A 223,143-nucleotide genomic window follows, 5' to 3' on the forward strand; every position below is an offset into this window, starting at 1 on the left:
AAACGGGTTACGAAATCCACAGGCACGCCGTAATTCGCCAAAGAAACAGCTACATTCGACTCACCGCCTCCATATACCACGTCAAAGCTATTCGCTTGTGAAAATCTTAAAAATCCTCGAGGAGCTAACCGCAACATGATCTCTCCAAAGGTGACTACTTTTTTCATACTCATTTTTTGTTTTTTCTTCGTTCTATTCGCTTGCTTCTCCTTTGGCCGTATGATGTTTCATTCGCCATGTAGTAAACCTTCGAATATATTGGTAATCATCGTTCATGTATTCATGTGTAAGACCCCATCGAAGGATTTCACAAGGCTCCTTTTCATTATTTGCAGTTCTGTTAAGACCAATGGCATGTGGAGCACCTTTAATAACCCCTTTGATGTCAAAATTAATCCCATCAGGAGACCACTGGACTGTATTCTTTTCTGGTCCATCGGTTGTAATAAGAGATGCTATTCCACCCTTGTAATGCCAAACACAAATCTCATGGCCACTATTTGAAATGGGATTATATGGCGATTTTATATATGGACCTTTGGGGTTATCTGCGATAGCAACACCATGCCTAATTTGACGTCCACCAAAGGTTATGGCCTCTCCCATTTGTTCTCCTTTATAATAAAGGTAAAACTTGCCCTTATAGGGTAGAATACATGGATCATGAACTTTATGACTATCAAAATCACCTTTTTTCTCTACTGCAAATCTGTTTTGTTCTTCACCCTTCCATATTCCATTTTCCGCTGTACATAAAATCGGTTCTTTACTCTTCGTCCAAGGTCCATGTGGTGTATTTGACCAGGCTAGGGCTATGTGTTCTTTTACTCTTACAGTATATGGGCTTTTTACAACTTGATAAGTTAAGTAATAGGTGTCGTCATATACCATAATTTCAGGTGTAAACACAGAGCGGTCATCATAGGAACCACTTTCCCCCCTTTCTATGGCTAAACCCTCTTCTTTCCAGGTAATACCGTCTTCTGATGTGGCGTACCAAATGTCGCATCGATCCCATGGAAAAACCTTACTCTCAAAAATATTGCCTGCAAATCCATCTGTAGGTCCTGTAGATTTTGTGTACCAAACGTAAAATTTCCCCTCATATTTAATTATCGAGCTGGGATCTCTTCTTACAACTCCTTCCTCATAAGCCAAATCTCCCTTTAAATCTTCTACCTTGTACTCAAAAAACCACTCATTGCCCAAATCCATTGACCAATTGAGTGCCCTTTTACTTGCGGCACTTAAATATTCTCTATTTGTTATTCCGAGAAAATCTAGTTGTTCATCTGTAATTTCTTTATTCATAGTCAGATTTATTTTTGTTCATATCGAACGAGTTTGTCCCAATTAAAAACCACCCCAGTTCCTGGATAATCTGGTGCCACAGCTCGGTGATCTTTAACAACCAATGGCCTGCTCGTGTATTGATCAATGGGAAAGCTATGCACTTCTAACCAACCGGAGTTTTCTTGGGACGATACTAAACTTACGTGTAGTTCTTGCATACCATGTGAACATACCGGAATATTGTTTTCTCTTGCCAATTTAGCTGCCGCCAGCCAACCGGTAATCCCTCCACAGTTGGAGGCATCTGGTTGTACATATGATAATTTAGACTGTTTCATTGCATATTCAAATTCATGAATAGTATGTAAATTTTCTCCCATAGCTAATGGAAATCCGGTTCTGTCAACAATTTCACCATATCCCACATAATTATCAGGAATGATTGGTTCTTCAAACCAAGTGATATTGTAAGGTTTAAATCCCTCAATCGCCTCAATCGCTTTTTCTACCGTCATGGAATAATTAGCGTCAACCATAAATGTTATATCAGGACCTATAAATTCTCGAACAGCCTTGATACGTGCCAAATCCTCCTTTAGATTTTCCCTACCTATTTTTATTTTAACAGCATTAAAGCCATTCGACAAATAGGTTTCCATATTTCCTAATAGCTTTTCAATTGGAAACAAAAGATCGATCCCACCGCAATAGGCTTTGCAAGTATTGTCTGCCCCTCCGGCAACTTTCCATAAGGGCAAACCTAAATTTTTACATTTTATATCCCATAATGCAATATCGATGGCCGAAATTGCAAACGAGGCAATTCCTCCCCTTCCAACATAGTGGATATGCCACTCTAAGAAATCATAGATCTCGTCTATATTAGAACCGTCTTTACCAATTAATACAGAATGAAAATCGTGTTCGATCATTGATTTGATTGCAAATCCACCCTTACCTCCGGTATAGGTATATCCCGTACCTTCACTTCCATCTTCCAGGATGATGGTAACTGTTATCAATTCAAAGTAATAGTGATCACCATGCTTGGCGTCAGAAAGCACCTCTGGTAATGGAACCCTAAAAAGACGGGTATGAATGTTTGAAATTTTTGAACTCATTACACTTTATGTCTTACGTAAAAAGTTTTCTTTTCCAAATATTGTTCAAAACCATATTTGCCATCCTCGCCACCTGAACCAGATAATTTATAACCATTGTGAAATCCTTGATGTTGCTCTCCATGGCCGCGATTAATATAGATCTCGCCATATTCCAATTCATCATTGCATTCCATGATTGTTTTTATGTTATTTGTAAAAATCATTGCTGCAAGTCCATACGCACAATCATTTGCATAACCCATTACTTCATCAAAAGTTTTGAATTTCAGAACGGGAAGAATTGGTCCGAAAGATTCTTCATGAACGATCGTCATTTCTTGTGTAACGTTAGTCAAAACAGTAGGCTCAATCCAAAAACCTTTTTGGAATTCAGGTCCTTCTGGCCTTTTGCCTCCTGCAGCTAAGGTTGCGCCTTCTTTTAGACTTATCGCTATAAGCTCTTCCATATGTTTGAGTTCCGCTCCATTTACTTTTGGCCCCATATCTGTATCATCTAACATTGGATCTCCAACTTTAATGGCTTTGGTTTTGGCAATAAATTTTTCCATGAATGTATCGTATATACTCTCGTGTAAGTACATGCGCTCATTGCAAGTACAAACTTGCCCGCAGTTGTCAAACCGGGAATGTAAGGCTGCATCCACAGCTGCATCAATATCTGCATCCTCAAAAACTATAAAAGGTGCTTTGCCTCCTAACTCAAGCTGAACATGAGTTAAGTTTTGTGCAGCGTTTCTTGCAATCTGCTGTCCTACTGGTGTGGATCCAGTCATAGTAACCATTTTACAAATTGGACTTTCCACAAGTGCATTGCCCATGGCTCGACCTGGTCCAGTTAAAATGTTAATTACACCCTTTGGAATACCAACTTTATTTGCCAAGTATCCTAATTCTAAGGTTGCTAAAGGCGTTTCAGAAGTGGGTTTAATGACAATCGAATTCCCGGCTATCAATGCAGGTCCGAGTTTACGCCCTGCAAGTGCCAATGGAAAATTCCAGGCTGTAATTGCTACCACAACCCCTCTAGGTATTTTCTGAATCCAAATTTGTTCATTTGGGTTGTCTGAAGGTATGATATCTCCCTCAATTCGTCTGGCTCCTTCACAGGCATATTCTATAAACGAAGCAGTTACAGCGACTTCCATTTTGGCTACTCTAAGTAGTTTTCCTTGCTCTTTTACCAACAATTCGGCTAAATAATCTGAATTTGCCTTTATTTCTTCTGCTAATTTGTATAATAATTCTGCGCGTTTTCTGGCGGGTAATTTCTTCCATTTTTTTTGAGCCCTATCCGCTGCCTCCAAGGCTTCTATAGCTTCTTCAGATGTTCCGTTTTGTACCCTTGCAACGATTTCTTCAGTTGTTGGGTTAATCACATCGATGGTCTCTCCTGATGCCGATGTTCTCCATTCTCCATTAATGAATAATTTATAGTCTTTTATTTTTGTCATTACTAATGCTTTTATTTGTTCTTTTTATAATTCTCCAAAAGGGTCCTTTTTACAATGATCCTTTAACGTCTATCTTGGCCTTTCAAATGACACCTATTAACTAAAAAACCTTTGATAAAGCGCTTACACTTGGTCGAGTGGTAGGCCATTACAGCTTCTATTATAACCCAAGCTTTCATAAAATGGAGGCTTTGTTACCTTCCAAACTAAATCGCTGAGAATACTTTCCTATTCAACTTCATGCCCCAAAATGCTCACAAAAAGCAGCAGACATGTAGGTCTTTTTAAAAAGGATACTTCGCGAGGTCAATTTATCTAAATGAGGCGTCTTAAATGTCTTATTCAATTGGAAACCAGAATCATCACAATTTGCATCATCAAAAAAATGAAAATGATGTTGGGCTGGTTTTGGCCATGGATATATGTAAATACCCAAAAATAAATACCAATAATGTTCGTGATATCATAGAATTTCTACGTTGAATATTGACATATAAATTTTTAGGTTTGAATTATCTTCCCATCCAACCACCGTCAACTAAAAGAATAGAACCATGCATATAACTTGCTGCTTGGGATGCCAAGAATACAGTTGGTCCGGCAAAATCTTCTGGTTTTCCCCATCTTCCAGCAGGAATCCGTGATAAAATAGATTCTGCTCTAATAGGATCTTTTCTTAAAGCTTCTGTATTATCTGTCGCAATATACCCTGGAGCAATCGCATTTACATTGACCCCTTTTCCTGCCCATTCATTCGCAAATGCCATGGTTAACTGCCCAATTGCACCTTTGCTTGCTGCATATCCTGGCACTGTAATTCCTCCTTGAAAAGTTAATAAGGAAGCTGTAAAAATAATTTTCCCTTCACCTCTTTTGACCATTTCTTTCCCAATTTCACGGGTAAGAATAAATTGTGCATTCTGATTTACTTCAATCACTTTATCCCACATCTCATCGGGATGGTCAGCTGCTGGAGTTCTCAGTATTGTCCCGGCATTATTTATCAGAATATCGATCTGAGCATGATCTTTTTTTACACGCTCTATAAACTTATACAATGATTTTCTATCTGAAAAATCGCATTGATAAGCCGAAAATTTTTTCCCACGAGCTTGCACTTCTTTCGAAACATCGCTTCCTGACAATTCCAAGGAGGCAGAAACCCCAATGATATGAGCTCCTGCTTCGGCCAAACCAATAGCCATGGCTTTACCGATTCCTCTTTTACAACCTGTGACTAGTGCTGTTTTTCCTTCTAAACTGAATTTATTTAATATACTCATGATATATATGATTTTATAATTGACAATCCATTAAAACTTTTAATCCATCCGGATTACTATCGATGTTCTCAAATACGCTTTGAATATTGCTTAATGGCTGAACATCCGTAATCATTGCTTCAAATGGCAATTCGTTCGCTGTGATCAATTCAATAGATTTTTCGTAATCCTCCTTTTCATATACCCGCGCACCAATTAGACTCAGCTCTTTCCAAAAGAATTTAAACAAGTCTACAGGCTTTTTTTCTCCATGAATAGCAACCATAACAATTCTTCCTCGTATCCCTGCAATTTCGCACATAATATCTAGGGCGGGTTGCACACCGGCAACTTCAAAAACCACATCAGCCCTGCGGTTTTCTGTCTTACCTTTGACATATTCTACTAAATCCACCTCAACCGGACTTACCACATCAAAGCCTAAAGCCCTGGCTTTTTCGATACGCTTGGGGTTGATCTCTGAAATAATAACTTGTGCACCAACTTCTTTGGCAACCATCGCTACTAACAAACCAATCGGTCCACCTCCCAAAACAACTGCTGTTTCTCCTGCCTTCAACGCACTTCTTCGAACATCGTGGGTAGCAACAGATAAGGGTTCTATTAAAGCTGCCAATTTTAAATCGGTGCTTTCTTTTAACTTATGCAGCGTAAAAGCTGGAACATTCCAATATTGTTGCATAGCTCCTTCACTATCAATACCTATGAATTTTAGTTCTTCACAAATATGGTTATATCCTTTATCTGAAGCCTTTACTTTTCTATCATCTAAAGGACGAACAACTACTTTATCGCCTACAGAAAATCCAGTTACTCCAGAACCTAAAGCATCAATAACCCCTGACATCTCATGTCCAATAGTCTCAGGAATATTAACTCGCTTGTCCATCATGCCATGGTAAATATGAACGTCTGTTCCACAAACGCCAACGTAAGCCACTTTTATTCTTACCTCCCCCTCTCTTGGTGATTCAATTTCTTTTTCAAGGACCCTAAAGGTTTGCTTGCCATAATATTGTGTTGCTTTCATTTTAATTGAAATAATTTGATTAAAAATTCCGTGTTCTTGAGTGTATAAATGACAAATACAAATTGCCATAGATCCTCAAAGCAGGAAACTAAATTAGTTCAAAATGAAAGTTTGCAATAGAATACTGACTTGACTTAAACTTTACAATGCGAATATTATGTTTGTTTAGAAATTGTTAGTTTGTTTTTAGAGTGAATTAATAAAATCTTCTAAATTGGTACTACGTGGTAAATCCATTTTTTTTCTTATTCTGTGCCTTGAAGTATGCACAGATTCAACTGAGATACCTAATAATCTTGCCATTTCCTTACTGGAAAAGTTCAGCTTAATCAAGGCACATAATTTTTGGTCACTCTGGCTTAGGTTCGGATACTTTTCAAATATTTTAGTGTAAAAATCTTTGTTGACTTCTATGAATCGATATTTAAATTCATCCCAATTTTTGTTGTTATTGGTAGAAATAGAGCGCAATAGTTTATTAATTTCATGAATTTTTATCTTGTCTGTTCCAACCCTTATTTTTGATTTTATCTCTTTTAAGAATTCATCTTTTTCTATGAGCTGCAAAGCAGAAGCTGCTAATTCTTTATTTTTGAGATCAACTAACTCTCGGGTTTTTTTAATCTCTAACTCTTTACTTTTTCTGATGAACTCCTTTTCGGCTTTATGTTTTGATCTTATGTTATAAATATATCCAAATCCAATGATAAGCAAGGATACGATAGAACCTAATAATATGATTAGTTTAAGGTCATTGATCTTATCCTCCTGTTCCAACTGCTTTAAATATTGCTCCTGTATCTGTTTCTCTTGACGTTCCTTTTCAAATCGATAGTCGTCCTTAATTTCTAAGACAGATTGGTTGATAGAACTTCTCGACCCAAAAAACTTATCATCCAATTCTTTTGCTTTATTCAAGTTGAAGAAGGCATTTTTGTAATCATTGCGTTGAAGATACAGATCGGTTAAACTTTTGTAAATTAAGGGCGTAAAATCCAAGTGACTCTTATTTTCACTAGAAATACGAAGCGCTTCATTATACAATTCCAAACTTTTATTTAAGTCTCTATTAAAATACATATCTCCTAAGTATTTGTAAAACAATACAAGGTATGTAGGCTCATTTTTTTGAAAATACGGAAAAATGGAATCCATAATTTTTATAGCTTCATCAATCTTATTGTCATGGGCCAATAAGTTGGCTTTTTCAAATTGAACATGAGCTTGCGGCAAAAGATCATTTGACGTCGAAAAATACATCTCACAACTATCTAAATATACCTTGGCTTTGTCGTATTGGTCCAATTCCCTATAAGTATTGGCCAAAGCATAATAATATGGTGTTAAATATGAAGAGTCACGTCCTGTGACTGAAATCATTCCTTTTTGAATGTCTAGTGATTTTTTCAAATATTTAATTGACTCATCCTCGCGTTTATAATAGCTGTAAATACGTCCTAACCTATGATATATCACTGATTTTAAATTATCATCATTTCTATTGTCATTTAAAATAAGTACACTCCACAACGCATCATAAGAATCAGCATATTTTGCATTATTCTCCGAAACCAATGATTTTTCAAGTAAACAATTCGTTGCTTTCAGGGTGTCCTTTTGCTTTAAGTAAAGATCATAACTATAGTTAAACAAAACCACGGCACTGTCTGGGTAATGGAAACGCAATTCAAGTGCTCTATCGAAAGCATCATTTGCAGATAACCCCTCTTGTGCATTGAGATGTGGTACGATGAAATAAAAGATCCATAGCAAACTTACTTTGAAATATTTCTGCTTTAAAAGAATAAAAGAATCAAAAACACTGGAAATCATACCTCTCTGCCTTTATAAAAATAGTGGCTCTAAACTTAATAAAAATAGAGCAAAGTTATAGCTCCTTTAAATTATGCAGTTTTTTAACATTAATGATCGTTTTTTCACAATCTAAAAATATTATTCGCTTCAAAACTTCAATTTTAACACCTTGTTTCAGGGTATTTTAAACGAGATAATTTTCATATAAGGTATTATCCAAAAAAAAATGGAAATTAAAATCACTCGATTGTTTGCATTTTTTTTAAGTCAAATTTTTATTACCCCTAATTTCAAACAATGCATATTTGAAATTTATTTCTCCAAAAATAAATTTAAATTTTGTAAAGTGTTATATTATAGCATCTTAACAAATTCTAATTCGAAAAGTCAAGTTTATATCAAGTTTTATAAACCTAAGATTTACATGTGTTCAGATTTCATCAAGTTAATTTAGAATATATTTTTGTTAATTCTTTTAACATTTGTACATCTCATTTTAAAATTAATTATATGAAATTTAATTTAACTATTAAATGGAAAGCAAAATGCTTTATAATAACATGGTTATTGTGTTTAAGCATTGGAATGACTCATGCACAAGACAGCAAGGTAAGAGGAATTGTGACAGGCGATGGATCTCCTTTAGTCGGTGCAAATGTTATTGTGAAAGGTACAAATAATGGAGTGGTAACTGATTTTGACGGAAATTTTGAAATTGATGTACAAGTTGGTCAAACACTTGAATTTAGTTATGTTGGTTTTTTAGACAAACAAATAAACATAACAGGTAGTACTACTTTAACCGTATCACTGGATCCTGATGTCAATGCATTGGATGAAGTTATTGTAATTGGATACGGTACGCAAAGTAAAAAGGAAGTTACTGGTGCTGTAGCCAATGTCGGATCAGAAACTATTTTAAAAACAGCAACCGCAGACTTGGGAACTGCTCTTCAAGGTCAAGTTGCTGGAGTAAACGTTCAGGCAAGTAGTGGTCGACCTGGAGAACAAGCCAATGTACAGATTAGAGGTTTAGGTTCTATTAATACAAATGCCTTAGGTCCTCTTTACGTTGTAGATGGTGTACCCTATCAAGGTAACCCAAACATTGCTCCAGAACAAATTGAATCTGTCGATATTTTAAAGGATGGCGCGGCAGCTTCAATTTATGGGACAAGGGCATCAAATGGTGTAATCCTTATTACAACAAAAACAGGTAAAGCAGGTAGAATGCAAATCGATTTTGATGCATATACTGGAATCCAGAACATCACATCTGGTACGCCTTTAAACAATACGCCAGAGCAAATGTATGTAGAGAATGTTTCTTTAGCCGCACTTGGTAGAGAGAGTACGATCTTCTTCTTTAGCCCTAATGCTTTGGACTATGATACAGATTTTGTGAAAGATGTGCAAAATGATAACGCCATTATTCAAAATTACAACGTGGGTATTTCTGGAGGTGTGGACAATTTAACACTCAATTTTAGCACCAACTATTTTAACCAGGATGGTGTTCTGATCAACTCCGGCTTTGATCGTTTAACGAGTCGAATAACAGGAGAATTTAGAAAGGATAAGTTTAAAGCATTTGCGACAATGAGCTTTACTGAAGAGAATAGAGAACAAGAGCCTTTTGCACTATATGAGCAAGCCGTTAGACAAACCCCTTGGCAACCTGCTATTGGAGATTTAGATAATGTTGGTGATTCCGGATTCGTAATTCCTGTGCAAAATGATATTCAGTATGGATATTTATCAAGTATTCTCGTCAATACAGATGATCGAAAAACCAATAGCATGAATGTTGCTTTAAATTTGGAATATGAAATTATTGATGGCTTGAAGTACAAACTAAGTGGAGGTAGAAATACTTGGGATTACAAAAGAAAATTCTACCAACCACAGTATTTAATTTACAGACAAGACGGATCTTTAAGTGCTACAGCTTCGAGAGAAAATGCATTGTTAAATGAAGACTATATCTGGACTGTCAGAAATACCGTAGAAAACATTTTGACTTACGACAAAAGTTTTGGCAAACATAATTTTAATCTTTTAGGGGTGCTTTCTTGGGAGCAATTTGATTACAAAAGTGTTGGCGTTGGTGTTGAGATGAGCGAAGAGACAAGCAACGATTTACAAACGCTTGGTTCTGGAAGTAAACCTAATTCGCCAACAAGTTATGATTATACTCAAACGATTACGGGGAAATTGGCTAGATTACAATATAACTTTGCTGAACGCTATTTATTCTCTGCTAGTTATAGAAGAGATGGTTCTTCTAATTTTTCTGAAGATAATAGGTATGGAGATTTTTGGGGGTTCTCTGCTGGTTGGAATATTCATGAAGAGAATTTTTGGAAAAATGCAAATATCAAAAGTATCAATGCAATCAAATTGAGGGCTAGCTGGGCACAGCTCGGAAATCAAAGCGCCGAACCTTATTCTGTAACTCCTGTGATAGAAACAGGAATTAATTATCCTTTTGGTCCTAATGAGGCCTTAAATTTCGGAAATATTCAAAGAGGCTATGTAGATCCAGATCTAAAATGGGAAACTACAATTTCTAAAAATATTGGTATAGATATTACCATGTTTGATTACAAATTAAACTTTACCGCAGATGTTTACCAAAATGATAAAGAAGATATGCTATTATTAGAAAGACTTCCTTCTTCTTCCGGTACTTATCAGCCAAGAGCAGATGGTCTATGGGATGTTAGACAAACCAATGGCGGTAACATGGTAAATAAAGGTATTGAGATTGGATTGAACTTTAGAGATGAAACTGCTGGAGGTCTTAAATATACACTAAATGGTACTTTTACTAAAAACGAAAACGAAGTAACCAATTTAAATGGAATCCAAAGAGGTTATGCAAATGGACGTCCTTCCTTTGCCTTAGGGCCAAACATTGACTATACTACCTTCTTGGCAGAGGGTTATGAGGCTGGAGCTTTTTTCCTTGTTCAAACAAATGGTGTAATTAAAACACAAGAGCAGCTTGATGCATACAAGCCTTTGTTTGGGGGTGCGCAATTTGGAGACCTCATGTATAAGGATATAAACGGAGATAACAAAATTGATGATGCAGATCGTGTATATGCAGGTTCAGGACAAGCAGATTTTGAGGCAGGTTTTAGCTTAAACCTTCAATATAGAAATTTTGACTTTTACGGTCAACTTTACTATTCTTATGGAGCCGAAATCTTTAATGGGGCTAGATACTTTGCCTATACCCAGGGTAGACATAAAGAGCAATATTACCAGTGGTCTCCACAAAACGCTAACTCTGATATACCAACCAGTAGAATTGATGGGTATCACAATAACGTGAGATCATTTTCCGATTATTGGCTGGAGGACGGAACCTATTTAAGAGTTCGAAATTTAAGCCTTGGTTATACTATTCCAAACACGATAAATTGGGGTGTAGAAAAAGCTAGATTTTACTTGTCAGCAACCAACCCATTTACTTTTACAAAGTATACGGGTTATGATCCTGAAATTGGAGGTGATGGTATTTTTACTAGAGGACTTGATAGAGGTAACTATCCAATTGCTAGACAATTCCTTTTTGGTGTACAATTAAGTTTCTAAGAAGTTATAAAATTTAAGAAATATGGAAATTATAAAAAATAAACAGATTATACTTTTCTTAGTTGCAACCTTCATTTTTGTGAGTTGTAATGAAGATGAGTTTTTGGAGCAAGTAAATCCAAATGCCATTACAACTGCTACCTTCTGGAAAACCGAAGGTCAGTTTAATTCTGCCCTAACTACCGTTTATGGTGCCCTACAGTTTCAAAACGTAAGTGGAGGTGAACTCATTTATGAAATGATTCTTGGAGATATTGGAGGAACGGAATCTTGGTATCGACCAACTGCATTTCGAAATCTTACCTATAATGATGGTACATATTATGTCACAAATAAATGGGATGAACTCTACATTGGAATATTTAGAGCAAATCAGGTAATTCAATATATACAAGATGCAGACCCAGGTCTTTTTAGTGGCAACAGTAAAATGGAAATCGAAGCACAAGCAAGATTTTTAAGAGCATTCTTTTACTTTCAATTAGCACATACTTATGGTGGAGCAGTAATCCAAACTACTGTGGCAGAAACAAGTGATGAACTTAAAGGTCCATTTAAACCAAAAGAAGAGGTTATCAATAATATTGTGATTCCTGATTTGGAATACGCAAAAGAAAACCTTCCCCAGCGATGGTCTGGTGATGATTTGGGAAGAATAACTTGGGGCGCAGCTACCTCTCTTTTAGGCAAAGTTTACCTGTTTGAAAAGAATTGGTCAATCGCAGCTACTCAATTTAAAGAAGTTATAGACAGTAATATTTATCGCCTCGTGCCAAATGTAATGGATAACTATTCTCATGAAAACGAGTTGAATCAAGAGTCAATTTTTGAGGTAGCTTACGAAGCTGAAACCGGACAAAATGGAGCAGCAGTAGATGCTACACCAAATGAGCCTAGTGCAGAGGCAACAACAATTGCCACAGCATTCGGATTCTTGGACAGAGGTGGCTACAATACTTTACTGCCTAGTTACAATTTACACGAAATGTTTATTTATGATGAAGTAGATCCAACCAATTCTGTAAACGATGGGAATAGATATTCTAAACGGATGATCTCTACCATTGCCCATAGAGACGACGGTACCGTGTGGTACGGTGAACCCATAGAAGATTATAATATTGGTCGTTTTGGTCAAAGTGCTTATGTAAAGAAACACACTAATTGGTATCATCTCAATGCAGAGGATGGTAATAGCAAGTCTGGTATCAACTTTAGACATATCAGATATGCAGATGTCTTATTGATGTATGCCGAAGCCATTTTAAATGCAAATGGAGACTACCAAACAGCAATAACCTATATCGACAGGGTAAGAAACAGAGCCGGTGTTAAAACACTTCAAAAATATATGGATGAGAATGGAGGTAAATTCCCGCAACTTCATGTCAGTGTGCAAGTTCATGGCGACCACCCAATGGTAGATGCAACGACAGAAACGGTGTTAACACATCTTCAAAGAGTTGAACGACCCTTAGAACTGTGTTTCGAAGGTCACCGCTGGAAAGACTTGGTGAGATGGGGCATCGTTGCCCAAGTGCTTAATGAAAATGCCGCCGACGAGCAGTGGAGATTTGATAATGAAGTTGAACTGAATGTGAAGAAAAATGACGCTATTGGAAATACTGGTACTGGTGTTGCACCTTTATTCATAAGGGAAAGAATTAGACCCGATTATAGAATCGCTGCATCTAACTACAATCCTTCTCAACACGATTATTTCCCCATTCCTATTCAGGAACAGCAAACTAATGATCAACTAAATAATTAATATCAGAGATATGAAAGTTAGAAATTTTAATATATTGAATTGGTTATTCATTATGGCATTGATTCCTGCAGCCTGCGGCGAAGAGGATGACCTTAAATTGATTGAGCCCGACCACAGAGTAGTCTATACCTCTGAAATGGATTTTGATAATACAGTAGAGATTAATAACAGTATTACCTTTGGTGATATTTCTCCTGGTGTAGTTGAAAGAACTTGGACCTTTCCTGAGGGAGTTGTTGACATTGTCGGATCTGACTCAGACATAACTTCAAATGACGACATTGTTAAAGCTATATTTAATGTGGTTGGTGATCACGAAGTCAAATTGAACCAAGTTTTTAAAGGCAATGTCTATGTAGGAACCAAAAATTTAAATACAAAAGTTATTGATACGACCATTGTTGTTCGAGTGTTATCGCCAATATCTGCAAGTATAAAAGCTTTCAGTTTAAACAAAGATGGTTCTGTTGGAACAGAATTAAACATGGCAGATAATGCAGAGAATGAAATTACTGCAAGTAGATCAGTAAGATTCTCGTTTACCTCAGAAGGAGAACCCGAAGTTTTTGATTGGACATTTGAAGGAGGTGATCCGGCCACTATAGAATCTGCTGATCCCGTGGATGTAAAATACAAAAGAATGGGTATTTATGATGTTTCATTTATTGCTTCTAGACAAAGACCTTTCGGTGGAGATACAATTCACTTTGATAATTTAATTAAAGTGATCCCTTCCACAGAACCTGTAGATCTTGAAAAAGTGTCAGATAGGGAGGGTGATATTGGACTTGTATTTAGTAGAGAAATGGATCCTACAACATTAAATCCGGTTAATTTCGAGGTGAGTATTGAAAACAATGGAAATGTATTTAGCCCTGTAATTTCAAAAGTTACTGTTGATGAGAATGAAGGAAATATTGTTCGTATCGCTCTGGTAGGAGAACAAATCTACAATGATGATATTATTAAAGTGAGCTACACACCTGGTAGCCTTAGTACCTTAGATGGTGTTCAGGCTGATGGCTTTACCGATCAACAATTAATCTTTAACAAAATAAACATTTTAGATACCTCGTCTGATTATGATTATAGTTTCGAGAATAGTACAGCTTCTAATTGGCCATATATGTGGTGGGGAGGAATATGGGGTGAATACGACCTACAAATTTCTTCAGCAAAAGCACAACATGGAAGTAAAAGTGCCTATATAGAGTTTAGACCCAATGGCGGTATGATCATTGGTCATACGAATACCGCTGGAGATCAGATTACTTTCCCAGTTGAAGCAGGTAAGACGTACGAAATTGGATTATGGGTATATGTAGAAGACCTTGGAGAAAACGATCCTGCAGGTTTTGCACCGGATATTAGGTTCTTCTGGTTCCCTGATACAGATTGGGGGGTAGGAGGTAATCCTACATTTAGTTCTGATTTTTCAACTGGAAAATGGGTTTATAGTTCTACTTTCGTCCAATTTTCGGCTAGTGGAGATAAAACGTTCCAAATTAGAGGTTATAATGAAGCAAATCCAAAGAGATTGAAGTTTTATATGGATAACTTAAGTGTTTCATTAGCTAAGTTAAGACCCTAGTAATTCATAATTAGTAGTTAAGTTAAAATCCCCCTGACATTTAAGTCAGGGGGATTTTTTTTTTAAATTTTTCAATTACTACAAAGGCATCGATTGGATGATCGGGAAAGCCAAAATTACCAACTGGCAAGCCACGGCAAAAACCTGGATGCTCCGCTCCTCAGAAAATGAAACCAAAAAGCAGCTTGGACAAAAATTGGATAACCTCCACACAAGCAAAAAGAAAAACTTTAACGATCCGCTTTGACAATGAATTTACCTGTTCATATACTCACAGTAGGTGCACAAACCTTTCAGCTGGCAAAACTCAAAGAGAACCGCCTTACCTATGATTTCGACCAAATATGGGCTTATTTTGAGTGCAAAGGAAAATTGTTGTTCCATGAAAACTTTACACTCCACAAAACCGACAAAGACCTGCTGCTCAAACTCTGCGCTTATTTTCTGAATGACCATCAACTTTGTAAACAATTCAACATAGATCCAAACAAAGGAATCCTCCTTACCGGACCTGTGGGTTGTGGAAAGACCAGCTTTATGAAATTACTTTCCACCATTACACCCAAAAAGAAAACTTTCGACCTCATCCCTGCCAGAAATATCACCTTTGAATTTTCTAACCAGGGCTTTTCTGTCATCGAAAAATACGGCAACCATAAAAGCTACTGTTTTGACGACCTCGGTGTTGAACCCAACGGCAGACATTTCGGTGCGGAATGCAATGTGATGGGCGAAGTTCTTCTATCCCGCTACGATCTTTTTGTCAACCACAAAGTAAAAACCCATGCCACCACCAACCTAAATGCCCAGGAACTCGAAAATCGATATGGCAATAGAGTAAGATCGAGAATGAGAGCGATGTTTAATCTCGTTGGGCTAGACAATCTCGTGAAGGACAAGAGAATTTAAAACCCGCTAAAATCTAAATTACTTATAATGTCTTCGATTTTTCATAAAACAGTTTTAATCGGTTTGACTAACTTTGCAATAGACCAAGAGCTTAATTGTGTGAATGAAAGAAAAAGTATTTATATCTAGTGTCCAAAAAGAATTTTCCCAAGAGCGTATTGCTCTGGCCGATTATTTTCATACCGATGCACTTTTAAGTACTTTTTTCGAACCATTCTTGTTCGAAGAAGTAGCCGCTACAAGTTATCCACCCAGGGAGGTCTTTTTACCTCAGGTGAAATCTTCACATATTTACCTCGGTTTGATAGGAAGGGATTACGGTTGGGAAGATGAAGAAGGAGTTTCTCCTACAGAAAGAGAATATGACGCGGCCAAACAAGCCCAACTAGCTCGATGGTTGTTCATTAAAGAAGAGGATTCTAGACATCCAAAAGAAGAGGCATTTTTTAAAAAAATAAGTGGTGATGTGTCTTGGAAAGTATTTCAAAATCTTGAAAATCTTAAACAAGAACTATATAAAACCTGTATTACCTACTTAAAACAGCAAGGTAAAATTACGAGCGCCGATTTTGATGAAAGTATCCATCATTCTGCATCTTTGGAAGATATCGATGACACATTGGCATCAAAGTTTATTAAAAAAGCGAGGACAAAAAGAAATTTCCCTTTAGCAATCGAAGCCTCGAAAAGCGAATTGCTAACCCATTTAAATATGCTCCGTAAAGAGGGTTTGGTCAACAGTGCCTTGTTGATTTTTTCCCAAAACCCACAATATTTTTTTCCGACAGCAATTATTAAATGTGCTCATTTTCATGGTGTCACAGTGCAAAAACCGATTCCTGATTTTAAAGAATTTAATGGTACCGTTTTTAATCAGGCAGATCAGGCAGTTGATTTTGTTTTATCAAAAATAAGCCTCTCAACCGGAACGCGAGAACATAGCAATTATGTTGATACCAAATACGAAGTGCCTAGAAAGGTCATCGCAGAAGCAATTATTAATGCATTGGCTCATCGCGATTATTATAGCAAAGGAAGTGTTCAAGTATCTGTTTTTAAAAATAGAATTGAAATAAGTAATCCCGGAACTCTCCCCGAAGAACTGGAATTAAATGATTTAAAAACCATTCACGGTTCTTATCCTAAAAACCCTTTATTGGCCAATTGCCTATACCTCAATGGAGCCATAGAACGATTTGGTACAGGAACAACAGAAATTTTTCAATTGACCGAAGCAGAAGGGCTTAAGACGCCTGAATTCACATTAAATCAAGGCTTTAAAGTCACCATTTGGAGGCCTTCATTTACTGAACAAACTGATACCAATGAGCTTACCCGACAAGCTACCCGACAAGCTACCCGACAAGCTACCCGACAAGCTTATTTAAATGATTTGACCCCGATTGAACGAACAGTGTTAATTCTACAGAATGAAATGAAAAGCGCTGAAATACAAGAACTGATGGAGTTGAAAAACCGGGAACACTTTAAAAATATTTATCTTAACCCTGCTATCGAACAGGACTTCATTGAACTCACTATCCCCGATAAACCCACAAGCCCCAACCAAAAATACCGATTAACACAAAAAGGTAAACAATTGCAAATGGAATTATTGAAATTTTCGAAGTAAAAACCCATGCCACCACCAACCTCAATGCCCAGGAAATCGAAAATCGATATGGCAATAGAGTGAGATCGAGAATGAGGGAAATGATGAACCTCATCGCATTTAGCTCATCTGGTATCTATAAGCGTAAATAAGTTAAATATTCACGCGTACTTCATTCCAAAAATTTTGTCAATTCGAGTGAATTTTCTGCTGCTTAGGTAGAAAATTTGTACCGAGAATCGAACTTTAATACAACAATCAACTATAATTCAAGCATTTATTACCTCTGCTCCCGCGCAATTGTATTGTTTTTTAGCATCTCTACTCTTTTTAAAAAAAGGTATAATAAACTTTTTTACCTCTATGATATACTTGTAAATAACTATTTTAGTGATGATATAGCCGTTGTGCTTAAGGTGAAAAAAACGAATGACAGCAACCTACGACAAATATTATCAGACAGAAAATTTATTCGGAGAACCTTATCCCGAATTGATTGAGTTTTTTGCTAAAAATCCTAGAAAAGGGAAAGTACTAGACTTAGGTTGCGGACAAGGTAGAGACGCAATTGCCTTGGCTCGACTTGGCTACTCTGTAACGGGAATTGACAACTCAAAAGTCGGTATTGCCCAGATGGACAAGATCGGACAAAATGAAAATTTGAATTTAGTCGGACAAGTTGGAGACATATATACTTTTGACCGTTTCAGTGAGTTTGACATTGTTCTAATGGACAGTATGTTTCATTTCGCCAAGAAGGACAAGGAAAAAGAAATTGGACTGATTAAAAAAATCGTTTCGGAAATAAGAAACGGAAGTCTTGTGGTCGTTTGCATTCAGGACAAAAGTGACAAAGTCCAAACCCTGAACAAAGCAATCGACTTTGATAGAAAATATAAACGACTTTCAGACAAAGAATTTAAGTACGTATTTGAAGAAAGTGGACATAAATCTGAAACGGAATATCGAATGATAGTAATTGAAAAATAAAAAAAACCTGCTCCCGCGCGATTGTCTTGTTTTTAAGCATCTCTACTATTTTCAAAAAGATATAATAAACTTTTTACCCCTATGATATATTTGTAAATAACTATTTTAGTGAGGATATAACCGTTGTGCTTCATCCCGAGTACTCGGGACAAACCATTAACTAATGATTAAACTTTTTAAAGGACCGAACGGCCATCAATGGTCCGTAGACCTTTGAAAGTGAGGAGCCAGGCGGTGCAGTGACCCAAAAAAACAAAAGATATGATCAATTTTTTCAGAAGAATGAGACAAAACATACTTTCAGAAGAAAAAACCGGAAAGCCTGCCTGGCCGGTAGCCAGGTACTTGAAATATGCCATTGGTGAAATTTTTCTAGTGGTTATCGGTATTTTAATTGCCCTTCAGATTAATAATTGGAACGAAACTAGAAAGTTGCGTGTTTTAGAAATAAGCATTTTAGAAGAAATCCAACAAGCATTGATTCAAGATACCATTGTGATTAATGCTAATATAGAATACTTGTTAGATAAAAATCTGAAATCTCAAGAATTGATATCACATATTGAAAACAAAATTCCATACAAAAAAAGGCTGGACACTTTAATGATGGACCTTTACTATCATAGAGGTTATAAGACCTTCAATATTTCTGCTTTTGATTTATTAAAAGAAAATGGATTTGGGATTATTAAAAATGACACCTTGCGGAAACAGATTACGAAACATTACAATTCAGACTTGTCAGATATAATTGGATTATTTGATCGACTAGAGCAAATTAATTTAATCCAAGGTGCTAATGTCTATCAAAACTATAAAGTTGCTCGTGGTTTAATACAGACGTATGACTATCAAGAACTTCTAAATAACCCCAAAATTTTTGCCCCCTTTTATCATTTCGACACAATGAATAATGCCTATTATAGAGGTTTAACTAATTTCAAATCAAAAATTATAGTATTACTAAAAAGTCTAAACTCAGAATTAGAAAAAAGAAAAAAGGGTGGTTAAACATAACGAAAACCTTCCAGCCGCACGCAGGCAAAACAATAACTTTAAGTAATTGCTAGTGCAAGTGCACTTCTGGCACAAGCACAGAATTGGCGTAGCAAAACCTTACGGATTTTATGCTTTTTATACGATTCAAAACAAGCTGTCATAACCGTCAACTTATAATTTAGAAAAGCAATATTTGGAGGTTCTGGTGCCTGGCTTTTAGCTACCTCAGGCTGTCTTGTCTTACAAGCATAAAAAAAGAAGGTCAGTAAAAAACTGATACCGAAAAAATAAATGCGGGTTTTACTCATTTAAAATAAATTGGTCAATTTACTTTTTATGTTGGAGGAAAACCGATAACAATTAATTCGCGAGGTGAATATAGTATTTCCCTTATGCTTTTATAAACGAAGATTTAAAAAGTTAACATGCTAAATTCATTTTCAACTACAAATGTTAACTTTAATGTTTCATAGTCATTAACGCTAAACAGTTGTTATATGCCCATATCTCCATTCAAAACCATTTCCCTCGAAAGAACCATGTGTTATGGGGATTGCCCGGTTTATACAGTAAAGATCAATGCCAACGGACGGGTAAAATTAAAACAAGAGGGTAATATTTTTGAGGGATGGAAACATGTGGTTTCCTGGCAAATAGACCGGGGAAAGATCAATAAAATCAATGAAGTCATTCACAAATATGGATATTTTACCTTAAAAGAAAACGAGGGAGAAGTTCTTTACGCTACAGACCATCCCTATTGTATCACTAAAATTGAACTTCAGGATGGTACCAAAAGAAAAATAGAACATTACCTGGGCGATAACATGTATCCCAAAAGATTAACAACCATTGAAAATTGGATTGACAAATTGATCGAAACGGAAATCTATTTAAGTCAAATATAATCAAAGTAAAATAACAGTGGAACCAGACTGCACATCTACTGCACTGTTTAAGTATAAATTTGAACAACATAAACCAAAATGTTCATGACAAAACCAACCCTCATACTGGAACTACTTGCCGAAGGTGGCGCTCTTACCCTTTACAAAACTGAGCATGGATATTACTATACCACCGATGAATCAGCATTGATGGATCTTCTCGAGGAGTTAACACCAGAAGATGTTTATAAAAAATCCTATTTTTTTTAATCTTTCCGTGAGGCCATGATGAGTATGTTGTCCAAATACCCGATCTTTAAAATGCACCCTGATCAAATTCACCCCGATTTTTTAGAGAGCATCAAAGAACAATACCAAAATTTCAAAATTATTTATGGTTTTGAAAATGCCTATAAAGAAGACAAATGGAATCGAATCTTATTTAATAAAACCCCTCATGAACATAACACAGCGCTCTGGCAAAGTCCTGCCATCAATGAATTGGAAAAATCGTATGGCTCTCGTCACTATACTAGTCAAAAAGTAAATTTTCTGATTGATCAATTCTTAGACTATCGCGAAAACCACAGCTTTGGCGAATATGATGACACGGTGATTCTAACAGATGATGAATTGTTGGAAAGAAAAGAACGTATCGAATTCCTTACCGCCAAATGGAAAGAAGTACAAAAAGACATTGATTTCAACTAAATACCATTAAATACCATGATGAAAAAAACACTTTATATCGATATGGACAATGTCCTGGTAGATTTTCCTTCTGCCTTTGCTAAAATTGACAAAGAAATTTTGACCCAATATGAACACAAAGATGATATCCCCGGAATCTTTGCACTCATGGATCCGGTAGAAGATGCCATAGAATCCATAGAATTTCTGGCCAAACATTTTGAGGTTTACATCCTTTCAACGGCCCCCTGGGAAAATCCTTCCGCCTGGCGCGATAAACTGCTCTGGATCAAAAAACACTTGCCTGAAATTGGCTATAAACGATTAATTCTTTCGCACAACAAACACCTCAACATCGGGGATTATATCATCGACGATCGCACCAAAAATGGCGTGGATAAATTTCAGGGTAGACATTTGCATTTTGGAGAAGAGGGCGACTATAAATCCTGGAAAGAAGTCGTTAACCATTTATGTGAAATTGAAAAAATAAAGAATAAATAATATGCCACGATACCTCACAAAATCCCGCTTCAAATTGGCACTCGATTGCCCAACCAAATTGTTTTATACAAAAAAGGAAAACCTTTATGCCAATACCAAAATTGAGGATCCCTTCCTGATTGCTTTGGCAGAAGGTGGTTTCCAGGTAGAAGAACTCGCGCGCATGTATTATCCGGAAGGAGTTGCCATTCTGGGCGACGACCGTAATTATGACAAACTGATCTCGAGAACCAACGAATTATTGCATCATGAAAATGTGACCCTCTTCGAAGCCGCCTTTTTATTTGAAGGTTTGTTTATCCGCGTCGATATCCTGAACAAAAAAGGAAACAAGATCGAACTCATTGAAGTAAAGGCCAAGTCTGTGAGCGGATTGGAACATACCTCCTACATGACCAAAAATGGAATAAAATCTGATTGGATACCCTATTTATACGATGTAGCCTTTCAGCAATACGTCATCCAAAAAAGTTTTCCCAATTGGACTGTAAAGCCTTATTTAATGATGGCAAACAAGGATGCAGTTGCCACGGTCGACGGACTCAATCAAATGTTCAAAGTCACCAAAAATGCCAACAACAGAACCGGTATCCTCAAACAGGAAAATTTAAAACTTGAAGACCTGGGTGATCCCATCCTAACCAAAATTTCAGTGCAGGAGGAGGTGGAAAGAATTCAAACCAAAAACCCAAAATTCGAAAACCTCACCTTCGAAAAACTCATTGAACATTTTCGCGCTCATTATGCATCCGATACCAAAATTGTAAACCCCATTGGAATCCAGTGCAAAAACTGTGAATTCAAAACAGCGGATCGATCGCTAAAAAGCGGGTTTCACGAATGTTGGCAAGAACAGCTCAATCTTTCTGAAAAATTGATCGACAGACCGAAGGTCTATGAAGTCTCAAACCTCCGCAGTGCGGCCAAACTGATGGAAGAAGGAAAATTCTTTATGGAAGAACTATCAGAAAACGACATACAACCCACACCCGCCCCCGGGGTGATCTCACCAAAAGAAAGGCAATGGATCCAAATTGAAAAAGTTAAAGAAAATAATTCCGAACCTTATTTTGAACTGGACGGATTACGTGACGAACTCGAGGCTTGGAAATTCCCCCTCAATTTCATCGACTTCGAAACTTCCGCCATTGCCTTACCTTTTACCAAAAACAGAAGACCTTATGAGTCGATCGCCTTTCAGTTTTCGCACCACATCGTGTTTGCAGATGGACGAGTAGAACATGTTTCAGAATACCTGAACGCCCTTCCCGGGGTCTTCCCGAACTTTGATTTTATAAGGGCCCTCAAAGCTTCTCTGGAAACAAACCAAGGCTCCATTTTTCGCTACCACAACCACGAGAACAACATCGTTAACGCCATCTACAAACAATTGCAGGAATCACAAGAACCCGACAAAAAGGAACTGATGGACTTCATCCAAACCATCAGCCACAATACCAACAGCAATGCCCATAGCTGGCAAGGAGAAAGGGATATGATCGATCTATGGCAAGTGGTCAAAAATTACTATTACGACCCACATACCGGAGGCTCAAATTCCATCAAAGATGTCCTCCCAGCCGTATTGAATTCCAGTAGGTTTTTAAAAGAAAAATATTCAAAACCCATCGAAACCATCAACCTCACAAGTAAAAATTTCCCGAATGATTTTGTCTTTCTCAAACTTGAAAACGAGGAAGTAATCAATCCCTACAAACGCCTGCCTCCCCTTTTTGAAGGCTGGGACCAGGATGCGCTGGACAATACCGTTACTGAGATCGAAGACATCAGCAATGGTGGCGCAGCACTAACGGCTTATGGAAAATTGCAATTTGAAGAAGTAAGTGAGGAAGAGAGAAAAGCCATCGAAGCAGGCCTACTCAAATACTGCGAACTCGATACCTTGGCCATGGTGATGATCTATGAGTATTTTAGAGAAATTACAAGCTAAAATCAATTCCATCGCATAGAAGAATTTGTAAGATCTCAATTTGAAAAAATCATTAAATACTGAAAGAAACAAGACCGGGATAAACTATTCCGATGAAAAAACAAAGAATTATGAGCAGAAAACCATTTTACGAGGGGGATGAAAAAGTTTGGAAAACTATAAAAATCCCAAAACCAAAAAAGCCCATTTTGACAGAAGAAAAATACCAACGGTATTTGGAGGGGCGCTACGAATTACCGTCCCTTGAAAGGCTAATGATAGACTTCTGGTATGAAAGGCGCGAGCCTAAAAACGAGGAGGAAAGACAATTGCAAAAAGAAGTTTTAGAAATTAAGGCTTCTAGCAAATCATTACACATTGATGGAGAAGTATTTTAAAAGAAATTCAACAAAAAAAGAATGCCAAAAATAAAGTTTCACCAAACGTCAAGTGCATACGATGACCTATAGCCCAAAGAGCACCAATGACACCAAAAAAATATTCAACATTACCTGGGCGATAACATGTATCCCAAAAGATTGACGACCATCGAAAATTGGATTGATAAACTGATTGAAATCAATAAATATTATATAACTGAATAAATAGCAAAATTATAAAAACAAATCATGGATACATCTTAAATTTTAAGCTATCCAGGTTCTTCAACTTATTAATATATGCCCGCTGCATTTTACGGTGATTATTTAATCGATTATAAGTATATCTATCAAAAATTGATTCTGATATGATCTGTGAATTGGAAGGTTTTGATTGGCTGAGATTAAAACCTTTTCCACAATCTGTTAAACTAAAATTGGTTTGGATAATTCGGTCGTGAAAATCGAATGGATTTTCTATTCCATCCATAATAATTTGAAATTTGGCCTGTAAATTGGCAAAAGTTCTATTGAGCAGTTCATAACGTTTCTTTGCTTTTTCTTTGATATGTTTCGCCTCTGTACTTAAAGGATTCAAGTCCTTGGTAAGGATGTCAATTTGCAAATTCCCCGTTCTTTTTCCGAGTAACAATTTGAGTATCGGTAAAATATTATCTTCCACTTTTTGACGGTCTTTATCGCTTAACACATACCCATCTGTGATCACAAGATTATTAAAAGGAAGTTCGTTAAATTGTTCTAAAAATTGCCAGCCTTTAAAACCTTCGCTTAAATCAATTTTAAAATGTAGTTTATCAATAATTTCTTTTATCCTGCGCTCATAATTATCAAAAGTAAAACAGAGTGCACCTTTTTTTTCCGCCTCTTCAAACCATGCTTGTGGTTCATTCATAAATACCAATACCTGACTGAAATCTGATTTTTCAAACAATTGCTTTTCAATTGAATCAACGGGTGTGGGAGGTAATGTATTGCCAATTAAAGCGAAATATTCATTCTCAGATTTCAGCTTTTCAAAATCATCTGGATTAAAATCTATAAAGACACGCTTATCTCCATAGGAAGTTAAAATTGACTTTAAAACCTCCTGGCTGGGCCTGCCTTCATATTCAATATAAAAATTATCTAAAAAAACTTTGTCAACGTATAACTCCATATCAATTGTTTTGACCTTTATTTATTCTCAAAAGTTCAAACTGTAATTTGGTCGCTTCATCATAAAATCCTGGTCCGAAAGAATCTGTGAGTCCGCCAAACGTATTGATATTAATTTTTTTTACCTTTTTCTCCTTTTCATTCACATATTCATCTTCATTAAAATAATAGATATTGATATCCTCAGTCGTAATTTCCTTATTGGCAGTTAAATATTGAAGTTTCCTGATCAGGTATTCAGAATGGGTTTCCAAAATAAAATGTATTCCATAAGTTTTATATGCCAAAACCAACACATCTGCTAATTTTGATTGCAAATTGGGATGTAAATTGGCCTCTGGTTCTTCAATGATTAACGAAATTGGACTTGATTTATCAATTCCATATTTATTGTGTAAATTATATATCTGAATAATAATAGGAACTATCTGGGAATAACCAAATCCTACATCTGCCAAATTAACTAATCTATCGCCCTGTTTTATATAAATTAATGAAATTTCACCTTCATATCTTTCAATTTTTAATTCACCATTTAGTTTGATAATGCTAAAACAATCTTGAATAAAATTCTTGTCAAAGCTTTCTCCGGATATCGCATAATCCCTTATTATTAGGTCAATTTCATTATCCGATCTATTTGATAAGACCCTCTTCTGACCTCCTCTTCTCGGTGAAATATAAAATATACTATCCAATAAAGCTTCGAATTCTTCTATTATTAAATCACATCTTCTAACATAATTTTCATGGATTAGGTTTATTTTAAAGTGTTTACCATCTTGTTGAGTTAATTGTGTATCAAAATCATAATCAAATATCAATTTACCCAATTTTGAATAAGTAATTTCATATTGGGAAAAGTCAATATTTAATTCTTTAACCAACCTAAAGTGGAATTCACTCTTCACTAAAACTCCGAGACTATTTAAATGAGATCTGAAATTTATAAAAAAATCTAACTTTTCAACGGGGTTTTGGGAATAAGGATCTATTGCTTCTAAAACTACATTTTCAAATAATTCTTCCTGAATGCCAAGCATTTGAGAACTGAACTTTTCCGTGAAAACAATATCACCTTTTACCAGTTCAAATAATAAGCCATCTCTGTTAACATTTAATAATTCTTCTTTCAAATGCTTCAATTCCTTCTCAATTCCCAAGTTTGAATCCAACTTCCATCTAAATAACCTTTCGAAAACTTCTTTGGAATTCGATGTTTTAAAATCGACTTTGTAAATGTCATCAATTATTTTTTTGATCATAATATTGTTGAATTCATATTTTGATCCGCCAATTGAACGATATTTAAATAAAAATCCATCTTCGTTAAAACTCAGTTCCCTAATCATACTATTTTGATAGATAAATTCAATAAATTCATTCTCACCAAAAATCTTAATTTTTAATACATCTTCTTCATTCAACCAATTCAAACATTTTTCAAAACTCTCAAGATTATGTATGTTTCGATCATTAAAGTTTAACTTATTTATCCCATTTTTAAATAGTAATATTAATTTTATAAATGAACTCTTCCCAGAACTATTTGGCCCGGTCAACACGGTTAGAGGTGCCAATTCAAACTCTGTATAATCCTTAAATACCCTGAAATTTTCTATGCCAATTTTTTTGATCATTTCCCTATTATTTGAATAATCATGATTATTTTTCTAAATGGTTTGTTGCATTAAATTTAGTTATTTTTTCAAGGCAAATATCAAAATTACCTATGCACCCTATCTGCATAAAACAACTCAACATAAAGTTAATGTCCCTGTACAAAAATTTTGATCGATTTTAATATCTTTAATCATTCAAACTCCAAACACATGCTCATAGGCGAACTCGTCAAAACACATGTTGACAAAATCTTTCAGTATTGCGAAACAAAAGACCGTGATGAATTGTTCCATCTTATGGACAAAGAATATTCCAAAAGAACCTTCAACATCAATTTTCCATTTTGCAAGGAGTACAATCAAATCGTAAAGGACGATGAAGCTGTGCGCTTCTGGAAAAAAGATTATACCATTCGCAATAAAGACTTGCGCGTTTGTAGCCAATGGATAATTACGAGCAAAGATTTATTTTTAGACTATCTACTCGAAAAAAAGATCATCTCTCCAAATGAGTATAACCATTACCAAAAAATAGTGATGGCTGATCCAAATAAAAGGTCCGGATCAAAATCTAACGGTCTAAAAAATAAAACTGCAAAACCCTTTCGGGAGATTTTAGACCACATCACAACCGATGAAGTACTCAAATCAGAGGCCTTAGAAATGAGCACTTATTATACCCTTTTCTATACCTTGGAACGATCCATTCGCAAAATGATTGTAGAAATAATGGAAGAGAAATACGGAGAAAATTGGTGGGATAAAAAAGTTGATTTTCGGGTGAAAGAAAACGTAAAAAATAATTTGGAATATGAATTAGACACACCACAAACTAAACGGTCTGAAAATGAGATTGATTATTCTACCTTTGGTGATTTAAGAAAAATCATAAATGTAAATTGGACTGATTTTGAACCTAAATTTTGCAAAAGCTTAAAATCTATAAATGAAACGCTCATAAATTTGAATAGACTGAGAGTTCCTATTGCACATTGTACACCAATGGCACCAAAGGAAGTTGAACGCCTTAAAATGCAATTAGACGACTGGCATGACGCATTAAAAGAATAACCTCACTTCGGCGTAAGTTTATTCATCACCAAAGCAAGGGTGATACCTATAAAAAGAATAGCGTATTTACCTATCCAATAGCTCACAAACAATATTCCTAAAACAACCAATGTTTTGTAAAGTGTTTTATCCATTTTCCTTGTTTTTATAAATTGCTGATAGCCTTGCGCTAATTGCAGGCTGTATTTTACACCCACAATTCAAATTTAGAATCAATCTATGCACTCTTTCTGCACACAATTTTCTACATTTATACCGATCCATTTTGATCCAGAATAATAAAATGAAGCACAATAAAACCGGCCTCAAATTAAAAAGAAATTAATATCGACAAAGTAAAATCCTTTTTTCGACAGAATAGTGAATAAAAATACCGAGATTCAGGTAAATGAAATTTACCGCGGTATTTTTAGAACGGTTTAGCAAAGCTAAAATTCCTACGAAAAAAGTGTCCTTTCTTTGGTTCGTTTCTTTGGACAAGCAAAGAAATGAACGTTTAACTACATTTTAATTTGGAGCCTTGACTTTTTGTTTCTTTTGTGTCAAGACAAAAATGAACGTAGATCATGGCTACAAACAAACACGCACAAATCCGTTACAACACCCTCGACAAATGCTTCCGCAACACCGGAAGAAACTATACCCTGGACGACCTATTAGAAGCTTGTAACAATGCTATTCTCGATTTTGATCCCGCCGCAGAAGGGATCAAAAGGCGACAACTTTTTGACGACATTCGTTTTATGCAAAGCGAACAAGGCTGGAGCATCGAACTCAACGACGAACTGAAATTCGGAAAAAAGAAAGTCTACCGTTATCTCGATCCAACTTTTTCAATTTCTCAGCAACCGCTCTCAGAATCGGATGCCAATCACCTCAAAGCGGCACTGGCAACCTTATCGAGATTCAAGGGTACTCCGCAATACGACTGGATCGAAGAACTTTCCCTTCGCCTGGAGGACAATTTCAAACTAAAAAATACGGATCAAAACATCATTTCCTTTGAAGAAAACCCTTATTTACAAGGGAAAGAACACATCACCCAATTATACAATGCCATCCATTACCAAAAAGTTTTAAAAATCACCTACAAATCCTTCAACAATCCTGAACCCATTATTTTCACCCTGCATCCCTACCACCTAAAACAATACAACAACCGCTGGTTTTTATTGGGGAAAGACGAACGATTTGAGACACTGACCAACCTGGCCCTCGACCGCATCGAAAAAATAGAAGAGACAGCTCAAAAATACACCCCAACCGACATAGACTTTGAAGAATATTTTGACGATGTGATTGGTGTATCAATTTCTGAAAAACCCTTACAAAGCGTATTACTTAAAGTGTCTCCCAATGCCATTCATTATATACGCACAAAACCCCTGCATGGCTCTCAAAAAATTCGCCCACAGGAAGAACATTTTCTGGTAGAACTCAACCTTATTCCAAATTATGAGCTCGAATCATGTTTACTTTCTTACGGAGAGAACATAGAAGTACTAGAACCTACTATGCTAAGGGATAATCTAAAAACGCGTATTGAAGAATTATACAAAAATTATAAAATTTAAACTGTGCAGATAGACTGCATAACATCAAATTAGATTTGTATCTGTCAAATTGTAATAGACCTAGTGATGAAAAATGAAACCCAAATTACCTGTCCGAGTTGTGGAACGCAAATCGATGTCAATGATATCTTAAAACACCAGTTAGAAGATGCCATTCGCAAAGAATACCTGCAAAAAGAAATGCAGATAAAAAAGCAACTCCAAGCAAAAGAAATCCAGTTAAACAATGAAAAAGCTTCACTCGAAGTACTCAAAAGAAAACAGGCCGAAGAGTTTCAAAACCTACTTGATACAAAGTTGAAAGAAAGCCTCAAAGAAAAAGAACTTGGATTACGCAAAAAACTGTCAGAAGAAAATGAAGAACAGATTGCTTTACTAAATGAGGAGCTAAAAGAGAAATCCGACAAACTCAAAGAACTCAACAAAAGTAAAGCGGAGATCGAACGGTTAAAGCGCGAAAAAGAAGAGTTAAAAGACAGTCTATCTGCCGAATTACAAGCGCAGTTAAACATCACCCTTAACCTTGAAAAGGAAAAAATCAAGAAAATGGCAGAGGAAGCCAATGAGTTAAAAATCAAAGAACTTGTCATGCAATTGGAGGCCCAGAAAAAACTGACCGAAGAAATGAAGCGCAAACAGGAACAAGGTTCCATGCAAATCCAGGGCGAAGCCCAAGAATTGGCCATAGAAGAATGGTTAGCAGCCAATTTTCCTCTAGATACCATAGGAGAAATCAAAAAAGGAGCTCGAGGTGCAGACTGTGTTCAGATTGTGAACACCCGTGAACTTCAAAATTGTGGATCTATTTATTACGAGAGCAAAAGAACCAAAGACTTTCAGCCTACATGGATTGAAAAGTTCAAAAACGATATCCGCGAAAAAGGTGCCAATATAGGTGTACTCGTCACAGAAGTATTGCCCAAAGACATGGATAGAATGGGATTGCGCGAAGGCATTTGGATCTGTACTTTTGAAGAGTTCAAAGGTCTGTCCAATGTGCTGCGCCAGTCGGTAATTCAATTGAGTAATGCCATCATCACCCAAGAAAACAAGGGAGATAAAATGGCCATGCTCTATGATTTCTTAACCAGCAATGAGTTCCGTTTACAAATAGAAGGCATTGTAGAAGGTTTTTCGCAAATGAACGAAGACCTGCAAAAAGAAAAAAATGCCATGAAACGAATCTGGAAACAGCGCGAAAAACAGATCGACAAAGTAGTGAACAACACGATCAATATGTACGGCTCCATCAAAGGAATCGCAGGTAATGCCATCCAATCTGTCAAAGCCCTAGAACTTGATCACGAAAATATATTTGAATTGGAATAAACATTAAACTTATGCAAAACGTAGAATTATTTTTAAATCATACCAACCTGTTTTGTCCGGTAACCGGTCAAAAAATCATAGATGAAGATGGAAATTTCACGCCATCAAATACCTTAGTCTATTGTTTTATAGATGAAGCTGGAGGTTTTGAATATGCAAAAGAGGGTATTGAATCCCTTTTTGAAACCTGCATGAAAGAAAAAGAGGAAGAACTGGAGGAAGCATATGCTTTATTTATTGAAAAATTGGAAGAAAAAGATGAAACAGAAAACTGGCTTTGCATGACCATTAATAGCAATATTGTCGGACCCATGGAACAATTTGGTAAATTTTGCTTTGACATGAATTACAACGAAAAAATATAATAGTTCTTTGATATCGGCGTTTAGGGTAAAGTACATTTAAAAAAGTTTGCTATGACTTTACTCACCAATACTGCCTACAGGTTCTCGCTGTATAAAAATCTTATGTCTACCAATAAGCCTGAAATGGAGGTAGACATCAACCAGCTTTATGAAATCATTAAATATGGTTACGTAAAAGATGTGATAGAAAAACTGAGGAAACCCCTTGAAAAGAAAACGTATAACAACATCAAAAAAGGCAGTTTATCTGCCGTTACTTTGAGTGGAGTTTTTAATGAACGAAAACGAGTAGGTCTTCAACAACACAGTGGATTAATACAGATTGACCTAGACAAGGTTGTCAACTATGATCATTTGTTCAGCTGCATTTGCAAAGACAATTACACATACATGGCTTTTAAAAGTCCGGGAGGTAAAGGGATAAAAATCATTGTGAAAATAAATCCCTCAGAAGAAACTCATCTCAGTCAGTTTTGGGCCTTGCAAAAGTATTACAAGGATTACTTTCAAATTGAATTAGATCCCTCATGCAAAGATGTATCAAGAGCCATGCTGCTGTCTTATGACCCCAACATCTATTGCAATCCCGCATCTGATGTTTTTGAAGTCCTGGGAGAAGAACCCAGTAAAAAAAGCACAAGGCTAAAGAAAAACAGTGCAGAAATACAAAAGCAAATCCCTTATGCCCACGACAATGAAAATCTGGTTGCAAACCTAGCAAAGGAATTGGTGAAAAATAAAATCGATATAACAAATACCTACGACAAATGGTGGCGTGTAGGTTTGTCAATTGCAAATACCCTTGGCGAACAGGGTAGAAATTATTTTCACGAGATCAGCTCAGTTTATACCGAGTATGACCCGCGAGAAGCTGATCGTTTTTATGACCATATTCTCGAAAAAAATAAGGGACTAATCACCCTGGGTACCTTGGTTCATTTTGCGAAAGAAGAAGGAATTTACATCCATAGAGGCATAACAGATCAACAAGAAATACCAAAAATAACTGTCAAAAGAGACCTGTACAGCGATCTAAAAAAAATGCGTTTGGAAATGGCAAGAGCGGAAAAAAAACCCGCCTTCGTCATTTTCTCTAACAAAGTCTTAGATCAATTGGTGAAAAATGTACCAAAAACAAAAAATGAATTGATTAGAATCAACGGGATAAGCAAATTAAAAGTAAAAGAATTCGGAGATAGTATTTTAAAAGTGATCAACAAGAAATGAAAATGTACAACAATAAAAGAATTTGTATTAAAAAAAACATCTTGATGACTCAATCTCTTAGTAACCTTACAGATACGGTAGTTTATATTCTCTTTGATATTTCACTGAACATCATTGAGGTAAAAACATGAAGCAATGAATATTTAACTGAATTTAATTACCTAATTTTCACTGGTGAACATTTAAGAAATGATGAAGTAAATCCAAAAAGAATATCACAATCAAAAAATATATAATTTGATGTAAAATTACTTGGAGAATTCTTTGTTCAAAGCTTATTTATTTTAGAAATTATCGATTTAAAATTAAATAAATATAGAATAGCTAAATAGCTAATTTCAACAGTATTATATAAAGTAAAATAAACCATTTTAATTGACGAAAAACTACAATTTGCACTTGTTTAATGCCTAAAAAGAGTAATCATAAAAAATTTGATGCCAATTTCACTGCTGGAGGTTTGCTTTTTCATGAATTCATGGTCCTTGAAAAGTTAATTACAAAACCTAATAATGCTGAACTACTCAAGTCTGAAGAATCTCAAAATGTATACATGGGTATTGCAACACTCAATGCGCGCAAAAGAATTCTCAGCGAAATAAAAAGGCGGATGGCATATGCACCAGATTACTTTTGGGAAAATTATTATGCATGGTCTGAAAAAGAGCAAAAACTAGCGCTACTTTTTCTTTGCTTAAAAACATACCCGGTTGTCTTAGATATCCACTTGGAAGTTACTTTACCAAAATACAAAATCGGTGCAAACTTAAAAGCTTATGACATTACAATGCGTTTAGATGAATTAGCTTCTTCCCATCCCGAAGTTGAAAGTTGGTCAGTCTCTACCATCCGTAAAATTAATGTGCAATACAGAAAAGCCATACAAGATGCCGGTTTAATGGAAAATGGAAAATTGCAAATTCCATATGGTTTATCAGATTCATTCTGGAATTATTTTATTAACACAAACGAAAATTGGTTTCTAACAGCCTGTTTTAAATAAATCATAGCAATGACAATAACAGAACTCTATGCGAGGCTTAGCGATAAAGATTTTCAAGATCATGAAACTGGTAATCTTTTTTTTCCGGCCTATATGTATACCTACGATGCAACTAAGGAATATGAGATTGATGCGCAAATATTAAACATTAAAAACCGTCTACACCGCCCCAACAATTACCTCGATGTCATGGTTATCGATATTTTCGAAGAGTTTGTAAACCATTTAAAGAATAGAAAATTTGGCAAAGCAACAATGTTTGACTACCTCTGTCAACATGAAAAAAACAACCCAGATCAAGTAGACAATTCATTAAAACGAGAAGGTTATAAAGATGAATTTTTGAACAATCTCGATGAAACCATTAAAGCACATTTAGCGCAAGCCAAAGATTATGAAGTGGCTTATGTGTTCATGAAAGGGTTCGGACGAGCTTATCCTTATATAAGAGCTAGCCGGTTTATGAGCAAATTTGAAAAACACGTAAAAGGTTACAAGCTCGTGTTGTTTTATCCTGGTGAAGCCAAAGATTATTACAGTCTTTTTGGAATCTTAAAAGACGAAAACCTATATAGAGCCATTAAATTAATCAATGAATAAAATGCTATTAAAAGAAATTTTTGACCGCGACATATACCGCGATATCAATCCAGCTGTTGTAGTAAGTGATTACAAAGATGCAACCATAAATGCGGAGATAAAAGAATATGTTTTCACAGATGAATTGATCGAGAAACTTTTTTTGATCATCGATACAGTCCTAAATAAAAAGGCGGGTAAAACAGGTATTTGGATAAACGGCTATTACGGATCCGGTAAATCCCATTTCATTAAGTATGTCCATTATTTACTGAACAAAGATACCTCAGAATTAGCCTTTGCTGCCCTTGAAAAAGGAATTAGAAATTATGACACCATGAAACCTGGTGCAAATGACAAAATTACCCTCAGCAATTTAAAACTTCTTCAAAAAAGAATAACCGCTTCTCATTGTGATGACATCATGTTTAATGTGGAAGATGAAACAGATGATGGCAGTCAGGAACGATTGACGCGTATTTTTCTCAACATGTTCAATAAATTTAGAGGTTATAATCCGGATGATATTCCTTTGGCTATTCTACTGGAAAAAACACTAGACCAAAAAGGACTTTTTCAAGAATTTAAAGATAAAATTTCTTCTGAACTTGGATTCGATTGGGAGATAGATGCAGCAGACGTTGCCGGATTTCAATTGAGTGATGTCTTAGATATAGCAAAAAGTGTTTATCCAAGTCTCGATATAGTTTCATTGCATAACAAGCTAACCAATCCCGATAGTTTTAAAATTGGCATTAACGCCACACTAATCCCGGAACTCAAAGCCTTTTTAAAAGAAAAAGACCAGGATTATCGCTTGTTATTTTTGGTAGATGAAGTGTCTCAATATGTGGGTTCCAACAAAGAAATCTTGCTAAACTTTCAAAACATCATCGAACGTGTTAGCCAAGAATGTAATAACCAAGTGTGGATCGCTTGTACTGCCCAACAAACCTTAGAAGACGTTTCTAAAGGTGCCGATGGAGTGACAGATATACAAGATGAATTTGGTAAAATTCTTGGCCGTTTTGACACCAGGATATCCTTACAAAGTAATGATGCTTCTTACATTACCCAAAGGAGAGTATTAGATAAAAACAGCGAAGGAATTGAAGAATTAACAGATCTTTATAATAACAATAAGGATTATATTGAAAATCAATTTAAAATTAGCCATGAATTATACAAAGGCTACCAAAAAGAAGAAGAATTTTTAATAGCTTATCCTTTTGTTCCTTATCAGTTTAAACTAATTGCCCATGTTTTTGAAGCATTTCAACAACTTCAGTTTGTCATTAGGGAGGTAAAAGACAACGAAAGATCTGTATTAGGCATTACACATTTCACGATAAAACAACATGGACATGAGGAAGTGGGTGGGTTTATTCCTTTTGATGCTTTTTATAACCAACAATTTCATACCAACTTAACCAACAGAGGTATGAAGGCAGTGCAAAACGGATTGGAATTATCCTATGTACAAACCAACCCCTTCGCGCAAAGAGTGGTGAAAGTTTTATTTTTGGTATCCAACCTACTGGAAAGTCAAAGACAAACCTTTCCATCTTCTATAGAAAATCTTGCGGTGCTCTTGATGGATAAACTCGATCAAAACAGAATGCAACTGCAAAAAGATATCAAAGAAGTTTTGGATAAATTGATCGAAGAAAGCATCATAAGAGAAGAAAAAGGCTCCTATTTTTTCTTCAATGAAGATGAAATAGATGTCCAGAATTTGATCAAAAGTCAAACGGTTGGTTTAGACGATCGTTGGAAAACATTTGATGAACTCCTCAGACCTTTAATTAAGGTGACTCCTAAATTTACTTTTGGCCAAAATGATTTTAAGATTGGTTATGGTATTGAAGCCAAAGAAATTTTTAGAAATGGCGATTTTGACTTAACTGTTTTACTCACAGACCACACACCTATTCACCAAAAAGCACTCGACTCGAACAAAAAAGAGTTAGTGGTCTGCGTGAATGAATGGTTTAATGATTACGACATTTTGAGAAAGGAATTCGACTGGTACTGTAAAACCAACAAATATTTCCTTAACAATGGCGGAGGCGCAGGGGAGCGATCAAAAACCAATGAGAATTTTAGAATTAGAAATAACCAACTAAAACAAAGTATTGAGTCGCGGATAAAAAACAAATTTCCTGAAACAAGATTTATCTCGCAAAATACCGTTTTAGAAGCCGATTCTATACATGGTTCTAACCCCGCGGAAAGAATAAATAATTTGATAGATCTCCATCTTTCAGGATTATATAAGAACCATAAACTTTGTCTTGATTATGCCCGAAACCAAAGCGAATTAAAGAAGTCAGCATCAGATAACCAGGTGCTCAACCCCATACTTACTCCGGCAGAAGTCCTTGTCAATGATTTTATTACAAGTCATAACAACCAAATGACTGTAAACGACTTAATCAAAAATTTCGAGAAAGAACCTTTTGGTTGGCGTTTTGAAGCTGTATTAGATATTTTGATCAACTTGGTTAAAAAGAAAAAAAGAGAATTTGCATACAAAGGCCAACAGCGCTATCCTATCATAGATTTTATCAACAAAGCGGTTTCTACTACCGAACGTATGTCTTGTGAAGTCATCACTGGTGAAGATATTGACCCAGCTGTACTCGACAATGTCGTGCGTGCCTATAACCATATTTTTAATGAGAACTTGAGATCCTCTACCGATGGAAATGAACAATTTGATATTCTTGTCAATGCCTTGCACAAACACAAAAGTAAATATGACCTTTTGGAAACAGACTTTTATGGCACATATCCATTTGGAATTTCTTTTCACAAGGCGGTAAATCAACTCAATGAATGGTTGGGTATTCGCGACCCTAAAAAACTATTTTCAGACCTAATAGACGGTCAAATCAAGAACAAAGAGTTATTCGATTTAGCAAAAGGAATGGAGGATTTTGCACAGAACCGCCAAAAAGAATACGACCGCATTAAGAAATTTGAAGAAGTCAATAAAGAAAACTTCAATGAACTTGGTGAAGAAGACAGGAATAAAGTGGCTAAAATGAGAGATTTCTTGAAGGCTACTGACCCGAGAAAAGAATTCAGACACATAATGAAAGCTTTTGAGGAGCTCGAGACAGCCTTAAAAAATCAGATAGCAGATCTTCAAAAAAAGGTAATAAAACTTTATCATACAGTTTTCGATGAGTTAGAGTCAGAAGCCCAAAAAAGAAAAGTAGCACCATCAGTTTTTGTAGACCGCGATTACTTCATTAATGGGATTAAAAACGCCTTTTCAGTAAATAACTTAAAAACAAAAGAATTAAATGTAAATAATTTCAAAGCTGCGGAGCTTGCAAAAATTATTTCTGCAACACAAACAGCAGATGGAAATAAAGCAGCAGAAGCAGAAACATATTACGTTTCTACAAAGGTATCTACCATTTCCAATGAACAAGAATTGGATGCCTATTTAAACAAAGTCAGACATGAAATGTTAGAGATTATTCATAACAACAAAATCATTATCCTCAAATAAATGAACACCAAAACATTTGCACAAAATGCGCGTAAAAATCTTTTACAAGGCGTAGCCAAAAAACTGCTCATTTGGGGTTTTGATAAAAAAGGAAATGTATTGGAAGAACCACACAGCATTCCTGGTGGTTATTTATTGCGGGGTGAACCTTATGATGACCCAAACGTGCCTAAACTTTGGGCCGCTTTAAAAAGCGCGATTGCTGCCAAAGGCATTGAAGTGGTGGTGGAAGAAGCTGCTTATACCTGGTTCAACAGGATGATGGCCATCAGAATCATGGCCAAAAATGGCTATGAAGAAGCCCAACTCAGCTATGCTGATGGAATGGAGCATACCCCATTGATTTTACAAAGAGCGAGACAAGGTTATTATCCCTTTTTAACCTCCAAAGAAAAAACACGTTTGCAAAAAATTATTGGTGATTACAACAAAGACCTGGAAGCCTTTGCGCTATTGCTAACGAGCTATTGCCACAGCCACAACACACTAAAACGTGTTTTTGGCAAACTTGACGATTACACCGAACTGCTCTTGCCCGACAATATGTTGCAAGACAGAGGCTTTTTGCATTTGCTGAACACCACCGATGCCATAAGCGATGCAGACTACCAAAGCGTAGAACTCATCGGTTGGTTATACCAGTTCTATATCTCAGAAAAGAAAGACGAAGTATTTGCTTCGTTTAAAAAGAATAAAAAGGCCGAAGCCAAAGACATTCCTGCCGCTACCCAAATCTTTACACCCAACTGGATTGTAAAGTACATGGTAGAAAACACGGCCGGTAAAATATGGCTGGATAAAAACCCAGACTCTCCATTAAGAGGGAAAATGAAATACCTCGTAGAAAACTCCTCCCCTTCTCAAGGGGAGGTGTCCCGCCCAAGTGGGACGGAGGGGTTAATTTCCGATGTAGAAGAACTTACGTTGATAGACCCCGCCTGTGGCTCAGGACATATTTTGGTGGAAGGCTTTGATCTGCTCTACCAGATGTATATGGAAGAGTACTACACACCCGAAGAGGCCGTAGAATCTATCTTAAAGAACAACCTCTTTGGTTTAGACATAGACGAACGTGCTGCCCAACTGGCCACCTTTGCCATTTTGCTAAAAGCCGCCAAAGTGTATAGCGATGTGTGGACCAAAGATTGGTTGCCACAGGTCTATGTCATGCCCGAAGCCCACAACTTTGGCCAACAAGAACTGAAAGACTTTTTAGGTAAAGAAGGTGAAGACTATTTAGAAGAGTTAGACCATGCCCTGCGCCTTATGAAACAGGCCAAGAACCTAGGTTCAGTGATGAAGCTAAAGCTGAGCAAAGAAGCGCAAACCTACATTGCCCAGCGTTTTGAAGAACTAAAAAATGCTGATTACCGCGACTTCAACGTTGAAGCAGTTTACCAAAGCATACAAAGCTATATTCCTGTTATGCTACTGCTGACCAAGAAATATTCGTCTGTAGTGGCAAACCCACCATATTTAGGTTATAAGTTTTTAAACGGTCAATTAAAACAGTACGTTGAGAACCAATACCCAAATACTAAGTCAGACTTATTTGCTGTATTTCAAGAGGTACTTGGTGAAATTGGAAGCAAGAATAGTAGAAGAGGGATTATCAATCAATGGGCCTGGATGTGCATTGATTCTTACAAAAACTTTAGAGAACGGTTTATAAATAATTATCACATTGACTCATTATTACATTTAGGCATTGGTGTGTTTAAAGAGTTGAACACCAAGAAAGTTCAGAATGTAGCTTTAGTATTCACTAATCGAATAAAGATTGAAGGTTTAACTAAATGTTATAAGCTAGATGAAACATTCGATGTTGTTGAGAAAAAAAGGTTGTTTTCCAAAAGAGAAAAAGAAATCTCAAAGAATCTTAAGACCCTACAGACAATTCCAGGCACTCCCTTAGCCTTTTGGTTCAAAAATGATTTCATCAAACTCTATGAGACTGAACCAACTTTAGACGATGTTATAACACCACGTCAAGGGCTCGCCACAGGAAACAATGCTCAATTTGTTAGAAATTGGTATGAGGTTTCACTTTCGAATATAATGCAATTCGCTTATGATAAGATTGAAGCGCAACAAAGTAAAAAAAAGTGGTTTCCGTATAACAAGGGTGGTGGATACAATAAATGGTTTGGGAACAATTATTTCATACTTAATTGGTATCAAGATGGTCAAGATATTAAAGCTACAAAACCTAAATCGGTTATCCGAAACGAAGCTTATTACTTCAGAGAAGGAGTTTCTTGGAGTTTAATATCTTTAAATTTCAGTGCTAGATACACAGATAGGGGATATCTATTTGATGTGGGAGGCTCTTCTGGATTTCCTGAAAAGGAAGACCTACTTTATTCAATCGCTTTATTAAATAGCAAAGTATCATCTTTTGTTTTGGCTGGTTTGAACTTTACTTTAAATGTTCAAGTAGGAGATATAAAAAGAATCTTATTTGTAAAGCCAGAAGAAGATAAAAAGAAACTGATTGAAGTTTTAAGCTCAAAGTTAATTGGACTCTCTAAGAAAGACTTCGATGCTTCGGAAATGTCAAGAGAATTTAAAAGTCATTTTTTATTGAGTTTTAAAGAGAAGAGCATTCAATCTGCTTACCAAGCTTGTGTTACTCAAGTATCCGCTGATACAAACGAATTTTACATTGCAGAAAAAGAAAATAATTCTGCCTTTATAGAACTATACAAACTTAATGGTCAATTGGAGCCAGAACCAGATTTAAAATATCTGACTATTTATCAGGATTATATTTCGGAAATCAAGTATAGTAATGACAAAATTCAATTAAGCATAAATCAAGATTATCTCATATCCAGTTTTATAAATTACTCTATTGGTCTATTTATGGGCCGTTACCGTTTAGACAAACCCGGTTTAAACATTGCGCATCCCAACCCAACTATAGAAGAGTTAGCGTCTTACACATACAACTGTGGTGAGGTTATAATAGATGGAGATGCTATTCTTCCGCTCATGGGTTCCAATTGCAATTTCCCTGATGATGCCTTGCACCAGATGTATGGTTTGTTAGATACCCTTTGGGGGCATGATACGCGTACGGAGAACATCAACTTTATACAAGAATGCCTAGACAAAGACTTGGAGAAATTCTTGGTAAAAGACTTTTACAAGTACCACTGCAGCATGTACAAGAAAAAGCCTATTTACTGGTTGTTCAGTTCTAAAAAAGGAGCCTTCCAAGCGTTGGTTTACATGCACCGCATGAATGAATTTACCGCAGAAAAAATCCGTGCCAACTACTTGTTAGAGCACCTCAAAAACCTGCGCTCAGAAGAAGCCATGCTATCTGCCAACGAGAGCAACCTCAACACCCAAGAAGCACGCAAGCTGGAGCAAATTCGCAAGGACATCCACGAATGCGAAGAATACGACATGGAATTGAAAAACGTTGCCGATCAACAAATCAAGTTTGATCTAGATGATGGGGTAACAGCTAATTATGAACTTTTTAAAACGGTTGTAGCCGACATAAAATAAACGATGAACACCAAAACATTTGCACAAATTGCGCGTAAAAATCTTTTGCAAGGCGTAGCTAAGAAGCTACTTTATTGGGGTTTTGATAAAAAAGGAAATGTATTGGAAGAACCACACAGCATTCCTGGTGGTTATTTATTGCGGGGTGATCCTTATGATGACCCAAACGTGCCTAAACTTTGGGCCGCTTTAAAAAGCGCGATTGCTGCAAAAGGCATTGAAGTGGTGGTGGAAGAAGCTGCTTATACCTGGTTCAACAGGATGATGGCCATCAGAATCATGGCCAAAAATGGCTATGAAGAAGCTCAACTCAGCTACGCTGATGGAATGGAGCATACCCCATTGATTTTACAAAGAGCGAGACAAGGTTATTATCCCTTTTTAAGCTCCAAGGAAAAAACACGTTTGCAAAAAATTATTGGTGATTACAACAAAGACCTGGAAGCCTTTGCGCTATTGCTAACGAGCTATTGCCACAGCCACAACACGCTAAAACGTGTATTTGGTAAACTAGATGATTACACTGAGCTACTCTTGCCCGACAACATGTTGCAAGACAGCGGCTTTTTGCACTTGCTCAACACCACCGATGCCATTAGCGATGCAGATTACCAAAGCGTAGAACTCATCGGCTGGTTGTACCAGTTCTATATCTCAGAAAGGAAAGACGAAGTATTTGCTTCGTTTAAAAAGAATAAAAAGGCCGAAGCCAAAGACATTCCTGCCGCTACCCAAATCTTTACACCCAACTGGATTGTAAAGTACATGGTGGAGAACACAGCTGGAAAAATCTGGCTCGATAAAAACCCGAACTCTCCGCTAAAGGAGAAAATGAAATACCTCGTAGAAAACTCCTCCCCTTCTCAAGGGGAGGTGCCGAAGGCGGAGGGGTTAATTTCTGATGTCGAAGAACTCACGTTAATTGACCCCGCCTGTGGCTCAGGACATATTTTGGTGGAAGGCTTTGATCTGCTCTACCAGATGTATATGGAAGAGTACTACACACCCGAAGAGGCCGTAGAATCTATCTTAAAGAACAACCTCTTTGGTTTAGACATAGACGAACGTGCTGCCCAACTGGCCACCTTTGCCATTTTGCTAAAAGCCGCCAAAGTGTATAGCGATGTGTGGACCAAAGATTGGTTGCCACAGGTCTATGTCATGCCCGAAGCCCACAACTTTGGCCAACAAGAACTGAAAGACTTTTTAGGTAAAGAAGGTGAAGACTATTTAGAAGAGTTAGACCATGCCCTGCGCCTTATGAAACAGGCCAAGAACCTAGGTTCAGTGATGAAGCTAAAGCTGAGCGAAGAAGCTCATACCTACATTGCCCAACGTTTTGAAGAACTAAAAACGGCTTCTTACCGCGACTTTAACGTAGAAGCTGTTTACCAAAGCATACAAAACTATGTCCCTGTTCTTCTATTGCTGACAAAGAAATATACTTCGGTAGTGGCTAACCCACCGTATATGGGGCAAGGAACAATGAATGCGGATCTAAAGAATTATGTAAACAGACGTTATCCCATGTCTAAATATGATCTGTTTGCCGTATTTATGGAATCTGCCTTGGCAATGAATGTTTCTAAAGGATTGATGGGAATGATTAACCAACATTCTTGGATGTTCTTATCCTCTTATGAAAAACTTCGCAACCATGTACTTGCTAATTTCGGTATTGCTAACATGCTGCATTTGGGCCCTCGAACATTTGAGGAATTAAGTGGCGAAATAGTTCAATCTACCGCATTTGTTTTAGAGAATAGAAAAGATATTGAAAACGGAACATATTTTCGTTTGGTAGATTACAAGGCTGTTAATGAAAAGGAAAGTGCATTTTTAGCACGGAACAATGCACACGTCAATATCCTTCAATCCAACTTCGAAAAAATACCAGGTAGCCCAATAGCATATTGGTTATCAGATCATTCATTTTCATTATTTGAGGGTGATTTGCTTAATAAATATGCCAAGCCGATGCTAGGAATGAGAACTGGTGATAATCAGAGATTTATGAGGTTCTGGCATGAAATATCTAAATCATTGCTTGGCATTGACCAAACTTCTCCAGCGGATTTTGACGCTAATTCATTTAAATGGGTTCCATATAACAAAGGTGGTGGTCAGCGGAAATGGTATGGACTAAACAATTATGTGATTAATTGGGAGAAAAATGGATATGAAATAAAAGAAAACACTTTGAGGGTATATCCCCAATTAGATTGGGATAATCTTGGCTGGAAAATCACTAACGAACCTTATTATTTTAAAAAAGGTATAACATGGACATCGATGTCAAGTAGTTTTATTACAGCTAGGTATTATGGTCGTGGGTACATATTTGATTCTAAAGGCCCAAGGCTTAATTCAGAGAATGACGAAAATTTAGAGTTTCATTTAGGTCTGATCAACTCAAATTCAGCTGGAATGTTTTTAAAAGTCCTTGCACCAACATTAGATTATAATACAGGCCCTGTTGGACGAGTTCCATTCATTAAAGGTCAGAATGTGCAAGTAAAAGAGATTGTAAAAAGGTCAATATTAATATCAAAAACAGACTGGGACTCTCGAGAAACATCCTGGGATTATGAAAAGTCACCTTTGCTAAATGAAACTCCTTCTTTAGAACAAGCCTATCAAACTTGGCAAGAAAAAGTTACGCAAGATTTCTACCAACTCCATGCCAATGAAGAAGAGCTCAACCGCATTTTTATAGACATCTATGGTTTGCAAGACGAGCTCACGCCAGAAGTCGCTTTAAAAGACATAACCATTCTGCAAGAGGAGTTAGATCGCAAGGAATTAGAACGATTAGAACCCATTTTTAGAGAACAGGGTAAAGATGCAATTCAACTACCCATAGACCGAAGTGAGGTTATTAGTCAGTTTATTTCCTATGCCATGGGTCTGTTTATGGGGCGTTACCGTTTAGATAAACCCGGGTTAAACATTGCCCATCCAAATCCTTCGGCAGAAGAATTGGCCAGCTATACCCACAATGGTGGTCAGGTTATAATAGATGAAGATGCCATTCTTCCTTTGATGGGCAGCAACTGCAATTTCCCAGATGATGCCCTGCACCAGATGTATGGTTTGTTAGACACCCTTTGGGGGCATGATACCCGTACGGAGAACATCAACTTTATACAAGAATGCCTAGACAAAGACTTGGAGAAATTCTTGGTAAAAGACTTTTACAAGTACCACTGCAGCATGTACAAGAAAAAGCCTATTTACTGGTTGTTCAGTTCTAAGAAAGGAGCCTTCCAAGTATTGGTGTACATGCACCGCATGAATGAATTTACCGCAGAAAAGATCCGCGCCAACTACTTGTTAGAGCACCTCAAAAACCTGCGTTCAGAAGAAGCTATGCTTTCTGCCAACGAGAGCAACCTCAGCACGCAAGAAGCACGCAAGCTGGAGCAAATTCGCAAAGACATCCACGAATGTGAGGAATACGACATGGAACTGAAAAACGTAGCCGATCAACAAATCAAGTTTGATTTGGATGATGGGGTTACCGAAAATTATAAACTGTTTGAATCAGTACTAGCAAATATTAAATAGCATGATCAAAGAAAAGATTGTCAAATACTTTCAACAGTATCCCCAACTAAAAATATTATTCTTTTTTGACGAAAAAAAGGAATATGAAGAAGAGTTAGATAAAATGGAACTTCCAAATATTTATATCGTTAAATACGAAAATAATCCCTTTTCAATCAAATGGAAACTGGTGGATGAGTTCAAAGACAAAAAAGTGTTTTTATATCTTCCCTTACCGCACCCACTTACACAGGAAGCTTACCATAAATTTCCTTTACTAGGACTTCTTATCGCTAATAAGGAATTACAACTAGACAATGTAGGTAGTTTTATGGAAGAGTTTGGTTTGCAAAGGCATCAAAAATCACTGATTAGCAAATACATCCAAGAATTAAAATATACCGGTGTGCAAGATGTTTGCAGACCAATATTAAATGCGAGTAATTTTCAGGTACCTGCAATCCAAAAAGGATTGCTTTCAGCTTTTCTTAAATTTAAAACCATAGAATCTTGGCCTTTTCTCATGGCTAAACTAATCACCCTTTCTCCTCCGGAACAAGAAAAAGAATTAAATCGAGTCGTTAAGAAAATAAAAGACCTCGATATGGAAGAACTGGTATGTGAAAAATTAAAAGCAGTTTCCGGAACTACCCTTAATGAACTAAGTCAAGAAAATCTAAAAAACGTAGTCAGAAGTATTGTGTATAACAAAATTATGCAAACCATCGATGAAGTCAAAACAAACGATCCCTATGCAAAATTTAAAATAAAAGACCTGACCCAAATCACCCAGCTAAACCAAATGCTTCATGAAGTAGACAGAGGTCCTATAAAAAATGACTTTAATGCGGTATTAGACGAATTATCAAAAGAAATAAAGGGAAGTAAATTAATTGAAGTATATGGAGAATCAGCGCCATTTGCTGAGTACAATACAGAAATGATATGGGAAGTAATCAAAGAGTTACAAGATCAAATTTCTAGCGCGCCAAAAGTTGTAGCTCAAAAATTAGAACAGATTAGTTTACAACAACAGATCAACCCACATGTAATGCAGGCCATGCGCTTCTTGATTCAAGTAACAAAAACCCATGAAGCCATACAGAAAAACACAACGTATATTCTGAATAAACCCGAGGAATATATCCAAGCATATACTGAACTGGGTTATAAAGTAGACCAGGCTTATAGGAAGGCGATAAGGTTATTCAAGGAAATTGACACCCTTGAAATTCCTAAAAACATCCATTTAGAAAAAATAAATGTCGATTTGAACAAGGCTTACGACAAACACACAGACCAATTGAACAGAGAATGGCTCAAATGTTTAAATCATTTCCAATTCGACTATAAAAACATTCAGGTACCAAAGCAATACGATTTCTATCAAACGCAAGTAGCACATCTCGACCAAAAAGTAGTGGTGATCATCTCAGATGCTTTGCGTTACGAAGCAGCTGTAGAATTGCTTTCCGAAATGCACGGCGACACAAAAAACACGGCAGAAATCCAATACCAATTAGCCTCCATCCCTTCCAAAACGAACATTGGGATGAGCCAACTTTTACCTGGAGAGAAAATCTTTAATTCAGGTGAGATTACGATAGACGGAATTAGCTCCTCTGGTACCGAGAACAGATCAAAAATACTCAGGCTGGTAAACAAAGAATCCAGAGCCATTCAGTACAGCGATTTAGATGGGCTTTCAAGAGAAGAGTTGCGCGAAATTTTTAAAGATACAGTTGTATATGTGTACCATGACATTATAGATGCAACAGGTGACAAAAAACCTTCTGAAAGAGGGGCTTTTAGAGCAGTTGAAGAGACTATACAGGAATTAAAAAAGTTTGTGAAATTACTCCATGGATCCTATAACGTGGCAAAAGTAATTGTTACCTCAGATCATGGCTTTTTATACAATGATATCGAAATAAAAGAAAAAGACAAGGAAGAAATTCCGGTTAAGGAAAATATACAATCCCATAATAGGTATTTTATAACCGAAGAGAAGCAAAATTTAGATTTGGCTTATTCCATCCCTTTATCAGCGACAACAGTTTTTACCGATAATGTATTTGTTAATATTCCTTATTCCGTAAATCGTTATAAAAAACAAGGGGTGGGTCATCAATTTGTGCACGGTGGTGGTAGTTTACAGGAATTGATTGTTCCCGTGATAGAAAGCGCAAGAAAACGAGAAAAGGTGAGTAAGAAAGTTAGACCAATGCTCTTAAATCGAAATAGACTAAAAATTGTATCAAATATTTTAAAAGTGAATTTATTACAAGAAACTGAAGTTTCTCGCTTCGAAAAAGAATGTACCCTAAAACTTGGTTTATATATAGGTAATAAATTAGTGAGCAAACTTGAAACCCTTTTATTAAACTTTACAGCAGAAGCACCAAGCGATAGAATGACAAGAACAGAATTGGTACTCGCTGCAGAAGCTGCTGGTGAGCCATTTTTAAAATTAAAGATCTTTGATGAAGAAGATATGCTCAACCCGTTAATAGAAGAACGCATTCAAAACGACACATTAATTCAACAAGATTTCTAATGACATTAAAAGAAAAAATACTAGAAAATTTTGAAGGAAAAGTAGTTAGAAAAGACTTAACCGCTTTGGTCAAAGGGAATAATCCCGTGCCTGCGTACGTGCTTGAATATTTACTCGGACAGTATTGTGCAATCGATGACGAAGAGATTATCAATGCAGGCATTGAAAAGGTGCAAACCGTGATCCGAAACAACTATGTCCATCGATCAGATTCGGAAATCGTAAAAGCTAAAATCCGCGAAACAGGGAGCCATAAAATCATTGACAAAATCAATGTGACTTTAAATGATAAAGCCAATATTTATGAAGCTGAATTTGCGAATTTAGGACTAAAGGGAGTCCCTATACCCGACGCGATGGTCAACAACAATCAAAAGCTACTGAGTGGTGGGGGTGTTTGGAGCATCTTAACCATGGGCTATTCACATGCAGATAATATCAACATGCGTTGGGTCGTCATAGATTTAAAACCCATTCAAGTGGCGAATGTCAACCTCGACGAATACATTGACCTTAGAAAAAATTTCACCACAGAAGAATGGCTGGATTTATTGATGCACAGTATTGGATTAGATCCTGAATATTTCAGTAAACGAGATAAATTCATCCAGTTATCACGGTTGATAACCCATGTAGAAAATAATTATAATTTTATTGAACTGGGTCCAAAAGGAACCGGAAAGTCCCATATTTTTTCTGAACTTTCTCCGCATGGTGTTTTAGTTTCTGGCGGCGACGTATCAAAAGCGCGTTTATTTGTGAACAACACCGGCAACAAAATAGGATTGGTTGGTTACTGGGATGTGGTTGCCTTAGATGAATTTGAACAAGAAAAAGGCAGTAGCAGAACAGACGGTGATTTGGTGAAAATCATGCAAAACTATATGGCCAACCAAAGTTTCAATAGAGGAAAAGAAACCTACCAGGCAACAGCCTCTTTGGCATTTGTTGGAAATACAAAGCACAACGTACCATATATGCTCAAAAATTCTCATTTGTTTGAATCTATTCCTGAAGGATATATCAAGGGTGCCTTTTTAGATCGTATGCATATGTACATTCCGGGATGGGAAGTACGCATATTAAAATCATCCGTATTTTCCAAAGAATATGGCTTCATTGTAGATTACTTAGCCGAATTATTAAGAGAGTTGCGTAAAGCGGATTATGCCAATCTCTTAGATGGAAAAATTTCTTTAGATGGATCATTGACAACAAGAGATAAAACGGCCATCCGAAAGTCATTTTCAGGTTTGATGAAAATTATTTATCCACACAAAGAAATAACCGATGAAGAGCTACTCGAACTATTGGATTTTAGTGTAGAGGGAAGAAAACGAGTGAAAGATCAGTTGTATATCATTGACGAAACGTTTAAAGCCGAACCTGTAGAATTCAAATACACGGTTTTAGCAACGGGAAAAGAATACAACCCTGAAACCTTAGAAAACTTGAATTATAATGCAGCTGTTAAAGTTCAGGAAGAAGAAGAAGAAACCGAAGAAGTTAAAAAGGAAAAACCAAGTACTAATCTTGAACCTCATCAGGTCATTTTAAAAGATAATCAGACAGGAATCTCTTATAAAAAACTCTTTGCAGAATATGTAAAAGGAGCTACATACATCACCCTGCAAGATCCATATATACGCCTGCCATATCAATTCAAAAACTTGATGGAGTTTTGTTTGATGCTCGGAAATAATAAAAATCCCGATGAAGTCTTAAATCTGGAAGTTGTGACATGGAATGAACAAGAATATCAAATAGACTCAGTGGCAAATTTTGAAGAGTTGCAGGCCAGTCTGGTCGACTTAGGAATTCACCTGAATTTTCGATTTGAGCAACATCATGATCGTTTTATCGCAGCAAACAATGGTTGGAAAATTAGCCTTGGCCGGGGACTAGACATTTTTGAAAAAATTGAAGGTAGATTTAATGTAGCCGACCTCGACCAAACACGCAGAAAATGTAAATCTTGCGAATTGACATATTTGAAAATTTAACAAGTTTAAAATATATAAATAAATAATTTTAAAATTAACACCGGGAAGATCGGATTGTATGTTTAACAAGTGATATCGTTCAAGACAGACGTTGTACGAAAAGGTTCATACCAAATTCCAAATATTTACTTTTAAAAGTGAATAAACTGAAAATTGGTGTCAACAGTTGAAGAATTGTTGCTGACTTAAAGTTGCAAATTCTATGAGTTGAGGTCATTTTGGTGATATTGAATACAGATAGAAAGTTAACAATGTCTATACCTGAAAAGAGTTGCCTTGTAAGCGCTGTTTTAGTGAAAGCTTAGTATTTCGCTTTTTACAACCTAAATCTGCTGCGATGGCCTATAAAAAAAATAAAATACTATGGAACAACTAGATATGTTTGCCCCTAGACCTGATTACAATGAATCGATTAAAATTACAAATGGTGAGTATATCTATATTCCAAATTTTTATAACAAGAGTACGGCAGATAACTATTTTAAACAATTGCTAGAAAATATCGTTTGGAATCAAGAGTCCATGAATATCTATGGCAAACAAATTTTATTTCCTCGTTTAACAGCATGGTATGGAGACAACGATAAACCCTATAGTTTTTCTGGAATAACTTTACAACCACACCCTTGGTCAAAAGAACTTTTAGAAATTAAAAAAAACATTGAACCTAAGGCTCAAGTTAAATTTAACTCAGTTTTACTTAATAGATACCGCAGCGGTAGTGATTCAATTTCATGGCATACAGATGCAGAAAAGGAATTAGGCAAAAACCCAGTGATTGCCTCGGTAAATTTTGGAGCTGAACGAAAGTTTCAATTAAAACATATGGATTCAAATGAGAAAATTGAAATCGTTTTAAAACATGGCAGTTTGCTTATCATGATGGGTGAATTACAACATTACTGGAAACATCAGGTTCCAAAAACAAAAGAACTGATGAAAGAGAGAATTAATTTAACGTTTAGAGTGATCAAATGAGTTGGAAAAAAGTTGAAATAAAGAATGATTTAGGAGAAATTGTAGAGGCTTTGGCTCCAGTGATCGTGTCAGCCAGTCGTTCTACAGATATCCCTACTTTTTATGCCGATTGGTTTGTTGATAGATGGAAAAAAGGTTATGTAAAATGGAAAAATCCGTTTAACGGGGTGTATGCTTATGTATCATTTAAAAATACACGAATAGTGGTGTTCTGGACAAAAAACCCCAAACCCATCATGCATCATTTAGATTTTTTAGATGAACATGTAAAGAATTATTATTTTCAATATACCCTCAATGATTATGACGTAGAAGGATATGAAGGGAGAGTTCCGGGCGTTGCAACCAGAATAAAATCCTTTAAAGAACTCTCTAATCGCATTGGGAAAAAAAGAGTAATCTGGAGATTTGACCCCATGATATTAACGGATAAGATTGACGTAAACGAACTGTTAAGAAGAGTAAAAAATATTGGAGATCAACTTAAAGACTATACAGAAAAATTAGTGTTTAGTTATGCAGATATTTCCAGTTATAGAAAGGTGGAGACAAATCTTAAAAATGAAGCGATCAATTATATTGAATTCGACAATAATACCATGCATGAATTTGCCAAAGGACTTCAGGAATTAAATAAAAGCTGGAATCTGGAAATTGCAACTTGCGCAGAAAAAATTCCCTTAGAGCAATATGGGATTATTCATAACAAATGTATTGATGATGATTTAATGATCGACCTGTATGGTGATGACAAACTTTTAATGGATTTTTTAGGGGTAAAGTTTGAGGAAGCAACCTTATTTGATGAAAATCAAGAGGTTAAGAAAACTAAGGTGATTAAGGATAAAGGCCAACGAGAGCTATGCGGATGCGTCATGAGTAAAGATATTGGAGAGTATAACACTTGTCCGCATGAATGTGTCTATTGCTATGCAAACACATCCAAAGAAATAGCAAGAAAAAATTTTAAAATGCATACTGCAAATAAAACTTTGGATACAATAACCGGAATTTAATTATTAGAATCTGCCTCTTTGCATAAGGCATTTGATGAATCATTTACAAAAAACACAATAGACCACATTGGAGAATTATATAAATCAAATAAAAGCACTCAATAACGTTTCATTTCAGGAAATTAGAAAGGTAGCAATTAATGATATATCTCATTTAAATAAAAGTGTTCGTGATCAAAATTATGAAGCACTGAAAAGAGGTACTGCCATTATTGAAACCCATGACCTACTATGTCAATATTTGTATTCATTTGGCAACATGCATAAGGCAAAATTAAAAGATGCTTTTACAAAATTACCGCCAAGTGTACTGGAAAATGAATTTGAAATTATCGATTGGGGCTGCGGTCAAGGATTGGGCACAATAAATCTATTTGACTATCTCAGCGAAAAGAGGATAAAAAATAAAGTGCAGGGTATTACGCTTATCGAGCCTTCCAAAATGGCCCTGGAAAGAGCAGTTTTGCATACCGAGGCATATGTGAAAGATCCTGATTTAATTAAAACCTACAACACAAATTTTGAAATGTTAAAACCTGACCAGATAAAAATTAAATCTGGTCATCCTGTTATCCATATTTTCTCAAATATTCTAGATGTTGCTCAGATAGATCTTAAATATTTAGCAAATCTGGTAGACGGTGCAGTGGTGTCTGAAAATTACATCATTTCTGTTGGACCGCTCAACCCTACCAATAGGAGAATCGATGCTTTTTATAAGTATTTCGATGTACCGCTGCTCTATACCTATGAAAATAGCCAATTTGAATACGGTAGCACGAAAAAGTGTACGTACAAAGCAAAAATTTATAAACTGGAAAATAGCGAAAAGGGTAATTTAATCCCCATTGTGTTTTACCCCTCAGTGCAGTTCCTGTCATCATATCAACTGGATTGTGTTGCAGAACAATTCGCTTTGCTCTCAAAAGAAGAACGGTCATTATTAAAAATTAAATTTGATAAAACCCAAGCCTTTGAAACATCAGCTCCATTCGATATTGGGGCATGTGTTTATGACGATATTCATCCTGTTCTCGCGGTGCTTAACAATATCGTAACCCGAGGAATACCGACCAAAACCAGCCCATATGTAGAAGAATTTTTTCAAGAAGCTTTTGGCTATTCAAATTATGAAAATAGCTATGGTACATTTTTTTATAAAAAAACAAAGGAGATAGACCTCTTAAAAACAATAACATGGGTAGAAGAAACAATCGGTCAACACAATAAACCCGATTTTTCTGAAATAAATGTTGACCATTTACAACTTATTTATTCACCGATCGCAATCGCTAGATTTCAAAAAACAGTACTCGAAGCATTAATGACCGGTAAATTGGATGTAAATAAAAATAAATGGCAGGTCCTTGTCCTTGAAAAAGATGTGCCATGTGCAGCCTTGGCCCTTAAAGATTTATCGTATCTGTTTAATAACTTGACCAAGTTGAGCGAACAATACGACCATTTAACATTTCCGGAAATTGATTTAACCATTGTCAACGATTCAATTTTTTCGAAGTCAAAACTTCACCTGGACAATCGCATATATAGTGTAAATGAACCATTAAATAAATTATATGATTTAGTGGTTGATATCGCCGTACTGCAGTCAGATAAAATAAATAAAGATTCTTTCAGTAAGTACAGATGTGAAAATAATTGTTACTTCAACATAAGATCTGCCCAAATAAAACAAAATGAGCGGTTTATATATACTACAGACAGAATAGTTTACCGTAATATCGTTCAAACAAATGCACAAGGTAGGTTTGAAGATGTTGAAGAAACCAAGCGTTTACTGACTTATTTCTTGAAACTACTTTTCAGAAAAGAAAGCTTCCGGTCCGGACAGCTGCCAATTCTGAACAGAGCACTGCAAAACAAAAGTGTAATTGGCCTGCTGCCTACTGGAGGAGGAAAGTCATTGACCTACCAGTTGGCCGCACTTTTGCAACCGGGAGTTACTTTAATCGTTGATCCTTTAAAGTCTTTGATGAAAGATCAGTACGATGGGCTAATAAAAGTAGGGATAGACTCCTGTGCTTTTATCAATAGCGAACTTTCTGCGCAAGAAAAAGATGAGGTTGCTACGAGAATGGAACAGTCAAAACTTCAATTTGTTTTTCTTTCCCCTGAAAGATTATCAATTTATTCGTTTAGAGAAAAGTTGAAAAATATGCACAACTTAAACGTGTATTTTTCTTATGGGGTAATTGATGAGGTGCACTGTGTCTCTGAATGGGGCCATGATTTTAGGTTTTCTTATTTACACCTAGGTCGTAACTTATATAAATACGTGAGGGCTAAGGAAGGTCGAATTTCTTTATTTGGTTTAACCGCAACGGCATCATTTGATGTTCTGGCAGATGTGGAAAGAGAATTATCAGGTAATGGAGCCTTCCCATTAGACTCTGAAACTATTATTCGTTACGAAAATACCAACAGACTTGAATTACAATATAAAATAGAAAAAGTAAATATTGATCTCGAAATTGATGGTTCGTTTGATCGAGGCAATAAGCTCGACGCTAAACTTCCCAAAGCAGTAAAAATGCCAAATAAATGGGATTTCTATAGAGCTAAAAACAAATTTTTATCAAGTTATATAACCAAAATTCCTCATTATATTAACGAACTGCAAAGTGAAGAATCATTAAAGAATATCAAAAATTCTTATAAAATTAGACAAGGAATTAATGATTTAGAACATGACAATTTATTAGTAAATGTTCCAGATGATTATTTTATAAAAAAAGAACAATACCCACACTCAGGTATTATTTTTTGTCCTCATAAGGGTTCAACGGGAATTTCAGTGGAAGAAACTAAGGAATCCTTGAAGGATACCATTCCCGCCCTTGGTACATTTATGGGTGGTGATGATACAGGTAATCTTTCCATGCAAAATCTGGAACTCTTTAGAGATAACAAGCAACCCTTAATGGTCGCAACCAAAGCTTTTGGAATGGGTATTGACAAACCCAATGTTCGTTTTACAGTCAATTTGAACTATTCTAGTTCATTAGAAAGTTTTGTCCAGGAAGCTGGTCGGGCGGGTAGAGACAGAAGAATTGCTTTGTCAGTCATACTATTGTCAGGTTATGAACTAGAAAGAATTAATAAAAATTGTGTTGAGGATACCTTTCCATTAAATATCATTAAACTTAAATGGTTTAAAAAGGAAGACTTAAAACAAATCATGGATCACTATAGCCTCGAAATAAAACCAGATTTTATCGATTCTTACAACCCTCAAAATGATTACGTTAAGCTGCAATGTGAAAAACGTAATGAAAATGGACGAAATATTTTTGCTGAAGGGCGATGTGAAATGGATTGCGGAGACATGAAGTGCAAAATTAGACATGCCCCTAATTTGGCTAAAGTATGGGGAGCTGAAAAAGATTTAGAAGAGATTCTTTCATCAAACGGAATTAGTGCTAAATCCAAAAACATTGAATATCAGAATGCTGATTATGAAACTGTCATGTATTTCTATAACAATGGATTCAAGGGAGAAGATATTGAAAAAGGATTTATTTATAGTCTCCTTTACCAACAATCTATAAGCGTTTTTTATGGGGATGACAGTCATTCAAAAGACACAAATACAGTAAAAGGTTTTTTGAATTCAGTCCTTAATTCTGAGGTGGACCAAGAAATAGTTTCTTTTGTAAATTATGAAAACCCTGATCCTAAAAAAAAGATTGAAGGAACGGATACGGATATAGCAAAAGCCATTTATAGAATGACCTGTATCGGTTTGATTGAAGATTTTACACAAGATTATGCAAATAGTAGATATCGTATTGTATCTAAAAGAAAAAAGATCGGAGATTATTATCAAAGTTTAAAACAGTTTTTATTGAGATATTATGCTGAGGATAGAGCCGAAAAAGAAATTCAGAAGGCCTATAATATGGATGTAAATAGCGATGATCCATTAGAAACAGAAATATTTCAGTGTTTGGCTTACCTCACAGGTTTTGTCTATGATAAAATATCATTGAAACGGAAACGCGCAATTGACGATATGAGAACCTTTTGTGTTTCTGGAACTATTGCTTCAAAAGATTGGAAAGAAACAAATGAAGATTTAAAGGATTTTATTTATTATTATTTTAATTCAAAATATGCGAAAACTGATTATGTCGCGGATAACGGCGAATCTTATTCACTGGTCGTTGATTCTGACAGTGGTAAAAAGTCAGATAAAGAAATTTTATTTAAATATCTGAAGGTAATTGATAATGAAATAGTCGGTATTGGAACGCCAATTGATAATGTAAAACACTTACAAGGTGCAGTTCGTTTAATTTCCAGATCCCTTACTGACACAAATCCAACCATGGCCCTATTAGAAGCATTTACCCTGATCTTTTTAGGAACGAATAACAATGAAAATCTGGAAAAACAGCTAATTCAAAGCTATACAGATGGAATGATAGAAATGATGAACCGACTGAACTCAAGTAGCGAGTTTTGGGACTTGTTTCAAAATTACAATAGTATAATTTCAGTATACCTCAATAAAACAAAACTTAATAACATGATAACCGAAGCACTTATCATATTGCATGGCCTCGAACTAAAAAAAATTACATCTAAATATATTGCAACACATGAATAACGATAAAATACAGCAATCGCTCATCGAGCTTGAAGAAAATTTAAAAAATTTGAATTCTGCGCGTAATCAGGTAATTTCTATGGCAGGAAATAGTCAAAAATTATCACAAGAAGTCCTCTTATTGGTAAATTCATTTCAAGAATTGAATAAAAACTTATCCCAGAACAACTTTACCTCAACAGAACATTTTAAAAGTTTCTTTAGTCGCATTGAAGAATCTGTTAATCAATTTTCGGTAATTATAGATGATGCGGCCAATGACTTACAAAAAATGATTTATTCAAATGCGGAAAGTTTTAGTGTTAATCTCGATGCTATAACGCAGGAACATGTTGTAGCATCACAAAATATAATTCAGGATAAAAAGAACGTTTTCGACGCACTGATTGAAAAACAGACCCTCTTTTCTGGTAAATTAGAAGAGTTGAAAAACGAATTAAATGAGTTTAATTTTCATGAAAAAATTGCTCTATTCCAAACAGAACTTAACCAGCAAAGTGATTGGATAAAAAAAGTTGTCCAACAAATAGATAAAACAAAATCAGAAGTACAACTTGAATTTCAAAATTTTAGCAAATCCTACGAAAATCAAAACATGTTAATTGCTGATAAATTTAAAGACTTAAGTAACCTTGTAGAAGCAAACCAAAAAAAACAATCCATTTACCAATACTTGATCATCTCCCTGATAATAGTAACAACATTAATTTTGTTTTTTAAATAGACAAAAGACATTAAATAGAAGTAGCGTCTGATGCACTTACCGATGGCATGTTGGGAGATTGGGATGATTTTGACGGTGATTACGATGATGCAATGCTCTACTTGAGAGGATAAAAAATAATACCTTTTTAAAAAATGAATATGAAAATAGGTTTAGAAAATTTCAGAGTGTTTAAAGAATTTGTTAGGAAACCAATAACCGTGCTTACCTGAGCAAATAATAACGGTCAAGTTGTAGTGATCATAAAGTGGTATTTTCTGCAACACCTATATAAAAAAGTAATTAACTATGGCTCAATATGTTTCAATTATACAATATAGAAATAACATCATTTTTTACTATGCAGTTAGGCTGCACTCAATCGTTTTAAGTTTGTTCCATCATTAAAAAATTATAAATCATGATCGCAATAGATATCATTCTGAATAAATATTTTAATCAAGAAGAAAATGTTATACGCAAAAGTAATTTGACGAACCCCTCAGTGAAGGTTTTTGGTTATTTAGCAGGTAAAACAGGAGAATATATTCTTCCAAAATCAAAAATTAAAGTTGTCTATAGTTGCTTGAAATCCCCAAGTACCCAAAGGTTAGAATGCACAACTTATTTTGAAAAAAATGGAATTGAATTAATTCGACTTGGCAATGAAGCTCCCAAGCAAAATATCGCAGATTTCATGAATTATTATGAAGGATTATCTGCAGATCAATTAAAAAAGGAACTATTAGAGGTTAGAATGAAAAATGAACCTGTTGTACTCAAAGACAATATAACTGAATAATTCATTTATCGTCCTTCTATAAATGAATGATTAACGTATTAATGAATAAGGAAGTTTTAGGTTTTCATAACTTAAAAGCTATCGGTTTAATGACGATAGCATGTAACTAATCTTGCCTTGTATATGACTTGATGAGGATTTTAATTGATGATGTAGATGAATCGCGTGGATACGTTAAATATGAACACTTTAATCAAAACAAAGATAGTCGCGAGAACAGTTAGGTATTACAAATAAATTTCAATTATTAAAACGAAAAATATTAGAAATAGAATAAAAATTCAGATAAATTTATTGACCGAAAATAAAAAAAATGTTTCAAGATTATAAACTAATTAGTATCGGAGTAAAAAACTTCAAAATTTTTAAGAATAAAGTAGAGTTTCCTATAGGCCCCTTGACCATCTTCACTGGTACAAATGGCAGTGGTAAAAGTACCTATACTGATCTCTTGTATTTTTTAAGCAAGGCTTTTGATTTTAATGTTATAGATATAATTAGTGAGCTAAGAATAAAAAGTTGGGAGAAGATTAGCTTCAGAAATCTCAATGAATTTCAAAAAAGTGATGCCCTTAAAATCTTAAATAGAGATTCACAAAGCAACAAACTCTCCTTGTTTTTTAAATATTTAGATGAAGATTTAAAAAGTGTAATTGAAATAGAATTAGGTTATGAAATTGATCAAAAAGGAGGTTCTTTAGTAGAATACAAAATTTCCTCAGAGGAGTGCGTTTTATTACATTATAAAAAGGAAGATCTTTTTAAGAATCTAAACAGTAAAATAATTCTTCCAATTAAAGAACATCCCTTTTCAAAAAACAAATTTATATTCGATGAATGTAAATCTAAATTTGTTTGGTTCAACAAAATTAATTTAGCAGCTGAAAGAACAATAAATAAACAAAAAAAAATACGCGAACTATTAATAAACTCAATTTTTTCGAGCTACAAAAAGCTTACAGAAGCTGATAAATACATTGAAGTAAGTGATTTAATTAAAAAATCAGAGCTGGAAAGTATATACACTCTTCAGGATAGCTCTATTTTATTACAGACTAGAGTTCTTGCAGAAATGTTAAAAAACAATGTCCATAAAAGGGGGGTAAACCAAGAATTTTTTAATAACTATATTAATTTTGAGGAGCAATTGTATTTTAAATTATTTACTAGATTATATTGTGAACCCAATAAAACATATCCCTATGATATTTGGTCTGAGATGTTTCCTGATATTGAAAAAGATTATACTTCCTGTAGGAATCTTTATTTACAAACAGATTCAGTAGAAAATCCTCTTCCAGAACTAGATTTTGAAAGCACATACGTAGTAAAAAGTCTCGAATTTGAAGAAATATTTAAACATAACGAGCAAACATTAAATGAAGAAGAAATTAGGGAGATTATATCCTCAATCGTAAATCCGCTTACAGATGCTTTTTTGATTGAATATGACTCCGCAACAGACTTCGACTATGCTTTTAACTATAGTCAGATCTCTAAAGTTTTAAATAAAATCATAAGCCTGGTTGGTGGTATGAGGCTTAGATTTGAAGTTTTATTTTTATCTTCTTTTAGTAGTGTGCCTGCAAAATTTGATGCAAAGTTAGAAATTAGGCCTCACTATATATACGATGAAAGCGGGAAAAAAGATGATTATATTTATCAATTTGTAAATAACCGCTTTGATGGTTACCCTAAAATGAAATTTATTAATAGATGGCTTCATGAATTTGAGATAGGAGAAAAATTAGAGGTACAAACAATTAGTTCAGGGGCAAAAGAACTTGGATTTAGCCTGTTTATAAAAAGAGGCACCCAATCCTTCCCATTGCACTTGGAAAGCAGAGGGACTAAGAAAATCGTTCAAACTCTTCTATTTTTATGTCAATCACAATATTCTACAACGACAATAATTGAAGAGCCTGAATCCAATCTTCACCCGGCTTTACAAAGTAAAATGGCGGAACTTTTTGAAGATTTTATCTTTTTTATTCTTAACGGTTTTAGAGATTACAAAATTCATAAACCATCATCATTAATAATAGAAACGCATTCAGAGTATTTAATCCGTAAAATACAATATTTAATTGCCTCTAGTGATTCAAGGTTTAATACCACAAATGTTAGAGTAAACTATTTACATCATCCCAATAAAATACCTCCTGGTGAAAATCAGGTTTACTCCTTAAAAATTAGGGAAGATGGCTTTATGAACAATGATTTCGGCAAAGGTTTTTTCGATGAGGCTTCTTCGCTGTCCTTAAGTTTATTGAATTTAAAAAACTTCAATTGAAATGGTGCGGTCCTATATTGATGAAAAGTATTTAGAACATTATTTTAGGTCACTTTTAGGTTCTGAAAGATTTTCAGAGAAGTCAAATCAACTTGAACAAATCTGGTCTTTTTTTAAAAGTAAATCAGATCTCTTTTTTGACAAGGAATTATCTTCATTTCTGGAAAATGTTGATCCTCCCTTGCGCAATGTTATTTTACCGCTAATAAACCAACTGACGACAGGCCGGCAAAACACAATTATTTATCAAAATGAAAAAAACACTTTTAGAAATCTGAAAAATATAAATATTTATAGCAAATTAAATTATCCTTTTGCAACATTTTGGTTAGGTAACCAATATAATTACACACCCGAAAAGTATAAGGAAAATAACCCATATCATTTCCTAACCAATGAAAATGATATGGATGAATGGAAGTCGTATTCAAATTCCCGCACATTTTATGTAAATCCAAAAAAAACACAGCATGGAAATGATATTTTAAAATCATGGGGCCAATTAAAACGTTTCCATCATTACCCACATGACTTAATCATCAATGATAAGTTCTGCTTAAAAAGTGATGTAGGTATTCGCGAAAACATAGTCCCGATCGTCGAGAATTTATCTCCTCAGGTAAAAAACTTTATCATTTTTATTGGAATACCAGAACCAAAAGATAGATTTAACTTAAATCAAACCTATGATTTATTAGTTTCATTGTTCAAAGAGCGAGGATTAAACCCTAATATATTGATTTTTATCTCTGCAAAAACACATCATGATCGTTTCATCCTTACAAATAGCTTTTTAATCAAATCAGGTGATTCATTCGATTATTTCAATGCAAAAAACACATTTAAAACAAGAGGTACAACCCTTTCAATCACGCCTGTTTTTAATTCGAATAAAACCGAGATACAAGAATATATTAGTCTGCACAGGGAAATTATGCGAAGTGCACATACTCCATACGCAGGAACAAAATCTAAAAACCTACTCGATCTCTTTAATTAAACCCACATGATCGAAAACCTGTGTGATGCAATTCACTCAAACATGACAAGCTCATGAATACCCTCAAATTCAATTTTATTTCTGCCGGCAATGTACTGAGCAGAATCACTGCATTATATCCCCTTAGATTTGCAAACTCAAAACTGAATATGGTAAAACCGAAAATCTACATCTTGATTCCAAAAAAACACAGAAACCCGAATAGTTACCAGATAGATAGCTTGTATTTATTCCAAAAGACCTATTCTATGGACAGTATAATATCTACAGAAGACATGACCATTCTTCAAATTGATAAAATGCTTGATTTTGTCATTGACAAAAAAAACACAAACACTTAAAACATATTTCAATCATTCCAGAAATTTATCGTAAAATAAAGTGTAATAGAACTTCATTTCAATTAAAAAAATCTGATAAGTCGAATCTACAATCAATAAAGCTAGGCAATGTTCCGCATTCACTCACTTTTGTCTACAGTTAGCAAGAGCTTCTCCTCCTCTTAGGAGGAGTCCCCGAAGGGGGAGGTGGTCAAATTCATTTAAAACCTATTAAATCACTATTTAACCTAGCCTTAACCAAAACATATACATGCAATTAAACATACTGAACATTTCCTCTTTTTAGGAGGAAGGCCCCCGAAGGCTTGCCTACCGTAGGTATGGGGAGGTGGTTATTATTAAGAATATTCCCTTAAAAAATCCAAAAACAACCCAACAAACCCTGAAAAATTCCCTTGCACATACCCATTATTTACTCGCTTTGCTCCGCATCGTGCGATACCTAGGATGGAAGACCTACACTTATATCTTGAAATTTCTCCAATTAAAAAATCGAATAACTGTGCAGATATAGTGCATAGTATCCCTTTAAATTTGAAAAATCAAAAGAGAACGACCATTTTTTTACGAATTCAGCGATCATCATGCTTGAACAATAATGCGATGATCATATCGACAATGAGTTTGACATAACAGATAAGAACGATTCTTTGTGGGATACCATGGCGGCTAGTAGACCATAACATTTCTGATATAGGCGCTTCAAATAAAAATGATCATTAAAATTTAATAAGTAAAAAATAACTTTCCTTTACAAACGATTTAGTTACATGAAAAAAATAGCCTCTTCCCTACCTAAAAATTATACAATACTCGCTTGTTTGTTATTCACTACATACCTATTTTCCCAGTCTGCCAATACACTTTTTGAAAAGGCTAATGAAAATTTTGAAAGCGAAAACTATGTCTCGGCGATAAACCTGTTGAACCGGGTTCTTCAAATTGATTCAAATTTCGTAGATGCCTATTACAAAAGAGGAGTCGCAAAGTTCTTTTCATATGAAAAAGAAGCCGCCATTCAGGATTACAATAAAGCCATTCTTCTGGACAATAACTATTTATTGGCTTACCTCGACAGGGGAATTGCTTACCACACCATGGGCCGATATAAATTGGCCATAAAAGATTACAACCGGGTGATTCAATTAGATCCCGAGAATGTAGGTGCGTATCATGTGCGGGCAGAAGCAAAGAAGAAACAAAATGATTTCGCCGGTGCCTTTGAAGATTTTGACAAAGTCGTGAAACTGGATCCTGTTTTTGGGGAAGGCTATTACAAAAGAGGGATGTTCCATCTCCATTTTGGCAGAAAAAAGGAAGCTTGTTCCGACTGGAAAATGGCAAAAATTTTTCACTTCGAAAAAGCAGTAGAAGCACTTGATTATTATTGCAAATAAGATGTTCTGTAAAGAAGTTCAAAGTAAAATTCAGAATTATAATCCATCCCATTACCTTTTAAAAAATTAACTATGAAAAAAATAGCCATGATCCTTTTCCTTGTCGTATTAACAACAACCGCACAAACGGCCGTCTCGGTGCGATTACAGGCCGATGAATACTATAACCAGGCAAATTATCCTATGGCGATTGAATTATTCACCCAAGCCATCGAAATGGATCCTAATGACGTAACCCAGTACACCGGCCGTGGCTTTTCAAACTTCCTTCTCAAGAACTATCAAGAGGCCATAGTAGATTTTAGCAAAGCGATTGAGCGCAATCCAGGTGGACATTTAGCTTTGTACAAAAGAGGAGAAACCTATTATAAGCTGGGTGACATGGATGCGGCCATGGCAGATTTTGACAAAGCCATTGAAAATGGTTATCACAATGCAAGCGCTTTTGCCTATAGAGCTTCAACCAAAAAGCAAAAGGGAGATCATCCGGGTGCAATAAATGATTATATAGAAGCACTTACCATTCAACCAGAATTCTTTGAAATTGCTGGCGAATTAGGGGAAAGCCTGATTTATGAAAAAAGATATCCGGAGGCAATTACTTACCTCAGTAAGTACTTAGACAACATATCCAAAACAGATAGTTATATCCTTTACCTAAAGGCCTATGCCGAGCATGAAATAATGGATCTTCAGGCTGCCTTAAACGATTATGACCAACTAATTCAACTTGAACCCGAATATACGGTAGCGTATTATAACCGGGGATCAGTAAAACGCCAGCTTCAAGATTGGAAGGGTGCATTAGAAGACTACGATCATTACATCAAAACGAGACCGGAATATTCTGATGCTTACTTTTTTAGAGGGATAGCAAAACATAATTTAACTGATTTTAATGGAGCTATAGACGACTTTACAACTGTAGTAGACAGTTTACCGAATGAGACAAGAGGTTATTATAAAAGAGCAGAATCACACATCGAAATAGATGAATTAAAAAAAGCCTATAACGACCTGTCAAAGTGCATAGAAATAAATTCATCCAATGCAGAATACTACCTGTTACGCGGAAAAATAGCCTTTCACCTCAACCTGCCGGATGAAACTTGCACGGATTGGGAAAAAGCCGGTGAATTGGGACTGGAAGAAGCAATAGAATTAAAAACAAAACACTGCGGTCAATAAACAAAATCCACTGGTGGTTCAACAGTATTCCTCATTCAGTCACTTTTGTCTACAGTAAGAAAGAGCACAAAGAAAAACTTCTCCTCCTCTTAGGAGGAGTTCGCCTACCGAAGTTGTAGGTCCAACTGCCTGTTTTTAGATAGATTTAATTGACTTTTTGTATCTTGAAAAGGAAAAATCAATCAATATAATGTATCAAATAAGAAATTTTCTGCTCTTGGCCTTGGTCTCTTTATTGGTGGGGTTTAAATCTCACAAAGAGATTGGGTCCCCTGATCAAAACGAAATAGCATCAACTTATTATGAAAATCTGACTAAATTATTTGAATACTATGCTCCTCAGTTTGGGAATAAGGGTTTGTTAAGACCTGTTTTTGGGGAGAAAGTCATTTCTGATTACGTCGAATCTATCAATATTGAAAATGAGCAGGGAGAAAGAATTCATTTATTTCAATTACCAAAATCAGAACGAGAATTGTTCTATGAAAAATGGATACCATCCGAAACGGGCAAAATGGTAGAAAAGTTCAAACTCGATAAAAAAGGAAATTGGGTAAAGGAAATAAAAAGGATCAACAAAATATATAAAAGGAAGTACCCTACGCAAAAGACAAAATCTATTGATACCCTGATCGACGATCCATTTTCAAGAATTATGATTGATTTGGATGTTGAAACAAAGCCTGAAATGAACTTGAAAGGCAATCAAAGTAATACAGAATTTGATTTTTGGGCTGAAACCTTTAATTCAGTAGCAGATCAATCAATTGCTGTAGAACAAGATAATTTCAAAATGAGTAGTCAGGAATTCATTGATAAAATCCGTCCTGCAATAAAAAAAGGTAGAATTTTAGTGGCACTGCCAAACGGTGATTATACAGGTGGACCAGGTGTGCTTTTTAGGTCTGGACATTGGTATGATGTGGGGCATGTTGCGATCATAAAACGAGATGGAGAAAATATTCCTGCAATAGTTTCAGATACCCTTTCTTTTACGATTGGTATTAATTCTGTAGAGCAAATGCACGATGAATCGTTACACGAAGATTGGGCCTACAAACATGGACGCGCATATGTCTTGCAGGTAATAGTCGAAAAATGGAGATTTGAAAACGGCGAATTCAAATTGACAACCTCAGAGGCTGATAATAATTTGTTATTTGAAGAAGCCTTAAAATTAAAGTACGCAAAGTATTGTTCAATAGGAGAGGTTTTTAGATCTAAAGAAGTTGCACCCCAAAAACTCATATGTTCTTCAGCGTCCTGGATCTATGCGAAGAACGCCTTAGGAATAGATATAGATATTCCATTCAATAGAACCATTTGGCCCGAAGGAATTTTAAAATCTAATTTTACAAAGGTAGTAGCAAAAACTTGGTAATTTTTTTGAGTAATTCTGGAGAGTATAGCACAGCCCTAAATCCCATATAAGTTTCAAATCATTTTATCCAATTCCTTAGAAGTAAATAATTTTGATCGCACTTTGATTCTGAGTTAAACAGTATTCCTCATTCAGTCACTTTTGTCTGCAGTTAGCAAGAGCACAAAGAAAAGCTTCTCCTCCTCTTAGGAGGAAGGCCCCGAAGGCTTGCCTTCCGTAGGCAGGTGGATTAACAACTCCTAATTACTAGTTAACAACGGATTAATCAAAAGATCTATATGCTATTGAATTTACTGAACTTCTCCTCCTCTTAGGAGGAGGTCCCGAAGGGGGAGGTGGTCAAATTCATTTAATACCTACTAAATCACCATTTAACAACGTGTTAACCAAAATATCTACCTACGATTAAACTTCTATTCCTAGGAGGAAGGCCCCACAGGCTTGCCTGCCGTAGGCAGGTGGATTAACAACTCCTAATTAATAGTTAACAACGGATTCACTCACATGATAACACACAAATAGATATACCAAACTTCTCCTCCTTTTAGGAGGAGCCTGCCTGCCGTAGGCAGGTCCCCGAAGGCTTGCCTGCCTTCGGCAGGGGGAGGTGGTTATAAACATCTCTACCCAACCCAAATTAGATGAATTAAAAACCTCTTCTCCAAACCCCATATCTCCAAATGACTTGTCAAAGTTCATCCTGCGTAATCTTATAAAACCTTTCCAGCAATTGCCTTGGCGGAATATTTCCGGTAAGATCTGTTAGTTTTCGCTCAACTTTAAAGATTTCCCTACTAAAATTAAACTTGTCGTATTTATCTCTGAGAGCATTCATACCCGCTAATTTCCCTTCCAGATGAATAATATTCATCATCGTAGTCACACATTTTGGAGAAAGAGAAAGTGCGTTACCCTCATTAATAATCCCTTTAAAATAGTTCGAATACATCATACTGCAAAGTTCTTGCAAATTCCATGTTAACCTTGCCCATGATTTTAGCATAAAGAGTTAAAGTTGATACCACAAAGAAGAAAAAGAAAAAAATGCTGAAATATATAGATGAAGTTTCCCCTCATCAGATCTTGTGGCTTTTCAAACACATCCCATTGTTAGAAAGGTCACTTTTATATCCTGAATACACTTTACAATTACTTATTGAAGATCTCGAAAGAATGGCTTGGTTCAAAGGCTATCTCGACATTTGTATGCTGTTCAATGACATTGATCTAAACAAAAACAACCTCCACTTATTCATTCAGGATCTCACTTTTTTGTACAATTTATTAGCACCGGAAGTAGCCGTATCCCCAAAGCAGGTTAAGCGGTGTTCGTCATTCGCTCACTTTTGTTTCCTGTAACATATCTGCAAGGGGTTTCTCAATACATCCAAAATTTAACTTTTCCCTTTTATCTTTGGTCTTTTATCTTTAGTCTTTATTATTCCCTTGCATATACCCCTCATTTCCCATTGTTTTTGCGCGGATGCGCAAACAATGCCATTCGGTTGTTACAGTGCACACGTTTGCTCATTCCTCACGCGCAGCTCCCCCATAGCCCCAAACCCTCTATGGTAAGTTACATATTTATTGGGGCTATGCCGCTGCTACATATTTTTTGCTCGCCTGCGTCTCACTCGGGCTATTCGGTGTCACGGTTTTTGCAAAAGCCAAATACGCATCACCCTTTTGCCCATTAAGTATGCCTTTCAGTCATACCCAATCGGTCAACGCGCACAAACGTTGTTCGCTCGTTCGTAACATATAATTTTCCTCAACACCTCCCCAAAAACCCAAAATTATTTCCACCATCCGTCGGGTTGTGCTAATTTTAAGCACCATTTTCAAAACCCGGCCTCAAAGAAAAAAGAACGGCAATCAAAATCAAGGATTAGTAAGACGGAGAAGCTCCGATTGGCGATGAGGAGATCACTCCGACGCACTTAACCTTGATGAAGAGTGAAGTACTTTTTTCTTTGCAGCCTTGATCTTTTTGATTCGTTTTTGGATCAAGCCAAAAATGAATAGAATAAAATTAAAATTACCACTAACCCTCCTTTAAAAACAAAAAAAACTCACTCCCTCCCAACCCTTGTCCCCCCTCCAAAAAGAAAAATCCACTATAGCAAAAACCCCGCGCCACCGGCGCATCACGTGGCTGCAGTCGGTACGCTCCGCATACCTTCTCCTGCACCACCCTCGTTCAGCTCGCTGGCTTGCCCGCCTCCGGCGTGCGGCTCGCAAGTTTAACCGCCCGAAAAATAATAAAAATGTTAACCTCGGCATTTTTACCTCATTAAGAACTGAAAAGAGATTCTAAAACTTTCTACCTCAATTATTACTTAGCCAATGCAAAATTTGTTAGATTGCCCCAACAGAAAAAACAGTTTAACCCAGATATGAATAAAAGAGATTTTATAATTAAACAAATTGCAAAAACTAATAAGAAAAATTTTGAGAATTATGTAGTTACGCGCATATACCATATGCTCAATAGGTCTGATGTAAAATTTATGACCCAACAATATGTCAATAGAAACGAAGGTCATGCTTTAACCGATATGTATTTTCCGCAACTGGCATTGCATATAGAAATTGATGAGCCTTTTCATAAAAAACAAATTGAATCTGATCTTAATAGAGAAACGGAAATTATTCAAGCCACAAATCATGAGGTAAGGCGAATTTCCATAACCCCGGATATTGAATCCATTGATCACCAAATAGATTTGGTGGTGAACGAGTTGAGGAAACGAATAATTACACGCGAACAAAATGCCAACTGGGAACCCTGGGATATTGAGAAGGAATTTAATCCACAGTACCACATAGAAAAAGGGTATCTGGCGGTAAATGAAAATCCGGCCTTCAGAAAAATCATTGACGCCTGCAACTGCCTGGGTCAGGACTATAAAGCCGTTCAGCAAGGATGGTTTAAAAGCAAGGTCTATCCCAATCATTATCTGTGGTTTCCGAAATTCTATGATAATGAAGAGTGGGATAATCGAATAAGCAATGACGGAAAAACGATTTTTGAGAAATGTAAAAACCCGGATAATTACAAAAAATGGTTTGAAGGTGCTATAAACAATCCTGTTAAGAGAATTACATTTCCACGATCCTTTGATAATTTGGGTTTCAAATTATACAAATTTGCAGGAATTTTTGAAACGGATTTCGAAAACTCATCTCCTGAAAATGGAATGATATACAAATTGAAACAACATAAACTAGAATTAAAAAAAACAGAACCTGAATTAGCAAAAGAGAATATTCGTTTATAACAAAAAAATATGCTTTTCCAATAAAAATTAAAATTAAATTTCTTCATGAACATTTTCAGAATTCTATCATCCCATGACGGTTCCATCAACGAACCCAACGTTAGTTCCTTTTTAGCTTATTTATTAAATCCCAATGAAGACCATGGCATTTCAAGTCTGTTGCTACAAGAGATCTTAAATGAATTAATCAATGTCGACACAAATTTCTTGTCCAAAATCCAATACAAGAACAGAATCACAGATCTCTCACAATATTCTGGTTATTCGATCAACGTGATGCCCGAATTAACGGTAAGCCTCAACCAGGAAGGGAAGAAAAAGAGAAGAGATATTGATATTCTTATTGAAATTGTAGACGATAGATCCAAAGAGATCATCTACGCCATTTGTATCGAAAATAAGATTACCGATGCGTCGATCAATAAAACCGACACACAGTTGCAAGACGAATTAAACGGTCTGAAAGCGCTTTATGCCGAAAGCGCTTTAAACCCCGAAATCTACATGATTTACTTAACCCCTCAACCTTCAGATATAGCATCTCAATCCTTTGAAAAACTGGAGTACGAAAAGAAATACCATTTATACTGGGCCAACCACGAAAACGCTGTGTTTAATAAATTGATCAAAATATTCAATGATGAAAACCAGGGTCTGATCGATCCGATCAACGACCAGGTTTCCTATTTGATCAAATCTTTCCTCTCGTTTATCAAAACAAATTTCAAAAGCTACATAGAAGAAAGAAGAGAATTTTTGGAAAAGAAAAATTATGGCAAACCGGTGATCGATTTACTCAACGATTTCGCTGCAAAATTGGAAGAAGACAAGTCTTATGCTATAGCCAAATTAAAAAAACAATTTTCTGATTATGTCTTGAATGAATCAGGAATTCAATTGCACAATGCCACTAGAAATGCACACTTTACTATAGCTACAGTCAACGACAGAAACCGCGGGCATTATTCAGTAAAAAGACCTGATGACGAGCGTAAGAATATTTTTTATTACCCGGATGAAAGTCGAAAAAATGTAAAGAAATTCAGACAAGGCATAGATAAGAACATTCCTATCTTTTTCAAAAATGACGATGAAATTGATTCCACTTTATCCTAAATAAACATATTATTTATTCTGAAAGCCCTGCTACAGAGTGATTGTATCACGTGGTTTCACTTTTATCTGCTTTTGTTAATAAACCAGCAAAAAATTACCATTATATTGATCTATTTTTAAATTAAAAATTAATTTTAGTCACATAAATTCAACGATCACATTAATCAAATGACTGAATTTCAAATAAACGATCCAAGTTTAGAATCCCAATGGAGAGCGTTGATCCTCTTTGGAAAGAATTCAGCCACGTACAAATTTGCATTTGCCAAAAGCTTGTTGGAATTGATCGACCGGGAAACGACTGCTATCTCTTTGTCAGATTTAGCAAAACCATTCGCAAAAAATATCACAACACATCTCAAAAAAAGTGACAAACAAGGGAATTCTAATTCAAGCACTTTTTTAAAAGCTTGCAGAGAATACAATAACGGCATCATCGATGAGGCGAAACTGCTATTTCAAACCGAGAAATTGGGTTTTGTAAATGTTGTAGACGCCTTTCAAAATGTGAATGGTGGACAAATACCCAATTTATTCTATGAAAAGGATTATGCCAATGGCCGGAAAAGAATTGTCATTAAAGACGACCTGTTGAAACTCAAAGAAAGCTATCACTTTCAAAATTTCGAACAAGAAACAGAAGCGCGATGGAATCTGGTAGAAACGGCCTGGAATCTCAGGATAAATCCCAATTTATTAGAGGTAAAATACGATGAAACTACTTCCCTTTTCTTCCTGGAGAACGACCTGATGAGAAGGAAAGACATTACCTCTGTTCGGGATTCATTAAATGGATATCAAAAAGGAAAATGCTTTTATAGCTTTCAAGACATTACCGTAAAAAAAGGAAGCCTGAGCATATGCGAAGTCGACCACTTTTTACCCCATGCCAATAAAAAGAGCCATAGTAATGCGGGTGCAAATATCAATGGCGTATGGAATTTAGTCCTAGCAGAACCGTCAATCAATAAAGAGAAAAGTGCAAAAGTACCCGATATTAAATTTTTGAACCGTCTATTTAATAGAAACGAATTTTATATCAGTAGCAAGCACCCTTTAGCAGAAACCATCATCAATCAAACGGGAAAAACAAAAGAAAAAAGAAAAGCATTTCTGCAGAAACAATACGACATTGCCAAAGCAAATTCAATTATAACCTGGCAACCGAGCATAGAACTAAAAGGAAATTTTTAATGAGTGTATTTTCAAACATTTCAGCTGACAAAGTCATTTATCAAGGGCATAATTTCTTCCTGATATTTGATGCCTATCCGGTATCTCCGGGTCATATTTTGATCATCTCAAATGAAGAAAAGCCAGACTATTTTGATTTGAACAAAGAAGAAAAAGAAGAATTAAATTCTTTGATCTTGATGGCTAAGGACATCATTGAAAAGGACTACAAACCTGATGGATATAATATTGGTATGAATTGCGGAATAGCTGCCGGACAAACGGTGATACACTTCCATTGTCATGTAATTCCCAGATATCATGGTGATATGGAAAACCCACGCGGAGGCATTAGACATTGTATCAGCGGGAAGGGGTATTATTAGCACACTAAATCTGTTCGTTCTATGGGCCCGAAAATGTTTCAACCAAACCAATTATATCTCCTAATTTAATTTTATAAATAATTATTTTAGTGATGATATAACACGTTACAGCACATATGACCACAAAACAAACATTCATCATAATTTCAATATTTCTGTTTTTAATTAGCTGTGATAAAAAGCAGACTGATTTGGAATTTGAAAGGTCTGTTGCGAATGAAATTTTTCCGGCGTTACTTGATTCTGTTTTTTACGATACAAGATTGACACCACCACCACCACCACCGCCGCCACCAAATTCTGAATGGAGTGATTCAACAGCAATAAAATGGGACGAATCGAAAATGATAGCCGATTATGAAAAACGAAAAGCTGAATTAGAAAAGGATACTACTATATTAGTGATTGCTATCGTTGACAGTACTTACCGAATAGATAAACGAGCGAAAAAAGAGTTAATTGATTTTTATAAAGATTTCGCAATTGAATTGGACACCATAAGTATTGAAAAGCCCTATAAAATTAATTTAACGGATTTAAAACACGCTGATAAGTTTAAGTTAAAATACCGTTCTGAATTGCCAGCGACAAGCAAAGTATGGAAAGGCGATTATGATTTTCACCTTTCTGGAATAACTGGATTTTCACGTATTCAGTTTGACAAATCCAAAAATTATGGAGTTCTAAAAAGTAGCTTTGGTTGCGGAAGTCTTTGTGGATTTAGCGCTCTTGTATTTATTAGAAAAGTAAAAGGAAAATGGATTATCGACAAGGTAATGGTAACAGGAATATCGTGAATAAAATACGTGCTGTAACAATGTATAACCGCAATTACGGCGGATTCGACTACGTCCGAATCCACTTGGAATTGCTAAAGTCAGTGCCAAACCGAATAATAAAGCAAATTAACCCGTAACTGACGGTTATACGAAACCGTTATCTCAAAATCGTAGTAAATGATCTATTACTTTATCGCAGATTTGACTGAACTGGACCCTTACCAAGAAATTTCAATTGTTGAAGGTGTAACTCTAAAAAAAATTCCAGTTGAACGGCTTGAACAATTAAAGGCTTACATTAAAATGTATCATCCGCATGATAAAATGCCAATGTTTAATGTCCCAAGTAACGATTTTGATAACTCTTATTATGAATACAAAATTGCCAAAGAATTGCCATCTGGCGGAATCTCGAGAGCCAAAAGAAGTATTGATGATTTTCGGTACTTTGTATTAGAAGATTCTGTGTCGGATAGATATAATATGATGTATGCAAAAGCTTTCGCCTTAGCCGATAAAGATTATTTCGTTCCCTTCAGTTTTTCCACCAGTTCCATTAAAAATTCATTTAATGAACTTTGCATCTATAATTATTACAATGAATTGAATAGGATCGATACCTATTGGATAACGAATAAAATTAGAGTAAATCGTCCTAAAGGTTTTACAAATCATGATAATAAACAGGTTGTCTCCTATCTAAAATTGCTCGAAGACTTTAATCAAATTAAATCCGATTTCCCACATATCGATAAATCGTTAGAAGATTTCTTTCTGACATTCGAATTATCAAATTATTCGACCTTTAAAATTGTAAGCTATATTGCTTGTTTGGAGCTGTTACTAGTGAATGGAAGTCAAGATAGATTAAAATCAATTAGTGGTCAATTACAAACTAAACTTAACCTGCTAAACAATCAATGGGACAATCCAATAATAATTGAAAATCACATTAAGGGACCTCAAACCTTAACTCTAGGTAAAGTGATGGAAACAATCTATTCCTATCGCAGCGTGGTAGCACATGGAGATTTTATTGATTTTTCAAAAAAACTAAATATTCTAGAGGATTTAGACAGGGTAGATATATTAAATTTCGTTAGAACGATTTTAAAAAAGGTAATAATCTATTCATTGCAAAATCCAAAATTGATTAGAGATTTGAAAAAGTGTTAGAAAACCTGCCCTACTCCCGCGCGCAATGAAATACAGCGCAGCTAATGTATCGCGTGGTTTTAAGTAGATCAACTTTGCTCGAAAAATATAAAAATGTTGACTTTCATTGATTTATATCATTTAAAATAAAATCCTATCTGTTAATTTTGATATAATATGATTTTGTTTGTCTATCCCTAAAATAAGATAAAAGGATCTATTTGGTTGGATATAACAAGTTTTACAAGAGTTTGAAACCGAAAAAAATTGAAATTTGAAATTAAGAAATTGTTTTAGAGAACCTATAAAAGAAATATTTCAAGCGGCTGAATATTTGAATCAAGCTGTTTCATTTCACGAAAATGGAGAATTTCTTAAAGCTGAAAATTTAATTTTAAAAGCTGATATTCCTGAAATTAGGGAATGGACAGAATCTCTTTGGGGAAAAAACAGTCCTTATCTCAATTTTGAGAAAACCGTTGACTCTCCTCCCATTTTGAAAAAAGAGGAACGTATTGAAACAAGAATGCCGAATAAAGCTCTAAAAGAGAAAATTATTGAACGAGATGGATATAATTGTGTGTTTTGCGGAACTCCTGTGATTAGAGCAGAAATTAGAAAAATCATACAACAATTTTATCCGAAAGCATTAAAATGGGAAAGAAAAAACATTGACCAACATTCTGCATTTCAAGCAATGTGGTTGCAATACGACCATCTTCTTCCTCATTCAAGAGGAGGAAATAATGATTTGAATAATTTAGTAATAACTTGTGCTCCTTGTAATTTTGCGAGAATGCAATACACGTTAAGCGAAGTAAGTCTTTTAAATCCGTTAAACCGAGAAAGAACAAATTATGAATGGGACGGATTAGAACGAATAAAAAAAATCGTTGTACGAAACCTCATATAATTTGTGATTACATTCGAACTAACATTAACCACAAACATTCAACAAATGATTTGCTACCTCCGAAAAATCTTCGTTTTTCTAGGCGCACAAATCATATAAAAACTCATTATTAAAGGTTTAAAAAACTCAACGAGAATTAAAAAATACTTATGACAGATTTTGCGGACAAAGTAATTGAATTTCACAAAAACCTTGAATATAAAGGGAAACTAAAAGAAAACGTCCAAGTGATGAATCCCTTTAAGGATAATGAGGAAATCCTATCGATTTTGGAAAAATTCTACAAAAAGTTCTTTAGCGACAACAATCAGCGAAAAATTATACTGGGAATTAATCCAGGAAGGCTTGGAGCTGGTGCAACAGGCATTCCTTTTACTGATACAAAGAGGTTAGCAGAAGTATGTGGAATTGAATCATCATCAATTCAAACCCACGAGCCATCTTCAGTATTTGTATATGACGTAATCAAAGAATTTGGCGGAAGTGAAAAATTTTACGATAAATTTTATATTAATTCTGTTTGTCCATTAGGATTTGTAGAGCAAAATCAAAAAGGGAATTGGGTTAATTGTAATTATTATGATTATGACGAATTATTCCAATCATCAAAGGAATTCATAATCTCAAGCCTGCGAAAACAGATTGCATTTGGGATTGACACATCTGTTTGCTTCATTCTTGGAAAAACGAATGCTGTTTTTTTCAAAAAAGTAAATAATGAAGCAAAACTATTTGATAAAGTAATTGTTTTTGACCATCCAAGATATATTGTACAATATAAAAAGAAACTCAATGAAAAATATATTGCAGATTATTTAAACGAACTAAAATAATAGCAACAAAACCCCAGCTCCCGAGCGATTATATCGCTTGGTTTTAAGCATATTAACCGTTTCAAAAAAGGATCAAATAAACTTTTTAATCACTTAATTTCATAAAATAAATAATTATTTTAGTGATGATATAACCGTTAGCGTTTATTTTTTAAAAAAGAAAAACAGCATGACAGAGCCGTTTTATTTCCCATTTGGACAGAAACTTAAAAAAGTTGAGCAAAAAGACAGAACCCCGAAGAGAGTTTTTGTTTTGGGAGTTTACGCAAGTGCTGTTCATGCTAGATGGGAGGACAAAAATGGCAAGCAAAAAGTTTCAGCTTTAGCAATTGCAAGCGAACCCGAAATATTCTGGACTGGAGAAAATGCAGAAGAAATAATATCGAAAATTATAATTCCAGAACAATTAGGACGACTGACAGCACCACCAAATAAAATACTCAATGGACCTTCAGGAAGAGCACTTGATTCTTTATTTTTAGAACCTCTCGGATTCGACAGGAAAACTGCATGGTTGTGTGATTTGCTTCCTGAATCAAGAGTAAATGAAAAACAAAGAAACGCTATTGATAAACATTATTCAAACAGTATTATTGAAAAATTCGGACTTCCAAAAGCGACGATTCCTGACTTTGACAAAGCTGAATTGAATAATAAAATCAGACGAAATGAAATATTGGAAGAACTCGAAAATTCAAAAGCTGAGAATTTGATATTATTAGGTGATTTACCAATTAAATGGTTTTTACGGTTTTATGACAATCGATTTTCAAGACTTGCTCAATTTGGTATAACAGAGAATAAATATGGCAGACAGCATGAAATTAGAATTAATAACAAAATATATAATGTAATCCCACTTTGTCATCCAAGACAAGCTAACCGTTTAGGAAATTCAAATGCAAAATGGGGGAATTTACATGACAATTGGATGAAAGAAAAACAACAAAAAGCCAACAAAAGCTATATTTAAGGTGGGTTTAAAGGGAAAATTAACATAGCTCCCGCGCGATTATATCGCGTGGTTTTAAGCATGTATTGTAGTTAAACAGAAGTACAGACTTCCCTTATCCGGTAAATTATCAGAGATGAAAAAAATCACTCTCTCTGCTCAAAAACCCTTTTCATCACCACAGACACGCCAAAACTCACAACGGCACCCACTGCTGCCATCACAACGGTAAAAACAAGATCATCCACGGTTACATTAAAAAAGGCGGAAAACAATGTTCCGCCTAAAAATCCGGCCTTGCTATGCGAATCACTCATCATCCAATCCCTCGTCATCTATATCCGCTACAACCGCTTGGCTAACCGTGGTCGCCACCGTTCCTGCAACGGTCAGATAGCCCGCAATGGTCAACACAAGTGCCGGTAAACTGATCGGTGCTGCCAAAATAGCTCCGCCCGTAGCCGCCAGAGCAATCCCGATGTTTCTGAGCGTTCTAAAAAATTTTGGAGTGGGTTTGTTATATCTTTCTGTTAAGTTCATAGTTTCCTTGTTTTATGGTTAATTTTAATTCTTCATTCGCCCTTTTAAGACTTTTTACGGTAATCATCAGCACGTCCATGGCCCTTCTCGATAAAATCCCCCTGCCGACACCTGTCAACTTACTTACGGGAGCAATACACCCCCTCAGTTCTTTCAAAGCGATATTAGCAGGGTGAAACAAGATCATTTTTCTGCCAAAAACCTTGGTCACATGCAAATGCTCACCGTATCGTTTACTGCGTCTCAAGTGGAGGTCATAAGTCCCCTCCGGAATACATGATGCTCCAACGCGGTTTTCTTTCCATGGAAGTTCGATGGTGTTACAAATAAATTTTCCGTTACAGAAAAGGGTGCCATTAACACCCTCTTCATCATAACTTCTGTACAATACCAGTTCCATCAGATTGAATCAACACCTACAATGGCCAATACGTTGTATGCACCATTTTTAAGCGAGTATTGCACCCCGTTGATCTCCTGAAAAAACTCGATCATCAACAAATAAAACTTGTTCCCTGTTCCTACAGGAGCAGCTACCGGAGTCAAAGTAGCGGAAGTGGCCACATTCTCTACAGGCAAATTCACTTTGGGGCTGTATTGGATATCACTGATCCCTGTTTCAAAATCCAAATCCAAAAAACCTGCTTGCAAACTCACATGCGTAGCACCTGTTGCAGAAGAAATATCATTGGCGGTATTCAAACTCGCCATGTCAATTTCACCTGTGGCGGTGTCTAAGGTATACGGAGCGAAGAGCACGGTACCCAATAATGCCCGGTTGTTAAAATTAAAACCTTTCAAAAGCGCTTTTGCAGCATCGTCAGCCAAACCAATCGCTACCTTTCTGTCCCCCCGAGCAGAAGTAAGATCATAGTTTTTTACTTTGCTCATCACTTGAGTCAATCTGCTGGTTACACGGCCATCGCCTGCATTGAGCAACATGTTTCTCACAGCTACCCTGAGCAGTTTACCCGCATACGCCGACTGACCAAATTCAGCACCATTTTCACGCGTTCTAACAAACGCCGGGTCATTTTGGATCCTTTCCTTCGGAACACCACCTTTGGTTCTTACCAGGTAGCCTTCTTTACTTTTATAAAAACTTAAGTCATCCAGTTTACCTGTTACTTTCAAAATTCCATTCTGTCTTGCCATATCCTATCATTTTTAACAATTAAACTTTTTAAAAAATAAAGATATAACAGCACTTAAGTATTTGAAAGACAATGGTTCCGCTTAGGTATCTTCCTGCCCATTTAGCCGAAAAACACTTTTTACAAAAAATCAAAACCCTTAACTTCATCCTGAAAAACAGATCCATGGCATCAGTATAGATGAAGTATGGATAAAGTATAGATAGAGTATGAAAACAAACCCAAAAAACTCAAAAAGCAATATGGAAAGAATATGTTTATACCCAAAAGACATCCAGGTCATCACCGGTAAGAGCGAGAGATATGCCCGAAAACTCTTCGCAGACATCAAAGTATCCCTTAAAAAAGAGAAGCATCAACTGCTCACCATCGAAGAATTTTGCACCTATTTGGGCCTCCCCAAACACGAAGTCACCGATAAGATTCGATAAAGAATAATCTATATAAATCTAAAAATTATGGGGATAATATGGGGATAAAACAGCAATAAAAAAACGTAAACAATTGTTTATCAATCATTTACGCTTTTTTGAAGTGGAGCTAACGGGAGTCGAACCCGTGACCTCTTGACTGCCAGTCAAGCACTCTAGCCAGCTGAGCTATAGCCCCAAACAGAATCGCAAATTACGCGATTCCTTTTAATATAAGCAAAGGAATTGTTGCTTCAAAATCAATTTTTTTAACACGGTCTTGTTCCCAAAGCTTAGCAAAAAAGCCACGCTTTCTCCTTATAACACATAGCATATCAGGTGCCTCTTCGTGAAGATATTCCAAAACCCCTTGAAAAACAGTGGCGTTACGCGTAGATATACGTTCTTTAACGATACGTTCAAGGGTTTCATTTAACTCATTGTCTTTCTCGTTGAACTTAGGAGTTTTTACCTGTAACAAGTTGATTTCTGTATTAAACTTTTTTTGAATAGTCACCAAAGGATCTAATGTGCTGACAGATTTGATAGAGCCCGATTTTAAGGTCATCAAAATTTTATGAATCTCACCAAATCTAGATTTTTTAGGCACCACAATGATAGGTGTGGAGGTATCTTTAATAAGACCTCCGGTAATTCGTCCGATAAAATAAGTTTTATCAGAATCATCATTTTTAGCTGACGAAATGATTAAATCGATATTGTAATTATCAATGATCAATTTTAAACTATCCAAAATATCATAACCTTTTAAAGAAGCTGTGTATATTTCAACGCCCTTCGTATCCACTTTATCTAAATATTCTTGAAGAATTTTGTTAGATTCAGCCAACATCAACTGGTCGATATTTAAAAAGGAACCTGTAACTCTGGTGCTCGAAAACACGTGAACCAAATATATGCTAGCATCAAAACATTTGGCAAAATCTATGGCATAGTTAAGGGTGTTTAAAGCACTTTTTCTATGTCCGATAGGAACAAGAATATTTTTCATAAAAGTTATTAAGAGGAATTAGTATCTGTAATATTCAGGCTTAAACGGACCTTCAACTTCAACACCAATATACTTGGCTTGAGCTTCACTTAATTCATCTAATTCTACCCCAATTTTCTCTAAGTGCAAACGCGCCACTTTCTCGTCTAAATGTTTTGGCAACATATAAACTTTATTTTCATATTGATCTCCATTTTTCCATAATTCAATTTGAGCAAGTGTCTGGTTTGTAAATGAATTACTCATCACAAAGCTGGGATGTCCGGTGGCACAACCCAAATTTACCAATCTTCCTTCCGCCAATAACAAAACATCCTTACCGTTAATGGTGTATTTATCTACCTGGGGTTTTATTTCAACTTTGGTAGCCCCGTAATTCTTATTCAACCAAGCCACGTCGATTTCATTATCAAAATGACCAATATTACATACAATGGCTTTGTCTTTTAGTCTTTCAAAATGTTTACCGACAATGATATCTTTATTACCGGTAGTGGTGATGACGATATCTGCTTTGTCGATTACATTGTCCATTTTCTTGACTTCAAAACCTTCCATAGCCGCTTGCAAGGCACATATTGGGTCGATTTCTGTCACAATTACCCTAGCGCCGGTTCCTTTAAATGAAGCGGCAGTTCCTTTTCCCACATCACCGTATCCCGCAACCACAACCACTTTTCCTGCGAGCATAATATCTGTGGCCCTTCTAATCGCATCTACAGCGCTTTCTCTACAGCCATATTTGTTGTCAAATTTCGATTTAGTCACAGAATCGTTTACATTGATCACAGGAAGAGGTAAGGTCCCATCTTTCATTCTATCATACAAACGGTGAACACCTGTTGTTGTTTCTTCTGATATACCTTTGATACCTTTTACCAATTCAGGATATCGATCTAAAACCATATTGGTCAAATCTCCTCCGTCATCCAAAATCATATTTAAAGGCTTTTGATCTTCCCCAAAAAATAAGGTTTGCTCAATACACCAGTCAAACTCTTCTTCATTCATTCCTTTCCAGGCATAAACCTGAATTCCTTTTGCCGCGATTGCCGCAGCGGCATGATCTTGTGTTGAAAAAATATTGCAAGAACTCCATGTTACTTCCGCTCCTAATTCAACCAGAGTTTCTATTAAGACAGCTGTTTGGATTGTCATGTGTAAACACCCGGCAATTCTCGCTCCTTTTAAGGGTTTTTCGTTTTTGTATTCCTCACGTAAACTCATTAATCCAGGCATCTCAGCCTCTGCCAGCTCAATTTCCTTTCTTCCCCAGTCTGCTAAGCTGATATCTTTTACTTTAAAATTTACATATGTTGATGTATCTGATGCCATAATCTTTATATTTGTTTTTTCCTTTGCAAAAATACAAAATACCTTTGATTAAATAAATGCCTTTATATCGTTCTATAAAACCAAACGAGTACACGGATGTATACGTGTGGAAAATTGAAGAAACACTTGGCGAACTGCTTTTGGATACCCCCTTAAAAGACAGCAGCAAAAATCGTATGCAAAATATGCGCAGTCAAGTTCACCAAATGGGTTTTTTAAGTGTTAGGCACTTGTTAAAAGTTGCTGGTTACAATGATTTTGATTTGTATTACAATGAGCATGGAAAACCATTTTTGCAAGATGGGAAATATATATCGATTACCCATAGCCATAATTTTTCAGGAATTGTTGTGAGTGACCATGAAGTGGGTATAGATATTGAGAAAAACCGACCAAAAATTGTGAACATCCAAGATAAATTTGTCAATACAGAAGTTGATTCACTTTCTGATGAAGATCTGGTAAAACAACTCACGGTGGTTTGGGGTGCCAAAGAAGCCATGTATAAAATGTATCCGTTTGGAGGAATGAGCTTTAAACAACATATTGCCATCGACCCTTTTTTGTTCGCAGAGAAAAGATCAAAAGGTAGGGTAGAATTTGGTGAATGGAAACGAAGATTTATGATTTACTTCGATTTTTTTGTTGAAGATTTTACCTTGGTATATGCAATACCCGAATGATGAAAGAGAGAATATACGCCCATCTATTAGAAGCAAAAAAGAAACAAGAAAAGTTATTAGCTCTTTTACTAGATCCTGATAAGGTTTCATTGGGTGAGATACCTCGTTTAATGAAACAAATACACTTAGCAGAAGTTGATTTGTTATTAGTTGGAGGTAGCACGGTAGAATTAGGATTTACCGAAAAATTAATAGAGAAGATCAAAGTTTTATCTCAGATTCCAATCATCCTGTTTCCGGGCGATTACACCCAAATTACAAATCATGCAGATGCAATTTTATTTCTGTCACTTTTGTCCGGGAGAAATCCTGAGTATTTAATAGAACAGCAGATGAAAGCTGTTCCAATGCTCGAGAAATGCGATTTTGAAATTATTCCAACAGGATATATATTGATTGATGGCGGTCATGAATCTGCCGTGCAAAGGGTGAGTAAGACCTTGCCAATTCCGCAGAATCAGATTGAGAAAATAGTGCATACAGCAAAAGCAGCCATGTACCTAGGAAACAAATTAATTTACTTGGAGGCAGGGAGTGGCGCGATTAATTCGGTCGACAAAAGAATTGTGAAGGAGGTAAGCACTCGAGTAGATATCCCTGTCATTGTAGGTGGCGGTATCAAGAATAAGTCGCAACTTCAGGAAGCCTACGAAAACGGAGCAGATGTAGTAGTAATTGGCACGGCATTTGAAAACGATCAAAATGTTTTACAAGAATTAAGTCATAAAAAAGATGAAAGTATCCATTGATATTTCTATGTATCCTTTACACAAGGATTTTGAGAAACCCATCATTGAATTTATCAAAAAACTGCGAAATTCAAATTTTATCGTTGAAGAAAACGGTCTGAGTACACAGATCTTTGGCGAATACCTCGAGGTAATGGATTTTATCAATAAACATATACATCAAGCACTGCTAGACGAAAAAAATTGTGTTTTTATTTTAAAAATAGTCACCGAAGACCGCAGTCATCATGATCCAACTTATTGATTCGCTTTTTGAACAATACGCCAGTTACGAAACGGCCGACATCATCCTAGAAATAGTGGCTGTTATTTTTGGATTTTTGTCTGTTTGGTTCTCGAAACAGAATAAAATATGGGTTTTCCCCACAGGGATGATCAGTACAGCCATTTTTGTTTATCTTTTATATAAATGGGATTTACTAGGAGATATGCTCATCAATGGCTATTATTTCATTATGAGCGTTTATGGTTGGTATATTTGGACAAGGAAAGTAGATGCGACTCATGTTACACCAATTTCCAGAACTTCACTCAAAGAAAAAAGGTGGTCTGTCCTAATTTTTGTTCTAACCTTAATTTTTGTTTTTTTCGTCTATAAAATCAATGATAAGTGGCATAGTTGGCCCGCTTATGTGGATACTTTTACAACAGCTATTTTCTTTGTAGGCATGTGGCTTATGGCGAAAAGAAAAATTGAGAATTGGATTTTCTGGATTATTGGAGATATTATCTCAGTACCACTATATCTCTATAAAGGTTTTGCATTTACCAGTTTTCAGTATTTTGTTTTTACCTTTATCGCCATACTTGGATATCTGGCATGGAAAAAAGACTTACACAAAAGCCCGCAAACATTGTAAAAGTGGTTCTATTTGGACCCGAATCTACCGGTAAAACTACCTTGTCAGAATTACTGGCAATTCATTATAACACGGTTTGGGCGCCTGAATTTGCCAGAGATTATTTGCAGAATAAGTGGAACAATGAAAGAAAGACCTGCGAAGCAGAAGATCTTATACCCATTGCAATTGGGCAGATGGAATTGGAAAATAAATTGGCGAAAAAGGCGGATAAAGTGCTGATTTGCGACACAGATCTTTTAGAAACGATGGTCTATTCTGAAGAGTATTATGGTGGATTTGTAAATCCTGATCTTGAAGAAGCAGCCTTAAAGAACAATTATGATCTTTACTTGTTAACGTATATTGATACCCCGTGGGAAGCCGATGATCTTCGCGACAGACCTGAACAGCGAGAAGAGATGTTCCAAGCTTTTGAAAAAGCACTTCAAAAATACAATAGGCCTTACGTCAAGCTTACCGGGGGTATTAAAAAAAGACTTAAAGAGGCAGTGAGTGCCATCGATGATATTTTAGATCGCCGAGAAAATCTAGACCAGTATTCGCAGCATATTCATTAAAAATGGATAGAGAAATCATTCTTAAAGAACTAAATTATTCAGCCGTTCGCTCTGGCGGACCGGGAGGCCAACATGTGAATAAAGTGTCGTCAAAAGTGGTATTAAATTTTGATCTGATGAATTCTTTCGGTCTAAGCGATGATGAAAAATCTGTACTTCAAAAGAACTTAAAAAGTAAACTTTCCAAAGAAGGTTTACTCATTCTTACGAGCAATGATAGTCGGAGCCAACATAAAAATAAAGAATTGGTCACTGTAAAACTTTTTAAACTGCTGCAAAAGGCTTTACTAAAGCCAAAATCCAGAAGAACTACGAAACGCACAAAAACATCAATTCTAAAGCGTTTAGAGACCAAAAAGAAGCATGCCCAGATCAAAAATTTGAGAAAAAAATTAGATTAAAAAAATAAATTTTTAAGTCGTTTTCTTTTGTACTTTTGCCCAGTAATTTTTTAGGGGTGCTGAAATATTTTCGGCTGAGATAATACCCAATGAACCTGAACAGGTAATGCTGTTAAGGGACTATTCTCTCTGCGCCAACAAGGCAACACCCTTTTAAATTTTAGGAATTTGTAAAATTTTAAAGGTAAATCATGAAAAAAATTATTGTTTGCTTCATCCTGTTTCAAACAACTGTTTGGGCACAAGACATGGCTGTATTAAAAGATACGGTACAGTTAGAAGAAGTTGTTGTAAAGGCTGTGCGGGTAGATGAAAAAGCTCCATTTGCACAATCTACCATCACGAAAAAAGAAATTGAAAAACGAAATTTAGGGCAAGACGTTCCTATTTTGATGAATTTTTTACCCTCTGTTGTAACCACTTCAGATGCCGGTGCAGGTGTAGGCTATACCGGAATTCGCGTGAGAGGTAGCGATGCAACCCGTGTAAACGTAACGATTAACGGAATACCTTATAACGATGCAGAATCACAAGGTACATTTTGGGTAAACATTTCAGACTTTGCTTCTTCGGTAGAAGATTTACAATTGCAACGTGGGGTAGGAACCTCTACCAATGGGTCAGGTGCTTTTGGCGCGAGCTTGAATCTCTTGACGGAATCGATATCAAATCGGGCGAATGCAGAGATCAATAGTAGTTTTGGTTCTTTTAACACCTTCAAGCATAATGTAAAGTTCAGCACCGGACTTATAGGAAACCATTTTGAATTGGCAGGTAGACTTTCAGTGATTACCTCAGATGGATACATAGACAGAGCAAGTTCAGACCTGAAATCGTATTTTCTTCAGGGCGCTTATAAAGATGAAAACACATTGATCAAAGCACTTACTTTTGGTGGTCATGAAATTACCTATCAGGCCTGGTATGGTATCGATGCAGAAACATTAAAAACAGATAGGAAGTTTAATTTTGCCGGTATTTATACTGATCAAAATGGAGAAACTCAATTCTATGATAATGAGGTAGATAATTATCAGCAAGATCATTTTCAATTACATTGGAGTGAAAAAGTAAATAATTATTGGTCTACAAATATTGGTTTAAACTATACTAAAGGAAAGGGATATTTTGAGCAGTATAAAGAAGATGAATCCTTGGAAGATTATGACATAGATCCCATTTCAATTGGAGGTGAATCCATTGAAACTACAGACCTCATTAGACGGAGGTGGCTGGACAATGATTTTTACGTGATCAATGCCACAGGAAACTATAATGATTCTAAGTTAGATCTTGTATTTGGTGGTTCTTATAGTCTTTACGATGGAGATCATTTTGGTGAAATTATCTGGGCGAGATTTGCAGGAGATTCTGAGATAAGAGATCGTTATTACCAAGGTAATGGTACAAAGAAAGATTTTAGTGTATTCGCAAAAGCCACTTATAAAATAAGACAGAATTGGGCTGTTTATGGTGATCTCCAAGAACGCTTCGTAAATTATAAAACAACAGGTCTGACTTCAGATAGAATAGCCTTGGTAGTAGATGAGAATTATGCTTTTTTTAATCCAAAATTTGGTACAACCTACGATATCAATAAAGAGCAAAATATATATTTTTCATACGCCAGAGCTAATCGGGAACCGAATAGAAATGATTTTGAAAACGGGGTAGAAAAACCTGAAAAACTAAATGACTTTGAACTTGGCTGGAGATTAAATAAGTCCAAAACCCAGATCAATGCAAATATTTATTACATGGCCTATGAGGATCAATTGGTTTTAACCGGCGAGTTGGACGATGTAGGTAATCCCATAAGAACAAATTCAGGAGAAAGTTATAGATTGGGTTTTGAGCTGGATGCCAGGTTGAAGTTTTTAGATCATTGGACACTTATTCCAAGTTTAACCTTGAGTAGTAATAAAAACATTGATTTTGTAACTACCATTGATGGAGAAATCGTTGATTTAGGAAAAACAAATATTGCTTTTTCACCAGATGTTGTAGGGTCAAATATGTTGTTGTATCAACCTAATGAACAGTGGTATTTTGGTCTTCTCTCTAAATATGTAGGAGAACAATACATGGGGAATATAGATAGCGAAGGTTCTAAATTAGATAGTTATTTCATTAATGATCTCAACGTTGGGTATACCCTAAATGATTTTTGGATCTTTAAGTCGGTTGATTTTAACCTATTGGTCAATAATATCTTTAATGTAAAATATGTTTCAAACGGATATTTTTATACTTATGATGATACTTGGAGTAATCCGGGTGAAACAATAACCATTGAAGGAGCAGGATATTATCCGCAGGCCGAGATTAATTTTTTAGCCGGCTTGAGTTTAAAATTTTAATAAGGAATAGAGGTTTAAACCTCTATTCCTTTCATCATTTTATTCCAATAAATATAAGGAAGAATATATTTTTTAAGAATCCAAAGGCGCCAATGCTCTTGAGATGAATCGGCTATAAACAGCTTCGACTTAATCATCGGATCGGGTTTAAACTCTTTGCTATAATCAAATTCTGCCAATACCATTTTTCCGTAACCCGTGACCAGAGGGCAAGATGAATATCCGTTGTATTCTTTTGCAGTTAGTTTTTTAGCATTGATCATTTCTAAAATATTAGCCACAACAACAGGAACTTGTTTTCTAATGGCTGCTCCTGTTTTAGCGGTTGGTAATTGTGCCGTATCACCAAGACCAAAAATGTTTGAAAATTGGGTGTGTTGCAAGGTTTTATCATTGACAGACAACCAACCCTCAGCAGTGGCTAATGGCGATTTGGCAATGAACTTGGGTGCAGCCTGAGGAGGTGCAAGATGCATCATGTCGAAATGAATTCCATATAAATTACCTTCGATTTCTGTTTTTACATTTTTGTAATTATGTTGAATTTCTTTATCCAAGGTCTTGGTATCATCGTCAGACATAATTACGCAACCACCTGCAGTTAAATCTTTGTCTATTTCGTACCAGGCAATTTTTTTATGAGGATCTACTTTCACCAATTTATGAAAAAACCGCACGTTGATGTCTTTTCTATCCACCACCTCCATTAAAGTTTTTGCAATAGGTTTTACTGCAAAAATTACTCCACCAGGAAGGGCAAATATAATATCAGTTTTGTCTCTAACACCACTCTTTTTAAAATGCTCGTCAGCCAAATACATAATTTTTTGAGGCGCTCCTCCACACTTAATTGGGGTAGTTGGCATGGTAAACAGGGCAGTACCACCTTTAAAATTCTGAAGAACCTCCCAAGTATGTTGAGGATCTGTGTAGTTGCTACAAACAATTCCTTTATCCATGGCTTCTGTCAACCCTGGAACTAATTCGGGTGCCATTCTTAAACCAGGACATACAACCAGAAAATCATAAGTGAATTCTTTACCTTCAGCAGTGATGACTTTATTCTGATCAGGAATAAATGTTTCGGCGTGTTCTTTAATCCATTTTACACCCTCAGGTATCAGGGAACTCATTTCTCTTTCCGTCTTTTCAAAATCATAGGTATTAGCACCTACTAGGGTCCAAGCAGGTTGGTAGTAATGTTTTTCAGAAGGCTCTATTAAACCTATATCGACAAGTTTATTTTTTCTTTTTAATTGTGCTGCTACCATAATCCCAGCGGTTCCTCCGCCGATGATTAATACCTGATAATGTGAAGACATAACCTTTATTTTTTGATTTTACAGGTGTTAATTCCGAAGAGAGAGAATAACGGGCATACACCGGTTACTGCTGTTACTACCATGATAAGGGCTACAACATACAATAAGTAATTCCACGGACTTGCTACTGCGCATGTATAGGCGAAATAAAGTGCCACAACGGCTAATACATAGCGAATGATTTTATCTGTATTACCAACATTTTTTGTCATTTGTATAAATTTTAGTTAAACATATGCATTTAAAACAGAGATAAGTTCATTGGCCTGCATTACTCCTGATTGTCTCCAAGCAGACTGTCCATCTTTAAATAGAATCATTGTCGGTACACCTCTAATACCAAATTTTTGTGCTACTGCAGGATTCTGATCGATATCAATTTTAACAATTTTGAGTTTTTCCTTATAATGATCTTTTACCTCCTTTAGTATAGGCGCCATCATTTTACATGGCCCACACCAATCCGCTTTAAAATCCACTAAAACGGGAGTTTTTTGACTGATGATATCATTAAAACTGGACATAGTTATACTTCTTTACTCATTCTTCCACTTGCACAACTTACAAACGATTTTGCTTTATGAAGGATTGTATTCGATTCGTCTTCTGCGGGATAGCCCATTTGTGACAGTTTTTCTTTTACACTTTTTATTACTTCTTGATTCTCAGTATTTATGGTTACTAATGATTTTTCTAAATCAACTTCTACATCTAACTGGTCGTTTAATCCTAAAAGACCTTTTTTGATGGAATTTGCGCAACCACCACATTTTAAATTAAGTATTTCAATTGATGTTTTCATGTATTTTTTCTTTAAATGTAACCTTCCAAACTCCTCGTAAATCTCCTGCTTGAAATCCTGTTGCGAGGTCGGTTGGATATATGTTTTTTATTATTGAGTCTGTTTCTTTATTCATTGTTATACCTACAACTCCATGACAAGTTAAACATTTTTCTTGAGTTAATATGGGGGCATAATACTTTACAAAACTGTCATTGCCATCTAATATGGGTTTCAATTCTTTGTTGTTTTGCATATCATTAAAAAAACGATTAATAATGTCTAAATCTTCAGATGAAGCCATATTGACAGAATTTCTGTTTTTATGTGAAATTCTCTGTACATCCGCATGGTAAATATCCGCGATTCTATCTGTGATGTCGATGGCATTTTCATTGCAAAAGGTCAAGGCGTGTTCTATACCACCTTCAGATAGTTTTTGAGTAAGTTGGGTGGTTAACTCTTTTCCTGCTGATTTAGTAATTTCTGCGCCTAATTCTTGGTAGGCTATTGTTTCTTGTTTTGACAGTTTTTTTTGACAACTGGTTAACAGGATCAGGAATGATAAAAATATGATTCCATTTTTCATTATTGTTATTTTTCTAAGGGTAAGTTAGCTCTCTGCCAAGAAATTATTCCGCCATTTAGGTCATAAACTTGAGAGAACCCACTTTCGGCAAGGATTTTAGCAGCTTTATTGCTTCTTGATCCTATTTTGCAATACACATAGACTTTCTCATTTTTATTGAGTTTTTCTATTCGCGCCTTAAAATCAGAATCATTTACATTGATATTAATTGCATTTTGAATATGGCCACTTTCATATTCACCGGGAGTTCTTACATCAATGATCACTTCATTTTCTGTAGCTAGTCTAAAATCATCCACATTAACTTTTTGGATTTTTCCGTTGGAACTTTCACTGTTTTGTCCACAGCTGATCAAAACAAAAAATACAAATGTGAAAAAAGGAATAACTTTTAGTAATTTCATGATAGAGGTTTTTAACTAAATAAAATTAATAAAAAAGGAGGTATCTACCTCCTTTTTTTGACATCTAAAAATCAATTACCTATAACAGTGTTGTTGGACAAACATATTCGGAAATAGGAGCATCGGTTTCTTTTATTTCTTTGAAACCACCCCTTACATCAAATACATTTTCAACACCATTTGCTTTAAATATTGACGCTGCGATTAATGATCTATAACCAGAAGCACAATGCAGTACATAAGTTTTGTTTGGATTTATTTCCGCAAAATTTTGATGAATAAAATCAAGAGGGAAATTATCAACTCCAATAACATGTTCAGACAAATACTCTGATTCTTTTCGAACATCCAATGGATTTTCTATTGACCCATCCGCCAATTGTTTTGCGAAAGCAATAGGAGATAATGAACCTATCTTATCTACTTCGAAACCGTGATCTGTCCAATTTATTATTCCGCCAAACAAATAGCCCAAAGTATTATCGTATCCTACTCTTGAAAAACGAGTAACGATTTCATTTACTCTATTTTCATCATCAGCGATAAAGATAATTTTTTGGTTGATGTTTTTGATTAAAGCTCCAACCCAAGGAGCAAAACTTCCGTCTAATCCAATGAACCATGCACCAGGAACAGTTCCTGTTTCGGTGTAAGCTTCTTTCGTTCTCGTATCTATAACCAGAACATCCTTTTGCTCGCTCATTTCTTTGAACGTGGGAGGATCTAAAGGTGTAGTTCCTTTGTGTAAAACTTCATCAATACTGGTATTGATAGACTTGTTCATACGCACGTTATTTGGAAAATATTGTGGCGGTGGTTTTAGACCTGTTGTAACTTCTTTGATGAATTCTTCTTTGGTCATATCCGCTCTAAGCGCATAATTTGTCTTCTTTTGGTTACCTAAAGTATCAAAAGTTTCTGAACTCATATTTTTCCCACAAGCTGAACCTGCACCGTGATTCGGATAAACAATAATATCATCCGGTAAAGTCATAATTTTATTTCGAAGGGAATCGAATAAATGACCTGCAAGATCTCTTTCGGTCATATCAGATTTTACGGCTAAGTCTGGTCTTCCAACATCTCCAATAAATAGACAATCACCTGTAAATACATAAGGCATCTTTCCATTTTTGTCTACCAAAACATAAGAGGAAGATTCCATGGTATGACCAGGCGTATGCAGTAACCTTAGCTTAACATCTCCAATTTTAAACTCTTCGCCGTCTTTTCCATTGTAGATTTCATATTCTGCTTTTGCATTTGGTCCAAATACAATGGTTGCACCTGTTTTTTGTGCTAAATCGTATTGTCCTGATACAAAATCTGCATGGAAATGTGTTAAAAATATATATTTTATTTCTGCCTTATCTGTTTCTGCCATTCTCAAATAAGGATCGGTTTCTCGAAGGGGATCGATAATAGCGGCTTCTCCATTTGACTCGATGTAATAAGCCATCTCAGCCAAGCATCCTGTAAATAATTGTTCTACTTTCATATTTTTGTGATTTTTGTTCATTAACTCAATTCTTTCAAAATTAACGAATTAGGGTTAATGCTTTTGTAACAGTTGTTACCGAGTCTATCGATTTATTTGCTTGATAAACTCCTGATATGAATATTGAAGTGGTTTGCTCAATGTGTTTTTCGAATAACTATCTAAAGCTTCTTGCACATTCATAAAACAATGGTCATATCTAATTTTTTTCATTAAACCAGATTTTGCCAAGGTATCTCTAACCGGTCCTTTGATACCGGTTAAAGCAATTATAATTCCTTTTCTGCTAAAATAGTCGTGTATTTCTTCAAGGGCATAAATGGCACTTCCATCCAGATCGTTGATACTTTCAAAAACAAGTACAATCAATTTGAGTTTATCGCCTTTTTCTTCAGCGAAAGCCTGGACCTTATCTTTGAAAAATGTAGTATTGACAAAATACAATTGAGCATCTAAGCGAACAATGAGGATATCATCATTTACTTCGAGTCCGTTAAATCGATCTATATTTCTGTAAAAATTTGTATTTGGCACACGCCCCAAAACAGCGATATGAGGTTTGGTTGATTTAAAAATTAACATCCCTAATGAAATGACAATACCTGCCAAGATACCTTCTTTTATACCAAAGAAAATAGTGGTTAGAAGTGTTATGGTAAGCAAAATGAGATCTCGCCTACTAAAAACCAATAATTTATTTGGCAGTTTGAAATCTAGCAAACCGTAGGCTGCTACAATAATGATTGAGGCTAAAACGGCGATGGGTAAATAATAAAAAATAGGGGTAAGAAAGAGTAGGGTTAGACCAATTAAGATAGAAGCAAATAATCCAGCCAAGGGAGTCTTAGCCCCAGCTTCATCATTCACAGCTGTTCTCGCCATTCCTGCTGTTGCCGGATAAGATTGAAAGAATGAGCCTATCATATTGGCAAAACCCAATGCTGCGAGTTCCTGATTGGGTTTTACTTTGTAGTTGTTATGCCTGGTCTCCATCGTTTTTGCAACAGAGATGGCTTCCATAAAGCCAATAAGAGCAAGTGTTAGCCCTAGAGAACCTAACTCAGTAAAATTGGTTTGGTTGATTTGTGGAATTTTAAAACCTGGCAAACCTTGCGGTATATTTCCTATAACTTGTACACCTAAATTATTGAGTTGAAACGCAAAAGTTATAAGGGTTCCCAAGACAACTACTATCAAAGCACCAGGTAATTTTGGAGTATATTTTTTTGTTAGGATTAAAATGAGCATTGAAAAAATGCCTACGAAAGCTGTTATCCAATGGATATCTGTAACAGCGTGAATAAAATCGAAGAATAAATCTTGTACATGATTGTTTCTTTTCATGTCTAATCCCAATAAATTTCCGATTTGATTTGATGCAATGATGACCGCAGAGCCACTTGTAAAACCGCTTATGACGGGTCTAGATAGAAAATTGACAACAAATCCCATTCTGAATAATCCGAATAAGAGTTGAAAAGCACCCACAAAAAAGGCTAGAGCAATTGCAAAAACCACAAAATGCTCCGAACCTATGACTGCCAGTGTACTCAAGCCTGCTCCCACAATTAAAGAATCCATGGCTGCAGGACCGATAGACATTTGTCTTGAAGTGCCAAAAAGTGTATACACGGCCGGGGGAATAAGGGCAGTATATAAGCCATATATGGGGGGCAAACCTGCAATCATGGCATAGGCTATACCTTGTGGAATAAGCATTACGCCCACAGTTAATCCGGCGAGTATATCATTTTTAAACCACGATTTTTGATAGGATTTTCCCCAATCTAGAAAAGGCAATACAGAACTAAGCTTCATTGTAATGGAATTCCGAAGCAAAAGTAATACATTCTGTAAAGAATTTTAAATCAATAAGTTTTACATTCATGAAAAATTCTCATCGTACAATTCTCACAAATTATCTCATCCAGGTTTTTGTAAATCTCCGCAATTGCGGTTTTCTTATCTTTAAAGAAATTCTTCTGGCCAATATGGTCCAAAAAACCACCTTTTGTTAAAACATCCTGACTTACAATTTTTAGTCCGCTAAAGTATATATTTCCTCCTCTTGCTCTCCATTTATTCACTTCATGCTCTAACCATGTGGCACCCGCTAAATCAACAAAATTGATTCCCTTTGCTATTACTAGCACATTTTTTACTTCGTTTTTTTGATAGAGGTTATTGAAATAATCTGAGATTACTTCTAAGGCACCAAAGTATATAGATCCATCTATACGAACAATTTTTAGTTGTGGACACTCCTTTGTTTCTGGATCTCGAATTGTATTTATAAAAAGATGATCCTTTGTTAACCCCATCACTGCTATATTCGGTTTTGCCGTGCGCTCTAAATAGAAAAATAATGATAATGCGATACCTCCTAAAAGTGCAGTTTCCAATTCAAAAAATAAGGTGCCGAAAAGCGTAGTGGCTAAAACAAAAATTTCACGTTGACTAGTTTTGAAAACCTGTTTAATGTGTTCAAAATCAATTAAATTATAGCCTACTAAGAGAATAATTCCGCCCATGACCGGTGTAGCTAAATAGGCTGCGAATCCTGAGAATAAAAGAAGAACAATAACTAAAAAAAAACTGGCAAAAATAGCAGCCATTGGTGTTTTAGCACCAGCCTGATAATTTACCCCCGAGCGTGTAAATGAACCTGAACCGGCATAACTAGAAAAGAAACTCCCTATGATATTCGATAATCCTTGCCCTAGAAATTCTTGATTACTATCTATCCTTTGATGTGATTTTAACGTGATAGATCTCGCAATGGCGACGGCTTCAATCAGACCCAACAGTGCAAGTGTTAAAGCACCCGAACTAAGTGTTTTTACTTTTTCTAAAGATAGCTCTGGTATTTTAAATTGAGGAAGTTTACCTGTAATCTCACCAATAGTTTCAATTCCTTTCGATTCGCCTCCAAGAAAATAAGCCAAAACACTTCCTAATATCATGGCAATGAGCATTGAATAGCGAGAAATAACTTTTATTTTTTTGATGATCAATGCAAAAGCTAAAGTGCTCATGGCAACCAAAAAAACATACCAATTTGTTTCTCTGATATGCGTGGCTATATAAGATAGAATTTCATAGAATGACGAACCTTGGGGCACAGGTAAACCGAAAATATGTTTGAGTTGCTTGAATGCAATCAAGATTCCGGCACCTGCTGTAAACCCTAATATAACAGAATGGGAAACAAAGTTGACTAACTTTCCCATATTTGCCAGACCCATTGACAATTGAAAAACCCCTGTCATAAAGGTCAGTACCAAGGTTAGTCCCACATAAGCTTCCAGTTCGGTTGTGGGGTCTGCAAATTTTGAAATGGTTGCAAAAACGACAATCGACATGGCTGTGGTTGGCCCAGATATAAGGTGATGGGAGGATCCAAAAAGAGCGGCAATTACTGGAACGATCATCGCAGTATAAAATCCGTATTGAGGAGGTAGGCCTGCAATGATTGCAAAAGCAACTGCTTGAGGGATGACAATTATGGTCCCAGTAATTCCTGCGATCAAATCATCTTTCCAATGTTTTTTGGCAATAGGTATCCAATTTAGAAAAGGAAAGATTTTAGTAAAGGTCATTTTAGCTAATCAGTTGGAACGTTTTAATCTTTATCTGATTCAATTTTATAGGTAGATTCATCTGGCCTAAAAGCACGTTTAAACCATAAAGGTCTGCGGAGACCGTCAGGGCCGGGTGCGGGGCGTGTCATGGCAAGCCATTCTTTATAAACTTCATGAGCCTTATCTGTATCTACAAAAATATCTCCGTAATTTTCGCCTGGTCCGGGTATCTCAATTCTCACCCTTTGGTGCCAGGTGTGCATTCCGCTGATGGGATCCGGATGAACGGCATGGGTTATGTTTTGGTGCACACCACCGTCTTTCCAAAAAATTCTTTTCGAATCTTTATCATCAGACAAGAAAGGTTTGATACCCGATAGGGTAGTCATTTTCCATTTCCCTGCCTGAACTTGTTCCATCTTTACAGTATTGACGGCCCATCGGTTTCCATCCTGGTCTTGTTCTCTTTTCCACCGACCAATATGATGAGAACAAGCAACAACTCCTGGTTTCATCGATTGTGTTACCCAAACCTTATCAATAAAATAGCCAATATCAGTGACCATTTTAACCAGATCTCCAGTTTTCAGTTTATATTTATTTGCATCTTCAGGATGCATCCAAATAGGGTTTCTATTCGACATCTCTACCAGCCATTTCGCATTGCCGGATCTTGAATGAATTAATGTCGGTAAACGGAAAGTAGGAACCAAAACATATTCATTTTTAGATTTGTCTAAGGCATCATTGTGGATATGGCTTTTGATATAGCTAGGTACAGAATATTCCGGCCATTTCCAATCTACCATGGTTTGTGAATAAAATTCATTTTTACGAGAGGGTGTTGGGAAACCAACTACTGCTTTCCCTTGAACCATTACTCCGATGGGTTTTCCGTTTTTACTTATTACCTGTGTTTTTGGGTCAACCTTGGAGTCTTTCAGCTGTTCTGATGTGAGTGGGGTTTCGTTCTTTTTATAAGATTGTCCTTTTTCAATTTCAAATGCACCGTATTTCGCCATGTATTCAAATTCCGTCAAGCCCTCTTTTTTTGCAACTTCAGGTAAGCCTTTTACTCTTTCAAAAATGTATTGGTAATACTCTTCAATGGTAATTTTTTCTCCTTTCCTGTATGGAGATTCGACATGCTTTCGAATTCCCATACTTCCATCGGGATCTATTCTCCAAGTGAGTTCGATCCAGAATTCATCTTCTTCCCAAACCTCTCCAGGATTAGCTTCATAGGTATATTGAACTTTTTTCCCATTTCTTCTCGCTGCTTCTCTCAAAACAGGTTGTCTAAATGCCACCCAAGTTCCACCATGCGTGGCATAACTGTTGATATCATGTCGTTCAGAAGCCAAGCCCATTGGTAACACAAAATCCGCGAAATAAGCGGTTTCATTCCACGTGGGTGTAAGTGCAGTATGTAAACCAAATAAATTTTCATCCATCAAAGTTTCCATCCAAGAAAATCCGTCAGGATAGGTCCAAATAGGATTAAAAACTCTAGTAAAGTAAACATCCATTTTTCCGCGCCCTTCTTTTAAAAAATGAGGTAATAAAAAGCTCATTTCGAAAAAGGCCAATGGATACTCTTTTGGAAAATGTAGTTCATTCCATTTTTTTTGAGGTTTAGCAGGATTTGGTACTTCCGGATGGAATTTATTCCAAGAGTTTGGAGAAGTTCCACCTTTAGTCCCTACAGATCCTGTTAACACTTGTAGAAAGTGTAATGAACGCGATACGGCCCAACCACCAAGATTTGAGGCGCCTGCACTTCGCCAGTTGTGAGAAGCAAACCTTTCTCCGGCTTCACCGATTTTTACTGCAACTTCTCTGATCATTTCTGCCTTGACACCAGATTCTTTTTCTGCAAATTCAGGTGTAAAATCTTTGTATGTCTCAATCATGGCTGCAATGTAATTCTCGAAAGTCACTTCCATTTCGGGATGTAGCGCCTCTAAATACTGTTGCCAGTTTGTCCAGTTTTCTAAATAATTTCTGTTGTAAAGACCTTTTTCTAAAATAATCAAAGCCATGGCCAACAAAACGGCAGCCTCAGTTCCGGGATAAGAAGGCATCCAATAATCACTCATGGAAGCTGTATTGGATAACCTGGGATCCATGGTAGCCAATTTCGCCCCTTTCATTTTTCCTTCGATAATTCTCTGTGCATGCGGGTTAAAATAATGACCCGATTCTAAATGAGCTGAAATCAATAAAATAAATTTCGCTTCCGAGTGATCCGGCGAAGGTCTGTCGTATCCATACCACAGATTATATCCAAATCTAGCTCCGGATGAGCACACATTGGTATGTGAATTGTGCCCGTCAATTCCCCATGCGGGTAATACCCATTCCATAAATCCTTCATGTCCGGGTCTGCCCACATGATAGGCAATTTCGTTATGTCTATCTTCTTTTAGGGCTTTTCTAATTCTGGCAGCGATGGTGTCCAAAGCCTCATCCCAAGAAATTCTTTCCCATTGTCCGTCACCTCTTTTTCCTTTTCGTTTTAAGGGATACAAAATGCGATCTGGATCAGTAATTTGATTGATCGTCGCCGGACCTTTGGCACAATTCCTGCCTCTACTACCAGGGTGGTAAGGATTTCCTTCAAATTTTTTAACCTCTCCAGTTTCTTTGTCTATAAAGGCCGTTAATCCGCAGGCACTTTCACAATTAAAACAAGTTGTCGGAACAATTTGATAATTTCTCTTTTCTTTACGCGGCCATACTTCAGGGTTGTATTCTGTCCAGTTATCCCATTTTTCGGGAGGTGGAAAGTTGGCATACATTTGGGCCACTTCCTCATCTGAAAACGACATCATATCTTTTTCAGGTTCTTGATATCCCATTTTATGGAGATTTGGAATCAATCCAATTTTTTCTGCTATATTTTCTATGAAAGAAGGTTTTTTGTAGCCCATAACTAAGTTTTTTTACAATAATATTTATGCGAGAGGAATTCTTTGTGGGGCTTCAACCCAAATTTTTTCTGTGATATAAATTCCGATAAGAGATAAGACAGCTGCTAAAGCAGTGAACCAAATATTTCCGGTAAAAATCAGGATTAGAACAGGAATCACATTTCCAATGAGAACTGTACCTAGCCAGAATTTATTTTTATACGGTCCTTTTGTAATCATTTTAACGGTGGTTTTAGCAGCCGTTGTAGGGTGGGTAATTTTTATCTCAGTGAAAATCGTGAACAAATTCAATAGGGTAGAGAACAAAAGGGTTGAGGTAAGCAAATATTGCCAGTTGTATGTACCTGTAATAAGAGAGATCAAAACAAAAACTGCAGATCCTGCCATTAAACTATGAATAAGCATATGAAAAGGAAGTGCTGGTGATTGCCAAAAATCTCTTCCTTTTGCCTGGGCAAATAGGAATGCCGTGTAAATGGCCAATAGAACTCCAAAAAATGCTGTTACCCAAAGCAATGGTTTTTCTGGTATAGACCAGTCGAATATGGTTGCCACTGCCCAAAGAGTAACTAAGAGCCCGAAAATAGAGATGGTATAACCACCTTTTACCAACCAAGATTTCCATTGTGGTCTGAATAAAACATTTAAAAAACGATCCGGTCTGTCTAGGTCCATCACCAAAAATAATCCTGTAAGTCCAAGGAAGACCAATGAAATACCTGCAGACCATAATTTAGTTTCTTTGGTAAGGTCATGCCCCATTAAAACAGCGATAAAGGGGACTAAAAATGCACCAGCGGCAATAGCTTTGGTCATTACATATGCCGAAACTTCCCATCCCCAGAGAATGCCTTTGTCGGGTGTGTCATAAACGCGTCTTGCAGTTCCGTTTAATACATCTATATAATTTGGGTTTTCTGTATCTTTCTTTTGATAAGCGGCTTGTAACTCATTATCAATACTCAACTGTAACAGATTCACTTCATCGTTGGTATTGATCATTTTTTCCGCAGCTTTTGCATAATGTCCAACACCACGAGCTTGCGAATTCCATAATCCAGGACCAGATTTATCTGTGCTTTCAGGATTTAAACTTTGATAGTCTCCATCGATATAAAATAAATTGGGTTTTGTGCCTTTTTCAGGTTTGCGAACCATGACCTGTTCTCTGGCCAATAGTTGAGAAATTTCTGTGTTGAAATTTTCCATGTCTCCGGCAATAATTGCGTGTTCCGGACAAACTTCAACACAAGCCGGTGCTCTTCCTACCTCAACTCTATGCGCACAATAATTACATTTTGCAGCTGTATTGTTATCAGGATCTATGTAAAGTGCATCATACGGACAAGCCTGCATACACGATTTACATCCAATACAGCGATTATTGTCAAAATCAACAATGCCATCATCCCTCACAAAAAGGGCTTCTACAGGGCAAATTTCTACACAAGGAGCATCTGTACAATGGTTACATCGCATGACCGAAAAGATTCTTCGGGTATTCGGGAACTCTCCTTTTTCAACCTGTTTTACATAAGTTCTATTAACACCAACCGGAACGTTGTGTTCACTTTTACATGCCGTTGTACAAGCATGGCAACCGATACATTTTCGATTGTCGATGATGAAGCCAAATTTCATTCTAAGCTATTGTTTTATGGTTCATTGAGGAAAGTAAAAATAGGGTTAATTGATTGCCTTTTATCCACAAAGAGCTGTTTTACTCAAATTTATTAAATTCAGGAAGTTATTATGTAACAATAGTTACTGTAAATAAATGATGAAATACATTGTTCAATGGTTTGTTGGTCTGGACTTACAAAAGTTAAATAAATTTAAAATCAATCTAAATAGGGAAAAGCAAGTAACTGCTTAATCAGCTATGTTTTTTATATTTGTGAAAAACAAAAAGTGAAGATTAAAACATTGTTTTTTGGAGTAGCTCGCGATATTGTTGGGAAAGATGAACTTTTAATAGATGTTCAAGGAAATACGACCATTCAAGATTTTGAAGCAAGACTTCTCAACCAATATCCAGATTTTTCTGATATAAGGAATTTTGCTTTTGCAGTAAACGAGAGCTATGTAGATAGAAACTATTCTATTCAAAAAAATGATCTTATTGCGGTTTTACCGCCCGTTAGCGGAGGATAGATGAACGACAGAATTTCCATAAAGATTTCGGTTGAACCATTGAACATTCAAACATGTTTCGATTTTGTGCGCGATGATTCATGCGGAGGTATTGCCTTATTTGTGGGTACAGTAAGAAATCATACAGCAGAAAAGGACGTAAAGCAACTCGATTTTTCAACCTATGAACCAATGGCGGTCAAGGAAATGGAAATTATTGCAGATCATGCCATTCAAAGGTATCCAATAAAAAGAATAGCGATTCACCACGCCAAAGGTTTACTCAAAATTGGTGATCTACCCGTCATAATTGCAGTGTCCTCAGCACATAGAGAAGCAGCTTTTGAGGCCTGTCAGTTTGCTATAAATCGACTAAAACAAACCGTACCTATTTGGAAGAAAGAATTTTTTTCTGACGGAGAAGTATGGGTTAACGCGCATCCATAAATCTACTACCATGAAAATCATAATTTTGTTTTTATTGTTTCCAGCTTTTCTCTTTGCCCAATTAGAAGAAATAAGTTTTAATGGGAAGATCACAAAGGAAGTTTCTATGAACTATGTGATTGATTATCCTGAAAATTATAAAAAATCTAAACAGAATTGGCCATTGATCATTTTTTTACACGGTTCTGGAGAGCGTGGAACTGACGCCTCATTATTAAGTGTTCACGGACCCTTAAAATACCTCGCAGAAGGAAACTCTTTAGATGCTGTTGTTGTTGCTCCACAACTAAAGGAAGGGCAACTTTGGGAAGCTGATGAACTTTATGAATTGTTGAAAGAAATTGTGTTGAAGAACAAAATTGATATTTCGCGGGTCTATCTAACTGGCCTGAGCATAGGTGGGCTGGGCACATGGGATTTTGCCATTGCTTATCCGGAGCTTTTTGCTGCGGTTGCACCAATTTGTGCACCGATTGATTATGGCTTTCCCAGACAGGTTTATGTGTTAAAAGATAAGCCGGTCTGGGTTTTTCATGGGGCAAAAGATACAGTTGTGCCAGTTACAAGTTCAGAAAAAATGGTTGATGCGATAAAGGCTGCGGGAGGAAGTCCAAAATTCACAGTAGATCCTGAAGCTGATCATGATAGTTGGTCTAAACCCTATAGTGACCCTGAATTTTATGCTTGGTTGCTGGCCCAGGAACAAGATTTAAGTCGGAAATAAACTAAACGATTTCCATTTTTTTAAGTAGGAAAGATGCGTTCATATTCTGACAAATTCCCGACTTCATCTGATAATCAAAATGAAGCTCATCATCAATGATTTCTGCGTCAAAGTAGTAATTTTGAATATTTTCAGCAGATTCTGAAAGATTACAAAGGCTTAAATCGTGGGTAGCAATAAGTCCGGTAGAACCAGAGTTTGCTAATCTGCTCAGAAATTTTCGTGAACCCAGTGCTTTGTCTTGGCTATTTGTTCCTTTGAGAATTTCATCCAATATGATAAAATAGGTTTTGTTTTTTATCTCATCTACAATCAATTTAAGTCGTTTGAGCTCCGAAAAGAAATACGATTCTTCTTTAGAGAGTGAATCGTTTGTTCGCATGCTTGAAATCAATGCAATGGGGTGGTATTCAAATTTTTTTGCACACACGGGTAAACCGCAATTAGCCATGAGAATAGATAGACCAATTGTTCTTAAAAAAGTGCTTTTTCCGGCCATATTAGCTCCGGTAATGATAAAAAATTCTTCAGTGCTGATCTTAAAATCATTCTCCACTCTCTTTTGAAAATTGATAAGTGGATGTCCAATCTGAGTTGAATCGATGCAAAATCGATTAGAAATGAGTTTGGGAAATGTATATTGAGGGTGGTTAAAGGCAAAATTTCCCAGACTTATTTGTGCATCAAAAAAGGACAGTGTTTCAAACCATTTTTCAACTTCATTTTTGTTGTCGTTTAACCAAAGCTCAATTTTATAGACAAGAAGAATATCTCTTAAAAAAAGCGCATTACCTAAAATGCCAATGAAAAGGTTATTTCTTTGGTCGAATTTATCTAGCAGTCGTGAGAATTCTAATAATTTTTTAGATGCTTTTACATCTTGTTTAAGGAGTTCGGTTTGTTTTGTCTTTAATAAAATGGTCTCAAAAGATTCTTCCTCTATACTTTTTATTAGTTGCTCGTATTGGGCAATTGTACTGTATGCTTTACCCGCATGTCCGCCGAAACTCTGGATTTTCTTCACCCAAATCATAGTAATTCCCAAACCCAGAAAAAACCAGAGTGTGAGTAAAGAAAAAGGCAAAATAGAAAAATGCACAAGAGCAATGATCACCAGAGAAATGGCTGAAAAAGCAATTGGTAAAAAACGATATTTTTGATTTAAAAAAGCCCGGTGATTTTTTATCCAGTTTAAAACAGATTTTTCATCTGTTCCTGTTTCAGCTAGTTTTGCTGTGGCAATAAAATCTTGTCTCCATTCGGGTTTTTGACAAAGTTCTATTATAGATTCCTGTTTTTCTTTGATGTTAGAAATGTCATTAGATGACAATGCTTGGGCCAATCTATTTTTACCTGATTGTGTTGCAGTTCTATTCAGGTAGGCAAAAAAAGAATTTTTTCCGAAGAGATCTAAATCATAACTAAATGGATGATCAGGTGAAATAAATTCTTCTCCGGAATCGCAACGGCTAAAATTTCCTTGACCGATTTCGATTTCCCACTGATTTAAGCTGATTAATTCTATCGTTTTTTTGTACTGTTTTTGAAATTTGTTATACTCAAAAATCAAATAAATAAATAGGCCTATAAACAAGATGGCAAGGGAAAAACTAAGGATAGTTTGTTTGAAAAATAAATAGGTAAGACCTGCGCCAAACAAGAAAACGAGTAATCTCCCTATGCCAATCAAACGGATTTTTGTTTTAAGTTTCTGCTCTTTATCTTGAAAAAAAACGAGCTGTTTATGATAAAAATCTGAAGGATTTTGCATGCTAAAAATTTTCGATTCCTTTTTCTAAGCTAAAGATCATTAAGTTGGGATATTTCACTTTTAATTGACTTGTTGCTGCATAGCTATTTATTCCTTTTCTACATACGAAAACATATTTTTTAGAGGGGTTGAGATCAATTTTCTCTGAATTAAATTGTTTAAAAGGAATGGTTTCGTTTACATTGAACGGAAGTTCGAATTCAGGATCTTCAATCACAGAAATCACATGAAATTGCCCTTTTTTTTCTTTCATTTCTTGGCTCGTAATGAGCCAGTCTTTTAACTGTACTTCACAACGAGCATCTTCATACGTGTTTTGATCCCAAAGTTCTAAAATGGTATCTCGATTTACTTTAGCTTTACCCTTTATCTTAAGTTGTTGATTGTTAAGACTGTTGTAAACCAATAATAGGTTGACAAGCGGATCTCCTAAATTTGATATGACTTTTATAACTTCATTGGCCTGCATTAGACCAATTATTCCCACAATAGGATTTAAAGTTCCAACTTCAGCACAATTAGGAACCTGTGTTTTTGGAATTTCAGGAAAAAAATCTCTCAAATTGGTAGAATAACCATTTGGAGTTTTTAGGTTAAATGTGGCTACATAACCATCAAATTTATATAAAGAGCCATAAATCAAAGGTTTATTTAGAAGGATGGCCGCATCGTTCAGTAAATATTTTGTTGGCAAACTATCGGTACAATCCACAATTAAATCAAAGATTTCAAGTGTTTTAAGCGCATTTTCTTTGGTCAATGCCATTGTTTTAGGAAACACTTTTAAAAAAGGATTTATCATACGAAGATGTTGGGCCAGAACAAAGGCTTTTGGTTTGCCTATGTCTTCAGTTTTAAAAAATACCTGTCGATGTAAATTGGAAACCTCTACTTTATCAAAATCGATTAAATGCATTGTGCCAATTCCCGAAGCTGCCAAATAACTCGCTACCGGATTTCCCAATCCACCGCAACCGACAATTACAATTTTTGCTTGGGAGAGTTTTTTCTGGCCAGCTTCACCGAATTCTTTCAAACCAGTTTGCCTCTGATATAAGTTTTGCTCGTTGAGTTCCATTGTTTAAGTCAAAGATTTTTCGATTTCCTCTTTTACTTTTAGGTATTCATCGGGAGTATTTACATTAGTGATGAATTTTTCATCTATGTCGATAATTTCCACATCATTGTTAATCAATACTTTTCGTGGACAACTTACTCCTAAGGCCAAATATTGTAGAAGAATTGGATAAGCTTTAGGTTCCCATAGGGTAATTAAAGGCTCTGGAAAATCTTTATTTTTTCCTTTAAATGCTGTGGCAATTTTTTTCGGATTGCGCTTTTGGAGCAATAAGTCAAGTATGTTTTGATCGATAAAAGGTAAGTCTGTTGCAACTACCAACCAGGCCTTATTTGGATCTTTCTGAAAAGCAGAACAAATAGCTCCAAAAGGGCCTAAACCTGTAAATGTATCTTGAATACAATCAAAACCAGAAATGGATTGTCCGTTTCTTGTAGAAAAATACACAGGGAATTGTGCTGTTTGAAATAAATGATGCAAAAATTCTTGATGAGGTTTTCCGTGAAAATCAAGCTGAGCCTTATCTTTACCCATTCTTTCGCTTTTACCACCCACCAAAATAAGTCCATTTACTGAAGCTACTTCTTGTAAAATTAGGTTTTCGATATGGGCCGATATGGCATCGATTTGATCAATTTCGTATTGATGAATATTTTGTAAATAAGGATGTTCTTCCAAAAGAAAATCAAATACTTCAGTTGTATCAGACTTAATGATAAACTGAACATTTGTGAGCTGTGAAGACCTTTTTTTTATGGAAGCTTCTTTCTTAGCATCTATGATTAGAATCTGTTGTTCTGCCTGAAAATGATTTCCGTTTACGAATAAAAAGTCGTAACCAGAAAAAAGGATTTTATCGTTATAACGATTGGATGGTTGATTAGAATGAACTTGAAAATCGCCCGAGCTATGAAAAGTATAAGAATCTACATGAGGTGCGTTTACTAGTTCCTTGTGAGAAGCATCGATATAGGCCAGCTTATATTTTTCGCTTAATTTTTCACTGATCTTTGACGATAGTTGATAAATATTGTCACAGGTTGAACCCAATAAGGCCATTTCACATACGCCAAAATTTCCTGCTTTTCTTCTCGCTAGTGTAGCGTGTTTTCTATGGTTTTTCATTTTTCTTTTGCTTTTAAATGATAATCAGATTTTCCTCCTGTCTTATTGAGTAATTTGATTTCTTTGATCACCATTTTTTGTGAGAGAGCTTTACACATATCATAAACCGTAAGTGCAGAAACACTTGCACCGTGGAGGGCTTCCATTTCTATTCCGGTTTTCCCTTCTGTAAAAACCGAACAAAGGATTTCTATATGGTCTTCATCGGCAATTTCAATACTTATATCTACTCCATTAATTGGCAAAGGATGGCACATCGGAATAACATCCCAAGTTTTTTTTACCGCTTGAATACCAGCAATGATGGCTGTTTGAAAAACAGGTCCTTTTTTGGTTTTGAGCTCATCCATACGGAAATGAGAAATTATTTCTTTACCCAAAAACATGCGGGCAAAAGCTGTTGCATTTCTTTTGGAAATAGATTTCTCGCTTACATTCACCATTTTTGGTTGGTTTTTTTTATCGATATGTGAAAAAGAATCGGACATATGTAAAAGAATAACTACTCCTGATTGGAGTTTTTGTCGAATATGGTCAAATTTAAAGATATTATCGGTAATAATGAATAGGGAAGATTTCTCCTTTATTAAAATGATCTCGTTCAGCAGGTAATTCTAAAAAAGCATTACATTCAGTGAGGTTTGCCAAATCTCCGGAGCCTTTTCCTGCCAAAGGTTGTGCAAACACTTTTCCATTGATCGTCTCTGTGGCGACTTGCAAAAAATAAGTGAGCTTGGGTTTAAAAGAATAATCTTCTTTTAAAATAGCCGTTTCTGATTTTAAATTAATTTCACATGATCGAAAAAACCATGGCTGAAAATATTTTACACAGCACATGAAGGTAGAAACCGGATTCCCAGGAAAAGCAAAGAATGTTTTGTTTCCTTTTTTACCAAACCAAAAAGGTTTACCGGGTCTTTGGTTTACCCTATGAAAATATTTTACAACCCCTAATTCTTCCAACACCTCAGGAAGAAAGTCAAATTTTCCTTTACTAACAGCTCCACTAAAAATACAAACATCAAATTGTTGAATAATTTTTGCGAGAGACTCTTTCAACAATTTCTTATTGTCGTTTACATGAAAATTTTGCGCTTCAATACCCCAATTTTTTAATTGAGCAGAAAGTGCGTGTACGTTACTTCTTCTTATTTGAAAAGGTTTTGGTGTTTGATGGATTTCCACGAGCTCATCTCCCGTAGAAATGATGGCGACTTTAGGGGTTTTTGACACTTCAACCTGCGCTTTTCCAACTGTGGCAAGAACACTGATTTCAGCAGGTGAAATTTTAGTATTTTTAGGAATGAGTAAATCTTTTTCTTTTTTATCTAAACCCTGAAAATGAACGTTTTGATGAAATTTTACCTCCTCATTTTCTATGATTGCCTCACCGTTTTCGACTCTTATTAGTTCATATGGAATTACAGTATCTGTGTTCTCCGGTAGAACTGCTCCTGTCATTACTTCCAAGCAATTTTTAGGATTTTCTAGTGTTAATTGTTCAGTTCCTGCCGCTTGAATACCTTCAATTTCAAATGTTCTATTACCTTGGTTGTATTGAGAGAATTGAATAGCAATACCGTCCATGCTAACGCGATTAAAAGGAGGAAAATCTCTATCTGCAAAAATATTTTCCTTTACGACCTTCCCAAGAGAGTTAGGCAAGTCAACCTTTTCTGAACCAAAGTCTTCAGTTTGACTTAAAACAATTTCGAGTGCTTGTTCTACAGAAATGTTTTCACTTGAAAAATTACATGAAATTGACATAAATTTTGATTTTATCCGCCAATGGTGGACATGCTTTCCGAAACTTTTTTATCTTTTCTGTTTTTTTCAGCATCGAAACCATTTTTTGGTTTTTTAAGAATAGTGTCTTGAAACACCTTTTTTATCTCATCATCACTCGCACCAGCTCTGATAAAATCACGTATAGAAAAGACGCCATCATCAAACAGACAATTCTTAAATAAGCCTGTTGCTGTAAGTCGGATGCGGTTACAATCACTGCAAATGGTTCTGGTAAAGGCAGGGATGATGCCAAATGTTCCTAAAGCTTGATCAAGCTGATAATTTTTTGAAGTGGAATTTTTCTCCTCAGGCAATGCGTTAAAATGGGGAAAACTTCTTTCTATGGTCTGCAGAATTCTTGTAAAATTCCAGTTTTCTTGCACGGATCTTTGACCTGTACCGTTAAACGGCATTTCTTCGATGAATCTGACAGAAATTCGATTGTTTTTGGTGAGTTCTACAAAATCTGCAATTTCATCCGTGTTTACCCCGCTTTGCACAACTACATTAAGTTTAAGCCTTAATCTACTTTTTAACAATCGATCAAAAGTAGACATGGTTTCATCAAATAAATCTCTTCTGGTAATTTGCTTAAATTTTTCTTTTTGAAGTGTGTCTAAACTGAGGTTGATGGCGTGAATACCAAGTTCTTCGAGTTTCGGTATATGAGGTGAAATTAAGGCTCCGTTAGTTGTGATACTGATTTGTTTGAGGTTTTTGTTAAACGAAAGAGACTCTAAAAAATGAATAAAATCTTTTCTAACAAAAGGTTCTCCGCCGGTAAGTCTTACTTTATCAACACCGAGTTCACTCAATACTCTAATAACACGATACATTTCTTTATATGAGAGCAACTCTTTGCGGTCTACAATATCTATTCCTTGAGAAGGCATGCAATATTGACAACGTAAATTACAACGGTCGGTAACCGCCATTCTCAAATAATTAATATTTCTGCCAAAAGAATCTTTGAGCATATTTATTGTGTCATTTTCGCAAAATCAAAGATACGGCAATATTGCAAATAGAGTTAGAAGTTGATTAATGAGGTAACTTTTGTTTCACAGCATGATAAAAATAGGCTCCTAAAACGGCACCCAAGAGTACGACCAAAATAGCTAAAACACCCTTACCTAAAAGAATAAACATTGGTCCGGGGCAAGCACCTCCAAGCGCCCAACCTAATCCAAAAATAATTCCACCGAATAAATTTCGAGGTATTCCTTTTTTCTTTTCTTCTACCAATATGTTTTGATGGGAAATGGATTTTAATTTTTGTGTTTTAAATCCTCTAACAATAAAAAAACCAATTACAACGGCAGATCCTATTACGCCATACATATGAAATGATTGAAGTTTGAACATTTCATAAATTCTATACCAAGAAATAACTTCAGCTTTGCTTAAAACAATTCCAAATATTACACCGACTAAAACAAATTTTATATATTTCATGTATATCTATTTAGAAGATTAATGGAAGGATAAGCCAAGTCATGATTAAACCACCGATAAAAAAACCGGCAACAGCGATAAAAGATTCAGTTGCCATGCTGCTCAATCCAACAATCCCATGCCCTGATGTACAACCTCCGGCATAACGGGAACCAAAACCAACTAATAAACCCGCTACAAGTAAAATAATAAAACCTTTTACAGATAGTAAGGCATTTAATCCATAAATTTCTTCAGGTAAATAAGTCTGGCCGGCATTTTGAAAACCTATTTCAGATAGATTTTCAACAGTTTTTGGATTAAGTGCAATGTTTTCATCAGGTGTCATGTATTGATGCGCGATAAAACCACCTATGATTAAACCCAATACAAATGCCAAATTCCACAGATTTTTTTTCCAATCAAATTTGAAAAAATCGACAAATTTTCCGGCACCAGCCATAGAGCATAGCGTTTCTAAATTGGATGATACTCCAAATTTTTTGTCGAAAAAAAACATGAGATACATGCACACAGCAATCATGGGACCGGCAACATACCAAGGCCAGGGTTCGAGTAAGAAATTCATATTCAATAGCTTAAACTCATAAAATTAGAAGAAATTCTTGCTTTAACAGTAACATTTGTTACACTAAAAGTCTAAAATATCAATTTTGTTGCGATGTAATTTTATTTTTCCTTCGTTTTCAAGATGTTTCAAAAGTCTCGATACTACCACCCTTGATGTATGTAAATCTGAGGCAATATCCTGATGGGTAATATTTAACTCTGTATTTCGCATAATTTTTACCTTATCTGTGAGGTATTTAAAAATACGATCCTCCATTTTCATAAAAGCGAGGGTATCTATGGCTTCGAACATTTCATTAATTCGAATGTTATAACTATCGAAAATAAATGTTCTCCAAGTTTTATATTTCACCATCCATTCCTCCAGTTTATTCACTGGTATGAAAATAACTTCAGAATCTTTTTCTGCAATTCCTCTTACCTGACTTTTCATGGTTCCTAAGCAGCTTCCAAAAGAAACCGTGCAAGTATCACCTCTCTCTAAAAAGTAGAGCACAATTTCCTCGCCGTGCTTGTCTTCTCGGCTTATTTTTATCGCACCATTGATTAAAAGAGGAATTTTATCGAATTTATCATTGATATCGATTAATAATTCATTTTCTTTTATTTTTTTAAAAACACCGACTTCGGCTATATCATCTATAAGTTCTTTCTCAAAAGCGATATGGAAAAAATCACTTAGTTTTTCTTTTATTTCAGCTTTGTTCATTTTGTAAATTTAAGTATTCTGATGGATGTTTTCTTTTAAATATGCTAAAATGATTGAAGTTGCACCTCTGTGCTCATCAACATATTCCTTTGCTTTCTGCCCTTTTGATAAACGGAGCTTTTGATCATCTCTCAAATTGGCGAGAACTTGGTTAGTGGTTATATGATCCTTAATCACTTCACAAGCACCTATTGCGACAAGATCTTTGGCTTCTTCAAATTTATCAAAATTAGGACCTATTAGTATCGGAATCCCAAAAGCTGCTGGTTCTAAAACATTATGCAGGCCACTGGTTCCAAAACCACCGCCAACATAGGCTACATCAGCATAACTGTAGATTTTCGTCAGAATTCCTACAGTATCAACTATAAAAACGTTCGCCGTTTCAATGTTTTTTTGATCTGAAAATAACACTGTTTCTTTTTTGATAGCTTGTTTAAGCTCTGCAATTGTTTGAGGTGTTACATTGTGTGGAGCAATAATGAATTTCTCATTTTCTGAAGATTCTTTATTGATATAGGAGATCAGTAAAGCTTCTCCTTTGGACCAAGTGCTACCTGCGACCAAAGTATATTTATGTTGTTTGAATTTTTCGATAAAATCTAAGTGATTATCTTGTTCTGATATAGCAGAAACCCTATCAAATCTTGTGTCGCCACTAACAGTCACATTTTTAAATCCCATGGATTTTAAGAGATTTTCTGAAGGTATATTCTGAACAAAAAAATGAGAAAAAGTTTCTAAAGATTTTATCATCCAGGTGCCATAACTTTTAAAGAATATTTGATCTTCCCTAAATGTACCGCTTACCAAAAGCGTCTTTATTTTATTTCTCTTTAATTCATTTAAATAATTTGGCCAAAATTCATATTTAACAAAAATGGCCATTTCTGGATGAATAAGTCCAATAAATTTTTTTGCATTTGCAGAGGTATCTACAGGCAAATAACAGACAACATCTGCTAAGGGATAGTTTTTCCTCACTTCATATCCCGATGGAGAAAAAAATGTCAACACAATTTTATATTGTGGAAATGAATCTTTGACCTCTTCGATGATTGGTCTGCCTTGTTCAAATTCTCCCAAAGAAGCGCAATGAAACCAAATCACCCGATCACTTTTATTGATTTTCGCATTGATCAATTCAAAACTCCTTTTTCTTCCCTCAACAAAAAGTTTCATTTTTGGCGAAAAAAAACCTGAAAGGGGAAGCAATTTTTGGGCGAGCTCTGTAGTTATGTTGTAAATCAAATTCATTTCCTTGCGAAAATATAAATTTAGTCTATGAGGGCGCAAAATATTTGTATTTTTGTTCAGAATTGAACCCCGAATTAACAAGTTCTCTATGAAAAAACTACAAATGGTTGACTTGCAAAGTCAATATGAAAGAATACAACCGGAAATAGACAAAGCGGTTATTGATGTGATTCGTTCTGCGGCATTTATTAATGGTCCGCAGGTAAAACAATTTCAAACCTCTCTAGAAAAATATTTAGATGTAAAACATGTAATACCTTGTGCAAATGGAACCGATGCCCTTCAAATTGCCATGATGGGATTAGGATTAGAGCAAGGTGATGAGGTAATTACAGTCGATTTTACTTTTGCTGCAACCGTCGAAGTAATTGCGCTTTTAAAATTAACTCCGGTTCTAATTGATGTCGAAAAAGACACGTTCAACCTCGATATCGATGCCTTAAAAAAGGCCATCACACCAAAAACAAAGGCCATTGTTCCTGTTCATTTATTTGGTTTGTGTGCCAATATGGAAGCCATCATGGAAGTGGCCAAAGCGCACAATTTATATGTGATCGAAGATACAGCTCAGGGAATAGGTGCTGACTTTACTTTTAGCGATGGAACAAAGAAAAAAGTGGGAACTATTGGAGATGTGGGAACAACTTCATTTTTTCCATCGAAAAATTTAGGTTGTTACGGAGATGGCGGTGCTATTTTCACTAATAATGACGATTTGGCCCATGTTTTAAGAGGAATCGTAAACCACGGGATGTATCAAAGATATTACCACGATGTGGTTGGGGTAAATTCAAGATTAGATTCTCTACAGGCTGCTATTTTAGACATAAAACTTCCTCATCTCGAAACTTATAACAAAAAAAGAAGGGAAGCTGCTCGATATTATAACCAAGGGTTTAAAAACAATCCAAATATTCTTACTCCAACGACAAAGAAATGTGGGGATATTTGTGATACATGTGATTGCCATGTATTTCATCAATACACGTTGCAGATTACAAATGGCAAAAGAGATGCATTGCACCAACATTTAAATGAACTTCAGATTCCAAACGCCATTTATTATCCTGTTGCGCTTCATAAACAAAAAGCCTATGAAGACGAGCGCTATAAAGAATCAGATTTCACAGTAACAAATGAGTTGGTGAAAAATGTCATTTCTTTACCTATGCATACTGAACTAGAAAAAGAACAACAAGATTATATCATAAAAACCATTGTCGATTTTGTCGGAAATTAAAAAGAAAATATTGGTTACCGGCGGACTTGGGTTTATAGGTTCGCACACAGTTGTAGCTCTGCAAGAAAGAGGATTTGAGGTTATTATTATTGACGATTTATCAAATTCCCGTGTTGAAGTTCTAGATGGAATTTTTTCCATTTCAGGTATCAAACCTATTTTTTATCAAATTGACCTCAGAGATAAGCCAAAAGTAAAGCGAGTATTTGAGGAGCATAAAATTGATGGAGTAATTCATTTTGCTGCGTCAAAAGCTGTTGGAGAAAGTGTTGAAAAACCATTACTGTATTATGGAAATAACTTAATTTCTCTTTTGAATTTATTAGGAGTTATGGTTCAACATAAATCGGAAAATATCATTTTCAGTTCTTCTTGTACTGTTTATGGGCAGGCCGACAAATTACCAATCACTGAAAATGCTCCAACAAAACCAGCCGAATCTCCTTATGGTAACACAAAACAAATAGGAGAAGAAATTTTAAGAGATGTAGCCAAAGTAGACCCAATAAATGTAATTGCTTTGCGTTATTTCAATCCCATTGGAGCACATGAAACTGCGAAAATTGGAGAATTACCTTTGGGAGTTCCTCAGAATCTTATTCCGTTTGTCACCCAAACTGCGGCAGGGATCAGAAAAGAATTATCAGTTTTTGGGAATGATTACCCCACAACAGACGGCACGGCCGTAAGAGACTATATTCATGTGGTCGACCTAGCGGAAGCTCATGTGGCTGCATTAGAGCGATTGTTAAAAGGAAAGAATAAATCAAAATTTGAAACTTTTAATGTAGGAACTGGGAAAGGAAGTTCTGTTTTAGAAGTTATTCAGGCTTTTGAAAGAGTTTCCGGCAAAAAATTAAACTATAAAATTGTAGGGAGAAGGGAAGGTGATATTACTGCGGCTTATGCGGATACTTCCCTGGTCAATACGGAATTGGGTTGGACATCTAAACTATCATTGGAAGATGCCTTAGATTCTGCCTGGAAATGGCAACAAAAACAAGTTAAATGAAAAAGAAGAAAATACTAATTACCGGCGGAGCGGGTTTTATTGGCTCTCATGTAGTGCGGTTATTTGTCAATAAATATCCTGGTTATGAGATCTTTAATTTAGATGCTTTAACCTATGCCGGAAATTTAGAGAATATAAAAGACATTGAAAACAAGCCCAATTATCATTTTGTAAAGGGAAATATTAAGGATATTGAGTTTATTCAATCCCTTTTTAAGGAGAATCAATTCGACGCCGTGATTCATTTGGCAGCCGAGAGTCATGTAGATCGATCTATTACTCATCCCAATGAGTTTATTGAAACCAATGTTTTAGGTACTGCAAATTTACTCAATGCAGCCAGAGATTTGTGGAAAAATAACCTTGAAGATAAGTTGTTTTACCACGTTTCTACGGATGAAGTGTACGGATCTTTGGGGAAGGAAGGTTTGTTTACCGAAGAAACCCCTTATGATCCCCAATCACCGTATTCGGCATCAAAGGCAGCTTCAGATCATTTGGTCCGAGCCTATGGAAACACCTACAATTTACCATTTGTGATAAGCAATTGTTCAAATAATTATGGATCTTTTCAGTTTCCGGAAAAACTAATTCCCCTTTTTATCAATAATATTCAACAAGGAAAATCTTTACCTGTCTATGGCGATGGAAATTATACGAGAGATTGGTTATTTGTAGAAGACCATGCTCAAGCGATAGATGTTATTTTTCACAGTGAAAAGTTAGGAGAAACCTATAATATTGGAGGTTTTAACGAATGGACAAACCTAAATTTGATTCATTTGTTATGTAAATTGATGGATGAAAAGTTAAAAAAACCTCAGGGTACATCTGCACAACTGATTACATTTGTGAAAGATAGAGCAGGTCATGACAGACGTTATGCAATTGATGCAAATAAACTGAATCGGGAATTGGGCTGGAAACCCAGTGTAACTTTTGAAGAAGGTTTGTCTAAAACTTTAGATTGGTATTTGGCCAATAAAGAATGGCTTAAAAACGTTACTTCAGGCGACTATCAACTGTATTATGAAAAAATGTACGGTTAAAAAAAAGGGCTATCAAGTCCTTTTTTTATGCTTTCTTTTAGAAAACATTATGCTTTTGATTTTGTTTAGCCCACTCTTTTTCGTAAATTTAGGCAACACTAGCTACATACTTTTGTAGTATTTCTATTAGTATCATCAATAAAATTTTTCCCCCATGAAGAAAGTTGGTATTTGGATTGATCAAAAAGCGGCCAATGTAATTAGCATTGAAGAAAATCAAGAGAAAACACAAACCATTTATTCAGAAATTGAAAGTCGAGAAAGATTTCCCGGAGAAGGAAAGCAATTTGGTAGATTTGGAGATCAGTATTTGGTAAAAGAAAAAAAGCAAACCAATCAGTTTAATCAGCAACTTAAAAAATATTTGAGTACTGTAGTTGATGCTGTAAAAGACAGTGATGAAATTCTGGTGTTTGGCCCTGCACAAACAAAAAAAGAATTGGAGAAATTATTGCTTGAAAAACCCGATCTAACCTCTAAATTAAATGCGGTAATTTCAGCAGAACAAATGACAGATAATCAGAAAGTTGCATATGTACGTGATTATTTCAAAAAAATGAAATAAATAGACATTAGAAACTTGTCTTTCTTTTAAACTCGCTCAGAATGATTGCGGTAGCAGTGCTCACGTTGAGGCTTTCTGTGGCTTGATTTTGGCCAAATTGAGGAATTGTAATTTTATGTTGAATCAATTGTGATATTTGAGCAGAAATTCCGTTGGCTTCATTCCCCATAATTATGACGGCTTCTTTTTCTAAATTATTCTGATAGATATTTCCACCTTCTAAAAAAGTTCCGTAAATCGGTCTTTTTTCAGGTTTCAAATAAGTCTCCAAATCCTCGTAGATTATTGAAACCCGGGCAATAGAGCCCATACTCGCTTGCACAACTTTAGGGTTGTAACAATCTACTGTGTTTTTAGAACAAACCAATTTCCGAACATCAAACCAATCGCAAAGTCGGATAATAGTACCTAAATTTCCGGGGTCATTTATATCGTCTAAAACCAAAGTAATCCCATTTCGATCCAACTCGATTTTTTTAGGAAATTCAAAAATTCCTAAAACTTCGTTTGGCGATTTTAAATTACTGATTTTTTTTAGTTCCGATGGAGAAATAAGGATAGATTTTGGGTGTTGAATTTGATTAAAAAAATCTTCTAAAGCAAAAATCTGATGAATTTCAAAATCAGCATTCATGAGCTCTTTGACAGTTTTAATTCCTTCAGCTACAAAAAGATTATATTCGTTTCTGTACTTCTTTTGTTTCAGTTGATTTAATAATTTGAGCTGCTTATTGCTTACCATGTAAATAGTGTTATTTTTGATGTGAACTAAAAAATGAAATAATTGCCTCCATCGATTACAAAAATAGTATTCTTTACGCTATTTTTTGTTGTGATTACAGCATGTAATACAACAAAATATGTGACCGAAGAGGATTCTTTACTTCGAAAAAATACAATTGTTGTTGACGAGAAAAAGTATAACGAATCTGATTTATACGATTATCTTATCCAAAGGCCTAACAGTTATATATTTGGAGTGCCAGTTGCCTTAAGTATTTATAATCTTGGGAATCCTGATTTTGAAGAGAACTTGCAAGAATGGTCTTTAAATCACCAAAAAAAATACAACTTTTTCAAAAATGTTTTTTCCGAAAAGCAAACACTAGTTGTTTTTAATACAGAAAAGGGTTTTAACGACTGGTTTTTGAAAAAGGGTCGACCTCCGGAAATTTATAACAGTTTGAAAGCGGAAAGATCTGCCCGATCGCTAAAAAGCTATTTTTTTGCGCAGGGATACTTTGATGCTGATGTGTCATTTTTGGAAAACTATTCAAAAGAAAGAGAGGTAAGTATAAAATATGAAGTAACAAAGAACGAAAGATATAAAATAGACACATTATTAACTGAAATTGCTTCACCAATTCTCGATTCGATATATAAGTTGAATGATAAAGAATCCTTGGTAAAAAAGGGAAAGCCATTTATTTTTGACTCTTTTGAAGATGAAAAAGATAGATTAGACAAACTTTTTAAAAACTCCGGAATTTATCGCTTTAACGCCAGTACAATTGGTTACTATTCAGATTCGCTAAATGAACCAAAAAATAAGAAAGTAGTTCTCAAAATACCGGAAAGAATTGTATCAGAAGGAGATAGTATTTTTATTAAACCCTATAAAATTCAAAGATATAAAAAAGTAAATGTCTATATTGATTTTGATAAGACCACAGATAAAGGTCAAGCAAAAGACTCCGTTTTTTTTGCGAATATGGGTTATTTTTCTCCCAATAAATTGCAATACAAACCTCACCGATTAGACGATGCATTTTTCTTGTATCCCGATAGTATTTTTAGAACAGATGATATCAATATTACTTTGAGTCATTTGCGAAAGTTACAAAATTTTAAGCCCGCTATCGCTGTTAATATCACAGAAAATGAAGATGAATCATTAGAAGCAGATGTCTATCTTCAATCGCTAAAAAAATATGCACTTAAATTTGATTTAGATGCCACAACTTCAAATACAAAGCCATTTGGGATTTTGGGTAAGTTTTCATTTTTAGACAGAAATATTTTTCATGGTTTAGAACTTTTTGAACTGTCTTTTCAGGGTTCTTTTTTAAATGTTAGCTATGATCCTACCAATAGCTCGCGTTTTTTTAATGCATGGGAGTTTATCACCAAAGCCTCGCTTACTATACCGCGAATTTTCTTTCCATTTAATACAGAAAATATAATTTCAAAAGAAATGTCGCCCGTTACTGTTTTCGATCTTTCAGCAGGAACTCAAAAGAATATTGGATTAGATCGATTAACCGCTACCTCTGGATTAAATTATACATGGCGCGGAAATAAAAATTTAGGGCATAGATTCGATCTTTATAATTTTCAATTGATAAAAAATCAAAATATAGAAAACTATTTTACGGTTTACAATTCGGAATACGAAAAGGTTAATCTGGTTCACATAGATATTGTCGGAACTGAATTGGAAAATGATTATGACGAAATTAATATGTTTATAGATGAGATATTAGACCCACAAAATGGCTACAAAGAAACTAATCCAACTGAGTTTAATACGATATCTGATGTAGAGGAAAGGAAGATAATTTTGACTGAGAATGTAGTAGTCCCTACTATTTCCTATGCCATAAATTATAACACAAAGGAAGATTTGAGCGATTTGGATTTTTATTATTTATCGGCAAGAGTAGTTGCATCAGGAAATTTAAGTACTGCCCTTTCATCCAAAAGCAACGAATCTGGACAAAAGTTAATGTTTGGTTTACCCATTGCTCAATATTTTAAAACAGAATTTGAATTCAAGAGATATTGGAACACATTTGGAACAAATGTTTTTGTAGCGAGATCTCTTATTGGCATTGCTATACCATACGGAAATAATACTGCAGTGCCTTTTAGCAGAAGTTATAGTGCCGGTGGATCCAATGATAATAGAGCGTGGCAAATTTATGACCTAGGACCTGGAGGAGAATTAAATTTTCTGGAATTTAATGTTGGAACGTTTAAAATTGCGACTAACTTCGAATATAGATTTAAATTACTCGATAAAATTTATAGTGCCCTTTTTGTGGACGCAGGAAACATTTGGGACATTACCAATTCAAATCTTACGGGAGAGAAAGGTAAATTCACAGGATTTTCATCTTTAGAAAACATAGCAATTGGTTCAGGCGTGGGTCTGCGCTATGATTTTGGTTTTTTGATATTTAGATTCGATGTAGGTTTTAAAACCTATGAACCCTACCTTCCTGATAATAAACGCTGGTTTACAAATTATAATTTTGGAAATGCAGTGTATAATATAGGTATCAATTACCCATTTTAAATCTATTTTATTTACTATTTTTGTGCTTCGAAAAACTCTTAAACCAACGATATGTCTAGTAAAATAAAACCGGGAGTATTAACCGGAGATGCAGTTCAAGCAATGTTTGATCTCGCAAAAGAGAAAAAATTTGCCATGCCTGCTGCAAATGTCATCAGTTCTAGTACGATAAACGCAGTCTTAGAAACATCAAAAGAATTAAATGCACCTGCAATTATTCAATTTTCGAATGGTGGTGCCCAATTCAACGCAGGTAAAGGCTTGAGTAATGAAAATCAAGCGGCTGCAATTGCTGGAGCTATTGCCGGAGCAAAACATGTACATTTAATGGCAGACGCATACAAAGTTCCTGTAATTTTACATACAGATCATTGTGCAAAGAAGTTGTTGCCTTGGATTGATGGATTATTAGATGCCGGAGAAGTTTTTTTTAAAGAAACCGGAAAACCATTGTTTAGCTCTCATATGATTGATCTTTCTGAAGAGCCTTTGACAGAAAACATTGAATTATGTAAAAAATACCTAGAGCGAATGAGCAAAATGGGTATGACGCTTGAAATAGAATTAGGAATAACCGGAGGTGAAGAAGATGGTGTTGATAATTCTGATGTTGACGCTTCAAAATTATACACTCAACCAGAAGAAGTAGCTTATGCTTATGAAGAGCTGAGAAAGGTAAGTGATAAATTTACGATTGCCGCTGCGTTCGGAAATGTGCATGGTGTGTACAAACCCGGAAATGTAAAATTGACACCTAAAATATTAGATAATTCTCAAAAATATATTGAGAAAAATTATAATACAGGCAAAAACCCTGTGGATTTTGTTTTTCATGGAGGGTCTGGTTCTTCTGTTGAAGAGATTAGAGAAGCCATTGGATACGGTGTTGTAAAAATGAACATAGATACTGATTTACAATACGCTTACCTAGCCGGAGTACGCGATTATATTCAAGGAAAAAAAGATTACTTACAAAGCCAAATAGGAAATCCAGATGGAGAAGATTCTCCTAATAAAAAGTATTATGATCCGAGAACCTGGATTCGTGAAGGCGAAATAGCTTTTAAAGAAAGATTGACCCAGGCTTTTAAAGACCTAAACAATATCAATACATTGTAAAACCTATAAAAAACAGAGTGTTATGTTTAAATACTCTGTTTTTGTTTTTCTTCCCCCGCGCACATAAACTTAACAAATACAATTATGAGTAATTGGTTTCAAAGAAAGATGAAGGGTATTCAAACACCTACCGAAAAAAAGATGGATGTGCCCAAAGGTTTGTGGTACAAATCGCCTAGCGGGAAAGTAATCGATTCAGATGAATTAAAGGAGAATTTATATGTGAGTCCTGAAGATGGGTATCACGTAAGAATTGGTAGTGAACAGTATTTTGAGATTTTTTTTGACAACAATAAATTCAAAGAACTCGATGCTAAAATTACAGCTAAAGACCCGCTGAAGTTTGTTGATACAAAAAAATATACGGACCGTTTAAAAGAGGCTCAAGAAAAGACAAAGTTGAAAGATGCAGTCCGCACGGCAGTGGGAAAATCATTTGGAAAAGATCTTGTTGTTGCTGCGATGGATTTTGCTTTTATTGGAGGTTCTATGGGTAGTGTTGTTGGTGAGAAAATTGCGAGAGCAATCGATTACTCAATTAAACATAAAGTGCCGTTTTTAATGATTTCAAAATCGGGTGGAGCCAGAATGCAGGAAGCTTCTTATTCTCTGATGCAATTGGTCAAAACTTCAGTTAAATTGGCTCAGTTGGCAGAAACAAAAATCCCATATATTTCTTTATGTACAGATCCTACAACCGGAGGTACAACAGCTTCTTATGCGATGTTAGGTGATATTAATATCGCTGAACCGGATGCACTGATCGGTTTTGCAGGACCAAGAATTGTAAAAGATACGACGGGGAAGGATTTGCCAGAAGGGTTTCAGAAATCCGAATTTTTATTAGAGCACGGTTTTCTAGATAAGATTATTGAAAGGAAAGATCTAAAACGTATGGTTAATTTATATATTGACCTCATTCAAAATAAGCCAATCAGGAGCTAAAAAAAGAGGCTGATTTCAGCCTCTTTTTTATTTTTATTTTCTCAATTTGATTTCGTAGAGTTTTCCATTAGCCTCAATTGTGGCAAGATCATCACACTCACCATCTCCAAAATCGAGTAGTAGTTTTTTCCCTTTTCTCTGAATTTCAATAGTACCTTTATTAACAAATTTACAAGTGTATTCTTTTCTTAAAGGTTCATTGATCTTTCCTGATTGCGAACTGCCATCAGGATGTATAATACTCCAATTCCCAGTAATCAGAAAAGCATCATCGTCAAAAGTTCTCGTGGCATAACCTTCAATCCATTCTCTTTTATGGTTTCCTTTTGCCTCAACTGCATATCCATCTTCATTTGTAATTGTAAGATCTCTTATGATCATAGCTTCCGGATTTCCAAAATCGTTTAATCTTATTCTGTCAACATTTGTTAAACCCTCAATTTTATACCCATTGAAATAAAAATTTTCATAGGTGTGTTTTACGTTAATCGAGGCAGTTGTCAAATCATAGCTAAAAACCGAAATCACTTTTCCTTTTAATTGATCCCCTGAAAAGGATGAACAGCCATCACCAAAATCGAGTACAAGGGTTTTTAAATTTCCTTTCATTTCTGAAGTAATCATCACACATTCGGGATACATATAAGTTTTTGACATTTCGGCTTTTTTAGCCACAGATAAATCTTCAGAAACATATATTTCTTCCAATAAAGAAGAGACTCCTTCAGACACCATTTCTGCATCTATTTGAAATCTTGCCATCTGTTCGAAATCTGTTTGGGCCGAAGCTTCTATGTCTTCATCATCATTACAACTCAAAAGAAATGTTGCTCCTATCGTTAAGTACATACTGTATTTAACGAATTTGAATAGATTTTTTCGTTTCATTATAGTTTTTTTAGCAATTTTACTTTTTCTAAACCTTTCGTTTATCTGAGGAGACTCTATATTTAACGGGAATGCACTTTTAATATTGTTAATCAAAATAATAATTTTATCTTTGCCGCCTGATATCATTATATCAAAGTCAGTACATAAAAATGATTAAGTAAATTAATGTTAGCATGTATTTAACAGCAGAAAAAAAGAAAGAGATTTTCAAAAAGCACGGAAAATCCGAAAATGACACAGGGACTTCAGAAGCACAAATTGCTTTGTTCACTTACAGAATTAGCCATTTAACAGAACACTTAAAGAATAATCGTAAAGATTTTAACACTCAGCGTTCTTTGGTAAAATTAGTTGGTAAAAGAAGAGACCTTTTAGACTATTTAATGAAGGTAGATATTGAAAGATATCGTAATATCGTTAAAGAATTAGGTTTAAGAAAATAATTTTCAAGAGAGGCTTTGCGCCTCTCTTTTTGTCTGCACTCAGTAGTAATTCATTGGCAAACTTCGAACAACACAACTACTTAAGTTTAAAATGAATTAGTAATGCCTTTATAGGCAATTTAACAAAATGAGTTTATGATACCACAAACTTTTAAAGAAACCATTACTTTGGAAGATGGGAGAACCATTTCCATAGAAACTGGTAAATTAGCCAAACAAGCACATGGATCTGTTGTTGTAAGAATGGGAGACGCCATGTTATTATGTACAGTAGTTTCCTCTTACAATCCAACAACAGCTGATTTTTTCCCGTTAACAGTAGATTATCGCGAAAAATTTGCTGCAGCTGGCCGTTATCCCGGAGGATTTTTCAAAAGAGAAGCTAGACCAAGTGATGGTGAAGTGTTGACAATGAGAATTGTTGATAGAGTATTGCGCCCATTGTTTCCATCTGATTACAGGTTTGAAACACAGGTTATGATACAATTAATGTCGCATGATGAAGATGTGATGCCCGATGCTCTTGCAGGATTAGCAGCGTCTGCAGCAATCCAAGTTTCCGATATTCCTTTCGAATGTCCGATTTCTGAAGTAAGAGTTGCCAGAATTGACGGAGAGTTTATATTAAATCCAAGTCAACAACAACTAGAACTTTCTGATATTGATATGGTTATCGGTGCTTCAGAAGATTCAGTAATGATGGTTGAAGGCGAGTTGAAAGAAATATCTGAAGAAGAAATGGTTGAAGCCATTCGTTTCGGACATGAGGCAATCAAATTACAATGTCAGGCGCAAACCAAACTTGCAGAAGCCTTTGGTAAAAAGGAAAAAAGAACTTATGAAGCTGCAGAAACCAATGACGAATTAGCTGCTAAAATCAAAGATCTTGCCTATGATAAGATCTATGCAGTTGCCAAGGCAGGAAGTAGCAAGAGAGAGCGAACAGAAGCATTTGCTGAGATAAAAGAAGAAGTATTAGCTTCTTTTACCGAAGAGGAATTAGAGGAAATGGGAGGTTTGATCAAAAACTATTACCATAAAATAGAAAAGGAAGCTGTAAGAGAACTTACCCTTGCAGAAGGATTGCGTTTAGATGGAAGAAAAACAACCGAAATCAGACCAATTTGGTGCGAGGTTGACTATTTGCCATCTACACATGGCTCTTCAATCTTTACCAGAGGAGAAACACAAGCCTTGGCAACGGTAACCCTTGGTACTTCGAGAGAAGCCAATCAAATTGATATGCCAACTTTCCAAGGAGAAGAAAAATTCTATTTGCATTATAATTTCCCACCATTTTCTACCGGAGAAGCATATCCTTTAAGAGGAACTTCAAGAAGAGAAATCGGACACGGAAATTTGGCGCAGAGAGCATTGACAAATATGATTCCGGAAGATTGTCCATATACCATCAGAGTCGTATCAGAGGTTTTAGAATCTAACGGTTCTTCTTCTATGGCAACGGTTTGTGCCGGTACAATGGCGTTGATGGATGCAGGTATACAAATGAAAAGACCGGTTTCAGGAATTGCGATGGGCTTGATTTCTGATGGCGAACGTTTTGCTGTTTTATCTGATATTTTGGGTGATGAAGATCATTTAGGTGATATGGATTTTAAAGTAACCGGTACGGAAGACGGAATTACTGCTTGTCAGATGGATATCAAAATTAAGGGTATGCCTTATGAAATTTTGATCAAAGCTTTACACCAAGCACGCGAAGGTCGTTTACACATTTTAGAGAAATTAGTAGAAACAATTCCACAGCCTAATGCAGATGTCAAAGCGCATTCACCAAAAATTATCACTAGAACAATTCCTGGAAGCTTTATTGGTGCATTAATAGGACCTGGAGGAAAAGTAATTCAAGAATTACAAAAAGCTACTGGTACTACGATTGTGATTAATGAAGTAGACGAGCAAGGTGTGGTTGAAATTTTAGGAACAAAACAAGAGGGAATTGACGCCGTTTTAGCAAAAATCGATTCTTTAATGTTTAAACCTGAAGCAGGAAAAACCTACGAGGTAAAAGTAATTAAAATGCTGGACTTTGGTGCCGTGGTAGAGTATACCGATGCACCTGGTAATGAAGTTCTTCTTCACGTAAGTGAATTGGCTTGGGAAAGAACAGAAAATGTATCTGATGTTGTAAAACTTGGAGATGTTTTTGAAGTAAAGCATTTTGGAATTGATCCAAGAACCAGGAAAGAGAAAGTTTCGAGAAAAGCCCTGTTGCCAAAACCAGAAGGTTTTGTGGAAAAACCACCTAGAGATAACAACAGAGATCGAGATAGAAACAATAGAGGTGGTAACCGAGATAATAGAAATCGCGATAATCGCAGAGATCATAAAAGAGAAGGCGGAGATCAATAAGATTAAAGTTTTCTTAAAATGTTCAAAAGGTCTGATATTTGATATCAGGCCTTTTTGTATATAATTTAGACAAAATAATTTTTGACTTTTGCCGTTTTGTTAGGCCATAATACTCAAAAGAGGATAAAATTTTGGGTATTTTTTAATGTTTTGTAACATTTAGAGTAAAAATTACGTATATCTATATACACCACTAAAATTCAATCTAAAACTTAAATGTAATTCATGAGACAACTTAAAATTACCAAGCAGGTTACCAACAGAGAAACTGCATCTTTAGATAAATATCTTCAAGAAATAGGAAAAGTTGATTTAATTACTGCCGATGAGGAAGTAGAACTAGCACAAAAAATAAAAGCCGGCGACCAGTTCGCACTAGAGAAATTGACCAAAGCAAATTTGCGATTTGTTGTTTCTGTAGCAAAACAATACCAAAATCAGGGTTTAACTTTACCAGATTTAATTAACGAAGGAAATCTTGGGCTAATTAAAGCAGCTAAAAGATTCGACGAAACCAGAGGTTTTAAGTTTATCTCATACGCCGTTTGGTGGATAAGACAATCTATTCTTCAGGCCCTGGCAGAACAATCAAGAATTGTAAGGTTGCCTTTGAATAAAATTGGATCTATCAATAAGATCAATAAAACCTATGCGAGGTTAGAGCAAGAAAATGAAAGAGTTCCTTCTGCAGAAGAAATTGCAAAAGAATTAGACATGACTGTTTCTGATGTAAAAGAATCGATGAAGAATTCGGGAAGACACGTTTCTATGGATGCTCCATTGATCGAAGGTGAAGATTCAAATTTGTATGATGTTTTAGATTATGGAGAATCTCCAAATCCTGATGGATCTCTGTTACATGAATCATTACAAGTAGAAATTCTGCGCGCACTTGAAACGCTTACACCTCGTGAGGCAGATGTAGTAAAGTTATATTTTGGTTTAGGAGATCAACACCCAATGACGCTTGAAGAAATTGGTGAGACTTTTGATTTGACAAGAGAAAGAGTTAGACAGATTAAAGAAAAGGCGATTAGAAGGTTAAAACATACCTCTCGAAGTAAAATTTTACGAACTTATTTAGGTTAATCGTTTTAAATTTATAATTAAGAGCCCATGTTTTTCATGGGCTCTTTTGTTTTTGTACTTTTGGCAAAAATTTACATATGAGCACAATTATTGCACCTTCTTTGTTAGCGGCAGATTTTGGTAATTTGCAAAGAGATATAGAAATGGTAAACGAAAGTGAAGCAGATTGGTTTCATTTAGACATCATGGATGGTGTTTTTGTTCCGAATATTTCTTATGGTATGCCTATTATCCAGGCGATAAAAAAACATGCTAAGAAAACCTTGGACGTACATTTAATGATTGTGCAACCCGAAAGGTACATAGAAACTTTTGCCAAGTTGGGAGCTGATATTTTAACTGTTCACTATGAAGCCTGTCCACATTTACACAGTACAGTTCAATCTATTAAAGCAAGTGGGATAAAAGCAGGTGTTTCACTTAATCCGCATACGCCTATCAGTGTGTTAGAAGATATTATTCTGGATGTGGATTTAGTTTTAATTATGAGTGTAAATCCTGGATTTGGGGGTCAGAAATTTATTGAAAACACCTATAAAAAAGTGGGAGATCTAAGATCTTTGATCAATAAAACGGGTTCTAAAGCGCTCATTGAGGTAGATGGCGGTGTTAATGACCAAAACATTTCTGCGCTCAAAAAAGCAGGAGTTGATGCTTTTGTTGCAGGTAGTTTTGTGTTCAATCACAAAAATCCAACTGAGATTATTTCAAAATTAAAATCGATTTAAAAGTTTTTGATAACAGATCTGATCGCTACTAATTTCTTTAATAAATCTTCTAAATAATTCAATTTGAGCATGTTTGCTCCATCAGATTTTGCGATGGATGGATCGTGATGTGTTTCAATAAAAATTCCGTCAACACCAACAGCAATACCTGCTCTTGCGATAGTTTCGATCAATTCCGGTTTTCCGCCCGTAACACCGCTACTTTGATTTGGTTGCTGCAAAGAATGCGTTACATCTAGAACTGTAGGGGCGAATTCCTGCATAACAGGGATTCCCCTAAAATCCACGATCATATCCTGATATCCAAACATCGTTCCTCTATCGGTAATTAAGGCGAGTTCATTTCCGCTATCTTTCACTTTTTGAACAGCGTGCTTCATAGATTCCGGACTCATGAATTGTCCTTTTTTCAAGTTCACTACTTTACCAGTTTTTGCAGCTGCAACTACGAGATCGGTTTGGCGAACCAAAAAGGCTGGAATTTGTAAAACATCAACATATTCAGCTGCTTTTTCTGCATCCTTGACATCATGAATATCTGTAACCGTTGGAATACCGAAAGTTTTACCTACTTTTTCTAAAATTTTCAAAGCTTTTTCATCGCCAATACCTGAAAAGCTATCTATTCGGGATCGGTTCGCTTTCTTAAAACTGCCTTTAAAAACATATGGAATTTTCAAATCACCTGTAATCGCAACAATTTTTTCTGCAATACGCAAGGCCATTTCTTCCCCTTCAATAGCACAGGGTCCGGCTAAAAGAAAGAAATTGTCGCTGTCCGAATTTTTAATTTTTGGAATTTGATGGATTTGCATAATTACTAATGTTTAAGATAAAGATAGTTAGAAAATAGAAATATCCCATTGCAATCTAAACATGTGTTCTGAATTACCTTCAGGATTAAATTCGTTAAATTTTAAATAAGAATAATCGGCTGTAAGTTTATTTCTATGCCCTTTGAAGAACCAATTTACACCAAAGGTGTACTCATAATTATTGTCATTATCCACATCGATATTAGGATTATAAAAGGCTTGTCTAGCAAAGATTTCCATTGGTTTTGGAAATTTTGGAAAGAGGTAATGAAAGAAATAACCCACTTGAAAATAATTTCCAATAAGTGTAGTTTCCTTTAAATTGACCTTATCGTCTATATTTTTGTAATGGAATTCTTGATCAAAGCTTAAACCTCTGTATTTAAAAGCTGTCTCAAATAAGGCCTGATCAACTTTATACTGGCCGTCAGCTCCAGGTTCAAAGCCGTAAAGTTGTCCGCCGCCACTAGTTGAGAATCGAGTGAATCTGGAAGTATTTGTCACTCCTGCAATGGCTACGGAAGAAACGAATTTCTCATGGAATTCAAGGTCAGAACCAGAGAATCCCAGGTCTTCTCCGTTAGGATTCCATTGTGTGCGAACCATATACATCAACTTTTCGTCATCTCCAAGTCCTGCACCTCGTCCGCTACCGGCTAACACTTCTACCCAATAATTAAAATTTGCCGCTCCGCCTCCATCAAGATTACCATACAAAGAAATACCTTGTTGTCTATCAATTGTAAAAACTCTATTGATCAAAGACCTTTCTAGTCCTGTTTGTTGGCCTGAAGAAATGACCCTTTCACGAGAATACCTGGCTTTCCATTGACCCACACGAAGCTTTAGGTAAGATAATTTTTCAATTTCTGCTCTAAAATCGAGAAGATTACCCCCCCGAACATCTTGCTCAAGATAAAATTTATAATATGGTTTTATTACATACCCTCCCATTTTGATACGGGCTCTGCTGATTCCTAAAAAGATTTCTTCATCGCTAAAGTCATCTTCTGAACTAGGAAAATTACTATGTGGAAAAGAAGCTCTGAATTGACCCCGAAAATCTATTTGAAGCAAATATGTATCGTCTAACAGGTGAAATTCAAAACCTTTCCCTTTTGTCATGTAAAAATCTTTCTTTTCTTCTTGGCTAAAAAGAACAAAAGGAATAATAAGTATGAGGAATAATATAGGTAAATTTTTAAACATAATTAGTGAGTTAATTCTTGAAACAATGATTCTAAATTTTTTATTTTTCTTGAAAGATGTAGGATCTTTAGACCATTTTCATTAGCAAAGTCAAAAATCTTTCCGCGCATGTCATTTTCTGAATCAAACGTGAGAAGCCATTGGTTGTCAAAGATATTTTCAACCTGAATAATTCTTTCAATTTGCTCCAAAAATCTGTTTTCTATACGTGTGTTAAATTCAACTTCGATGATCTGTTTTTGATTTCCGAGTAAGTCATTCAATTTTTTATCAGCAACAATTTCACCTTTGCTGATAATGATAACTCTATCACACATAGCTTCTACTTCTTGCATAATGTGTGTAGAAAGTAATATTGTTTTTTTCTTACCAATTTTTTTAATGAGATCTCTTATCCCCACCAATTGATTTGGGTCTAACCCTGTTGTGGGTTCATCTAAAATCAAAACTTGCGGATCGTGTAAAATAGCAGCAGCCAATCCTACTCTTTGCCTGTATCCTTTAGAAAGTTGTCCAATTTTTTTAGATGATTCAGGTGTGATCCCTACAAGATCAATAACTTCATCAATCCTTGATTTTGGTATCTCATGGACATCTGCATGAAAAGCGAGATACTCTCTCACATACATATCCAAATACAAAGGATTATGCTCTGGCAAATAACCTACATTTCTTTTGGCATCTATAGGATGAGTTTGCACATTCAAATCATTGATAAAAACCTGACCTTCACTCGGAGCTATATAAGAAGTGATGATTTTCATGGTGGTAGATTTTCCGGCTCCATTCGGGCCTAAAAATCCTACAATCTCCCCAGACTTCACTGTAAAGCTTAATTGATTGATTGCTTTTTGCTTTCCGTATATTTTTGTAGTGTTGACTACCTTAATAGACATTCCATGAATTTGATTTTGCAAAGTAACAAAATCTTTTACTTTTAATAATAGTAATTCTTACTGCATGCGGTTTTGCATTAAAAGTGTCTCAAAGATGAAAATAGTATAACGAAAATAAATAAATACATCTAAATTGACAATAAAATGCAAAAAACAGTTGTAATTACAAAATATATTTTTAGCTTTGCGCTCTCATACCATAGATATGAAGTCACAGAACAACAACTTTACTCGTTTTTATTTTTACTTTTATTTTCAAAGATAAGAGCGAGACCTAGTATTGTTGTAAAAAATATAATGTAAATAATATAGAAGTCTCGAAGTTTTTTCGAGATTTTTTTTTGCAAAAGCTTAGCATGAAAGTAGCTATTCAAGGTATAAAAGGATCATTTCACGATATTGTTGCCAGAGAGTTTTTTGGCGAGTCTATCGATATTGTTGAGTGCATGACCTTTGGTGAGATACCCATTCTATTGCGCGATAAAAAAGTGGATAGTGCTGTAATGGCCATAGAAAATTCAATCGCCGGAGCGATTCTTCCAAATTATGCGCTCATCGATGAGTACAATTTATCTATTGAAGGAGAATTATACCTCACGATACATCATCATCTATTGGGTTTAAAAGGGCAAACAATTGAAGATATAACAGAAGTTTGGTCTCATCCCATGGCCATTTTGCAATGTAATAAGTTTTTCAGATCATTTCCTCACATTAAACTTATTGAGGAAAAAGATACTGCGGAGGTGGCACAAAGAATTCAAAAGCAGCAAATAAAGGGTGTTGCTGCCATCGCAAGTAAGTATGCCGCAGAATTATACGATCTGGAGATTTTAGAGGATGATATACAGACTATTAAGAAAAATGGCACACGCTTTTTTATTTTGAAGCGCTCCCTCGAAAGTCCGGATCACGAAAGTAAGTATGAAGGAGTAAAGAATAAGGCATCACTAAAATTTATTACCAAACATAAAACAGGCAGTTTAGCCGAGGTATTAGACATTTTTGCCAAACATGAAATCAGCTTGACAAAAATTCAATCGATGCCAATTATAGATAAGCAATGGACCTATGCTTTCTTTATTGATCTATTGATAGATGATTATAAGCTTTATGAAAACGCAATTCATTTGATCAGGAAAAAAGTAGTACACTTAAAGATATTAGGAGAATATCAACAAAACAGAAGGCATGAAGATTGAGGTAGCAAATAGGTTAAAGCATGTTGAAGAGTACTATTTTTCGAAAAAGCTTAGAGAAGTTCGAGAATTAATCTCTGAAGGGAAACCGATTATCAATTTAGGAATAGGTAGTCCGGATATGAGTCCGCCAAAAAATGTACTTGAAGCAATTTGTGAAGCGTCATATCAAGAAAACGCCCACGGTTATCAAAGTTATCAGGGTTTACCAGAGCTCCGAAAGGCTATGGCTTCTTTTTATTTAAAAAACTTTAACGTAGATGTAAATTTTAATGATGAAGTTTTGCCTTTGATGGGTTCTAAAGAAGGAATTTTACATATATCAATGGCTTTTTTAAATGAGGGCGATGCTGTATTAATCCCAAATCCTGGCTATCCAACCTATGCTTCTGTGACTAATTTAGTGCAAGCTTCACCAGTTTTTTACGACCTGAGAGAAGAAAACAATTGGGAACCTGATTTTGAAGCGATTGAAAAATTAGATCTATCTAAAGTTAAATTGATGTGGATAAATTATCCACATATGCCTACAGGAGCGGCAGGATCGGATGACTTATTTAAGAAATTGATCAGTTTTGCGAAAAAGCATCAAATTTTACTTGTGAATGATAATCCATATAGTTTTGTTTTAAATCAGAAACCGAAAAGTATATTGCAATTTGAAGGTGCCAAAGAAGTTGCCATAGAATTGAATTCACTAAGTAAAACTTTCAACATAGCTGGGTGGCGAGTGGGTATGGTTTTGGGAAATGCAGAAGTTTTAAAAAGTATTTTGCAAGTAAAAAGTAATATGGATTCCGGAATGTATTTCGGAATTCAAAAAGGCGCCATAGCGGCATTAAATTTGCCTGATTCTTGGAATATTGAAATGAACTCAGTTTATGAGAAAAGAAGACAATTGGTTTGGAATATCTGTGATAAGTTAGGTTGTCTTTATGATAGAAAAAGTACCGGAATGTTTGTTTGGGCAAAAGTACCAAAAGGCAAAAATGAAAATGAGATTTCTGATTACCTGTTGTATAAGCATGACGTATTCATTACTCCAGGGACGGTTTTTGGATCTAATGGAGAAGGGTATATCAGATTTTCATTATGTGTGAAAGAAGAAAAAATTGAAGAGGTTTTAAAAAGGATATCATGAAGAATGTAGCGGTAATCGGATTGGGATTAATGGGTGGTTCTTTGGCATTGGAGCTAAAAAAAAGTACATGGGCGACAATTTATGGCATTGATAAAAATCCCGAACACTTACAAAAAGCGGTCGATCTGGGGATCATTTTTGAAAAAGTAGATATAGAGAAAGTAAAAGAAGTAGATACCGTAATTTTAGCAGCTCCGGTAAATGTAATTCCCGAGTTAGCTTTACAAGTCTTGGATAGAATTGGTGATGACACGTTGGTTTTTGATGTAGGTTCAACCAAAACAATGGTATGTGATGCCGTTAGAAATCACCCAAAGCGCAAAAATTTTGTTGCACTCCATCCCATCGCTGGAACTGAATTTTCTGGTCCAGAAGCTGCCATTTACGATTTGTTTAAGGGTAAGGTCAACATTATATGTGAACAACAGTTATCAGAATCTAGAATCTTAGAAAAGGCAGTGAAGTTGTTTGAATTACTCAAAATGAGAAATGTTTTTATGGATTCCCCAGTGCAGCACGACAAGCATATTGCCTATGTCTCTCATTTATCCCATATCAGTTCTTTTATGCTTGGAAAAACTGTTTTGGAAATTGAAAATGACGAAAAAAATATTTTCGATATGGCTGGAAGTGGCTTTGCTTCTACAGTGAGGTTGGCAAAAAGTAACCCAAATACATGGACGCCAATTTTGTTACAGAATAAGGAATATGTGTTAAAATCATTGGAAGAATATATCAAGAATTTAAATCAATTTAAAGAAGTATTGACAAAAAATTCAGAAGAGGAAGTTTATCAAATAATGCAAAATACGAATAGAATTAAAGGTGTATTAGCCGGAATTAAAAATAATTAAAAGAATGGAACAAGTAAATTTTATGACATGGTTAGAGAATATGGGTTTAAGCCATCCATTGTTAATTGCAGGACCATGCAGTGCCGAAACAGAAGAGCAAGTAATGGAAGTGGCTCATGCGCTTAAAAAAACAGATGCAACTGTTTTTAGAGCTGGTATATGGAAACCCAGAACCAGACCTGGAAGTTTTGAAGGCCAGGGAGGAAAGGCACTTGCTTGGCTACAAAGGGTTAAAAAAGAAACAGGTTTATTGACTGCTGTTGAAGTGGGTAATGCACAACATGCAAAATTGGCATTAGAATTTGATATTGATATCATTTGGATTGGTGCCAGAACAACAGTTAATCCTTTTGCCGTTCAAGAAATTGCTGATGCATTGCAAGGAACAGAAAAGATTGTCTTGGTAAAAAATCCAATTAATCCTGATTTAGAATTGTGGATTGGTGCTATTGAGCGACTTCACAAATCAGGTATTAAAAACTTGGGAGCCATACACAGAGGTTTTTCTACCTTTAGAAAATCGAAGTATAGAAATATACCTAACTGGCAAATTCCAATTGATTTAAAAACGAAATATCCAACTTTACCAATTATTAATGATCCTTCACATATTTGTGGAGAAAGAGAAGGTATTTTTGATGTATCTCAGACAGCTTTAGACTTAAAATTTGACGGTTTAATGATAGAAACTCATTGTCATCCTGATGAGGCATGGAGCGACGCTAAACAACAAATTACTCCTGATCGTCTGATAGAAATTACGGAAGATTTGAGGGTGAGAAGGGATACTTTTGAAAAGGAAGAATACCTTGTAAAATTAGATGCATTGAGAAAAGAAATTAATGCCATTGATGCACAACTGATTGAAGTATTGTCAAACAGAATGAATATTGTAGAAAATATTGGATTGGTAAAAAAACAAGGAAACGTAGCCATTCTTCAAAATACGCGTTGGCAAGAAATATTGAACAAAGTGCTAGAAGATGGGCAATCGCATGGTTTAAATAGAGATTTTGTAGAAAGTGTTTTTAAAGCAATTCACCAAGAGTCTATTGACCATCAAAGAAAAATTATAGACGCATAGGTCTTAAAAGAATAAATTGGTAAATCCTGCTTATCTTTAGGCAGGATTTTTTTTATGACCAAACCTAAGCACATTCTAGTTTTCCGCTTTTCCGCAATGGGAGATGTGGCAATGACCATTCCGGTGATAAAATCACTGATCCAACAGCATAAAAATATTAAGATTACTGTGGTTTCGCGACCTTTTCTCAAGCCTCTTTTTTTAGATCTCGAAAATGTTGCTTTTATAGGTCTAGATGTTGACAATGAATACAAAGGTTTTTTTGGACTATGGAAGTTGGCAGCAGAATTGAAGAATTTGAAATTTGATGCTGTGGCAGATTTACATAATGTTCTTCGCACTAAAATATTGCGCACTTTTTTAAGTAGCTCTGTTAGATCAATTGAGGTCATTGATAAGGGAAGAAATGAGAAAAAAGCACTTACACGAACAGAAGACAAGATTTTTATCCCTCTTAAATCTACCCATGAAAGATATGCTGATGTCTTTAGAAAATTGGGTTTTGAGATTGATTTGAATCAAAATGCACTTTTGGCACCGAAAAAATTGCCTCAAAATTTTGAGTTTAAGTCTGCACAAACAAGAAAGATAGGAATTGCTCCTTTTGCCCAATATTCTTTTAAAATGTATCCTTTAGATTTAATGGATAAAGTGATTGAATTACTCTCAAAAGATCCTCAATTTGAAATTTATTTTTTTGGGGGAGGAAAAAAGGAAAAAGAGCAAATAAATATTTTGACTAAAAAATTTCCAGAAACTACCTCATGTGCAGGGAAATTCAATTTGGTAAACGAATTAAAGGTAATCTCAAATTTAGATACCATGATCGCCATGGATTCTGCCAATGCACATTTAGCCAGTATATTTGGCGTGAATACAATTACTTTGTGGGGAGCCACGCACCCTTTCGCTGGATTTTTTCCATTCCTTCAACCTCTATCAAACGGTTTAACGCCTGATTTGACTAAGTTCCCCAATTTACCTTGCTCCATTTACGGAAATAAAACTTGCCCGGGTTATGAAGATGCGATGCGAACAATTACACCAGAGTCTGTGGTTGAGCTGATAAAAAAAACGCTCCGATGACAATCGGAGCGTTTTTTTTTTTAAAGTTCGGGGATTCTTAGAACTTGTCCCGGATAAATTTTATCAGGATTTGAAAGAGGTGGATTATTTGCTTCGAATATAACATTGTATTTCATCGCATCACCGTAATACTTTTTTGCGATTTTACTCAGAGACTCACCACTTGCAACGGTATGCATTTTGGCTTCCGGCGCAGGAGCGGCAGTAACCATTTTGTCTTCAACTTTGGCAATTCCTTTGGTATTACCAACTGTAAGCATAACTTTTTCACGCGTAGCCTGATCGGCTGCCGTTCCATAAATTTTTGCAGTATCTCCATCAATTTCAACATCCAAATCCTTTACGTCAAATCCGTAAGATTGAATTGTATTCATTAAAGTTGATGCATTGACCTTATTTTCTGCAGATGTGTCAATGGCTTTGTCTCCAGAATCTTTTGAGAATGAAAAAAGTCCCATAATAATTTTTGTTTTAGTGATTATGATTAGTGAAGTTATAAATTTACGAAATATTGGTCAATTCTTATTTAACTGATGTTTGTTTATTCAAAAACTATTGATTGTTTTATCTTTATTGAAAAAATAAAGTGAAAATCCATATTCTAGACAAAACAAATTCTGTCCTCAATAATTTCATCGCTGAATTGAGAAATATTGAAATTCAGAAGGATGCCATGCGCTTTCGAAGAAATATTGAAAGAGTAGGTGAGATTTTGAGTTATGAAATGAGTAAGCATTTAAGCTATTCACGCGAAGAAGTTGAAACACCCTTAGGTATAAAAGAGGTTTTATTACCTCATGATGAATTGGTATTAGGTTCAATTTTGCGAGCGGGTTTGCCTTTACATTTAGGGGTATTAAATTATTTTGATCGCATTGAAAATGCATTTATTTCCGCATATCGTTCCCATAAATCAGATGGTGATTTTGACATTGTAGTTGAGTATTTAGCAGCGCCAAGCCTTGAAAATAAAATTTTAATTTTAGTTGATCCTATGCTAGCCACAGGGAAATCTTTAGAAAGTGTTTACGAAGCGCTAAAGTCACATGGAGTGCCAAAAGAAGTTCACCTTATTTCAGTAATAGGATCAAAATTCGGTGTAGATTATATCAAAGATAAATTTCCGGAAAACACTAATTTATGGATCGCAACGGTTGACGAAGACCTTAACAACAGAGGTTATATAGTGCCCGGCCTGGGCGATGCAGGTGATTTGGCTTTTGGAATAAAACTTTAATAAATGATAAAATTAGCTAAGGCTAATCCAAGAAAAACGAACATTACTACTTCTTTGAACCAATTATCCTGATTTATTTGAATATATGTGGCGAAAATAATGGAAAAAGGGAAAAAATAGAATAAGAACTCCGACCCATCCTTTATTGGCGCTACAATTCCAATGGCTAAGGCGAGAACAAGGTGTAAAACTAATAGCTTATAAGATGCTTTATATTTTTGCTTAGCATTACGTGATTTCATAAGTGTTGGGTATATGGCCCAAATAGAAAAAACAAGGATAACAGAGGTAGGTATAAGTAATGGAAACTCATTGTAATTGAAATAATTAAAGCTAAATTCGAAATTGAATAATTCTTGAAAAGTTCCCTGCTGATCTGCATACACCAGATATGTAAAATAGAGGAATATAGGTGTAATGAAACCTATTATTAACATAAAATAATAATTCCACTTTAATCGTTTGAATAAAAAGAGTGCAGCAGCCGACAGAAGAAGAAATAGAATACTCCAGTTGTAAAATATAAATGCAACACCAATCCAAAGTCCACTATCGAATATTTTACTCCCCGTATCTAAATTGGAATGCAGGCTATAAATCCTCCTGTAAGCAAAAAAAAGGAAAAAGTTGCTCAACATTAATTTCATATTCGTAATGCTCTCAGGGAAGATTGCAAATAATAATATGAATATGTAGAGTCCGTAGGTATTGTTTTTTGTTAATTTATTCTTAGTTGTAAGAAAATTATGAAAAAAAAGAAGAAGAAAAAATAAGCTCAAGTTAAAAGCAATCTGTACCGCAGAGTAAATCCTGTTTTCAAAATAAATATGAAATGCTATGGTAAAAGAAAAGATTAGGAGTCCCGTGAAAAGGAGCACCAAAAAATTAATTGGTTTAGATTGGTTAAAAAAATTGGCAATCATTTTCTTATTTTATATTTTTGCGGTTCAGAGCATAGCTATACATTGTTCTGTAAACCAAAAACGAAAGTAAAAAACTTTATAACATAAGCCCCGTTGGGGTAGGTAAAATTTTAAATTTTATGATACCAACTAATTTATTTCGACTGATCGGTGAGTTCTGCACAAATGTTTTATTCAAACCCTATGATTTGTTTAGATCGATAGAAGGTTGGTGGTCATCCAATGTGGTTAATTTTATTTTAATCAGTATTATTTCAATTTTATTTCTTTACTGGCTAGGTCAATTACAAAGATTTAAGAAGGCAGGAGTAGAATAATTAAATACCTAGATTTGGGAAGTAAAAATAAACTCAAACGGTTTAAGGAGAACGAAAGCTTTCCCAATGTTATTCAACCTACAAGAGAAGAGGTTTTAGAAAATTTTGAATATAAAGGGAATTGGAATACTCTCTTTAATAACGATAATCCCATCGTGCTTGAATTGGGATGTGGTAAAGGCGAATATTCTATCGCTCTAGCAAAAAAGTATCCAAATAAGAATTTTATAGGTATCGATATCAAAGGTGCCAGGTTTTGGCGGGGTGCCAAGACAGCTTTAGAAGAGAAAATAGAGAATGTTCTTTTTTTGAGAACTCAGATTGAATTGCTCGCTTCTATTTTTGAGGAAAATGAAGTGTCTGAAATCTGGATTACTTTTCCTGATCCCCAGATAAAATATCGAAGAACTAAACATCGATTGGTAAATCCGGATTTTTTAAGAATGTATCAAAAGGTCTTGAACAAACAAGGGCAAGTACATTTAAAAACTGACAGCGAATTTTTACATGGGTATTTGTTAGGGGTTTTACAAGAAGGAAAACATCATATCGATTATGCACATCATGATGTATATAATAGTTCGGGAGCTCCAGAAGAAGTAACTTCAGTGCAAACATTTTATGAAAAGCAATATTTAGAGCAAAAAAAGCGTATTACTTATGTTCGTTTTAAAACGAATTATTGATTTCTTGAATGTTGGATGATAAAAGTTTTTTTGAAAAAGTATACGAAGTTGTGCGAGAAATACCGGTGGGGAGAGTAACCTCATATGGTGCTATTGCAAATTATTTGGGAATGCCAAAATCTGCACGAGTAGTGGGATGGGCTATGAATAGTGCCCATGGAGATGCTTCTATCCCTGCACATAGGGTAGTAAATAGAATTGGTTTATTAACAGGTAAGCACCATTTTGAAGGATCCAATTTAATGGCGCAGTTATTAAAAAGTGAAGGAATACCGGTAAAAGAAAACAAAATTTTAGAATTTTCTAATTTTTTTTGGGATCCGAGTAATGAATTAAGGTTGTTCATTTAATTGGTTTTCAAACATTTTTCAAAAAAAAAATAGGATTAGATTTTTCTTTTTTATATTTGCATATCTTTGCTTTAAATGAATTCAATCAAACCATGAAGAAACATTTACCCAAACTGTTAATCTTTTTTACTTTATTCTCAGCCTATCAAATGTTTGCTCAATCTAATTTTAGCCATGAGGCTGGTATTAGTTTTGGTGTTACTTCATTTCAAACAGATTTTGGTGAAAGATATGATTTTCCTAGTGCAAATGCCTCTGATCTAGGCTTTAGCCTTGTATATTACCTCAATTTTTTTGGTAGGGAGTACAATTGGAGATCTGGGTCTACTTACTTTTCCGAACACTTTAAATTAAAGGCAGAATTCTTATATGCAAATAAATCCAACATTAAACATGAGCCATGGGTTGGATTAGCCCAAGAATCTCCCACTTATGCTAAACTAGATGCAATGCGAGGAAATATTAAGTTTTTTAATATTGGAACTCAGTTGGAATATTACTTTTTTAGCTTAGATGATTATACAACATATTTTGGTCAACAAAATCAACTGAACCCTTACATAAGTGCAGGTATTCATTATGCTTTTTATGATCCTAAAGTTACTTCAACTTTGAATCCTTTTGGACCAGGAGAAATTGGTACTGCAGAGGGTGATATTGAACCTTATGATTATTTATTAGGAAATTCTAGTTCATCTGATCCAAAGGATTGGAAATGGACAAGGGAGGCAGTTCACAATGATGCTGGGAATGCATTTGGTGTTTCTGTAGGCGGAGGTTTGCGTTATAGTATGCAATATTTTTCCATGGTGCTCGATGCCCGTTGGCAACATTTTTTCTCCGATAAAGTTGATGGTTTAGATGCTCCCGATGATCCAGGGAATAAGTATAATGACACAATGATTTATGTAAATTTAGGTGTCGTATATACTTTTAATAGATACTAATCAAGCTTCAGATAGCCCTATAATTCTTAAACTAGTTTCTTCTACTTGTATTGTTAGGTCGCCTAGTCAATAATAAATTACTGAACAGTTAGTGAATAAAAATATTTGAGAGTAATTTGATTTATTATGTTACTCTAAATCTTTTGAGTTAACTTAATTAACGAAAGAACCACTCCTAAATGAATTCCTTCATGAAAGGCATTAAACTGTAAGGCTTCGTCAACATTATTTAAAACAATTCCTGTACTTGTGGGATAAGATTGATAAGATCTAAAAAGGTTGCTCTGGTAATCCTTTCTGGTTATTTCAACAGTCCTAATAAGATTTTCCTTTATGTATTGTATCTGAGAAGAGGTGAAGTCTTGAAGTGGGCTTGTACCTTTTCTCAACATGTTGACATAACTCTCTTCTATTTTTAGCTCCAATCCCGAAAGCCTATATACGAGTAATTGTTCAGTTACGAGAACATGACCAATATTCCATATAATTGAATTATTAAAGTTTTTAGGCACAAAATTTAGTTGCTCGTCGCTGCAACTTTCAAGAATTGTGAGTAATTTATTTCTGTTAAAAAGAGTTGCTTCGAATATTTTATCCATGTAAAATGAAGTTTTGTTAAAAATAGGTATTTTCGAGAAAATCATTCATATGAAAAAAATATATTACTTAAAAACCTGTGATACTTGTAAAAGAATTCTAAAAAATATTGATTTAAACGGTTTCGAATTGCAAGATATCAAGTCAAAACCTCTAAAGGTTTCGGAACTCGAGGAGCTGTATAAATTGTCTGGCAGTTATGATGCTTTGTTTAGTAAGCTGGCAAAAAAGTACAAGGAACTCGATTTGAAAAATCATCAAATTTCTGAAGAAGAAATGAAAAATTTTATTCTTGAAGAATATACTTTTTTGAAAAGACCAGTGATCGTAAACGAGGATAAAATTTTTATAGGGAGTGGCAAAAAGAATCTGGAGTTACTCTATGCAGATTTGGGGATTAAATAAATGGCTATCTTTGTAAGATGCTGAAAAAGTTAGGTTTAGGATTTGTCATACTAGCGGTTCTTAGTCTAGTAATAATACATTATGCCAAAGTAAGTGCAGAAAAAAGACTAAAGAAGGCACTTGTTGAAAATGGCTCTGGGTTATACGTCAAAGAGATTGAAGATATCTCAATCAATCTTTATGAAGAATCACTAACCTTTTCGGGATTGAGTATTCTACCTGAAGGAGAGGCTTATAATTCTCTGCTTAAAGACTCTTTGGGTAAAGGGGCTTTAGTTCATGTGCAGTTGGCACAAGCTACTGTGAAATACATTAGCATCAAAGAATTACTATTATCTAGAAAAATTGACATAAACCAAATTTATATTGATCATCTCAATATTAAAGTTTTTAAAAATCCGGATTTTAAGGATAGTATCAAGCACAATCTTCCCCTCGATTCTATCAGGTTAAAAAAACTGAATGGAATTAGCGTCAGCGATATTGTTATAAAGAATTTGAATTATCAAGTATTAAATGCGAAGAACAAGGACACTTTATTCCAACTGGATTCATTAAGTTTTCAGTTTAACGGTTTAGCACTTGTAAAGCAGGAAAATGAGTTATTTAGATTAAAGGCTACTGCCGATAAGTTTTTAATAGAGAATCTCGCTGTTTCCTTCCCTTTAAAGTATTATAAATTAGGGTGCAAGGTCGTAGAATTAGATTTTATCGGTAAATCGATCCTAATTGATTCGCTCAACTATGCTCCAACAATAAAGAGAGAAGAACTTGCAGATACCTATAAATTTAATAAGGAGGTTAATTCAATAGCACTAAAGGAACTCGATATATATGGTGTGGATTTTTTACAAATTATTGCCTATCAAGATTTTTATTTGGATAGTGTTTCCTTAAGAAGCGCTAATTTTAGTATTTATAAAGATAAGCGAAAGCCATTCGATAAAAGTGTGTCTAAAATACTTCCATATATAACTCTTAAGAAGTTGCCTGTAAAATTCAACCTACCAAAGGTAATTATAGAAAATTCAAGTTTAGTTTATCAGGAGAAAAATCCGAATCACGACCTGCTTTTAAAAGTACATTTTGAAGAGATTAACGGATTTATAGAAAATATCACCTCAGTTCCAAGATTCAAAGAAGATCCAATGAAAGTAGATGCTTCGGCAAAGTTTATGGATCAGGCTGAGTTGAAAGTAAAGATGAATTTCAACCTTACTGATGATAATGATGATTTTAGTTTTGCAGGTACCCTAGGCACATCAGATTTTAAATATTATGACGAGATTCTATTTCCGTTGTTTGGCCTGAAAATTTTTAGTGGCAAATTGGATAAATTGACATTTAGTGCGATAGCGAATAATAATGGATCTTATGGCACTATGACCATGCTTTACCACGATCTCGAAGCCAAAGTTTTTAAAAAGGAAATCTTTGAAGAAGAAAAGACTTTATCTTGGTTGGTCAATCAAATTGTGCACAAGAGTAACCCGAATAAAAAAGGGCATATTAGAAGTGCTAATTTAGCTTATACGCGTGAAAAATATAAGGGTATTGGGAGTTTATTCTGGAAAACACTACAATCTGGTATTTTACATACGCTCGCGCCTGAAGCCTTGTCTATAGCTGATAAGGCAAATGAGAGAAAACATAAAAAAGCTTTAAAAAAACAAGCAAAAAAGAAAGATTAACAAAATCTATTTTTTATACAACATTGGGTTCAACTCTTCATCATTGTACATCTTCATTTGCTTATAAACTTTCATGTACTTTTTACCCGAGGCAATATCTTGCAGCAGATCATCAATCGCACTCGATAAGTCTTCTCGCTGTAATTCTAAAATATCTAATTTTTTCTGACAAGCCAATTTATGTGATTCACTAGCGTCTTCTCTATTCGCCTCTTCGGCCATATGATAAATTTTTAAGGCCAAAATAGAAAGGCGGTCAATTGCCCAAGCAGGACTCTCTGTATTGATGCTCGCATTTTCTGCAACTTTTACATGTTTGTACTTGTTCAAAAAATAGCTATCAATGTATTCAACCATATCAGTTCTGTCTTGATTGGATGCATCAATCTTCCTTTTTAGTTTCAGTGCAGAAACAGGATCGATATCAGGTATGCGAATAATGTCTTCATAATGCCATTGTACTGTGTCTATCCAGCACTTTCTGTAGAGTAAATGCTCTAATACGTCTTCTTTTGGAAAAGGGTTTTCAAATGGCTGGTCAACATCGTCTAAGCGGTGATATTTCTCTATTACATTGTCAAATAATTGATTATACTGTCTTGCATTCATGTTTAAATAAATTTACGATCAATTAAGATCATTAATCGATCTTCCAATTCTTCTTTTCCTTTCCAGTTATATTTTGGCTTTACATTATATTGAATGTATTGAATGGCCTCATCCTTCGTTTTACAATCGTTTAAAAAGTGTAATACTTTATTAAAATCGGATTGACTAAAATTAAAGAGATTGTTTACAAAAGCAATTCTATCATTAAGGCCAACCTGTATAGAATTACTTGACAATTTTTCATGTAACGAAAGTTGCTTTAATTTTTCTGGTTTTGCTTCTAGTAATTTTTCAGCATCATCGAGGGAGTACGTGTCTTTAAACTCTTCTTTTAGCGTGTAATCTTCAATAACAGCATCAAATTTTGGCACAAAAAAAGGTTCATCTACTTCCGTTTCCTCTTCTTCAACTTTTTCATTGCCTTTAATCGCCTTTAGAAGATTTTCTTTTAACTGATCAAAATCTACTAAAGTCTCTTGCTTTTCTTCCAAAACCGGTTCGACATGATCTAGGGATAATTCCTCTTTTTTGTCATTGTTTGTCTGAAATGATAAAATAACAAGTGAATTATACAATTCAAGGGTTTTACTCTTCAATTCTTCATATTGCTCCATATCGGCAAGCCTTTTGAGCTCACCAATCATTTCCTTTATTTGTCGTTCTCTATTTTCTTCCATGAAAGAGGAATCCTAAGTGATCAATTTTCTCCTACAAATTTAAATTATTCTGTAAACAATCAACCTACATTTTTCATTACATTTGTCACTCAATTTGATTAATTTTAGGATGTACCTACAAATTTTAGGCACAAATTAGTTCAATTAGAAAAATTACTAGATGTTTCTTGAAAATACCATCAACCAACACGAACACTTTGGCTGGATCGAAGTCATATGTGGTTCTATGTTTTCAGGAAAAACAGAGGAATTGATCAGAAGGTTGAAAAGGGCCCAATTTGCTAAGCAAAAGGTAGAAATTTTTAAACCAACGGTCGACAATAGATATGCAGATGACATGGTAGTGAGTCATGATGAAAATGAAATCCGCTGTACACCTGTGCCAGCGTCTACAAATATTTTATTAATGGCAACCGATATTGATGTGGTTGGAATAGACGAAGCACAATTTTTTGACGATGAAATTGTAAATGTATGCAATCAATTGGCGAATCGCGGAGTACGCGTTATTGTTGCCGGATTAGATATGGATTTTAAAGGAAATCCTTTTGGGCCAATGCCTGCCCTTATGGCCACAGCCGAGTATGTTACAAAAGTTCATGCCATTTGTACAAAAACGGGAAATTTAGCCCATTACAGCCATCGAAAAGTTTCTGGAGAAAACTTGGTCATGTTAGGGCAGGTGCATGAATATGAACCTTTGAGTAGAGCGGCATATTACAAAATAACCCAAGAAGAGCAAAAAAAGAAAAAGGAAGCAAACCAATTGCAAAACAAAACCCATGAACAATAGTCCTACTGTTCTTGAAATTCATTCCAAGGCGATTAAGCATAACCTCCTGTATTTTCAATCCAAACTTCAAAGCAAGACCAGAACATTGGTCGTTATTAAAGCATTTTCATATGGAAGTGATGCCATTGAAATTGCAAAAATTCTGGAGGGCCAACATGTAGATTATTTAGCTGTTTCATATGCATCTGAGGGAATCGAGTTGAGAAATGCAGGTATCATTTTGCCCATATTGATTTTGCATGCTCAAATAGAAAATTTTGATAAAATTATCGAATACAATTTGGAACCGGCCATTTATAGCCAAAGAAGTTTGAAATTGTTTATCGAGAGATGCGAACATGTAAATGAACCTTATGCTATTCATATTAAAATCAATTCAGGAATGAATCGATTGGGTTTTAAAATGGAAGACAGAGCAGGGTTGATGTCAATTTTGATACCTGCAAAAGAACGCGTTAAAGTAAAATCCACATTTAGTCATTTGGCTTCGAGCGAAGACAAGACCTCGAAAGAATTTACAATGTCTCAAATAATTTATTTCAATGATTTTGCTGAGAAAATTTCAATTGATTTGGGTTATAAACCCATGAAACATATCTGTAATTCCTCAGGTATATTACAATATCCAGAAGCACATTTCGATATGGTACGAATTGGAATTGGTTTGTACGGTTTTGCTAATATTCCTGAAGAAACAAAAAGGCTTAAAAACACCCATTTCCTCAAAACTAAAATTTCTCAGATTCAACATTTAGATAAAGGGGAATCGGTAGGATATAATCAAAGTTACAGAGTAGAGAGGCCAAGTAGAATTGCAACTTTGTCGTTGGGTTATGCGGATGGCTTAAAAAGAGTTTGGAGCAATTCAGGCATTTCAGTCTCAGTCAATCAATATTTAGCACCCATTGTTGGTAAAATTTGTATGTGTATAACCATGATAGATGTAACGGATATTGATTGTAAAGAAGGTGATGAGGTCATCATTTTTAAAACACAAGATCAAATTCTAGAACTTGCTAGTAAGGCACAAACAATTCCATATGAAATTCTCACTTCAATTTCTCAAAGAGTGCGAAGAGAATTGAAATAATTTTTAACTTGCAAAAAAATAATCAATAACCATGCTTAAAGAATTCAAAGAATTTGCCCTAAAAGGTAATTTGCTCGATATCGCCGTAGGTTTTGTGATGGGAGCTGCGTTTAATACTGTTGTTAAAACTTTTACGACTGGGATTGTTTCTCCGTTAATAGGTCTCTTATTTAAAGCTGATTTTAAAGATCTGAAATGGGTCTTAAGAGATGGAGTGATCAATGAAGAAGGTATTGCGGAGGGTGAAATAATTTTGGAATATGGTACTTTTCTCACCGCCGTACTCGATTTCCTTATTGTGGCATTCGTCATGTTTTTGATCGTAAAATTGTTTAATGCGATGAGAAGAAAAGAAGAGGAAGCTCCTGCACCTCCTGCAGGCCCAAGTCAGGAAGAACTTTTAATAGAAATACGAGATTTATTAGCAAAGAAATAATTGAAAAAAATCCCGCTTGAATGAGCGGGATTTTTTTAAGATCCTTTTTTTTGGAAAACCTCAGCGATGGAGGGTGTATTTTTTGATATTTTATGGAGGATAAATTCATCATCACACTTTACATGTCCTGTTTTTAATACTTTAAAATAAACACCACTTTTAGTGGTTTCCCAAAATTGTTTGATGACATTGGCATCATTAAATCGAATACCCAGTTTCACACATGGTTCTCGGGGTTTTGTTACTTCCAAAATTGTTTCGCCAAGTTTATAGACATCACCAACAAAAATATTTTCTTCCCAAAGTTCTTTTACGGTTAGATTCTCGCCAAAAATGCCAAAATTAAATTCCAACTGAGGATATAGGTTTTTCCAAAAATCGTAATGATTTTCGCCGTAAGCATAAACGGCCTGTTCTATTCCTCCATGGTATTTTCTGTCGATTACATCATCCCTTTCCACATCTGTTTCACCTAAAAAAATAGGCTCGTTTACAGGGTATTTATAAATACCTGTTTCATAGGTTTTATGTTTCCAAGTAACCGTTTTCCTTTTTCCGAGGTTTACAGAAATTACTTTCATTTCTTTGTTTTTAAATTATCAGCAATTTTTCGATCATTAGATAACCTTGCCACTTTATTTTGTCCACCTAGTTTACCAATCGATTTCATATAATCTTGAAATCCGTTTTTTTCAACCTGACTAATTACAAGAGGACGTAAAATGTTCCCCTTCCTTAAATCAAAATAATAGGAATTTTGTTTCTGTAGTTCTTCATCAATGTTGAGAGAAAATTCGGCCAAATTTTCTGGCAATTGCTCAAATTCTATGAACCATTCGTGATAGGGTAGACCGGTATCTGGTGCATTTACCTGTGGAGCCACGGTAAACTCGTTAATTTTTACATCTGTATTTTTACAAGCTTCCTGTAAAGCTTGCTCAACTTCTTTTGCAATTACGTGTTCACCAAAAGCAGAAATAAAATGCTTGATTCTTCCTGTAACAATCACTCTGTAAGGTTTTAAAGAAGTAAAAGCAATGGTATCTCCTACATTATACCCCCATAAACCTGCATTTGTGGATACAATCATCACATAATTTATATGTAATTCGACTTCTGAAATAGTAAGTCTTGGTGGATTTTTCTCATAAAACTGATCGGCCGGAATGAATTCATAAAAAATACCTGAATTCAGTAACAGAAGCATTCCTTGATTCGGGTTGTTCGTTGGATTTGGCATATCCTGATAAGCAAAAAAGCCTTCAGAAGCAGGAAATAGCTCGATAGAATCTACTTTTCTACCAATTAAATTTTCCATTTTCTGACGGTAAGGTTCGTAATTTACACCTCCAAAAACGAATAAAGAAAAGTTCGGAAATATGTTGCCGACTTTTTCTTTTTTTACTTCAATCAGCCTTTCAAAATACATTTGTACCCAGGAGGGTATACCACTAATAAGTCGCATATCTTCTTTTAAAGTTTCCTGAACAATGGTGTCAACTTTAGTCTCCCAATCTTCAATGCAATTGGCTTCCCAACTCGGCAATCTGTTTTTTTGTAGGTAACCCGGAATAAAATGTGCTACAATTCCGGATAATCTGCCAATTTTTATTCCGTTTTTTTCATCTAATTCCGGACTGCCTTGTAAGAAAATCATCTTTCCATCTACAAACTTGGCATTTCCTGTATGATAAATATAAAGTAGTAAAGCTTCTTTTGCAGCTTCTACATGGTAGGGCATAGATTCTTTTGTAATTGGAATATATTTTGTGCCAGAAGTTGTGCCTGATGTTTTTGCAAAATATACAGGTTTATTAGGCCATAATATATCCAACTCGCCATTTTTTACCCGTTCTACATAGGGTTTTAGGTCCTCATAATCTCTTATCGGAACATTTTTTATAAAGTCTTGATGTGATTTGATTTGCTCAAAATGATGATCCTTTCCAAAAGCAGTTTGCTTCGCTTGTAAAATAAGTTGGGCAAAAACTTTTTCTTGGGTTTTTACCGGATCATTTGCCCATCGGTAGATTTTTTTTGCAACCCGATTGGCATAAATTTTTGCAAAAAAAGATTTGATTGGCATGTTTGATTTATTTAAAATTATTCAAAATCGATATAATTTTCAGGATTTACTGTATAACCACCTTCCCATAATTCAAAATGTAAATGTGTTGCGGTAGAAAGCTCTCCGGTTGATCCGGCAATAGCAACAGCTTCACCTGCCTTCACCAAATCTCCCTGATTTTTAAGTATGGTTGAATTGTGCTTGTATACAGAGATTATTCCATTAACATGTTCAATAATAATCACATATCCAGTATCGGCGGTAAAACCCTTGAAAATTACTGTACCATCAGCTATAGATTTTACAGGAGTATCTTTGTCCAGGGCAATATCAACGGCAAAATGTTTTTCTTTTGGATTGTATCTGTCTGTTACCCTCCCTTTCACAGGAGAAGTAAAAATAACATCTGTTCTTTTGGTGGCTGCTTCGAATACATTAAATCTTTCTTCTCTTTCAATTTCCGCTCTAAAAGAAGAGTCTAATTCACTTGGAGCTAAATCAACTTCATCGATGCTTAACACCTGGATCAATGAATCTTTGTTGAAATCGTCTGGTGCAATTTCTCCTTTTAAGACCTGCTGAAAGTTTTCTATGAATAAATTATTGTAATTCAGCAATTGTGATAGTGAATCTACTTTGTAGTTTAAGGTAGCAGCATCTTTTTTTAGCTTCGAAGATGAATACCCAGGTATATACTCTTTAAGCGGGGTAAAAGCAATGAGCGCAGTTGTAATTACAATAAGAAAAATTGAAAATAAACTACCAAAGACAAAAGCGCTTAAGCGATTTAACCTAAAAGAAAAGCGCTCTTCAAAGGTATCTTCATTTAATACCACAAAGCGGTACTTAAACGTAAGTTTTTCTTTTATTTTACTCTTTGATTTTGGTTTGTCCATTCCAAATTTTATAGAAAAAGCAAATATAGTATTTTTTTAACCCGAGCCTCTGAACCCTAAGTGTAACTATATTTATTACACTTAAAATTGAATACTTCTTTTCACGATTATAGCATCATTTAATACAAATGGTTTTGGTATCATCGTGTTATTTCGTTTTGAGAAATTTGACGTATATTTTTTTAAATCTTTATTTTCAAAAAAGTTATAACTAGCTTCCAATAACAAAAACTCAGGTTTTTCATGCTTAGGTATAGAAAATGAAATTTCTATAAATTCACCGGGTTCAGAAAAGTAATAACTCAAAACATGAGGTCTGTTTTCCGTAGTGAAAATAAAATCCTCATTGCCTTTGAGTTCCTCACCATTTAAAGTGAACTCTTTAAAATGCATTATATTTTCACTTAAAATTTCTATTCTATTTATTTTTCTTAGGGGCGTAAGTCGAAAAGTGATTTGTTTGAAGTCGCCTACAACGGAATCTCTGATAAGTTTAATTTCAGATTGGTGAAAATTGATGAATTCAGTTTCGTGATATAAACTTAATGCAGTACCATATTTGCTGGGAGAAAAATCTTGAAATAAGTTTCCAGAAATTGGATCATCTGATAAATACTGAGAGGTATATTCATCGGGCTTCTGGTCGTAGCTGGCGAAGTAAGCTTTATTGGTATCAACATCCGCAATGTAAACGACACTATTGGGCTTTTTTCTTTCTGTGTCCCACTCTGAGGTGAAACCGGCCGAAATTAAGGCTAAAACTCCTATCAGTAAAAACAACTTCGTAAACTCTTTTCTGTTTTTAAAGGATGCAATTACGGGTAACATTAACCCAAAAATAAGCACAACAAAAACACCGCTAATCACAGTCATTTTTAGGCCTAAACCTGAAGGAAACATCTGAATTAAAGGTGAAAACACGATCAATACGGGAAGAAAGAAAATTGTGTAAAAGAGCAACTGAATATGGTTTTTTTCTTCGGTAAAGAGTAAGAAAGATAAGACGAGGAGTGCCAAGTATACGGGTAAAATAAAGAATCCCGCTCCGGGTAAATAAAAGGCAATCAACAAATTAATAAGCAGCCAAATAAAAATAGGCGCAATCACTAAATCAGAAACAGAATAGTTTAGAAAAAACTTTCTGTAAAAAAATAAACACAGCGCTAGTGCTAAAGATAAAAGAGCTGTGACATAATAATAACCATTGTAAGTAAATCCATGTAAAATTTCACGATACTGAGGATACAATTTTAAAATTATTTTCCAACCATAAAAGCACAAAAGGGCTGTAAAAATTAAAGATAGAAGAAAGGGGATAAACCCTTTTACTATAGATATCGGATGTAATTTTTTCTTTTTAAAGCCTAAGAAAATCAAAATAAACAACCAGATAAATCCGAGAATGGTCATTGGTAGAACAAAAGTAAACGGGTAGTTTAACAAATCTAACCCCGGAAAGTTAAAATAAACCAGATCTTCTTCTGAATGCAATTGAGTAATATCTGCTTGAGCGAAATGAGGCAATAATTGCATAATATATGCACCTTGATGGGCCAATGTATTTTTATCTAATCTTTCATAAGTATCTAATTCTGTATGGTAGTCAAAATGGTCATCAATAAAGGCCATATTATAGCCTTGGATATTATCTTCTTCTCTAAAAACAGTCAAGTCCATGTCGTTGGGCAATAATTTATAAATGCTGTACAACAATGAATTTGCTACGGCTTTTTTAGGATTAATTTCATTAAAGGCTTTGATAAGCTGTTTGTTTCCTCCGTTGGTTTCTAAAAGCATAAAGCTTGGTCCACCACTGCCTCTTGCTTCAAAATTGATCGCTAATTTTACCTCTTTTGCCCAGGGGTGATGTTTTATAAATGCATTAGCACCTAACAAACCTAATTCTTCTGCATCAGAGATCAGAATGATAATGTCATTCTCAGGTATGTTACCTTGCTCTAAATACGCCCTCAAACCCTCTAAAATTGTTGCAACACCACTGGCTGCATCACTGGCGCCTAAAGATGAATGCGGGGCAGAATCGTAATGTGTGAGTAGAACCAATGCATTTCCAGGTTTGCTTCCCTCAATTTTTGCTAAAATATTTTTGGTACTTGCTCCGGCTCGCCATTTTCTATTAATGGCAATTTGATCCTGTATTTCGACAGAAAGACCTAGGCTTTCTAATTCTTGAACGATGTAAGTCCTGACATCGGCGTGGGCTTTTGAACCGACATAATGAGGCTTTGCACTGATATTTTTAACATGGACTAAAGCTCTTTCTGTAGAAAATTGATTCAATGGTACATTTTCGCCTTTAGGTACTGGACTTAAACTTGAAATACTCCAACCGATAAAAAAGACAATGAGTAAAAATGAAATAGTAGGAATATATGATTTCTGACTTTGCATTAATTTTTGATTCTGGATTGACCTATAAATGTAACAAAAAAAGCAAAGGCATTAATCTTTTACCACATTGATATTGTTCCATATCAAACCGTCATCATTAAAAACTTGCTCCGGCATCTCTTTTCCGGGGTCGAATTTTTTTGAAGGTTCGATCGGACTTGCTTGTTGGTTAAATTCAATGACAGAAAAAACTTGTCCAATATTAATGTTGGCTTCTTCGTTTTTATCAAAAGACTTTCTTTTTTCTAATATGACATTGGCATCCCAACGAAATAATTGTGGAAACCATTGATTCTCATATTTTTGATATGTTATCGTTTTTGTAAAACGCGGATTAGCTATTTTAAGACCAACAGCAAAAAGGATTGGTTTTACCAGAAAGGGAATAGCGAATTTTCCTTTTTGCTCAACTTGAACGATGGCATATGTATCTCGACTAATTAAAATGGTGCCCGAATCTCGGATATAGTCTATAGACTTTTTTGCTTTGAAAACTATAGTCATTAACGGCTCACCATTGAGAACCGTTTCGTCACCAAAACTATATTCGTACTTGCTATAATGTTTTGGGTTCAAAAAGTTGGCATCATTGTCATGATAAATATCTATATCCAGCACACTTTCTGGCCCCCCAAAATCCATTTTAAATGAATCCTCATCCCATTCATCCTCCCATTCTTCACCCTTTTTTTGCGCTCTTTTCTTACTTTTCTCTCTTTTTTTATCTAACCATTCCCGCATAAATTTAAATTGCTGCGGATTCTCTTCAGGTCTGTATAAAAGCAATTGATGTTCGCTTTTTGCACTGTCTTGAAATGATTTGTAGTACGATCTAAAAACCCCTTCATGCTTGTTGATAATAGCGTTATTTTCTATAAATTTTTCTCTGTAATAAGCTGTAGTTGAAAAGGGTGCCTGAGGTGCATTTAGAGCCATATTCTCTCTGGCGAGCTCAATATAATCTAACGGAGAAAGTTTCGTGATTAAAACTTCATCTAAAACATTATTAGCCTCAGTTAAGGTAATTTCTATGCTATTCTTGATTATTTTGACAGGAATTTCATAATTATCAAATCCGATATAGGTTACAACCAAAGTATCCGACATGACCCTTTCTGGGATATACATTTCGAATTGTCCATTTTCATTGCTGATAGTGCCAAGCCTACTCTTTTTTAAAGTGATAGAGGCATAGGGTAATGGTTCGTTGTTTTTTTTATCCTTTACGTTCCCTTCAATAGAAAAAAATTGGGCATTTGCAGCAAAAACAAAGAGCAAAAAAATTGAATTGATTAAAAAACGAAATGACATATTGTTTTTTACCTAAGACGAAGAGGTTCTAAAATTGTTACAATTATTTCTTATTGCTTGTTGAGCTCCTCAATTTTACGTTTGCTGGGAAACCAAATCCACATGCCTAAAATACCGAGAAAAAAAATGAGTAGAGTCCCTCTTATTTTGTCTATTTGAGAGGTTGGCATTTTGGTCCACAAAAACCAAATAAAATAAAAGATGACAATTAAATTAAGCCAGACCAATGATTGATATAAGTTGTTGTCTAGCTGAACTTCGGGATAATTCTTTGCCACCACATAGAAAATGAGTGAAACATAAATAATCGTATGAAAAATCAGTAAACGTTTTAAGTTTTTTAATTCTGTTTTGAGTTTTTCGATATCGAAGTGGTCAGCATTCATTATTCAGATTAAATCAGGTCAAAATTATGCAAAAAGGTTTTGATACCAAATTCAGGACTTGAATAAACATTTTGTGATAAACCTTTTAAATGTTGTTTGGCCACTTCCATTGAAGCCTGGGCTAAAAAGACAACGTCCACTTTTGGCGCTATAGTACGAATTTTTTCTGCGATTACTAAACCGTAATTTTCAAAATCATTACTTTCATAAAAGGGCCAAGCATCAGAGCAATCACAAGGAACAATTTCAATCGTTTTATGGAGTTGTTCAGCTGATTTTAAAAGTAAATCTTCACTTGTTTTTTTGGTAGAAAGGGCTGTATAAGCCAATGCTATTCGTCGATAATTTTTTACCAAATATTTGGCTATGGGTAAATCTATTCGTTCAATTCCTTCCATATCATCACATTCCCCTCCGTAAGTAGAGCAAGTGCAAATGATTAATTTTGGTTTACTTGCTTTGATCTTTTCTACTTCTGCACAAAAAGTTTCATGATCCGTTTTTCCATTTACTAAAGCACTTGCTAGTATTTCTGCGTTGACAAAATGTTGTACCTCGATTTTGGAATTAAATTTTTTAACCAAATCGTCAAACTTTGGGATGTGAATGTCTGAAGTGTGAAGAAAAGCAATCATGTAAAACAAAAGTTTTTACAAAAGACAGCAATTATATTTAAAGAAAAACTAAAAATAAGATTTTATTGATTCAATATTTTTATCTGCGAAATGGAACCTTGATCATCATGTAATCTGACAAAGTAGATTCCGTTGGAAAAGGCAGAAAGATCGAATGAATTATTGATGAGTTCTATTGGTATTTTCTGACCAAAAGGATTATAAACAGCAATTGAATTTATTGCTAAATTTTTTGAGGAATGGATAAAGAATTTTCCATTTGAGGGGTTTGGAAAAACGGATAAAGCACTGCTTTCAAGATGATCTACAGACAATTGGTTGAAGAATTTAGCTGAGATAAGGTCCCATAATTCAGGTTTATCACCGTCGTAATTCAACGCCCAAATACCAATTCCACCAAGATTTTCCTGCAATGCGAGATCGTACTTCTTAGATAAACTTTGCTCATTATCTTGCCAAACCTGATTCCATTCCCCGTTTAACCATTTGTACCAAGGTGTTTGAGAATCATCATTCCAAATAAACCCACCTTTTGATATGGCTTCATCTGCTGCAGTTTTATAGAAAGTTGATCTAATGTATTTAATCACAGCAGAATTTGCTAGTCCGGTTGAAGTTGTCCAATATTTACCATAATAAGGTACGCCTAGAATTAGCTTATTCGGATTTTTTAATAGTGGTGCTTGATAATCATTGGTCAGACTTTTTGTAACAGAGATTCCTCCAGAAGGATGTACGAGTGGCGATACGGCTCCGGTTTTGCTGCTCCAACCCCCGTTATAATCATAGGCCATAATGATCAGATAATCTACAGCGTCGCAAAGACCATCTAAATCCCAACCTCCCCAGTTTACCGCAGGACCGTCAAATGAAACTTCTTTTCCGGGTAATTCTGTGTGGATAAATTCTGTGAGATCTTTCATGAAGTCGTTTAATAATGCACCGCGGTCTGCAGTATTTAAGCCTTCAAAATCTACATTTACGCCATCTAGTTGGTAAGTTAAAATCAATGATTTGATATTCAGTTTTAAGGTGTTTTGCGCCACAGGTTCAGTGAGGATTTTGTGTACAACCTCAGCCGGATCCTCGGCACCACCAAAATTAGTCAAAGTAAGTATTGTTTTAGTGCCAACAGAATGTGCATTGTTGATGATATCTGTCCAAGGCCAACCACTAGGATTCGTGATTTCTCCTTTGGAGTTGGTCATAAAATCGAACAAAGCGATGTGAGTAAGAAGTTCGTACTTCAAATTGGTTTTAGCATCAGCATATTCCCAATAGGGTAAAAAACCAAAGACCGTTAAATTTGATTTTGAAAAAGAAGATTTTAGTGGGACAATATCTTTTCCTGACAAAGCAAATTTAGGAACTAGATCTATATTTTGGCCCAACTCTTTCTTCTGTGAAGAATGGGTTTGCTGGCAGTAGGTTTGAAGTGTAATTAGAAAAAGAAAGAATACGGTAATTTGCAGTTTTTTCATTGATTGGATAAAAATATATCTCAAAAATAGTAAATAACCGCATAAAAACGCAAATATAAATCATCTATTCTCTTTTGATGAGCAGATAATAATCATTTTCCAATTTTAAATAGCCCTGGTCATATACGTAATAATAGGTGTTTCCATTTTTTGTGGTATAAATGGAGGTGAACAAATTAAAGTCGAATTGGTGGTCTGTTAATTTTGATTTTGGCAAGGTTGTTTTACCTGTGACATTTAAATCAGAAAGAATTTTATAATTTTTTCTGAGGTGATTATTTGTATTTCGGATAAGGTTTTTCGCTTCTCGATTTACCTTGTTATTATATGCATTTCTGCAATAATCGCTGCAAAACTTTTTGTCACTTCTACCTAAAATAGGTTCGCCACACTCGGCACAAGTTTTTGTTTCCATATTAGTTTGGTAATAAAGTATAATGGCCATGAATGCAGAGCCATTTGTTATTTTCTTTGACAAATATCCTTGTCGATTTACCTTTTGATGTAAAAACCTGACCGGAAGTTAACCCTTTATCAGACCAATAATAGGTGATCCATGCCACATCTCCTTTCACCGTAACTTTTGGATCGATCATTTCTGTATGAATATCTGAAGAATTTTTTAGCCAATTTTTGATGCCCTCTATTTCAGCAGCCTTTCCTGTTTGTAAAACAGGATCTGTTTCTCCGAATTGTGTAAAATCCGGATGGATAAATTGGGCATAACTTTCCAGATCATTTTTTTCGATGGCATCCCACATGTCAACCAAAGTATTTTTAATTTCCTCTTCTTGGGTTTGGGCGCAGAGCGATAAATGAATGAGCAAGAAAAATGCAGCTAGGGTCGGTTTCATTTTACAAATTAATTTGATTCAACGTATTTTTTGAAATTGTCAAGAATCGCTTGCCAACCTTCGCGTTGTTGTTCTTTCGAATAAGTTGCTTCAGTATCAAATGTTTCCCTCATATTAACTTCATTTCCCATTGGAGTAAATTCAATTTCAACTTTCCTACTGTCATCCAAATGGTATGAAATCATTTCTCTATCAATTACTATGTCATATGTTCCTGTAAAGTCAAACCCCATACCACCATCTTTAGCTTCCATTCGCCACACGAATTTTCCATTCGGCTTTAAGTCATTTTCTACTTTTGGACAACACCATTCATCAGTGGCAAAGTTCCAATTTTTAATGTGTTCATTTTTAGTCCAATAAAGCCAAACTTTATCAATATCAGCGCGAACAGAAGTTTTTACAGTAATTCTATCCATTATTATTTTTTTCTGTTATACAATAAGATGATATTTTTTCGATCTTATTTCTATTGTTAAAGAGGTACAGATCACAAGCAGAGATAAAATTTATTCGCTTGTCATTTCTTCTAAATTCCGCTGTTCCAAATACGATAACTTTGTTTTCATCGACCACAACTTCCTCAGTTTTAAAAATCGTTTGTACAGATTTAAAATATTCTGCTATCTGAATACAATTTTCCACAACGTCTTTTTTCCCCTCAAAAGTTTTCTCTCCAATAACGTTCCAAACTATTTCTTCGCTTAAAAAGTCTATTATTTGATCAAATTTTCCATTCGAAAAAAGTTCTGCTATCTCTTTTTTTGTAAGATCCATTTTTTCATTTTCTGTTAACTTTCAAAGTTTTTACCCCTTGGTCTTTTTAATTCCCCTTCAGTTGACTTTCATATTCATTGGCATCATAGGTACCGATCGAATTTTGGATAAGTCCTTCATTCATTGTCCATTCCTCAAATCCGCTAAAATCAACTTTATTGCCTGTTCCTTGCGGACCTAAATGAGTTCCTTTAAAAGTCCAGTAATACCTATAAGTTCCATTTTCTTTGGTCAGACTGTCCATTGTCAGTTCTAAATCAGGAAATGCCTCCATGTATGATTTAGCTGTTTCTGCTAATTGTTTTCTACCCACCGCTGGCGTACCCTTATTTACAGTGAGTGTTCCGTTCTCTGCGTAAAATGAAGCCATTTTTTCGGGTACTTTACTATTCCAGGCATCCGTATATTTTTGTCCGAATTCGACCATTTTTTCTAATTTCGATTTATTAGATTTACATGCTGTCATGATGATTAAGCTTATTAAAAATGTATATATAGTTTTCATGAAAATGCTATTTTTTAATTGGTTACAGCTTTTTAGTTATGATTTGTTGTGGTTAAACAAGCCAAAATTTTCTGCTAGCGATTATCTTTTTATTTTCACTAACTTTTGTTAAAATACAGAAAAACAATGAATTATAATAGTGGTTTGAAAACAGTTATTTAATTCTGCTATTAAATCGATCTTTCTTTTTATCGTAAGAAATAATTCCACTTTTGTTCTCTCCATTAAATTCCATTGTCACATGAAATTCCTTACCGTCTTCTAAAGATTTAATTTCGGAAGTAAATTTATTATGATAGAAATTTTGTAAAAGAGCCGATTTCAAGAATATTATTGTCCAATCATCAAACGTCAAACTTTTTATTGGTTGATTATTCTCCTCATAATTTTCAAGAAAGATGCTGTGACTATCCAATCCGAAATGGTATTGAGAATGTGCAAAAGCATTTCTTAATTGAGATTTATAACTATCTTTTATTACATCATATATTTTAAGATTGTGTTTACGAAAAACTTCTCGGATATGATTTTTTACAAATTTGTATTTCGATTCACTTGGTACTACTACATTCCAATCATATTCGCGAGAGTCACACAAGTCCGCTAGTTTTTTAAAGTTTCCTAAATTATGCTTCGATTCCCATAAATGAGTATAAATCATTAATTCAATTCCTAATGAAAATTTAGAATCAGTAGAATTTTCGGATAAAAACCCATATTGTTGATTTAAATATTGAAGTAAAAAGTCAACTCTGTGGCGATCATATAATTCAACTTTTGAATTTTCTAACTGCCACGGATTAAATTTAGTTTTATTAACTACTGTATCGTAAGATGATCGAGCTAAAAAAAGAATGTAGTCGTTTTTATTTTTTTCATTCTTTTTAGCAAAATCGAATGCTTCATTAACCGCCAAATCAACTTCTTTCCTTATTTGGATGAAATCATTTCGTCTAATCATTTTAAAAGGAATAATAATTTAATTGGTTTCAATCAGTTTTAAACCTAAAATTAAGCAAAATTATCCGTTTACAACCGTTTACATTCAATTACATACGAAAGTAAATGTTTAGTAACCGAATCGAGCTTTTCTGCTGTCTCATCTTTGCCTCATCAAAACTTTTTATAAACCAGTCTGTTCAATCAGGCGTAAAAATTTACATCATGAATAACTTAAGAAACCGCGTACAATTAATCGGGCATTTAGGAAACAAACCAGAAATCAAGACGCTAGATTCCGGTAAAAAAATGGCAAAATTCTCTATTGCTACCAACGAAACCTACAAAAACAACAAAGGTGAAAAGGTAACAGATACCGAATGGCACAATGTGGTGGCCTGGAATAAAACGGCAGAAATCGCAGAAATGTTTTTAGACAAGGGCAAAGAAATTGCTATAGAAGGTAAACTTTCTACCCGATCTTATGAAGACCAACAAGGGGTAAAAAGATACGTTACAGAAATAGTCTGTCAGGAGTTGTTGCTTTTGGGAAGCAAGTAAAAGAGAGCCTTCGGGCTCTTTTTTTATTTAATTTTCAAAGTGAGTTGAATTCTTTTTCGCGCTTTGTCCACTTCCAAAACTTTGACAATAACATGTTGGTGAAGGTGCACAATTTCATTGGGATCGCTCACAAATTTATCAGCCAACTGAGAAATGTGTACCAATCCGCTTTCTTTGATTCCGATGTCTACAAAGCATCCAAAATTGGTGATATTATTTACAATTCCAGGTAAAAGCTGACCTTCTCTTAGATCATCAATAGATTTTATATTTTCGTTAAAAGTGAAAATTTTTGCTTTTTCACGCGGATCTAACCCAGGCTTTTCAAGTTCTTTTAAAATATCTTGTAAGGTAGGTAAGCCGATATCATCGCTTACATATTTTTGTACATCAATACTTCGTAAGACAGTTGGATTGCCAATGAGGTCTTTCAGATCAACCTTAACATCTTTACTCATCCTTTTTACCAAGGCATAACTTTCAGGATGAACAGATGAGTCATCAAGTGGGTTTTTACTGTTTTTTACCCTTAAAAATCCGGCACTTTGTTCAAAGGCTTTGTCGCCTAATCTGGGAACTTGTTTTAATTGTTCTCTGTTATCAAAAGATCCATGCTCTGCGCGGTACTCCACAATTTTTTCTGCCAATTTTGGTCCGATTCCGGAGACATAGCTCAACAAAGACTTGCTGGCCGTATTTAAATTTACACCTACTTTATTTACGCAAACCTCAACCACCTGATCGAGTTTTTGTTTGAGTTTTGTTTGATCTACATCGTGTTGGTATTGCCCGATACCAATCGATTTTTGATCGATCTTTACCAATTCTGCCAAAGGATCGGCCAATCGGCGGCCAATAGAGACTGCGCCACGGACCGTAACGTCATAATTCGGAAATTCCTCTCTCGCAATTTTTGAAGCGGAATAAACAGAAGCTCCGGCTTCACTGACTACAAATACTTCGATGTCTTTTTGGAATTGAATCTTTTTGATAAAAGCTTCCGTTTCTCTGGAAGCAGTACCGTTACCTATAGCGATAGCTTCAATTTTATAGGCATTTACCAAAGAAAGAATTTTTTTGGAAGCCAAAGGCCTATCATTCTGTGGCGGATGCGGAAAAATAGTTTCGTTGTGTAACAAATCTCCTTGTTTATTCAGGCAAACCACCTTACATCCGGTTCTAAACCCCGGATCGATAGCCAAAATATTCTTCTCTCCCAAAGGAGATTCTAACAACAATTGGACGAGGTTTTTGGCAAAAACTTCAATCGCGGCCTCATCGGCTTTTTCTTTTACCTGACCTAAAATTTCGTTGGAGATAGAAGGAAATAAAAGTCTTTTATAGGCATCTATCAATGCTAAGCGGATGTGTTCTGAACTCTCAGAATTTTGTCTGATCAATCGCTGTTCAAATTTCTCAAGAATGTATTCGTTATCCAGATCGATCTTTACTTTGATAAAACCTTCTTTTTCTCCGCGTAACATGGCAAGCAGGCGGTGAGAGGGGCATTTGGAAATCGACTCAGAATTTTCAAAATAATCTCTGTATTTCTGGGCATTTTCATCCTCATTTTTCCCTTTTATCACTTTGGTAAGAAAAACACCATTTCGCAAAAGTTGATTTCGGAGCTCATTTCTAAAATCTGTCCTTTCATTGATCCACTCTGCCATGATATGACGAGCGCCTTCAAACGCATCTTCAAAAGATAATACCTCTTTGTTTAAATATTTTTTAGCAATTCCCTCCAGATTCGTAGCATTTTGGCTCATGATGATTTTTGCCAATGGTTCTAAACCATTTTGCCTCGCGATCTCGGCTTTGCTGTTTTTTTTTCTTTTAAAAGGAAGATATAAGTCTTCTAGATCTGATAAATTATCAGTAAAAAGTATTTTATTTTTGAGATCTTCGGTCAATAGATTTTGTTCTTCTATCGATTTTAAAACGGCAAGTTTGCGTTTTTCTAATTCTTCAAATAAAACTTTATATTTTTGAATATCAGCAATTTGAACCTCGTCTAAGCTGCCTGTTCTTTCTTTTCTATACCTCGAAATAAATGGAATGGTACAATCTTCATTAAGCAATTGAACGGTTTGCTCAATTCCTGTTTTTGGCAGCTGAGTTTGCTTTTGAATAAAAGAGATGATCTCCATGAAATCTTTATGTTAGCTGATGGATTCACCGTTTTTTACATGATCCATACCCGGTTCTATAAAAGTGAGTTTCCCCTCAGTATCTTCGGTCATCAAAATCATACCATGGCTATCCACTCCGCGAAGATTTCTCGGCGCAAGATTGACAAGAACGGTCACTTTCTGACCAATAATTTCTTCTGCGCTAAAATATTCAGCTATTCCGCTAACAATGGTGCGTACATCAATGCCCACATCAACCTTCAATTTCATTAATTTCTTGGTTTTTGGCATTTTTTCTGCTTCCAAAATGGTTCCAACGCGGATGTCTAATTTGGTAAAATCATCGAATTGAATGGTTTCTTTTTGAGGTTCTGCAGGCTCATTTTCAGCTGAATTACTTTTTTTGGTTGCCTCTAGTTTTGCCAATTGCGCATCAATTTGGACATCTTCAATTTTTTCAAAAAGTAAGGTTCCTTTTTCAATTTTTGATCCTATGGAAAGAAGTTCTTCGTTTTCTGAAACCAAGTTCCAATCTCCGTTTGGCAATTGTAAAATACCTTTTAGTTTTTCTGATGTAAAGGGTAAAAATGGTTCAGATAAATAAGCTAATCCGGCGGCAATTTGAAGAGCGACATACATAATAGTCTGAACCCTATCGGGATCAGATTTAATTTGTTTCCATGGCTCTTCATCTGCTAAATATTTATTGCCCAATCTTGCCAAGTTCATCAATTCTTGAGAAGCTTCTCTAAATCTATATCTCTCAATTGAATTGGCAAGTATTTGCGGATATTTCTTGAGTTGTTCTAAGACTTCCAGATCAATTTGTGTGAATTGATTAGGTTTTGGCACAATTCCCTCATAATATTTGTTGGTCAATACCACAACGCGGTTGATGAAATTGCCAAAAATAGCCACTAATTCGTTGTTATTTCTCGCCTGAAAATCTTTCCATGTAAAGTCGTTGTCTTTACTTTCTGGGGCATTTGCGGTTAAAGTATAGCGCAAAACATCTTGCTGATTTGGAAATTCGAGCAGATACTCATGTAACCAAACTGCCCAGTTTTTAGATGTTGAGATTTTATCGCCTTCTAAATTTAAAAATTCATTTGCCGGAACATTTTCGGGGATAATATAATCTCCGTGAGCTTTGAGCATCGCCGGAAAAATGATACAATGAAAAACGATGTTGTCTTTGCCTATAAAATGAACCATTTTCGTATCTGCATCCTTCCAGAAAGGCTCCCAATCTTTGCCTTGTTGAGCAGCCCACTCTTTGGTAGAACTTATGTAACCAATGGGTGCATCAAACCAAACATAAAGTACTTTTCCTTCACCACCTGCAACAGGTACTGGAATTCCCCAATCCAAATCACGGGTTACCGCACGAGGTTTTAATCCGTCGTCTAACCAAGATTTTACCTGGCCGAGTACATTTGTTTTCCAATCATTTTTGTGTTCTTCTAATATCCATTGTTTTAGCCAATTTTCATAGTCGTTCAAAGGTAAATACCAATGCTTGGTTTCTTTGAGCGTGGGTGTATTTCCTGTAATACTAGATTTAGGATTAATTAAATCTGTTGCGTTATGGCTTGTTCCGCACTTTTCACATTGATCGCCATAACTTTCAGGATTTCCACATTTTGGACAAGTACCGACTACAAATCTATCTGCCAAAAATTGGTTGGCCTCTTCATCATAAAGTTGCTGAGAAGTTTCTTCTATAAATTTATCGTGTTCATATAAATTCTTAAAAAATTCAGAGGCAGTATCATGATGAATTTTTGCTGAGGTACGAGAATAATTGTCAAAACTAATACCAAATTCTTCAAAAGATTTTTTGATGATGGCATGGTATTTATCGACCACTTCTTGCGGTGTAATTCCTTCTTTTTTCGCTTTAAGGGTAATCGGAACACCATGTTCATCGGATCCACAAACAAATGCAACCTCTTTGTTGTTTAGTCTTAAAAATCTGGCGTAAATATCTGCCGGAACATAAACTCCTGCCAAATGGCCGATATGAACAGGACCGTTTGTATAAGGCAAAGCTGCCGTAATGGTGTATCTTTTTGGATTGTGCATGTACTTAAATTAAAGACCACAAAAGTAATAAAAACCACATAACATCTGTTTGACCCCTAATTTTAAAAAATGTTTACATTTACGTTTCTTAAAATAACTCTAATGCGTCCTATTTTAACACTTTTTATTACCTGTCTTTTTTTATTGCCAAACTTTGTATTAGCTCAAGATCAATCTGGATATGCTACCTCAATTACAAGGGATGTTGTTAAACCGCCCTATTTAAAAAAAGGGGATACGATTATGATATTGGCTCCTGCCGGTAGAATTAAAGATAAGAGTTCTGTAGATCAAGGAATTGAACTGGCCAATCACTGGGGTTTGGTCGTTTTTCTTGGAAATCACTTGTTTTCTCAAGATAATACTTTTGCAGGAACAGATGGAGAAAGGTTGGAAGATCTTCAAAATGCCCTGGATAACCCAAGTATAAAGGCCATTTGGTGCGCTAGAGGAGGTTATGGTGCGGTTAGGATTGTTGATGAATTAGATTTTACAAGATTCATGCAGCGTCCGAAATGGATCGTAGGCTATAGCGATATCACTGTATTGCATAATAAACTGAACCAATTGGGTGTAGAATCTATTCATGCACAAATGCCTTTAACGCTCAAATTGAATGAACCCATTCAAAAAGAATCTATTACAGCTTTGAAAAAGTCACTTTTTGGAAAAAAATTGGGTTATTCATTTGATGGTTCTACCAAGAACAGAAATGGAGAGGCAACAGGGCAATTGGTTGGTGGTAACTTATCGATTGTTTATAGCATGTTGTCATCAGATATTGATCTGAATATGGACGGTAAAATTTTGTTTGTAGAAGATGTTGGTGAAGCTTTATATCATATTGATAGAATGTTGATTAGTTTGAAAAGAGCCGGTTATTTTGAGAAATGTGCCGGATTGATAGTTGGAGATTTTAAATTAAAGAGCAATGAAGGAAACGAGTTTGGGGAAACATTAGAAGACATTGTAAACCGAGTAACAGAAGGTACTGATTTTCCGATTTTATTTGATTTTCCTGCCGGACATATAGATGATAATAGAGCTTTAATTTTAGGAGATATTGTTGAATTGAAAGTTTCTGATAATAAATCAAAACTGACCTTTAAATAGAGAACGGTTTGGCTTCACATAACGAACTCGGTAAAGAAGGCGAATTAATGGCTGTCCAATATTTACAGAAAAACGGATATGTTATTAGAGAACAGAATTACAGGTTTAAAAAGGCAGAAATAGACATTATTGCTCAAAAAGATAAAATTCTTGCGGTAGTTGAGGTCAAAACGCGATCGACAGATTTTTTTGGTGAACCCTACGAGTTTGTCAAACCTAAACAACAGAAGTTAATTTATTCTGCCATAGACGAATATGTTATTCAAAATGATCTAGAAGTAGATGTGCGGTTCGACATCATCAGTATTGTAATTTCTCCGCAAAAAACCAGTATTGAGCACCTTACAGATGCTTTTTTCCCTTTTTAATCTGTTCCAAAAAGGCGCATGATTTCTTCCACGTCACCGGGTTTTGCGATGATGGTTTTTTCGTTGTCTAAAACAAAAAAACTTGGAACCGAAGAAATACCATAAGATTTTACGAGATGACTTTCCCATTTTTCGGATTCCATAATATTAATGAATTCAGGAAAATTTTCAGTCATTGTATTATAAGATGCAAAAGAATTTTCATCCTCCAGACCAATCGCAATTACTTTTAGATTGTTAATTCCTAAAATATAATCGTGAAATATGGGCATTTCTTCTTGGCAGTGAGAACAAGTTGAACTAAAAAAAGCAATGACATAGTAATCATAGTCTGTCAATTCGTTCAAAGTTTTCTGTCCTTCAAGATCAGTCCAACTTATTTCTGGTGCCTGAGAGCCAACAGCCGTTTTCAAATCTTCTTTGGTCTTCGCGATAAATGCCCTGTTTTGAAATTCCGGAGCTAATTGCTCATATTTTTTCAAAATCTTTTCTGCCATGACCGCATTGTCTTTTGCCAAATATTCTGTGATCAAATTTTGATAAAAACGAGCTTTTAAAGCAGGGTCGAGTGCAATTTTATCTTCAATATCCCGAATGGCTTGCGATTGAAGATCGTTGGCAGCTAACATATTTTCAGCCTGATTTAAATAAAAAACATAATCGATCATACGATCAGATAAAAAAGTTGAATTTTTTAAGATTTCATCTTTAAAATCGAGCGCATCGAAAAAATGAAGCTTTGCTTCAGAAAGATATTCTTGCGGAATTTTAATTGGTTCCGGAGCGTTATATTGAGCACTTGCTTTTATAAAATGATAAGCTAAAGTATTGTTAGATAGACTTTCATATTTGCTTTGTGCCTTTTTTAATTCCTTTAGATTTTCTTTATATTTTTTCTCTAAACCGGCATTTAAAGATTGATCTTGATTGCTGAAATAAGCCATCTGAACTGTATCCAAGCGCTTTTGTAAGCCGTAAATTTCTGTGTAATAATTTCTGTAAATTTCGTTTTCTCTCGAATTTTTATACGCAATACTCAACATAGGTGAGTTTGGGTCGAACTCAAAAGCTACATTTTCTTTATTAAATAAAAACTCGACAAATTGCCTTTGTTCTATATCGTAATAAGCTCTTAGGATGCCTGGTTTTTCTGTTGCATCAATTTTGAAATCAAACTCGCCATCTGTCACTTCAGAATTGTTGAGGTAAATTTCCTCTCCATTTTCAATTTTGAATAGAAGTACCCAAGAAATATTCTCAGAAGGATCTAATTTCCCGGAAATTGAATATTGAGAGAATCCTGTAAAATATGATAGTAAGGCTATAATTAAAATCTTTTGCATCGTAGAATTTTAGAGCAAAAATAAGCTATTTTGATAGGATGACTAGCATTATTCAAGACTAAGCCTTTATCTAAATTCAATATTAATCCTTTATTAGCTTGGCAATATCATCCTCAGAAAGGTTGGTTTTTAAACCGAGTAAAACAAAATCATCGTCAGATCTTACTTCTACAACAACCTCTTTTATTTTGTTTTTTTCTTCAAGCGTAAAAACATTTACCTTATCGTTATCGTCTTTTATTTTGACCATTTCATCAAAAGTAGATTTGGAGATAAACTTGTCGAACTTCTTAGACATATTATCAGAGTTTTCTGAAAAAACTAATATTCGTACATGCTTGGCTTTTTTTAACAAAGGTTTAATTTCTTCATATTCTTCATCCGAAAGAAAGGAACTGATTAACGAGCTATTTAGTCCGAGACTAAAATCAGCCTCTTTTTGGTTAGTCTGGTAAAAATCGTTGAACGATGTTTGGGTAGCACAAGAGGTCAATAAAATAAAAGCGAATAAGAATAAAAAAGTTTTCATGTGATTATTTTTTAGGAAGACGAACTACAAACTAAAATGTAACAAAAAAAGCCCGAAAGATTTCTCTAACGGGCAAGGGAATTAAATTGTTATTGATTAGTTATAGTAACTCATTGGCCAAATTTGCCAACTCTGACCTTTCACCTTTTTCAAGTTTGATATGCGCAAATAAAGGGTTTCCTTTTAAACGATCTATCAAATAGGTTAAACCATTACTTTGCTCATCCATATACGGTGTATCAATTTGATTGATATCGCCGGTAAAAATAACTTTGGTTCCTTCTCCGGCCCTGGTGATAATGGTTTTAACTTCATGAGGAGTCAAATTTTGTGCCTCATCTATAATAAAAATGGCATTGGTTAAACTCCTACCCCTAATAAAAGCAAGTGCCGTTATGGTTAAAGCTCCAGATTCTTCTAACTCTTTAAGCGCTTTACTCTTTTTCTCATTTGTTTTAAATTGATTTTTTATGAAGGCCAAATTATCCCAGAGTGGTTGCATGTAGGGAGAGATTTTATCATTTGCATCTCCAGGTAAATAACCAATTTCGCGATTGCTCAATGGTATAATAGGTCTTGCCAAAATAATCTGGTCATACTTGTTTTTTTGCTCCAAGGCAGAAGCCAAGGCAAGGAGGGTTTTCCCAGTTCCTGCTACTCCTTGTAGGGCAACAAGCTTTATGTCGTCGTTTAAAAGTGCGTCTAAACCAAAGGTCTGCTCTGCATTTTTAGGTTTGATGCCATATACATATTGTTTCTCAACTTTCTGAATTTCATCCTGTTCTTTGTTGTATCTCGCTAAGACAGAATTGGTACAATTATTTAAAATATAATAGCCATTGGCCTGCTTTTGTTCACCTAAAAGTCCGTTTTCTTTAATGGCATGTTTCTTATAAATTTTTTTGATTACATCTGCGTCAATACCATCTATTATCGGAGAACTCTTGGAAACCGTCTGCATATTTTTTACTTTACCGGTTTCATAATCTTCGGCAGTAAGTCCGATAGCTTTGGCCTTAATTCTCAAATTGATGTCTTTTGTGACTAAAATTACCTGAGCTCCTTTTTCTGTTGTGATCAATCCGGTAGCCGAATTAAGAATTTTATGGTCGTTTTTCTTACTGGAATAAACCTTTTCGGCATCAATTTTTTGTTCAATATTATCGAGAACAACCTTTAATTTTCCTTTGTTTTCGCCAATACTGATCCATTTATTAAGCCCGTGATCTCGTGAAAGTTTATCTAAAAAACGAATGACTTCCCTCGCCTCAAAATTTTTGGTGTCATTTCCAATTTTAAAATTGTCTAGTTCTTCCAAAACTGTGATCGGTAGTGCGATGTCGTGTTCTTCAAAATTAGTAATTGCATTGTGATCGAATAATAAAACAGAAGTGTCAAGTACAAAAATCTTTCTTTTTGCAGTAGCTTTTTTCATACACTAAATTTTCATCAAAAGTTAGCAAAAAATCAGTGTTGGGTAATTTGCTACATGTTAAAAGAAAGAAAACTTATTAACAAGTTGTTAAATGGTTTTCAATAACTCAAGCGCTTTTCGAATGCTTGTTATGTGTATAAATGTGATAATCAGACGTAAGCCTTGTTTTGTTTCCTTTTCTTTCATCACGCAAATCTTCGGGTTCTGTTGTAGAAAAGACAAAATATCTGTAAACTTTTTGGTTTGGAAAAATGGACTTTGTTGGTCTGAAATAAAATAACCCAGCATTCTTTTATTTTTGAGCACAATTTTTTCCATACCCAATTCCTTGGCCAACCATTTTATTCTTACACTGTCTAAAAGGTCAACAACTTGTTCTGGCATTTCTCCAAATCGATCGATCAAGTTTTTTTGAAAAACTTGTAATTCTTCTTCGGTTTTTAAATCGTTTAATTCTTTGTACAAATTGAGTCTTTCTGTGATGACATTAACGTAATCATCTGGAATTAGAATTTCAAAATCGGAATCTATTTGTACATCTTTTACAAAATCTTTTGGCTTTTCGTCCTTGTAAAGTTCTTTGAATTCATTTTGTTTTAGCTCGTCTATCGCCTCATTTAAGATTTTTTGATAGGTCTCAAAGCCGATATCGTTAATAAAACCACTTTGCTCTCCACCCAGAAGATCGCCAGCTCCTCTAATTTCCAAATCCTTCATGGCAATTTGGAAACCACTGCCCAATTCGGAATGCAATTCTAATGCTTGAATTCTTTTTCTTGCCTCATCTGTCATCATATGATAAGGGGGAGTAATGAAATAGCAAAACGCTTTTTTGTTAGAACGGCCCACCCTTCCGCGCATCTGGTGTAAATCACTTAGCCCAAAGTTGTTGGCGTTATTGATAAAAATAGTATTTGCGTTAGGCACATCTAAACCACTTTCTATGATAGTAGTAGAAACGAGTACATCAAATTCATTATTGATAAAAGACAACATCAATTGCTCTAGTTTTTTACCGTCCATTTGACCATGACCAATTCCAATTTTTACATCGGGCAAAAGTCTTTGTAACATTCCTGCAACTTCTTTGATATTTTCGATTCGATTGTGGATAAAGAAAACTTGACCTCCTCTTGAAACTTCATATTGAATAGCATCTCTAATGGTTTCTTCGCTAAAGCGAATAACATGTGTTTCTATAGGGTGTCTGTTTGGTGGTGGCGTATTGATAACTGAAAGGTCTCTTGCCGCCATAAGTGAAAATTGTAAAGTTCTCGGAATAGGTGTGGCGGTTAAAGTGAGCGTATCGACATTCTCTTTTATTGTTTTGAGCTTATCTTTTACGGCAACTCCAAATTTCTGCTCTTCATCTATAACTAAAAGTCCCAGATCTTTAAACTTTACATTTTTATTCACAAGTTGGTGAGTGCCGATGACTAAATCAACACTACCATCTTGAAGACCTTTTAGTGTTTCGTTTCTCTGTTTGGTAGACCTAAATCTATTCAAATAGTCAACCTTTACAGGAAAATCTTTAAGCCTTTCGCTAAAAGTTTTATAGTGTTGAAAAGCCAAAATGGTTGTTGGGACTAAAACAGCTACTTGTTTACCATTATCAATGGCTTTAAAAGCTGCGCGTATTGCCACTTCTGTTTTGCCAAAACCGACATCGCCACAGACCAATCTATCCATTGGCTGATCGTTTTCCATGTCTTGTTTCACATCATGGGTAGCACTTAATTGATCTGGTGTGTCCTCATAAATAAAGCTTGCCTCAAGTTCGTGTTGTAAATAACTATCGGGATGAAAGGCATGGCCTTTTTGCAACTTTCTTTTGGCGTATAATTGAATCAGGTCGAATGCGATCTGTTTTACTCGCGTTTTGGTTTTTTCCTTGAGATTTTTCCAGGCATTAGAGCCTAATTTGTATACTCTGGGTACAGATCCATCTTTACCATTGTATTTGCTGATTTTATGTAAAGAATGAATGCTGATGTACAAAACATCCCGATCTCCATAAATAAGTTTAATGGCTTCTTGTTTTTTTCCCTCAACCTCTATTTTCTGTAATCCTCCAAATTTTCCGATTCCGTGATCGATATGTGTTACATAGTCTCCGATATCCAGGTTGGTCAGTTCTTTTAAGCTGATCGACTGTTTTTTATTAAAGCCGGTTTTTAAACGAAACTTGTGATAACGTTCAAATATCTGATGATCGGTATAGCAAGCTATTTTCAAGTCCTGATCTACAAAACCCTGATAAAGAGGCAATACGATTGTTTCGTAGAGTAAATCGTGATCTACATCTTCAAAAATATCGTGAAAGCGTTGTGCTTGTTTTTCGTTGTCACAAAATAAGTAGTTAGTTATACCTGCCTCCGTATTTTCTCTCAAATTATTGATAAGCAGGTCAAATTGCTTGTTAAAAACAGGTTGGGCTTTTGTGTGAAATTCAAAAGTATGTGATTCGTTAAATGTGTAAGTTGTGGTTCCAAATACTACTGTTGCAAAATCTTCGAGTTGCTTGAGAATTTTGTTTCCTTTACAAAAAAGGTCAGACGGAGAACTCAATTTGATTAAACTGTTCTCTTTGTTGAATGTTTCTTCGGCTTTGCTGTAAAGAATGTCTAGATCTTTTTTTAGAACATTCGGATCCTCAACAAAAACAACAGTTTTTTTTGCGATATATTTGATGAAACTCTCGCGCTTTTCTTCGAGCATTTTGTTTTCAACATTGGGCATAATGTTGATTTTCTTTTGCTTGTCGAGAGAGAGCTGTGTTTCGATATCAAAAGTGCGCAAACTATCTACTTCGTCTCCAAAAAATTCAATTCTGTAAGGATGGTCATTTGAGAAAGAAAAGACATCAATTATACCTCCACGAACTGCAAAATCACCGGGTTCACTCACAAAATCGACCCGGTTGAATTTATATTCAAACAACATTTCATTCACGAATTCTAAGGATATTTTCTCACCCACATGAAGATTCAAAGAGTTTCTGGTAAGTTCCGCTTTTGTAATGACCTGCTCGAAAAGGGCATCGGGATAAGTAACAATAACCGCTGGTTTTTTCTGTGAATTTATCCGATTTAAAACCTCTGCGCGCAATAAGATATTTGAATTGTCGGTCTCTTCTATTTGATAAGGCCTTCTATAGGAACCCGGATAGAACAAAATGTTTTCATCACCCAAAAGTTGTTCAAGGTCATTTAAATAATAAGCAGCTTCCTCTTTATCATTGCAAACAATTAAAAAAGGTTTATCAGTTTTTTTAAAAAGAGCTGAAGTAAAAAAGGAAAAAGAAGAACCTATGAGTTGAGATAAGAAGACTTTTTCGCGGTCTTTTTTGAGCAGTGTCGCAATCTGTTCTATGTTTTCAGATTTTGCATAACGCTGAAGTAAGATTTGTTTGCTCAATTTTTATTTTTTGCAAATATAATTATATGATCTTAATGCTGTCGAATTATGAAAAGATTAAGTTGAATATGCTGATATATTTTGTAAATTTGAGTGAATACAATACTGCTTGACATGGGTATTTCTGAATTGTTTTCAAATTATTACAAGAAGAAAAACATCGCTCATTTTGCGAATATTGTACGAATCGCTAAGTCTGATAACACGATCGATCCTGAGGAGCTTCAATTATTAAAGAAAATTGCCAAAAAGTATAATATTGAAGAGGCGGAGTATAAAGATATTCTTAAACAACCAGATGATTATCCTACTTTGGGTTCTATAGAAGAAGAAGAGCGTATTGAGCGATTATATGACCTTATCATGATGGTAGATGCAGACCACAATCAATCTATTCAAGAAATTAAGGTGTTGAGAAAAATTGTAACAGGCCTTTCTTTTCCATTGAAAAGAGTTGATGCCATTATCGATTTGACCCTTAAAATCGACATAGAAAATTGTGATTTAGAACAATTCAAACAAAAAATCCTGAAACTTACACATTCTTCTTAAAAACTATATTCATCATCCAAGTTAAAACTATTGAATATATTTTAGGTCTGTCTAAAAAAATATTTAAATTTGTATAAAAAACAATTGTGATTTCAGCAGCCGAAGAGAACTATCTCAAGACAATTTATAGTTTACAAAGAGATTATGGGAGTAGAATAAATACGAACCAAATTTCTTCAAAAATTCAGACCAAAGCCTCGTCTGTTACTGATATGCTAAAGAAATTGTCAGCTAAAAAATTGGTGATATACGAAAAATACCAAGGAGTTTATTTAACTGAAAAAGGCAAGAAAGTAGCCTTAAAAGTAGTTCGAAAACACAGACTATGGGAATATTTTTTAGTTGAAAAATTAAAGTACAACTGGGATGAGGTTCATTCTATAGCTGAACAACTCGAACATATAGATTCTGAAACATTGGTGGATAATTTGGAAAAATTTTTAGGATTTCCAAAGTTTGATCCTCATGGTGATCCAATTCCGGATAAAAACGGAAATATCATTGAACGAACATCAAATAATCTTTTAGAACTGAATATTGGAGATGTAGGAGTTTTAGACATGGTAAAAGATTCTTCAGAAACTTTTTTACAATATTTAGACAGAATTAAATTGGCTTTAGGAGATGAGGTAGAAATTATAGACAAAGAGCCTTTTGATAATTCTGTACGAATTAAATTAAGAAGCAAAGAAATCTTCATTTCTGAGGCTGTCGCAGAGAATATTTACCTAAAAAAAACGCTATCATGACCTACGACCCATTATTAGCACTCCTTATTTTTTTTCTAGGTTTTGTATTACTTTTTTTGCTGTTTAAGCCTGGAACGGGTTGGTATTGGATAATTAATAAAAACACAGAACTACAGGAAAAAACAATAAAAGAGGATATTTTAAAACAACTATATCATTTTGAAAATTCAGGAAAAAGAGTCAGTATAGCAAGTTTATCGGGAGTACTGAAAATAAAAGATAAAACCATTGTTGAGGCGATAGAAGACATGACAAACAGCGGTTTGTTAGAACAGGATGGTGAAATTTTAAAACTTAGCGATGAGGGAAGAAGTTATTCCTTAAAAATAGTCAGGGTACACCGATTATACGAAAAGTATTTGGCTGAAAAAACCGGTTATGACAAGAAAGAATGGCATGACAGAGCAGAAACGATGGAGCATCTATTAAATGCAAAAGAAACAGATAGATTATCACTTGAGCTGGGCTATCCCTTGTATGATCCTCATGGAGATCCCATACCTTCAGAAACTGGAAAGATTACACCTGTTCAAGGAATAAATTTATCCAAGTTACCTGTAAATTTTATAGGAAGAATTACACATATAGAAGATGAACCTGAAGTAATTTACAAACAAATTCTGGCAGAGAATATTCACCACGGTTCTCAAATTAGGGTTTTAGAAACCAACAAGAAAAGAGTTGTTTTTTATGCGGAAGGAGAAGAATATATATTGGCCCCGGTTGTGGCAGCGAACATAACCGTTGCTCCGGTTGAATCTGAGTTTGAAATAGAACAAGATGCTCATAGATTAAATAATTTAAAAGAAAATGAAAAGGCAGAAATTCTAGGAATTTCTAAAGAGAGTAGAGGAGAAAGTAGGCGTAGACTGTTGGATTTAGGTTTTGTAAAAGGCGCCACCATAGAAGTAGATCTTCCGGGCCCGCTTCAAAACCCAAGAGCATATTTAATCAAAGGAACCTCTATCGCCCTTAGAGATGACCAAGCTTCAAAAATTCTCATTAAAAAAATCTGACATGGAAAAAAAAGTATCATCAGCTTGTGAAACTTGCGGACATTTTAATCCTAAAGGGTTAAAAAGAATGGGAGTGAATACAGAAGAAAGCGATTTTGTTATAGCCTTAGCGGGAAATCCAAATACAGGAAAAAGTACGGTCTTTAATGCTTTGACAGGATTGAGGCAACATACAGGAAATTGGCCAGGAAAAACGGTAGTGCGGGCAGAGGGAGGTTTTATGTATGAGGAAAAGAAGTTTAAATTGGTCGATCTGCCGGGAACCTATTCTCTGTTGTCAACCTCAGAAGATGAGGAAGTGGCAAGAAATTTTATCCTTTTCGGCAAACCAAGTGTTACTATAATTGTTGTTGATGCTAGTAGGTTAGAACGAAATCTGAATTTAGTTTTGCAGATATTAGAAATTACGGATAGGGCAGTACTCTGTTTGAATTTAATTGATGAAGCAGAAAGAAATAATATTGAAATAGATCAAAGATCACTTTCCAGAAGTCTTGGAATTCCTGTCGTTCCGACCAGTGCCAGATTTAATTTGGGGATCAACGATCTTATTCAGACTATTTATGAAGTGGCTATGGGAACCATTGTCTGTCATCCTCACAGAATAGAAAATGTACCACCTAAAATTAAATCTGCGGTAGATCAATTATCTCAAGAAATCATAAAGCAGTATCCTAATTTACCGAATTCGAGATGGTTGGCGTTTAGGTTACTCGAAGGAGATCAGCACATTATCAATGCTTTACAAACAGGTGAATTCGTTTAAAGAGAGTTTTATGTCAGAAAAAAATACAAATCAAATCATAAATCTAGCAAAAGAATTGCGTTGGAAGATCGGTGAAGATTTTCATGATGATTTGGCAGAAGGTATATATGCCGATGCATCAAAAATTGCGAGTATATCTGTGCATTATCCCAATGAAAAAAAGAACCTGACTTTTGATGCTAAGATAGACAAGATCATCACAAGTAAAAAGTGGGGATTTCCACTTATGTTCCTAATTCTGGCAGTAGTTTTATGGCTTACCATTGTGGGCGCAAATTATCCTTCGGCTATGCTTGCCGATTTATTCTTAGATAAAATTCATCCTCTTCTAAAAAGTGGCGCACAAAATATAGGCATGCCATGGTGGTTAAGTGGTTTTTTAATTGATGGAGTTTATTTGGCTGTAGCATGGGTTGTTTCGGTCATGTTACCCCCAATGGCGATCTTCTTTCCACTATTTACTTTACTTGAAGATTTTGGTTATTTACCAAGAGTGGCCTTTAATCTTGATTATTTCTTCAAAAAATCCGGTGCACATGGTAAACAAGCTTTGACCATGAGTATGGGCTTTGGTTGTAATGCCGCGGGAGTTGTGGCTACAAGAATTATCGATAGTCCGAGAGAAAGGCTAATCGCTATTATCACTAATAACTTTTCTTTGTGTAACGGCAGATGGCCAACACAGATTTTAATTGCGACAATTTTTATTGGTGCTATCGTACCATCTTATTTGTCCGGAATTGCCTCTGTGGGCGCAGTCATCGGAATAGCTGTTTTAGGAATTTTTTTTATGTTTTTTAGCTCATGGTTATTGTCGAGAACAGTTTTAAAGGGTGAGGTATCTACCTTCAATTTAGAGCTTCCGCCTTATAGACCACCCCGTTTTTGGAAAACTATTTATACTTCTTTGATCGATAGAACCATTATTGTTCTATGGCGAGCGATTGTTTTTGCAGCTCCTGCAGGGGCAGTGATTTGGCTGATCTCAAACATACCTGTTGGAGATCAAAGTTTAGCGGCTTGGATCATAGATTCTTTAGATGGTTTCGGATGGTTGATTGGTTTAAACGGAGTAATTTTATTGGCTTATATTGTGGCCATTCCAGCCAATGAAATAGTGATTCCCACTATCTTGATGCTCACCGTTTTAGTTACTGGGGTGAATGCCGGAGAGGGTGCTGGAATTATGTTTGAATTAGATTCAGCAAATGAAACCGGGAATTTGCTCAGAGCTGGTGGATGGACACTCTTAACGGCGGTTAACTTAATGTTATTCAGTTTATTGCACAACCCTTGCAGCACAACCATCTATACGATATACAAAGAAACCAAGAGTTGGAAATGGACACTCTTGGCTACTTTATTACCTGTATTTTTAGGACTGATCGTTACTTTTTTGGTCGCACAAATTTGGCGTTTATTTTAATCCTTGACTTTTAAAACGATTCTATATCTTGCTTTACCTGATTGCAAATGTTCCATCGCTTCATTTACTTTAGCAATAGGAAACTCCTCAGTTATAGGATAAATTTCATGTCTCATACAGAACTCTAACATGGTTTTTGTCAATGCCGGACTACCAATAGGACTTCCACCAACTGATTTTTGCCCCATAAGTAAGCTAAAGGCCGGAATCTGCAAAGGTTCTAATACAGCACCTACATTATGGAATCTCCCTTTTGGCCTAAGAACATTTAAGTATTCAGACCAGTCTAAGGTTACATTTGTTGTATTTAAGATAAAATCTAAGGTACCTGTAATTTTTTTCATCTCCTCAGTATCTCGAGAATTGATCACATCATGGGCGCCCATTTTCAAAATTTCCTTCTTTTTATCCGGATTAGAACTAAAGGCAATTACTTCACAACCCCATTTATTTAAAAATTTGAGAGCCATATGTCCTAATCCTCCAATGCCGATAACGCCAACTCTGTCTGTTGGTTTAACATTGGCAATTAAAATAGGATTAAAAACGGTGATTCCACCGCATAATAGGGGTCCGGTTTTACTCAGGTCTATTCCTTTTGGTAAAGGAATTGCCCAAGACCAATGACATCTTACTTTTTCTGCAAATCCGCCATGTCTACCTACTATAGTACCTTGACCTGTTGAGCATAAATGATTATCCCCTGTCATACACTGATCGCAGTGCATGCACGATTCGGCTAACCATCCCAAGCCCACCAAGTCTCCTACTTTCAGGTTTTTTGTGTTATTGCCTAAAGCAACTACTTTTCCTACAATTTCATGCCCTGGAACAAAGGGAAATTGTGTCATACCCCACTCGTTGTTGAGCATGCTGAGATCTGAGTGGCAAATGCCACAATAGTGTACCTCTATCTCTACATCTTCATTTTTTAAATCTGGTAAATCGTATTGAATAAGGGAGAGTTTTCCTCCTGCCTCTTGAGCGGCATATCCTTTTGTAGTTGACATAAGTAAATTGGTTTAATTGATTGAAATCTAAATTTAAGGAAAAATTTGATCTTTACACCGCATTAATTTTAAAACAATATAATACATGAGCGTATCATGCTTAAAAGTTGAAGATTATCTCTTAGTCCAGAGTTGACATGTTATTTATGTTGGTATTTATCAGAACCGGGATTATAGATGCGATGACTAATTTTGACTTTTCGTCTAAATCATGATGCAGCCAAACTTTCTGTTTGTTAAGTGGATAATTTTGTAAGGCAGCTATTATTTTACCATTTTGAAAGAATTCATATCCGTATAAAATTGGAAAGGAAATGCCTAAGATACTGTAGGTTTCATTCTTTTCATTTTTAGACACTTCCAGGATGGAGATCTCCTTATTGTCGTAGGTTATAAGTCCGCCGAAATAATAATCTTCCATGCCGGCGTCCATAGGGGTAACTATTATACATTGCCATCCCTCGTTGTCATTTGTATTTTCAAAATTGGCGACGGTCTGGTTCAAATTTTTAACAATTTCGTAGGTAGGGATTTCACCAATATGGATATTAAAATTATCATTAACTTGGATATCCACATTAGTCACCAATCTATAAAAAAAGGATTTTTTATCATCTAGCTCTAATTCGCCTTTTTCAGTAACTTCAGCATTGATCGTATTTCCACCTTCATCAATAAGTGAATAGCTGTAATTATTTTTTGAAGAGGTTTTTACATCACTTTTAAACAAATTACCAGATTGAGTCGTTGAAATACCTAGTTTGACATTATCTGTGCTATAAGGACCGAATTTAATTTTTATAATATTACTTAGGCCTTTTCGTTTAATGGGAAATTCCTGACTGTTATTTTTCAAATCTTCATTAAGCAGCATTGTTTTTTGACCATAAATTTGCGTGCTCATACAAATGACAATGAAAAGAATAATTGCTAAAGGATTTCTTTTAAACATGACTTTTTTAATGGATGTACAGCTAAAAATATACTTAATCGATAAGTTAAATGACTTATAAAAAAGAACTAAAATAATTATACCCTCAATATAAGAAAAAAATGATGTTAAAACGATTTTAGACCCAGACCAAATTCTTGATTAGGTCTTAAAACACCTTTTTCGAGAATAAAAATATTTTTTACCGGGTCATTGATGAAATCTAGATGTCCATCTAAGTCTGCATATTCAATATTAGGTCTGCTCAAGGCAAAATGTAAACCGGCCGAGATCCCTAAGGCACTTTCGTCCAAACAACCAACCATGACCTCAATTTTTCCAGATTTTGCAACAGAATTAATGTGCTTGGCTTCTTGAATACCACCCACTTTCATCAATTTGATGTTGATCATGTTAATGATGCTATTTTTGGCTAAGTGGAATGCATCTGCCAATGATTTTATACTTTCGTCAGCCATTACCGGAATATCTACTTGCTTGGTGATTTTCGCAAGTTTTTTTCGTTTGTGTATTTTTGTGGGCTGCTCTAAAATTTCGATGCCGACTTTTTTTGTTTCCTCAACAAATTTGATTGTTTCTTTTTTGTTATAACCTTGGTTACCATCAAAGCGCAAAGCCAGCTTAGGATATTTTTGATGAACTTGATTCACTCTTTCAATATCTTCTTCTACATTTAGTCCGCCTTTTATTTTTATGATATTAAATCCTTGATCTACAAATTCTTCTACTTCATAAAGTGTTTCCTTTAAGGGTAAAATACCTACAGTAATACTCGTTGCAATTTCATGTCTAAAACCACCTAAAAATTGATACAAGGGCACCTCTGCTTTTTTGGCAAAAATATCGAACAGAGCCATGTCTACCATAGCCAAAACCGAAGGGCTTTTAGGGAGTAGAATTTTTAGTTCTGTAAGAATTTGAACATAATTCAATGGATTTTTACCCGTTAAAAAAGGAATAACGAGAGACTTAATTACCGAAGTTGTTTCGTCGTCAGATTCACCTGTAACTTCTTTATCAGGTGCTGCACACCCCAGACCTACAATTCTTCCGTCAGTTTCAATCTGAAGAAAAAAATTACTTGCATTCTTTATGGTTTCATAGGCAATGGTATAAGGGTTTTTAAGCTGTAAGAAATGACGTTCGAAACTAACTTTAGTTATTTTCATGGCGATGATTTATTTCTTATTAATTTTTGACTTAAGAACAGTGACCAATTCTTTTGCTCCGTATTCAAGAACATCAAAACAAGGCAAACCAGTTTCTTCAGTAATTTTTTGGCAAGCCTCTTCAATTTCAGATTTTTCCATTCCCTCATGATTTAGAGTTATGGCAATAACCGGTTTACCTGAAATAACTTGAAGTGCATGAATTTGTTCTTGAATATCGTGTAGTTTATAACCCGGAAAACCGTCGTATTCAAGTCGTTTTGGTGCATGCTGTAAAATGATATAATCAGGTCTTCCGGCAGCAAGAATTTCGAATCCGCCCGGATACGCAGGATTCATCAAACTTCCCTGACCTTCAATAACTATTACATCCGGTTTTGCTTCCTTCCAGGCAGAAACCACGGCATGTTCTATTTCCCCAGAGACAAAATCATTTATACAACTGTCCATGACCATAGAATATTTTGCACCCTGTAGCCAAGCAGTTTGCCCGGTGCCGATCATTTCGGCTTTTAAGCCTAGTTCTCTAAATGCATGTACCAATAACCACGAAGTTGTTCTTTTGCCGATGGCAGAATCTGTTCCCAAAACGGCTAATTTTAAGCATTTTACTTTCTCAATATCTCCCGTAAAGAAATGAAGTTCATCTCTATCTGGAGTTTTACGGATATCTCTTACTCGGCAATTGTTTTCGCTGGCAACTTTCATAATTTCATCATCTTTAGTGAGAAAATCATGTAATCCTGAGTCTACATTTAATCCTTTTTGCAAGGCAAGTTTTATTTCTGATTTATAGGATTTGGGTAATCTGCCTCCATCCGGGGCAAGACCTACCACAAAATTCTTTGGCTCTTTCCCCTTTTCGATTAGCTCGTTATATGCCGATGTGAAATCTGGATAAATTGGAATATTTTTCTTTTTTCCATCCAGTACTTCCCCTGCATCTTTTCCGGCGTATTTTGCATCGATTACCGCAACGACATCATATCGCTCTGTAAATCGAACTAAACCATGTGCAGTTTTTCCTTCGGGGGTGTTAAAAGCATTTTGACAAAACACGACGGCTCGTCCGTCTATACTATCTTTTTTCATGATTTTTAAAGATAAATTAATTTTTTGCGGTTAAAATGGCTACAATTTTTCCAGGATCTAATTCTTCTTTTTCTTGTAATTTTAGCATCCCGATCAATCCGGCAGTAGAAGCAGGCAATATTTTATATCCCTCTTTTTTTAATAGAAAGGAACTCATTTCTTTCATGTTTTTATCAGAAATGTTAAAAGCTCTTCCTTCAGATTCGCGAATCGCAAAAAGAGCTTCATCACCGTCAAAACTATGCCAATTAATTAAGGGTTCGTTGTATTTGGTTTCTTTGATGACTTTTGGATCTAAGTCAATGCAGCTAGCGAAACCCTGATTAAAAGATTGAATGATTGGATTTTTTTGAGTTGATGAGGCTGCAATCATTTTTGGTATAATGCTAGTTCTTCCCCTTTTGTACAAACTCACAAAGCCTCTGTAAATTCCTGCCAGTAAGGTGCCGTTAGAAACAGGTACAGCACAATATTTCGGTGCATCGCCAAGATCTTCATAAAGTTCATAGGCAATTTGTGAGTAGCTCTGAATTTGAAGGGGTGTATTACTTCCTCCCGGATTGGCATCATACCAATCTTTCTCATGGGCTATCCGGCTACTTTCCACAACAGCATCCTCATAACTTCCTTCACATCTTTCTATTTGGGCTTCTAAATTGGTCATTTCTTCGATCCGTTCGGTATGATAACTTTGCGGAATAAAAATGATACATTTTACGCCAGCTAATTTGGCCGCTAAAGCCATGGCTACTCCGTAATTCCCACAAGTGGCCAAGGTAACCGTATCAAAACCCCTACGGAGCGCATCATAAATCTGGGCAAAGGCAATTCGGTCTTTTTGTGTGCCGGTAGGATTATCTCCTTCGTATTTGATATAAAATTGCCTAAAATTAAACTCTCTTTCAATAGCTCTGGATCTATTCAGGCCGGTATCTCCCACTTCTAAATTGATAATATCTTCAAAAGATTCCAATCGGTCTACCAAAGATTTGGTTGGGTCTTTTACAAAGTCACTTAATGACAAAGCTTCTGCTGAAACTTTATTGCTAGATGATTTAACAGAATCGCGAATGTTCACTTTATCTGAATTTACGTTAACAATTATGTGTTCTAATTTATTTTTTTAAATAGATCAGTGTGGTTGGTTTTAAGATGTAAATCCATTTGAGTAAATGGAATTTCGATCTTATTTTCTAAAAATTTTTGATTGATGATTTTTCTGATGTCACTTTTGACTTTTTCTATTCTAAAGATGTTTTCACTGTAAAAAAGTAACTGAAAATCCAAGGAAGAAGGTCCAAAATCAAGAAATCGTACATCGATCAACTCATTTTTTTTCACTTCAGGATGGGCAACGGCACTTTCATTGAGAATTTTCATCACTAGGTCAACATTACTGCCATAGGCCACTCCAACATTTATTTTAAATCGGGTTCTTCGCGTTTGATGACTCCAATTAATCACTTTGCTTGTCGTAATCAAAGAATTGGGTATTATGATTGAAATTTCATCCCTGTTTTGCCCTTTAGAGGTGCGAAAACCTATTTCTTCAATTTTTACAATATCATCGTCTATGGTAAGAATATCACCTACTTTAATCGATCTTTCAGATAACAATATAATTCCAGAAATCATATCGTTAAAAGTTTGTTGTAATCCTAAACCAACACCTACTAGAAGTGCGGCAGAACCTGCTAGAAGAACGGTAATTTTTAAACCGATTGTTTCTAACATAAAAGCGATAGAAATCACCCAAATCACATATTTAATGATCTGAAAAAGGGCATAAAGATTACCCTTTTCGTAAGTGTTTAATTTTTCTTTTCTGTATAGCGCTTTCTGAATGATCCATAAAATAAACTTGGTAATGAGGAAAATAAAAAGAATTGAGACCAAAGAGTATACGCGAATGCTATACTCGCCGAGATGTAGTAATTCAAATTCTAAAAAATTTTTAATTGCGTTCACGGTTGTGGATTTCAAGTAGTAAAATTAGATAATTTCTGTCTTGTTAGATTTTTTAATGATAAAATATTCAAAATTGAAGTTAAATTTAAATCCATTTCTTTTTTCGGAAATAAATAATCATCGAAATGATTAAGGTAAGCATTACTCCAATCAATACAAAGTAACCCCAACGCCATTGAAGTTCAGGCATATAATTAAAATTCATACCGTAAACACCTACCAGAAATGACAAAGGAATAAAAATAGAAGAAATCACAGTCAGAATTTTCATGACCTGGTTCATACGATGACTCTGGATAGAGAAAAATAAGTTTGATGCGCTTTCTAATCTAGATGTTAGTCGGTCGCAATTATCAATCAATGAAATAGTGAAATCTTTTAATTCTACATAATATTTTAAATGTTTAGTTTGGATTAGTTTGGGTTTTTCGCGTTCGATTTTTAAAAAGATTTCTCGCAATGAGATCAAAGCTCGCTTGATTTGATCTACTCTAACTTTATGGGTTTCTATTTCTCTCAAGACTTGTGGAGATGGGTCTAGTTCCAGGTCGAATGAATTTATTTCAGATTCACTCACTTCTAATTTTTCTATGGTTTTTTGATAATCATCTAAAATGGCTTCAAGTAATAAACAAAGTAGATAATCGCAACTTCTATCTCGAATTATTCCTAAACCTTCCCTAATTCTATCACGGATATGGTTAAAGTGATCACCCACTTTTTCTTGAAATGTGACTAAATAATCTTCTCCTAGAACAAAGCTGATTTGCTCGTATTCAAGTTCTAAAGTGGAGGTAGCCATAAGAGATGAAATCGAAAAATAATAGTTATTTTCAAATTCCTGAAATTTTGAGACCTGGGCAAAATCCAGAATGCTGTCGATAATTAAATTGTGCATATTCAATTTATCGCAAACCGCTTTAACCAAATCAATTTCTTGAATTCCACTTAGATTTAACCAGTAGCGATATTCAGGCTCAAGAAAATTTTTGAGTTCATCCGGATGCTTTAGACTTGTGATTTCTAAATAATCTTCTTTCCTGTATTTAAAAAGTTGAAGCTCTGGGATAACATCCAATTTCCGACCTACAAAATGCCTTTGGCCAGGATTTTTTCTTTTTCTATTTCTTTTGCCCATAAATTATTTGCTAACCTGCTTGGTCATATGCTTTCTTAAGCCAATTTACCATAGCCCCACTTAGCTTATCCTCTGGTTTTAATTCTATTTGATGAGAACACATGGCGTTTTTTTTGGTAATTTCTTTTAACAATTCATCAGATTCAACATTCTTTAAATTTAGTCCTATTTCAAAGCGTGTTTTTGTGGCAGGGATAAGCATAACAAATTGTTTTTTGCGTCTGAGACTCACATAACTATTTTTTGGAGCTATGGTTATGTCTTCTCCAAATGCACTGATTGATTGAACTAATTCTCTGTACAAGGACAAAAAATGCTCTTTGCCTTTGTATTGATTGGCAATGAGATCATCTGCAGCTTGTGAATCTGCATCACTGTTTCTTGCTTTATGAGCCACAAGATTTGCAAAACCGTGAGTAAAACCATGCTCTTTTTTAAGAAAATCCATGATCTCTCTATGTTTGGTGAATTTTTTAACTCGTACCATTTTCACCCATTCTTCAAGGCTTTTACCTGTGTTTTTTTGAAGATTGTCTAACATGGTTTGTGCGGCCTGGTCCATTGTAATAGAAATTTAAAAATGAAAGTTAATCATTAAATTGAATTGAATTTATCATCTCAAAAAAATAAATTTACCTAATTTTATCTGCCAATCAAAATTCTGCCCGTGTACAGCCCTTCCTTTTTTAAAGTCTATAATGCCTCAGCCGGAAGTGGAAAAACCTATACTTTGGTAAAGGAGTATTTGAGAATCTTGTTATCTCATCAAAATCCAAGAGCTTTTCAGTCTATTTTGTGCCTTACATTTACGAACAAGGCAGCGGCAGAAATGAAAGAGCGTGTATTGACTACATTAAGAAATATGGCCTCTGGTAAAGAGTCTGCTATAGCCAAAGATTTGGAAATAGAATTGGAAGTTGCCCCTAGTGTATTAAATAATAGAGCAAAAAATATTTTAAGAGAAATTGTTGAAAATTATTCTGCATTCAACATTGTAACCATAGATACTTTTACTTATCGTTTGATTCGCTCTTTTGCACTGGAATTAGGTCTAACTACAAATTTTGAACTAGAATTGGATCAGAAAATATGGTTAAACGAAGCAGTAAATGATGTTATTTCAAAGGTGGGAGAAAATGAAGAAATTACGAAGTTGATTTTAGAATATACTTTAAATCAGGTTGAGGATGATAAATCATGGAATATAGCGGCAAACTTAAATGATATAGGCAGAATAAGTCACAATGAAAATCACGAGCCTTTTTTGGCCCATTTTGAAACCAAATCTATTCAGGATTTTGTTGCGTTCAAGAAGAAAATTCTGCAAAACCAGAAAATAATTGAAGAGGAATTTAGAGTAATAGGAGAACAGGCCTTAAAAATCATTGATGAGAACGGTCTTGATCAAGGTGTTTTTTACATGAATATACTTCCTAAATTTTTTGAACAAATCAAAACAGATTGTCAAGGGATTAGTGCAAGTAAGTTTACAACAGTGACAAACAGAATATTTAATCAGACAGCTGTAAATAAGGGTGCTTATCAAAAAATGCCAGGAACAATTGATGCCGTACTACCTACTTTAGAAAATTTTTTTAACCGAGCCAGTGTTTTATATCAGCAACAAAATTTAAACCATCTCTTACTCAAAAGTATTACACCTTTGGCTGTGTTGAGCGAGATCAACAAGGCTTTGCAATCCGTTAAGAAGGAAAATAACATTCAATTTTTATCTGAATTCAATAGATTGATAAGCAAGCATTTAAAAGAGCAGCCTGCGGCTTTTATCTATGAAAAAATAGGTGAAAAGTTTAAGTACTTTTTTATTGATGAAATGCAAGATACTTCGGGTATGCAATGGTCTAATTTAATTCCTCTTGTAGAAAATGCGTTGGCAGCAGGAAATTCCGGATTACTTTTGGTAGGAGATGCCAAACAATCGATTTATCGTTGGAGGGGTGGTCAGCCCGAACAGTTTATTGATCTCGCCGGTAAAGATGATGAAATTCAGAACTTCAATTCAAACCCTTTCGGAGTACAAAAGTCTTTACACCAATTAGAACGAAATTATAGGAGTTTTGATGAGGTCATTCAATTTAATAATTCATTTTTCACTTTTCTTTCGGCACAATTTAGTAACAATCTCCACCAAGATTTATATGAAATCGGCAATAAACAATTAGTCAATCACTTTAAAGGAGGTTATGTGCAGATTGATTTTTTGGATGAAATTGAGAATGCTCAAACAAGAGATGAAATTATTCCGGTAGAAATAGAAAAAATCATCCACGACTTGCAAGGAGAAATTGATCTTAACGAGATTTGTATTCTGGTTTCTAAAAACAAACAGGCAATCACCATTTCTAATTATTTAAATGAGGTTGGTATTGCAGTATCGAGTGCAGAAAGTTTGCTCCTAAAGAACAATAGAAAAATTGATTTTATTATCGAATTTTTGAAATACCTGAACAATACAAAGGATGAGCACGCTAAGTTTAACGCACTTTACTTCTTGTTTGACCATTGGCAAATAAAAACGGATAAGCATACTTTTTTTAAAGAATTAATTTCTTTAGATGGAGAAGAGTTTTATCTCAAATTGAAAACTTACGGATTGATTAATAGCGATTTTATCGGTTTAAACCTCTCTTTTTATGATAAAATTGAACAAATAATTAGAAGTTTTATGCTCGCTAAAACTTCGGATGCCTATTTGCAGTTTTTTCTTGATCAGGTGTTACAATTCACTAATAAACACGATCATTCTATCACAAATTTTTTGGAATATTGGGAATTAAAAAAAGACGAGCTGTCTGTAGTTGCACCCGAAAATAAGAATGCGGTAAATGTGATGACCATTCATAAGTCTAAAGGCTTAGAATTTAGAATTGTGATTGTGCCCTACGATTTACAAATGAGAGATAGAAATGATAAAAAATCGACTTGGCTCGAATTAGAAAGCACAAGTTATTCAGAAGATTTTGATCATTTTTATGTAAGTTATGGATCTGATTTACAGCAAATAGGAAATAAAGGAAAAGCAATAGAAGCTTTGTTTAGAGAGCAAGAACAATTAGACAATTTTAACTTGGCTTACGTGGCTTATACCCGTGCTATTGAGCAATTGTATATCCTATGTGATAAACCCAAAAAGGAAACTTTAGTGAAATCATCTGATTATCTAAAACTTTTTCTGAAGAGAAATCATTTATGGGAAGACGAAAAAAACACTTTTCATTTTGGAAATAAATCGCTTTCAATCGATGTTGAAAAGTCATCGACGGAAGCAACTGTGATTTCTTCATTCATCAGTACTCCATGGCAATCTCATGATATAACCATTGCTCCATCTCCTGATTTGTTCATAGATCAACAAAGTGAAGCTCAATCTTATGGTAATCTTTTTCACGAAATAATGGCAAAAATTATTTCTTTAGAGCATGTAGAGCCAGTTTTGCAGAACTACTTAGAAAGAGGTTTGATTAATTCATCAGAAAAAGAAAAACTGAGTAAAGTAATTTTAGAAATAGTAGAGAATGAAAAATTAAAAAGTTATTTTGCCTTAGGAAAAATAGTTTTTACAGAGAGAGAGTTATTGAGTGGCGATAAAGAAATTTTGATTCCGGATCGATTAATTTTTGACGAAAATGAGGTTACAATTATCGATTATAAAACGGGGAAAATCGATAAAAAGCATCACGTACAATTAGAAAAATATGCAGACTGTTTGAATAAAATTGGATTTCAAGTGCAAAATAAGATTCTGATTTATGTTCAAAAGGAATTAGAGGTCATTAATTTTTAAAATAAACAATATGAATGTCATCGATTTGATTTTAGCTGCCTTGTTAATTTTTGGGTTAATCAGAGGCTATTTTAAAGGTTTTATTGTTGAAGTGACTTCATTGGCTTCTTTGGTAGTAGGTATCTTTGTGGCTATCCATTTTTCACATTTCATAGCTAATATTTTAAAAGGCAATGTAGATTGGAACCCATCGGTCATTCAAATCGTTTCATTTGCAGGAACCTTTTTCATTGTGGTTATTTTAATCGAATTAGCGGGAAAAGTATTTACTAATTTAGCCAATTCAATTTTTTTAGGAGGGGTTAATAAAATTCTCGGAGCAATTTTTGGCTTGTTAAAAGTTGCTTTGATAACTAGCGTAGTCTTGATTATTTTTGATGGTGTAAACCGTACATTGCCTTTTGTTGAAAAAGAAAAAATAGAATCATCGATTTTATATAATCCTGTAAAGAATTTTGGCACATTTCTTTTTCCAAAAATCATTGCTACCAAAGAAAATTTAGAAAAGAAATAATCCCTAATTTTGCAGAAATTTTAGCCCGAAATGCCAAAACAAAAAAAAGAATACAAAAGAATTACCACCAGATCGTTATTTGAAATGAAGGCCAATGGCGAAAAAATTGCCATGCTTACCGCCTATGATTACACCATGGCCAAAATAGTAGATCATGCGGGGATCGATATTATTTTAGTTGGAGATTCGGCTTCCAATGTGATGGCCGGGCATGAAACAACTTTACCTATTACATTAGATCAAATGATTTATCACGCATCATCAGTGGTAAGGGCCATTGAAAGATGTTTGGTTTTGGTAGACCTTCCTTTTGGATCTTATCAAGGAAACTCCAGAAATGCACTCGATTCTGCCATTAGATTGATGAAAGAATCCGGTTGTCATGCGATAAAATTAGAAGGAGGAAAGGAAATCGCAGAATCTATTACTCGAATTCTTTCGGCCGGAATACCTGTAATGGGGCATTTGGGATTAACACCACAATCTATTTATAAGTTTGGTTCTTATAGCGTGCGTGCTAAAGAGGAGGAAGAAGCATTGAAACTAAAAGAAGACGCCAAGTTGTTGGAAGAGTTAGGTTGCTTCGGAATTGTTTTAGAAAAAGTGCCGGCAAAACTTGCAGCCGAAGTTTCAAAAAGTGTTTCCATTCCTGTAATTGGTATTGGAGCCGGTGGGGATGTCGATGGTCAGGTATTAGTTACCCATGACATGTTGGGTATGACCCACGAATTTAGTCCCAGATTCTTGAGGAGATACCTCGATCTTTACGACCAAATGACGGGTGCATTCGAAAATTATATCAAAGATGTGAAGTCAAGAGATTTTCCAAACGAACAAGAACAATATTAATGTTTTTTATTTCAACTTCAGTTTTGCTGAAAACAAATCAAATTCCATTTATTTTCATCCTTTTATTGTTTTTATAGTGTTTCCAACTAATCTTTGCAGAATTGCTTAGATTACTTGGTTTTGCGCTAATTTTTAACCAAAATTTAACAACAAAACTATGATCGAACCCTTAGATTTGTTGCCCTTAGTGTCCAAAAAAAATTCGTAAAAAAGAATTATAAAATATATTCCATGGAAATGCAGAATACGAGTGTAGATATTAGAGCCATCAATGAGAAAATTGAAAGAGAAAGCGCCTTTGTAGATCTTCTTCATTTGGAAATGAATAAGGTAATTGTTGGGCAAAAACATATGTTAGAGAGATTGCTCATTGGTCTTTTGGGAAATGGACATATTTTATTGGAAGGAGTTCCTGGATTAGCGAAAACTTTGGCGATTAATACTTTGTCTAAAGCGGTTAAAGGCTCGTTTAGTAGAATTCAGTTTACGCCGGATTTATTGCCAGCGGATGTGATTGGAACGATGATTTACAACATGAAGGTGAATGATTTTTCGATCAAAAAAGGACCCATTTTTGCCAATTTCGTCTTAGCGGATGAGATCAACCGAGCGCCGGCTAAAGTGCAATCAGCGTTGTTAGAAGCTATGCAAGAGCACCAAGTAACAATTGGAGATGAAACCTTTAAGTTGCCCGAACCATTTTTGGTCATGGCTACGCAAAACCCAATTGAGCAAGAAGGAACCTATCCTTTACCTGAAGCACAGGTAGACCGTTTTATGTTGAAAACAGTGATCGATTATCCAAAATTAGCTGATGAGCAAATCATTATGCGTAAAAATTTAATGGGTTCATTTGAAAAGATTAATCCGGTTATTTCACTAGATCAAATATTAAGTGCACGAAGTTCTGTGAAAGAAGTGTATATGGATGAAAAAATCGAAAAATATATACTTGATTTGATTTTTGCAACGCGTTTCCCGGATGAATATCGCTTGGGGGAATTGGCGCCTCTGATCAGTTATGGAGCCTCGCCCAGGGGAAGTATCAATTTAGCGATGGCTTCTAAATGCTATGCATTTATTAAAAGACGAGGTTATGTAATTCCTGAAGATGTGCGTGCTGTGGTTCACGATGTACTCAGACACAGAATAGGCGTAACGTATGAGGCGGAAGCCGAAAATATCACTTCAGTAGACCTTATAAATAAGATCATCAACGAAGTTGAAGTGCCTTAAACTAAAAAGTAGATCAGATTCAAAGTATTGATTCATCGAAATTAGATAAGTGGAAACCAAAGAAATTCTCAAAAAAGTTAGGAAAATAGAGATCAAGACAAGAAGATTGTCTGATCATATTTTTTCGGGTGAATACCACAGCTCGTTTAAAGGTCGTGGTATGACTTTTTCTGAGGTGCGCCAATATCAGTTTGGAGACGATATCCGCTCCATAGATTGGAATGTAACAGCCCGTTATAACGAACCTTTTGTGAAAGTTTTTGAGGAAGAGCGCGAGCTAACCATGATGTTGCTGGTAGATGTGAGTGCCTCTGAGTATTTTGGAACTACAGATCAGTTTAAAAGAGATATCATTACAGAGATCAGTGCTACGTTAGCCTTTTCTGCTATACAAAATAACGATAAGGTTGGCTTAATGCTTTTTTCAGACGAGATTGAATTATTTATTCCGCCAAAAAAAGGAAAAAGTCATGTGTTACGGATCATCAGAGAGTTAATAGAATTTCAGCCTAAGAGTAAGAAAACAGATATTGCTCATGCTTTGCGTTATTTGTCTCAGGTGATGAAAAAGAAGGCGATTGTTTTCCTGCTTTCAGATTTTATGGATAAAGGCTATGACAATCCATTAAAAATTGCAGCAAAAAAACACGACATTACCGGAATCAGAGTTTTTGATCAATACGAAACAGAATTGCCAAAATTAGGTATGGTCCCCATGTTCGATGTAGAATTGGAAGAAGTTGTACTGGTAAACACAAATTCCAGCGCGGTTAGAAAAAGTTACAAGGCAAATTACCTCGAACAAGTAGATTATTTTGAAAATACTTTTAGTAAAAGTGGCGCAGGAACCATTAGTTCTCGTGTGGATGAGAGTTATGTAAAAAAATTGTTGGGTTATTTTAAACGCAGAAATTAAATAGCTCAATGTGAAGATGGAAAAAAGAGAAAGAAATATAAATCACAAGGATAACTTAGGTTTGTCAAGAAAAAATTTCTTCGGTGCCTTGGTCTTTATTTTTGCCTTTATTTATGTAGGTCAGGCACAAGTGAAGATTTCTGTCGACACAACAAAAATCAGAATTGGCGAGCAAATTGAGTACAAAATTTTTGTAGATAAAGACACATTAAAAGATGTTGCTTTTCCTGTACTTAACTTAGATAGCCTGAAAAAACTGGAAGTAGTAGAATCTTTTAACGTCGATTCTATCAATAACCAGATCTTTAGAAAATATACCCTCACTTCTTTTGACAGCGGAAGATATATGTTGCCCAAACAAGGTGTGTTAGTCAATAATGTTGAGGTGTACACAGATTCGTTGTTTATAGATGTGACCACTGTAGAAGTGGATACGTTAAAGCAAAAACTTTTTCCGATTAAAACCATAGAAGAAGAGCCCTATGTTTTTGATGATTTTAAAGAATATTTATGGTGGCTGTTAGGCCTATTGCTTTTGACCTTGTTGATTTGGTACTTGTTAAAACGCAAGAAAAAATCGGTAGTAGAAAAGAAAATTGAAATTCCTCCTTTTGAAGAGGCAAAACAAAGGTTAAAAGAACTCGACAGTAAAAATTTAGTTAAACAAAACAGGGTAAAGTTGTACTATGTCGAGTTAACAGATATTGTGAGAACATTTATCGAGCGTGAATTGAACATACCGGCTTTAGAATCTACCACGGATGAACTATTGGATATCATAACCGATTTTAATGCTTCGAGTAAATTGGGCATTCCAAATGAAACTATTTTCAAACTAAAAAAACTTCTGCAAGAAGCCGATTTGGTAAAGTTTGCTAAATCTCACCCTATGGAGAACGAGATAGATTTGCACAGAAGAGATGCTGAAAATATCATTGAGATCATGCACCCCAAAGTAGAAGAAACAGAAAGAAAGGAGGGCTATGAATCCTAATCTCGAATTTTTAAATCCGGAGTTCCTCTGGTTACTTTTGCTCATCCCAATATTGGCTGCATGGTTCTTTTTTACCAGAAAAAAGGCTAATGCCGAATTAAAAATTTCAGGCACCAAAGGATTTGCACATAAACACTGGTCGACTAAATTAAAACCGGTATTATATATTTTGAGATTAGTCGCACTTTCTTCATTGATCGTTGCTTTGGCGAGACCGCGTGATGTAGAAGTGAGTAACAAAACCAAAACAACCCGCGGAATTGACATTGTTATGGCCATAGACGTTTCGGCAAGTATGTTAGCCAAAGATTTAAGGCCAAACCGTTTGGAGGCCCTTAAAGCGGTGGCCTCACGCTTTGTCACACAAAGACCAAATGATAGAATTGGAATAGTGGTTTATGCCGGAGAAAGTTTTACAAAAACACCTATTACAAGTGATAAAAGAATTGTTTTAAATACGATTAGAGAAATCCAATGGGGAGAAATTGAGGATGGAACTGCCATTGGAATGGGATTGGGCTCAGGTGTAAATAGATTAAAAGATTCTGAAGCTAAAAGCAAAGTGATTATTTTATTGACAGACGGAGTAAATAATTCAGGTTTCGTAGATCCTAAAACAGCTACAGAATTGGCTAAAGAGTTAGGGATAAAAGTGTATACGATTGGAATTGGCACAAATGGAACGGCTTTGTTCCCTGTGGCAAAAGATGCAAGCGGGAAGCTGATCTTTAGAAATGCTCCTGTAGAAATTGACGAAGACTTGTTAAAATATATCGCAAAAGAAACAGAAGGTCAGTATTTTAGGGCTACAGACAATGAAAAACTTGGGCAAATTTACGACGAGATCAACAAGCTTGAAAAAACAAAAATAGAAGAAATAAAGTATTATAATTTTAATGAGAATTATAGACCATTCGTCCTTTTGGCAGGTCTTTTGATTTTTCTTGAAATGTTATTGAGGTATACCCTGTTTAGAAGTTTTATTTAGGAATTATGTATCAAATAGAAGATCCTAATTATATTGTTTATTTCTCTGGCATCATTATTCTGGTGTTGGTTTACCTTGTCTATGTTTTTTGGAAAAGAAAAATACAAAGGAACTTCTTCAACAAAAAATTACTCAATAAATTAAGCCCGGACCGATCAGGTTTCAAATCATTTTTAAAATTATTGGTTGTGTGTTTGGCTTTAGCTTCATTGATAATTGCCCTCATGAACCCAAAAGTTGGTACGCAGTTAAAAACGGTAAAACGCCAAGGCGTGGATATTGTATTTGCACTTGATGTCTCTAAAAGTATGTTGGCCGAAGATATCGCTCCAAACCGTTTGGAAAAAGCGAAGCAAGTTATTGCAAAAGTAATCGATAAATTAGGTGGAGACAGGGTAGGAATCATCATTTATGCGGGTAGCGCTTATCCTTTATTGCCAATTACAACAGATCATGCCGCCGCAAAAATGTTCCTGCAAAATGCAGATCCAGATATGGTTTCTTCTCAAGGAACAGCGATCACCGAAGCGCTTGAACTGGCCAAAACTTTTTTCGATGATGAATCGCAGACCAATCGCTTTTTGTTCATAGTTTCTGACGGAGAAGATCATGAAGAAAATGCCGATAAATTGGCAAAGGAAGTACTCGAAGCCGGAATCAAAACATTTACAATTGGAGTGGGTACTACAAAAGGAGGTCCAATTCCAATTAAAAGTAATGGAAAGTTTTTGGGTTATAAAAAAGATAATCAAGATGAAGTTGTGATCACCCAAATGCATCCTGAAACTTTGGAAGAAATAGCCGCAAATGGTGAGGGTTCTTACCAAAATGGAAATAATACAAGCGCAACCATTGAGTATGTAGAGGATCTGTTGGTTAAGGCTGAGAAGAAAGAGTTTGAGACCAAGCAATTTTCAGATTACAAAGATCAATTTCAATGGTTCGTTGGTTTAGGTTTGTTGTTGCTAGTTTTTGACAGTTTATTGCTGAATAGAAAAACGGCTTGGATACAAAAATTGAATTTATTTAACGAAAAGAACAAAAATGAATAGGCTTATTTATCTTGCTTTCGTCTTGCCGATGCTCATTTTTGCGCAAGAAGAACCACAAAAAAAGGAGCAAAAAGAGCTCATGGCTGCACCGACGACTAAAGAAGAGCGCGCATTGGTGCGTAAGGGAAATGATTTGTTTGAAAAGAAGAATTTTGTAGATGCGGAGGTGCAATACAAAAAAGCCCTTGCGACCAATCCAAACTACCCTCGTGCGAATTATAATTTGGGCAATGCGATTTATGAACAAAACCGATTTAAAGAAGCTATTCCTAATTACGAATTGGCCGTAAAAGTGAGTAAAGACAAAAACGAAAGATCTTTGGCTTTTCACAATATGGGAAATGCCTTTTTTGCAGAGAAGAACTATGGTGGTGCGGTTGAAGCATATAAAAATGCTTTGAGAATGAATCCGAAAGATGAAGAAACAAGATATAACTTGGCCTTGGCTCAAAAAATGTTAGAACAACAACAAAACGAAGACGATCAAAATAAGGATAAAGATAAGGATCAAGAAAAAGATCAGGATAACAAACAAGATCAAAAAGAAGAACAAGACAAGGACAAACAAAATCAAGAGAATCAAGACGAAAATCAAGATCAGAATGATCAAAATCAAGATCAGGAAAACAAAGATCAGCAGAATGATTCCAAAAATGATAAAGATCAAAAGCAGCCACCTGAGCAACCCAAACCCGACCAATTGTCTAAACAGCAAATGGAACAGTTGTTGGAGGCAATGAGTAACGAAGAGAATAAAACCCAACAAAAAGTAAATGCCAAAGAGGCTCGCGGACAAAAAGTGAAGAAAGAAAAAGATTGGTAAAGTATGAGAATTAAAATTATATACTTTTTTATTCTTTTGGTACAGATAAGTTTTGCACAAGTTACGTTCAAAACAAATGTATCTAAAACTACTTTGGGCTTAAATGAAAGAATACGTGTTGATTTTACGATAGATAAACAGGGAGCAGATGATTTTACGCCTCCTGATTTTGAAAATTTCACTGTGTTAGCCGGTCCAAGTCAGTCTACAAGTTTTTCATCCATCAACGGTAAAACATCCTTCAAGCAAACCTATACCTATATCATCCAACCAATAGCCAAAGGGAGCTTTTTAATTGGTTCCGCATCCATAACCTATAAAGACGAAGTAATTAAATCTAACGCAGTTCGTGTTCAAGTAACCGATGCAATTGACATCCCTGAAGATCCAAATGATCCGAGGTTTTTGGCTTCTCAGAATATCCATTTGGTGGCGGAGATTTCAAATGATAATCCGTATGTAGGTGAAAGTATTTCAATCATTTATAAATTGTACGTCAACTTGAACAAAGTCAATGTTCAAAACACAAGAGAATTATCCGCACCAAGCTTTAATGGTTTTTGGAAACAAAACATGGAAGTGAGCGCATGGCAGGCAACTGATGGGACTTATAGGGGAGAGCCATATAAATATGTTGTTGTAAAAAAAGCATTGCTTATTCCGCATAAAGCCGGAGAGCTTGAAATAGATCCCTTAGAGATGGAAGTTATGGCGGGTGTGCCTATGGGGCGAAGAGATTTCTTCGGAAATATGATGTTTAACGATATTAATTTTGCTGCCTCAAGTGGTAAAAGAACCATTAGCGTAAAAGAACTGCCAGAAGTAGGTAAACCGCTCAATTTTACAGGTGCAGTTGGTAGTTTTCGTTTTGATGTAAAGGCCAACGAAACTAACTTAAAAGCAAATGAATCTACTTCAATAAAAGTGGAATTGGTAGGTAAAGGAAACCTGAAATTAATTGAATTGCCCAAATTTAATGCACCGGCAGGATTGGAAATTTACGAGCCTGAACACCAAGAAAAAATAAATACCACGATGAGTGGAATGGAGGGATCTATTTATGATCAATACGCTATTGTTCCTCAGTTTAAAGGGAAATTTAAAATTCCGGAAGTATCTTTTTCGTATTTCGATCCCAAACAAGAAAAATATTTTACCTTAAACTCAGATGCTTTAATTATCAATGTTCCCGAAGGCCAAAGTATGGATGGACAAGAACAGGTGGTTGCCAAGCAGAACGTGGTCGGTAATGAGAGCAATATTCGTTTTATCAAAACAAAAGCGACCCTTAAACCAGCCCAGGATAAAACTGATTTTTATGGTTCACCACTCTATTATGTACTTTTATTAACGCCTTTATTGGCTATTCCGGCAGGAATATTTTTAGGTAAGAAAAAAGAAGAAAGAGATTCCGATATTGTTGGAAATAAGCGCAGAAAAGCAGATCGTTTGGCTAGGAAATATCTATCTGAAGCCAAAAGGAATATGGGTAAAAAGGAAGTTTTTTACGAGTCGCTTGAAAGGGCTTTACACAATTATTTAAAAGCAAAATTACAGGTTGAAACTGCCGATATTTCTTCTGAAAAAGTAGCAGAACTTTTGAGAGAAAAGAAAGTTGAGCAAGTAATTATTGATGATTTTAAAGAAGTTTTAGACGATTGTAATTACGCACGCTATACACCGAGTTCTGATGTACAGATCAAGGAGGAATTTGAAAAAGCAAAGTCGGTTTTGGCAAAACTCGACCGTTTTTTATAAATAGAATGAATTATAAAATGGAAATATTCAGACCCTATTTTCGAAGAACCATATTTGTCCTAATTGGATTGATGCTGAGTTATGCCTCAGCTCAATCTGTAGATAGTTTGTTTGTGAAGGCGAATAAATTGTATCAGCAAGAAAAATATACCGAAGCCCTTGGTCTGTACAAACAAATTGAAGAACAAGGCATTGTTTCCTCAGAGTTATTTTACAACCTCGGTAATGTTTATTACAAAAGTAACCAGGTAGCACCTTCTATTTATTATTATGAAAAAGCTTTAAAGCTCAATCCTAATGATGGTGATGTTCTATTTAATTTAGAATTTGCCAAAAGAATGACATTAGACAATATTGAACCTCTGCCAAAATCTTTGGGAGATAAATACAGAGAGAATATTGTTTTGGGAACTTCTTATAATACTTGGGCAACTTTGGCGGTAGTTTTTGCCATTCTTTTTGCCATATTGTTTTTGCTTTATCACTTTTCGCGATATACCCACAGAAAGCGTTTCTTTTTTGTGAGTAGTAGTATTTGTGCCATTTTGGTTTTTGTGGCAGTTGCCTTTGCCTATCAGAACAAAAATCTCGTGGATAAAACGCAATATGCCATTGTGTTTACAGCTAATGTGAATGTTAAAAATGCACCTACACAAAACAGTGATATCAATTTTCAACTACACGAAGGAACCAAAGTGCAGATCTTGGAAACCTTAGACAATTGGAAAAAAATCAAAATTGCCGACGGTAAAATTGGTTGGCTGGATGCAAGTGAAATTAAAGAATTGTAATCTTATTTTATCCAGATTTTTAAATTTTCCAACTAGACATTTTTTTATCTTTATGGTTTCAATTATTAAACCATAAAAGATGTCCTTCAGAAGAATTACACTAGTTATCTTAATTTTATTTTTTACAATAAGTCATTATGCCCAGAAAGCGAGTCCTTTAGAAGGGAGATGGGATCTCGTTGTAGATAAAGATAATAAAGAATTACCCTCCTGGCTAGAAATTAGGCACTCGGGAACTAAAACTTTTGTAGGAAGGTTTGTTTATGCTTTTGGCAGCGCTAGACCCGTTGCAGAAGTAAAAATTTCTGGCAACAAATTTAGTTTTAGCATCCCGCCCCAATGGGAAGAAGGAGATAGAAATATGGATTTTGAAGGAGAATTAATTGGAGATCAGATAAAAGGTATTATGATTTACACTGATGGGAAACCTTATCCATTTGTAGGTAAAAGGCAGTCCGTATTTTCATCTCCAGAAAAAATTGTTTGGTCTAAGTCAGAAGCATTGTTTAATGGAAAAAATATAGAGGGTTGGCATTTAGATGGTGATAAAAACAAATGGACAGTGAATGACGGAATTTTGAGTAACGCAGGCGGTGGTTCGAATTTAATTACGGATGATAAGTTTGGTAATTTTAAATTGAAAGCTGAATTCAGGTATCCGAATGGAAGTAATAGTGGCATTTATTTGCGCGGGAGATATGAAGTACAAATTACTGATAATAAGGGCATGGAACCTTCTGATATCTATTTTGGTGGGGTTTATGGTTTTTTAGAACCTAACCAAATGGCAGCTAAGAATGCCAGTGATTGGCAAACCTATGAGATTACATTGGTCGGTAATCGGGTAACAATTATCGCCAATGGTAAATCTATTATTACAGACCAAACTATTCCCGGAATTACGGGGGGAGCAATTGATAGCCAAGAAGGTCAACCAGGACCAATTATGTTGCAAGGAGATCACGGTGCTGTTGAGTTTAAAAGTATAGAAATTATCCCTATTCAATAATAGCTTTTACGATTCAAACATATACTTTCACTAAGTTCGTTATTAGTGATAATTTTTTGAGGTAGAACAAGTTATAAAATTAAGATTTTGAACAAACCGGCAAAATTTCTCCTTTAGTCAGACGGTATTTATCAATTTGTTCCTCGCTGAGTTGTGCTGAGTAATTTAATTCTTTTACAGTAAAACCCGCACTTCTCAATCGGTCAAAATAGTCTCGGCCAAATACACGAACATGATCGTATTGTCCAAAATGGACAGCTCGTTCTTCCGGCGAAGTAATGCTAAAATCTTCGTATGTTTTTGCTCTATTTAAGTCTTGAGGAATTTGAAAAATACCCATACCACCGGGTTTCATTACACGGTACAATTCGCTCATTGCTCTAGCGTCATCTTCAATATGTTCTAAAACGTGGTTACATAAAATGAAGTCAAAGGTGCTGTCCTCAAAAGGGAGTTTTAAAATATCTGCTTTTACATCAACTTTGGGTGCGTAAAGATCGGCAGTGGTATAATCAAGGTTTTTCATTTTTTTGAACAAAGGCAAAAAACATTGTTCAGGCGCCATGTGCAGCACTTTTTTTGGTGAATTAAAAAAGTCGGTTTCGTTTTTTAGAAACAACCAAAGTAATCGGTGCCTTTCAAGTGATAATGTGCTAGGAGACAAAACATTTGGTCTTTGCTCGCCATAGCCATAAGGTAAAAAGGTACGAAAAGATTTTCCGTCAATAGGATCTGTATAATCAGATCCTTTTAAAAATGCGGCTAAGACAGGTCGAATCAAGTAACTCACCTTGATCAAATAGGGTCTTGGAAGGGTATTTAAAATATGAGAAAATAATTTCATCTGGAGAGTAGAAACGAACTATACCAAAGCTGGGTTTTGTCTGAATGCTAATTCTTCGTCACTTTCAATACCCAAGGCTTCGTGTACATATTTAAAAGTAGAAAGTAATTCTGGTTTTCCGTCAACAATGGCAACATCGTGTTCAAAATGGGCGCTTGCTTTGCCATCGGCGGTTAAAATTGTCCAACCATCGTTGAGTTGGTTTATTTTATGTGTACCTAAATTGATCATTGGTTCTATGGCAACTACCATCCCTTCAACAAATTTCTTTCCTCTACCACGTCTACCATAATTGGGCATTTCAGGATCTTCGTGCATTTTTTTTCCTAGACCATGTCCTACCAATTCTCTCACCACACCATAACCATGTTGTTCTACATAATTCTGAATGGCAAATCCCACATCACCTACACGATTTCCCGCTCTAAATTCTTTAATGCCAACATACAAGCTCTCTTTGGTAACCTGCAATAATTTTTTTATTTCAGAAGATACTTCACCCACCTCAAAAGTATAAGCGTGGTCTCCATAAAACTTATTCTTTAAGGCGCCACAATCAATAGAAATAATATCTCCTTCTTGCAAAGGATGCTTGTTTGGAATTCCGTGTACAATTTGGGCATTCGGACTCATACAAAGTGTATTTGGGAAATTGTATAAACCTAAAAATCCTGGTATTGCCCCATGGTCACGAATAAATTCTTCTGCCAATTTATCTAATTGTAAGGTGCTTACACCCGGTTTAACTTCTGAAGCCAACATGCCAAGTGTCTTAGAGACTACCAAAGCACTTTCACGCATTAGTTCAATTTCTTCTCTTGTCTTTATTTTTATCATTCCGAAGTGTAATTTGCCTGCAAAGATACTTCAAAAATTGAAAGTAGGAAAAAGCCCAAAACCGGGCTCTTTTGGAAAGGTTTAAGGTCATCATTTTAAGACTTAATAATTCGGTTATATTTGTTCTACTAAATTTATTTTTGTGTTAAGATCAATTATTTTACTTTGCCTCATTCTCATCTCTTTTTCTTGTTCAGACAGGCGACTTCAGAAAGAGTATCCCAAGATTGATATTCAAATTACAAACGCACTTATTTTAGATGGGGAAGGTAGTAAACCTGTAAAAGGCGATGTTTTCATTGTCGGCGATAAAATTGTCAAGATTTCACAAAAGAAAATCAGACACGATCATATTTTAAAAACCATCGATGCGCGAGGTAAATATTTAGCTCCGGGATTTATCGATTTGCATTCGCATGGTGATCCACTTGAAACACCCGATTTCGAAAACTTTCTTGCCATGGGCGTCACTACTGTTTCATTGGGTCAGGATGGATTTTCGCCCAATTATAATGATTTGCAAGAATGGAAAGATAAAGTTGAAGGCACAGGAATAGCTCTAAACATTGCTATGTTTGTCGGACATGGCAGTTTACGAGAGCTATTTGGCATCAATGAAAAAACGCATCCAAGCCAAGAAGAGATCATTGAGATGGCTGCATTGTTAGAACAGAACTTGAAAATTTGTTTTGGGATGAGCACAGGGTTAGAATATACACCGGGCTTGTATGCCGAACAAAATGAATTGCTTGAATTGGCTAAAATTGTGGGTAAAAATGACCGAATGATCATGAGTCATATGCGCAATGAAGATGATAATGCGCTGATTGAATCTATTGATGAGTTATTAGCGCAGGGCGAATTTTGTCGCGTTCATGTGGCACATCTAAAATCAGTTTATGGAAAAGGTTCTGAAAGGGCAGAGGAAATTTTAGATCATTTATCAAATGCAAGAAACAGAGGTATTGATGTTACTGCAGATGTATATCCCTACACAGCAAGCTACACCGGAATCGCCATATTATTTCCGGATTGGTGTAAAACAAACGAACAATTTGAGATCGCTAAAGTAGAAAGGAGAGAAGAGTTGAAAGATTTTATCAGAGCCAAAGTCAATTTCCGCAACGGACCTCAAGCCACACTATTAGGAACCGAACCTTACAAAGGTAAAACACTATTAGATCTGGAGAAAGAAATGAGTAAACCTTTTGAGGAAATACTTATTGATGATATTGGGCCCGAAGGAGCCTCTGGGGCTTATTTTGTCATGAACGATACCCTACAAAACACGTTGATCAAGGATCCGAATATTGGGATTAGTTCTGATGGGAGTGAAACAAGTTTTCACCCACGAGGACATGGAACTTTTGCTAAAATCATTGAAGAATTTGTGGTAAAAAATGAAGTGCTCACCTTAGAAGCGGCTGTTCGAAAAATGACTTCTTATGCAGCGGATATCTTAAAAATCTCTGATCGGGGAAGAATAAAGGAAGGAATGAAAGCAGACCTCATTTTATTCGATCCTTACAAAGTAAAATCAAATGCTACTTATAGTGATCCGTTTCAATTGTCAGAGGGTTTTGATCTCGTCATTGTAAACGGTAAGGTGGTAAGACAAAATGCTCAACTCAGTGGGGATAAACCTGGAGTAGTATTGGATCCGAATTGATGGAAAACTTAAGATTTAAGCCAACCGAATAAACCCTTTTTAACTTTCCTTTCAGGAGGTTTTTCTGTTTTGAGAAGAGTCTGGTATATTTCACCCCATCCCGGTAATCCGCCAACAGCACGATCATCTATAAATACATCAGCATTGATCTTACGGCTAACTTTGTTCGTAAATTTTTCTTCTGGAAAACTGTTGTTCACAGCATAAAATTCTAGACCGTTCTTTTTACAAAAATCTACTGCTTCCTGAAGTTTTTCTCCATGACGGTATGTCCATAGAATTAATCGATGTCCTTTTTTTTGAAGCTCTAAGAGGGTCTCGAAAGCAAATATTCTGGCAGGACCTATTCCTGGATATTGATCTTCAACAATGGTACCGTCAAAATCAACCGCAATAATTAATGTGTTGCGTGGAATTGTTCTTAATTTCGGTTCAGACATGCAGCAAATCTAAGAAAAATTGAACTATCAATTTACACTAATAATGATTTCTGTGTCATCTGTTCAGGTTGCTCAACTTTTAACAATTCCAAAATGGTCGGAGCAATATCTCCCAAAACGCCATCTTTGATTCCACCGCTATAATTTTTATCGACTAAAATCAATGGAACCGGATTGGTTGTATGAGCCGTATTTGGTGAGCCATCTGGGTTGATCATTGTTTCGCTGTTACCATGATCCGCGATAATGATACTGGTATAGTCGTTTTCAAGAGCAGTTGTGACTACTTCTTTTAAGCAGGAATCAACCGTTTCCGCCGCTTTTATTGCTGCTTCCATAACGCCCGTATGACCAACCATATCAGTATTGGCGAAATTGAGACAAATAAAGTCAGCTTCTCCCTTTTTTAATTCTGGTAAAATGGCTTCTTTGATATCATTCGCACTCATTTCCGGCTGTAAATCATAGGTAGCCACTTTTGGAGATGGGCATAAAAGTCTTTTTTCTCCTTCAAACTCTTTTTCTCTTCCACCGGAAAAGAAGAAAGTTACGTGTGGATATTTCTCAGTTTCAGCAATTCTGATCTGTTTTTTTTGATTGGCTTCCAAAACCTCACCCAGCGTATTTTCTAAATTGTCTTTAGGGTAAATTACTTCGACATTTTTAAAAGTCTTGTCGTAATTGGTCATCGTCACATAGTGCAAAGGCATTTTGTGCATGCCAAATTCTTGAAAATTTTCTTGTGATAATACCCTGGTTAACTGTCTACCGCGATCTGTTCTGAAATTGAAAAATAGAATTACATCATCTTCAGCGATCTTAGCAATAGGTTGGCCCTCTTTGTCAACCAAAATAATAGGCTTGATAAATTCGTCTGTTACGCCCTCATCATAACTTTTTTGAATACTTTCGGCCGCATTTTGAGAATGTTCTCCCACACCATTTACAACAGCATCATACGCCAATTTTACTCTGGCCCAACGCTGGTCTCTGTCCATTGCGTAATATCTCCCGACCACAGTTGCCAATTTTCCTGTTGTCTGATTCATAAAATCTTCCATGTCTTGAATAAATCCTTTACCAGACTTTGGATCACAATCCCGACCATCAGTAAAAGCATGTAGATAAACATTGTCAACTCCTGCTGCTTTCGCCGCTTTTAAAAGTCCTTTGGCGTGATTCATATGGGAATGGATTCCACCATCCGAAATCAAACCTAACAAGTGAATATTTTTACCATTCTTTTTTGCGTAATCAAAAGCATCCACCAAAACTTTTTCTTTGGCTAAAGATCCTGTCTCAACTGCTTTATTGATTTTTACAAAATCTTGAAAAACGATGCGCCCTGCACCTAGATTCATATGTCCTACTTCAGAGTTTCCCATTTGTCCTTCCGGTAAACCTACGTTTAGGCCATCCGTTCTTAGATTGGCATGCGGATATTTTTCTATCAAACCATCAAAAAATGGCGTGTTGGCTTGGTATATTGCAGATACTTTTGGGTCTTGGGTATTTCCCCAACCGTCAAGAATTATAAGGATAACTTTTTTAGACATAATGATGTTGTTTATTCGGCTGCAAAGATACGTAAGTATAGCTAATTGAACACCATTTTTCGAGGAAAGAAGTGTTTTAATTTAATCAAGAAAGCTTAAAATACATGAAGGGAAAGTATCTTGTAAATGGAGGAGATTATTTTAAAAGAAATAAGACAGATTCACTCCGAAATAATAGTTCAAAGGCTCTCCGGGATAATAATATCTAGGCGAGTTATTGCCAAATGCAGTAGCGTTTATTTGAAGCATAGAAGCGTATTTTTCATCAAAAAGATTATTCATTCCGAAAAAGGCATCAAATCTAAAATTTTGAAAAAAAGCATTTTGATACCCAAGTTTTACATGAAGCAATTGGTACGAATCTGCAAAAATAGAATTTGCGTCGTTCACAGGTATTTCATCAATAAATTGGTACTGTAAAGTGCTATAAAACCCTGGTTTTGTTTGAAAAAATAATAAAGAGTTGAAAACAACCGGGGGCACTCCAGTAACTTTATTTCCCGAGAAATCATTATCTAAATCTTCAAAATCTTGAAATGTATAAAGATTATAACTAAAGGAATTTCTATGCTTAATCTGCCAAAAATCGGATGTAAGAAGGGGATAATTCAGGTCAATTTCTATTCCTACAAAATCGGTTTCCCCGGCATTAATACCAACAAATTCATCATCACCGGTTCTCCTGGCAACGAGTTGGTCTTTCACCTTCATCTGATAGAGAGACAAACTATAGTCTAATTTCAAGTTTTTAAAAGTTCCTCTGGCACCCATTTCAAAATTCCAACCCGTTTCTGGTTTAATATTTTGATTGATTTGTCCGTCGGGTAGAAGGGTTTCTTCTAAAGTTGGCGGAGAAAAACCGTGGGCAATCGTGGCATATCCAACATGATTATCGAGATATTCATAGGAGAAACCGATTTTAGGAGAAAAAATATGCCCAAAGTTATAATTACCAGATGCGTTGTTTATTTCCTTATTGAACAGATCATCAAGTGTGTAAGTGGTATAATTCCAATTCATTCCCAAATGGAATTGTATTTTTTCTGTCAGCAAAAGTTTGGAATCGAAGAACAGGTTAAAAAATTGTCTATTTTCAACCAGATCAGAAATAATTTCACCTTTTACACTTCCCGATTCAGGTGGGAAATCGCGGTATAAATTTTCGAATGTTTGGTAATCTTTTTTATCTCGAAATACTTCAAAACCAACCGTCCAATTTAAATTTTTGTTGAAAAGGATATGTTCTGAGAGGAATTTACTTCGCAGCCCAACAGACAAGGTGTTTTCTTCTAAAATATTAAAAGGCCGATCTTCATCACTGGCTAAAAAGGTGGAATAAATACTTGTTTTAAGAGATGATTTGTCGTTAACAGAATAATTCCAAGAAAGACCAAATAAACCCTTTTGGTAATCTTCATTTCCTTTTGATGCTCCCCATGTAAAAGCAGCATCACTAGGATTATTTTTATACGTGTCAAAATCTAATGAACTCGGGATGTACGATTTTAGGCTGATATAATTACTTATAAAATTGAGCGTGTGTTTTTCACTTAAAAAATGGTTTGAGGTGAGGTTAATAATTTGTTTGTCGAGTTGATTGTTTTCCCGATAACCTTCGCTTTCGGTATTAGAATACAAAAGATTCATGGCGCCATTTTTTAAGGGAAGATCGGATTGAATACTGTATTTTCTCAAGCCAAAAGAGCCCATGGTAAATCGAATTTCTGGGTTAAAATAACTGATATTTCCTTTTTTCGGTATCCAATGGATAGTTCCGCCAAGACCAGCACCATAGGTGCTAGACGAAGGACCTTTGGTAATTTCTATACGTGCGATGGCATCCAATTCAAGATCGTCCATATTTGATTCACCAGAGCCATTGGTTAGCGGAATATCTTGGTAATAGGCTCTAATTTTGCTGGTGCCGAACAAAGTTCTGGATCCAATTCCGCGTATGGTGATTCGGTTGGTGCTCAATGTTCCGTTTTGCATAAAAACACCAGAAACTGAGTTGAGAATAGGTGCAATGTTGATGTTGTTTTGAATATTGATTTCATTTTTTTCTACAACTGTGGCGCCACCAGCATACGTTTTTAAAGAAGACGTAAAGTTATTTGAGGTTAATACGATTTCGTCGAGATCTTCGGACAAGGGGTACAAGTAAAACACTTCAAAAGACTTTGAAATGATGATGGTATCTGTTTTAAAACCCTCTTTGACAAGTACGTATTTTCCCTCATCTGACAGATCAAACTCTCCTTGTAAATTGGTCTGATAAACTTCGTTTTTTTTATTAGAAATAATCTCTGTTTGGCTTAGGGGAATTAGTTTTTCTCCATGAATAATTTTCCCGGCATATTGAGAATAACCAGCAAATGCATAAACAAATAAAATGTTAATTATTAAATGATTAAGAAATTTATTAGGGATTAACCACGCCATTTTTGATTCCGTTTACTCCTTTTTCTAAATCGAATACAAAACCATTCACGATGGCATACTTTACAACATTGTTTTTCATTAAAACAAATGAAGGATTCTTTCCTATTTTTAGTTGAGATTCGGGTTGTTTTGAGTTTTTAAGAATGGCTACCTTATTTACATCTACAATATTTACAGGATAAAAAGTGAACTTATCACTTGAAGGAATTTCGCTCATTGCTACATTTGTATATCCTTTTTTCAAAAGTTCTTCAAAATTGAGATTATCCAATTCACTTGCAGAATTTAATATTTTTGGATAGGTTTCTCCTAGTTTAAATTCCAGATTCTCTGCGTCTATAGTTTGATAACCATAATAGGTCGATAAATCTCCCACTTCGACAATAGTCCCTGAATAATAGAATTCTGTTTCTTCTTTATTCGCGCGCTCGTTGTGCATAAAGCCGAGATCAACAGTGTAATTTTCTCCCAACAAATTAAAATTCACTTTTTCGACTTTTAAATCAAAAAGTTTTCTATCATTTTCAGGAATTTTTCCATATTCTTTCAAATCTGCTTTTTGATAAGAACCATTGGCAATACTTTGCAAGGCACTCAATATAGAAACATAATTTAGCTTTCTGATAAACTGTTTTTCAGGATCGTTTTGATAACCTCCAGATTCTATTAAAATGGCGCTGGTACCCCATTTTTGGATATTGTCTCCAAAGGCGCGTGGTTCAAAAGAATCGTCATATCTACCCACTTGTCCTGGGGCATATTTTTGAAGGACCTTATTCATTTCAACAATTACTTTCATCGCATTACCACGAACATCGTTTATGGTTTTTTCATAATTATAGGCGGGGGCTAAAAAAGAAATCGTAGCAGCTTTTTCGGTACGTTCGGCATTGTAATATTTGCTTTGATCGTGTAGGTTAAAACCAAAAACTGCATTTAAACTATCTCTAGTATTTTTTAGGATGCGAGATTCAGGAGATTGTAATCTGAGTGCATCTCGGTTTATGTCTACTCCCAAAGCATTTCTCCTGGTGAACTTTTCAGCACCATCCGGGTTCAGCATAGGGATAAAATGCAAATTTAGTTTAGACAATAGCTCTTTATTTGATTTCAAATAATTGAATATATCAAATAGAGCCATGGTTGCTGTTGATTCATCTCCATGCATTTGAGACCAAAGCAAAACGGTAGTTTTTCCTGTTCCAACACTTACCATAGAAATACTTCTTCCCTCAATAGATTCTCCTAGTTTTTTTAACGAAAAACCATTCTCTTTTTCCAGAGAAGAGAGTAATGGTTGAATATCACTATGTTTAAATCTTCGATTTTTTATAGTCTTTTCGTGATATTGATCGTATTCTTTATAGAAAACATCACTATTAATTTGGGCAGAGGAGTTGCAAATAATAAAAATTGTCAATAAGGTCAAAAGGTATTTCATGTGCTTAATTTTTGGCTGGGATGGGTTGCCAGTTATATTTTTTTGTTGCTTTTCTAATGTTATTAATAAACTCTTCTCCGGGGTCGGTTTTTTCAGTTCTATACCCGTCATCTTTTTCTAACCAAAGAGGATGGTTTTCAAAAAGAGTATATTCGTAATGCCCGATCACATATTCTATGGCAGGATATTTTTTCTTTAAATAGTCGATAAGTTTAATGTTTGATTTTAATTGAGCCTGCGTCAATGGTTTGTTTTCTGAGCCTCCTACATTTTCTATACCTATAGCACAGTAATTTAATCCGATTACGTGGCGCGCCATATAATCCTCTGGCATCAAACGATAAATAGTTCCATCTTGATCTACAAGAAATTGAGAAGATACATTTAACGCTCCGGCACTTATAATCTCTGGTCGCCAGTTAGGCAACTTGCTGTCTTCGAAAGCAGCAAAGGATTTATCGAGTGTAGGTATAGCCGTCCAATGCACAACTACCATTTTGGGCTCGATTACTGGACTCAGTTGTTTGAGATTGTAATGTTCGTCCAAATATTGAAGGGTCAGATCAATTCTTTCTTGATCAAATCTTATTGGTTTATCAGTTATTTCGATTGATTTACAAGAAAAGAATAGAAAGGCAATCACAGCCGAAAATAAAAAGCGCATATCATTTTTTACGCAATAATAAAGATTTTAAAGCATCTTTCTAGATCTTAACTAAAAATTATTGAGGACCCACATAGCCATTTGCATCAATCGCTTCTTTTATTTCTTCTTTTCTGTGAGGAGAACTTGGGTGCGTACTAGAAAACTCAGGAACTTGTTGTCCGCCGGATGCTTCTTCTAAAATATTCATCACTTCAATAAATTCATATGGATTGTACCCTGCATCGATCATAAATTTTACTCCCAAACGATCACTTTCCAATTCATCTTCCCTACCGTATTTCATATTGATCACATTGCCAATCATCGCGGCCATTTGCGCTCCACCTGCATCTGCACCAGCCATTACACCCGTAACTACGCCTTGCGTTAGGTCTTGTTTTGCAATTCGCTCTGCAGAATGTCTCCCAACCACATGTCCGATTTCATGTCCTATAACTCCTGCGAGCTGATCTTCATTTTCTAGTCTACCAAACAAACCGGCTGTTATGAATACCTGTCCACCAGGTAATGCGAATGCGTTTACAGTATTCGGATCGCGCAATAAATGAAACTCAAATCTGTAAGGTGTGTCTTTAGCGATGGAACTGTTTACCAGCCTCGCTCCAACACGGTCAACCATTGCCTGAGCATCTTGATCAGGGTGTAAACCACCATACTCTTGCGCCATTTGTGGAGCACTTTGGAGACCAATGGCAATTTCTTCTTCAGTACTCAGTGAAATGTGTTGAGTTTTGCCTGTATATGGATTTTCTTCTGTTCTTGAGCAATATTTTAAATAGGAAAACAAAATGATGGCAAGACCTATGAACAATCTGATTTTAAAATTATTAGAGGTTCTCATGATGTAATGGTGATTTGGGGATTGTATTGTGCTAAAGATAAGAAATATTTAAGTTTTTTTTAGAAGTGTTGAGATTCTTATAAATCCTTTAGTTTTTTAAAAAGACGTAAATTTACTAGACTTTATAAATAATTATGAAAAGTAAAATATTGTCCAAGTTACCTAATCATCTTAAGACCTTTATCGTAGATCAGCATTATAATAATTATACAGCGCAAAATCACGCCGTATGGCGTTATGTGATGCGCAGCAATGTTGCCTATCTGAATAAGGTGGCACATCAATCTTATCTCGAAGGTTTGGAGAAAACAGGTATATCGATAAATAAAATACCGAAGTTGGAAGATATGAATGCCATCCTTTCTAAGATAGGATGGGCCGCTGTAACCGTTGATGGATTTATACCTCCTAATTCATTTATGGAATTTCAGGCCTACCATACATTAGTGATTGCTGCCGATATTAGAACTATCGAGCATATTACATATACCCCTGCTCCAGATATTATTCATGAAGCAGCCGGACATGCCCCGATCATTGCTAACCCTGAATATGCCGAATATTTAAGACGTTTTGGTGAAATAGGTGCAAAAGCGATTTCTTCTGCTAAAGATGATGAATTGTTTGAAGCCATCAGACATTTGTCTATTATTAAAGAAGATCCTAATACGGAAGCGTCTAAAATAGAAGAAGCGGAAGCCAGAATTGACGTGATCTCAAAAACAATGGGTAAGCCCAGTGAAATGGCCAAAATTAGAAATTTACATTGGTGGACAGTAGAATATGGTTTAATTGGAACAATTGAGGCTCCAAAAATATATGGTGCAGGTTTGTTATCGTCTATTGGAGAAAGTAAGCTGTGTATGAGTGATGAGGTTAAAAAATTACCTTACTCTATAAAAGCAGCAGATATTGAATTTGATATTACAAAACCTCAACCACAGCTGTTTGTAACGCCAGATTTTGCTCATTTAAGTCTAGTACTAGAGGAGTTTGCCAATTCGATGGCATTGCGTAAGGGTGGACTTGAGGGAATTCAGAAACTAATTAACTCCAAAAATTTAGGCACCATAGAATTAAATACTGGAATACAAATTAGTGGAGTTTTTTCTGAAGTAATAGAAGATGAAGGTAAAGCGGTTTATTTCAAAACCGCCGGACCCACGGCACTCGCTTTTAAAAACAAAGAAATAATTGGTCATGATAAAGAGTACCACGCAGATGGTTTTGGTTCTCCAGTCGGTAAACTCAAAAGAATCAATTTAGCCATTGAGGATATGTCGCCCACCGATTTAGAAGCTTATGGGATCTATGAAGGAAAAACTGTTGTATTAGAATTTAAAGGAGGTATTACGGTAGAAGGAGAAATTATTACAGGAAAGAGAAATTTACAAGGAAAGATAATCTTGATCTCATTTAAGAATTGTTGGGTAAAACACGGAGAAAGTATTCTATTTCAACCTGATTGGGGGATTTATGATATGGCGGTCGGTGCAAAAATCCTCTCGGCATATGCCGGTGTAGCAGACCCTGGAAGTTTTGGATTAAGGTTTGAATCGCCTAAAGAAAAGACTCATAAAATTCAATATTCTAATAAGGAACAAAATTTACATGGCTTATATTCTGAAGTAAGAAAGATTAGAGAGAAGAAGAATCTTGACAATAAATCAATTTTAGAACTTGAAAATATATTTTTGACATTAATAGCTGAATATCCAGATGATTGGTTACTATCCCTCGAAATATTTGAATTAGTATTTAATTTGGAAGTACCCTTAAAAAATCAGGTTTTAGCGCATTTAAAAAATCTTGCACTAAAACCCGAATTTAAAAATTTAATTGAAAGTGGACTTTCGTTAATAAAATAGTTAGAGTTGGGTAACCCTTAAAGTATTTACCATTCCTCTGGCCGAAACAGGCATCGAACTTAAGTTGATCACAAAATCATCTTTTTCGGCATACCCTTTTTCTAAAGATATCTTATTTATTTCTTCTACTGTATCATCCGTACTGATCAATCGATCATAGTGATAAGCTTTTACACCCCAAAGTAAATTAAGCATGGCTAAAATCCTTTTATTATCAGAAAATGCCAAAATATTCGACTTTGGTCTCCAAGCAGAAATTTGAAACGCAGTATATCCACTATGGGTTAAAGTGGTGATAGCTGAAGCTTCTATTTTATCTGCGAGATAGGCGGCTTGTTGACAAATTGATTTTGTAATAAACCGTTCATTTATACATTCTACCGTTGAGATAGGGTTTACAATAAGTTCTGAATGTTCAACACTTTGAATGATTCTTCTCATTACGTTAATCACTTCTAACGGATATTTACCTACAGAAGTTTCACCCGAAAGCATGACAGCATCTGCACCGTCCATAATAGAGTTTGCCACATCATTCACCTCTGCTCTCGTAGGCACCGGACTTTCGATCATCGATTCCATCATTTGCGTAGCAATGATCACCGGAATTCGATTTTCTTTTGCTTTTTTCACTAATTTTTTCTGTACAATAGGCACTTTGTCCATTGGAATCTCAACACCCAAGTCTCCTCTGGCAACCATTAAACCATCACATTTTTTTACGATTGTATTGATGTTTGTTACAGCTTCGGGCTTTTCAATTTTAGCAATTACGGGAATTCTATGTTCAGGAGATTCCTCTGCAATTAAATCGTGGATCAGGTCTAGGTCTGATCCATTTCTCACAAAAGATAAAGCAATCCAATCTACTTCAAGTGAAATAGCAAAAGACGCATCTTTTCTATCTTTTTTGGTAAGCGCTGGCAAAGATACTTTTGTGTTAGGAAGATTTACTCCTTTTTTGGATTTAAGTGTACCATTTCTAAGAACTTTTGTTTTTACCTCCTTTTTCCCATCAGTTTCTAATACTTCAAACAATAATTTACCATCGTCAACCAAAATATGTTCTCCTGGTTTAACATCTTTTGGAAACTTCTTATATGTCATAAAAGCTCTTTCAGAATTTCCCTCGCATTTTTCTGTTGTAAAAGTAAAAATATCCCCTTTTTTTAGGTCAGAATTTGGTGCCATGACACCCACTCTTAACTTAGGGCCTTGCAAGTCGGCAAGAACCGCGACATTAAATCCGCGTCTTTCGTTTATTTCTCTTATGGTTTTTACATTCTCTGCAATCACATCATAGTCAGCATGTGAAAAATTAATTCGAAAAACATTTACTCCGGCAACCATCATGTCTTCCATCATCTCTTTCGAATTAACCGCTGGCCCCAATGTGGCTACGATTTTTGTTTTTTTACGCATTCTCATATTCCTGTAGTTTGTTTTGTTCTTATTGATAAATAAAATCGGGATTTGTTTCAAAAATCAGGTTGTCCCGTGATTTCAGATCGTTAGGATCTATAGCATAAAGCGTCACGATCTGATTTATAGTTTTAATTTTTTGAATTATTTCTTTCGTTTCTTCATATGATAACTGACCATCCATTTTAAGAAAAAAATCGACTCTTTTTTTTTCAGGAATTAAAAAGGATTGAATTGGTTGATCATCAAAAAGATTTCCAATTTGTCTCAATTCAGTCTTGGCTTGAATATTTTTATTGGCAATCAAAGACCAAGTTGTCATTTTTTTTTCATCATCAAAAATATAGATCGAAAAACTACTTTTTTCATTTTTCAAGAACAGATCGAGATCTTCTCTATACTTTCTTAGCTTTAATTCTAATTTGTCATTTAATAAAAAGGCGAGTCTAAAATCTTCTAAGGGAGTATAGATGCCAAACAGAGTATAGTCGTGGTCATACTCAAAATCTATTGCTAAAATTTTTGACATATAATTCCTTTAAATGGAGAGATAAATTACACAAAATTAACAATAGTTCCATACAAAATTCAATATGAGGCTATGTTAACTAAAAATTTATCATTGTTCGATTAGATGCTGCAGCTTATAAAAGGCGCGTTTTGACGCTATTTCTTCAGCCTTTTTCTTTGATGTGGCTCTTCCCTTAGAAACCATTTCATTGTCTATAAATAATTTGACACTAAAATGTTTTAACACATCATTACCTGTATCTTCGTAAACTTGATACTTAATTTTCTTTTTATTTTTCTGGCACCATTCAATCAAGAGGCTTTTATAACTGGTTATTTTTCCTTCTAACTTTTCTATATCCACATAGGGTTCTATTACATTTCTGTAAATGAACTTTTCACAAAAGCTATAGCCTTTATCTAAATGAATTGCTCCAATAAAAGCTTCGAATAAATTGCCATAAATATTATCTCCAAAATTTTGATTTGGAATTGTTGAATCTACAAATTTCTTTAATTCCAGATCTTTCCCCAATTCATTCAGATGTTCTCTACTTACTATTTTTGATCGCATTTGTGTAAGGGTTCCCTCATCTGCATTGGGCATTTTTTTAAAAAGATAATTGGCTATCACTGAACCTAGTACAGCATCTCCTAAAAACTCTAACCTCTCATAATTAATAGGATGACCATTTTTATTGGTCTTTTTTAATGAGCTGTGGGTGAAAGCCTCTTTGTAAAATTCAAGATTCCTTGGGCGGTATCCCAAAATCTTCTTCATCAAAAGAAAAAACTCTTCATCCTGTTCAGAATGAGAATGAGTTATTTTTTTGATAAAATTCATCGCGTATTATTAGTCGCTTAATTTTTTAAATAAGATGCAAGCATTGTGTCCTCCAAATCCAAAAGTATTGCTCATCGCCATTTTAACTTCGCGTTTTTGCGCTTTATTAAATGTAAGATTAAATTTAGGATCAATTTCATCATCATCAGTAAAATGATTGATGGTTGGTGGTACAATCTCGTTTTTTATGGCCAAGATGGAAGCTATGGCTTCAATCGCACCTGCAGCTCCGAGCAAATGCCCCGTCATTGATTTGGTGGAATTAATATTTAATTTGTATGCAGATTCGCCAAAAACATATTTAATAGCTTTTAATTCTGCTACATCACCAAGGGATGTTGAAGTACCATGCATGTTAACTGCATCAACTTCTTCTGGTTTTACACCGGCATCTCTCAAACAATTCTCCATAACACTTTTTGCACCAAGTCCTTCAGGATGGGGCGCAGTAATATGGTGTGCATCAGCTGATAGTCCACCGCCAATAATTTCAGCATAAATTTTTGCACCTCTAGCTTTTGCGTGCTCATACTCTTCTAAAATTAAAGCGCCTGCACCTTCTCCTAGAACAAATCCATCACGATCTTTATCAAAAGGTCGAGAGGCAGTTTTAGGATCATCGTTTCTTGTAGAAAGAGCGTGTAAAGCATTAAAACCACCTATTCCTGCCATGGTAACAGCAGCTTCTGAGCCTCCGGTGATAAATGCGTCGCAATACCCTAAACGGATATAATTCATCGCATCTATGATGGCATTTGCCGATGAAGCACAAGCACTTACAGTTGCAAAATTTGGTCCTCGTAACCCGTATTTAATAGAGATTTGACCAGGAGCAATATCTGCAATCATTTTAGGAATAAAGAATGGATTGAATCTGGGTGTCCCATCTCCTTTTCCAAAATCTAGTACTTCGTTCTGAAAAGTTTCTAATCCACCAATACCTGCTCCCCATATTACACCAACTCTGCCAGTGTCCATTTTTGTAAAATCCAAACCTGAATCAGCAATTGCTTCGTCAGAGGCCACCATGGCATATTGGGTAAATCGATCCATTTTACGGGCCTCTTTCCTGTCTATAAATTCTTCGACATTGAAGTTTTTTAGCTCACAGGCAAATTGCGTCTTAAAAAGTGTCGCGTCAAAGTATGTAATTGGTGCAGCACCACTTACCCCATTCACAAGGCCATTCCAATAATCGTTTAAATTATTACCGATTGGGGTTAATGCACCCATCCCCGTTACAACTACTCTTTTTAACTCCATGAAGAATTAGAATTTTGGTTATAAAATTAGAAAACTACGGAATTTGACTTAAAAAGCCAAAATCCGTAGTTATTTTTATTTGTGGAAATTCTTATTTTTTTGCTCCCTCAATATAGCTTACAGCTTGACCTACAGTACTGATGTTCTCCGCTTGATCATCAGGAATCTGAATGTCAAATTCTTTTTCAAACTCCATGATTAACTCTACAGTATCCAATGAATCCGCTCCTAAATCATTTGTAAAGTTAGCCTCATTAGTAACCTCATTTTCGTCAACGCCTAATTTATCAACGATAATGGCTTTAACTCTTGATGCAATATCTGACATAATTGAAAGTTTTTAAATTAATATGACTGCAAAAATAATAACTTTCAAATTAATTACGCTCTTCACACGTAAAAATTTGATAGTTGAAGATAATTAAAAAGATTTAATTTTGCATACTAAATAGTTGAAGGGATGTTTTTTTCTCTTTTTCACAAGGAATTTTAGAATGAAAAGAATAGTCATATTTGCCTCTGGATCTGGGACAAATGCAGAGAACATCATGAATTACTTCAATAATTCGGATGAAGTTGAGGTAACACACGTGGTAACGAATAATGCTGAAGCATATGTAATTGAACGTGCAAAAAAGTATGAAATTCCAGTAAAAATATTGCAAAAAGGAGAGTTGAGATCGGAAGAATTTCAAACATTTTTAAAGAAAAATGCGGATTTCATAGTTCTTGCCGGATTTTTGATGAAAGTTCCCGATCAAATTATCGCAGATTTTCCATCTAAAATCGTAAATATTCATCCTGCTTTATTGCCAAAATATGGAGGAAAAGGAATGTATGGTATGCACGTTCATGAGGCGGTTGTAGAAAATAAGGAAAGATTTTCTGGTATTACTATTCATTATGTAAATGAGCATTACGATGAAGGAGCGATTATTTTTCAGCAAAGTATAGAAATAGAACCTAATGATAAACCAGAAGATGTGGCAAATAAGATCCATGATTTAGAGCAAGCGTATTTTCCTGGTATCATAGATGAATTGATTCAAAAGATATAGTATGGTTCATTTATATACAGATGGTGCATGCAGCGGAAATCCTGGAAAAGGAGGTTATGGAATAATTTTAGAGTGGGTTGGTAAACCATATCGAAAGGAATTCTCTGATGGTTTTAGGCTCACCACTAACAATAGAATGGAATTAATGGCAGTAATTGTCGGTCTCGAAAAGTTGATCATTCCAGGAACAGAAATTCTCGTTTTTTCAGATTCTAAATATGTTGTAGACGCAGTACAAAAGAACTGGTTATTTAATTGGGAAAAAAAATCTTTCAAGGACAAAAAGAATGAAGACCTCTGGAGAAGGTTTTTAAAAATATACAGACAACATAAGGTTAAATTTGTATGGGTGAAAGGGCATAATAATCATCCTCAAAATGAAAGATGTGATGAGTTGGCTGTAGAAGCTGCTCAAAAAACCAATCTAAAAGTTGATAAAGAATTTGAGAAAATTTATTCTTTGTAATGTGGTTTTTACGATGCTAAACCTATTCTTCGTTTAGTACACAAGTCATTAATACATTATTGTTTCTATCGTAAAAAGACAAATTTTCATTTTCAATTTTATAGTAAGAAATCTCATTTAAACTATTGGTAAAGGCATTCTCAACAGTCATATCTGCACACATCTTTCTTGTCATTCCAATTCTCGACATTCCAATTTGGGCGAAATCAAAAGTACCTGTACCCGGTTCAAATGTGCCAAAAAAATTGTTGCATCCAGCAAAACCAGATACTTTACCTTCTTCATTATCAATTTTTATGGTTGGATTTCGCTGAAATGAAACAACTCCTTTTAGATAGGTCACTTTCCAATCGTTGTATAAAGATATTTCTTCTTCAGTTTTCCTTTTTCTCAAAACTTCTATCAAAGTATATTTTAATGAAGATCCATCTGCGGGAGGATTCTTTATTTTAGTTTCTTTTACTTTGATTAAATATTCAAAACCTTCTTCGTAGTCAAAACCATCTATCCTTCCATAAAAATTTGACCAAGGGTCAGTTTGTTTTTCGCGAATCAGCATACATTTCTGCGGCGCTACGCCTACACAGTCAACCAGATGATCGGCTACATAAAAGGTTTTTGTTTTAGCTGAAACAGGAATAGCAAAAATAATACTCAGAAATAGGACAGCGGTTTTCATAAATCTAATTTAGTTTAAGACAACATCGTTTTTGCCTTTTTAACGGCTTCTACAAAGATATCAATTTCTTCTTTTGTATTGTAGAAGGCGAAGGATGCTCTAATAGTTCCAGGAATTTTATAAAAATCCATAATAGGTTGAGCACAATGATGCCCCGTTCTAACTGCAATTCCAAGCTTATCTATAATACTGCCAATATCATAAGGATGTATATTTTCAATATTAAAGGAAATAACACTTGCTTTATTTGTTTCTGGACCATAAATTTTAAGTCCTTCAATCTCTTTTAACCTTTTTGTACCATAGTTTAGCAATTCATTTTCATAAGCTGCAATATTTTCTAGCCCGATACCATTTAAATAATCTATAGCGGCTCCAAACGCGATTCCCCCTGCAATATTGGGTGTGCCAGCTTCAAATTTGTGCGGCAAATCAGCATAAGTTGTCTTTTCGAAAGTCACTTCACTGATCATTTCGCCACCACCCTGATAGGGAGGGAGTTTGTTTAACCAAGACTCTTTACCATACAGAATGCCAATCCCAGTGGGTCCGCATAACTTATGTGCAGAGCAAACATAAAAATCACAATCTAAGGCTTGGACATCTGGTCTTAAATGAGGTGTGGCTTGAGCCCCATCAATCAATACTGCAGCACCAACAGCATGAGAAAGATCGATTATTTCTTTAATTGGATTAATCGTTCCAAGTGCATTGGATACGTGATTGACAAAAACTAGTTTTGTTTTTTCTGAAAGCATCGCTCGGAAATTATCCATTTCCAGTTCACCTTTTACATTCATCGGAATCACTTTTAAGGTGGCTCCGGTCTTTTCACAAAGCATTTGCCACGGTACGATATTGCTGTGATGCTCTAGTGCGGAAACAATAATTTCATCATGAACGCCTAAAAGATCAGAAAATCCATTGGAAATCATATTTATTCCGTGGGTGGTACCTGAAGTAAAAATAATTTCATAGGCTTTACTCGCATTGAAGTGTTTCTGTAATTTTATCCGTGCATTTTCAAATAGATCAGTCGCTTCTTGACTTAAAATATGTACACCGCGATGAATATTCGCATTGTGATTGCTGTAATAATCGACTAAACAATCAATGACCTGCTGAGGTTTTTGAGAAGTGGCGGCGTTATCAAAATAAACAAGAGGTTTCCCATTTACCTTCCTCTTTAAAATGGGAAAATCTTCTCTAATCTTTTCTATATTTAGCATATTTTCTTTAGAATGATTCTAAATACAAAGATAATAAACATATACCTACTGTTTTTAAATTGACAAGAATTATTCTCATTTTTGCAAATTATATTTGAGTGATCATGAAAAAGAAATTTATAGCTATTTTATTTTTGACCGTTGGGGCACTAACATATCTCATACTGTCCTATTATCCCAGGCTAACTATTGTTACGGGATTTAGTGCCAAGAGCGTGGCCAGTGGTATATTTTTTGCCAATCGATCACAAGCTTCTATCGAGGAGGGTGACAATGATTTTTCTCTTTTGCCCATGGCGGAAAACGAAGTGGACTTTGAAGAAAGAACTGTTAGATCTTCAATAATTAATTTTAAGAACAGAAAGGCGGTTTATAGAGATGGGTTGGGAGCTACCCTCTTGCCAGAAAACCCCAGTGGATCTGGTAATATGCTTAGGCCGAACAGGAAGCGAAGTAAAGTAAATCTACCTTATCCCTATGGGGATCTGCCTCAAAAGGACACTGTTTTTGGAGAAATTGATCAAGAAAAGCTCGTCTCAGCGATCAATAATGCATTTGATCAGGTTGAAAAAAGAGAGAAAGGAACTCGTTCTGTACTTGTGGTTTATAAAGATCAAATTATTGGGGAAAAGTATGCTGAAGGATTTGATGAAAGTACACCGATTTTGGGTTGGTCTATGACAAAAAGTATTACGGCAACTATTTATGGCATTCTTCAAAAAAAGGGAAGGATCAACATATATGAAAAAACAGGTGTTGCTGAATGGCAAAATGACGCTAGAGCTCAGATTACTTTTGACAATTTGTTGCAAATGAATAGCGGTTTAGAATGGAATGAGGATTACGCTGACATCTCTGATGTTACGAGTATGCTCTACGAGGCCGAGGAAATGGGTAAAGTTCAATTGGAAAAGCCCCAGACAGGTAAGGCTGGCGAATCTTGGAATTACTCTTCCGGCACGTCCAATTTATTAGCGGGTTATTTGTTGCGAAATATTTTACAAGATCACCAGACTTATCTCGATTTTTGGTATGCTGAATTACTAGATAGAATTGGAATGCATTCAGCACTAATAGAGACTGATTTTCATGGTAATTTTGTAGGATCTTCTTACGCCTGGGCAACCACAAGAGATTGGGCAAAATTTGGTTTACTTTATTTACACCAAGGAAACTGGAATTGGGAACAAATTTTTGATCCAGAATGGGCAGATTATGTTTCCACTCCAACAAATGGTTCAAATGGTAGGTACGGCGGTCATTTTTGGCTTAATGCTGGCGGTCATTTTCCAGATGTGCCCAGAGACATGTATTCTGCCAATGGGTTCCAAGGCCAGACTGTTGCTATTATACCTTCAAAAGATTTGGTAATTGTCAGAATGGGTTTGGTAGAGGATCCGGATTTTGATTTTAACCATTTTTTATCTGAAGTAATAAACTCGATCAAATAATTTAAAGGATTAGATTTAACTTCAGGTTTTCTAAAATTATAAAGCTTTATACTCAGAAAACCTAAAAACATCTTACATGTGGTATTCAATGTTTTAATGAGGTGCAATTATAACAATACCAAGTGCAGATTTCAAGATCAACCTTAGCATCCCCAAAAAATCAAATTATTATAAAGGATAGTTCTTTTACTATATCTGAAGATCGAGGTCAACTTTTAATTTTTTTGCAATCAATTTTGAGACTCTGCTTTTAAGTGCAGGAATTTTGATTTTGGTAACCACATCATTTCCAAAAGCAAAAAGTAACATCGCTTTGGCTTCTTTTCTTGGAATTCCTCTGCTCTGCAAGTAAAACAAGGCCTTTTCATCTAATTGCCCGATGGTACAGCCATGTGAACATTTTACATCATCAGCAAAAATTTCGAGTTGAGGTTTTGCATTTATCGTTGCTTTATCTCCTATGAGTACATTGTCATTTTGCTGGTAAGCATTTGTTTTTTGTGCTAATCTGTCTACATAAACTTTTCCATTAAACACACCTGTAGATTGGTCATCATAGATGCCTTTGTACATTTCATGACTTTCGCAATTTTCATGTTTGTGATGAACAAGTGTATGGTTGTCTACGTGCTGTTTTCCTTCGATAATAGTAATTCCATTTAAATGGGAGGTTATTCTCTCACCTAAATGAGTAAATTCCAAATTATTTCTAGTCAATTTTCCGCCAAACGAAAAGGTATTCACAGAAGCAATACTACTTTCCTTTTGTTGAACATAGGTGTTATCTATTAAAGAGGCATTCAAATTATCATTTTGTAATTTATAATAATCTACAATGGCGCGTTTATTCGCAAAAATCTCTGTTACAGAATTGGTTAAAACCACATTGTTAGAGAGGCTCTGGTGACGCTCAATAATTTGTACATGTGCATTTTCTCCTACAACGACTAAATTACGAGGTTGAAGCATTAGTTCCTTTTCGTTTCCTGTAGAGAAATAAATTATTTGAATTGGCTTTTCGAGTACCGTATTTTTAGGGATATTAATGAAAGCACCTTCTTTTGAAAAAGCTGTATTTAAACAGGTTAAACTCTCATTTTTTGATGCAGCTTTTCCAAAATAATGATCGATTACCATTTTATATTTGGGCTGTTTAAGGGCTGAGGATATCAAACAAACATCACCTTCTTCATGAGTTGTTTGAGATAAAAAGGAACTATAAACACCATCGATAAAAACCACACGGTAGGTATCCATTTCATGTAGAAAATATTGCTTGACATCTTTAAATTCTACAGCATTTTCTTGATCGGAAAATACACTAAAATCATATTTTAGCAGGTTGTTTAAAGAAGTGTATTTCCATTCCTCATCTTTTTTCGTAGGAAAACCTAATTTTTCAAATTGAGCAATCGCTTCCGTTCGCAATTCGTGAACGTTAGAATCCAAATCGATATTTCCTCGATTTTCGAACGCCATAAATGAGGCCACTAGTTTATCTTTTAAATCCATTTTTCAATACTTAAAAATATTTGACCAAACGTAGGTCTTCAATTTATTTTACCCAATCATAACCTTTAGCTTCTAGCTCATTGGCTAGTTCTTTTTCTCCTGATTTTACTATTTTTCCATCGTACAAAACATGCACAAAATCAGGAATGATATAGTCTAAAAGTCTTTGGTAATGAGTAATAACAATGGTGGCGTTTTCTGAAGTTTTTAATTTGTTAACCCCATTTGCAACAATTTTAAGCGCGTCAATGTCAAGCCCAGAATCAGTTTCATCCAAAATAGCCAATTTTGGCTCTAACATGGCCATTTGAAAGATTTCATTTCTTTTTTTCTCACCACCAGAAAAACCTTCATTAAGGGATCTAGATAAAAACTTACGATCCATTTCCAGCAATTCAGATTTTTCTCTTATCAACTTAAGCATGTCTTTGGCTGGAAGTTCTTCTAATCCGCGAGCTTTTCTATTAGCATTTATAGCGGTTTTGATAAAATTTGTTGTTGTAACACCTGGTATTTCAATGGGATATTGAAAAGATAAAAACACTCCTTTATGAGCTCTTTCATCTGGAGATAAGTCTAAAATACTTTCTCCATTAAATAAAATATCGCCTTCAAAAACTTCGAAACTTTCGTTTCCGGCAATCACAGAAGAAAGTGTACTTTTTCCAGACCCGTTAGGACCCATAATGGCATGAACTTCGCCCGGTTTGATAATTAAATCAATTCCTTTTAAAATTTCTTTATCGCCTATACCGGCATGTAAATTTCTAATTTCTAACATGTTATTTGATTTCAATTCTATAGATTATCCTACTGACCCTTCTAAGGAAATTTCCAATAATTTTTGTGCCTCCACAGCGAACTCCATAGGGAGTTTGTTAAGTACTTCTTTGCTAAAACCATTAACAATCAAGGCAATAGCTTTTTCAGTATCGATTCCTCGCTGATTACAATAAAAAAGTTGGTCTTCACCAATCTTGCTCGTCGTTGCTTCGTGTTCTATATGAGCCGTTTTATTCTTTGCTTCGATATAAGGAAAAGTGTGAGCACCACAATTGTTACCCATTAAAAGTGAATCGCATTGAGAAAAATTTCTTGCATTTTCTGCTCTTGCATTGATCTGTACCAATCCGCGATAAGAGTTTTGCGACTTTCCTGCAGAAATTCCTTTGGATATAATGGTACTCTTTGTGTTTTTACCCAAATGGATCATCTTGGTTCCTGTATCAGCTTGCTGAAAATGATTGGTTACGGCAATGGAATAAAATTCTCCGACCGAGTTATCTCCTTTTAATATACAACTAGGATACTTCCAAGTAATGGCACTTCCTGTTTCGACTTGTGTCCAGGATATTTTTGCATGATCATGACATATTCCGCGTTTGGTCACAAAATTATAGACACCGCCTTTTCCTTCGTGATCTCCTGGAAACCAGTTTTGTACGGTTGAATATTTAATTTCGGCATCGTCTAAGGCGATCAGCTCAACAACGGCAGCGTGCAATTGATTTTCATCTCTTGAAGGAGCAGTACAACCTTCCAAATAGCTCACGTAACTTCCTTTATCTGCTATAACCAAAGTTCTTTCAAATTGGCCTGTTCCTCCTTCATTTATTCTAAAATAAGTAGAAAGTTCCATAGGGCATTTTACACCTTTTGGGATATAGCAAAAAGAGCCGTCCGTAAAAACAGCAGAATTCAAAGCGGCATAAAAATTATCCGTTTTAGGAACGACTGATCCTATATATTTTTTGACTAAGTCAGGATGTTTTTGAATGGCCTCCGAAATTGAACAAAAGATAATTCCTTTTTCGGCCAAGGTTTCTTTAAAAGTAGTAGCCACTGAGACAGAATCTACAACAATGTCCATCGCAACTCCCGTAAGCTTTTTTTGCTCGTCAATAGAAATTCCAAGCTTTTTAAAGGTTTTCAGCAATTCAGGATCAACCTCGTCTAAACTGTTTAATGTCTTTTTAGGTTTTGGTGCGGAAAAATAGCTAATAGCCTGAAAATCCGGCTTTTTATAATTGATGTTTGCCCATTCTGGCTCTTCCATTGTTTGCCAAAAGCGAAACGCTTCCAAACGCCAATCAGTCATCCATTGGGGTTCGTTCTTTTTCGCAGAAATGGCTTTAATCACATCTTCATTAAGTCCTTTTGCAAATGTTTCCGATTCAACAGCTGTATAGAAACCATACTCATAATCTTTGGTTTCTAATTCTTTTTTTAAATCGTCTTCTGTGTATTTATTCATGTCTTAATTGCTGAGATTTATGTTGATTTGGATTTATAGAGAAAAACTCTCTCCACAACCGCAAGTTCTTTGAGCATTCGGATTTTTAAATACAAATCCTGTTCCGTTTAAACCACCCGAATAATCTAGGGTTGTTCCAACTAAGTAGAGAAAACTTTTCTTATCTACAATAATTTTAACGCCATTGTCTTCAAAAACTTTATCTCCTTCCTGAGTCTGGTTGTCAAATTTTAGCTCATACGATAATCCGGAACAGCCACCACTTTTCACACCAACTCTAACAAAGTCTTTTTCAGCATTGTAGCCGTCTTCTTGCATAAGATCAACCACTTTTTTCTTTGCAATTTCTGTTACTTGTACCATGGTAAATAGAATTATTCTAAATAATTGCAAATATATAACAATCCCCCGAATTGTTAACCAATTCAACATTTTTCCTAAACAAAAAATTTGTTCTCACTATTATTTCTTGTCCAACACAATAAGTAGAATTCAATTCCGTTTCGGTTATTAACAATTTCACAGGATTGTTAACAACTTTTTAAGAAATGCAATAAGTTCATCTAAATCAATCAAATGTAGTTACTTAATTAGACTTTAACATTCTGAAAAACAATAACATAACAAAATGAAAACCGTAAACCCTCTATCGGTTCGAGAAATGAGAACAGCGATTCCTGTTACAACTTACAAGTTGAAACAGGTTTTTGTGGTTTATGATGTTAATAACAATTAACCAAAATTGTATGAACAATTTGAATTCCCTTGACAAGTTAAATAGAACCTTTATGAAAAGGAGAAAGACTAATATAAACCGAAGATCGAAACAGATATATTTGTTTTTGATTCTACTTTTTGGATTTATAACCCTGACTTTTGCTCAGGTGACTGGAGATTATAGGTCCATTGGAACAGGCAATTGGTCAAATTTATCTTCATGGCAGCGCTTTAATGGGACCACTTGGGTGACACCAACTGCAGGACAAGGATATCCTGGTCAAAATGCAGGCACGAATAATGTTTATGTACGAAGTGGGCATACAATTACGCTAAATGTAAATGTTAATAATAGTTTCAATTCATTGACTATCGGGGATGAAACCGGAGTAACGGATATATTAGCTCTTGGCGCGGACAGATTTTTAAATACTACTTTAGTTACGATTAGAAGCGATGGATTTCTTCAATGGCTCCCAAATCAAAATCATATATTTTCACTACCGGCTGGTGCTGAAATTGTCATTCGAACGGGTGGTCAATTGGATATAAGTGGCAATTGTAGTGCGAATAGGAGAATTAGAATCGGGAATGACGATATTGCAATATGTAATCCCAACGCAAACAATGCACCAAATGATTTTCAAGAGGTTATGGATGCGGGCGGTACGGCAAATCTAGTTGATACAGATGGGGATGGTGTTAAAAATTATATCGACGTTGATGACGATAACGATGGAATTTACGACACAGTAGAATTGGCGAATTGCAGTCCAACAAGTCTCTTTATCACCCGAGAAATATTTTTTGAAGATTTTGGCGTAGCAGAGGGTTCTAGTTATGCTAGTTCCTTTATCAATTATACTTATCAGCCTATTTCTGGCTCTTATACTAGCGGGCAAGATGTTGGGGACGGAGAATATACTATTTACAACAACATTCAGGCAACTGCAAGTTGGGCGCCGCAATATTGGCAGTCGGTTGGTGATCATACTACGGGTACAGGTAACATGGGAATTTTCAATGCGAGTAATCCGGGTGGAGAATTTTACAGAAGAACACTATCTGTAGTGGATATTTCTGTCCCAATTGATGTTTCCTTTTGGGCTTTGAATCTGGATAAGACTCAAGCACCAAATGCTGGCTCTCGACTTTTACCAAATATCACCGTAAATTTTGTACAAAATAATGTAATAGTTCAAACATTTAATACGGGAAACATCCCTCAATATCCAAATGGAAGTTCTTCAGCATGGAGAAATTATCAATTTTCTTTTACACCAACTGCATCGGATCCAGTTACACTTGTACTAGTAAACAATATAAGTCCAGGTTTGGGTAATGATTTGGCTTTAGATGACATATTAGTTACTCAATCTTTTTGTGACCAAGATGGAGATGGCATCATAAATTCTCTTGAAATAGACAGTGACAATGATGGGTGTAACGATGCCAATGAAGCATATGCAAATCCAAATGCAGACGGTGAAGCGACAGATAATGATGGCTTGGGGTACTATGGAACCGGTAATCCTCCTGCTGTAAATTCGTCGGGTGCAGTAATTGCCGCTTCATATCAAACACCTGCAGATGGGGACAATAATTCAATTTTTGATTACACCGAATTTGGAGTTATACCAGTTATTTCTGCCCAACCAGTAAGTCAGATTTTTTGTGACAGTGGAACTGCAAATTTTAGTGTTACTTCTTCAGGTACAAATTCATATCAATGGCAAAGAAGCACAAATGGAGGCTCCTCATTTACAAATTTAAATGAAGGAGGAAATTATTCAGGAACAAATACAAATACATTAACTGTCAGTAACGTGACCAACGCTATGAATAACCATCAGTTTCGTGTGGTAATTCAGAATTCAGCCTATGTCTGTGGGTCAACTACATCCAATGTTGCTTCAATAACGGTCAATACAACACCAGCAGTACCTACATTGAATACGACAGCAGCGACATGTTTAGCAGCTGGCTCAACAACGATTACGAATTACAATGCTTC

At 35.3% G+C, this 223,143-nt stretch carries 203 protein-coding genes, 1 tRNA gene and 4 pseudogenes; 110 read left to right on the top strand and 98 right to left on the bottom strand.

The window, feature by feature from the left end:
• From ACFQ39_RS06190 to aldA, 4 genes and pseudogenes are all read right to left on the bottom strand, one after another.
• Window positions 1-167 (bottom strand): annotated as a pseudogene (locus tag ACFQ39_RS06190) (sugar kinase); the annotation flags it as partial.
• 25 nt (window positions 168-192) lie between these two features.
• On the bottom strand, window positions 193-1,311 hold the full coding sequence (locus tag ACFQ39_RS06195) for a glycoside hydrolase family 117 protein (protein WP_377177123.1): 1,119 nt from the start codon (window positions 1,309-1,311) through the stop codon (window positions 193-195).
• Window positions 1,312-1,319: 8 nt separating this feature from the next.
• Window positions 1,320-2,414, bottom strand: a complete 1,095-nt coding sequence (locus ACFQ39_RS06200) for a mandelate racemase/muconate lactonizing enzyme family protein (protein ID WP_377177124.1) — start codon at window positions 2,412-2,414, stop codon at window positions 1,320-1,322.
• Window positions 2,414-3,868, bottom strand: coding sequence for an aldehyde dehydrogenase (gene aldA / locus ACFQ39_RS06205; RefSeq protein WP_377177125.1), 1,455 nt, complete (start codon window positions 3,866-3,868; stop codon window positions 2,414-2,416). The genes ACFQ39_RS06200 and aldA overlap by 1 nt, the downstream gene beginning before the upstream one ends.
• 333 nt (window positions 3,869-4,201) lie before the next feature.
• Here aldA and ACFQ39_RS06210 point away from each other — a divergent pair, with 333 nt between their 5' ends.
• Complete coding sequence (locus ACFQ39_RS06210; protein WP_377177127.1) at window positions 4,202-4,351, top strand: hypothetical protein; 150 nt, start codon at window positions 4,202-4,204, stop codon at window positions 4,349-4,351.
• A 29-nt stretch (window positions 4,352-4,380) separates the two neighbouring features.
• On the opposite strand, the gene ACFQ39_RS06215 is transcribed toward ACFQ39_RS06210, so the two are convergent.
• From ACFQ39_RS06215 to ACFQ39_RS06225, 3 genes are all read right to left on the bottom strand, one after another.
• Complete coding sequence (locus tag ACFQ39_RS06215) at window positions 4,381-5,145, bottom strand: SDR family NAD(P)-dependent oxidoreductase (RefSeq protein WP_377177542.1); 765 nt, start codon at window positions 5,143-5,145, stop codon at window positions 4,381-4,383.
• 19 nt (window positions 5,146-5,164) lie between these two features.
• Window positions 5,165-6,181, bottom strand: a complete 1,017-nt coding sequence (locus tag ACFQ39_RS06220) for a zinc-dependent alcohol dehydrogenase (RefSeq protein ID WP_377177129.1) — start codon at window positions 6,179-6,181, stop codon at window positions 5,165-5,167.
• 186 nt (window positions 6,182-6,367) lie between these two features.
• The gene (locus ACFQ39_RS06225; RefSeq protein ID WP_377177131.1) at window positions 6,368-8,014 is read right to left on the bottom strand and encodes a tetratricopeptide repeat protein; all 1,647 of its coding nucleotides are present in this window, start codon (window positions 8,012-8,014) and stop codon (window positions 6,368-6,370) included.
• Window positions 8,015-8,506: 492 nt separating this feature from the next.
• Between ACFQ39_RS06225 and ACFQ39_RS06230 the strand changes: the two genes are divergently transcribed.
• The 9 genes and pseudogenes from ACFQ39_RS06230 to ACFQ39_RS06270 all read left to right on the top strand — a co-directional run bounded on the left by ACFQ39_RS06230 (window position 8,507) and on the right by ACFQ39_RS06270 (window position 19,483).
• Complete coding sequence (locus ACFQ39_RS06230) at window positions 8,507-11,599, top strand: SusC/RagA family TonB-linked outer membrane protein (protein WP_377177133.1); 3,093 nt, start codon at window positions 8,507-8,509, stop codon at window positions 11,597-11,599.
• Between the two features lie 22 nt (window positions 11,600-11,621).
• Window positions 11,622-13,370: a RagB/SusD family nutrient uptake outer membrane protein gene (locus tag ACFQ39_RS06235; protein WP_377177135.1), complete on the top strand. Its 1,749-nt coding sequence runs from the start codon at window positions 11,622-11,624 to the stop codon at window positions 13,368-13,370.
• 10 nt (window positions 13,371-13,380) lie between these two features.
• Window positions 13,381-14,961, top strand: coding sequence for a hypothetical protein (locus ACFQ39_RS06240; protein ID WP_377177137.1), 1,581 nt, complete (start codon window positions 13,381-13,383; stop codon window positions 14,959-14,961).
• Between the two features lie 97 nt (window positions 14,962-15,058).
• Window positions 15,059-15,208, top strand: a complete 150-nt coding sequence (locus ACFQ39_RS06245) for a hypothetical protein (RefSeq protein WP_377177139.1) — start codon at window positions 15,059-15,061, stop codon at window positions 15,206-15,208.
• A gap of 2 nt (window positions 15,209-15,210) precedes the next feature.
• Window positions 15,211-15,870 carry an ATPase gene (locus ACFQ39_RS06250; RefSeq protein WP_377177141.1) on the top strand — a complete coding sequence of 220 codons (660 nt, stop codon included), beginning with the start codon at window positions 15,211-15,213 and terminating at the stop codon, window positions 15,868-15,870.
• Between the two features lie 103 nt (window positions 15,871-15,973).
• Entirely contained in the window at window positions 15,974-17,503 is a 1,530-nt protein-coding gene (locus ACFQ39_RS06255) for a Fic family protein (protein WP_377177143.1), read from the top strand.
• Window positions 17,500-17,634 (top strand): annotated as a pseudogene (locus tag ACFQ39_RS06260) (ATPase); the annotation flags it as partial. The gene ACFQ39_RS06255 and the pseudogene ACFQ39_RS06260, both read left to right, overlap by 4 nt.
• 277 nt (window positions 17,635-17,911) lie before the next feature.
• Complete coding sequence (locus ACFQ39_RS06265; protein ID WP_377177145.1) at window positions 17,912-18,472, top strand: class I SAM-dependent methyltransferase; 561 nt, start codon at window positions 17,912-17,914, stop codon at window positions 18,470-18,472.
• Between the two features lie 261 nt (window positions 18,473-18,733).
• Window positions 18,734-19,483, top strand: a complete 750-nt coding sequence (locus ACFQ39_RS06270; protein WP_377177147.1) for a DUF6090 family protein — start codon at window positions 18,734-18,736, stop codon at window positions 19,481-19,483.
• A 44-nt stretch (window positions 19,484-19,527) separates the two neighbouring features.
• On the opposite strand, the gene ACFQ39_RS06275 is transcribed toward ACFQ39_RS06270, so the two are convergent.
• On the bottom strand, window positions 19,528-19,779 hold the full coding sequence (locus tag ACFQ39_RS06275) for a hypothetical protein (protein ID WP_377177149.1): 252 nt from the start codon (window positions 19,777-19,779) through the stop codon (window positions 19,528-19,530).
• Window positions 19,780-19,968: 189 nt separating this feature from the next.
• Here ACFQ39_RS06275 and ACFQ39_RS06280 point away from each other — a divergent pair, with 189 nt between their 5' ends.
• The 6 genes from ACFQ39_RS06280 (at window position 19,969) to ACFQ39_RS06305 (ending at window position 23,880) form a co-directional block, all read left to right on the top strand.
• Entirely contained in the window at window positions 19,969-20,379 is a 411-nt protein-coding gene (locus ACFQ39_RS06280) for a DUF6438 domain-containing protein (RefSeq protein ID WP_377177151.1), read from the top strand.
• 84 nt (window positions 20,380-20,463) lie between these two features.
• A complete protein-coding gene (locus tag ACFQ39_RS06285; RefSeq protein WP_377177153.1) occupies window positions 20,464-20,628 on the top strand; it encodes a hypothetical protein in 165 nt (54 codons plus the stop codon).
• A 51-nt stretch (window positions 20,629-20,679) separates the two neighbouring features.
• Entirely contained in the window at window positions 20,680-21,069 is a 390-nt protein-coding gene (locus tag ACFQ39_RS06290) for a hypothetical protein (RefSeq protein ID WP_377177155.1), read from the top strand.
• 15 nt (window positions 21,070-21,084) lie between these two features.
• Window positions 21,085-21,552 carry a 5' nucleotidase, NT5C type gene (locus ACFQ39_RS06295; protein ID WP_377177157.1) on the top strand — a complete coding sequence of 156 codons (468 nt, stop codon included), beginning with the start codon at window positions 21,085-21,087 and terminating at the stop codon, window positions 21,550-21,552.
• Between the two features lies 1 nt (window position 21,553).
• Window positions 21,554-23,503, top strand: coding sequence for a DUF2779 domain-containing protein (locus tag ACFQ39_RS06300; protein WP_377177159.1), 1,950 nt, complete (start codon window positions 21,554-21,556; stop codon window positions 23,501-23,503).
• Window positions 23,504-23,595: 92 nt separating this feature from the next.
• A complete protein-coding gene (locus tag ACFQ39_RS06305; protein WP_377177161.1) occupies window positions 23,596-23,880 on the top strand; it encodes a hypothetical protein in 285 nt (94 codons plus the stop codon).
• 229 nt (window positions 23,881-24,109) lie between these two features.
• Here ACFQ39_RS06305 and ACFQ39_RS06310 read toward each other — a convergent pair whose 3' ends face one another.
• A complete protein-coding gene (locus ACFQ39_RS06310) occupies window positions 24,110-25,039 on the bottom strand; it encodes a hypothetical protein (RefSeq protein ID WP_377177163.1) in 930 nt (309 codons plus the stop codon).
• A gap of 1 nt (window position 25,040) precedes the next feature.
• A complete protein-coding gene (locus ACFQ39_RS06315; RefSeq protein ID WP_377177165.1) occupies window positions 25,041-26,678 on the bottom strand; it encodes a DUF3696 domain-containing protein in 1,638 nt (545 codons plus the stop codon).
• A 192-nt stretch (window positions 26,679-26,870) separates the two neighbouring features.
• Between ACFQ39_RS06315 and ACFQ39_RS06320 the strand changes: the two genes are divergently transcribed.
• Complete coding sequence (locus ACFQ39_RS06320) at window positions 26,871-27,731, top strand: Swt1 family HEPN domain-containing protein (protein WP_377177167.1); 861 nt, start codon at window positions 26,871-26,873, stop codon at window positions 27,729-27,731.
• Window positions 27,732-27,733: 2 nt separating this feature from the next.
• On the opposite strand, the gene ACFQ39_RS06325 is transcribed toward ACFQ39_RS06320, so the two are convergent.
• On the bottom strand, window positions 27,734-27,865 hold the full coding sequence (locus ACFQ39_RS06325) for a hypothetical protein (protein ID WP_377177169.1): 132 nt from the start codon (window positions 27,863-27,865) through the stop codon (window positions 27,734-27,736).
• A gap of 432 nt (window positions 27,866-28,297) precedes the next feature.
• Between ACFQ39_RS06325 and ACFQ39_RS06330 the strand changes: the two genes are divergently transcribed.
• The 22 genes from ACFQ39_RS06330 (at window position 28,298) to ACFQ39_RS06435 (ending at window position 64,685) form a co-directional block, all read left to right on the top strand.
• On the top strand, window positions 28,298-29,305 hold the full coding sequence (locus tag ACFQ39_RS06330) for a helix-turn-helix transcriptional regulator (RefSeq protein WP_377177171.1): 1,008 nt from the start codon (window positions 28,298-28,300) through the stop codon (window positions 29,303-29,305).
• A gap of 66 nt (window positions 29,306-29,371) precedes the next feature.
• Window positions 29,372-30,634, top strand: coding sequence for a DUF2130 domain-containing protein (locus tag ACFQ39_RS06335; RefSeq protein WP_377177173.1), 1,263 nt, complete (start codon window positions 29,372-29,374; stop codon window positions 30,632-30,634).
• An 11-nt stretch (window positions 30,635-30,645) separates the two neighbouring features.
• Window positions 30,646-30,999, top strand: coding sequence for a hypothetical protein (locus tag ACFQ39_RS06340; RefSeq protein WP_377177175.1), 354 nt, complete (start codon window positions 30,646-30,648; stop codon window positions 30,997-30,999).
• 51 nt (window positions 31,000-31,050) lie between these two features.
• Window positions 31,051-32,226 (top strand): BT4734/BF3469 family protein, encoded by a 1,176-nt coding sequence (locus ACFQ39_RS06345; protein WP_377177177.1) that lies wholly within the window; start codon window positions 31,051-31,053, stop codon window positions 32,224-32,226.
• Window positions 32,227-32,632: 406 nt separating this feature from the next.
• On the top strand, window positions 32,633-33,229 hold the full coding sequence (locus ACFQ39_RS06350) for a BrxA family protein (RefSeq protein WP_377177179.1): 597 nt from the start codon (window positions 32,633-32,635) through the stop codon (window positions 33,227-33,229).
• 9 nt (window positions 33,230-33,238) lie between these two features.
• Complete coding sequence (locus ACFQ39_RS06355; RefSeq protein WP_377177181.1) at window positions 33,239-33,829, top strand: BREX protein BrxB domain-containing protein; 591 nt, start codon at window positions 33,239-33,241, stop codon at window positions 33,827-33,829.
• Window positions 33,822-37,331 (top strand): BREX system P-loop protein BrxC, encoded by a 3,510-nt coding sequence (gene brxC / locus ACFQ39_RS06360; RefSeq protein WP_377177183.1) that lies wholly within the window; start codon window positions 33,822-33,824, stop codon window positions 37,329-37,331. Before ACFQ39_RS06355 ends, brxC begins: the two co-directional genes overlap by 8 nt.
• Window positions 37,332-40,850 (top strand): BREX-1 system adenine-specific DNA-methyltransferase PglX, encoded by a 3,519-nt coding sequence (pglX, locus tag ACFQ39_RS06365; RefSeq protein WP_377177185.1) that lies wholly within the window; start codon window positions 37,332-37,334, stop codon window positions 40,848-40,850.
• A 3-nt stretch (window positions 40,851-40,853) separates the two neighbouring features.
• Window positions 40,854-44,417: a BREX-1 system adenine-specific DNA-methyltransferase PglX gene (gene pglX, locus ACFQ39_RS06370; protein ID WP_377177187.1), complete on the top strand. Its 3,564-nt coding sequence runs from the start codon at window positions 40,854-40,856 to the stop codon at window positions 44,415-44,417.
• Between the two features lies 1 nt (window position 44,418).
• Window positions 44,419-46,953, top strand: a complete 2,535-nt coding sequence (pglZ, locus tag ACFQ39_RS06375; protein WP_377177189.1) for a BREX-1 system phosphatase PglZ type A — start codon at window positions 44,419-44,421, stop codon at window positions 46,951-46,953.
• On the top strand, window positions 46,953-48,956 hold the full coding sequence (brxL, locus tag ACFQ39_RS06380) for a BREX system Lon protease-like protein BrxL (RefSeq protein WP_377177191.1): 2,004 nt from the start codon (window positions 46,953-46,955) through the stop codon (window positions 48,954-48,956). The genes pglZ and brxL overlap by 1 nt, the downstream gene beginning before the upstream one ends.
• 363 nt (window positions 48,957-49,319) lie before the next feature.
• Window positions 49,320-49,934, top strand: coding sequence for an alpha-ketoglutarate-dependent dioxygenase AlkB family protein (locus ACFQ39_RS06385; RefSeq protein ID WP_377177193.1), 615 nt, complete (start codon window positions 49,320-49,322; stop codon window positions 49,932-49,934).
• On the top strand, window positions 49,931-50,950 hold the full coding sequence (locus tag ACFQ39_RS06390; RefSeq protein WP_377177195.1) for a DUF1848 domain-containing protein: 1,020 nt from the start codon (window positions 49,931-49,933) through the stop codon (window positions 50,948-50,950). Before ACFQ39_RS06385 ends, ACFQ39_RS06390 begins: the two co-directional genes overlap by 4 nt.
• A 67-nt stretch (window positions 50,951-51,017) precedes the next feature.
• Entirely contained in the window at window positions 51,018-55,580 is a 4,563-nt protein-coding gene (locus ACFQ39_RS06395; protein WP_377177197.1) for a DEAD/DEAH box helicase, read from the top strand.
• Window positions 55,573-56,304 carry a hypothetical protein gene (locus tag ACFQ39_RS06400; protein WP_377177199.1) on the top strand — a complete coding sequence of 244 codons (732 nt, stop codon included), beginning with the start codon at window positions 55,573-55,575 and terminating at the stop codon, window positions 56,302-56,304. The genes ACFQ39_RS06395 and ACFQ39_RS06400 overlap by 8 nt, the downstream gene beginning before the upstream one ends.
• A gap of 400 nt (window positions 56,305-56,704) precedes the next feature.
• The gene (locus ACFQ39_RS06405; protein WP_377177201.1) at window positions 56,705-57,085 is read left to right on the top strand and encodes a hypothetical protein; all 381 of its coding nucleotides are present in this window, start codon (window positions 56,705-56,707) and stop codon (window positions 57,083-57,085) included.
• A 313-nt stretch (window positions 57,086-57,398) separates the two neighbouring features.
• Window positions 57,399-59,378, top strand: coding sequence for an AAA family ATPase (locus ACFQ39_RS06410; protein WP_377177203.1), 1,980 nt, complete (start codon window positions 57,399-57,401; stop codon window positions 59,376-59,378).
• A gap of 1 nt (window position 59,379) precedes the next feature.
• On the top strand, window positions 59,380-60,378 hold the full coding sequence (locus ACFQ39_RS06415; protein WP_377177205.1) for a hypothetical protein: 999 nt from the start codon (window positions 59,380-59,382) through the stop codon (window positions 60,376-60,378).
• A 53-nt stretch (window positions 60,379-60,431) separates the two neighbouring features.
• Window positions 60,432-60,719 carry a hypothetical protein gene (locus ACFQ39_RS06420; RefSeq protein WP_377177207.1) on the top strand — a complete coding sequence of 96 codons (288 nt, stop codon included), beginning with the start codon at window positions 60,432-60,434 and terminating at the stop codon, window positions 60,717-60,719.
• Window positions 60,720-61,489: 770 nt separating this feature from the next.
• Window positions 61,490-62,116, top strand: a complete 627-nt coding sequence (locus ACFQ39_RS06425) for a tetratricopeptide repeat protein (RefSeq protein WP_377177209.1) — start codon at window positions 61,490-61,492, stop codon at window positions 62,114-62,116.
• Between the two features lie 72 nt (window positions 62,117-62,188).
• Window positions 62,189-63,304 (top strand): tetratricopeptide repeat protein, encoded by a 1,116-nt coding sequence (locus tag ACFQ39_RS06430; protein WP_377177211.1) that lies wholly within the window; start codon window positions 62,189-62,191, stop codon window positions 63,302-63,304.
• 190 nt (window positions 63,305-63,494) lie between these two features.
• Window positions 63,495-64,685: a hypothetical protein gene (locus ACFQ39_RS06435; protein WP_377177213.1), complete on the top strand. Its 1,191-nt coding sequence runs from the start codon at window positions 63,495-63,497 to the stop codon at window positions 64,683-64,685.
• A gap of 477 nt (window positions 64,686-65,162) precedes the next feature.
• On the opposite strand, the gene ACFQ39_RS06440 is transcribed toward ACFQ39_RS06435, so the two are convergent.
• Window positions 65,163-65,384 carry a hypothetical protein gene (locus ACFQ39_RS06440; protein ID WP_377177215.1) on the bottom strand — a complete coding sequence of 74 codons (222 nt, stop codon included), beginning with the start codon at window positions 65,382-65,384 and terminating at the stop codon, window positions 65,163-65,165.
• Complete coding sequence (locus tag ACFQ39_RS06445; protein ID WP_377177217.1) at window positions 65,374-65,688, bottom strand: hypothetical protein; 315 nt, start codon at window positions 65,686-65,688, stop codon at window positions 65,374-65,376. The genes ACFQ39_RS06440 and ACFQ39_RS06445 overlap by 11 nt, the downstream gene beginning before the upstream one ends.
• Window positions 65,689-65,729: 41 nt before the next feature.
• On the opposite strand from ACFQ39_RS06445, the gene ACFQ39_RS06450 reads away from it, so the two are divergent.
• The 10 genes from ACFQ39_RS06450 (at window position 65,730) to ACFQ39_RS06495 (ending at window position 75,294) form a co-directional block, all read left to right on the top strand.
• Window positions 65,730-66,044: a hypothetical protein gene (locus ACFQ39_RS06450; RefSeq protein WP_377177219.1), complete on the top strand. Its 315-nt coding sequence runs from the start codon at window positions 65,730-65,732 to the stop codon at window positions 66,042-66,044.
• 1,037 nt (window positions 66,045-67,081) lie between these two features.
• Complete coding sequence (locus tag ACFQ39_RS06455; RefSeq protein WP_377177221.1) at window positions 67,082-67,966, top strand: AbaSI family restriction endonuclease; 885 nt, start codon at window positions 67,082-67,084, stop codon at window positions 67,964-67,966.
• A gap of 45 nt (window positions 67,967-68,011) precedes the next feature.
• Entirely contained in the window at window positions 68,012-69,082 is a 1,071-nt protein-coding gene (locus ACFQ39_RS06460) for a PD-(D/E)XK nuclease family protein (protein WP_377177223.1), read from the top strand.
• A 168-nt stretch (window positions 69,083-69,250) separates the two neighbouring features.
• Window positions 69,251-70,276, top strand: a complete 1,026-nt coding sequence (locus tag ACFQ39_RS06465) for an HNH endonuclease domain-containing protein (protein WP_377177225.1) — start codon at window positions 69,251-69,253, stop codon at window positions 70,274-70,276.
• Window positions 70,276-70,641 carry an HIT family protein gene (locus ACFQ39_RS06470; protein WP_377177227.1) on the top strand — a complete coding sequence of 122 codons (366 nt, stop codon included), beginning with the start codon at window positions 70,276-70,278 and terminating at the stop codon, window positions 70,639-70,641. Before ACFQ39_RS06465 ends, ACFQ39_RS06470 begins: the two co-directional genes overlap by 1 nt.
• Before the next feature lie 116 nt (window positions 70,642-70,757).
• A complete protein-coding gene (locus tag ACFQ39_RS06475) occupies window positions 70,758-71,438 on the top strand; it encodes a hypothetical protein (RefSeq protein WP_377177229.1) in 681 nt (226 codons plus the stop codon).
• Window positions 71,439-71,597: 159 nt separating this feature from the next.
• Window positions 71,598-72,596: a hypothetical protein gene (locus tag ACFQ39_RS06480; RefSeq protein ID WP_377177231.1), complete on the top strand. Its 999-nt coding sequence runs from the start codon at window positions 71,598-71,600 to the stop codon at window positions 72,594-72,596.
• Window positions 72,597-72,849: 253 nt separating this feature from the next.
• Entirely contained in the window at window positions 72,850-73,488 is a 639-nt protein-coding gene (locus ACFQ39_RS06485; RefSeq protein ID WP_377177233.1) for an HNH endonuclease, read from the top strand.
• Between the two features lie 149 nt (window positions 73,489-73,637).
• Window positions 73,638-74,321, top strand: coding sequence for a uracil-DNA glycosylase family protein (locus tag ACFQ39_RS06490; protein WP_377177235.1), 684 nt, complete (start codon window positions 73,638-73,640; stop codon window positions 74,319-74,321).
• 169 nt (window positions 74,322-74,490) lie between these two features.
• Window positions 74,491-75,294: a hypothetical protein gene (locus ACFQ39_RS06495; protein ID WP_377177237.1), complete on the top strand. Its 804-nt coding sequence runs from the start codon at window positions 74,491-74,493 to the stop codon at window positions 75,292-75,294.
• A 125-nt stretch (window positions 75,295-75,419) separates the two neighbouring features.
• Here ACFQ39_RS06495 and ACFQ39_RS06500 read toward each other — a convergent pair whose 3' ends face one another.
• The 7 genes from ACFQ39_RS06500 to ahcY form a co-directional block, all read right to left on the bottom strand.
• A complete protein-coding gene (locus tag ACFQ39_RS06500; RefSeq protein WP_377177239.1) occupies window positions 75,420-75,593 on the bottom strand; it encodes a hypothetical protein in 174 nt (57 codons plus the stop codon).
• Entirely contained in the window at window positions 75,583-75,813 is a 231-nt protein-coding gene (locus tag ACFQ39_RS06505; protein ID WP_377177240.1) for a hypothetical protein, read from the bottom strand. The genes ACFQ39_RS06500 and ACFQ39_RS06505 overlap by 11 nt, the downstream gene beginning before the upstream one ends.
• Entirely contained in the window at window positions 75,791-76,213 is a 423-nt protein-coding gene (locus ACFQ39_RS06510; RefSeq protein WP_377177242.1) for a DUF5675 family protein, read from the bottom strand. Before ACFQ39_RS06510 ends, ACFQ39_RS06505 begins: the two co-directional genes overlap by 23 nt.
• Window positions 76,213-76,968, bottom strand: a complete 756-nt coding sequence (locus ACFQ39_RS06515; protein ID WP_377177244.1) for a hypothetical protein — start codon at window positions 76,966-76,968, stop codon at window positions 76,213-76,215. Before ACFQ39_RS06515 ends, ACFQ39_RS06510 begins: the two co-directional genes overlap by 1 nt.
• Window positions 76,969-77,502: 534 nt before the next feature.
• A tRNA-Ala gene (locus tag ACFQ39_RS06520) sits at window positions 77,503-77,576 on the bottom strand.
• 15 nt (window positions 77,577-77,591) lie between these two features.
• Window positions 77,592-78,389, bottom strand: coding sequence for a universal stress protein (locus tag ACFQ39_RS06525; RefSeq protein WP_377177246.1), 798 nt, complete (start codon window positions 78,387-78,389; stop codon window positions 77,592-77,594).
• Window positions 78,390-78,407: 18 nt separating this feature from the next.
• A complete protein-coding gene (gene ahcY, locus ACFQ39_RS06530; RefSeq protein ID WP_377177249.1) occupies window positions 78,408-79,724 on the bottom strand; it encodes an adenosylhomocysteinase in 1,317 nt (438 codons plus the stop codon).
• Window positions 79,725-79,780: 56 nt separating this feature from the next.
• Here ahcY and ACFQ39_RS06535 point away from each other — a divergent pair, with 56 nt between their 5' ends.
• The 7 genes from ACFQ39_RS06535 to ACFQ39_RS06565 all read left to right on the top strand — a co-directional run bounded on the left by ACFQ39_RS06535 (window position 79,781) and on the right by ACFQ39_RS06565 (window position 85,337).
• Complete coding sequence (locus ACFQ39_RS06535; protein WP_377177251.1) at window positions 79,781-80,407, top strand: 4'-phosphopantetheinyl transferase superfamily protein; 627 nt, start codon at window positions 79,781-79,783, stop codon at window positions 80,405-80,407.
• On the top strand, window positions 80,407-81,156 hold the full coding sequence (locus tag ACFQ39_RS06540) for a geranylgeranylglyceryl/heptaprenylglyceryl phosphate synthase (RefSeq protein ID WP_377177253.1): 750 nt from the start codon (window positions 80,407-80,409) through the stop codon (window positions 81,154-81,156). Before ACFQ39_RS06535 ends, ACFQ39_RS06540 begins: the two co-directional genes overlap by 1 nt.
• Complete coding sequence (locus tag ACFQ39_RS06545) at window positions 81,140-81,400, top strand: YkoF family thiamine/hydroxymethylpyrimidine-binding protein (RefSeq protein ID WP_377177255.1); 261 nt, start codon at window positions 81,140-81,142, stop codon at window positions 81,398-81,400. Before ACFQ39_RS06540 ends, ACFQ39_RS06545 begins: the two co-directional genes overlap by 17 nt.
• Window positions 81,384-82,016 carry a nicotinamide riboside transporter PnuC gene (gene pnuC, locus ACFQ39_RS06550; protein WP_377177257.1) on the top strand — a complete coding sequence of 211 codons (633 nt, stop codon included), beginning with the start codon at window positions 81,384-81,386 and terminating at the stop codon, window positions 82,014-82,016. The genes ACFQ39_RS06545 and pnuC overlap by 17 nt, the downstream gene beginning before the upstream one ends.
• Window positions 81,977-82,576: an AAA family ATPase gene (locus ACFQ39_RS06555; RefSeq protein WP_377177259.1), complete on the top strand. Its 600-nt coding sequence runs from the start codon at window positions 81,977-81,979 to the stop codon at window positions 82,574-82,576. The genes pnuC and ACFQ39_RS06555 overlap by 40 nt, the downstream gene beginning before the upstream one ends.
• A gap of 2 nt (window positions 82,577-82,578) precedes the next feature.
• Window positions 82,579-82,977, top strand: a complete 399-nt coding sequence (gene arfB / locus ACFQ39_RS06560; protein ID WP_377177261.1) for an alternative ribosome rescue aminoacyl-tRNA hydrolase ArfB — start codon at window positions 82,579-82,581, stop codon at window positions 82,975-82,977.
• Window positions 82,978-83,168: 191 nt separating this feature from the next.
• Window positions 83,169-85,337, top strand: coding sequence for a TonB-dependent receptor (locus ACFQ39_RS06565; protein ID WP_377177263.1), 2,169 nt, complete (start codon window positions 83,169-83,171; stop codon window positions 85,335-85,337).
• A 14-nt stretch (window positions 85,338-85,351) separates the two neighbouring features.
• Here the strand turns inward: ACFQ39_RS06565 and ACFQ39_RS06570 are convergent, their stop codons facing one another.
• The 11 genes from ACFQ39_RS06570 to nrfD form a co-directional block, all read right to left on the bottom strand.
• Entirely contained in the window at window positions 85,352-86,659 is a 1,308-nt protein-coding gene (locus ACFQ39_RS06570; RefSeq protein WP_377177265.1) for an NAD(P)/FAD-dependent oxidoreductase, read from the bottom strand.
• A 5-nt stretch (window positions 86,660-86,664) separates the two neighbouring features.
• On the bottom strand, window positions 86,665-86,871 hold the full coding sequence (locus ACFQ39_RS06575) for a YgaP family membrane protein (protein WP_377177267.1): 207 nt from the start codon (window positions 86,869-86,871) through the stop codon (window positions 86,665-86,667).
• Window positions 86,872-86,886: 15 nt separating this feature from the next.
• Window positions 86,887-87,183: a thioredoxin gene (trxA, locus tag ACFQ39_RS06580; RefSeq protein WP_377177269.1), complete on the bottom strand. Its 297-nt coding sequence runs from the start codon at window positions 87,181-87,183 to the stop codon at window positions 86,887-86,889.
• Between the two features lie 2 nt (window positions 87,184-87,185).
• Window positions 87,186-87,461: a heavy-metal-associated domain-containing protein gene (locus ACFQ39_RS06585; protein WP_377177271.1), complete on the bottom strand. Its 276-nt coding sequence runs from the start codon at window positions 87,459-87,461 to the stop codon at window positions 87,186-87,188.
• Window positions 87,445-88,029 carry a Tll0287-like domain-containing protein gene (locus ACFQ39_RS06590; RefSeq protein WP_377177273.1) on the bottom strand — a complete coding sequence of 195 codons (585 nt, stop codon included), beginning with the start codon at window positions 88,027-88,029 and terminating at the stop codon, window positions 87,445-87,447. The genes ACFQ39_RS06585 and ACFQ39_RS06590 overlap by 17 nt, the downstream gene beginning before the upstream one ends.
• A gap of 5 nt (window positions 88,030-88,034) precedes the next feature.
• The gene (locus ACFQ39_RS06595; protein WP_377177275.1) at window positions 88,035-88,433 is read right to left on the bottom strand and encodes a rhodanese-like domain-containing protein; all 399 of its coding nucleotides are present in this window, start codon (window positions 88,431-88,433) and stop codon (window positions 88,035-88,037) included.
• 79 nt (window positions 88,434-88,512) lie between these two features.
• Window positions 88,513-89,931 carry an MBL fold metallo-hydrolase gene (locus tag ACFQ39_RS06600; protein WP_377177277.1) on the bottom strand — a complete coding sequence of 473 codons (1,419 nt, stop codon included), beginning with the start codon at window positions 89,929-89,931 and terminating at the stop codon, window positions 88,513-88,515.
• A gap of 84 nt (window positions 89,932-90,015) precedes the next feature.
• Window positions 90,016-91,749, bottom strand: a complete 1,734-nt coding sequence (locus ACFQ39_RS06605) for a SulP family inorganic anion transporter (protein WP_377177279.1) — start codon at window positions 91,747-91,749, stop codon at window positions 90,016-90,018.
• Between the two features lie 50 nt (window positions 91,750-91,799).
• The gene (locus ACFQ39_RS06610) at window positions 91,800-93,530 is read right to left on the bottom strand and encodes a SulP family inorganic anion transporter (protein WP_377177280.1); all 1,731 of its coding nucleotides are present in this window, start codon (window positions 93,528-93,530) and stop codon (window positions 91,800-91,802) included.
• A 23-nt stretch (window positions 93,531-93,553) separates the two neighbouring features.
• Complete coding sequence (locus ACFQ39_RS06615) at window positions 93,554-96,445, bottom strand: molybdopterin-dependent oxidoreductase (protein WP_377177282.1); 2,892 nt, start codon at window positions 96,443-96,445, stop codon at window positions 93,554-93,556.
• A gap of 24 nt (window positions 96,446-96,469) precedes the next feature.
• On the bottom strand, window positions 96,470-98,086 hold the full coding sequence (gene nrfD, locus ACFQ39_RS06620) for an NrfD/PsrC family molybdoenzyme membrane anchor subunit (RefSeq protein WP_377177284.1): 1,617 nt from the start codon (window positions 98,084-98,086) through the stop codon (window positions 96,470-96,472).
• Window positions 98,087-98,356: 270 nt separating this feature from the next.
• On the opposite strand from nrfD, the gene ACFQ39_RS06625 reads away from it, so the two are divergent.
• The 3 genes from ACFQ39_RS06625 to ACFQ39_RS06635 are packed head-to-tail and all read left to right on the top strand — an operon-like array spanning window position 98,357 to window position 99,749.
• Window positions 98,357-98,599: a MoaD/ThiS family protein gene (locus ACFQ39_RS06625; protein WP_377177286.1), complete on the top strand. Its 243-nt coding sequence runs from the start codon at window positions 98,357-98,359 to the stop codon at window positions 98,597-98,599.
• Complete coding sequence (locus ACFQ39_RS06630) at window positions 98,600-99,025, top strand: molybdenum cofactor biosynthesis protein MoaE (RefSeq protein WP_377177288.1); 426 nt, start codon at window positions 98,600-98,602, stop codon at window positions 99,023-99,025.
• 10 nt (window positions 99,026-99,035) lie between these two features.
• Window positions 99,036-99,749: a carboxylesterase family protein gene (locus ACFQ39_RS06635; protein ID WP_377177290.1), complete on the top strand. Its 714-nt coding sequence runs from the start codon at window positions 99,036-99,038 to the stop codon at window positions 99,747-99,749.
• Window position 99,750: 1 nt separating this feature from the next.
• On the opposite strand, the gene ACFQ39_RS06640 is transcribed toward ACFQ39_RS06635, so the two are convergent.
• The 10 genes from ACFQ39_RS06640 to ACFQ39_RS06685 form a co-directional block, all read right to left on the bottom strand.
• Window positions 99,751-101,520 (bottom strand): MutS-related protein, encoded by a 1,770-nt coding sequence (locus ACFQ39_RS06640; RefSeq protein WP_377177292.1) that lies wholly within the window; start codon window positions 101,518-101,520, stop codon window positions 99,751-99,753.
• Window position 101,521: 1 nt separating this feature from the next.
• Entirely contained in the window at window positions 101,522-102,598 is a 1,077-nt protein-coding gene (locus tag ACFQ39_RS06645) for a ThiF family adenylyltransferase (protein WP_377177294.1), read from the bottom strand.
• A gap of 3 nt (window positions 102,599-102,601) precedes the next feature.
• Window positions 102,602-103,723: an NTP transferase domain-containing protein gene (locus ACFQ39_RS06650; protein ID WP_377177296.1), complete on the bottom strand. Its 1,122-nt coding sequence runs from the start codon at window positions 103,721-103,723 to the stop codon at window positions 102,602-102,604.
• The gene (gene moaC, locus ACFQ39_RS06655) at window positions 103,720-104,211 is read right to left on the bottom strand and encodes a cyclic pyranopterin monophosphate synthase MoaC (protein ID WP_377177298.1); all 492 of its coding nucleotides are present in this window, start codon (window positions 104,209-104,211) and stop codon (window positions 103,720-103,722) included. Before moaC ends, ACFQ39_RS06650 begins: the two co-directional genes overlap by 4 nt.
• A gap of 61 nt (window positions 104,212-104,272) precedes the next feature.
• Window positions 104,273-105,490, bottom strand: a complete 1,218-nt coding sequence (locus ACFQ39_RS06660) for a molybdopterin molybdotransferase MoeA (protein WP_377177302.1) — start codon at window positions 105,488-105,490, stop codon at window positions 104,273-104,275.
• Between the two features lie 11 nt (window positions 105,491-105,501).
• Window positions 105,502-106,488, bottom strand: a complete 987-nt coding sequence (moaA, locus tag ACFQ39_RS06665) for a GTP 3',8-cyclase MoaA (RefSeq protein ID WP_377177304.1) — start codon at window positions 106,486-106,488, stop codon at window positions 105,502-105,504.
• Between the two features lie 64 nt (window positions 106,489-106,552).
• Window positions 106,553-106,966, bottom strand: coding sequence for a DUF6691 family protein (locus ACFQ39_RS06670; protein ID WP_377177306.1), 414 nt, complete (start codon window positions 106,964-106,966; stop codon window positions 106,553-106,555).
• A gap of 10 nt (window positions 106,967-106,976) precedes the next feature.
• Window positions 106,977-107,534: a YeeE/YedE family protein gene (locus tag ACFQ39_RS06675; RefSeq protein ID WP_377177308.1), complete on the bottom strand. Its 558-nt coding sequence runs from the start codon at window positions 107,532-107,534 to the stop codon at window positions 106,977-106,979.
• Window positions 107,535-107,597: 63 nt separating this feature from the next.
• Window positions 107,598-108,245: a Crp/Fnr family transcriptional regulator gene (locus ACFQ39_RS06680; protein ID WP_377177310.1), complete on the bottom strand. Its 648-nt coding sequence runs from the start codon at window positions 108,243-108,245 to the stop codon at window positions 107,598-107,600.
• A gap of 9 nt (window positions 108,246-108,254) precedes the next feature.
• On the bottom strand, window positions 108,255-109,427 hold the full coding sequence (locus ACFQ39_RS06685; RefSeq protein WP_377177312.1) for a 3-deoxy-D-manno-octulosonic acid transferase: 1,173 nt from the start codon (window positions 109,425-109,427) through the stop codon (window positions 108,255-108,257).
• 163 nt (window positions 109,428-109,590) lie between these two features.
• On the opposite strand from ACFQ39_RS06685, the gene ACFQ39_RS06690 reads away from it, so the two are divergent.
• The 4 genes from ACFQ39_RS06690 to ACFQ39_RS06705 all read left to right on the top strand — a co-directional run bounded on the left by ACFQ39_RS06690 (window position 109,591) and on the right by ACFQ39_RS06705 (window position 113,368).
• Window positions 109,591-110,742, top strand: a complete 1,152-nt coding sequence (locus ACFQ39_RS06690; RefSeq protein WP_377177314.1) for a DegT/DnrJ/EryC1/StrS family aminotransferase — start codon at window positions 109,591-109,593, stop codon at window positions 110,740-110,742.
• On the top strand, window positions 110,729-111,754 hold the full coding sequence (galE, locus tag ACFQ39_RS06695) for a UDP-glucose 4-epimerase GalE (RefSeq protein ID WP_377177316.1): 1,026 nt from the start codon (window positions 110,729-110,731) through the stop codon (window positions 111,752-111,754). Before ACFQ39_RS06690 ends, galE begins: the two co-directional genes overlap by 14 nt.
• A complete protein-coding gene (rfbB, locus tag ACFQ39_RS06700; RefSeq protein ID WP_377177318.1) occupies window positions 111,751-112,803 on the top strand; it encodes a dTDP-glucose 4,6-dehydratase in 1,053 nt (350 codons plus the stop codon). Before galE ends, rfbB begins: the two co-directional genes overlap by 4 nt.
• A 154-nt stretch (window positions 112,804-112,957) precedes the next feature.
• Window positions 112,958-113,368, top strand: coding sequence for a hypothetical protein (locus ACFQ39_RS06705; protein ID WP_377177320.1), 411 nt, complete (start codon window positions 112,958-112,960; stop codon window positions 113,366-113,368).
• 7 nt (window positions 113,369-113,375) lie between these two features.
• Here ACFQ39_RS06705 and ACFQ39_RS06710 read toward each other — a convergent pair whose 3' ends face one another.
• A complete protein-coding gene (locus tag ACFQ39_RS06710; protein WP_377177322.1) occupies window positions 113,376-114,110 on the bottom strand; it encodes a TrmH family RNA methyltransferase in 735 nt (244 codons plus the stop codon).
• A gap of 42 nt (window positions 114,111-114,152) precedes the next feature.
• On the opposite strand from ACFQ39_RS06710, the gene tamL reads away from it, so the two are divergent.
• The 3 genes from tamL (at window position 114,153) to accD (ending at window position 118,730) form a co-directional block, all read left to right on the top strand.
• Entirely contained in the window at window positions 114,153-116,666 is a 2,514-nt protein-coding gene (gene tamL / locus ACFQ39_RS06715; RefSeq protein WP_377177324.1) for a translocation and assembly module lipoprotein TamL, read from the top strand.
• A gap of 51 nt (window positions 116,667-116,717) precedes the next feature.
• Complete coding sequence (gene fbaA / locus ACFQ39_RS06720) at window positions 116,718-117,785, top strand: class II fructose-bisphosphate aldolase (RefSeq protein ID WP_377177326.1); 1,068 nt, start codon at window positions 116,718-116,720, stop codon at window positions 117,783-117,785.
• 84 nt (window positions 117,786-117,869) lie between these two features.
• Window positions 117,870-118,730 (top strand): acetyl-CoA carboxylase, carboxyltransferase subunit beta, encoded by an 861-nt coding sequence (gene accD, locus ACFQ39_RS06725; RefSeq protein ID WP_377177328.1) that lies wholly within the window; start codon window positions 117,870-117,872, stop codon window positions 118,728-118,730.
• Between the two features lie 33 nt (window positions 118,731-118,763).
• Here the strand turns inward: accD and ACFQ39_RS06730 are convergent, their stop codons facing one another.
• A complete protein-coding gene (locus ACFQ39_RS06730) occupies window positions 118,764-119,618 on the bottom strand; it encodes a hypothetical protein (protein ID WP_377177330.1) in 855 nt (284 codons plus the stop codon).
• A gap of 176 nt (window positions 119,619-119,794) precedes the next feature.
• Here ACFQ39_RS06730 and rpsO point away from each other — a divergent pair, with 176 nt between their 5' ends.
• The 4 genes from rpsO to rpe all read left to right on the top strand — a co-directional run bounded on the left by rpsO (window position 119,795) and on the right by rpe (window position 124,254).
• Window positions 119,795-120,064: a 30S ribosomal protein S15 gene (gene rpsO / locus ACFQ39_RS06735; protein ID WP_377177332.1), complete on the top strand. Its 270-nt coding sequence runs from the start codon at window positions 119,795-119,797 to the stop codon at window positions 120,062-120,064.
• A gap of 135 nt (window positions 120,065-120,199) precedes the next feature.
• Window positions 120,200-122,437: a polyribonucleotide nucleotidyltransferase gene (locus tag ACFQ39_RS06740; protein ID WP_377177334.1), complete on the top strand. Its 2,238-nt coding sequence runs from the start codon at window positions 120,200-120,202 to the stop codon at window positions 122,435-122,437.
• A 225-nt stretch (window positions 122,438-122,662) separates the two neighbouring features.
• A complete protein-coding gene (locus ACFQ39_RS06745; protein ID WP_377177336.1) occupies window positions 122,663-123,526 on the top strand; it encodes a sigma-70 family RNA polymerase sigma factor in 864 nt (287 codons plus the stop codon).
• A 77-nt stretch (window positions 123,527-123,603) separates the two neighbouring features.
• Window positions 123,604-124,254, top strand: a complete 651-nt coding sequence (gene rpe, locus ACFQ39_RS06750; protein WP_377177338.1) for a ribulose-phosphate 3-epimerase — start codon at window positions 123,604-123,606, stop codon at window positions 124,252-124,254.
• On the opposite strand, the gene kdsA is transcribed toward rpe, so the two are convergent.
• The 3 genes from kdsA to gldA are packed head-to-tail and all read right to left on the bottom strand — an operon-like array spanning window position 124,251 to window position 127,174.
• A complete protein-coding gene (kdsA, locus tag ACFQ39_RS06755) occupies window positions 124,251-125,069 on the bottom strand; it encodes a 3-deoxy-8-phosphooctulonate synthase (RefSeq protein WP_377177340.1) in 819 nt (272 codons plus the stop codon). The two genes, rpe and kdsA, sit on opposite strands and share 4 nt — an antisense overlap.
• Before the next feature lie 27 nt (window positions 125,070-125,096).
• The gene (locus ACFQ39_RS06760; RefSeq protein WP_377177342.1) at window positions 125,097-126,278 is read right to left on the bottom strand and encodes a porin; all 1,182 of its coding nucleotides are present in this window, start codon (window positions 126,276-126,278) and stop codon (window positions 125,097-125,099) included.
• A gap of 2 nt (window positions 126,279-126,280) precedes the next feature.
• A complete protein-coding gene (gene gldA / locus ACFQ39_RS06765; RefSeq protein ID WP_377177344.1) occupies window positions 126,281-127,174 on the bottom strand; it encodes a gliding motility-associated ABC transporter ATP-binding subunit GldA in 894 nt (297 codons plus the stop codon).
• A 356-nt stretch (window positions 127,175-127,530) separates the two neighbouring features.
• On the opposite strand from gldA, the gene ACFQ39_RS06770 reads away from it, so the two are divergent.
• Genes ACFQ39_RS06770 through ACFQ39_RS06790 form a run of 5 tightly spaced genes read left to right on the top strand, consistent with a single transcriptional unit; the run spans window position 127,531 to window position 132,538 of the window.
• Window positions 127,531-128,376 carry a prephenate dehydratase gene (locus ACFQ39_RS06770; protein ID WP_377177346.1) on the top strand — a complete coding sequence of 282 codons (846 nt, stop codon included), beginning with the start codon at window positions 127,531-127,533 and terminating at the stop codon, window positions 128,374-128,376.
• On the top strand, window positions 128,366-129,514 hold the full coding sequence (locus ACFQ39_RS06775) for a pyridoxal phosphate-dependent aminotransferase (protein ID WP_377177348.1): 1,149 nt from the start codon (window positions 128,366-128,368) through the stop codon (window positions 129,512-129,514). Before ACFQ39_RS06770 ends, ACFQ39_RS06775 begins: the two co-directional genes overlap by 11 nt.
• Window positions 129,511-130,368 (top strand): prephenate dehydrogenase, encoded by an 858-nt coding sequence (locus ACFQ39_RS06780; RefSeq protein ID WP_377177350.1) that lies wholly within the window; start codon window positions 129,511-129,513, stop codon window positions 130,366-130,368. The genes ACFQ39_RS06775 and ACFQ39_RS06780 overlap by 4 nt, the downstream gene beginning before the upstream one ends.
• A 4-nt stretch (window positions 130,369-130,372) precedes the next feature.
• Window positions 130,373-131,452, top strand: a complete 1,080-nt coding sequence (locus ACFQ39_RS06785) for a chorismate mutase (RefSeq protein ID WP_377177352.1) — start codon at window positions 130,373-130,375, stop codon at window positions 131,450-131,452.
• A gap of 54 nt (window positions 131,453-131,506) precedes the next feature.
• Entirely contained in the window at window positions 131,507-132,538 is a 1,032-nt protein-coding gene (locus ACFQ39_RS06790) for a glycosyltransferase family 9 protein (RefSeq protein ID WP_377177354.1), read from the top strand.
• A 20-nt stretch (window positions 132,539-132,558) separates the two neighbouring features.
• Here ACFQ39_RS06790 and lysM read toward each other — a convergent pair whose 3' ends face one another.
• Window positions 132,559-132,996, bottom strand: coding sequence for a peptidoglycan-binding protein LysM (gene lysM / locus ACFQ39_RS06795; RefSeq protein ID WP_377177356.1), 438 nt, complete (start codon window positions 132,994-132,996; stop codon window positions 132,559-132,561).
• A gap of 128 nt (window positions 132,997-133,124) precedes the next feature.
• Between lysM and upp the strand changes: the two genes are divergently transcribed.
• Window positions 133,125-133,775 carry a uracil phosphoribosyltransferase gene (upp, locus tag ACFQ39_RS06800; protein ID WP_377177359.1) on the top strand — a complete coding sequence of 217 codons (651 nt, stop codon included), beginning with the start codon at window positions 133,125-133,127 and terminating at the stop codon, window positions 133,773-133,775.
• Here the strand turns inward: upp and ACFQ39_RS06805 are convergent.
• Entirely contained in the window at window positions 133,772-134,698 is a 927-nt protein-coding gene (locus tag ACFQ39_RS06805) for a DUF6427 family protein (protein ID WP_377177360.1), read from the bottom strand. The two genes, upp and ACFQ39_RS06805, sit on opposite strands and share 4 nt — an antisense overlap.
• 119 nt (window positions 134,699-134,817) lie before the next feature.
• Between ACFQ39_RS06805 and ACFQ39_RS06810 the strand changes: the two genes are divergently transcribed.
• The 4 genes from ACFQ39_RS06810 to ACFQ39_RS06825 all read left to right on the top strand — a co-directional run bounded on the left by ACFQ39_RS06810 (window position 134,818) and on the right by ACFQ39_RS06825 (window position 136,998).
• The gene (locus ACFQ39_RS06810) at window positions 134,818-135,015 is read left to right on the top strand and encodes a DUF6341 family protein (protein WP_377177362.1); all 198 of its coding nucleotides are present in this window, start codon (window positions 134,818-134,820) and stop codon (window positions 135,013-135,015) included.
• Between the two features lie 14 nt (window positions 135,016-135,029).
• Window positions 135,030-135,701, top strand: a complete 672-nt coding sequence (gene trmB / locus ACFQ39_RS06815) for a tRNA (guanosine(46)-N7)-methyltransferase TrmB (protein WP_377177364.1) — start codon at window positions 135,030-135,032, stop codon at window positions 135,699-135,701.
• A gap of 8 nt (window positions 135,702-135,709) precedes the next feature.
• On the top strand, window positions 135,710-136,051 hold the full coding sequence (locus ACFQ39_RS06820; RefSeq protein WP_377177366.1) for an MGMT family protein: 342 nt from the start codon (window positions 135,710-135,712) through the stop codon (window positions 136,049-136,051).
• Between the two features lie 92 nt (window positions 136,052-136,143).
• Window positions 136,144-136,998 (top strand): THC0290_0291 family protein, encoded by an 855-nt coding sequence (locus ACFQ39_RS06825; RefSeq protein WP_377177368.1) that lies wholly within the window; start codon window positions 136,144-136,146, stop codon window positions 136,996-136,998.
• A gap of 134 nt (window positions 136,999-137,132) precedes the next feature.
• Here the strand turns inward: ACFQ39_RS06825 and ACFQ39_RS06830 are convergent, their stop codons facing one another.
• On the bottom strand, window positions 137,133-137,597 hold the full coding sequence (locus ACFQ39_RS06830; RefSeq protein WP_377177370.1) for a DinB family protein: 465 nt from the start codon (window positions 137,595-137,597) through the stop codon (window positions 137,133-137,135).
• 49 nt (window positions 137,598-137,646) lie between these two features.
• Here ACFQ39_RS06830 and ACFQ39_RS06835 point away from each other — a divergent pair, with 49 nt between their 5' ends.
• On the top strand, window positions 137,647-138,000 hold the full coding sequence (locus ACFQ39_RS06835; RefSeq protein ID WP_377177372.1) for an arsenate reductase family protein: 354 nt from the start codon (window positions 137,647-137,649) through the stop codon (window positions 137,998-138,000).
• A gap of 17 nt (window positions 138,001-138,017) precedes the next feature.
• A complete protein-coding gene (locus tag ACFQ39_RS06840; RefSeq protein ID WP_377177374.1) occupies window positions 138,018-139,691 on the top strand; it encodes a hypothetical protein in 1,674 nt (557 codons plus the stop codon).
• 6 nt (window positions 139,692-139,697) lie between these two features.
• Here ACFQ39_RS06840 and ACFQ39_RS06845 read toward each other — a convergent pair whose 3' ends face one another.
• Together ACFQ39_RS06845 and ACFQ39_RS06850 are read right to left on the bottom strand one after the other, a co-directional pair.
• Window positions 139,698-140,300, bottom strand: coding sequence for a DUF4254 domain-containing protein (locus ACFQ39_RS06845; protein WP_377177376.1), 603 nt, complete (start codon window positions 140,298-140,300; stop codon window positions 139,698-139,700).
• A 2-nt stretch (window positions 140,301-140,302) separates the two neighbouring features.
• Window positions 140,303-140,977: a hypothetical protein gene (locus ACFQ39_RS06850; protein ID WP_377177378.1), complete on the bottom strand. Its 675-nt coding sequence runs from the start codon at window positions 140,975-140,977 to the stop codon at window positions 140,303-140,305.
• Between the two features lie 160 nt (window positions 140,978-141,137).
• On the opposite strand from ACFQ39_RS06850, the gene ACFQ39_RS06855 reads away from it, so the two are divergent.
• From ACFQ39_RS06855 to mscL, 3 genes are read left to right on the top strand one after another with little or no spacing between them, the layout of a single operon-like run.
• Window positions 141,138-141,770 (top strand): thymidine kinase, encoded by a 633-nt coding sequence (locus ACFQ39_RS06855; protein WP_377177380.1) that lies wholly within the window; start codon window positions 141,138-141,140, stop codon window positions 141,768-141,770.
• A complete protein-coding gene (alr, locus tag ACFQ39_RS06860) occupies window positions 141,760-142,860 on the top strand; it encodes an alanine racemase (protein WP_377177382.1) in 1,101 nt (366 codons plus the stop codon). Before ACFQ39_RS06855 ends, alr begins: the two co-directional genes overlap by 11 nt.
• A 31-nt stretch (window positions 142,861-142,891) precedes the next feature.
• Window positions 142,892-143,296 carry a large conductance mechanosensitive channel protein MscL gene (gene mscL, locus ACFQ39_RS06865; protein ID WP_449289251.1) on the top strand — a complete coding sequence of 135 codons (405 nt, stop codon included), beginning with the start codon at window positions 142,892-142,894 and terminating at the stop codon, window positions 143,294-143,296.
• Window positions 143,297-143,331: 35 nt separating this feature from the next.
• Here mscL and ACFQ39_RS06870 read toward each other — a convergent pair whose 3' ends face one another.
• The 14 genes from ACFQ39_RS06870 to ACFQ39_RS06935 all read right to left on the bottom strand — a co-directional run bounded on the left by ACFQ39_RS06870 (window position 143,332) and on the right by ACFQ39_RS06935 (window position 155,582).
• The gene (locus ACFQ39_RS06870; RefSeq protein WP_377177384.1) at window positions 143,332-143,877 is read right to left on the bottom strand and encodes an MOSC domain-containing protein; all 546 of its coding nucleotides are present in this window, start codon (window positions 143,875-143,877) and stop codon (window positions 143,332-143,334) included.
• Window positions 143,874-145,382, bottom strand: a complete 1,509-nt coding sequence (locus ACFQ39_RS06875) for a GH3 auxin-responsive promoter family protein (RefSeq protein WP_377177386.1) — start codon at window positions 145,380-145,382, stop codon at window positions 143,874-143,876. The genes ACFQ39_RS06870 and ACFQ39_RS06875 overlap by 4 nt, the downstream gene beginning before the upstream one ends.
• A 17-nt stretch (window positions 145,383-145,399) precedes the next feature.
• The gene (locus tag ACFQ39_RS06880; protein WP_377177388.1) at window positions 145,400-146,260 is read right to left on the bottom strand and encodes a M23 family metallopeptidase; all 861 of its coding nucleotides are present in this window, start codon (window positions 146,258-146,260) and stop codon (window positions 145,400-145,402) included.
• 81 nt (window positions 146,261-146,341) lie between these two features.
• The gene (locus tag ACFQ39_RS06885) at window positions 146,342-148,672 is read right to left on the bottom strand and encodes a M28 family peptidase (protein WP_377177390.1); all 2,331 of its coding nucleotides are present in this window, start codon (window positions 148,670-148,672) and stop codon (window positions 146,342-146,344) included.
• A 51-nt stretch (window positions 148,673-148,723) separates the two neighbouring features.
• Window positions 148,724-149,983 carry a carboxypeptidase-like regulatory domain-containing protein gene (locus ACFQ39_RS06890; protein WP_377177392.1) on the bottom strand — a complete coding sequence of 420 codons (1,260 nt, stop codon included), beginning with the start codon at window positions 149,981-149,983 and terminating at the stop codon, window positions 148,724-148,726.
• A gap of 50 nt (window positions 149,984-150,033) precedes the next feature.
• Window positions 150,034-150,369: a hypothetical protein gene (locus ACFQ39_RS06895; RefSeq protein WP_377177394.1), complete on the bottom strand. Its 336-nt coding sequence runs from the start codon at window positions 150,367-150,369 to the stop codon at window positions 150,034-150,036.
• Between the two features lie 8 nt (window positions 150,370-150,377).
• The gene (locus ACFQ39_RS06900) at window positions 150,378-151,004 is read right to left on the bottom strand and encodes a hypothetical protein (RefSeq protein WP_377177396.1); all 627 of its coding nucleotides are present in this window, start codon (window positions 151,002-151,004) and stop codon (window positions 150,378-150,380) included.
• 62 nt (window positions 151,005-151,066) lie between these two features.
• Complete coding sequence (locus tag ACFQ39_RS06905; protein WP_377177398.1) at window positions 151,067-152,485, bottom strand: glycosyl hydrolase family 18 protein; 1,419 nt, start codon at window positions 152,483-152,485, stop codon at window positions 151,067-151,069.
• Window positions 152,486-152,549: 64 nt separating this feature from the next.
• A complete protein-coding gene (locus tag ACFQ39_RS06910; RefSeq protein ID WP_377177400.1) occupies window positions 152,550-152,900 on the bottom strand; it encodes a DUF2116 family Zn-ribbon domain-containing protein in 351 nt (116 codons plus the stop codon).
• Between the two features lies 1 nt (window position 152,901).
• Entirely contained in the window at window positions 152,902-153,339 is a 438-nt protein-coding gene (locus ACFQ39_RS06915) for a YybH family protein (RefSeq protein WP_377177402.1), read from the bottom strand.
• Window positions 153,340-153,347: 8 nt separating this feature from the next.
• Window positions 153,348-153,758 carry an SRPBCC domain-containing protein gene (locus ACFQ39_RS06920; protein ID WP_377177404.1) on the bottom strand — a complete coding sequence of 137 codons (411 nt, stop codon included), beginning with the start codon at window positions 153,756-153,758 and terminating at the stop codon, window positions 153,348-153,350.
• Window positions 153,751-154,116 carry a nuclear transport factor 2 family protein gene (locus ACFQ39_RS06925; protein WP_377177406.1) on the bottom strand — a complete coding sequence of 122 codons (366 nt, stop codon included), beginning with the start codon at window positions 154,114-154,116 and terminating at the stop codon, window positions 153,751-153,753. Before ACFQ39_RS06925 ends, ACFQ39_RS06920 begins: the two co-directional genes overlap by 8 nt.
• Window positions 154,117-154,162: 46 nt before the next feature.
• Window positions 154,163-154,621, bottom strand: a complete 459-nt coding sequence (locus ACFQ39_RS06930) for an ester cyclase (RefSeq protein ID WP_377177408.1) — start codon at window positions 154,619-154,621, stop codon at window positions 154,163-154,165.
• A 154-nt stretch (window positions 154,622-154,775) separates the two neighbouring features.
• Complete coding sequence (locus ACFQ39_RS06935) at window positions 154,776-155,582, bottom strand: hypothetical protein (protein ID WP_377177410.1); 807 nt, start codon at window positions 155,580-155,582, stop codon at window positions 154,776-154,778.
• A 203-nt stretch (window positions 155,583-155,785) separates the two neighbouring features.
• On the opposite strand from ACFQ39_RS06935, the gene ACFQ39_RS06940 reads away from it, so the two are divergent.
• Window positions 155,786-156,121 (top strand): single-stranded DNA-binding protein, encoded by a 336-nt coding sequence (locus ACFQ39_RS06940; protein WP_377177412.1) that lies wholly within the window; start codon window positions 155,786-155,788, stop codon window positions 156,119-156,121.
• Window positions 156,122-156,144: 23 nt separating this feature from the next.
• Here ACFQ39_RS06940 and ACFQ39_RS06945 read toward each other — a convergent pair whose 3' ends face one another.
• Window positions 156,145-158,271, bottom strand: a complete 2,127-nt coding sequence (locus ACFQ39_RS06945) for a Tex family protein (RefSeq protein ID WP_377177414.1) — start codon at window positions 158,269-158,271, stop codon at window positions 156,145-156,147.
• 12 nt (window positions 158,272-158,283) lie between these two features.
• Complete coding sequence (gene metG, locus ACFQ39_RS06950) at window positions 158,284-160,338, bottom strand: methionine--tRNA ligase (protein WP_377177416.1); 2,055 nt, start codon at window positions 160,336-160,338, stop codon at window positions 158,284-158,286.
• Between the two features lie 102 nt (window positions 160,339-160,440).
• Here metG and ACFQ39_RS06955 point away from each other — a divergent pair, with 102 nt between their 5' ends.
• Entirely contained in the window at window positions 160,441-161,451 is a 1,011-nt protein-coding gene (locus ACFQ39_RS06955) for a S66 peptidase family protein (RefSeq protein WP_377177418.1), read from the top strand.
• Between the two features lie 8 nt (window positions 161,452-161,459).
• A complete protein-coding gene (locus ACFQ39_RS06960) occupies window positions 161,460-161,819 on the top strand; it encodes a YraN family protein (protein WP_377177420.1) in 360 nt (119 codons plus the stop codon).
• On the opposite strand, the gene ACFQ39_RS06965 is transcribed toward ACFQ39_RS06960, so the two are convergent.
• The 4 genes from ACFQ39_RS06965 to mfd all read right to left on the bottom strand — a co-directional run bounded on the left by ACFQ39_RS06965 (window position 161,816) and on the right by mfd (window position 168,546).
• The gene (locus ACFQ39_RS06965) at window positions 161,816-163,162 is read right to left on the bottom strand and encodes a thioredoxin-like domain-containing protein (protein WP_377177422.1); all 1,347 of its coding nucleotides are present in this window, start codon (window positions 163,160-163,162) and stop codon (window positions 161,816-161,818) included. The two genes, ACFQ39_RS06960 and ACFQ39_RS06965, sit on opposite strands and share 4 nt — an antisense overlap.
• An 82-nt stretch (window positions 163,163-163,244) precedes the next feature.
• On the bottom strand, window positions 163,245-163,691 hold the full coding sequence (locus ACFQ39_RS06970; protein WP_377177424.1) for a DUF4252 domain-containing protein: 447 nt from the start codon (window positions 163,689-163,691) through the stop codon (window positions 163,245-163,247).
• A 100-nt stretch (window positions 163,692-163,791) separates the two neighbouring features.
• Window positions 163,792-165,126, bottom strand: coding sequence for a PhoH family protein (locus tag ACFQ39_RS06975; protein ID WP_377177425.1), 1,335 nt, complete (start codon window positions 165,124-165,126; stop codon window positions 163,792-163,794).
• Window positions 165,127-165,213: 87 nt separating this feature from the next.
• A complete protein-coding gene (mfd, locus tag ACFQ39_RS06980) occupies window positions 165,214-168,546 on the bottom strand; it encodes a transcription-repair coupling factor (RefSeq protein WP_377177427.1) in 3,333 nt (1,110 codons plus the stop codon).
• Between the two features lie 93 nt (window positions 168,547-168,639).
• On the opposite strand from mfd, the gene ACFQ39_RS06985 reads away from it, so the two are divergent.
• From ACFQ39_RS06985 to feoB, 4 genes and pseudogenes are all read left to right on the top strand, one after another.
• Window positions 168,640-169,098, top strand: a complete 459-nt coding sequence (locus ACFQ39_RS06985) for a tellurite resistance TerB family protein (RefSeq protein WP_377177429.1) — start codon at window positions 168,640-168,642, stop codon at window positions 169,096-169,098.
• Window positions 169,099-169,184: 86 nt separating this feature from the next.
• Window positions 169,185-169,847 carry a metal-dependent transcriptional regulator gene (locus ACFQ39_RS06990; RefSeq protein ID WP_377177431.1) on the top strand — a complete coding sequence of 221 codons (663 nt, stop codon included), beginning with the start codon at window positions 169,185-169,187 and terminating at the stop codon, window positions 169,845-169,847.
• Window positions 169,844-170,863: a metal-dependent transcriptional regulator gene (locus tag ACFQ39_RS06995; RefSeq protein WP_377177433.1), complete on the top strand. Its 1,020-nt coding sequence runs from the start codon at window positions 169,844-169,846 to the stop codon at window positions 170,861-170,863. The genes ACFQ39_RS06990 and ACFQ39_RS06995 overlap by 4 nt, the downstream gene beginning before the upstream one ends.
• 1 nt (window position 170,864) lies before the next feature.
• Window positions 170,865-173,055 (top strand): annotated as a pseudogene (feoB, locus tag ACFQ39_RS07000) (ferrous iron transport protein B).
• Here feoB and ahr read toward each other — a convergent pair.
• From ahr to ACFQ39_RS07040, 8 genes are all read right to left on the bottom strand, one after another.
• The gene (gene ahr, locus ACFQ39_RS07005) at window positions 173,052-174,065 is read right to left on the bottom strand and encodes an NADPH-dependent aldehyde reductase Ahr (protein WP_377177435.1); all 1,014 of its coding nucleotides are present in this window, start codon (window positions 174,063-174,065) and stop codon (window positions 173,052-173,054) included. The pseudogene feoB and the gene ahr overlap by 4 nt on opposite strands.
• Before the next feature lie 121 nt (window positions 174,066-174,186).
• Entirely contained in the window at window positions 174,187-174,969 is a 783-nt protein-coding gene (locus tag ACFQ39_RS07010) for a hypothetical protein (RefSeq protein WP_377177437.1), read from the bottom strand.
• Window positions 174,970-175,124: 155 nt separating this feature from the next.
• Window positions 175,125-176,186: a mandelate racemase/muconate lactonizing enzyme family protein gene (locus ACFQ39_RS07015; protein WP_377177439.1), complete on the bottom strand. Its 1,062-nt coding sequence runs from the start codon at window positions 176,184-176,186 to the stop codon at window positions 175,125-175,127.
• A gap of 9 nt (window positions 176,187-176,195) precedes the next feature.
• Window positions 176,196-177,278 carry a DUF1611 domain-containing protein gene (locus ACFQ39_RS07020; protein WP_377177441.1) on the bottom strand — a complete coding sequence of 361 codons (1,083 nt, stop codon included), beginning with the start codon at window positions 177,276-177,278 and terminating at the stop codon, window positions 176,196-176,198.
• A 16-nt stretch (window positions 177,279-177,294) separates the two neighbouring features.
• Window positions 177,295-178,356: a pyridoxal-phosphate dependent enzyme gene (locus ACFQ39_RS07025; protein ID WP_377177443.1), complete on the bottom strand. Its 1,062-nt coding sequence runs from the start codon at window positions 178,354-178,356 to the stop codon at window positions 177,295-177,297.
• 32 nt (window positions 178,357-178,388) lie between these two features.
• On the bottom strand, window positions 178,389-179,246 hold the full coding sequence (locus tag ACFQ39_RS07030) for a mechanosensitive ion channel family protein (RefSeq protein ID WP_377177445.1): 858 nt from the start codon (window positions 179,244-179,246) through the stop codon (window positions 178,389-178,391).
• 85 nt (window positions 179,247-179,331) lie between these two features.
• Window positions 179,332-180,384 carry a magnesium/cobalt transporter CorA gene (corA, locus tag ACFQ39_RS07035; RefSeq protein ID WP_377177447.1) on the bottom strand — a complete coding sequence of 351 codons (1,053 nt, stop codon included), beginning with the start codon at window positions 180,382-180,384 and terminating at the stop codon, window positions 179,332-179,334.
• Between the two features lie 10 nt (window positions 180,385-180,394).
• A complete protein-coding gene (locus ACFQ39_RS07040) occupies window positions 180,395-180,946 on the bottom strand; it encodes a DUF4287 domain-containing protein (RefSeq protein ID WP_377177449.1) in 552 nt (183 codons plus the stop codon).
• Between the two features lie 105 nt (window positions 180,947-181,051).
• On the opposite strand from ACFQ39_RS07040, the gene ACFQ39_RS07045 reads away from it, so the two are divergent.
• The 12 genes from ACFQ39_RS07045 to ACFQ39_RS07100 all read left to right on the top strand — a co-directional run bounded on the left by ACFQ39_RS07045 (window position 181,052) and on the right by ACFQ39_RS07100 (window position 195,119).
• Window positions 181,052-184,189 carry a UvrD-helicase domain-containing protein gene (locus ACFQ39_RS07045; protein WP_377177451.1) on the top strand — a complete coding sequence of 1,046 codons (3,138 nt, stop codon included), beginning with the start codon at window positions 181,052-181,054 and terminating at the stop codon, window positions 184,187-184,189.
• A gap of 10 nt (window positions 184,190-184,199) precedes the next feature.
• Complete coding sequence (locus ACFQ39_RS07050; RefSeq protein ID WP_377177453.1) at window positions 184,200-184,703, top strand: CvpA family protein; 504 nt, start codon at window positions 184,200-184,202, stop codon at window positions 184,701-184,703.
• A 30-nt stretch (window positions 184,704-184,733) separates the two neighbouring features.
• Window positions 184,734-185,552, top strand: coding sequence for a 3-methyl-2-oxobutanoate hydroxymethyltransferase (gene panB, locus ACFQ39_RS07055; RefSeq protein WP_377177455.1), 819 nt, complete (start codon window positions 184,734-184,736; stop codon window positions 185,550-185,552).
• 231 nt (window positions 185,553-185,783) lie between these two features.
• The gene (locus ACFQ39_RS07060; RefSeq protein ID WP_377177457.1) at window positions 185,784-186,788 is read left to right on the top strand and encodes an AAA family ATPase; all 1,005 of its coding nucleotides are present in this window, start codon (window positions 185,784-185,786) and stop codon (window positions 186,786-186,788) included.
• Window positions 186,789-186,837: 49 nt separating this feature from the next.
• Window positions 186,838-187,704: a DUF58 domain-containing protein gene (locus ACFQ39_RS07065; RefSeq protein WP_377177459.1), complete on the top strand. Its 867-nt coding sequence runs from the start codon at window positions 186,838-186,840 to the stop codon at window positions 187,702-187,704.
• A gap of 16 nt (window positions 187,705-187,720) precedes the next feature.
• Window positions 187,721-188,698 carry a hypothetical protein gene (locus ACFQ39_RS07070; protein ID WP_377177461.1) on the top strand — a complete coding sequence of 326 codons (978 nt, stop codon included), beginning with the start codon at window positions 187,721-187,723 and terminating at the stop codon, window positions 188,696-188,698.
• Complete coding sequence (locus ACFQ39_RS07075; RefSeq protein WP_377177462.1) at window positions 188,688-189,686, top strand: vWA domain-containing protein; 999 nt, start codon at window positions 188,688-188,690, stop codon at window positions 189,684-189,686. The genes ACFQ39_RS07070 and ACFQ39_RS07075 overlap by 11 nt, the downstream gene beginning before the upstream one ends.
• A gap of 5 nt (window positions 189,687-189,691) precedes the next feature.
• Entirely contained in the window at window positions 189,692-190,738 is a 1,047-nt protein-coding gene (locus ACFQ39_RS07080) for a vWA domain-containing protein (protein ID WP_377177464.1), read from the top strand.
• Window positions 190,731-191,561, top strand: coding sequence for a tetratricopeptide repeat protein (locus ACFQ39_RS07085; RefSeq protein WP_377177466.1), 831 nt, complete (start codon window positions 190,731-190,733; stop codon window positions 191,559-191,561). The genes ACFQ39_RS07080 and ACFQ39_RS07085 overlap by 8 nt, the downstream gene beginning before the upstream one ends.
• A 3-nt stretch (window positions 191,562-191,564) precedes the next feature.
• Window positions 191,565-193,319: a BatD family protein gene (locus ACFQ39_RS07090; RefSeq protein WP_377177468.1), complete on the top strand. Its 1,755-nt coding sequence runs from the start codon at window positions 191,565-191,567 to the stop codon at window positions 193,317-193,319.
• A gap of 17 nt (window positions 193,320-193,336) precedes the next feature.
• Window positions 193,337-194,110: a tetratricopeptide repeat protein gene (locus ACFQ39_RS07095; protein ID WP_377177470.1), complete on the top strand. Its 774-nt coding sequence runs from the start codon at window positions 193,337-193,339 to the stop codon at window positions 194,108-194,110.
• 79 nt (window positions 194,111-194,189) lie between these two features.
• A complete protein-coding gene (locus tag ACFQ39_RS07100; RefSeq protein ID WP_377177472.1) occupies window positions 194,190-195,119 on the top strand; it encodes a 3-keto-disaccharide hydrolase in 930 nt (309 codons plus the stop codon).
• 79 nt (window positions 195,120-195,198) lie between these two features.
• On the opposite strand, the gene ACFQ39_RS07105 is transcribed toward ACFQ39_RS07100, so the two are convergent.
• Window positions 195,199-195,963, bottom strand: coding sequence for a class I SAM-dependent methyltransferase (locus ACFQ39_RS07105; RefSeq protein WP_377177474.1), 765 nt, complete (start codon window positions 195,961-195,963; stop codon window positions 195,199-195,201).
• Between the two features lie 18 nt (window positions 195,964-195,981).
• Entirely contained in the window at window positions 195,982-196,800 is an 819-nt protein-coding gene (gene map / locus ACFQ39_RS07110; protein ID WP_377177476.1) for a type I methionyl aminopeptidase, read from the bottom strand.
• 142 nt (window positions 196,801-196,942) lie between these two features.
• Between map and ACFQ39_RS07115 the strand changes: the two genes are divergently transcribed.
• The gene (locus ACFQ39_RS07115) at window positions 196,943-198,469 is read left to right on the top strand and encodes an N-acyl-D-amino-acid deacylase family protein (RefSeq protein ID WP_377177478.1); all 1,527 of its coding nucleotides are present in this window, start codon (window positions 196,943-196,945) and stop codon (window positions 198,467-198,469) included.
• An 8-nt stretch (window positions 198,470-198,477) separates the two neighbouring features.
• Here ACFQ39_RS07115 and ACFQ39_RS07120 read toward each other — a convergent pair whose 3' ends face one another.
• The 6 genes from ACFQ39_RS07120 to ACFQ39_RS07145 all read right to left on the bottom strand — a co-directional run bounded on the left by ACFQ39_RS07120 (window position 198,478) and on the right by ACFQ39_RS07145 (window position 205,856).
• Window positions 198,478-198,909: a BT0820 family HAD-type phosphatase gene (locus ACFQ39_RS07120; protein ID WP_377177480.1), complete on the bottom strand. Its 432-nt coding sequence runs from the start codon at window positions 198,907-198,909 to the stop codon at window positions 198,478-198,480.
• A gap of 32 nt (window positions 198,910-198,941) precedes the next feature.
• Window positions 198,942-200,465 carry a 2,3-bisphosphoglycerate-independent phosphoglycerate mutase gene (gene gpmI, locus ACFQ39_RS07125; protein ID WP_377177482.1) on the bottom strand — a complete coding sequence of 508 codons (1,524 nt, stop codon included), beginning with the start codon at window positions 200,463-200,465 and terminating at the stop codon, window positions 198,942-198,944.
• Window positions 200,466-200,606: 141 nt separating this feature from the next.
• Complete coding sequence (locus tag ACFQ39_RS07130; protein WP_377177484.1) at window positions 200,607-202,907, bottom strand: TonB-dependent receptor; 2,301 nt, start codon at window positions 202,905-202,907, stop codon at window positions 200,607-200,609.
• The gene (locus ACFQ39_RS07135; RefSeq protein WP_377177486.1) at window positions 202,888-204,348 is read right to left on the bottom strand and encodes a M14 family metallopeptidase; all 1,461 of its coding nucleotides are present in this window, start codon (window positions 204,346-204,348) and stop codon (window positions 202,888-202,890) included. Before ACFQ39_RS07135 ends, ACFQ39_RS07130 begins: the two co-directional genes overlap by 20 nt.
• Before the next feature lie 4 nt (window positions 204,349-204,352).
• The gene (locus ACFQ39_RS07140) at window positions 204,353-205,012 is read right to left on the bottom strand and encodes a peptidoglycan recognition protein family protein (RefSeq protein ID WP_377177488.1); all 660 of its coding nucleotides are present in this window, start codon (window positions 205,010-205,012) and stop codon (window positions 204,353-204,355) included.
• Between the two features lie 58 nt (window positions 205,013-205,070).
• Window positions 205,071-205,856, bottom strand: a complete 786-nt coding sequence (locus tag ACFQ39_RS07145) for a M48 family metalloprotease (RefSeq protein ID WP_377177490.1) — start codon at window positions 205,854-205,856, stop codon at window positions 205,071-205,073.
• Window positions 205,857-205,990: 134 nt separating this feature from the next.
• Here ACFQ39_RS07145 and ACFQ39_RS07150 point away from each other — a divergent pair, with 134 nt between their 5' ends.
• Window positions 205,991-207,724, top strand: coding sequence for an aromatic amino acid hydroxylase (locus ACFQ39_RS07150; RefSeq protein ID WP_377177492.1), 1,734 nt, complete (start codon window positions 205,991-205,993; stop codon window positions 207,722-207,724).
• Here the strand turns inward: ACFQ39_RS07150 and pyk are convergent, their stop codons facing one another.
• The 5 genes from pyk to ACFQ39_RS07175 form a co-directional block, all read right to left on the bottom strand.
• Window positions 207,725-209,152: a pyruvate kinase gene (pyk, locus tag ACFQ39_RS07155; protein ID WP_377177494.1), complete on the bottom strand. Its 1,428-nt coding sequence runs from the start codon at window positions 209,150-209,152 to the stop codon at window positions 207,725-207,727.
• 22 nt (window positions 209,153-209,174) lie between these two features.
• Window positions 209,175-209,675, bottom strand: a complete 501-nt coding sequence (locus tag ACFQ39_RS07160) for an IPExxxVDY family protein (RefSeq protein WP_377177496.1) — start codon at window positions 209,673-209,675, stop codon at window positions 209,175-209,177.
• Window positions 209,676-209,765: 90 nt separating this feature from the next.
• Window positions 209,766-210,500: a ribonuclease III gene (gene rnc, locus ACFQ39_RS07165; protein WP_377177498.1), complete on the bottom strand. Its 735-nt coding sequence runs from the start codon at window positions 210,498-210,500 to the stop codon at window positions 209,766-209,768.
• 9 nt (window positions 210,501-210,509) lie between these two features.
• The gene (gene fabF / locus ACFQ39_RS07170) at window positions 210,510-211,763 is read right to left on the bottom strand and encodes a beta-ketoacyl-ACP synthase II (RefSeq protein WP_377177500.1); all 1,254 of its coding nucleotides are present in this window, start codon (window positions 211,761-211,763) and stop codon (window positions 210,510-210,512) included.
• A gap of 91 nt (window positions 211,764-211,854) precedes the next feature.
• Complete coding sequence (locus ACFQ39_RS07175) at window positions 211,855-212,091, bottom strand: acyl carrier protein (protein ID WP_377177502.1); 237 nt, start codon at window positions 212,089-212,091, stop codon at window positions 211,855-211,857.
• A 166-nt stretch (window positions 212,092-212,257) separates the two neighbouring features.
• Here ACFQ39_RS07175 and purN point away from each other — a divergent pair, with 166 nt between their 5' ends.
• Window positions 212,258-212,821 (top strand): phosphoribosylglycinamide formyltransferase, encoded by a 564-nt coding sequence (purN, locus tag ACFQ39_RS07180; RefSeq protein WP_377177504.1) that lies wholly within the window; start codon window positions 212,258-212,260, stop codon window positions 212,819-212,821.
• A 1-nt stretch (window position 212,822) separates the two neighbouring features.
• Window positions 212,823-213,287 carry a ribonuclease HI gene (gene rnhA / locus ACFQ39_RS07185; protein WP_377177506.1) on the top strand — a complete coding sequence of 155 codons (465 nt, stop codon included), beginning with the start codon at window positions 212,823-212,825 and terminating at the stop codon, window positions 213,285-213,287.
• 22 nt (window positions 213,288-213,309) lie between these two features.
• Here rnhA and ACFQ39_RS07190 read toward each other — a convergent pair whose 3' ends face one another.
• Window positions 213,310-213,966 carry a DUF4377 domain-containing protein gene (locus ACFQ39_RS07190; protein WP_377177508.1) on the bottom strand — a complete coding sequence of 219 codons (657 nt, stop codon included), beginning with the start codon at window positions 213,964-213,966 and terminating at the stop codon, window positions 213,310-213,312.
• 14 nt (window positions 213,967-213,980) lie between these two features.
• Window positions 213,981-215,195, bottom strand: a complete 1,215-nt coding sequence (locus tag ACFQ39_RS07195) for an aminotransferase class V-fold PLP-dependent enzyme (protein WP_377177510.1) — start codon at window positions 215,193-215,195, stop codon at window positions 213,981-213,983.
• A gap of 104 nt (window positions 215,196-215,299) precedes the next feature.
• On the opposite strand from ACFQ39_RS07195, the gene ACFQ39_RS07200 reads away from it, so the two are divergent.
• Window positions 215,300-216,646: a serine hydrolase domain-containing protein gene (locus ACFQ39_RS07200; RefSeq protein ID WP_377177512.1), complete on the top strand. Its 1,347-nt coding sequence runs from the start codon at window positions 215,300-215,302 to the stop codon at window positions 216,644-216,646.
• A 189-nt stretch (window positions 216,647-216,835) separates the two neighbouring features.
• Here ACFQ39_RS07200 and sufD read toward each other — a convergent pair whose 3' ends face one another.
• The 4 genes from sufD to ACFQ39_RS07220 are packed head-to-tail and all read right to left on the bottom strand — an operon-like array spanning window position 216,836 to window position 220,775.
• Window positions 216,836-218,158, bottom strand: a complete 1,323-nt coding sequence (gene sufD, locus ACFQ39_RS07205) for a Fe-S cluster assembly protein SufD (protein WP_377177514.1) — start codon at window positions 218,156-218,158, stop codon at window positions 216,836-216,838.
• 43 nt (window positions 218,159-218,201) lie between these two features.
• Window positions 218,202-218,939 carry a Fe-S cluster assembly ATPase SufC gene (gene sufC, locus ACFQ39_RS07210; protein WP_377177516.1) on the bottom strand — a complete coding sequence of 246 codons (738 nt, stop codon included), beginning with the start codon at window positions 218,937-218,939 and terminating at the stop codon, window positions 218,202-218,204.
• Window positions 218,940-218,963: 24 nt separating this feature from the next.
• Window positions 218,964-220,412 (bottom strand): Fe-S cluster assembly protein SufB, encoded by a 1,449-nt coding sequence (gene sufB / locus ACFQ39_RS07215; RefSeq protein WP_377177518.1) that lies wholly within the window; start codon window positions 220,410-220,412, stop codon window positions 218,964-218,966.
• A 33-nt stretch (window positions 220,413-220,445) separates the two neighbouring features.
• Complete coding sequence (locus ACFQ39_RS07220) at window positions 220,446-220,775, bottom strand: HesB/IscA family protein (protein WP_377177545.1); 330 nt, start codon at window positions 220,773-220,775, stop codon at window positions 220,446-220,448.
• A gap of 425 nt (window positions 220,776-221,200) precedes the next feature.
• Between ACFQ39_RS07220 and ACFQ39_RS07225 the strand changes: the two are divergent.
• Window positions 221,201-223,143: pseudogene (locus ACFQ39_RS07225) on the top strand (hypothetical protein); the annotation flags it as partial.

The sequence above is a fragment of the Namhaeicola litoreus genome, from assembly GCF_042679565.1.
Lineage (GTDB): Bacteria > Bacteroidota > Bacteroidia > Flavobacteriales > Flavobacteriaceae > Namhaeicola > Namhaeicola litoreus.

What these genes read in the sequence shown, in the direction of transcription:
- ACFQ39_RS07080 (WP_377177464.1), top strand. Translation starts at nt 189,692, where the DNA reads ATGTATCAAATAGAAGATCCTAATTATATTGTTTATTTCTCTGGCATC.
- ACFQ39_RS06570 (WP_377177265.1), bottom strand. Translation starts at nt 86,659, where the DNA reads ATGTCTTCACATTATCAGGTATTAATCATCGGCGGAGGAACCGCTGGG.
- ACFQ39_RS06275 (WP_377177149.1), bottom strand. Translation starts at nt 19,779, where the DNA reads ATGAGTAAAACCCGCATTTATTTTTTCGGTATCAGTTTTTTACTGACC.
- ACFQ39_RS06975 (WP_377177425.1), bottom strand. Translation starts at nt 165,126, where the DNA reads ATGAAAAAAGCTACTGCAAAAAGAAAGATTTTTGTACTTGACACTTCT.
- kdsA (WP_377177340.1), bottom strand. Translation starts at nt 125,069, where the DNA reads ATGCAAATCCATCAAATTCCAAAAATTAAAAATTCGGACAGCGACAAT.
- ACFQ39_RS06770 (WP_377177346.1), top strand. Translation starts at nt 127,531, where the DNA reads ATGAAAGTAGCTATTCAAGGTATAAAAGGATCATTTCACGATATTGTT.
- ACFQ39_RS06465 (WP_377177225.1), top strand. Translation starts at nt 69,251, where the DNA reads ATGACTGAATTTCAAATAAACGATCCAAGTTTAGAATCCCAATGGAGA.
- ACFQ39_RS06505 (WP_377177240.1), bottom strand. Translation starts at nt 75,813, where the DNA reads ATGAACTTAACAGAAAGATATAACAAACCCACTCCAAAATTTTTTAGA.
- ACFQ39_RS06745 (WP_377177336.1), top strand. Translation starts at nt 122,663, where the DNA reads ATGAGACAACTTAAAATTACCAAGCAGGTTACCAACAGAGAAACTGCA.
- gpmI (WP_377177482.1), bottom strand. Translation starts at nt 200,465, where the DNA reads ATGTCTAAAAAAGTTATCCTTATAATTCTTGACGGTTGGGGAAATACC.
- ACFQ39_RS06390 (WP_377177195.1), top strand. Translation starts at nt 49,931, where the DNA reads ATGAGTTGGAAAAAAGTTGAAATAAAGAATGATTTAGGAGAAATTGTA.
- ACFQ39_RS06315 (WP_377177165.1), bottom strand. Translation starts at nt 26,678, where the DNA reads ATGATCAAAAAAATTGGCATAGAAAATTTCAGGGTATTTAAGGATTAT.
- ACFQ39_RS06195 (WP_377177123.1), bottom strand. Translation starts at nt 1,311, where the DNA reads ATGAATAAAGAAATTACAGATGAACAACTAGATTTTCTCGGAATAACA.
- ACFQ39_RS06385 (WP_377177193.1), top strand. Translation starts at nt 49,320, where the DNA reads ATGGAACAACTAGATATGTTTGCCCCTAGACCTGATTACAATGAATCG.
- ACFQ39_RS06900 (WP_377177396.1), bottom strand. Translation starts at nt 151,004, where the DNA reads ATGATTGCTTTTCTTCACACTTCAGACATTCACATCCCAAAGTTTGAC.
- ACFQ39_RS06400 (WP_377177199.1), top strand. Translation starts at nt 55,573, where the DNA reads ATGAATAACGATAAAATACAGCAATCGCTCATCGAGCTTGAAGAAAAT.
- ACFQ39_RS06455 (WP_377177221.1), top strand. Translation starts at nt 67,082, where the DNA reads ATGAATAAAAGAGATTTTATAATTAAACAAATTGCAAAAACTAATAAG.
- ACFQ39_RS06295 (WP_377177157.1), top strand. Translation starts at nt 21,085, where the DNA reads ATGATGAAAAAAACACTTTATATCGATATGGACAATGTCCTGGTAGAT.
- ACFQ39_RS06650 (WP_377177296.1), bottom strand. Translation starts at nt 103,723, where the DNA reads ATGAAAAACCATAGAAAACACGCTACACTAGCGAGAAGAAAAGCAGGA.
- nrfD (WP_377177284.1), bottom strand. Translation starts at nt 98,086, where the DNA reads ATGAAATTTGGCTTCATCATCGACAATCGAAAATGTATCGGTTGCCAT.
- ACFQ39_RS06345 (WP_377177177.1), top strand. Translation starts at nt 31,051, where the DNA reads ATGACTTTACTCACCAATACTGCCTACAGGTTCTCGCTGTATAAAAAT.
- ACFQ39_RS06830 (WP_377177370.1), bottom strand. Translation starts at nt 137,597, where the DNA reads ATGGATAAAATATTCGAAGCAACTCTTTTTAACAGAAATAAATTACTC.
- ACFQ39_RS06640 (WP_377177292.1), bottom strand. Translation starts at nt 101,520, where the DNA reads ATGCAAAATCCTTCAGATTTTTATCATAAACAGCTCGTTTTTTTTCAA.
- ACFQ39_RS07010 (WP_377177437.1), bottom strand. Translation starts at nt 174,969, where the DNA reads ATGAGCACGCAAATTTATGGTCAAAAAACAATGCTGCTTAATGAAGAT.
- ACFQ39_RS06610 (WP_377177280.1), bottom strand. Translation starts at nt 93,530, where the DNA reads ATGACCTTTACTAAAATCTTTCCTTTTCTAAATTGGATACCTATTGCC.
- brxC (WP_377177183.1), top strand. Translation starts at nt 33,822, where the DNA reads ATGAATAAAATGCTATTAAAAGAAATTTTTGACCGCGACATATACCGC.
- ACFQ39_RS06355 (WP_377177181.1), top strand. Translation starts at nt 33,239, where the DNA reads ATGACAATAACAGAACTCTATGCGAGGCTTAGCGATAAAGATTTTCAA.
- ACFQ39_RS07220 (WP_377177545.1), bottom strand. Translation starts at nt 220,775, where the DNA reads ATGGTACAAGTAACAGAAATTGCAAAGAAAAAAGTGGTTGATCTTATG.
- ACFQ39_RS06290 (WP_377177155.1), top strand. Translation starts at nt 20,680, where the DNA reads ATGCACCCTGATCAAATTCACCCCGATTTTTTAGAGAGCATCAAAGAA.
- ACFQ39_RS06910 (WP_377177400.1), bottom strand. Translation starts at nt 152,900, where the DNA reads ATGGAAACAAAAACTTGTGCCGAGTGTGGCGAACCTATTTTAGGTAGA.
- ACFQ39_RS06600 (WP_377177277.1), bottom strand. Translation starts at nt 89,931, where the DNA reads ATGAAAGTAGAACAATTATTTACAGGATGCTTGGCTGAGATGGCTTAT.
- pglX (WP_377177187.1), top strand. Translation starts at nt 40,854, where the DNA reads ATGAACACCAAAACATTTGCACAAATTGCGCGTAAAAATCTTTTGCAA.
- ACFQ39_RS07090 (WP_377177468.1), top strand. Translation starts at nt 191,565, where the DNA reads ATGAGAATTAAAATTATATACTTTTTTATTCTTTTGGTACAGATAAGT.
- ACFQ39_RS06350 (WP_377177179.1), top strand. Translation starts at nt 32,633, where the DNA reads ATGCCTAAAAAGAGTAATCATAAAAAATTTGATGCCAATTTCACTGCT.
- gldA (WP_377177344.1), bottom strand. Translation starts at nt 127,174, where the DNA reads ATGTCTATTAAGGTAGTCAACACTACAAAAATATACGGAAAGCAAAAA.
- metG (WP_377177416.1), bottom strand. Translation starts at nt 160,338, where the DNA reads ATGCACAATCCAAAAAGATACACCATTACGGCAGCTTTGCCTTATACA.
- ACFQ39_RS06955 (WP_377177418.1), top strand. Translation starts at nt 160,441, where the DNA reads ATGCGTCCTATTTTAACACTTTTTATTACCTGTCTTTTTTTATTGCCA.
- ACFQ39_RS06825 (WP_377177368.1), top strand. Translation starts at nt 136,144, where the DNA reads ATGAAGAAACATTTACCCAAACTGTTAATCTTTTTTACTTTATTCTCA.
- ACFQ39_RS06845 (WP_377177376.1), bottom strand. Translation starts at nt 140,300, where the DNA reads ATGAATGCAAGACAGTATAATCAATTATTTGACAATGTAATAGAGAAA.
- ACFQ39_RS06305 (WP_377177161.1), top strand. Translation starts at nt 23,596, where the DNA reads ATGAAAAAACAAAGAATTATGAGCAGAAAACCATTTTACGAGGGGGAT.
- ACFQ39_RS06265 (WP_377177145.1), top strand. Translation starts at nt 17,912, where the DNA reads ATGACAGCAACCTACGACAAATATTATCAGACAGAAAATTTATTCGGA.
- ACFQ39_RS06470 (WP_377177227.1), top strand. Translation starts at nt 70,276, where the DNA reads ATGAGTGTATTTTCAAACATTTCAGCTGACAAAGTCATTTATCAAGGG.
- ACFQ39_RS06585 (WP_377177271.1), bottom strand. Translation starts at nt 87,461, where the DNA reads ATGAAAACATCAATTGAAATACTTAATTTAAAATGTGGTGGTTGCGCA.
- ACFQ39_RS06675 (WP_377177308.1), bottom strand. Translation starts at nt 107,534, where the DNA reads ATGAATTTCTTACTCGAACCCTGGCCTTGGTATGTTGCCGGTCCCATG.
- alr (WP_377177382.1), top strand. Translation starts at nt 141,760, where the DNA reads ATGAACAATAGTCCTACTGTTCTTGAAATTCATTCCAAGGCGATTAAG.
- ACFQ39_RS06235 (WP_377177135.1), top strand. Translation starts at nt 11,622, where the DNA reads ATGGAAATTATAAAAAATAAACAGATTATACTTTTCTTAGTTGCAACC.
- map (WP_377177476.1), bottom strand. Translation starts at nt 196,800, where the DNA reads ATGATAAAAATAAAGACAAGAGAAGAAATTGAACTAATGCGTGAAAGT.
- rfbB (WP_377177318.1), top strand. Translation starts at nt 111,751, where the DNA reads ATGAAAAAGAAGAAAATACTAATTACCGGCGGAGCGGGTTTTATTGGC.
- ACFQ39_RS07075 (WP_377177462.1), top strand. Translation starts at nt 188,688, where the DNA reads ATGAATCCTAATCTCGAATTTTTAAATCCGGAGTTCCTCTGGTTACTT.
- aldA (WP_377177125.1), bottom strand. Translation starts at nt 3,868, where the DNA reads ATGACAAAAATAAAAGACTATAAATTATTCATTAATGGAGAATGGAGA.
- pnuC (WP_377177257.1), top strand. Translation starts at nt 81,384, where the DNA reads ATGATCCAACTTATTGATTCGCTTTTTGAACAATACGCCAGTTACGAA.
- ACFQ39_RS06905 (WP_377177398.1), bottom strand. Translation starts at nt 152,485, where the DNA reads ATGAAAAAACTGCAAATTACCGTATTCTTTCTTTTTCTAATTACACTT.
- brxL (WP_377177191.1), top strand. Translation starts at nt 46,953, where the DNA reads ATGACATTAAAAGAAAAAATACTAGAAAATTTTGAAGGAAAAGTAGTT.
- ACFQ39_RS06670 (WP_377177306.1), bottom strand. Translation starts at nt 106,966, where the DNA reads ATGAAATATATAAAATTTGTTTTAGTCGGTGTAATATTTGGAATTGTT.
- corA (WP_377177447.1), bottom strand. Translation starts at nt 180,384, where the DNA reads ATGGGCAAAAGAAATAGAAAAAGAAAAAATCCTGGCCAAAGGCATTTT.
- ACFQ39_RS06915 (WP_377177402.1), bottom strand. Translation starts at nt 153,339, where the DNA reads ATGAAACCGACCCTAGCTGCATTTTTCTTGCTCATTCATTTATCGCTC.
- ACFQ39_RS07095 (WP_377177470.1), top strand. Translation starts at nt 193,337, where the DNA reads ATGGAAATATTCAGACCCTATTTTCGAAGAACCATATTTGTCCTAATT.
- ACFQ39_RS06635 (WP_377177290.1), top strand. Translation starts at nt 99,036, where the DNA reads ATGAAAATCATAATTTTGTTTTTATTGTTTCCAGCTTTTCTCTTTGCC.
- ACFQ39_RS06545 (WP_377177255.1), top strand. Translation starts at nt 81,140, where the DNA reads ATGAAAGTATCCATTGATATTTCTATGTATCCTTTACACAAGGATTTT.
- ACFQ39_RS06875 (WP_377177386.1), bottom strand. Translation starts at nt 145,382, where the DNA reads ATGCCAATCAAATCTTTTTTTGCAAAAATTTATGCCAATCGGGTTGCA.
- ACFQ39_RS06335 (WP_377177173.1), top strand. Translation starts at nt 29,372, where the DNA reads ATGAAAAATGAAACCCAAATTACCTGTCCGAGTTGTGGAACGCAAATC.
- ACFQ39_RS06660 (WP_377177302.1), bottom strand. Translation starts at nt 105,490, where the DNA reads ATGTCAATTTCATGTAATTTTTCAAGTGAAAACATTTCTGTAGAACAA.
- ACFQ39_RS06590 (WP_377177273.1), bottom strand. Translation starts at nt 88,029, where the DNA reads ATGAAAAATGGAATCATATTTTTATCATTCCTGATCCTGTTAACCAGT.
- pyk (WP_377177494.1), bottom strand. Translation starts at nt 209,152, where the DNA reads ATGAGAATGCGTAAAAAAACAAAAATCGTAGCCACATTGGGGCCAGCG.
- ACFQ39_RS06710 (WP_377177322.1), bottom strand. Translation starts at nt 114,110, where the DNA reads ATGGTAAGCAATAAGCAGCTCAAATTATTAAATCAACTGAAACAAAAG.
- ACFQ39_RS07145 (WP_377177490.1), bottom strand. Translation starts at nt 205,856, where the DNA reads ATGAGAACCTCTAATAATTTTAAAATCAGATTGTTCATAGGTCTTGCC.
- ACFQ39_RS06480 (WP_377177231.1), top strand. Translation starts at nt 71,598, where the DNA reads ATGATCTATTACTTTATCGCAGATTTGACTGAACTGGACCCTTACCAA.
- ACFQ39_RS06535 (WP_377177251.1), top strand. Translation starts at nt 79,781, where the DNA reads ATGCCTTTATATCGTTCTATAAAACCAAACGAGTACACGGATGTATAC.
- ACFQ39_RS06920 (WP_377177404.1), bottom strand. Translation starts at nt 153,758, where the DNA reads ATGGATAGAATTACTGTAAAAACTTCTGTTCGCGCTGATATTGATAAA.
- ACFQ39_RS06690 (WP_377177314.1), top strand. Translation starts at nt 109,591, where the DNA reads ATGAAAAAACTACAAATGGTTGACTTGCAAAGTCAATATGAAAGAATA.
- ACFQ39_RS06300 (WP_377177159.1), top strand. Translation starts at nt 21,554, where the DNA reads ATGCCACGATACCTCACAAAATCCCGCTTCAAATTGGCACTCGATTGC.
- ACFQ39_RS06445 (WP_377177217.1), bottom strand. Translation starts at nt 65,688, where the DNA reads ATGCTAAAATCATGGGCAAGGTTAACATGGAATTTGCAAGAACTTTGC.
- ACFQ39_RS06200 (WP_377177124.1), bottom strand. Translation starts at nt 2,414, where the DNA reads ATGAGTTCAAAAATTTCAAACATTCATACCCGTCTTTTTAGGGTTCCA.
- ACFQ39_RS06870 (WP_377177384.1), bottom strand. Translation starts at nt 143,877, where the DNA reads ATGAAAGTAATTTCTGTAAACCTCGGAAAAAGGAAAACGGTTACTTGG.
- ACFQ39_RS06760 (WP_377177342.1), bottom strand. Translation starts at nt 126,278, where the DNA reads ATGTTTAAAAATTTACCTATATTATTCCTCATACTTATTATTCCTTTT.
- ACFQ39_RS06615 (WP_377177282.1), bottom strand. Translation starts at nt 96,445, where the DNA reads ATGGGCTACAAAAAACCTTCTTTCATAGAAAATATAGCAGAAAAAATT.
- ACFQ39_RS06230 (WP_377177133.1), top strand. Translation starts at nt 8,507, where the DNA reads ATGAAATTTAATTTAACTATTAAATGGAAAGCAAAATGCTTTATAATA.
- ACFQ39_RS06775 (WP_377177348.1), top strand. Translation starts at nt 128,366, where the DNA reads ATGAAGATTGAGGTAGCAAATAGGTTAAAGCATGTTGAAGAGTACTAT.
- ACFQ39_RS06940 (WP_377177412.1), top strand. Translation starts at nt 155,786, where the DNA reads ATGAATAACTTAAGAAACCGCGTACAATTAATCGGGCATTTAGGAAAC.
- ACFQ39_RS06810 (WP_377177362.1), top strand. Translation starts at nt 134,818, where the DNA reads ATGATACCAACTAATTTATTTCGACTGATCGGTGAGTTCTGCACAAAT.
- ACFQ39_RS07040 (WP_377177449.1), bottom strand. Translation starts at nt 180,946, where the DNA reads ATGGACCAGGCCGCACAAACCATGTTAGACAATCTTCAAAAAAACACA.
- ACFQ39_RS06210 (WP_377177127.1), top strand. Translation starts at nt 4,202, where the DNA reads ATGTCTTATTCAATTGGAAACCAGAATCATCACAATTTGCATCATCAA.
- lysM (WP_377177356.1), bottom strand. Translation starts at nt 132,996, where the DNA reads ATGGGACTTTTTTCATTCTCAAAAGATTCTGGAGACAAAGCCATTGAC.
- ACFQ39_RS06680 (WP_377177310.1), bottom strand. Translation starts at nt 108,245, where the DNA reads ATGAACAAAGCTGAAATAAAAGAAAAACTAAGTGATTTTTTCCATATC.
- ACFQ39_RS06930 (WP_377177408.1), bottom strand. Translation starts at nt 154,621, where the DNA reads ATGAAAACTATATATACATTTTTAATAAGCTTAATCATCATGACAGCA.
- ACFQ39_RS06880 (WP_377177388.1), bottom strand. Translation starts at nt 146,260, where the DNA reads ATGGACAAACCAAAATCAAAGAGTAAAATAAAAGAAAAACTTACGTTT.
- rpe (WP_377177338.1), top strand. Translation starts at nt 123,604, where the DNA reads ATGAGCACAATTATTGCACCTTCTTTGTTAGCGGCAGATTTTGGTAAT.
- ACFQ39_RS06790 (WP_377177354.1), top strand. Translation starts at nt 131,507, where the DNA reads ATGACCAAACCTAAGCACATTCTAGTTTTCCGCTTTTCCGCAATGGGA.
- ACFQ39_RS06220 (WP_377177129.1), bottom strand. Translation starts at nt 6,181, where the DNA reads ATGAAAGCAACACAATATTATGGCAAGCAAACCTTTAGGGTCCTTGAA.
- mscL (WP_449289251.1), top strand. Translation starts at nt 142,892, where the DNA reads ATGCTTAAAGAATTCAAAGAATTTGCCCTAAAAGGTAATTTGCTCGAT.
- ACFQ39_RS06430 (WP_377177211.1), top strand. Translation starts at nt 62,189, where the DNA reads ATGAAAAAAATAGCCATGATCCTTTTCCTTGTCGTATTAACAACAACC.
- ACFQ39_RS06270 (WP_377177147.1), top strand. Translation starts at nt 18,734, where the DNA reads ATGATCAATTTTTTCAGAAGAATGAGACAAAACATACTTTCAGAAGAA.
- ACFQ39_RS06605 (WP_377177279.1), bottom strand. Translation starts at nt 91,749, where the DNA reads ATGAAGCTTAGTTCTGTATTGCCTTTTCTAGATTGGGGAAAATCCTAT.
- ACFQ39_RS06970 (WP_377177424.1), bottom strand. Translation starts at nt 163,691, where the DNA reads ATGAAAACTTTTTTATTCTTATTCGCTTTTATTTTATTGACCTCTTGT.
- ACFQ39_RS06890 (WP_377177392.1), bottom strand. Translation starts at nt 149,983, where the DNA reads ATGTCATTTCGTTTTTTAATCAATTCAATTTTTTTGCTCTTTGTTTTT.
- sufD (WP_377177514.1), bottom strand. Translation starts at nt 218,158, where the DNA reads ATGGATTTAAAAGATAAACTAGTGGCCTCATTTATGGCGTTCGAAAAT.
- ACFQ39_RS06510 (WP_377177242.1), bottom strand. Translation starts at nt 76,213, where the DNA reads ATGGAACTGGTATTGTACAGAAGTTATGATGAAGAGGGTGTTAATGGC.
- ACFQ39_RS06885 (WP_377177390.1), bottom strand. Translation starts at nt 148,672, where the DNA reads ATGCAAAGTCAGAAATCATATATTCCTACTATTTCATTTTTACTCATT.
- arfB (WP_377177261.1), top strand. Translation starts at nt 82,579, where the DNA reads ATGGATAGAGAAATCATTCTTAAAGAACTAAATTATTCAGCCGTTCGC.
- ACFQ39_RS07020 (WP_377177441.1), bottom strand. Translation starts at nt 177,278, where the DNA reads ATGAAAAAAGATAGTATAGACGGACGAGCCGTCGTGTTTTGTCAAAAT.
- ACFQ39_RS06340 (WP_377177175.1), top strand. Translation starts at nt 30,646, where the DNA reads ATGCAAAACGTAGAATTATTTTTAAATCATACCAACCTGTTTTGTCCG.
- ACFQ39_RS06835 (WP_377177372.1), top strand. Translation starts at nt 137,647, where the DNA reads ATGAAAAAAATATATTACTTAAAAACCTGTGATACTTGTAAAAGAATT.
- ACFQ39_RS06895 (WP_377177394.1), bottom strand. Translation starts at nt 150,369, where the DNA reads ATGAATGCTGACCACTTCGATATCGAAAAACTCAAAACAGAATTAAAA.
- ACFQ39_RS07050 (WP_377177453.1), top strand. Translation starts at nt 184,200, where the DNA reads ATGAATGTCATCGATTTGATTTTAGCTGCCTTGTTAATTTTTGGGTTA.
- ACFQ39_RS06515 (WP_377177244.1), bottom strand. Translation starts at nt 76,968, where the DNA reads ATGGCAAGACAGAATGGAATTTTGAAAGTAACAGGTAAACTGGATGAC.
- ACFQ39_RS06460 (WP_377177223.1), top strand. Translation starts at nt 68,012, where the DNA reads ATGAACATTTTCAGAATTCTATCATCCCATGACGGTTCCATCAACGAA.
- ahr (WP_377177435.1), bottom strand. Translation starts at nt 174,065, where the DNA reads ATGTCAACTACAAAAGGATATGCCGCTCAAGAGGCAGGAGGAAAACTC.
- ACFQ39_RS06410 (WP_377177203.1), top strand. Translation starts at nt 57,399, where the DNA reads ATGTTTCAAGATTATAAACTAATTAGTATCGGAGTAAAAAACTTCAAA.
- ACFQ39_RS06525 (WP_377177246.1), bottom strand. Translation starts at nt 78,389, where the DNA reads ATGAAAAATATTCTTGTTCCTATCGGACATAGAAAAAGTGCTTTAAAC.
- panB (WP_377177455.1), top strand. Translation starts at nt 184,734, where the DNA reads ATGCCAAAACAAAAAAAAGAATACAAAAGAATTACCACCAGATCGTTA.
- purN (WP_377177504.1), top strand. Translation starts at nt 212,258, where the DNA reads ATGAAAAGAATAGTCATATTTGCCTCTGGATCTGGGACAAATGCAGAG.
- ACFQ39_RS07100 (WP_377177472.1), top strand. Translation starts at nt 194,190, where the DNA reads ATGTCCTTCAGAAGAATTACACTAGTTATCTTAATTTTATTTTTTACA.
- ACFQ39_RS06645 (WP_377177294.1), bottom strand. Translation starts at nt 102,598, where the DNA reads ATGGAACTCAACGAGCAAAACTTATATCAGAGGCAAACTGGTTTGAAA.
- ACFQ39_RS06965 (WP_377177422.1), bottom strand. Translation starts at nt 163,162, where the DNA reads ATGCAAAAGATTTTAATTATAGCCTTACTATCATATTTTACAGGATTC.
- accD (WP_377177328.1), top strand. Translation starts at nt 117,870, where the DNA reads ATGAGTAATTGGTTTCAAAGAAAGATGAAGGGTATTCAAACACCTACC.
- ACFQ39_RS06555 (WP_377177259.1), top strand. Translation starts at nt 81,977, where the DNA reads ATGGAAAAAAGACTTACACAAAAGCCCGCAAACATTGTAAAAGTGGTT.
- fabF (WP_377177500.1), bottom strand. Translation starts at nt 211,763, where the DNA reads ATGGAGTTAAAAAGAGTAGTTGTAACGGGGATGGGTGCATTAACCCCA.
- ACFQ39_RS07070 (WP_377177461.1), top strand. Translation starts at nt 187,721, where the DNA reads ATGGAAAAAAGAGAAAGAAATATAAATCACAAGGATAACTTAGGTTTG.
- ACFQ39_RS06575 (WP_377177267.1), bottom strand. Translation starts at nt 86,871, where the DNA reads ATGACAAAAAATGTTGGTAATACAGATAAAATCATTCGCTATGTATTA.
- fbaA (WP_377177326.1), top strand. Translation starts at nt 116,718, where the DNA reads ATGTCTAGTAAAATAAAACCGGGAGTATTAACCGGAGATGCAGTTCAA.
- ACFQ39_RS06785 (WP_377177352.1), top strand. Translation starts at nt 130,373, where the DNA reads ATGGAACAAGTAAATTTTATGACATGGTTAGAGAATATGGGTTTAAGC.
- ACFQ39_RS06730 (WP_377177330.1), bottom strand. Translation starts at nt 119,618, where the DNA reads ATGAAACGAAAAAATCTATTCAAATTCGTTAAATACAGTATGTACTTA.
- ACFQ39_RS07120 (WP_377177480.1), bottom strand. Translation starts at nt 198,909, where the DNA reads ATGTCTGAACCGAAATTAAGAACAATTCCACGCAACACATTAATTATT.
- ACFQ39_RS06320 (WP_377177167.1), top strand. Translation starts at nt 26,871, where the DNA reads ATGCTCATAGGCGAACTCGTCAAAACACATGTTGACAAAATCTTTCAG.
- ACFQ39_RS06440 (WP_377177215.1), bottom strand. Translation starts at nt 65,384, where the DNA reads ATGAACTTTGACAAGTCATTTGGAGATATGGGGTTTGGAGAAGAGGTT.
- ACFQ39_RS07200 (WP_377177512.1), top strand. Translation starts at nt 215,300, where the DNA reads ATGAAAAAGAAATTTATAGCTATTTTATTTTTGACCGTTGGGGCACTA.
- ACFQ39_RS06945 (WP_377177414.1), bottom strand. Translation starts at nt 158,271, where the DNA reads ATGGAGATCATCTCTTTTATTCAAAAGCAAACTCAGCTGCCAAAAACA.
- ACFQ39_RS06820 (WP_377177366.1), top strand. Translation starts at nt 135,710, where the DNA reads ATGTTGGATGATAAAAGTTTTTTTGAAAAAGTATACGAAGTTGTGCGA.
- ACFQ39_RS06420 (WP_377177207.1), top strand. Translation starts at nt 60,432, where the DNA reads ATGAATACCCTCAAATTCAATTTTATTTCTGCCGGCAATGTACTGAGC.
- ACFQ39_RS07160 (WP_377177496.1), bottom strand. Translation starts at nt 209,675, where the DNA reads ATGTCAAAAATTTTAGCAATAGATTTTGAGTATGACCACGACTATACT.
- ACFQ39_RS06855 (WP_377177380.1), top strand. Translation starts at nt 141,138, where the DNA reads ATGTTTCTTGAAAATACCATCAACCAACACGAACACTTTGGCTGGATC.
- ACFQ39_RS06415 (WP_377177205.1), top strand. Translation starts at nt 59,380, where the DNA reads ATGGTGCGGTCCTATATTGATGAAAAGTATTTAGAACATTATTTTAGG.
- ACFQ39_RS06225 (WP_377177131.1), bottom strand. Translation starts at nt 8,014, where the DNA reads ATGATTTCCAGTGTTTTTGATTCTTTTATTCTTTTAAAGCAGAAATAT.
- ACFQ39_RS07105 (WP_377177474.1), bottom strand. Translation starts at nt 195,963, where the DNA reads ATGAAATTATTTTCTCATATTTTAAATACCCTTCCAAGACCCTATTTG.
- ACFQ39_RS07190 (WP_377177508.1), bottom strand. Translation starts at nt 213,966, where the DNA reads ATGAAAACCGCTGTCCTATTTCTGAGTATTATTTTTGCTATTCCTGTT.
- ACFQ39_RS06285 (WP_377177153.1), top strand. Translation starts at nt 20,464, where the DNA reads ATGACAAAACCAACCCTCATACTGGAACTACTTGCCGAAGGTGGCGCT.
- rnc (WP_377177498.1), bottom strand. Translation starts at nt 210,500, where the DNA reads ATGAATTTTATCAAAAAAATAACTCATTCTCATTCTGAACAGGATGAA.
- ACFQ39_RS07150 (WP_377177492.1), top strand. Translation starts at nt 205,991, where the DNA reads ATGAAAAGTAAAATATTGTCCAAGTTACCTAATCATCTTAAGACCTTT.
- ACFQ39_RS06495 (WP_377177237.1), top strand. Translation starts at nt 74,491, where the DNA reads ATGACAGAGCCGTTTTATTTCCCATTTGGACAGAAACTTAAAAAAGTT.
- pglZ (WP_377177189.1), top strand. Translation starts at nt 44,419, where the DNA reads ATGATCAAAGAAAAGATTGTCAAATACTTTCAACAGTATCCCCAACTA.
- ACFQ39_RS06805 (WP_377177360.1), bottom strand. Translation starts at nt 134,698, where the DNA reads ATGATTGCCAATTTTTTTAACCAATCTAAACCAATTAATTTTTTGGTG.
- trxA (WP_377177269.1), bottom strand. Translation starts at nt 87,183, where the DNA reads ATGTCCAGTTTTAATGATATCATCAGTCAAAAAACTCCCGTTTTAGTG.
- ACFQ39_RS07085 (WP_377177466.1), top strand. Translation starts at nt 190,731, where the DNA reads ATGAATAGGCTTATTTATCTTGCTTTCGTCTTGCCGATGCTCATTTTT.
- ACFQ39_RS06490 (WP_377177235.1), top strand. Translation starts at nt 73,638, where the DNA reads ATGACAGATTTTGCGGACAAAGTAATTGAATTTCACAAAAACCTTGAA.
- ACFQ39_RS06740 (WP_377177334.1), top strand. Translation starts at nt 120,200, where the DNA reads ATGATACCACAAACTTTTAAAGAAACCATTACTTTGGAAGATGGGAGA.
- ACFQ39_RS06500 (WP_377177239.1), bottom strand. Translation starts at nt 75,593, where the DNA reads ATGATGAGTGATTCGCATAGCAAGGCCGGATTTTTAGGCGGAACATTG.
- ACFQ39_RS06425 (WP_377177209.1), top strand. Translation starts at nt 61,490, where the DNA reads ATGAAAAAAATAGCCTCTTCCCTACCTAAAAATTATACAATACTCGCT.
- ACFQ39_RS06595 (WP_377177275.1), bottom strand. Translation starts at nt 88,433, where the DNA reads ATGAAATTACTAAAAGTTATTCCTTTTTTCACATTTGTATTTTTTGTT.
- ACFQ39_RS06995 (WP_377177433.1), top strand. Translation starts at nt 169,844, where the DNA reads ATGACCTACGACCCATTATTAGCACTCCTTATTTTTTTTCTAGGTTTT.
- ahcY (WP_377177249.1), bottom strand. Translation starts at nt 79,724, where the DNA reads ATGGCATCAGATACATCAACATATGTAAATTTTAAAGTAAAAGATATC.
- ACFQ39_RS06705 (WP_377177320.1), top strand. Translation starts at nt 112,958, where the DNA reads ATGAAGAAAGTTGGTATTTGGATTGATCAAAAAGCGGCCAATGTAATT.
- ACFQ39_RS06780 (WP_377177350.1), top strand. Translation starts at nt 129,511, where the DNA reads ATGAAGAATGTAGCGGTAATCGGATTGGGATTAATGGGTGGTTCTTTG.
- ACFQ39_RS06850 (WP_377177378.1), bottom strand. Translation starts at nt 140,977, where the DNA reads ATGGAAGAAAATAGAGAACGACAAATAAAGGAAATGATTGGTGAGCTC.
- ACFQ39_RS06405 (WP_377177201.1), top strand. Translation starts at nt 56,705, where the DNA reads ATGATCGCAATAGATATCATTCTGAATAAATATTTTAATCAAGAAGAA.
- ACFQ39_RS06540 (WP_377177253.1), top strand. Translation starts at nt 80,407, where the DNA reads ATGAAAGAGAGAATATACGCCCATCTATTAGAAGCAAAAAAGAAACAA.
- ACFQ39_RS07175 (WP_377177502.1), bottom strand. Translation starts at nt 212,091, where the DNA reads ATGTCAGATATTGCATCAAGAGTTAAAGCCATTATCGTTGATAAATTA.
- ACFQ39_RS07140 (WP_377177488.1), bottom strand. Translation starts at nt 205,012, where the DNA reads ATGCGCTTTTTATTTTCGGCTGTGATTGCCTTTCTATTCTTTTCTTGT.
- ACFQ39_RS06325 (WP_377177169.1), bottom strand. Translation starts at nt 27,865, where the DNA reads ATGGATAAAACACTTTACAAAACATTGGTTGTTTTAGGAATATTGTTT.
- rpsO (WP_377177332.1), top strand. Translation starts at nt 119,795, where the DNA reads ATGTATTTAACAGCAGAAAAAAAGAAAGAGATTTTCAAAAAGCACGGA.
- ACFQ39_RS06450 (WP_377177219.1), top strand. Translation starts at nt 65,730, where the DNA reads ATGCTGAAATATATAGATGAAGTTTCCCCTCATCAGATCTTGTGGCTT.
- ACFQ39_RS06685 (WP_377177312.1), bottom strand. Translation starts at nt 109,427, where the DNA reads ATGAAACTTTTTGTTGAGGGAAGAAAAAGGAGTTTTGAATTGATCAAT.
- ACFQ39_RS06240 (WP_377177137.1), top strand. Translation starts at nt 13,381, where the DNA reads ATGAAAGTTAGAAATTTTAATATATTGAATTGGTTATTCATTATGGCA.
- ACFQ39_RS06840 (WP_377177374.1), top strand. Translation starts at nt 138,018, where the DNA reads ATGCTGAAAAAGTTAGGTTTAGGATTTGTCATACTAGCGGTTCTTAGT.
- ACFQ39_RS06280 (WP_377177151.1), top strand. Translation starts at nt 19,969, where the DNA reads ATGCCCATATCTCCATTCAAAACCATTTCCCTCGAAAGAACCATGTGT.
- ACFQ39_RS06630 (WP_377177288.1), top strand. Translation starts at nt 98,600, where the DNA reads ATGAACGACAGAATTTCCATAAAGATTTCGGTTGAACCATTGAACATT.
- ACFQ39_RS06475 (WP_377177229.1), top strand. Translation starts at nt 70,758, where the DNA reads ATGACCACAAAACAAACATTCATCATAATTTCAATATTTCTGTTTTTA.
- moaA (WP_377177304.1), bottom strand. Translation starts at nt 106,488, where the DNA reads ATGCTCAAAGATTCTTTTGGCAGAAATATTAATTATTTGAGAATGGCG.
- ACFQ39_RS06255 (WP_377177143.1), top strand. Translation starts at nt 15,974, where the DNA reads ATGAAAGAAAAAGTATTTATATCTAGTGTCCAAAAAGAATTTTCCCAA.
- ACFQ39_RS06330 (WP_377177171.1), top strand. Translation starts at nt 28,298, where the DNA reads ATGGCTACAAACAAACACGCACAAATCCGTTACAACACCCTCGACAAA.
- ACFQ39_RS07060 (WP_377177457.1), top strand. Translation starts at nt 185,784, where the DNA reads ATGGAAATGCAGAATACGAGTGTAGATATTAGAGCCATCAATGAGAAA.
- ACFQ39_RS06245 (WP_377177139.1), top strand. Translation starts at nt 15,059, where the DNA reads ATGATCGGGAAAGCCAAAATTACCAACTGGCAAGCCACGGCAAAAACC.
- ACFQ39_RS07195 (WP_377177510.1), bottom strand. Translation starts at nt 215,195, where the DNA reads ATGCTAAATATAGAAAAGATTAGAGAAGATTTTCCCATTTTAAAGAGG.
- rnhA (WP_377177506.1), top strand. Translation starts at nt 212,823, where the DNA reads ATGGTTCATTTATATACAGATGGTGCATGCAGCGGAAATCCTGGAAAA.
- ACFQ39_RS06565 (WP_377177263.1), top strand. Translation starts at nt 83,169, where the DNA reads ATGAAAAAAATTATTGTTTGCTTCATCCTGTTTCAAACAACTGTTTGG.
- ACFQ39_RS07015 (WP_377177439.1), bottom strand. Translation starts at nt 176,186, where the DNA reads ATGAAAATAACTAAAGTTAGTTTCGAACGTCATTTCTTACAGCTTAAA.
- pglX (WP_377177185.1), top strand. Translation starts at nt 37,332, where the DNA reads ATGAACACCAAAACATTTGCACAAAATGCGCGTAAAAATCTTTTACAA.
- ACFQ39_RS06250 (WP_377177141.1), top strand. Translation starts at nt 15,211, where the DNA reads ATGAATTTACCTGTTCATATACTCACAGTAGGTGCACAAACCTTTCAG.
- sufC (WP_377177516.1), bottom strand. Translation starts at nt 218,939, where the DNA reads ATGTTAGAAATTAGAAATTTACATGCCGGTATAGGCGATAAAGAAATT.
- ACFQ39_RS06310 (WP_377177163.1), bottom strand. Translation starts at nt 25,039, where the DNA reads ATGGAGTTATACGTTGACAAAGTTTTTTTAGATAATTTTTATATTGAA.
- ACFQ39_RS06435 (WP_377177213.1), top strand. Translation starts at nt 63,495, where the DNA reads ATGTATCAAATAAGAAATTTTCTGCTCTTGGCCTTGGTCTCTTTATTG.
- ACFQ39_RS07135 (WP_377177486.1), bottom strand. Translation starts at nt 204,348, where the DNA reads ATGAAATACCTTTTGACCTTATTGACAATTTTTATTATTTGCAACTCC.
- ACFQ39_RS07130 (WP_377177484.1), bottom strand. Translation starts at nt 202,907, where the DNA reads ATGGCGTGGTTAATCCCTAATAAATTTCTTAATCATTTAATAATTAAC.
- sufB (WP_377177518.1), bottom strand. Translation starts at nt 220,412, where the DNA reads ATGAATAAATACACAGAAGACGATTTAAAAAAAGAATTAGAAACCAAA.
- ACFQ39_RS06925 (WP_377177406.1), bottom strand. Translation starts at nt 154,116, where the DNA reads ATGGATCTTACAAAAAAAGAGATAGCAGAACTTTTTTCGAATGGAAAA.
- moaC (WP_377177298.1), bottom strand. Translation starts at nt 104,211, where the DNA reads ATGTCCGATTCTTTTTCACATATCGATAAAAAAAACCAACCAAAAATG.
- ACFQ39_RS06935 (WP_377177410.1), bottom strand. Translation starts at nt 155,582, where the DNA reads ATGATTAGACGAAATGATTTCATCCAAATAAGGAAAGAAGTTGATTTG.